Genomic DNA, 227,480 nt, shown 5'->3' on the forward strand with positions numbered 1-227,480 from the left:
CGGCGGGAGGTGGCTGGCGCTGGGCGGCGGCGGGTACGCGGTCGTGGACGTCGTCCCGCGGTCGTGGACGCACCTGGTGGGGATCGCGGCGCACGCCCCGGTCGATCCCGAGTCGGTGATCCCGTCGTCGTGGCGGGACGAGGCGTACGCGCGGACGGGGCAGCGGGGGCCGGCGCGGATGACCGACGGCCGGTGGCCGGTGGCCCGGCGTGGCTGGGACGAGGGGTACGACCCGGCGGACCGGCTGGACCAGGCGGTGCTCGCGACCCGGCGGTCGGTGTTCCCGCTGCGCGGCCTGCTGGCGTAGGGCGCCCGCCCCGGGCCGGCGGCCGGCCGTGCTGCGGGGTGCCCGGAGCCGGTGCGCGCCACCCGCGTGATTACGCCAACTGTGCGTTCCCGGAGCCCTTTTGGCCCGGCGGCGGCCGTGCTCGGGCAGCATCGAGAGGGTGCTGAGTACCGGGGCGTTGCGGGCGCATCTGTTGGCGGCGGGGTTGGCGGGGACGGTGGCGACGTCTCGGGAGGCGAGCCTGCGGAGTTACCGGCTCTTCGCCGCGCGGGATCCGCGGGTGATGCTGGGGCTCGACCCCGACTGGGGTTGGGGTGAGGCGGAGTTGTTACGGCTGATGGCCGACAGGTGCGGTGTCTCGGGGGACCCCGCGCACCGTTCGGGGCCCGATGTCATCGATCCGGAGCGGACGTTGAGCGCGTTGGACGCGTTCGCCGCGCGGCTGGGGGAGGCGGCGGCGATCCGGGCTCCGGTGCTGCTCGGGACGGGTCATCCGCACCGGTTGCTCGGCTTCTACGCAGCGCTCGCAGACGCTTTGTCGGCGGCGGGATGTCCTGTCCTCACCCCGGCGCAGGGGCGATGTGTCGACATAACGACCCGGTTCGGTCTACGCACGTACATCCTCGACTACGTACGGGGCGTCGCGTTGGTGCGAGAACCCCGGCTGCCGGGCGCCGGGCGTGAACCGGGGGCGCACTCGCACTCGCCGCTGCCGGTTCGGGCCGCCCTGGAGGGGGCCGTGCGGGAGGGCAGGCCGCTGCCGGCGCTGGTGATCGGGGACCACGGCTGGGTCTGCGGGGCAGGTCAGCTGGGTTTCGAGGCGATGGGTCTGGCCGACACCGACGATCCGGCGCTGTTCGTCGGGGAGGCGGAGGGGCAGGTGTCCGTCGCCGTTCCGCTTGATGACGCGGTCCGGGCCGACTACTACCGCCCGCTGACTCGCTATGTACTCAATCGAGCGAGTCTGTCACGGTAAACGGCCGATGGCTGCTCCTCTTCCCCACTCGTACCACCCGCCCCTAGTCTGGAGCGTGAGCGCACAGCGACGCAGGGTCACCGGAGGGGAAGCCGGTGGGCGTCGTGTGCGGAAGGTACAGGTGGGTCATGGCTGCTGGCGATCGGCCTCTCAACGAGGTCAAGTTTCTGACCGTGGCGGAAGTCGCCGCGGTGATGCGAGTGTCGAAGATGACGGTGTACCGACTGGTGCACAGTGGTCATCTGCCGGCGATCCGGGTGGGAAGGTCCTTCCGGGTCCCGGAACAGGCGGTTCACGAGTACCTGAGGGAGTCATTCGTGGGGGTGGAGACCGCGTAGCGAGCGCGCGGCCGGGAGTCTCGTCCCCTCGGATTACAAGCTCGGCGCTCGGGCCGGTAGGCTAGGCCGACGTAGGTCGTGTGGGCCCAGACGCCCCGCACCAGTGAAGAAGAAGTGAGCGAGGGTAGTCGTGGGCTCTGTTATCAAGAAGCGGCGCAAGCGGATGGCCAAGAAGAAGCACCGCAAGCTGCTCAAGCGCACCCGCGTTCAGCGTCGCAACAAGAAGTAAGCGACGGCGGAACGACGGCATTGTGCGTCGGGCGTGGCCCCTCACCGTTCTCGGTGGGGGGCCACGCCGCTTTTTCGGACAGGCCCGCCGGACGCCTTCCCGCCCGGCCCGCCGGTCGCCTTTTCCGGTCGCGTTCCACCCGGTTGCCCACGGCGGTCATCACAGGGCAACAACAAGGCGCTACGGTGGCGCACAGGCCCCCCGGGAGTGTCGGGGGAGAGACCGACGGAAGGCGCTGATCTTGGGCAAGGTCGTGCTCGTCACCGGTGCGGCGCGGCATCTCGGAGGCCGTTTCGTCCGGCGTGTGCAGCGGGACCCGGAGGTGGACCGGGTGGTCGCCGTGGACGCGGTCGCCCCGGCCCACGACCTCGGTGGCGCGGACTTCGTCCGGGCGGACATCCGGCAGCCCGCCATCGCCAGGGTGCTCGCCGAGCACGACGTGGACACGGTCGTCCACATGGACGTCACCGGCACGGCGCTGGGCACCGGGGGCCGTACGTCGGTCAAGGAGACCAACGTCATCGGCACGATGCAGCTGCTCGGGGCCTGCCAGAAGTCGCCGCGGATCAAGCGGCTGGTGATCAAGTCCAGTACGAGCGTCTACGGCTCCGCCCCGCGCGATCCGGCCGTCTTCACCGAGACGACCCCGGCCAAGTCGCTGCCGAGCGGCGGCTTCGCCAAGGACGCCGTCGAGGTCGAGGGGTATGTGCGCGGGTTCGCGCGGCGCCGTCCGGACGTGGCGGTGTGCGTGCTCAGGTTCGCGAACATCCTCGGGCCGCGGGTGGACTCCCCGCTGGGCGAGTACCTGTCGCTGCCCGTGATGCCGACCGTCCTCGGTTACGACCCCCGGCTGCAGTTCGTCCACGAGGACGACGTCATCGAGGTGCTCCAGCTGGGCGCGAAGGAACCCCGGCGGGCGACGCTGAACAGCGGCACCTTCAACATCGCCGGTGACGGAGTGCTGCTGCTCTCGCAGTGCGCCCGGCGCCTGGGGAGGCCGACGGTGCCGGTGCTGCTGCCGGCGGTGACCTGGGTCGGCTCGGCGTTGCGCACGGTCGGCGTCACCGACTTCGCGCCCGAGCAGATCCGGCTCCTCACGCACGGCAGGGTCGTGTCCACCGTCCAGATGCGCGAGACACTCGGGTTCACACCCCGGTTCACCACCGCCGAGACGTTCGCGGACTTCGTGGCCGGCCGCGGGCCGGGGCTGCTGCCGCCGGAGCGGCTGGCGGGTGCGGTGGACCGGGTCGCGGCCCGGCTGGCGCATTCCCCTGTCGAAAGTGTTGAGAGCGGCGACTAAGGAGCCCACGTAACCATGGCGGACGCCAAGGTCATTCCGTTCGACGACGACCGCTCGCGGGCGCGGCGGCGGCCCACCCGGGCCGGCCGGGAGGCGGCCGTGCGTGCCCTCCCGGGGCAGCAGGGGCCCGAGGAGGCTCCGCGGGCGCCCTCGGCGCCGCCTGAGGACGCCGCACCGCCCCAGGAGCCCGTGGAGGCCCCCTCGGGGCGTGCCGGGCGCGGGGACGGCTGGGAGCGGCGGCTCGCCGGCGGTCTGGCGTTCCTGCGGCGGCGGGTGACGGGTGAGTACGAAGTCGACGAGTTCGGCTACGACGAGGAGCTCACCGACCAGGTCCTGATGTCGCTGGTCCGGCCGCTGTACGAGAAGTACTTCCGGGTGGAAGTGAAGGGCATCGAGAACATCCCGGCGAAGGGCGGGGCCCTGGTCGTCGCCAACCACTCCGGGGTGCTGCCGCTGGACGGGCTGATGATGCAGGTCGCCGTCCACGACAACCACCCTGCCGGGCGTCACCTGCGGCTGCTGGCGGCCGATCTCGTCTTCATGCTGCCGGTGGTCAACGAGCTCGCCCGCAAGGCCGGACACACCCTGGCGTGTGCGGAGGACGCGGAGCGGCTGCTGCGGGCCGGCGAGATCGTGGGCGTGATGCCGGAGGGTTTCAAGGGCATCGGCAAGCCGTTCGGCGAGCGCTACAAGCTGCAGCGGTTCGGCCGGGGCGGGTTCGTCTCGACGGCGCTGCGCGCCGGGGTGCCGATCGTGCCCTGCTCGATCGTGGGTGCCGAGGAGATCTACCCGATGATCGGGAACGCCAAGACGCTGGCGCGGGTGCTCGGCATCCCCTACTTCCCGATCACGCCGACCTTCCCGTGGCTGGGACCGCTCGGCGCGGTGCCGCTGCCGACGAAGTGGACGATCCAGTTCGGCGAGCCGATCGAGACGGACGGCTATCCGCCGGAGTCGGTCGAGGACCCCATGCTGATGTTCAACCTGACCGACCAGGTGCGGGAGCAGATCCAGCACACGCTCTACAAGCTGCTCGTGCAGCGGCGGTCGGTCTTCTTCTGACGTGCGTGCCGCGGAGCGGGGGCGCCTCCGGGTGGGAGGCGCCCCCGTCGTGTGTCCGCGTCAGTGGGCGTCGTCGCTGTCGATGCCCAGGCCCGGGAGCAGGCCGGGCAGCAGCGGCGGGATCGTCACGTCCGGTACCGGCGGTGGCGACTGGTTGCCCGAGGGGCTGGTGGGCGTGCCCGTCGGCGAGGGGTTGAGCAGGCCACCCGTGCTGCCGCCCAGCAGGCCGTCGCCCTCGGGGGAGCCGGAACCCGAGTCCGAACCCGAAGGCTGGGGGCGGGTACTGCCGGCACCCGAGGAGGGTGCCGCGGGAGAGGACGGCGGGTGCTGGGTCCGCGAGCCCGGGGAGTCCTCGGCGGTGCCGGGGTCGTTGGTGCCGGCGACGCCCTTGTCCAGGGTGCGCGGGAGCATCCCCTGGAGGGGCTCGACATCCTCGTCTATGGCGACGAAGACGTCGTTCACCTCCTTGCCGACGTCCGCGAGCTGGACGGGCAGGCGGGTGCGCAGGCCGTTCCAGGTGTCGCGGTGGGCCTGGGCGAAGGAGTTCAGCCGGGCCATCGGGGCGATGGCGCCGTCCTTCTGGTACGCCTGGCGGAGCAGCCGGCGGCCCTCGGAGGCGTCGTGCTTCATGCCGCCCAGGACGCGTCGGATCTCGGCGAGCGACTCGTGGTCGAGATCGCCCGAGCGTCCGCGTTCCATCAGTCTGCGGGCCTCGCTGAGCCGGGTCGAAGCCTGGTCCAGGTAGATCCCGCCCCGGTCGGCGTCGTCGTCCGCCATCCCGAGCTTGATGTCCTCCATGCCGCGCTTCAGCCCGTAGAGCGAGTCACCGGGGAGGGCGTCGGAGCTGGCAGCGGCCACACCGCTGAAAGCGCCCGCGGCCACACCGACCGTGAGCCCGCCCGCGGCGATGCCCTTCGACCAACGGGAGCGGGGGCGCAGTTTGCGGAGCGGGGAGGCCCGGTGGGTCCCCCGTCCGCTCGACGTCCGCTGCTCCGGCACCGTAGGGCCCGCGGCCGCGGTGCCCTCCGCGAGCATCGCCTCCATGGCGGCGACGAGCTGGGCCCGTTGCACCACCTTGACCTCGGGGTCCATCTGGGGTCGCGGCAGTTCGCCGAGACCGTTCGCCAAGGCCAGCAGCCTCCCCTGATCGGCCGGTTCGGCCGAGGGTTCGGGCTGTTCGGCCGCCGCGTCCTCGGACGTCCGGTCTTCCCAGGCCTGGGCGAAGGCGTTCGCCCGCCGGTGCGCCGATACGTTCGCGATCACTGGCGGCACCTCCTCTCGTCATGACGGTCGACTCCCCGGGGTGTCCGGAAGGTTGCACACCTTGAACACATCCACACGAAAGAGTGAGTGGCTGCGGGCATGGCGTGACCACAGGGAGCCTGCATTCCGCACAACGAGCGGCGCGGCACTTGGGTTACGCGCGAAAGATGATCGGACCAGTGCGTCATCGAGGCGTCACCGACTGTGAGTTGGACGGGGGTCGTGGGGATGTGGGGGGAGGGGTGGCGCGAGGGCGCGGTGGGGGGTGAAGGGGCGCGTGTGGGGGGCGCGAAGCGGTCAGCGGGCGTCGTCCGGGAGCAGGCGCGCGAGTGTGCGCACGGCCCGGTACTGGAGGGTCTTGATCGCACCCTCGTTCTTGCCCATGACCCGGGCCGTCTCGGCGACCGAGAGGCCCTGCAGGAAGCGCAGGGTCACGCACTCCTGCTGCTGCGGGTTGAGCCGGCGGACCGCTTCGAGGAGGGCGGCGTTGGAGAGGGACTCCAGGACGGAGTCCTCCGGGCTGCGTTCGACCTCGTTGGCGTCGAGCATCTCGCCCGTGGTCACCTCCAGCCGGAACCGGCTGGACTTGAAGTGGTCGGCGACCAGGTTGCGGGCGATGGTGACCAGCCAGGCGCCGAAGTCGCGGCCTTGCCAGGTGAAGGTGGAGATCCGGCGCAGGGCGCGCAGGAACGTCTCACTGGTGAGGTCCTCCGCCGTCGCCTTCCCGCCGACGCGGTAGTAGATGTAGCGGTAGACGGTGTCGCTGTACTGGTCGTACAGGCGGCCGAAGGCCTCGGCCTCGCCGGCCTGGGCGCGTTCGACCAGGTCCATCATGCGCGCGCTGTCGCTGTCGGCGCTGGGGCGGCGGGCGGCGGTCGAGGTTCCGCCGGAGCCGCGGCTGCCGCGTCTTCCGACGGCGGCACCGCCGTCGGCCAGGGCATAGCAGGGACCGACAGGTGCCGGTGCGGCGAAGGCAAAGGCGGGGACAGGGACGGCGTACGCGGTGGGGACGAAGCCGCGCAAGTGGTCGAGGACCGTTGCGCGCAGCGTAGCCAGGCCCGAGGCGTCAACCCCGACGTGTGGGTACACGGGACTCCCAGAGGCAGAGCTTCCATCACGTGCAGTGCGGGACCGTTCACTCGTCGTGGCGACGTGGGGGGTCCGTTGTGCGTCTGAGGAGAATAACGCTTCGTACAGGCAGCGCTACACCCAGTTGCTCAAATCATCGATTACGTCGCATCTGTTACCGCTTGAAGGCGAAACAAGTAGCACTTGGTGACCGGTTGTTGATCGTTTCGCTTCCGAGTGTGACTGCGCGCACGCTCTGTTGTGCTCATGTGGAGGGTGGGCGAGTGATCGGGCCCGCTGCGGGGTAGGGAGCCGCGAATGGCTCCCCGTCGCCCTGTGCGGAGCTGTTCGACCACGTACGGGTGAGCGGAGCGGATCCCGGATTGTCGGAGTCGATCTCAGCCGAAACGTATCGGCAGGGCGCGCCCGCGAACGGCGGCGGGGCGCGGGGCGCCGGCCGCCCGGGGGGTGACGTTTCCGGGGGGAAGGGTCAGCGGCGGCGGCGGTGCAGGGCCACCGCGGCGGCCGTCCCCCCGGCCAGCGCGCCGACGCCCGCCGCGGCGGGGATGCCGACCTTGGCCGCCTTGCGGCCCGTCCGGTAGTCGCGCAGCCGCCACTCCCGGTCCCTCGCGTGCTTGCGCAGCTTGGTGTCCGGGTTGATGGCGTACGGGTGCCCGACCAGCGAGAGCATCGGGATGTCGTTGTGCGAGTCGCTGTAGGCCGCGCAGCGGGCGAGGTCGAGTCCTTCGGCGGCCGCCAGCGCGCGCACCGCCTCCGCCTTCGCCGGGCCGTGCAGCGGCTCGCCGACCAGCCTGCCCGTGTAGACGCCGTCGACCGACTCGGCGACGGTGCCGAGCGCGCCGGTCAGGCCGAGCCGGCGGGCGATGATCGTGGCGGTCTCGACGGGGGCCGCCGTCACCAGCCAGACCTTCTGGCCGGCGTCCAGGTGGGCCTGCGCGAGCGCGCGGGTGCCGGGCCAGATCCGGTCGGCCATGTACTCGTCGTAGATCTCCTCGCCGATCGACATCAGTTCGGCGACCCGGTGGCCCTGGACGATGGACAGCGCGCTGTCGCGGGCGTCCTGCATGTGCTCGGGGTCCTCGACGCCGGCGAGCCGGAACCACGCCTGCTGCCAGGCGAAGCGGGCCAGTTCGCGGCGCTGGAAGAACTTCCGCTTGTACAGGCCGCGGCCGAAGTGGAAGATCGCGGCGCCCTGCATCACGGTGTTGTCGAGGTCGAAGAAGGCGGCGGCCAGCGAGTCGCCGACGACCGGGAACTCCGGCTCCGCGGGCTTCCCCCCGGCGGTGCCGGCGGCCTCGGCCGCGGCCCCTTCCCGCTCGCGCTCCAGTTGGAGCGAGGTCTTGCGCGCTGCCTCTGCAGCGGCCTCGCCTGCCAGAACGCTGCGCGCGGTGGCGGAGCGCCTACGGGGGGTGAGCCATCCCAGAGCGGCCATGTCGTGAGCATAGCCAGTCTGTTCGGGACTTCCCGACCGGTGGGGATGCCAGGGCGTGAACACTCCGCGACTCTCCTGTTAAACGGACGGCTGAGGAGCAAGCTGGACAGAGCAGGCGCGCATTCGCCCGGGCGTGGCGCCGACGCGTGGGGCGCGACGGCGGATTCGCGGCGCAGAATGGACGGCATGTTTGGACGGACGAAGAAGAAGGACGGCTCCCCCGTTCCCGTCCCGGCCGCGGAGCGGACCGTGACGCTGATCGGGAAACCGGGTTGTCATCTCTGTGACGACGCCCGCGTCGTCGTCGAGGCGGTCTGCGCCGAGACCGGAGCGCGCTGGGAGGAGAAGGACATCACCCAGGACGAGGAGCTCCACCGGGCCTACTGGGAGCAGATCCCGGTGGTCCTGGTCGACGGCGAGCAGCACACCTTCTGGCGGGTGGACGCCGGACGGCTTCGGCGTGAACTGGGCGGGTGACCGGAACAGGGTTGTCATCGTGGACGTTCTGTCGGCTTTCGGGAGCGTGGTCGTGAGGAGAGTGTGCGGTTTTGCCCGCTTCGGATTCTCAACGGGGTGACAGGCTTCGTGGTTCCGTACCGAAGCGAACCAGCCGCGTGACCCCGGTCACTTTGGGCGGACAAAACGGACACCATCTTTGTGCACGCGTTCACAAAGACATAGCCTGCATTCGACGGGGCGGTCCTGGGACGTATGGCCGCCTAAAGCCCCGCTCATCCCGCAGGAGCACCGTGGCAACTGGCCGAACTCACCGACCGGCGACCCGCAGCCGAGGAATTCCCGAGGCCACCGTCGCCCGGCTTCCGCTGTATCTGCGTGCGCTCACCGCACTGTCGGAGCGCTCCGTACCCACGGTCTCCTCCGAGGAGCTCGCAGCCGCCGCGGGGGTCAACTCCGCGAAGCTGCGCAAGGACTTCAGCTACCTCGGCTCGTACGGCACGCGCGGTGTCGGCTACGACGTCGAGTACCTCGTCTACCAGATCTCCCGCGAGCTCGGCCTGACGCAGGACTGGCCCGTCGTCATCGTCGGCATCGGCAACCTGGGCGCCGCGCTCGCCAACTACGGCGGGTTCGCCTCCCGTGGCTTCCGCGTCGCCGCGCTGATCGACGCCGACCCCGCCATGGCCGGCAAGCCGGTCGCCGGAATGCCCGTGCAGCACAGCGACGACCTCGAGAAGATCATCGAGGACAACGGCGTCTCCATCGGCGTCATCGCGACCCCGGCGGGCGCCGCCCAGCCGGTCTGCGACCGGCTCGTGGCCGCCGGTGTCACCTCCATCCTGAACTTCGCCCCGACCGTGCTCTCCGTGCCCGACGGCGTGGACGTGCGCAAGGTCGACCTCTCCATCGAGCTGCAGATCCTCGCCTTCCACGAGCAGCGCAAGGCCGGCGAGGAAGGGGGCGGCACCGAGAGCGCCGCGCCTCCCGCGGCGCGTGGCGGGGCCGCGTCGGCCGGCCGCAAGGGACCCGACGGGGACATCCCCGCCGTGATGCCGGCATGAGTCTCCTCGTCGTCGGTCTCAGCCACCGCAGCGCACCGGTCAGCGTCCTGGAGCGGGCCTCGCTCCCCGCGGACACCCAGGCCAAGCTGCTGCAGGACACCCTCGCCGCCGAACCGGCCGCCGAGGGCGCGGTCCTGGCCACCTGCAACCGCATCGAGCTCTACGCCGACGTGGACAAGTTCCACGCGGGCGTCGCCGAGCTGTCCACGCTCCTCGCGCAGCACAGCGGCGTCGGGCTCGAAGAGCTGACCCCGTACCTGTACGTGCACTACGAGGACCGGGCCGTCCACCACCTCTTCTCGGTGGCCTGCGGCCTGGACTCCATGGTCGTCGGCGAGGGCCAGGTCCTCGCCCAGATCAAGGACGCCCTCGCGCTCGGCCAGGAGCTGCACACCGCCGGGCGGCTCCTGAACGACCTGTTCCAGCAGGCCTTGCGGGTCGGCAAGCGGGCCCACAGCGAGACCGGGATCGACCGTGCCGGGCAGTCGCTCGTCACCTTCGGCCTGGAGCAGCTCGCCGCGGGCGCGGACGTCGACACCTGGGTCAAGGGCAAGAAGGCGCTGGTCATCGGCGCCGGCTCGATGTCCTCGCTGGCCGCCGCGACGCTCGCGAGGGCCGGGGTCGCCGAGATCGTCGTCGCCAACCGCACCGGGTCCCGTGCCGAGCGCCTCGTGCAGATCCTCACCGAGCCCGGTGGCCCGGGCGTGGCCGCGCGCGCGGCGGAGATGGTTGCCGTCGGCGACGAACTGACACGTGCCGACATCGTGGTCTCCTGCACCGGGGCGACCGGGCTGGTCCTGACCGCCGAGGCCGTCGAGTCGGCGATGCGCGGGCGTACCGCCCCGCTGGCGCTGCTCGACCTGGCCATGCCCCGGGACATCGACGCGGCCGTGCACCGCATGCCGGGCGTCCGGCTCGTCGACATCGAGTCGCTGGCCGAGGCCTCCGCCGACGCGCCGATGGCGGCCGACGTGGACCAGGTCCGCGCCATCGTCTCCGACGAGGTGGCCGCCTTCGGCGCCGCCCAGCGCGCCGCGCACATCACCCCGACCGTGGTCGCCCTGCGCACCATGGCCGCCGACGTCGTCGCGGGCGAGGTCGCCCGGCTGGAGGGCCGGCTGCCCGACCTCGACGACAGGCAGCGCGCCGAGATCACCCAGACCGTGCGCCGCGTGGTCGACAAGCTCCTGCACGCGCCGACCGTGCGGGTCAAGCAGCTGGCCAGCGAGCCCGGCGGTGCCGGGTACGCGGACGCGCTGCGGACACTCTTCGACCTCGACCCGGAGACGGTCGCCTCCGTCTCCCGGGCCGACCTGAATGACGCCGACGTCAAGAACCGAGGGCGAGTATGACCGAGAGGGCACTGAGGCTCGGGACCAGGCGCAGCAAGCTCGCCATGGCCCAGTCCGGGCAGGTGGCCGACGCCGTCCGGCAGCTGACCGGCCGGCCCGTCGAGCTCGTGGAGATCACGACGTACGGGGACACCTCCCGGGAGCACCTCGCGCAGATCGGCGGCACCGGTGTGTTCGTCGCCGCCCTGCGCGACGCGCTCCTGGCCGGCGAGGTGGACTTCGCCGTCCACTCCCTGAAGGACCTGCCGACCGCGCAGCACCCCGAGCTGGTCCTCGCCGCGATCCCGCGGCGCGAGGACCCGCGCGACGTGCTGATCGCCCGTGCGGGACTGACGCTCGACCGGCTGCCGGAGGGCGCCCGGATCGGCACCGGTTCGCCGCGGCGCACGGCCCAGCTGAACGCCTACGCGCGCAGCCACGGGCTGACCATCGAGACCGTGCCGATCCGCGGGAACATCGACACCCGCGTCGGATACGTGCACAAGGGCGAGCTGGACGCGGTGGTTCTCGCCGCGGCCGGACTCAACCGCATCGGCGGTACGGAGGAGCTCACCGGCTCCCTGTCGCTCGACTTCCTGTCGGTCGACTCCGTCCTGCCCGCCCCCGGCCAGGGGGCGCTGGCGATCGAGTGCCCGGCGGTCGACGCCGGTCTCGTCGCCCTGCTCGGCGAGCTCGACGACCCGCACACCCGGGCCGCCGTGACCGCCGAGCGATCCCTGCTCGCCGCTCTGGAGGCCGGCTGCTCCGCACCCGTGGGTGCGCTGGCCGACCTGCTGGCCGAGGTTTCCGGCCGCGGGCAGATTGTCACCGAGATGCGCCTGCGCGGCGTCGTCGGCACCACCGACGGCTCGACGCTGGTGCAGCTGTCCACCACCGGTCCCGTACCCGCGTCGCACGACGAGGCGATGGCGCTCGGACGCGAACTCGCGGACGAGATGCTCGCCAAGGGTGCGGCCGGTCTTATGGGGGAGCGAGCACTTTGAGCCCCACCAGCCCCACCACCAGCCCCGTGTCCTCGGCCTTTCCCGGCCATGGGAGCGTCACCTTCCTCGGTGCCGGACCCGGCGACCCCGGACTGCTGACGCTCAGGGCCGTCGAGGCCCTGTCCGGCGCGGACGTCCTGATCGCCGAACCGGAGGTTCTCGAGGTCGTCCGCTGCCATGCGCGCACAGGCGTGAGCACGCCTGAGCTGACGGTTGTTGACGAGGCGTCAACAGCCGCCGGGGTCCCCGTGTTGAGGGACGCAACCAATCTTGTCATGGAGGCTGCGCGGGGCGGCAAGCGGGTCGTCCGCGCGGTGACCGGCGACCCCGGCCTCGACGGAAACGCAGGTCAGGAGATGCTCGCCTGCGCCGCCGAGGGCATCCCCTTCGAGGTCGTGCCCGGCGTGGCCACGGCGGTGGGCGTACCCGCGTACGCCGGTGTCCCGCTGCGGGACGCGCAGGGCACCGACGTGCGCTTCGTGGACGCCCGTACCGCCGACGACCGCTGCTGGAGCGAGGTCGGCGCCTCGGACGGCACCGTCGTCGTGTCCACCTCGCTGGACGCGGTGGCGGCGGCGGCCGGAGAGCTGGTGGCGGCAGGCCGTAAGCCGGACACCCCGCTCACCGTGACCATCGGCGGCACGACGACCCGGCAGCGGACCTGGACCGCGACGCTCGGCACGATCGCCCAGGTCTTCAAGCAGGGGAAGGTGCTGCCCTCTCCCGAGGGGCACCGGCCCGTCATAGCCGTGGTCGGCGAGCGTAGTGCCCCGGCGCAGCGCGACCAGCTGGCGTGGTTCGAGTCGAAGCCCCTCTTCGGGTGGCGGGTGCTCGTGCCGCGTACCAAGGAGCAGGCCGCGTCGCTCTCCGACCAGCTGCGCAGCTACGGTGCCGTGCCGCACGAGGTGCCGACGATCGCCGTCGAGCCGCCGCGGACGCCGCAGCAGATGGAGCGTGCGGTCAAGGGTCTGGTGACCGGCCGCTACGAGTGGATCGCCTTCACGTCGGTCAACGCGGTGAAGGCGGTGCGGGAGAAGTTCGAGGAGTACGGGCTCGACGCCCGGGCCTTCGCCGGGATCAAGGTCGCGGCGGTGGGCGAGCAGACGGCCGCCGCGCTGGTCGACTTCGGTGTGAAGCCGGACCTGGTGCCGAGCGGCGAGCAGTCGGCGGCGGGCCTCCTGGAGGACTGGCCGCCCTACGACCCGGTCTTCGACCCGATCGACCGCGTCTTCCTGCCGCGGGCGGACATCGCGACGGAGACGCTGGTCGCGGGCCTGATCGAGCTCGGGTGGGAGGTCGACGACGTGACCGCCTACCGCACGGTCCGGGCGTCGCCGCCGCCGGCGGACACGCGTGAGGCGATCAAGGGCGGCGGCTTCGACGCCGTGCTCTTCACGTCCTCGTCGACCGTGCGGAACCTGGTCGGTATCGCGGGCAAGCCGCACAACGTCACCGTCATCGCCTGTATCGGGCCGGCGACGGCCAAGACGGCGGAGGAGCACGGGCTGCGGGTCGACGTGCTGTCGCCGGAGCCGTCGGTGCACAAGCTCGCGGAGGCGCTGGCCGCCTTCGGGACGCGTCGCCGCGAGGCGGCGCTGGAGGCCGGCGATCCGGTGACGCGGCCGAGCGAGCGCAGGCCGGGGGCGCGCAGGCGCCGTACGACCTGACGCGGGCAGCGTGTGGGGAGCGGGGTGCGGGACCTGTCGAGGTCCCGCACCCCGCTTCGTCGTGGGGCCGGCGGTGCGAGGACGGCGGTGCGGGCTCGGGACGTGGTCCCGCGGAGGGGCAACAACCTGTCGGTAAGAGCAGGGAGCGCACGGGCGTAGCCTCGAGGGCATGAACTCGTACGGATCCTTTCCCGGGGCGCGGCCGCGGCGGCTGCGGACGACTCCCGCCATGCGGCGGATGGTGGCCGAGACGCGCCTGAGCCCGGCCGATCTGATCCTTCCCGCGTTCGTGCGCGAGGGGATCACGGAGCCTGTGCCGATCGCCGCGATGCCGGGGGTCGTGCAGCACACCCGGGACACGCTGCGGAAGGCCGCCGTGGAGGCGGTGGAGACGGGCGTCTCCGGGATCATGCTCTTCGGTGTGCCGGAGGACGCGAAGAAGGACGCCGCGGGCACGGCCGGCACCGACCCGGACGGGATCCTGCAGGTCGCGATCCGGGACGTGAAGGCCGAGGTGGGCGACGACCTCGTGATCATGTCGGACCTGTGCCTGGACGAGTACACCGACCACGGGCACTGCGGCGTCCTGGACGCGAGCGGCCGGGTCGACAACGACGCCACGCTGGAGCGGTACGCCGAGATGGCCCAGGTCCAGGCGGACGCGGGCGTCCACGTCGTCGGCCCGTCCGGGATGATGGACGGTCAGGTCGGGGTGGTCCGCGACGCGCTGGACACCATCGGCAAGGAGGACGTGTCGATCCTCGCGTACACCGCGAAGTACTCCTCCGCCTTCTACGGTCCCTTCCGGGAGGCCGTCGGTTCCTCCCTCACGGGCGACCGCAAGACTTACCAGCAGGACCCGGCGAACCTGCGGGAGTCCCTGCGCGAGCTGGCGCTGGACCTCGAAGAGGGCGCCGACATGGTCATGGTGAAGCCGGCCGGGCCGTACCTGGACGTGCTCGCCAAGGTCGCCGAGGCGGTGGACGTGCCGGTCGCGGCGTACCAGATCAGCGGTGAGTACGCGATGGTGGAGGCCGCCGCCGAGAAGGGCTGGATCGACCGCGACAGGGCGATCCTGGAGACGCTCACCGGCATCCGGCGGGCCGGCGGGCAGTTGATCCTGACCTACTGGGCCACCGAGGTCGCCCGGAAGCTCAGCCGCGGGATCTGACCGCGGAGACCCGGCGCACGAGCCCTCGATGGGGACGGAACCGCAGGACGGTTCCGTCCCCGTCGTCGTCGTGGGCCGTCAGGACGTGCACGACCTTGCCGTCCTCGCTGCGGTGGTGGTGCCGGGCCAGCACACTGCCGTCGTCGGACGGGGCGGTGCCGAGGCTGCGGACGCGTCCCGGGCGCACCGCGGTGACCCGGTCGTAGGCGTAGCGGCCGGGCGGACCCGCGGTGATGAGGGAGGCGATCGCCGAGCCGAGAGCGCGCTGGTTCGCCGGGTCGGCGGAGAACTCCCGGTGGGACTCCGCGCTGGTCCACTGGGCGATGTTGAGGATGGTGCGGCCGTCCGAGCCCGCCAGGCAGTGCCGGGCGAGGAAGGACTCCGGAAGCGGGGTCGCGGCCCAGGCGTCGACGACGCCGTCCATGACGGTCCGCTGATGCGCGGCGTCCTCGGTGGACCACTCGGAGATCAGGACGAGACCGGCGTCCGGGCGTCCGAACTCCGGGAAGTCGAGCGATTCCGTTAAAACGTTAGTCATGACTAACAGTTTTGCGCGCCGATGCCGAACGTGCAAACCAATTGACACACGGTGACCGGCGTCGAGGCGGGAGAGCCCGCCGGCCGCGCACCGGCTGGTGGGGAGGGAGCGGGCGGCGCACCCTGGTAGTACCGCTGGAGGTGGTCCTCATGGAGACACTCGTCGGATGGCACGTCGAAATGGAGTTCAAGGAGGAAGGCGACCGGACGCGGGCGGCCGCCATGGTGCGGCTCGGTGACGGCACCGAGTTCCGTGCCCACGGCAACGCGCAGCGGCACCCCTCCGACCCTGATCAGCTGCGGGTGGGCGAGGAGATCGCGGGGGCGCGCGCACTGATGGACCTCGCCTCGCAGCTGCTGCAGAAGGCGCACACGGAGATCGACGAGGTGTCCGGCAGGACGTCCCATCCCCTGCGCTGACCGCGACCGCGGCAAGGACCGGTACCGGGCGCCGAGCGGTACGGGGCCGGTGCCGGGTGCGCGGGAGCCGGAGGCCGACCGTCCCGGGCGCCGTGGGGAGCGGTGCCCGGGACCGGGTGCGCGGCCTCAGTAGGTCAGTGCTTCGTCCACGGTCCGCTGCCAGTACGAGACGGCGGCGCCGTCGTCCGCGTAGGTGCCGGACGGGGCCGCCACCGTACGGCCGCTGCCGACCGAGCCGCCGGAGCCGTCGCCCGGGGCGAAGTGGACCGAGATCCTGCGGACCGTACGGCCGTGGGAGTCCGCGCCGCCCTCGCCGGTGAGCAGGACGGAGGCGTACGCCGACGCCCCGGGGGCGAGGGTGACGACGGCCTGGGGCTTGCTCTCGTCGAGGATCCGGACCGGGGACTGCGCGTCGTCGAAGCCGACGAAGGGGGCTCCGTAGGCGTTGCACGGGTGGGTGCCGGTGTTGGTGACAGTCAGCAGCAGGTGGTTGAGGGGGCGGCTGACCTTGCTCGCGATCACCTTCGCGGTGGCGCCCGTGCAGGGCGTGCTGACGGGGTCACCGGGCCGGGAGGGGGCGGGAGCACCGGTGGTGGGACGTGCCGTCCCGGCCGGGCCGGCGGTGGTGGGCCGCGCCGGCACGGACGGGTCGCCCGGTCGTGCGCTCGGTGTGGCCGGGCCGGTGGGCGCGGGCGCCGGGGCCGTTGAGGCGGAGGGCGTCGCGGCGGCGTGGTCGGCGCCGTGACCGCAGGCGGTCAGCGCGAGACCCGCGACGAGCGTGGCGGCGGCCAGGGTGAGGCGAGAGGTGGTGCGCATGGTGGTTCCCCCGTGAGGTTCGGTCGGTCGGTTCAGGTCCGGGTGATCAGGGCGATCACGATCACGGCGCACATGATCAGCACCGCGGTGGCCACGAGATCCGTCAGGCGACTGCTCGGCATGGACCTCAGCGTGCGGGGCGGTCCGGACCCCGTGCAACGGGCACGGGACAATGGGGGAAGCTGGAACGCCCGCACATCGTGCGAGCTGGGGAGACGACCCTTCCCTGGAATGCGTTCCTGGGACGGCGAGACGAGGGGGCACGGGGCGGGTGGCGACGGAGACGGACGGCTTCGCGGAGCTGGTGCGCGATCTGAAGGAACGATCCGGGCTCAGCTACGGGGCACTGGCGAAGAAGCTCCACGTGAGTACGTCGACGCTCCACCGGTACTGCAACGGCGATGCCGTGCCCACCGAGTTCGCTCCGGTGGAGCGGCTGGGGCGGTTGTGCGGAGCGTCCCGGGAGGAGCTGATCGCCCTCCACCGCGGCTGGATCCTGGCGGACGAGGCGCGCAGGCGAGGGAAGGCGGCCGCGGCCACGCCGGAGCCGGCGGCCGGACCGGGGCAGGGTGCGGCGTCCGAGGCGGACGGCGCGCCCGGCGCCCCGCGCCCGTCCGGCGCCGGGTCCGGACAGCCGGGCGGGCCGGGACCGGCGGAGCACGTCAAGCCGGTGGAGCCGGTGGAGTCCCGGCCGGAGACGTCGTCGCCCGGTCCGGACGCCGCCGACGGCGCGTCCGCCGCCGGGGCCGAGTCCTCACCGGCAGAGGGACCGCGGCCGGAGCAGGAGCCCGGCTCCGTGTCCGGAGCGGACGCGGACGTCCTCGTCACCGTGCGGCCCCCGGCGCCGGCGGGGGCGGGCACCCGCAAGCGGCTGCGGACGGCCCTCGCGGCCGCCGCGGTCGTCGCCCTTGCCGTGCCCGTCGCCTACGCCGTCGGCCACTCGGACGACGGCGGCGCCGACGCGAAGGGGAGCGGACAGCGCCGGGCGGCCGGGGCCGGAGCGACGGCGGTGACCGGCGCCGCCGGCACGCCCACGCCGTCCACGGCCTCCGGCACCCCCTCCGCCTCCTCGGCGCCGCCGGGTTCCGCGACCCCCTCGGCCCCCGCGAAGTCCTCCCCGCAGGTCCCGCACGCGGTGGCCACACCCGTGAGCGTCGGCATCAGCTCGTACAACTGGGATGCGCCCTGCGGCCAGTTCTACGTCCTCGGCCGGCAGCCCGGTGAGGTCCCGCCGCCGCCCGCCCCGCAGGACGCGCGCGGCTGGGCCCGTGCGCTGGGCGGGGTCGACGGCGGTCACATGCAGCTCCAGCTGACCGTCACCGGCAAGACCGCGGAGGCGGTGGTGCTCAACGCCCTCCACGTCCGCGTGGTGGAGCGCTCCGCTCCGCTCGACCGGGCCGTGTACGCGATGGGCGACGGCTGCGGCGGCGCGATCACCCCGCAGACCTTCGACATCGACCTCGACGCGGCCCGCCCGTTCGCGAAGCCGGTCGCCGGCCGGGACGGCGACGGGGTCGTGCCCGCCAAGGACTTCCCCTACAAGGTGTCCACCAGCGACCCCGAGGTCTTCAACCTGGACCTCCACACCGAGTCGCACGTCGTCTCCTGGTACCTGGAGGTCGACTGGAGCAGCGGCGACCGCCACGGCACGCTCTACGTCAAGGACGACGGCAAGCCCTTCCGCACGAGCGCCATCGAGGGGAAGAAGACCTACAACTACCTGCCCGACAAGGGCGAGTGGGTCACTTACTAAGGGCTGTCCCGTAATCCGCGGTGGGTTGGCGCACGGCGTCGGATGCGGTGCATCGCAAGGCGGAGGATCGCTCTCATACTGGGCGTATTCGGGCGATCCGACAACGCGGCGTGGGGGCACCCCCGGCCGAAGGCTGGGGGAGGGCCGTAGCCGGCGTCGTGCGCCCGCCGGGGATTACGGGACAGCCCTCAGGTCCTACCGCCCGGACAGGACCCGGGTCCGTCCCTCACGGCCGAAGGCCCCGGCACCGTACGGAGACGGTGCCGGGGCCTTCGGCGGTGGTGGAGCCGGCGGGCGTCAGAGGCGCTCGGGGGTCCGGATGCCGAGCAGGGCCATGCCCCGGTGGAGCGTGCGGGCGGTCAGGTCGCAGAGCAGGAGCCGGTTCTCCGCGACGTCCTGCGGCGGCTCGGGCTTGATGACCGGGCACTGGTCGTAGAACGTCGTGTAGAGCGACGCGAGCTGGTAGAGGTAGGCCGCCAGCTTGTGCGGGGCGTACTCCGCGGCGGCCTCCTGGACCACCTCGCCGAAGGTGTCCAGGTGCAGGCCGAGGGCCCGCTCGGCCGGCTCCAGCGCGAGCTCCGGGTGCGCGAGGGGCGTGCGGTCGCCCGCCTTGTCGAAGATCGACTTGATCCGGGCGTAGGCGTACTGGAGGTAGACCGAGGTGTCGCCGTTCAGCGAGACCATCTGGTCCAGGTCGAACTTGTAGTCGCGCGCCGCGGACGTGGACAGGTCGGCGTACTTCACCGCGCCGATGCCCACGTACTGGCCGTTCTCCACGATCTCGGTCTCGGTCAGGCCCACCTTCTCGGCCTTCTCGCGCACGACCGACGTCGCCCGGTCCACGGCCTCGTCGAGCAGGTCGACCAGCCGGACGGTCTCGCCCTCACGGGTCTTGAACGGCTTGCCGTCCTTGCCGAGCACGGTGCCGAAGGCCAGCTGGACGGCCTTGACCTCGTCGTTCAGCCAGCCGGCCCGGCGGGCGGTCTCGAAGACCATCTTGAAGTGCAGGGACTGGCGGGCGTCGACCACGTACAGCAGGGTCGTCGCCTTCAGGTTCCCCACCCGGTCGCGGATCGCGGACAGGTCGGTCGCCGCGTAGCCGAAGCCGCCGTCGGACTTCTGGACGATCAGGGGCGTCGGGTTGCCGTCCGGGCCCTTGACGTCGTCGAAGAAGACGCAGAGGGCGCCCTCGGAGCGCACCGCGACACCCGACTCCTCCAGGATCCGGCAGGTCTCCGCGAGCATGTCGTTGTACCCGGACTCGCCGACGACGTCGGGGTCCCGGATGTCCATGTCGAGCTTGTCGAAGACCGAGTAGAAGTAGATCTTCGACTCGTCGACGAACCGCTGCCACAGGGCGAGGGTCTCCGGCTCGCCGGCCTGGAGGTCCACGACCCGTGCCCGCGCCCGGGTCTTGAACTCCTCGTCGGAGTCGAAGAGCGCGCGCGAGGCCTTGTAGAGCCGGTTCAGGCTGGACATGGCCTCCTCGCCGGAGACCTCCCCGTCCGACCCGTGGTCCAGCTCGTGCGGGTGCTCGATCAGGTACTGGATGAGCATGCCGAACTGGGTGCCCCAGTCGCCGATGTGGTGGCGCCGGACCACCGTCTCGCCGGTGAACTCCAGGATCTCGACCATGGCGGCGCCGATCACGGCGGAACGCAGGTGGCCGACGTGCATCTCCTTGGCCACGTTCGGCTGGGCGTAGTCGATCACCGTGGTGCCGGCGTCCGGGGTGAACGGCACGCCGAGGCGGTCGTCGGCGGCCCGGGCGGCGAGGGTCCGCACGATCGCCTCGTCGGTGACCGTGATGTTCAGGAAGCCGGGGCCCGAGACCTCGATCTCCTTCAGCACGTCGTTCGCCGGGATGCCGTCGACGACCTGCGTCGCCAGCTCGCGCGGGTTGCCCTTGAGCCGCTTGGCGAGGGCCAGGATGCCGTTGGCCTGGAAGTCGGCCCGGTCGCTTCGTCGCAGCAGCGGGTCGGCGGAGCCGGCCTCCGGCAGGGCTGCCGAGAGACCTTCCGCGAGGCGCTGCTGCACGGTCGAAGCGAGGGAAGGGACCGAGGCCATGAGCTTCCGTTCCTGTCGGTGGTGTACCGGTTCCTTGGGTGGTTCCGGGGGCTGAATTTCGCTTGTCAAGTGTCCCATGGCGGAGCAACGTGTTTTTCCCGGCTGTGGACAACCCCGGAGCGGGTCCCGTCGTCTGGGAGAATGGCCGGCGTAAGGCTGTAAGGCTCCGAGGGATTCCAGGAAGAAGGACGTACCGACCGTGGCTCAGAGCAGCACCGAGACCGACTGGGTCTCCCGTTTCGCGGACGAGGTCATCGCCGAGTCGGAGCGACGTGCGCCTGGCAAACCGGTCGTCGTCGCCTCCGGACTCTCACCCTCCGGTCCCATCCACCTGGGCAACCTCCGCGAGGTCATGACCCCGCACCTGGTCGCCGACGAGATCCGCCGGCGCGGCCACGAGGTCCGCCACCTGATCTCCTGGGACGACTACGACCGCTACCGCAAGGTGCCGAACGGTGTCGCGGGCGTCGACGAGTCCTGGGCCGAGCACATCGGCAAGCCGCTGACCTCCGTCCCGGCCCCGGCCGGCTCGGAGCACGCCAACTGGGCCGAGCACTTCAAGGCCGCCATGGTGGAGTCGCTGGCCGAGCTGGGCGTCGAGTACGACCCCATCAGCCAGACGGAGCAGTACACGGCGGGCACCTACCGCGAGCAGATCCTGCACGCGATGAAGCACCGCGGTGACATCGACGCGATCCTCGACCAGTACCGGACCAAGAAGGGCCCGGCCAAGAAGTCGCAGAAGCCGGTCGACGAGGCCGAGCTGGAGGCCGAGGAGGGCTCCGGCGCGGCGAGCGAGGACGACGGCTCGGGCGGCGCCGGCGGGTACTTCCCGTACAAGCCGTACTGCGGGCGCTGCGAGAAGGACCTGACGGCCGTCACGTCGTACGACGACGAGACCACCGAGCTGGCCTACACCTGCACGGCGTGCGGCTTCGCCGAGACCGTGAAGCTGAGCGAGTTCAACCGCGGCAAGCTGGTGTGGAAGGTCGACTGGCCGATGCGCTGGGCGTTCGAGGGCGTCATCTTCGAGCCGTCCGGCGTCGACCACTCCTCGCCCGGCTCCTCCTTCGTCGTCGGCGGCCAGATCGTCCGTCAGATCTTCGACGGCGTGCAGCCGATCGGCCCCATGTACGCCTTCGTCGGCATCAGCGGCATGGCCAAGATGTCCTCGTCGCGCGGTGGCGTGCCGACGCCGGCCGACGCGCTGAAGATCATGGAGGCGCCGCTGCTGCGCTGGCTGTACGCGCGCCGCAAGCCCAACCAGTCCTTCAAGATCGCCTTCGACCAGGAGATCCAGCGGCTCTACGACGAGTGGGACAAGCTGGAGGCCAAGGTCGCGGACGGCAGCGTGCTCCCCGCCGACGCGGCGGCGCACGCGCGGGCCGCCCGCACCGCCGCCGGTGAGCTGCCGCGCACGCCGCGCCCGCTGCCGTACCGGACGCTGGCCTCGGTCATGGACATCACGGCCGGCCACGACGAGCAGACCCTGCGGATCCTGACCGAGCTGGACCCGGAGAGCCCGGTCACCGACCTGGACGAGGTCCGGCCCCGGCTGGACCGCGCCGAGAACTGGATCACCACCCAGGTCCCGGCCGACCAGCGCACGATCGTCCGTGACGAGCCGGACGCCGAGCTCCTCGGCTCCCTCGACGACGAGGGCCGCGAGTCGCTGCGCCTGCTCCTGGAGGGGCTGGCCACGCACTGGTCCCTCGACGGTCTGACCACCCTGGTCTACGGCGTCCCGAAGGTCATGGCCGGTCTCGACCCCGAGGCCAAGCCCACTCCGGAGCTGAAGGTCGCCCAGCGCTCCTTCTTCGCCCTGCTCTACAAGCTCCTGGTGAGCCGTGAGACGGGTCCCCGGCTGCCCACGCTGCTGCTCGCCGTGGGCGCGGAGCGGGTGCGCAGGCTGCTCGGCGCGTGACGTGACGCGAAGGCCCCCGCCCGGTCTCCGGGCGGGGGCCTTCGCGTGGTCACCAGGTCGGTCGGCGGGTCCTACGGGATGTGGTTCTCCGCCATCTCCTGCTCGATGCGGTGGCGCAGCCGCGGCGTCAGCTCCCGCAGGATCGACGCGCTGCGCGGGTGCTGGACCCCGTACATGTCGCTCAGCCATATGTCGAGCTGCTCGGCGTTCGGGAAGTCCTGCCGCTCCTCGACGTAGTCCCACATCGCCTTGTAGGCGGCTTCGGAGAACTCGTCCACCTGCGGCTCCGGCTCGACGTACTCCGGGTACTCCTCGAACCGCTCCGGACCCTGCTCCTGGCGCGGACCCGGGATCAGCAGGTCGTCCGGACCCTGGGGCACCGCGACCGGCGTCGGCTCCAGGCCCTCCACGTACTGGGGGTCGAAGGCGCCCTCGTAGGCCTCGGGCGGCAGCTGCTGCGCCTGGAACCACGGACTGTCGTGGTTGGCCGGCAGCTCCGGCCCCTGGCCCGGGACGACACCCTGCGGCAGGTCCTGGGCGGATGCCTGGAGGAGCTGCGGCGGCTGCTGCGCGTTCAGCGGCTGGGCCGGGAGTCCCTGCGGCAGGTCGGGCCGGCCCGCGAGGCCCGCCGGGACCTGCGCGGCCTGGGCCGGCTGCGGCGGCAGCAGCGCCGGCTCCACGCCCGCCGCCGCGAGCCCGGCCGCGGCGGTCTCCGCCAGCGGCACCCCGTACTTGGCCAGGCGCAGCGGCATCAGCGCCTCCACCGGTGCCTTGCGGCGCCAGGCCCGGCCGAAGCGGGCCTGCAGGCGCGCCTGGTAGATCAGCCGGTCCTGCTCCAGCTTGATCACCTGCTCGTAGGAGCGCAGCTCCCACAGCTTCATCCGGCGCCACAGGCGGAACGTGGGGATCGGCGAGAGCAGCCAGCGGGTGAGCCGGACGCCCTCCATGTGCTTGTCGGCCGTGATGTCGGCGATCCGGCCCACGGCGTGCCGTGCCGCCTCGACCGCGACGACGAACAGGACCGGGATGACCGCGTGCATGCCGACGCCCAGCGGGTCCGGCCAGGCGGCGGCGCCGTTGAAGGCGATCGTCGCCGCGGTCAGCACCCACGCCGTCTGCCGCAGGAGCGGGAACGGGATCCGGATCCAGGTCAGCAGCAGGTCCAGTGCGAGCAGCACACAGATGCCGGCATCGATGCCGATGGGGAAGAAGTAGGAGAAGTCGCCGAAGCCCTTCTCGAGGGCGAGCTCGCGCACGGCGGCGTACGAACCCGCGAAACCGATCCCGGCGATGATCACCGCACCGGCGACGACGACGCCGATCAGTATCTTGTGCGTCCGTGTCAGCTGCACCGCGGCCACCCGCGATCCCCTCCCGTCAGTGGACATCTCGCGGGCACAGCGTGGCACATACGCGCGGAGCCCGGCCCTCGGGGGAGGGACAGGCTCCGCTCGTATGTGCCGATATGGCGGTGTTCGTGCCGGGACGGGCGTGCTAGTTCGCGGCGGCGACCGCGGCGACGGCCTCCTTGGCGGCCTTCACGGCGCCTTCCATGACCGCTTTGTCGCTGGGCGCGTCCGCGCCCGCGTAGCCGGCGCCGTTGTAGGTCAGCAGCACCAGGACGTTGCCCGTACGGGCCACGATCGACGCGTACTTGAAGTCCTCGTCGGTCTTGCGGAGGTCGTAGGCGACGGCCTTGCCCTCCTCGCCGATGCCGGACGTCTCCGTGGTGCGCAGCTTCTTCGCGCCCTCGGTCGCCTCCAGCTTGGCGAGTTCCTTGGCGAGGTTCTGCTTGGCGCGCTCCTGGCCGCTGCCGAGCGCGACGTCCGAGTCGTAGCGGTAGAAGGAGACGTCGAGCCAGCGGTACTGCGAGCCCTTCGTGCCCTTGTCCTCCAGGCCGTTCCACGAGCAGCCGCCGCGGCTGGAGGTGTCGCTGGAGGTGGCCGACGTGCCGTTCTTGGCCTTGGCCTTGGGCACCAGCGTCGCGGTCGTCTTGGCGGAGACGGCCTTGCAGGCGTCGGGCAGCTTCGCGAACTTCGCGGGCTCGACCGTCTTCTTCGACGCGGTGGCCTGCGGGGCCGAGGACGCCGAACCCTTGTCCGGGGACGCTCCGGAACCGCCGTCGGAGTCAGAGGAGCAGCCGGCGACGACGAGCATCACCGGGACGGCTGCGCAGGCGAGTATGCGGGTGAGTCGCGGGGCTGATCGGTGCATGGTTCCTTCAGTCGCTTGTCGTACGGTCCGGCCGGCGGCCACGGTACGCCGACACGTTACGTGGTCCGGATCCGCTCACGGAGCGGGTCGGGACCGCTACTCCTCCAGGCGGTCGGCGAGCAGCCGGGCCAGATTCCGGGCCCTTTCCTGCAGCTCCGCGCTGTCGGGCGCCTCGGTGACGCCGGTCGTCTGGGCGACGTATCCGATCGTGACGATCACGTTGGATGTGCGGAACACCACGCTCACGGTGCGGTGCCGGCCGTTGGATCCGTCGGGGGTGAGCACGTCGTCGAGGAACGCCACCTCGCCCAGGCCCTCCAGGAGGCGGGGCTCCAGGCCGGTGGTGGGCGTCGGGGCGACGCCGCCCGAGGGGGGCTGGGTGGCGCCCGTGGTGCCGGCGGGCGGGGGGTTGGTGGTTCCGCCCGGGGTCTGGGGTGTCTGCGCCGCTCCCGTGCCCTGGGGTGCCTGAGGGGACGCCGGGGTCTGCGGGAGGTGCGCGGCGGCCTGCTTGCGGGCGAACACCTCCTGCGCGCGGGCGTCGTCGCTCACGGCCGGGTCGTAGGAGACGACCCGCTCGATGTCGAGGGCGAGCCGGTACGAGGAGTCGGGGGAGTCGGCCTTCCAGGAACAGCCGACGCGGCGGTCGGTGTCGTAGGTGACGGACGCGCTGCCTCGGTAGGCCTTGTCCCGCTCCGCGTCCGGCAGCTCGGCCGCGCCGGGGAGCAGGTCCCTGAGCGCGGTCTGCGGGACGGCACCACAGGGTTCGAAGAGCGTGCGGTAGCGCCCGGGCGGGGCGGCGGGGGCGGCGGGACCTGCCTTGGAGTCCATGGCCGTGACGTCCGCGTCGCCGCCGGAGGAGCATCCGGTGAGGCCCAGCGCGAGTGCCGCCGCGAGTGCTGTCAGACCGGGTACGTACGCCTGTCGCTGCACGCTCGCAGGCTCCCTTCTCCCGACTTCTGCCGAGGACTTCCCCGAAAAAACGATTGCCGCCGGACACCGGCCGCTGAACACAATGTGTATCGCACGCACTGCCGTCGATGCCGGTCCGTCGTCACCTGTACGGGCTTTGGCCCCGGTTTTTGCGTTTTTCGGCTTATCGGGGGAATCGAGGAAGTATGTCGTACGTAGAGGTACCGGGCGCGCAGGTGCCCATCCGGATGTGGGCGGATCCTTCGACGGTGGAGGGCGGCGCCATGCAGCAGCTCCACAACGTGGCGACGCTGCCGTGGATCAAGGGCCTGGCCGTGATGCCGGACGTGCACTACGGCAAGGGCGCCACGGTCGGCTCGGTGATCGCGATGCAGGGCGCGGTGTGCCCGGCCGCGGTCGGCGTCGACATCGGCTGTGGCATGTCGGCCGTGAAGACCTCGCTCACCGCGAACGACCTGCCGGGAGACCTGTCGCGGCTGCGGTCGAAGATCGAGCAGGCGATCCCGGTGGGCCGCGGGATGCACCGTGACGAGGTGGACCCCAAGCGGCTCTACCAGTTCCCGACGTCGGGGTGGGACGACTTCTGGACCCGTTTCGACGGGGTCGCGGACGCGGTCAAGTTCCGCCGGGAGCGGGCCGCGCTGCAGATGGGGACGCTGGGCAGCGGCAACCACTTCGTCGAGTTCTGTCTCGACGAGTCGGGTGCCGTCTGGCTGATGCTGCACTCCGGCTCGCGGAACATCGGCAAGGAGCTCGCCGAGCACCACATCGGCGAGGCGCGGCAGCTGCCGCACAACCAGGGGCTCGTCGACCGGGACCTCGCCGTCTTCATCGCGGACACCCCCCAGATGGCGGCGTACCGCAACGACCTCTTCTGGGCGCAGGAGTACGCGAAGTACAACCGCGCGATCATGATGGCGCTCTTCCAGGAGGTCGTCCGCCGGGAGTTCCGCAAGGCGCGGGTGACCTTCGAGCCGGTGATCTCCTGCCACCACAACTACGTGGCGGAGGAGCGGTACGACGGCATGGACCTGCTCGTCACCCGCAAGGGCGCGATCCGGGCGGGCTCCGGCGACCTCGGGATCATCCCGGGCTCCATGGGGACCGGCTCGTACATCGTCAAGGGCCTCGGCAACGCGGCGTCCTTCAACTCGGCCTCCCACGGAGCCGGCCGGAAGATGAGCCGGAGCGCGGCGAAGCGGCGCTTCTCGACGCGGGACCTGGAGGAGCAGACGCGGGGCGTGGAGTGCCGCAAGGACTCCGGCGTCGTGGACGAGATCCCGGGTGCCTACAAGCCGATCGAGAAGGTCATCGACCAGCAGCGGGACCTGGTCGAGGTCGTCGCGAAGCTGAAGCAGGTCATCTGCGTGAAGGGCTGACCGCCCTGCCCGTACGGCGGAAGGCCCCGGCACCCCTGGTGCCGGGGCCTTCCGCGTCGTCGTCACAGCTCGCGGTGCACCTTGGTGTTGGACGCCTGGGCGCGGGGGCGGACGACCAGGAGGTCGATGTTGACGTGCGGCGGGCGGGTGACGGCCCAGGTGACCGTGTCGGCGACGTCGTCGGCGGTCAGGGGCTCGGCCACGCCCGCGTAGACCTTGGCGGCCTTGTCGGTGTCGCCGCGGAAGCGGGTGGTCGCGAACTCCTCGGTCTTCACCATGCCCGGGGCGATCTCGATGACGCGGACCGGGGTGCCGACGATCTCCAGGCGGAGGGTCTCGGCCAGGACGCGGGCCCCGTTCTTGGCGGCGACGTAGCCTGCGCCGCCCTCGTAGGTGGAGTGTCCGGCGGTGGAGGAGAGGACGACGACCGTGCCGTCGCCGCTCGCGGTGAGGGCGGGCAGCAGGGCCTGGGTGACGTTGAGGGTGCCGATGACGTTGACCTCGTACATCCGGCGCCAGTCCTCGGGGTCGCCGGTCGCGACGGTGTCCGCCCCGAGCGCGCCGCCCGCGTTGTTGACGAGGACGGCGATGGTGCGGAAGGCCGTGGCGAAGGTCTGGACGGCCTCGCGGTCGGTGACGTCCAGGGCGTACGCGGTCGCCTGGTGACCGGCCTCGTTGATCTCCGCGGCGAGGGTCTCGATGCGGTCCTTGCGGCGGGCGGTGAGGACCACGCGGTAGCCGGCGGCGGCGAGTCGCCGGGCGGTGGCGGCGCCGATGCCGCTGCTCGCTCCGGTGACGACGGCGATGGGGGTACCGGCGGCAGTCATGACGTGCTCCTCGCGCGTGTGGTCGATTTCGTCGATCGCGTGGTCAGGATAGGCGGCGGGCCCGGCTCAGCGGGTGCGCGGGGCGTACATGATCACGGCCATGCCGGCGAGGCAGATCAGCGCTCCCGTGACGTCCCAGCGATCGGGACGGTAGCCGTCGGCGATCATGCCCCAGGCGATCGATCCGGCGACGAACACGCCTCCGTAGGCCGCGAGGATCCGGCCGAACTCGGCGTCGGGCTGGAGGGTGGCGACGAACCCGTAGAGCCCGAGGGCGATGACGCCGGCGCCGATCCAGGCCCAGCCGCGGTCCTCGCGCACGCCCTGCCAGACGAGCCAGGCGCCCCCGATCTCGAAGAGCGCGGCGAGGGCGAAGAGGGCGACGGAACGCGCGATCAGCATGCGGTCAGGGTGCCACGGGACACGCAGGCTGACCGGTAATCAGAAGATATGCGGATCAATCGGTATCTTCGGGCCATGAGTGCGAGGAGCAAGGCCCTGCTCGGTGTGGTCCTGATGGCTTCGGTGATGGCCGGTACGTGCGGCAGCGCCCGCGCCGACGGTCCCGCGAGGGCCGGGCGCGAGGCGGATCTTGCCCATCACGGCTACGCCTCTCTTTGGCAGGGGCGGCTCGAGGTCCGGCTGGTCAGTCAGAACCACGGCTCGTCGGACGTGTCCGACTCGACCGTGCGGCTCGCCTTCTCGGAGCCGCCGGCCGCGGGTCAGGAGCTGCCGCCGGCCTGCCTGTGGGGCGGCGAGCGGGTGGTCGTCTGCCGGACGGGTGCGCTGCGGGCCGCCGGCACGGCCGGTGTGCTGGCGATCGAGCTGCGCACGGCGGGCTCCCCGGACGAGGTCACCGTGGAGATCGACACCGCCTGGAGCGATGGCTCGACCGATCCCAACCCCGGCAACGACCGCCATCGCGTGCTCGTCCTGGCGACCGGCGACGCCTACGCCTTCTGACGGGCCCGCGCCTTCCGGCGGGCCCGCGCCTTCCGGCGGGCCCGCGCCTTCCGGCGGGCCCGCGCCTTCCGGCGGGCCCGCGCCTTCCGGCGGGCCCGCGCCTTCCGGCGGGCCCGCGCCTTCCGGCGGGCCCGCGCCTTCCGGCGGGCCCGCGCCTTCCGGCGGGCCCGCGCCTTCCGGCGGGCCCGCGCCTTCCGGCGGGCCCGCGCGGAGGCGGGCCGTCGCGCGCCGCTCAGGCGTCCGCACGGCCGGTCCAGGCGGCGTACCCGTCGGGGCGGACCAGGAGTGCCGTGCGGCGACCGGGGTCGCTCCAGGTGGCGCGCACGAGGCGGGTGGGTGACGCCGGGGACGCGGGCACGAGCGGGGTCGCGCCCGCGGGGGTGACCAGGACGAACTCGCCCTTGCGCAGGAGCTCGTAGAGCCGCCCCTCCCGCAGGGCCAGGTCCGGGACCCGCCGGCCCACGGGACGGCGGGCGCCGTGACCGGGGGCGTACGCGATGTCGAGGCCGCTGATCATGCCCATGGCCCGTGCGGCGGCGGGGCGCACCGTGTCCAGGAAGCGCGCGGCGAGGGCGCGCCCGGCGCGATGGAGAGGGGTGCGGGCCATGGCGAGCCGGACGATGGCGCCGCTGCTGCGCAGCACCATGGTGCCGACCGGGTGCCGCTCGGCCTGGTAGCTGTCGAGGAGGGCCTCGGGGTCGGGTGCGTCCCCGCGCAGGACCGCGGCGAGCTTCCAGGACAGGTTGGCGGCGTCCTGCAGGCCGGTGTTCATGCCCTGTCCGCCGGCGGGGGAGTGGACGTGGGCGGCGTCGCCGGCGAGGAAGACCCGGCCGGAGCGGTACGCGGGGGCCTGGCGCTCGTCGCTGTGGAAGCGGGAGATCCAGCGGGCGTCGTGCATGCCGTAGTCGCTGCCGAGCGCGGTGCGGGCGATGTCGCGGACCTCGTCCAGGTCGACGGGCTCGCTGTCGGGGACCTGCCGGGTCCGGTTCCAGCCCATCACCCGGTACCAGCCGTCGCCGAAGGGGGCGATGAAGGCGAACGCGTCGCCGGCGCCGTCGACCGTGAGCAGTCCTTCGGGCTCCTCGGCCAGGCGGACGTCCGCCAGGACGATGGAACGGATCACGGAGACGCCCGGGAAGGGCAGCCCGAGCGCGGTCCGCACCGCGCTGCGCACGCCGTCGGTGCCGACGAGGTAGCGGGCGCGCAGGGTCAGGGGCGCACCCTCGGGGCCGGTGAACTCGGCGGTGACCCCGCCGGCGTCCTGGCGCAGCCCCCGCAGCTCCGTCTCGTGCCGGACGTCCACACCTGTGGACAGCACGCGCCGTTCCAGGAGGCGCTCGACCTCGTACTGCGGGGTGATGAGGAGGTAGGCGAACCGGGAGGGCAACCGGGTCAGGTCGAGGGCGAGGCGGCCGAAGAGGCGCATCCGGGTGATGGGGGTGCCCGTGGCGACCAGGTCGTCCGCGAGACCGCGGGCGTCCAGCTGCTCCAGGGTGCGGGCGTGCACGCCGAACGCACGGGTCATGTTGCTGATGCCGTGCGGGCGGCGCTCGACCAGGGTGACGCGCAGGCCGGCGGCGGCGAGGTCGCCGGCGAGGAGCATGCCGGTGGGGCCGGCGCCCACGACGAGAACGTCCGTGTCCAGCTGGTTCATCGCTGCCTCCAGGGGAGCCGTGCCGATGTCCGTTGGTCAACGCTTGTTGGTCAACGCTTGTTGGCAAATGTAGAGCCGTCCTTTCTGGCGTGTCAACACCCGTTGGCCTACAGTTGTTGGCATGACGACTGCCCGCCGTTCCGACGCGACCCGCGCCGCGATCCTCGAAGCCGCCCGCGAGCGGTTCGCCTCCGACGGCTACGAGCGCGCCACCATCCGGGCCATCGCCCGCGACGCCGGGATCGACCCGTCGATGGTGATGCGCTACTACGGAAACAAGGAGGGGCTGTTCGCCGCCGCGTCGGAGATCGAGCTCAGCCTTCCGGAGATCGGCGGCCTGCCGCGGCGGCACGTCGGCGCGGTGCTGGTGACGCACTTCCTCGACCGGTGGGAGCGCGACGACGTCCTGACCGGCCTGCTGCGGGTCGGCGTGACCAACGCCGCCGGCGCCGAGCGGATGCAGGCGGTCTTCGCCCAGCAGCTCGGGCCCGTCGCCCTCGGCGTCTGCCCGGACCCGGCCGACGCGCCCCGCCGCGCGGCGCTCGTCGCCTCGCAGATCCTCGGCATGGCACTGGCCCGCTACGTGCTCCGCCTGCCGCCGGCGGTCGAGATGTCCCGCGAGGACGTCGTCGCCTGGCTCGGCCCGACCGTCCAGCGCTACCTGACCGCCGAGAGCCCTTAGGGAGCGTCCTGTCCGGCGGGACGGCCCGCGGTGGCCCGGGCCCTGGGCCCCGGGCGCGGCCCTGGCGGCCGTGGCCGGTCCGGGGTGGGCTTCGTAGAATTCCTGCATGACGCAGAAGAAGTCCGCCCGGCGGGAAGGTCTCATGACCGAGCTCTACGGTGAGTCCCGCCGGTACATGGCCTCCTACGCCCTGTTCAACCAGGCCGTGGCGGACCATCTGCGGCTCCACCCGACCGATGTGCAGTGCCTGAACCTGCTCTCCCTGGAGTCCGCCCCCGTCACCACCGGCCGGATAGCCGAGCTGACCGGACTCACCACCGGCTCCGCGACCCGGCTCGTCGACCGTCTGGAGCGCGCCGGATACGTGACGCGCGAGCGGGACGCCGAGGACCGGCGGCGCGTCCTCGTCGCCGTGGTGCCCGAGCGGATGGCCGAACTCGGCGCCTTCTGGCGGCGGCTCAACGGGGCCTGGGGCACGATGTTCGACGCCTACAGCGACGCCGAGGTCGCCCTGCTCATCGCCCATATGCGCCGGACCGTGGAGCTCAGCGCCGTGCAGATCGAGCGGCTGCGCCGGGGCGAACTCGGCTGACACCGGCGGCGGGTGGCGGCTCAGCGCGCCGCCGCACCGCCGAACTCGCGGAGCGCGTCGGTGACGATCGCCTCCAGCCGGGCGTGGTGGGCGCCCCGCCAGTACACCCGCTCGCACTCCGTGCAGCTCGCGAACACGTCGTACGTCTTCTCCGTGCCCTGCTCCAGCCGCTCGCGGACCGAGTCCTTGTCGGCCTCGGTCAGCCGGCCGTTGCAGGCGGTGCAGCGGGTCCACGGCTCCAGCGCGGGGGCGAACCGTTCCAGTACGTCGCGCAGCTGGTCCTCGGGCCGGTCGCTGTACACGTAGGCACCGGCCCACAGCTCCCGGCGGCGCAGCAGACCGCGGTCCCGGGAGAGCATCACCCGCCGCTCCTTCGCCGAGAGCGCCGCCAGTGCCGGGTCGCCGAGGTCCTCGCTCTCGTACGCCGCGTCGATCCCCAGCAGCCGCATCCGGCGGGCCAGCGTGCCGAGATGGACGTCCAGGAGGAACCGGAGCGGAGCGCCGGGCACGGACTGCGGCCGGGTGACGCCCTCCACCTCGACCGTCTCGCCCGCCGCCGGCACGTGCGACACCGCCGCCGGCCGCCCGTCGACGAGCAGCCGCCCCGCCTCGGTGAGCGGCACGCCCAGTGACTCCACGACGTGCCCGAGCGTCGAGACGCCGTCGGTCGTCACCGCGGTGCGTCCCGTGCGGCGCTCCGCCGAGACGAAGAGCCGCAGGTCGGGGGCGAAACTGATCTGGATCTCCGGTCCGTTCACGGGGACAGGATGTCACCGGGGCCCATCGGACGGCCAGGCATTTCGGGCTCTCCGCCGGACTGCCCCGGCCGTCTCACGGGCGGAAGGCGTCCGCGTGCTCGGCGGCCCACCGGGCGAAGGTGCGGGCCGGGTGCCCGGTCAGCTCCTCGACCGTGCGCGTCAGGGGCACCGGCCTGCCGTCGTGCGCGGCCCAGTAGGACAGCAGGGCGTCGGCGAAGGTCTCCGGTATGTGGGAGGAGACCGACTCCTTCCACTGCCCGGGCGTCACCGCGTGCACGGCGGCCGTGCGGCCCGTCGCCTCGGCGAGTATCGCCAGCTGCTGGGTGAAATCGAGCGATTCGGGGCCGGTCAGCAGGTACGAGGAGCCGCGGAGCCGGGATTCGGTGAGGACGGCGAAGGCGGCCTCGGCGACGTCCTTCTCGTGGATCGGATCGGCGTGCGAGCCGGGATACGGAAGCTCCACGGGGCGCGAGGACCTGAACGCCCACGACCACTGCAGGGCGTTGGTCGCGAAGGCCCCCGGCTGGAGGTGCGTCGCCTCGAAGGCGCCGTCGGCCGCGGCGGACTCCAGGGCGCGCTCGACGGCCAGGTGGGAGGCCGCGATCGGGTTGTCCGCGGCGTCGGGGGCGAGTACGGAGCTGGAGGACAGCAGTACGACGTGGCGCACACCGGCGGCGCGGGCCTGCGCGGTGAAGGCGTCGATGTGCGAGGGCTCGGCGTACAGGAAGACGGAGTCGACGCCTTCGAGCGCGGCGCCGAAGGTCGCCGGATCGGCGAGATCGCAGCGGACGGTGTCCACTCCGTCGGGTGGGGAGAGGTCCGCCGGGTTCTTGGAGGCGGCTTTCGCCTTGATGCCCGCGTCGTGGAGCAGTCCGAGCAGGGTGGTGGCGACGCGGCCGCGGCTGCCGGTGACGAGAACGGTCATGGGAGGGGTCCTTTCAGGTGGCCCTCACGCATTCGACTGCGCAAGGAAGAATCTGTGTCACGCAGATAAATATCCGCGATGGTCCCCCACGCCGTCAACCCTGATAGATCCCCGACCCCGCCCCCGAGACCCCCCCTGAGCCCGCCCCGAAGCCCGTCCGGACCTGCCCCGGCCGAGCCGCGAGCCCGCCGACCGGCCCACGAGGTCCGCCGGGCCCGTGCGCTACCGTCCAGCCCATGAAGATCATCGACCTCGAGTACGGCGACCCCCGCCTGGAGTCCGACCTGCTCCCCGTCCTGCGCGAGCTGCGTCCCCACCTCACCCCCGAGCTCTTCGCCGAGGTGCAGGAGCGCGGCCGGGTCCAGGGGCTGCGCTTCACCGCCGCCTACACGGACGACGGGCGCTGCGTGGGCGCCGCGGGCTGGCGGATCATCCACAACACCAGCTCGATCCGCAAGCTCTACGTCGACGACCTCGTCACCGCCGCCACCACCCGCTCCACGGGTGTCGGGCGCGGCCTGCTCGCCCACCTGGAACGGCACGCGAGCGACGAGGGCTGCTCCGAGCTGAACCTGGACTCCGGCACCCACCGCACCGCCGCACACCGCTTCTACCTGCGCGAACGCCTCGACATCGTCGGCTTCCACTTCACGAAGAAGCTGAAGTCCCGGGCCGCGCAGGGCTGAGCCGGCAGCCGCTCCCGCCCCCCTCCCTCCCCCGGGCCGCCGAAGCGGGCGACGCGCGGGAGGGGGCGGGAGAGGCGGCCGCCCCGCCCGGATCAGTCACCGGGAGCCGCGGAGTCCGGGGACCGGAGGTCGAGCCGCCAGTCGTTGCAGCGCATCGGCCGGCCCGGCGGGTACTCGAACCCCTGCTCGCCGAGCAGCTCGAACCCGGCCTTGCGGCAGACCGTGTTCGACGGCCCGTTGTCCGTCGACGGGAAGGCGTGCAGGAAGCGGTGCAGACCCGCGGCCCGCGCCTGCGCGGCCACCGCCAGCGTCGCGGCGGTCGCGATGCCCCGCCCCTGGAAGCCGGGGAGCACCGTCCAGCCGGTCTCGTACACCTCCTCCCCGTCCCAGGTCCGTGCCCAGTAGCCGATGCTGCCGACCGCGACCTCCTCGGGGAGCAGCACGACGCGGAACATCCGTCCCCTGCCCGTGGTGTCGGTGCTCAGGTCCACGTAGCGCCGATGCCGCCCGGCGAGCGCCTCCTCGGTCTCGGGACCGCCGAGATGCTCCGTCAACTCCGGCGCGTTCATGGCCCGGAGAAGCTCGAAGTCCTGCTCGGACCAGGGCTCCAGGCGCACGGGGGAATCGGTGAGAGAGTCCATGCCCGCACCCTAGGTCCGACACGGCCGGGCGCCCGAGCAGGGGCCCGAGCTCGGCGGGCGTCCGGGTCAGGGGTCCGACACCTGGCGCGCGTAGGCCGTGGGAGGCACCCCGACCGTCGCCGTGAAGTCCCTGACCAGATGGGCCTGGTCGCTGTAGCCGAGGTCGGCCGCGAGCCGGGCCCAGTCGAGGGTGTCCGGGCCTTCCCCCGACTCGGCGCGTTCCAGGGCCTCGTGGATGCGGTAGCGCAGGATGACCCACTTCGGGCCGACGCCGACGCGGGTGGCGAACAGTCGCTGCAGGGAGCGCGCGGACAGGCCCCCCGCGGCGGCCAGTTCGGACACCCGCCGCACGGTGCGGTCCCGGCGGACCAGGTCCACCAGCGCCATGGCCTGTTCGGCCTGGGCATCGGGCGAGGGACCGTGGGCCAGCAGGAAGGCGTCGAGCGCGGCCACGCGCGCGTCGTCGGTCGCCGGATCGAGCACGGCGGCGACCGTGTTCCCCGCGGCCTCTCCGACGTCGGCGAAGACCTCGTCGAGCGGGACCCGGCGCCCCGTCCAGCGTGACACCGGCCACGCCGGCGCGAACGGCCGGAAGCCGCCGGGCCGGAACTGCACCCCGCAGACACGGCCGCGCCCCGTGAGCTTCTTCGTGAAGAGTTCGAGCCCGATCCCGGCGACCTCGCCGAAGGACTCCGCGTCCCCGCCGCCGTCGGCGCTCTCGTAGCGCTGGAAGACGACGTTCACGCAGGGGTGCGGGACGACATGGCTCGCGTACGGCTCGGCGAGGTCCCAGTCGATCAGCCAGTAGTGCTCCAGATACGGACGCAGCTCCGGGGCCGGCTCGCGGCGGCGGAAGCGGACGTGCGTCATCAGCTCGGCGGCGTCGACGATGCCCCGGGTGTCACGACGTGGTCCGTCAGGGCTCATGCTCGTGATGCTAAGGGCTGTCCCGCTGATCAGGCCGGATCAGAAGGTGGGGAAGGACGGGCCGGCGCCCTCCCCACGGGCCACCGGGACTCCCGGCTCTGGCGCGTTTCTTCAAGACGGGCGGGGCGGGGGCGGGCAGCGTGGAGCCATGACGTACCGCATGAGCGAACTGCTCGACACCGCCGTCGCCCAGGCCGTCCCCGTGGTGCGGGGCATCCCCGAGGACAGCCTCGGCGCGCCCACTCCCTGTGCCGAGTACGACGTGCGCGCGCTGCTGAACCACCTGCTGCACGTCGTCGTGAACTTCCAGGCCCTCGCCGCCAAGCAGCCGTCCGACTTCTCCGTCACGCCGGACTACGTGGCCGAGGGCGACTGGCGCGCCGGCTTCGAGGCGGAGACCGCGAAGCTGGTCGCCGCCTGGTCCGCGCCGGGCGCCGAGGAAGGCACCACGGGGACCATGGACATGCCCGCGCGGACGGTCGCGTCGATGGTGCTGCTCGACCTCACCGTCCACATCTGGGACCTGGCCCGCGCGACGGGCCGGCCGTTCCGGCCGGACCCGGCCGTGGTGGAGGGGCTGACGGGGGAGGTGGAGCGAATGGCGCCGATGGCCCGGAAGATGAACGTCTTCAAGGAGGCCGTCGAGCTGCCGGAGGGAGCGGACCCGTTCGAGCGCCTCCTCGCCACGACGGGTCGCGACCCGCGCGCCTGGGCCTGATCCCCCGGCGCCCGGGCGCCGGCGTACGCCGTGGTCTGCTCCGGGCGCCCCGGGCACCCCCGTCACCGCCCCGGGCACCCTCGTCACCGCAGGCGGCCCGCCGAACCCAGCGAGAGGCGGGAGACGACCTGGCCGAAGGCGTCCTCCTCGGCGGCGGTCAGGGACACCGACTCCTGGGGGTGCCAGACCCTCTCCAACGGCATGTCCGCCCGCGCGCGGCGGGCGCGGGCTCGCTGCCCCAGGGCCACCGCCCACGCCGTCGCGGAGACGGCGAGCAGGCCGAGAAGCGTGATCACACGGGGGTCCGAGAACGGGCCGGGCAGGGACGGCATGGCTGACTCCGGGGCGCGAGGGCCGGTACGGCGGCGCGCTCCGGCAGACGGCGCGCACGCACGGCGCTGACCCTTCCGATTGTCCCTCTTCCGGCGGCGGCCGGGCAGGGCCGAGGCCCTCTTGTGCGGCTCGGAGAAGCGCTTCAAGGTGGCGGGAGAGGGAGAAATCCGGCCGGGAGGGAGCAGCCGCATGTCGGACGCAGAGGCGTGGGGGTTCACGGACGACAGGGGAGTGGCGCTGACGGCCGCGCGCAGGCCGGAGCGGGTCGTGGCCTACGTGCGGGCCGGGGCCGCGCTGCGGGACCTGGGCGTGACGCCCGTCGCGGTGTACGGATCGGGGCACGACGGCAGCACGCTCGACCCGGTCAAGGCGGGGGACCTGGCGGCGGCGGGTGTCCCGTACCTCGGGCCCGGCCGGACCCTGGAGGAGGACGTCCTGCGGGAGCTGCGGCCGGACCTGGTGGTGGACGTGAGTTACGACGGGAAGAGCGCGTACGCGCTGGACGAGGCGGTCGCCGACCGGCTCGGGGTGCCCGCGGCCGTGGTCTCCGTCGGGAGCGACCAGTCGCTCGCGGCGATCATCGGCCGGTTCGGGGAGCTGGGAGCCGCGCTGCGCGACGGTGCCGCCGCCGGCCCGGACGCCGCCGACGGGGGTGCGGTGGATCCGGACGCGAGGGGTGCGGGGTCCGTCGAGGCGTCCGAGGCCGCGCTCGCCGCCGTCGCGGGGACCGCGACCGCGACCGTGCTCGCGCTGTCCGCCGCCGGCCCGGACCAGGTCCATCTGGCCCGACCGCAGGCCTGGCCCGAGCTGGCCCGGCTCCTCGAACTCGGCGTACGCCTCCTCGACCCCGGTCCCGGCCCCGGTGCCAACTGGCTCACCACGGACTGGGAGCACGCCGCGGGGCTCGCCCCGGACCTGGTGCTCTTCGATGACCGGTCCAACGCCGTACGGCCCGAGGCCCTCCCGCCGGTGGGTGACGCGCGGGTGGCGCCGTGGAACCCGGAGACCCCGCCGAGCCCGGCGGCGTACGGCCGCTTCTTCCGGGACATCGCCGCGGCGCTCCGAGGCTGAGGGCTGCCCCGGCGCCCGGGGCCGGCCGGCGGCCCGGACACCCGGTGCCGTCGGGGCCGCGGCTCACACGGTGGCGCTGTCCCCCAGGCGTTCCCGCAGCGAGGCGGCGAACTCCTCCACCCGTGCGAGCTGGGCGCGCAGCTCGGCGACCCGTTCGGTGGCCGCCTGCTCGTAGCCCCGGACCCGGGCGACCAGGGCGGCGCGCTCGGCCGGCGGCAGTTCCGTGTCCGTGCCGGGTCGGTCCGCGCCGAGCCGGTCCACGGCCCGCAGCAGTTCGCGGGTCTCGTCGATGCTGAAACCGAGCGGCTTCATGCGGCGGATCACCATCAGCCGGGCGACGTCGGCGTCGGTGTAGAGCGGGAAGCCGCCCTGGGAGCTGGCGGAAGGGACGACCAGGCCGGCGTCCTCGTAGTGGCGAATGGTGCGCAGCGACAGTTCGGTGCGCGCCGCCACCTCGCCGATCTGCATGGGCTCCCCGGGGATGTGCCGCCTGCGCACGCCGATCCCGAGGTTCGTTCCCGTCCCCCGGCCCAGGCCCCGGACGGCCCCGTCCATGCCCGTGCCCGCGCGTACTCCTCTGTCCCTGCCCAGGTCTCTGCCCACGGCGTCCTTCCCTTCGTCTGGCTGCTGCGGGCGCGATACCCGCGCATTACATCCCATTCGTCATAACTTCAGCACTTATGTGAGTCGGAAAGGTGGCGCAACGCGGTCGCAGGGCCACCTGGTGCGCCCGCGCGCCCCCCCGGCGCCGACGAAAGAGGTGAGCCGCAAGCGGCGCGCCGGAAGGGGTGCGCCGGAAGGGGTGAACCTGAAAGGCCGGAAGAACCCAGGCCCGGAAGCCGAACGGAGGAGGCCCGCCGGAAGCGCGCCGGAAGCCGGCCGGAAGTGGCCGGAAGAGCCGGCCGGAGAAGCCGAACCGGGGAAGCCGCCGTGGACGGGCGGGCAGCCGGACGCCGCCCTCGCCCCGGCTCGGGAGGGGAGGGCGGAAAGGGCCCGAAAGATCCCCGCGCGCGGCGCGGAGAACGTCAGGTCAGGGCCACACCAGGCAGTACGGCTGGTGTCCCGCCTCGTGGAGGCGTACCGAGAAGTCCTGCCACTCGTGCAGCAGCTGGTAGACGTTGAAGGCGTCCCTCGGGCCGCCGCGGTCCGGGACCGTGGACCAGATGAAGGCGGCGGCGCCGACCGACTCCTCGCCGATGCCGCGCAGCGGATCGACGACGGTCATGGGCAGCTTCACGACGGCGTAGTCGGGATGGAGCACCACCAGTTCCAGTGGGGGCACCTTGTGCAGGGGCATGCCCTGGATGCCGGTGAGCACCATGGCGGCTATGGTCTCCGGCTTGATCTTGGTGAACATGCCGCCCATGCCGAGCTCGTCGCCGCCCAGTTCCTCCGGGCGCATCGAGATCGGGACGCGGGCAGCCGTGGCGCCGTCGGGTGCGCCGAAGTACTTGTACGTCACCCCCAACCGGCCACTCCCGCTCCCTGTCGTGGGTTCCGTCGGTCCAGCGGGTTCTTCCGTACGCCGTCGCCGGTGCTTCCCCCGCCGGGCAGGCTCGGGACCCAGGTCGTCCGTCCCCTCGCCCAGTCCGCCACCGCGATGCATATCTCCACCCGACTGCTTTTTTGGGCAGCACGACCCCCGCCGTGCAACCCGATCACCGTGTTCAGTGACCTCCCCCACGCTCTCGCGGTGAAACACCTGTCCGCAAGAACGTCCGGCCCTCTGACACCATGGATTCCGTGAGCCATCCCTATGACGCCCCAGTTTCGCAGACGCGGAGCACCGACGCCCCGGCGTAACGCACAGGGTGCCCACGCACACCTTCCGTACTCACAGCCGTACTCGCAGGTCAGGACCACAGTGCCGTATTCATACGAAGCCCCAGTCTCACAGACGCTTTTCGACCGCGCGTCCCTCGTGACGCCCGGCGGCGTGAACTCGCCGGTGCGCGCCTTCCGGGCCGTGGGCGGAACGCCCCGGTTCATGGTGTCCGGTACCGGCCCTTACCTCACCGATGCGGACGGTCGTGAGTACGTCGACCTCGTCTGCTCGTGGGGGCCGATGATCCTCGGCCATTCCCACCCCGAGGTGATCGCCGCGGTGCAGGCGGCCGTCGCCCGCGGCACCTCGTTCGGCACGCCGGGCGAGGGCGAGGTCGCGCTCGCCGAGGAGATCGTCGCCCGGATCGAGCCGGTCGAGCAGGTCCGTCTCGTCTCCTCCGGCACGGAGGCCACGATGTCGGCGATCCGGCTGGCCCGCGGTTTCACCGGCCGGGCGAAGGTCGTGAAGTTCGCCGGCTGCTACCACGGGCACGTAGACGCGCTGCTGGCCGCGGCCGGCTCCGGTGTGGCCACTTTCGGTCTGCCCGACACGCCCGGCGTGACCGGCGCCCAGGCCGGGGACACGATCGTCCTGCCGTACAACGACCTGGAGGCCGTCCGGGCCGCGTTCGCCGCGCACCCGGGCGAGATCGCCTGTGTCATCACCGAGGCGTCGCCGGGCAACATGGGCGTCGTCCCGCCGGTCGCGGGCTTCAACCAGGGCCTGGCGGACCTGTGCCGCGAGAACGGCGCGCTCTACATCTCCGACGAGGTCATGACGGGCTTCCGGACCTCGCGGGCCGGCTGGTACGGCGTCGACGGCGTCGCTCCCGACCTGATGACCTTCGGCAAGGTCATGGGCGGCGGCTTCCCGGCCGCGGCCTTCGGCGGCCGCGCCGACGTCATGGGCCACCTCGCCCCGGCCGGCCCGGTCTACCAGGCGGGCACCCTCTCCGGTAACCCGATCGCCACCGCCGCGGGCCTCGCCCAGCTGCGCCTGCTGGACCAGGCCGCGTACGACAAGGTCGACGCGGTCTCCCGGGAGATCCAGGGGCTGGTCACCGGCGCGCTCGCCAAGGAGGGCGTCGCCCACCGGCTGCAGACCGCGTCCAACATGTTCTCCGTGTTCTTCACGGCGGACGAGGTGCGCGACTACGACGACGCGAAGAAGCAGGAGGCCTTCCGCTTCAACGCCTTCTTCCACTCGATGCTGGCCGACGGCGTCTACCTGCCCCCGTCCGCCTTCGAGTCCTGGTTCGTCTCCACGGCCCACGACGACCGGGCGGTCGAGCGGATCGCCGCCGCGCTGCCCGCCGCCGCCCGCGCCGCCGCGGAGGCCACCGCATGAGCGTCGAGCACATCGACAGCGGCATGCCGGACGACCGGCCCGGCCAGGACGACATCACGGTCGTCCACGTGGTGCGCCACGGCGAGGTGCACAACCCCGACGGTGTCCTCTACGGCCGCCGCGCCGGGTACCACCTCTCCGAGCTCGGCCGGCAGATGGCCGACCGGGTCGCCGAGCACCTGGCCGACCGGGACATCACCCACGTCGTCGCCTCCCCGCTGGAGCGGGCCCAGGAGACGGCGCAGCCGGTCGCGAAGAGCCACGGTCTGGACCTGGCCACGGACGAGCGGCTGATCGAGGCGGCCAACGTCTTCGAGGGCAAGACCTTCGGAGTCGGCGACGGCGCCCTGCGCAAGCCGGGCAACTGGAAGCACCTGACCAATCCGTTCAAGCCGTCCTGGGGCGAGCCGTACCTGGAGCAGGTCGTCCGGATGATGGGCGCGCTGGACGCGGCGAAGGACGCGGCCCGCGGTCACGAGGCGGTCTGCGTCAGCCACCAGCTGCCGATCTGGATCGTGCGCAGCTTCGTGGAGAAGCGGAGGCTCTGGCACGACCCGCGGCGGCGGCAGTGCACGCTGGCGTCGCTGACCTCGTTCACGTACCGGGGGGACCGGATCGTGTCGGTCGGCTACAGCGAGCCGGCCAGGGACCTCGTCCCGGCGCACCTGCTCGCGGGCGCGAAGCCCGTCAAGGGCAAGTCGAAGGCCTTCGGGGCCTAGCCCGGCCCGGGAAGCCCCGCTTCGGGAAGGCCCGCCCGGCGGCCCCTTCCCGGCAGCCCCGGCTACCGGCCCGCGGTCCCCGCGAACCCGTCCCGGCGCCCCGGGGCGGGTTCGCGCCGAGTGGCGGAGTATCCCGCTCCGGCGTCGAACGTGTGGCGTAACCTCGCACGGGTACACCGTCAAGGCGATCGGATGACGTGAAGTCATCTGGTCGCCTTGAAATTTTTGTGCTAATTCCCGGAACCTCCGTGTTCCTCCCGGCATCTCACTCATTGTCGGTTTGGATGACTGTGAGGTCATACGCAAGCGCGAATGGGGACGTCATGCGCGGGATCACTCGAAGGGGCCTACTCGGGGCAGGTGTGGGGGCGGCTGCGCTCGGGGTCGCTGGATGTAGTACCGGAAAGCAGGACAAGTCGGGGCAATCCGGCCCCGGCAAAGGGGGTGACGTCTCGGGTACGCCGAGCACGCCGCCCACCAAGAAGGAGGTCCGGCTCATCGGTGACGGTTCCACCTCCGACACCGGGAAGCAGCCGAACCAGCCCGACGCCCCGGTCCCGCTCGAACCGGGCCAGACGCCACCGCAGTTCGTGATCTTCTCCTGGGACGGTGCCGGCGAGGTCGGCAACGGGCTCTTCCCGCGCTTCCTCGAACTCGCCCGCAACCACGACGCGGCGATGACCTTCTTCCTCTCCGGGATCTACCTCCTCCCCGAGTCCAAGAAGGACCTCTACCGCCCGCCGAACAACCGCGTGGGCGCCTCGGACATCGGCTACCTCACCGACGACCACATCAAGGAGACGCTCAAGCACGTCCGGCAGGCCTGGCTCGACGGACACGAGATCGGCACCCACTTCAACGGCCACTTCTGCGGCGGCTCCGGCTCCGTCGGGAACTGGACGCCCGCCGAGTGGCAGAACGAGATCGACCAGGCGACGAAGTTCGTCACCGAGTGGAAGACGAACAGCGGCTGGACCGACCTCGACCCGCTGCCCTTCGACTACTCGAAGGAGCTCGTCGGCGGACGCACCCCGTGCCTGCTCGGCCAGGACAACCTGCTGCCCACGGCGAAACGTCTCGGCTGGCGCTACGACGCGAGCTCCCCCGGCGGCCGCCAGATGTGGCCGGTCAAGCGTCAGGGGATCTGGGACCTCCCGCTGCAGGGCGTGCCGTTCCCCGGTCACTCCTTCGAGGTCCTGTCGATGGACTACAACATCCTCGCCAACCAGTCGCGGAACACCACTCGGGGCATGCCCTCGCGCTATCCCGGCTGGCGGCAGCAGGCCACCGAGGCGTACCTCTCCGGGTTCCGGCGGGCCTACGAGTCCAACCGCGCGCCCTTCTACATCGGCAACCACTTCGAGCAGTGGAACGGCGGCATCTACATGGACGCCGTCGAGGAGGCGCTCAAGGGCATGGCGGGCAAGAAGGACGTGCGGCTGGTCTCCTTCCGGCAGTTCGTGGACTGGCTCGACGTACAGGACCCGCAGATCCTCGAGAAGCTCCGCTCGCTGGAGGTCGGGCAGTCGCCGGCCGGCGGCTGGAACGCCTTCCTGCGCCCCGCCGGCACCTCGACCGGCACCCCGACCGGCACCCCCGCCGGCTGAGGGGTGCCCCGTCCGGGCCCGACCGCCCGACCGCCCGACCGGGTCCGGCCGCCCGGGTGAGCCAAGGAGGGCGCCCCGCCGATCTTGCCGAGACCGGGCCCCGTAAGCCCCTGTACGTCCGCTTAAGCCCCCTTGACAAGGGGCTTTACGGGCACGTAGGGGGGTGCCCAAGATCCCTGGAACGCCCATGCGAAACTTTTCACATGAGCCTTAGCCGAGCCCCTCGACGCACGCTGCTCGCCGTCGGATCGCTGGCGGCCGCCCTCGCCCTGTCGGCCTGCACATCGGACACGAACGGCAAGTCCGGCGGCGGCGGTGACACCAACTTCGTCACCAGCACGGGTGGTGTCTCCACGGTCGCCAAGGGCGAGCGGAAGGCGGTCAACACGATCGCGGGCGAGACCCTCGAGGGCACGCGGCTCGACGTCGCCGACCTCAAGGGCAAGGTCGTCGTGCTGAACGTGTGGGGCTCGTGGTGCGGCCCCTGCCGTGGCGAGGCCCCGCACTTCGCCAAGGTCGCCAAGGAGCTCAAGGCCAAGGGCGTGGAGTTCGTCGGGCTCAACACCCGCGACGCCGACAAGTCCAAGGCCGTCTCCTTCGAGGAGGAGTTCGGCATCACCTACCCGAGCCTCTACGACCCGAACGGCAAGCTGATCCTCAACGGCTTCCCCAAGGGCTCCCTGATCCCGCAGGGCATCCCGTCCACGATCGTCCTCGACCGGGACGGGAAGATCGCCGCGCGCTCCCTGATGGCCCTGAGCGAGACCAAGCTCCGCTCCATGATCGACCCGATCGCGGCGGAGAAGTGACGTGAACGAGACGGTCTTCAGCGGGGCCCTGCTGCTGGCGCTGCCCATCGCCGTCCTCGGCGGTCTGGTCTCGTTCTTCTCGCCGTGCGTCCTGCCGCTCGTCCCCGGCTACCTCTCCTACGTGACCGGCGTCACCGGCACCGACCTGATGGAGGCCAAGCGCGGCCGGATGGCGGCCGGCGCCTCGCTCTTCGTCCTCGGCTTCTCCGCGGTCTTCGTCTCCGGCGGTGCCCTCTTCGGCTACTTCGGCTGGACGCTCCAGGAGCACCGCGAGACGCTCACGACGGTCCTCGGCATCCTCATGATCGCCATGGGCGGGTTCTTCCTCGGCCTCATGCCGTGGTTCACCCAGCGCGAGTTCCGCTTCCACCGCAGGCCGGTCACCGGTCTGGTCGGCGCGCCGCTGCTCGGCGCGCTCTTCGGCATCGGCTGGACGCCGTGCATCGGCCCGACCCTGGCGTCCGTCAACGCGCTCGCCGCGCAGGAGGCCAGCGCCGGTCGCGGCGCCCTGCTGACCGTCGCGTACTGCGTCGGGCTCGGCGTGCCGTTCATCCTGGCCGCGATCGCCTTCCGCAAGGCGCTCGGCGCGTTCGGCTGGGTGAAGAAGCACTACGCGTGGGTGATGAGGATCGGCGGCGGCATGATGATCCTGACCGGCCTGCTGCTCCTCACAGGTGCGTGGGACAGCATGGTGGCCGACATGCAGGGCTGGTCCAGCGGCTTCACGGTGGGGATCTGAGAGTTCCGATGAGCAAGACCGACACGGGCACGACGGGTGCCCAGGAGCAGGACGGCCTCGGCGAGGCCGGGGCCCAGCTGTCCACCGCGCCCCGCGAGGAGACCGTCGTCGGCGGTCCCACCCTCGGGGTCGTCGGCTGGATCCGCTGGCTCTGGCGCCAGCTGACCTCGATGCGGGTGGCGCTGCTCCTGCTCTTCCTTCTGTCCCTCGGCGCGATCCCCGGCTCGCTGATCCCGCAGACCAACGTGGACGAGATCAAGGCGCAGGCGTTCAAGGACGCCCACGAGACGCTGACGCCGCTCTACGAGAAGCTCCAGCTCTTCGACGTCTACAGCTCGGTGTGGTTCTCCGCGATCTACATCCTGCTGTTCGTCTCCCTCATCGGCTGCATCGTGCCCCGCACCTGGCAGTTCGTCGGCCAGCTCCGCGGCCGCCCGCCGGGCGCGCCCGGCCGCCTCACCCGGCTGCCCGCGTACACGACCTGGCGCACGGAGGCCGAGCCCGAGCAGGTCCGCGAGGCGGCGCTCGGGCTGCTGAAGGGCCGCCGCTTCCGCGCCCACGTCGTGGGGAACGCGGTCGCCGCCGAGAAGGGCTATCTGCGCGAGACCGGAAACCTGGTCTTCCACATCGCTCTGATCGTGATGCTGGTGGCGTTCGCGACCGGCCAGCTCTTCAAGTCCGAGGGCGGCAAGCTGATCGTCGAGGGCGGCGGCTTCGCCAACACGCTCACGCAGTACGACGACTTCAAGTCCGGTTCGCAGTTCAGCACCGAGGACCTGGAGCCGTTCAGCTTCACGCTGGACAAGTTCACCGGGACGTACGAGAAGAACGGCCCGCAGCGCGGCACGCCCCGCACCTTCGAGGCGGCCGTCACCTACGCGGAGGGCACCGGTCCCGACAAGAAGGCGGTCATCCGGGTCAACGAGCCGCTCAAGGTCGGCGAGTCGAAGGTCTACCTGATCGCCCACGGCTACGCGCCCGTCGTCACCGTCCGGGACGGCCGCGGGAAGGTCGTCATGCGCGAGGCCGTCCCGCTGCTGCCGATCGACAACAACATCACCTCCACCGGCGCGGTCAAGGTGATGGACGGCTACCGCGACAAGAACGGCAAGAAGGAGCAGCTGGGCTTCCAGGCCTTCTTCGTGCCGACGTTCGCCGGTGCCGGCAAGGGCAGCATGTTCTCGCAGTTCCCGGCGCTCGACTTCCCGGTCATGGCGGTCACCGGCTTCCACGGCGACCTGCGCGTGAACTCCGGTCTGCCGCAGAACGTGTACCAGCTCGACAAGTCCAAGATGACCCAGTTCCAGGACAAGGACGGCAACAAGCTCGCCCAGCGGCTGCTGCCCGGCGAGACGATGACGCTGCCCGACGGCGCCGGCTCGATCACCTTCGAGAAGGACGTCAAGGAATGGGCCAGCTTCCAGATCTCCCAGCAGCCCGGCAACGGCCTCGCCCTCGCGGGCGCGATCGCCGCGATCGCCGGCCTGTCCGGCTCGCTGTTCATCCAGCGGCGCCGGGTCTGGGTCCGGGCCGTACGGGGGAAGGACGGCGTCACCGTCGTCGAGATGGCGGGTCTTGGCCGGAGCGAGTCCGCCAAGCTCCCCGAGGAGCTGGCCGATCTCGCGGTCACGCTCCACACACAGGCGGCGCCGACCGCGCCGGAACCCGCAGAAGAACCTGCCGAAGCTGGAGAGGCTGACAAGTGATCCTCGCCGCCGCGACCAACGCGAGCCTGGCGCAGATGAGCGACTACCTCATCTACTCCTCGATGGCCGTCTACACGCTGGCCTTCCTGGCCCACATCGCCGAGTGGGTGTTCGGCAGCCGCAGCAAGGTGGGCCGGACGGCCGCCGCCCTCACGCGGAACGCCGCCGACGGGTCCGCCCCGGCCGTCACCGTCCAGGTGAAGCAGGGCGGCGGCACCGCCGTCCTGGACAAGCCCCGGGTCGTGACGCGCTCCTCGGCCGGTGCCCGGGACGTCCCGGACGGCCCCGGCGCGGCCGGCGGCACGGTGCAGGGCGACCTGTACGGCCGGATCGCCGTGTCCCTGACGGCGCTGGCGTTCCTGATCGAGGCCGCCGGGGTGGTCACCCGCGCGTTCTCCGTGCAGCGCGCCCCGTGGGGCAACATGTACGAGTTCTCCACCACCTTCTCCACCGTGGCGGTCGGCGCGTACCTCGGCTTCCTCGTCGCGCGGAAGAACGTCCGCTGGATCGGTCTGCCGCTGGTGACGACGGTCCTGCTCGACCTGGGCATGGCCACCACCTGGCTGAAGACCCCGAGCGACCAGCTGGTGCCGGCGCTGGACTCGTACTGGCTGTGGATCCACGTCTCCACCGCGATCTTCTGCGGCGCCGTCTTCTACCTCGGCGCGGTCGCCACCCTGCTCTACCTCTTCCGCGACTCCTACGAGAACAAGCTGGCGACCGGTGGGAACCCCGGCTCCTTCGCCCGCTCGGTGCTCGAGCGGCTGCCGTCCGCGGCCTCGCTGGACAAGTTCTCGTACCGGGTCAACGCGGCCGTCTTCCCGCTGTGGACCTTCACGATCATCGCGGGCGCGATCTGGGCCGGCGACGCGTGGGGCCGCTACTGGGGCTGGGACGCCAAGGAGGTCTGGTCCTTCATCACCTGGGTCGGCTACGCGGCGTACCTGCACGCCCGCGCGACGGCCGGCTGGAAGGGGCGCAAGGCGGCCTACATCGCGCTGATCGCCTTCGGCTGCTTCCTCTTCAACTACTACGGCGTCAACATCTTCGTGAACAGCAAGCACTCCTACGCGGGCGTGTGAGCCGGGGGCCCGCGGGCCCCTGAGCGCGCGCGGCACGCGGAACGGCGGCCCGGACCCTCGGTCCGGGCCGCCGTCCTGCGCTAGCGGGCGGGCGGCGGCGGGGCGACGCTGGAGGTATGAGCGAGATCCCCCGGGGCAGGTGCGAGACCCACGACGGCGACGCGCACCTCCTGCGGTTCACGGTGGACCTGCCCCACCCCGCGGCGTCCGTCTGGGAGGCCGTGGCCACGGCCGACGGCCTGCGGGAGTGGCTGTGCGAGGCGGACCCGATGGAGCCCCGGCTCGGGGGTCTGCTGACACTGCACCGGCTCAACGGGGACACGGTCGTCTCGGGACGCGTGACGGCCTGGGACCCGCGGAGCGTGGCCGAGTACACGGTCGATCCCCCGCACGGCCGGATCCGCTTCCATCTGGAGCCGGGCGGTGCGGGCGGCGGGTCGACCGTGCTGCGGTTCGCCAACGAGTTCCGGGGGGCGCGGGAGCAGAAGCTGGACACCCTGGCGGCCTGGCACGACCACTTCGAGCGGCTGGCCGCCGCGCTGGACGGGTCGCCCACGAACTGGGCCGACTGGTCGGCCGACCGCTGGCAGGAGCTGCGTGAGCTCTACGCCCGCGACGACGCGCCCTGGCCCAGGTGGGAGCCCTGAGGCGCGCCCCGGGAGCTGTCCGGGACCCGGCCGCCGAGCGTTCACCCGCGGCGCGGCGGGAGGCAGGACGCGGCGGGGGGCCGGCCCTCCGGCCAGGCGATCTGGACGAACCGCTGCGAGCCGTCCTGGGCCAGTTCCACGATGGGCACCGCCTTGTCGAAGGGGTTGCCGAAGTTGTCCAGGCAGATCCAGCCGCCCGCCCCCTCGACCCGGAGCGAGCCCTTCACCTGGGGCCACTGGGTGGCGACGTCCGCCGCCTCCGGGTAGTGCTTGCCGTCCGGGGTCGCCTGGCGGATGGCGTGCACCGCCGTCGCCATCGCGTCGTACGCGATGATCGCCTGGCCGTCGGCGAGCGGGACCGGGGTCTTCGAGGCCCGCGCGATGTCGGTGAGGAAGGTCGCGTAGGCGGCGGCGGAACCGCCGGTCCGCGGGACCGGGCGGCCCGGTGCCGGCTGCCAGGCGTCGGGGTGGGCCAGTGAGGCGTAGCGGACGGTCAGCCGCGTCTTCAGGGCCTTCCGGTCGAGCTTGGCGTCCGCGCCCAGGTACGAGCCCTCGTCGCCGGTGAGGATCGTGAAGGCCCGTTCCGCGCAGCCCCGCGCCCCGAGGGCGTTGATGAACTGGCGCAGCTGCGTGTGCCGGCCGGCGAAGAAGACCGTCTCGGCCCGTGTGTCGCAGATCAGGTGGGTGATCTGGCGGAAGGTGTTCGCGGTGGTGCCCTCGTCGGTCGGGTCGGGCGGCGAGGTGAAGAGCTGCGGCTCGTAGGGCGCGCCCTTCAGGGAGGCGGCGAACGCGGTCTTGAGGGTGTCCGTGTAGTGGTCGCCGGTGCGGGTGTCCTGGACGAGGAGCGCCTTGGCGGCCACGACCTTGCCGAAGTGGGCCAGTGCCTTGGCCTCGTCGCTGTTGGTGGGGGAGACGCGGGCCAGGCCGGGGTAGCGGTTGTTGCCGGCGCCGGGGCCGTTGGCGATGTCGTCGGCGGTGATGGTGGTGCCGACGACGGCGATGCCCGCGCCGGTCAGGGCGGCCACGGCCTGCCGCACCTCGGTGGAGCTGGTGGCGACACCGGAGACCGCGCGGAGCCGGTCGGGTGCGGCCGTCATGGTCTTGAGCCGTTCGACGGTGGGGCGCCAGTGGGCGTTGCCCTTGCCGGTGTTGGCGAGGACGAGCCGGATCCGGGGGGTCTCGCTGTTGGAGGCGTGGTTGGCCCGGTACTGGCGGGCGTAGGCGCCCTGCACCTCGTGCCGGACCTTGACCCGCATGCCGGGGTCGGTGGAGGTCAGCGGCAGCAGCAGGGCGACGGTGGCGTACTCGTCGCTCGTGAGCGTCGCGTTCTCCGTGGCGATGGCGCGGGCGACCTCCGTGAGGGAGGGGACGCCGAAGTCGTAGCCGTCGCCGTTCACGCCGACGCACTCGGTGCTGCCCGCGGGCCGTTCGACCCCCCGGGCGCAAGAACGGTCCTCCGGCGTGGTGGCCCGGTCCACGACGTAGCCGATGCCGGTGCCGAGCACGGCCAGGGCGAGGACGGTGGTGACGATCTTCTGGCGGGTGGTGAACCAGACGCGGTAGCGCAGCCGGTCGGCCAAGGTCCTCAGACTCCGATCCCCGTGCCCGGCGGCAGCGAGAGCCCCCGCCAGGCGCGGATGTCCTTCGGCCAGTGGGTGGCCGCGTCCCACAGCGGGCTGTTGCCCGTCCGGTGGCGGCCGGAGAGCTGGCGCAGTTCGTGCGCCAGCTTGTCGGTCACCTCGTCGTCGGGCAGCGCGAGCGGATCCGTGAGCAGCCAGACGGCGTGCAGGAGCCGCCGGATGAGCAGTTGGAGCTCGGTGGCGTCGTCGTCGAGGCCGGCCGGGAGCCGGTCGGCGGGCTCCCGGCCGAGGGCGACGGCGCGGCGCGGGTCGGGGCCGGTCCCGTCCCGCCCTCGGGGGTAGGGCGCGGAGGCGATGAAGCGCAGCCGGCCCAGCCAGCCGACGACGTCCGGGTCGGGGAAGGTCAGGCGCAGGTGGGTGACCGCGTCCTCGGTGCGGCCGAGGGCGAGTTCGTGGTGCAGCCGGTGCTGCCCGGCCGGGTCCCCGGCGTAGTGGCGGTGCAGTGTCTCGTGGACGGCGCGCCAGGTGGCGTACTGCTCCCCGTCCTCGAAACGCAGGCGGTGCAGGAGCAGGGCGCGCAGCAGCGGATCGGCGACGAAGTGCTCGGGGCCCTCGGGCCAGTCCTCGCCACGCAGTTGGTCCCGCACGCGCAGGACCATGTCGCCGTCCGGGGACTCCCCCCGCAGGCGGGTGCGGGCGAGCACGCGGGCCGACTCCTCGTCGTGGGCGGCGGCCAGGACGGCGAAGGGGCCGGGGTTGACGCCCGGCAGGAGCGCGGCGAGCAGGGCGGGGGCGACCGGGACCGGGGCGGCGTCCTCGCGGAGCTCGACGGTGAGGTCGAGGAGGGAGCCGGGGGTGAGCGTGGACCGCAGGGGGGCCGGGGCCTCGCCGGCGGTCCGGCCGAGCAGGATCACGCCGAGCGGCCGGCCGCCGGTCAGCCGGTGGACGCCCCGGGCGAGTTCGGCGGGTGTGCGGCCGGCCGGGTCGAAGCGGTCGAAGGCGCTCTGGGTCTGGGCGGGGGAGAGCGGGGTGAGTTCGACGGCGAGGATGCCGGAGGTGACGTCGGGGCCGCGGGGGCAGGGCGCGCGGTGAGCGGTCTCCGGCAGGCGTAAGCGGGTGGCGTGCCGGATGCCGTCGTGGTCGCGGACCCGGGAGGCGGCGATGACCACGACGTGGTCGCGGCGGCCGGCCGCGCGGGCCCGCAGAATCGGTTCGACCAGGCGTCGGCCGAGCGGTTCGTGGGCGTTGTCGAGGAGCAGGACGGGGCGGCCGCGGCGGGTGCCGAGCCGGGTGAGGCCGGTGTAGGCGCGGCCCAGGTCCTCGATCAGGGCGCCGACCAGGAAGTCCTCGGCCTCGCGCCGGCGGCGGCCGCCCTGCGCGAAGTCGACGGCGAGCTGCTGGAGTCCGGCCTTGCCGCGGCCTCCGGCGTTGCGGTAGGTGCCGTACCAGCTCTCGGAGGTGCGCTGGAAGCGGCCGAACACCTCCTCCAGGACCGTCTCGACGGTCGCCTCGGCGAGCAGCCCGGCCATCGGGGCGGTGGCCTCGGCGAAGGTGGCGGCGAGCTTGGCGAGCACCTTGCCGACCCAGTTGACGGCGGCTCCCTTGGCCGCGTCGACGGTGGCGAGCACGGGGCCGAGCCGCTGGAGGTCGCGCCGGGCCCGCTCGTCGTCCTCCTGCGACCAGCCGATCGAGGCGACCGCGACCAGGCCGAGCGAGAGCCGGGGGAACTGCACGGGCTTGGCCGCGTACACCTTCGGCGCGAGCTGGACCGCGAGCTCGGCGAGGGCCCCGGTGAGCGGGTTCCAGCCGGGGCCGTGGTCGGCGGGCGGTTCGATGTGGGCGCAGTCGAGCAGCGCCAGCGGAGTGGCCGACCGGTAGGCGTTGCGGAGCTGCTTGAGCAGGGCCGTCTTGCCCATGCCCCGCCCGCCGGTGAAGACGGTGACGGGCGGGTCGTCGCCGTGTTCGTAGGCGGTGCGGGCGAAGCCGTCCGGTGTCAGACCGGTGAGCCGCGCTGCGAGCCCGGACTCGTGGAAGACCGCCTCGCGGCCGTACAGCTCTCTGTCCACCTGTCACCCCCGTCACAAGTCAACTCAAGACTATCGAGAGGGTGTTGGATGTTCGTCAGGCTTTCCGGCACCGTTGCGCAGGTGTTGTCATCCCGTGGCGATCGCGTCGAGCCGGTCCCGCAGGTAGGCGTGGGACTCGATGCCGTGGATCGTGGTGCCGGGGTCGCACTCGTAGAAGTAGACGAGCGACATCAGCTCCTCGGCGGGCGCGTCGGCCGGGGGCGGGAGGACCCGGTGGCGGCCGGACCGCCATCGCCCGCCGGTCCAGCTCGCCATCAGGTCGCCGATGTTGATGGTCAGGGCGTCGGGGTCGTACGGGGCGTCCTGCCAGCCGGCGTCGTCGGTGAACACCTGGAGGCCGCCCCTGCCCGCCTGCCGGTCCAGGACGGTGACCGTGCCGAAGTCGGTGTGCGGGCCGATCCGGAACTGGCCGGGCTCCGGCTCACCGGTCCGGTCCCGCCCCGGGTACCAGTTGATGTTGAAGCCGAAGGTGGGGTGCCCGGTGTGCCGGGTGAAGAAGTCGGCGTCCTCGCCCAGGGCCGAGCCGAGCCGGTCCAGGATCCGGTCCGACAGGGCCCGCATCTGCCGGAGGTAGGTCTCCACCAGCGGTCTCAGTTCCGGCACCTCGGCGGGCCAGGTGTTCGGCAGGAACCACTCGGCGTCGACGGCCGGGTTCCCGGTCGGCTCCTCGGCCGCGAAGGAGAGCGACTCCTTCAGGTCGGGCGGGGTCGCGGTGCCCTCCGCGTACCCGTTGGCCTCGGCCCCCGGTCCGAGCCAGCCGCGCCCGCCGACCCGGACGGCGTACGGCTCCTTGGCGGCGGCGGGCAGACGGAAGAAGGCGCGGGCGGCCTCGCGGATGTCCGCGCGCAGGACGGGGTCGATCCCGTGCCCGGTGACCAGCAGGAAGCCGGCCTCGCGCAGTGCCCGGTCCACGGCGGCCCGCTGTCCCTCCGGGTCGCCGGTCAGGTCGATGGTGGGGACGACCGTCGCGCTCCCGCCGGAGCCGACCGTCTCGCTCCTCCCGCCCGTCCCGCGGATCTCACTCATCACCGATGTCCTCGTTCCAGAGGGCCGGGTTCCGGGTGACGAACTCGCGCATCATCGCCGTGCACGCGGGGTCGTCGAGCAGCACGATCTCCACCCCGTGCTCCGCCAGCCAGCCGTGTCCGCCGTGGAACGTCTCCGCCTCCCCGACGACCACCCGGGAGATCCCGAACTGCCGGACGAGCCCGGAGCAGTACCAGCAGGGGGACAGCGTCGTCACCATCGTCGTGCCCCGGTACGAGCGCTGCCGGCCCGCCGCCCGGAAGGCGGCGGTCTCGGCGTGCGTCGAGGGGTCGCCGTCCTGCACCCGCCGGTTGCGCCCGCGTCCGAGCAGCGTGCCGTCGGCGCCGTACAGGGCCGCCCCGATCGGGATCCCGCCCTCGTCGAGTCCGGCCCGCGCCTCGGCGACCGCGGTCGCGAGCCACTGCCGTGCCTGTTCCTGGTCCATGTCCCGGACCCTTCCCCGGCGGGAGGCGCCCCTCACGTCCGGGACGTCACGCCTGCGGCGATCGCTCCTCGTAGGGGAAGAGAGCGAGCGGGGCCTCGCGCTGGAAGAAGGTCTTGGCACGGATCATCGCCTGCTCGTCGGCCCGGATCCGGCCCGGCCGGGAGGCGGTGCCGGTCAGCACGCCACCGAAGCGCATCCGGAGGTAGGCCGCCGAGTGGTGCAGGTTGGTGACCAGGCCGTCCGCGACCTCGTGCTCCTCGTGCGCCATGGCCGTCACGCCCCACAGCGTCCGGCCCGCCATCCGCGCCTTGAAGTCCGAGCCGGGCACGTTCAGCCAGCCCGACCAGTAGTCCAGATAGCGCTTGGTCTGCGCGGACAGGCTGTACCAGTACAGGGGCGAGGCGATGACGACGTCGGTGGCCTCCAGGGTGGCCTGCCGCAGCAGCTCCTCGTTCTCCCCGCCCGGCCGGCCGCCGGACTCGTGCCGGCCGTCCTGGAAGTCGGGCAGGACGAGTTCGTTCAGGTCCACCCAGCGTTGTGGGACGTCGGCGGGCAGCTGCGCCGCGGCGGCCCGGGCGAGGATCTCGGTGTTTCCGTCGGGGCGCGAGCTGCCGAGGACGAAGAGGAACGAGCGGTCCGTGCCGGGGGCGGCGTCGAGAGTCATGTCAGCTCCGGTCTCGTGGGTGCTCCGGTGCCAACTCCGTTGCCCCGGGCCGTATTCCGCCGCCCCATCGGCCGGGCCGATGGGGCCATCGGGAGGACGCCCCACTGGCCCGTGGACCGGCCCTTCGGCCGTCCGTAGCGTCGTGGCCATGAGAAACGAGACCAGGGGAACCGCAGAACTGACCCTCGCCATGGTGCTCTCCGGCACCCTCGGCATCTTCGTCGTCGAGTCCGGGGCGTCCCCCTTCGAGGTGGTCTTCTTCCGGTGCCTCTTCGGGGCGGTCGCCCTCGGCGCCTACAGCCTCGCCCGCGGCTACTTCACGGGCCACGGCCTGACCCCGAGGAAGCTCGGACTCGCTGCCCTGGGCGGCGTGTTCATCGTCTTCAACTGGGTGTTCCTCTTCGAGGCGTACGAGGCGACGTCGATCTCCTTCGCCACCGTCGTCTACCACACCCAGCCGTTCTTCCTGGTGGTGCTCGGAGCGGTGCTCTTCCGGGAGCGGATCACGGCAGCGAAGTTCGGCTGGCTCGGCCTCGCCTTCGTCGGCCTCGTGCTCGTCTCCGGCATCAGGCCCGGGGACACCGCCTCCCTCAAGGGTCTGGGGTTCGCGCTCGCCGCCGCCGTGCTCTACGCCCTGTCGACGATCGTCACCAAGCGGATCACCGGCGTCCGGCCGCACCTCGTCGCGCTCGTCCAGGTGCTCGTCGGCCTGCCCCTGCTGCTGCCCTTCGTCGACTTCGGCGCGGCGGCCGGGCTCGGCGCGGGCTGGGCCTGGCTCGCCGGCCTCGGCCTGATCCACACCGGGCTGATGTACGTCCTGATGTACGCGGCCTACCAGAAGCTGCCCACGGCCAAGATCGCCGTGCTGGCCTTCACCTACCCGGCGGTCGCGATGGTCGCCGACTGGGCGGTGTACGGCCACCACATCGGTCTCGTCCAGGCGCTCGGCGTCCCGCTGATCGTGTTGGCCAGCCTGAAGGTCACGCTGTCGGCGAAGGGTCCGGAGCGTCCTCGCGGACGAGTCGCCGGGCCTGCTCCACGAACAGCCGCACATGCGCCGGAAGCCGTTTCCCCCGCCGCCACGCGATCTGCGTGAAGAGCGTGAACGGCGGCTCCCAGTCGAGCGCCACCAGCGCCCCGGACGCCAGCTCCTCGCCGACGGCGATCCGGGGCAGCAGGGCGATGCCGAGCCCGCCGGTCACGCCCCGCTTGGTCGCCTCGATCGTGCCGAACTCCATGAAGGGCGGTGCCCAGTGGCTCAGCTCACGCTCGAAGAGATCGCGGTAGGGGCAGCCGGGCTCGGTCCCCACGAGCTGCGCCGCCGCCAGGTCCGCGCTGGTCAGGCCGGTGCGTCCGGCCAGCGGATGCCGCCGCGAGGCCACCAGGACCAGCGGTTCGGCGGCGAGCACCTCGCTCTCCAGGCCGTCGTGCTCCGTCTCCGGTTCCATGAGGAAGCCGAGGTCGTAGGTGCCCTGGCGCAGCGCCTGCCGGGTCTCGTCGCCGAGGGTGGGGCGCAGGGTCAGCCGGACCTGGGGGTAGCGGTGGTGGAAGAGCTCCAGGAGCGGTGGGAGCCGGTAGGAGGTGAGCGACTCCATGGTGCCGACGGCGATCGTCCCGGCCGGCTCCTCGGCCTCGGTGACCGCGGCGCGTGCCTCCTCGGTCAGCTCGATGATCCGCCGGGCGTACGGCAGCAGGCGCTCGCCCGCCTCGGTGAGCCGGATGCGGCTGCCGAGCCGTTCGAAGAGCTCCACGCCGAGGGAGGACTCCAGGGAGCGGATCTGGCTGGTCACGCTGGACTGCGCGTACTTCAGCTCGGCGGCGGCCCGGGTGAAGCTGAGGACCGCCGCGACCTTCTCGAAGGTGACGAGAAGCCGGAGTTCCACGGTCAGGACTTCCCGACGTCGTCGCCGTCCTGCTCGCGCCTGCGGAGTTCCTCCTCGCGGCGGCGCAGGTCGGCCTCCCAGTCCTTGAGGACGGCCTCGTCCTTCTTGTTCTCGTCGCGCAGGGAGTTCAGGAAGTCGGGGTTGTCGTCGGGCGCGACCCACTCCTGGCGGTGGTTGCGGTGCCACTCGGAGGGCGTCCGGCCGCCGGCCGGCGCGCGGCGCATCTTGCCCGCGGCGAACCAGACGATCGGCCCGACGATCCAGAAGAGCAGGATGATGATGACCCAGACGACCTTCGGCAGGTGCTTGGCCTCGTCCTCGGGGGTGTTGAGGCAGTCGATGAACGCGTAGATCGTCAGCGCCAGCGGCAGGATGTACATCAGCGCCCTGAGCATGTGGGACAGCCCCCTGGAAGCAATGGCGGGGCGCGTTTCGAAGCCCCGGTGACAGGCCCAGCGTAGCCGGTGACCGATACTGGCCCCTATGGCTTACGACGATCTCCGCTCGCTGCTCAGGGCCCTGGAACGCGAAGGCGACCTCAAGCGCATCAAGGCCGAAGTCGACCCCTACCTGGAAGTCGGGGAGATCGTCGACCGGGTGAACAAGGCGGGAGGCCCGGCCCTTCTCTTCGAGAACGTCAAGGGCTCGGCCATGCCGCTCGCGATGAACGTCTTCGGGACGGACCGGCGGCTGCTGAAGGCGCTGGGCCTGAAGTCCTACGAGGAGATCAGCCAGAAGATCGGCGGGCTGCTCAAGCCGGAGCTGCCGCACGGCTTCGTCGGGGTCCGGGAGGCCTTCGGCAAGCTCGGCTCGATGGTCCACGTGCCGCCGAAGAAGGTGAAGTCCGGCGACGCCCCGGTCCAGGAGGTCGTCCTCACCGGCGACGACGTGGACCTGGACCGCCTGCCGGCGCTCTTCACCTGGCCCAAGGACGGCGGCTCCTTCTTCAACCTGGGTCTGACGCACACCAAGCACCCGGAGACGGGCGTGCGGAACCTGGGGCTGTACCGGCTCCAGCGCCACGACAGGCGCACCATCGGCATGCACTGGCAGATCCACAAGGACAGCCGCAACCACTACGCGGTGGCGGCGGCGCGCGGTGAGCGGCTGCCCGTGGCGATCGCCTTCGGCTGCCCGCCGGCCGTGACCTACGCGTCGACGGCGCCGCTGCCCGGGGACATCGACGAGTACCTGTTCGCGGGCTTCGTGCAGGGCAAGCGGATCGAGATGGTCGACTGCAAGACGGTGCCCCTCCAGGTGCCCGCGCAGGCGGAGGTCGTGATCGAGGGCTGGCTGGAGCCCGGCGAGATGCTCCCCGAGGGCCCCTTCGGCGACCACACCGGCTTCTACACCCCGCAGGAGCCGTTCCCCGCCCTCAAGATCGACTGCGTGACGATGCGCAAGCGTCCGCTGCTCCAGTCGATCGTGGTCGGCCGCCCGCCGACGGAGGACGGGCCGCTGGGCCGGGCGACGGAGCGCTTCTTCCTGCCGCTGCTCAAGATCATCGTGCCGGACATCGTGGACTACCACCTGCCCGAGTCGGGCGGCTTCCACAACTGCGCGATCGTCTCGATCGACAAGAAGTACCCCAAGCACGCGCAGAAGGTCATGCACGCGATCTGGGGTGCGCACATGATGTCGCTGACGAAGCTGATCATCGTGGTGGACAAGGACTGCGACGTCCACGACCTGCACGAGGTCTCCTGGCGGGCGCTCGGCAACACGGACTACGCCCGCGACCTGACGGTCGTCGAGGGCCCGGTCGACCACCTCGACCACGCGTCGTACCAGCAGTTCTGGGGCGGCAAGGCGGGTATCGACGCGACGAAGAAGCTCCCGGAGGAGGGCTACACCCGCGACGGCGGCTGGCCGGACATGGTGGAGTCGGATCCGGCGACGGCGGCGCTGGTGGACCGCCGCTGGAAGGAGTACGGCCTGTGACCACCGCGGCCGTACCCGGCGCCCAGCCGGGCCGCACGAGGGCGTTCCTGCGGCTCGTGATGATCGAGCACTCGGTCTTCGCGCTGCCCTTCGCCTACACCGCCTCGCTGACCGCGATGTTCCAGCTCGACCGGAACATCCACTGGGTCACCCTGCTGCTCGTCACCGTCTGCATGGTGGGGCTGCGGACCTTCGCGATGGCGTGCAACCGGATCATCGACCGGGAGATCGACGCGCGGAACCCGCGCACGGCCAACCGCGAGCTGGTCACGGGCGCGGTCTCGGTGCGTTCGGCGTGGACGGGCGCGGGGATCGCCGTCGTCGTCTTCCTGGGCGCCGCGGCGCTGCTGAACCCGCTGTGCCTGGCGCTCGCGCCGCTCGCCGTCATCCCGATGGTCGTCTATCCCTACGGGAAGCGGTTCACGAACTTCCCGCACGCGATCCTCGGCCTGGCGCAGGCCATAGGGCCGATCGGCGCCTGGCTCGCGGTGACCGGGGAGTGGTCCTGGGACGCGGTGATCCTCGGCCTCGCGGTCGGCGTCTGGATCGGCGGCTTCGACCTGATCTTCGCCTGTCAGGACGTCCAGGCGGACCGCGCCCACGGTGTGCTGTCGGTGCCCGCCCGCTTCGGCGTCCCGGCGGCCCTGTGGGGCGCGCGGGCCTCGGCCGTCGTGACGACCGGTCTGCTGGTCTGGTACGCGCTGGCGACCGACGCCGGCGTGTTCTTCTGGTCCGGTCTGGTGATCGTGGCGGCGGCGTTCTGCTACGAGCACTCGATCGTGAAGCCGCACGACCTGTCCCGGCTGAACCGCGCGTTCTTCACGGTCAACGGGTTCATCGGCATGGCGCTGTTCGTGTGCGCGCTGCTCGACCTCCTGGTGCGCGGTCTGACGGTGTGACGGGCGGGCGCCCGCTCCCGGCCGCGCGCCGGGCGGTGCTCACGGCCGACCGGAACTCCTGGCGCGTCGCCCGCGAGCACCGCCGGATAGGCTCGTCGGCGTGGAGCCGGTAGAGAAGAAGCAGCGACGTCCCTGGGTGGTCGGGGTGTCCGGGGCATCGGGGACCCCGTACGCGGCCGCCGTCCTGAGGGGGCTGCTCGATGCGGGGGAGAGCGTCGACCTGGTCGTCTCGCGGGCGTCGCGGCTGACGCTTCTCGACGAGACGGGGATCGCCTTCCGGGACGGGCACTGGCGCGAGGATCTGACGACCTGGCTGGCGCGGGGTGCCGACGGGAAGCCGGACACCTTCGCGCCCGACGTGAGCGACGTGCGGTACTGGGCGGCGGGCGACCTGGCCGCCGGGCCGTCCTCGGGCTCGTACCCGGTGAAGGGGATGCTGATCGTGCCCGCGTCGACGGCCGCCGTGGCGGGCGTGGCGCTGGGGCTTTCGAAGGACCTGCTGCAGCGGGCCGCGAGCGTGATGCTCAAGGAGCGGCGGAAGCTGGTCGTCGTGGTGCGGGAGACCCCGCTCAACGGGCAGACGCTGAGGCATCTGGTGGCGCTGGACGAGGCGGGCGCCGTGGCGCTGCCCGCCTCTCCGGCGTTCTACGCGGGGGCGACGCACATCCAGGATCTGGTGGACTTCGTCGCCGGGCGGGTCCTCGACGCGGCAGAGGTGCCGCACCGGCTGTACCGCCGTTGGGAGGGGGAGCTCGGTGGAGCGTCCTCCCGGGGGGATTAGCGCTTCTTGGCGGCGTGCTTCTTCTCGGCACGCCTGGAAGCGGACGGCTGGTGGGCACGCGAGCGGTTGGCCAGGTCCTGCAGCTCGCGCATACGGGCGTAGGCCATCTCGATCGTGTACACGGTGAACACCACTCCTGAAAGATCGTCTTTGATCGTCTGAAAGATTCACAGGGTGTCGCCCCTGTGTACCTTAGATTCTATACCTAAACTCGCGGTATCGCTGGACAATGGAAGGCTTCATACCTATGGACGCCGTGGACAGGCAGCTCATCCAGGCTCTGCGCGAGAACGGCAGAGCGTCGTACGCCGAACTCGGCCGGCTCGTCGGGCTCTCCGGCCCCTCCGTGACCGACCGCATCAACCGTCTGGAGGCCGCGGGGGTCATCACCGGCTACCGCGCCACCGTCGACGCCGCCTCGCTCGGCCTCGGCGCCACCGCCCTCATCGGCATCTCGCTGTCCGACGCGGCCGACCACGAGGACGTGGCGCGCCGGCTGAAGGACCTCGCCGAGATCGAGGACTGCTGGTTCATCGCGGGTGACGACTCGTTCATGCTCAAGGTGCGGGTGAACGACGTCGACGGCCTGGAGAAGACGATCCGCCGGCTGAGCGGGACGAAGGGGGTCTCCCGCACCCGGACCACCGTCGTGCTCTCCACCAAGTGGGAGAACCGCGTCGGCGAGCTGCCGGGAGAGCAGGAGGCGTAGCGGTCCGGGGGGTACGTACCGCCACCAGGGCGGGGAGTACGGTTGGTGGAGCCTGTTTTACGGAATCTCATGGGAGGCGGCCGCATGGACGCGGGACTCAAGCGCGAGCTGGAGCAGAAGGTGCTCGCCGGTGAGCGGCTGAGCCGTGAGGACGGCATCGCGCTGTACGAGTCCGACGACCTTGCCTGGCTCGGCGGAATGGCCCACGAGGTCAGGACCCGCAAGAACGGTGACGTCGTCCACTTCAACGTCAACCGCCATCTCAACATGACGAACGTGTGCACCGCGTCGTGCGCGTACTGCTCGTTCCAGCGGAAGCCGGGCGAGAAGGACGCGTACACGATGCGCATCGAGGAAGCCGTCCGCCTCGCCAAGGCGATGGAGGGCGAGAACCTCACCGAGCTGCACATCGTCAACGGGCTCCACCCCAACCTGCCGTGGCGCTACTACCCGCGCTCGCTCTCCGAGCTGAAGAAGGCGCTGCCGGACGTCTCGCTGAAGGCGTTCACGGCCACCGAGATCCACCACTTCGAGACGATCTCCGGGATGTCGGCCTCCGACATCCTCGACGAGCTGATCGAGGCCGGTCTGGAGTCGCTGACCGGCGGCGGCGCCGAGATCTTCGACTGGGAGGTCCGCCAGCACATCGTGGACCACCGCACCCACTGGGAGGACTGGTCCCGGATCCACCGCCTGGCGCACGAGAAGGGCCTCAAGACCCCTTCGACCATGCTCTACGGGCACATCGAGGAGCCCCGTCACCGCGTGGACCACGTGCTGAGGCTGCGTGAGCTCCAGGACGAGACGGGTGGCTTCCAGGTCTTCATCCCGCTGCGCTACCAGCACGACTTCGTCGACATGCAGGACGGCAAGGTCCGCAACAAGCTCCAGGCGCGCACGACCATGGCGACCGGCGCGGAGGCGCTGAAGACCTTCGCGGTCTCGCGGCTGCTCTTCGACAACGTGCCGCACGTCAAGGTCTTCTGGGTCATGCACGGCGTCCAGACCGCCCAGCTGGCGCTGCAGCACGGCGCGGACGACATGGACGGCTCGGTCGTCGAGTACAAGATCACGCACGACGCCGACAACTACGGCACCCCGAACAAGCTCACCCGGGACGACCTCCTGGAGCTCATCCGGGACGCCGGCTTCCGCCCGGTCGAGCGGAACACGCGGTACGAGATCATCCGCGAGTACCCGGGTCCGGACGCCGGGCGCCGTGAGTCGCCGCAGCCCATGCGGGTCTGACCCCTCGTCGCTCTCCCGCTGTGCCCCGACGGCCGCGGTGCGCCTGGTGCGCGCCGCGGCCGTCCGCCGTCCGGACAGCGGTTGAGTACCACTCTTGTAATGGCTACCCTTCCGCTATGCCGCTTACCTTTCAGCTCGACCCGCCCGTCACGCCAGCCCTGCGGGACGGCATCCTGCGCCTGTGGGTGGACGTCTCCGACGCGGGCGGTGCCGTCGGCTTCGTGCCGCCCGTCGACGTCGAGGAGGTGCGGCCCGAACTGGTCAAGCACCTGGTCGCGATGACCGAGGGGCGGATGCGGCTGGTCGTCGGGTTCGACGAGGACGGCACCGTCGCCGCCACCACCTTCGTCGCCGCCAACACGCACCGGCTGATGCTCCACTGGGTGTGGCTCTACACCGTCATGGTCCACCCCTCCCATCAGGGCAAGGGGTACGGGCGCGACCTGATGGCCGCCGTCGAGCGCGAGGTCCGCGGCTTCGACGGGATCGAGGCGATCCGGCTCACCTGCCGCGGCGGCACGGGCGTCGAGCACTTCTACGCCTCCTGCGGCTACAAGGAGGTCGGACGGGTGCCCGGCGCGATCCGGGTGGCGGAGGGCGACGACCGCGACGACATCGTGATGCTGCTCCCGCTGGATTGATCCGATTCGCCACGTGCTTCACTTGTCGGGCAAACCAGTGAAGGAGAAAGGGGCCGTCGTGTCCGAGAACAGGACGGGTGCAGCCACCCTCCGGTACACCCTGATGCGTCTCGGCGTGTTCGCCGGCTGCTTCCTGGTGCTGTGGGGTCTCGTCTACTTCGGCGTGCTGCCGCGCGGCCTCGGCGACTCCAACCTGCTGTGGGTCCTCATGCTGTCCATCGTCATCTCCGCGCCGCTCAGCTTCGTGCTGCTGCGCAAGCAGCGGGACGCGATGTCCGAGCAGATCGTGGCCAAGGTCGACCGGGCGAAGGACCGCCTGGAGTCGAACCGTTCCCAGGAGGACGCGCTGTAGGGCGCGTCGCCGAAAGCGCGGGAACGGTGGACGCGATGTAAAGGCCGCGTAAGGTTCCTCACACGCGCAACGCCCCGGTCGGAGCTTCGAAGGCTCCTGACCGGGGCTTTCTGCGTTTCGGAGGCCCTTGGTGTCCTGGGCTATCCCAAAGAATGGCTTTGAGGTTCTCAAAGTTCAAGTGTTAACGTGTTCGCCATGAAGACAGCTGTGCGCCTCTCCGATGCCGTGAGCACCCTGCTCGTGGCGCGCCTGCATGTCGATCTGTGCCGCTGTATGTCCGCGGTCTGTTGCCGCGAGCTCTGACCCCGGCATCATGCAGCGGCACCGCCTCAGCGCGTGTGTGCCGCACCCCCGTTCCCGTATTCCCCCGATACGCACCTGTGGAGTGTGTCTGTGTCCGCGTCCGCGTCCACGCAGGAGACCGAGCCCAAGGCCTCCCCCCGCATACCGAAGGTTCCCTTCTGGGCCCAGATCGTCGCCGGTCTGGTCCTCGGCGTCGTCCTCGGCTGGGTGACCCGCACCTACGACGTCCAGTGGCTGTACACCACCCTGGACAAGGTCGGCCACATCTTCGTCCAGCTGCTGAAGCTGGCCGTCGCCCCGCTGGTCTTCTTCGCGATCCTGGTCTCGATCACCAACCTGCGGAAGGTGAACAACGCCGCCCGGCTCGCCTCCCGCACCCTGCTCTGGTTCATGATCACCTCGCTGATCGCCGTCGCCATCGGCCTCGCGATCGGCCTGGTCACCAACCCGGGCGCCGGCACCGGCCTCACCCCGAAGGACGGCAAGGCCCCCGAGCACGCCGGCTCCTGGCTCGACTTCCTGACCGGCATCATCCCGACGGACGTCATCACGCCCTTCACCGAGCTGAACGTCCTCCAGATCGTCTTCATGGCCGCCGTCGCCGGCATCGCCGCCCTCAAGCTCGGCGAGAAGGCCCAGCCGATCCTCACGCTCTCCGAGTCCGTCCTGGAGCTGCTCCAGAAGGCCCTGTGGTGGGTCATCCGGCTCGCCCCGCTCGGCACCGTCGGCCTCATCGGATACGCCATCGCCGACTACGGCTGGGACCTGATCGGCAAGTACGCGACCTTCACCGCCGACGTCTACATCGGCTGCGCCCTGGTCCTCTTCGGCGTCTACCCGCTGCTGCTCGCCACGGTCGCCAAGGTCAACCCGATCCAGTTCTTCAAGGGCGCCTGGCCGGCCATCCAGCTGGCCTTCGTCTCCCGCTCGTCCGTCGGCACCATGCCGGTCACCCAGAAGGTCACCGAGCGCCTCGGCGTCCCGAAGGAGTACGCCTCCTTCGCCGTCCCGTTCGGCGCCACCACCAAGATGGACGGCTGCGCCGCGATCTACCCGGCGCTCGCCGCGATCTTCATCGCGCAGATCTTCGACGTGCAGCTCGGCATCGGCGACTACCTGCTGATCGCCTTCGTGTCCGTCATCGGCTCGGCCGCCACGGCCGGACTGACCGGCGCGACGGTCATGCTGACGCTGACCCTGTCGACCCTGGGCCTCCCGCTGGAGGGCGTCGGCCTGCTGATGGCGATCGACCCGATCCTCGACATGGTCCGCACCGCCACCAACGTCGCCGGCCAGGCGCTCGTCCCGGTCCTCGTCTCGGCCCGCGAGAAGATCCTGAACCTGGACGAGTACGACAACGCGTCGTCCTCCCCGGTCGACGAGCGCGAGCCGCTGGTCGTCGCCGCGTAAGGCGCACGCGCCTCACCCGTCCGCGATGATGCCCGGGACCCCGCACGGGGTCCCGGGCATCACTGCGTCGCGGCCCGCCTGAGGATCGACGCCAGCCGGCGCGCGACGTCGGGACGGCAGCGCCCCAGGTCGACCAGCGGCGGCAGGTGCGGGCTCGCCAGGGACACCAGATCGAGCCCGAGCGACGGCAGCCGCACGTCCACCGCCGCCAGCGCGGCCTGTAACTCGTCCCGCGCCGCCCTGGCGTCCCTGATCTCGTCGACCGCCGTCTCGCGTCCCGCCGTTCCCATGGGCCGCACCCCTTCCTCGTCCTGTCCGCGACTTCCACCGACCAGCATGGATGCGTGTCGCTACGATCACCAGGGGTAACGGTTTTCGCAGTCGCGGAACGAAAACGGGGGACGCCAGTGCCCGCACCGAAGGAACTCGACCCGTCGGCGTCGCTGGCCGCGCTGTACGGCACGAAGCTGCGCAAGCTCCGGGGCCGCGCGGGTCTCACCCAACGCCAGCTCGGCGACCGGGTCCCGATCGCCCACAGCCGGATCGCCCAGTTCGAACTCGGCAACGAGGTCCCACCGGAGGACGTGAACGGCCGGCTGGACCTGATCCTGGGCGCGGAGGGCGACCTGGTCGACCTGTGGGGGCACCTGCGGCGGACGCCGTATCCGGACTGGGCGCGGAGGTACATGGCGCTGGAGCCCAAGGCCGTGAAGATGCTGAAGTACATGGCGCAGGCGGTGCCCGGTCTCTGGCAGACGGAAAACTACGCGCGGGCGCTCCTGCGCACGAGCCGCCCGCGTGACTCCGACCGGGAGATCGACAAGCTGGTCTCGGCCCGGCTGGAGCGTCAGGTCATCGCACAGCGAGAGAGCCCGCCGCTGTTCTGGTGCATCGTGGACGAGGCCGTGCTGCGACGCCCGGTGGGCGGCGCGGAGGTTATGGCCGATCAACTGGACCGTCTGCTCGCCCTCGCGCGGACGCCTCATGTGGTCCTGCAGGTGCTGCCGTTCGGCGCGGGCGAGCACCCCGTCATGGGCGGATCGCTGACTCTTCTCAGCTTCGAGCGTGGTCCGGACGTGGCCTATACGGAGAGCTCGCACTCAGGTGAACTCGTGGAGGCGCAGGAGGAGGTGGCCGCATACGCGCTCGCCTACGATCTGCTGCAAGCGAAGGCCCTGGCCCCCGACGAGTCGCTGACCCTCGTCCGTTCCGTTGTGGAGGAGTACCGAGCATGCGAGTCGACCGTCCCGACCTGAGCGGCCTCACGTGGCGCACGAGCACCTACAGCAACGGACAGGGCGGCGACTGCGTCGAAGTCGCTGACGGCGTCCCCCGTACCGTCCCCGTGCGTGACAGCAAGAACCCGCAGGGTCCCGTGCTGCTCCTGGCCGACCACGTATGGGTGATCTTCGTGGCGCATCTCAAGGCTTCCTGAACCGGCCGACCGGGGCGCGTGTTCTCGCGCTCCGGTCGCTCGCCGTTCTAAAAGAAAAAGTACCTGGGAAAGTACCTACCCAACCCCCCCCCCTGACCCCCCAACTGCCCTCGCCACACGATCGGGTGACGCGGTGTCGACAGGCCGGTCGGGTGCGGTACGTTCACCGCAACAACTGGCATATGCAACTCGGCCCCCGGCAGGACTGGCATCCTGACGAGGGCCTACCGATCAGGAAGAGACGCTTCCCGATGGCTGATCCGCAGTCTAACGCGGCCCCGTCCGCGCATCCCGCCGTACTCACGCTTCCCGAGGGCGCGCCACGCTCCGGAGTGATCCACGTCCGGCACCGCCACGTCGAGAACTACACGATCATCGGCAACCACCTCGCCCAGCACGGCGAGTTGTCGGCCGCCGCGATCGGTCTCGCCGTCTACATCCAGTCGCTGCCCGACGGGGTCTCCGTCACCGGGAAGGCGCTCGCGCTCCGCTTCCGGGAGGGCGAGCGGGCCATCCGCCGGGCCATGAACGAGCTGGAGGAGGCGGGCTACCTGGCCCGCCCCCGGGTCGACCTGGGCCGAGGCAAGGTCGCGACCCGTACGTTCGCGTTCGACAATCCGGGCGCCGCCCCCGAGCCCGAGCCTGATCGTGACCCGGACCCGGACCCGGACCCGGACCCGGACCCGGGCCCGCGGCCCGATCCCGCCCCGGACGACGATTCCGATCCCGATCCGGACCCCGCCCCGCGACCGACCCGCGGCCCCCGCACCCAGGCGCGGCCCGCACCACCCCCGCCGCCGCCACCACCGGCCCCGCCGCGGCCCGCGGCGCCACCCCGCCGCCCCGTCGGGCCCGCCGCCGAACTCCTCGCCCGGCTCCGGCTCGCCGACCCTCGGCTGCTGCTCTCCGCCCGCGATGTGGAACGTCTCGCGACCGCCGTCGACACCTGGTTCGGGCGGGGTGCGACGCCCGCGCAGATCACCCGCACCCTGACCGTGAGCCTCCCGCCCGCGTTCGTGCCGATCCACCACCCGGCCCGGTTCCTGGCGTACCGCCTCACCACGCATCTGCCGCCCCCGCTGCCCGCCGAGCCGCCTCCGCCGCCGGGGCCGGCACCCCTCGTGACCTGCGACGGCTGCGAGCGGGCCTTCCGCAGCCACGACCCGGACGGGCACTGCGCCGACTGCCGTGCCGCCGGGCACCCGGCGGCCTGAAAGGGAGGGCCCGCCCGACGCTCCGGGTCCGCCGGCGCCAGGGCCACGTAGGCTTCGGCGGGACGAACAGGTGGGGGTGAAGCGGAAGGATGTCCGACGTGGGCGCCGCGAAGGCGAAGCGCATGCCGCGGGCGGTGCGCGAGAAGCAGATGCTGGACGCCGCCGTGCAGTGCTTCGGACAGCGGGGGTACCAGGCCGCCTCCATGGACGAGATCGCCGAACTCGCGGGCGTGTCCAAGCCGTTGGTCTACCTGTACCTGAACTCCAAGGAGGACCTCTTCACCGCCTGCATCCGGCGGGAGGCCAAGGCGCTGCTCGCCGCGGTCGCGACCGCGGTCAACCCGAGGCTGCCCGCCGACCAGCAGCTGTGGGCGGGACTCCTGGCCTTCTTCACGCACACGGCGGAGAACCCCGACGGCTGGGCGGTGCTGAACCGCCAGGCCAGGACGCACGGGGAGCCGTTCGCCAGTGAGGCCGCCCAGATGCGGGGCGAGATCGTGGCCTACGTGACGACGGTGATCGGCGCGGCGGCGAAGGAGACCCACCGCGTGACGCACCGCGATCCGGAACTGGCCGAGCGGGACGTGGCCGGTCTCTCCCAGGCCCTGGTCGGGGCGGCGGAGTCGTTGGCCGGCTGGGCCAACGAGACACCGGGGATGACCGCCTGGGAGGCGGCGGCGACGCTGATGAACTTCTCCTGGGCGGGCCTCGGCAACCTCATGAACAGCGAGCGCTGGTCTCCCCGCTGAAGCCCGTCAGATGCAGGCGCTCTCCGCGCCGGAGCTGGAAGCGGCCCTGCCCGTCCGTCGCGAAGGAGACCGTGCCGGGCAGCAGGACAGGCGCTTTGAACGCGGCCTGCGCGTAAGGGTGTTCGCCGTCCTGGTCCAGTTCGGCCAGGCAGCGGGCGAAGGTCCACATGCCGTGCGCGATCGCCCGGGGGAAGCCGAAGGCGCGGGCGGTGAGCGGGTGGAGGTGGATGGGGTTGCGGTCGCCGGACACGGAGCCGTACCGCCGTCCCAGGTCCGCCGCGAGGTCCCAGGACGCGGTCTCGGGCAGCGGGTCGGCCGGCGGTGGCTGCCGCGGGGACGGCTCCTCGTCCGGGGTGCCGCCGGGTCGTGGGTGGCGGGCCAGGTAGCCGCTGCGCGACTCCCAGACCAGCTCGCCGTCCAGCCGGGCCTCGGTCACCAGGGTGGCCTCGGTGCCCCGGCGGTGCGGCGACAGGGACTCGGTGTGGACGGTGATCTCGGGGCGGTCGTCCACGCCGAGCGGGGCGTGGCGGGTGAGCGCGATCCAGGTGTGGACCAGGCCCAGCAGCGGCAGCGGGAAGTCCCGCGCCGTCATCAGCCGCATCGCGGCCGGGAAGCCGAGGACGTGCGGATACGTCGGCGGCAGCGGGGCCGCACGGCCGGGGCCGCCCGCCACGCCGGCCTCGTCGGGGTGCCCGGTGGTCCGGAATCCGCAGATCCGCGCGTAGGCGGCGAGGTGGTCCCGTGCGATCGGCCGGGGGCCGAGGGTGACGCGGGTCTTCGGCGGCCGGGCGTCCGGGCGGACCTTCCGGAAGGGGGAGCGGGCCGCGGCCGCGGCGAGCGGGAGGAGAGTGCCCATGGTGCTCACGCTCCCAGCGGGCTCTGGCCGCAGACGCGGACCACCTGGCCGTTGACCGCGCCCGAGGCCGGGCGGCGGCGCGGCTCGGCCGGCCGCGGCAGGCCGAGCCGCCGGGTGAGGAAGCGGCCGGCCGTCGTGCCGGTGAGGTGCAGATGGCGGTCGGCCATTGTCCGGACTCCCTGCCTGGTCTTAGATTTACCGAGAAGTAAGGTTACTTGAGAGTCAGGAGGTGGGTCGAGATGTCGCCGAACCGGCGGCCCCGGGGGCCGTATCGTGACACCGCTCGGGAGCAACGCCCCTGATCGGCAACCCACTTCACCGCCCCGGCCGTCGCGCCCGCCCGGGGAAGCACGTACCGACGCACGACCTCAGTTCATCTCGACGACCGAGGAGCCGCACGTGTCCGTCGCCCCCGCCGCAGGCATCCCGCCCGTCGAGCCGAGCAAGACGCTGGTCGACGGCAGGGTGCGGGAGGTCTCCGTACCACCGCTCGTTCCCCGGGTGCAGCGAGGCTCGCTCGCCGACGTCCCGTACCGGAACGCCCGCGAGGCCCCGGACGCCGTCGTCTTCGGCCGCAAGCGGCAGGACGGCACCTGGGAGGACGTCACCGCCTCCGCCTTCGCCGCCGAAGTCCACTCCGTCGCCAAGGGGTTGATCGCCGAGGGGCTGCGGCCCGGCGACCGGATCGCCCTGATGGCGCGCACCACCTACGAGTGGACCCTGCTCGACTTCGCAGCCTGGGCCGCCGGACTGATCACCGTCCCGGTCTACCCCACGTCCTCCGCCTTCCAGGCCCGCTGGATCCTGCAGGACTCCGGGGCCGCCGCCTGCGTCGTCGAGGACATGGCCCAGGCCAGGATGGTCTCCACCGAACGGCGCCAGCTTCCCGGCCTCTCCCACCTGTGGGTCTTCGAGGCGGGCGCCGTCGACCACCTGCGCAAGGCCGGGGCCCGCGTACCCGACCAGGTGGTGACCGTGCGCCGCGGACTCCTCACGCCCGAGACCCTCGCCACCCTGATCTACACCTCGGGCACCACCGGCCGGCCCAAGGGCTGCGCCCTCACCCACGCCAACTTCTTCGCCGAGGTGGACAACGCGACGGAGCTGCTGCACCCGGTCTTCAAGACGATCAGCAAGGAACCCGTCTCCACCCTGCTGTTCCTGCCGCTGTCCCACGTCTTCGGCCGGATGGTGGCGATCGGCTGCGTCCGCGCGCGGGTGCGGATCGGGCACGCGCCCTCCATCGACGGCGACGACCTGCTGACCGACCTGGCGGCCTTCCGGCCCACGTTCCTGGTGGCCATCCCGTACGTCCTGGAGAAGGTCTACAACAACGCCCGCGCCACCGCCGAACGGCTCGGCCGGACCTCCTCCTTCGACCGCGCGGCCCGGGTCGCCCGCCGCTACGGCCACACCGACGACCCCTCCCTCACCCTGCGGGCGGCCAGGGCGCTCTACGACCCGCTCGTCTACCGGCGGATCAGGGCCGCGCTCGGCGGCCGGGTCCGGTACGCGGTCTGCGGCGGCTCGCCGCTCGGGGCGCGGCTGGCGGAGTTCTTCGCGGGCGCCGGCGTCGAGGTCTACGAGGGGTACGGGCTCACCGAGACGACCGCCGCCTCCACGGTCACCCCGCCGCAGCGCCCGCGCACCGGCACGGTCGGCTGGCCGCTGCCCGGTACGGCGGTCCGGATCGCCGCCGACGGCGAGGTCTGGCTCAAGGGCGGCCACGTGTTCGCCGGCTACTGGGACTCCCAGCGCGGGGTGGCGCTGCCCTACACGGACGAGGGCTGGTTCCCCACCGGCGACCTGGGCTCCCTCGACGAGGACGGCTACCTGCGGATCACCGGCCGCAAGAAGGACATCCTGATCACCTCGGCCGGCAAGAACGTCACCCCGGCCCCGCTGGAGGACTGGCTCCGCGCCCATCCGCTGGTCGGCCAGTGCATGGTCCTGGGCGACAACCGCCCGTACATCACCGCCCTGATCACCCTCGACCACGAGGGTCTGGTCCACTGGCGGCGGATGCGGAAGAAGGACCACATCGCGCTGTGGGAGCTGGCACGGGACGAGGAGCTGCTCGCGGCCCTCCAGCGGGCGGTCGACGAGGCCAACCGGCTGGTGTCGCGGGCGGAGTCGATCCGGATGTTCCGGGTGCTGACCACGGAGTTCACCGAGAGCAGCGGCCATCTGACGCCCTCGCTCAAGCTGAAGCGGGGCGCGGTGCTGCGGGACTTCGCACGGGAGGTGGAGTCGATGTACGAGGGGCACGAGCTGCGCGAGGGGTGACGGGCACGGCGCCCGGCACCCGCCGTGGACGGGCGGGGCGCGAGGAGGCGGACCGGCGCGCCCCGCCGGCCGGGAGCGGGGCGTCGGGAGCCCGGCGGGACGCTCCCCGCGGACGGCTCACACCTGGAGGGGCACCTCGTGGATCTCGTCGGCGGCGTGGCCGGTGCGGGCGTGGACGCGCTGGACCGCGGCGGCCGAAGGGCCGGTGGAGAGGCAGTACACCGTGCCGGACTCGGGGTCGGCCCACGCCTGTTTGAAGTGCACGCCCTCGTCCTTCTCGATGGCGAGGTCGGCCGCGTGGACCTCCCGGAGCTGCTCCTCGGTGATCCCCACCATGTCGTGGTGGACATCCATGAACGTACCCATGTCGCTCCACCTCCTCCTCTCATGGTGCGCTCGCGCCCCGGTCAGGGCCAGAGCAGCTCGCGCGTCCACGGGGCCGCCGCGTCGTCCCGGCGGTAGCGCAGGCGGACGTGGCGGCGCCGCTCGTCGCCCTGGAAGAACTCGACCTCGGCCGGCTCCAGGACGTACAGCGTCCAGGTGTCCGAGGCGGCCTCCGGATCCGCCTTCGCACGCTCCCAGGCCGCGGCGCTCGCCTCGGCCAGCACCTCCGTCGACGGCAGCACCTCGCTCTGCCGCCCCACCAGCGCGGAGGCCAGCGCCCCGGTCGAGCGGGCGTGCAGGTCCGCGTACGCCTCCTCCGCCGTCCCGGTCGTCACCCGCCCCCGTACCCGGACCTGGCGGCCCTCGCGCGGCCAGTAGAAGCCGAGCGCCGCCTCGGGCCGGGCGGCGAGCTGACGGCCCTTGGCGCTGGTGGCGTGCGAGGCGAAGTGCCAGCCGCGCGCGTCCGCGCCGTGCAGCATCAGCATCCGCACGTCGGGGCGGCCCGCCTCGTCGACGGTGGCCAGCGACATCACGTGCGGCTCCACCTCCCCTGCCTCGGCCGCGGCCGTGAACCACGCGTGGAAGAGGTCGAGCGGATCGGCCGCGGCGTCGGCGGGACGGAACTCCGGAAGTGCGGTGTCCCAGACACGCAAGGACCGCAGGGCCTCATGAAAACGCGACTCGTTCATGGCGTTCATCATGAGGCCCCGCGGCCCGGTGGTGCGGTGGGGGTGTCAGCCGGTGAAGTACCCGGCGACGTCGGCGATCAGGTGGACGGTGCCGGTGTGGTTGTAGAAGGTCACCTTGCCGTCCTTGACGGGGACGACGACCAGGTTCGGGACGGTCTGGCCGGCGGTGAAGTTGAGGTTCGAGGCCGTGCGCGTCGTGCCGTACGGGTAGACCGAGACGAAGCCCGCGGCGGTCGGCTCGGTCGCCGTCACGTTCATGACGACGGCCGTGTACTTCGTGCCGACCTCCAGCGTCACGGTCTTGCCCGCGCCGACCTTCCCGGCCGGTACGCCGGTGCCGGTGCGGGTGTCGAGCACGCGCTTGGGCTGCATGCCGGTGAAGACGGAGCCGGTGCCGTCCTTGTAGTAGCCGGCGACGTCGGCGATCAGGTCGACGGTGCCCGCGTGGTTGTAGAAGGTGACCTTGCCGTCCTTGACCGGGACGATCACCAGGTTGGGGACGGTCTGGCCGGCGACGAAGTTGAGGTTCGACGCGCCGCGCGCCGTGCCGTACGGGTAGACCGACACGAAGCTCGTCGCCGTCGGGTTCGTCGCGGTGACGTTCAGCGCGACCGCGGTCACGCCGGGCTCGGTGACCGGCAGCGTGACGGTGCCGCCCGCGCCGACCTTGGCCTTCGGGACGCCGGTGCCCTCACGGGTGTCCATCAGGCGCTTCGGCGTGACCGGCTGGTACTCCGAACCGGCCGTGCCCTCCGCGTAGTAGCCGGAGACGTCCGCCAGCAGGTCGACCGAACCGCTCTTGTTGTAGAACTCGACGTAGCCGTTGACCACGGGCACCGTCACCAGGTTCGGGACGGTCCGCCCCGCCTTGAAGTTGAGGTTCGAGGCCGAGGTGCGCCGGGTGTCGTTCGGGTAGACGGAGACGAAGCTGTCCGCCGTCGCGTTGGTCGCGGTCACGTTGAGGACCACGGCCGTGACGCCCTCGGCGGGCACGCCGGCCTTGCCGGCCACCCGCAGGCTGACCGTGCCGCCGGGACCGACCTTGGCCTTCGGGACGCCCGTGCCGTCACGGGTGTCCATCAGGCGGGTGGGGGTCACCGGCGTGTACGTGCCGGGCACCGTCGTCAGCGAGCTGCCGTTGACGTCGAAGGCGCCGGAGGAGCCGTGCACGGGGCCGGTGCCGTCCAGCGGACGGGCGATCAGCTCCCAGCGGTACTGGCCGGACTCCACGCCGCGGCCCTGCGCGTCCTTGCCGTCCCACTTCACGCGGACGGCCGCGCCGGAGCCCTGCGTGCCGGTGATCGTACGGACGCCCTCGCCGTTGCCCTTGGCGATGCGGAGCTCCCACGAGCCCACGGCCTTCGAGAAGCGCCACACGGGGGACCAGGTGGCGGCCTGCGGCTCCACGCCGGCGCCCTCGAAGGTGAGGGGCTCGACGGTGTGCGTGAGCGGGGCGAGCGGCTGGGCGGCCACGGCGACCTTCTTGACGTGGATGTTCCGTGCGGCGTCGACGTACGCGACACCGGAACCGAACTTGTCCACGGTCCAGCTCTGGCGCCGGCCCGAACCCATCTCGGCGGCCGGCAGATCGGCGAGCTGCGAGGTCTGGCCGGTGAGGGCGTTCGTCAGCTGGAGCTCGTCCTCCACGTGGCGGACGACGTAGCCGTCACCGAGCAGAGCCTCGCCCGTGGGGACAGCGACGCTCTTCTTCTCCGTGTGGTCGTAGACGCCCGCCTTGGCGGCGCCGCAGGCCCAGTACAACCAGCGCCCGACGGCCTGGAGTTCGGTGGGCTTGCAGCCGGAGCCGAGATCCACCGGCGCGGAGGTGGTCCCCGTCTTGAGGTTGTACGAGCTGACCTGGCCCTCGGTGGCGGCGGGCTGCCAGACCTTCGCGTCCCACAGGGCCGCGGCCGAGTCGGTGATCGTGCGCTTCACGTCGGAGACGTTGCTGTCGTGGTTCTCCAGGTCGGCCACGTACTTCGTGGTGCCGCTCTCGGCCAGCACGTACCGGCCCGCCGCGTCCACCACATGGGCGTTGGAGACCGGGAGTTCGGCGGTGCGGGAGCTCGTGGCGTCGATCCGGGCGTAGAGGCGCTTCCCGTCGGCGTACACGGAGTCACCGTCGCCCGTCGCGAACAGCCCCGGCGCCGTCGGGGCGATGACCCTGGCGCGCAGCCGCGGGGTACCCGCCGTCGGCGGGGTGGCCGACAGGTCGGTGTCGACGTCGTGGAGGCCCAACGTGTCGATGCCGGAGACGTTCGTGCTCAGGTAGTTGACCCGGCCGCCGCCGAGGGCCAGTCCGGCGTAGTACGTGGGGACCTGCGGCACCTTCCGTACGGTGGTGACCTGGGGGGTGCCGTTCGCGGAGAGGCCGACGCGGCGCACGGCCCAGTCGGTCGCGCTCTCGCCTCCGACCACGAGCAGGCTGCCGTCGGGGGCCGCGGTGAGCTTCGTGGTGGCGTGCGGGAGGAGCTCCACGACCTCGCCGGTGCCGATGCGTACGGCCTGGAGCTTCTCGCCGATGACGAAGGACTCCCGGTGCTCCGGGACGGCCTGGGCGAGAACGATCCAGTCGCCGACGATCGCGACCGAGTCGAACGAGGTCGCGCCGTCCTGGGGCGTCGGGAGCTGCGTCTCGACCTTCGCCTCGGGATGTGCGCGCGGGGCGGTGGACATCCGGTTGTCGAAGTACTGGTAGCGCCCGAGGTGGTCGGTGCCCAGCTGGATGCCGACGCCTTCGCTCCCCGACCACGGGGAGAGGGTCGCGGTGGCGTAGTCGAGGTAGTAGCCGTTCTCGGAGAGGTGCCCCTCCTGCCACGTGCTGAAGAGCGCGCCCTCGGCGTCCTGGCCGACGAGCCGCAGTTCCTCGAACGTCCCCTCCAGCCCCGTCACCGGGCGCTCGACGGTCTTGCCGTCCACGACCTGGAGCAGCTGGAACGCGGTGTGGCGCTGCTGGTCGTCGCGGGTCGTCGTCACCACGGTGTCGGTGGTGAAGGCCCCGCTGAAGCCCCGACCGGCGGGAAGCGTCAGCGCGAGGCGCTCCTGCCCGGTGGCGACGTCCCTGACCGTGACGCGGTCGAGCGACACCGCGGGGTCCGCCTCGACCTTCGCGTACAGGCCCGAGTGGCCCTTGGCCTGCTCCTCGGTGATCGGCTTGGTGGCGCCGGTCTCCGCGTCCGTCCAGAGGTACCCGGACGTGCCCTCCTGGCGGTGGGCGTACCCGGTGCTCCCGGCCTGCGTCAGCTCCTCGCCCCGCGGCTGGAAGCGGCCCGGGTCCGGGATGACCACCTCGTCCGAGGCGGTCGCGTTGCCGGCGGCCGGTGCGGCCGCGGTCGCCGTGCCCGCCGTCGCGGCGCACATCCCGGCCGTGATGCCGAGGGCGGTGGCGAGAGCGAGCGCTTTCTTCCGGCGCGTGCGTATGCGTGCGTTCAAGGAAAATCCCCTCCGTGGATGCCTGTTCCAGGCGACGGGCGGGCGCCGACGCGGCGTGACACGCACACCGCCCCCTCCGGCACACCCCACCCGAGGTGGTGATCGTAACAGTGGCCCCAGGGCCCCGGAAGTTCTTTTCGAACTCGTTCAAAGGGCTCGGGAAACGCCCCGGGGCCGGGTCGTCGCGGTGGACGGCCCGGCCCCGGGGGCGGATCACGGTGCGGGCGCTTCCCGCCGAGGGCTTCAGCCGGTGAAGTACCCGGCGACGTCGGCGATCAGGTCGACGGTGCCGGCGTGGTTGTAGAAGGTGACCTTGCCGTCCTTGACCGGGACGACGACGAGGTTGGGGACGGTCTGGCCGGCGGTGAAGTTGAGGTTCGACGCGCCGCGCGCGGTGCCGTACGGGTAGACCGAGACGAAGCTGGTCGCCGTCGGGCCGGTCGCCGTCACGTTCATGACGACGGCCGTGTACTTCGTGCCGACCTCCAGCGTCACGGTCTTGCCCGCGCCCACCTTCCCCGCGGGGACGCCCGTGCCGTAGCGCGTGTCCATGAGCCGCTTGGGCTGCATGCCGGTCAAGCGGGAGCCGCCGGCGGCCTTGTAGTAGCCGGCGACGTCGGCGATCAGGTCGACGGTGCCGGCGTGGTTGTAGAAGGTGACCTTGCCGTCCTTGACCGGGACGACGACGAGGTTCGGGACGGTGCGGCCGGCGGTGAAGTTGAGGTTCGACGCGCCGCGCGCGGTGCCGTACGGGTAGACCGAGACGAAGCTGGTCGCCGTCGGGGCGGTGGCGGTGACGTTGAGCACGACGGCCTGCGCGCCCGGCTCGGTGACCGGCAGGGTGACCGTGCCGCCCGCGCCGACCCTGGCCTTCGGGACGCCGGTGCCGTCCCGGGTGTCCATCAGGCGCTTCGGCGTGACCGGCTGGTACAGCCCGCCGCCCCAGCGCTCGGTGTAGTAGCCGGCGACGTCCGCCAGCAGGTCGACCTCGCCGTTCTTGTTGTAGAACTCGACGTAGCCGTTGACGACCGGGACCGTCACCAGGTTCGCGGTGGTCCGGCCGGCCGGGAAGTTGAGGTTCGAGGCCGCGGTGCGCGGCATGGTGTTCGGGTACACGGAGACGAAGCTGCTCGCCGTCGCGTTGGTCGCGGTGACGTTCAGGACGACGGCGGTGACGGTCGTCGACGGGACGCCGGCCGTGCCCGTCACCTTCACCCGGGTCACGCCGTCGGCGTTGAGCTTGCCCTGCGGGGCGCCGAGGCCGCTGCGGGTGTCCATGATCCGGGTCGGCGTCAGGGGGACGTACGTGCCGGGAAGCGTCGTGGCCGAGCTGCCCGAGACCCGCACGGTGCCGGTCAGCGTCTTCTGGTCGGCGGGAGCGGTCCCGCCCAGCGGGAGGACCTCCAGCGACCAGGTGTAGTCGCCGTCGAGCACGGCGCGGCCCTGGGTGTCCTGGCCGTTCCAGGTCGCCCGTACGGCGGCTGCCTGGCCGCGGTCGCCACCCGTGGTGCGGACGACCACGCCGTTGCGGTCCTTGACCGTGAGGCGCCAGGGGCCGACCTTGCGGGAGAAGCGCCACACGGGCTCCCACTCGGTCTCCGGTTCGAGGCCGATCAGGCTGCCGAAGGACAGCTCCGCCGGCACGACGGAGCTCAGGGAGGTCATCGGCTGCGCGGCCACCGGGACCTGGCGGACCCGGATGTCCTTCGCGGCGTCGAGGTAGGCGACGCCGCCGCCGAACTTGTCGACCGTCCACGTCTCGCGGCGGCCCGACCCGGAGGCGGACGCCGGGAGGTCGGCGAAGTCGGTGGTCTCGCCGGTGGCGGCGTCGGTGAGCCTGAGCTTGTCGCCCTCGTGACGGACGACGTAGCCGTCGCCGAGCAGCGCCTCGCCGGTGGGCACGGCCACGCTCTTCTTCAACTGGTGGTCCCAGACGCCGGCCTTGTCGGCGCCGCAGGCCCAGTAGAGCCAGCGGCCGACGGCCTGGAGCTCGGTGGGCTTGCAGCCGGACTTGATGTCGAGGGCGGCCGAAGTGACCTTCGTCTTCAGGTCGTAGGAGTTGACCTGGCCCGCGGTGGCGGCGGGCTTCCAGACCTTGGTGTCCCACAGCGCCGCGGCCGAGTCCGTGGTGAACGGCACGTCCGGCAGGTTGACGTTGGGGTTCTCCAGGTCGGCGACGTACTTCGTGGTGCCGTTCTCGGCGAGCGCGTACCGGCCGGCGCCGTCCACCACCTTGGCGGTCGTGGGGAGCTGGGCGCCGCGCAGCGAGTCGGTGGTGATCGGGGACCTGAGCTGCATGCCCTCCGAGTAGACCGACTGGCCGTCGCCGAGCGAGGCCACGCCCTGCTCCGCATTGATCGTCTTCATCCGCAGCTTCGGGACGGGCGGCGTGACGCCCTTGGTGTCCAGGTCGTACAGACCGCTCATGCCGTGCGCCTCGGTGTCGGCGAGGTAGGTCACGCGTCCGCCGCCGAGGGCCAGGCCGCGCATCGTCGCCGGGACGGCCGGAATCTTGCGGACGAGGGTCGCCTTCGCCGCGCCGTCGTCGCCGACGGTGATCCGGTGCAGGGCCCAGTCGGTGGCGCGGGTGCCGCCGGCGACGAGGACGTCGCCCTCGGGCGTGACGACCAGCGCCGACTCGTCCGCGCGGTAGAGGACATCGGTGACCGTGCCGCCGCCGACCGGGATCGACCGCAGGGTGTTGCCCCGCTCGAAGCCGTTCTCGGGGTAGGTGAGGGAGCGCTGGAAGAGCAGGCGGTCGCCGACGACCGAGAAGAACTCGCCGGGGCCCTCCGAGCCCGTGGCCAGGGGCAGCGGGGTGGTGACCGCGGCTGCCGTGGGGTCGGCACGCGGCACCGAGATCAGCTGGTCCGCGTAGGACGCGTGCGCCACGATGTGACGCTCTCCCAGGACGTAGGAGAGCCCGGTCCTGAAAGCGGTCGGCAGCGGCTTGAGGGTGGCGGTGGCGTAGTCGAGCAGGTAGTGGCGGGACTGGTTGGTCCCGGGCACCCCGACGTCGAGGAGCGCGCCCCAGGAGTCCTGCTCGACGACCCGGGGGTCGGCGATCGCGGGCAGGTCCGCGACGGGCCGCTCCACCGTGGTGCCCTCGGCGGTCGCCTGCCACAGGCTCAGGGAGGCCACCGCGCCGTCCGCGCCCTCGGTGTACGTGGTCGCCGTGTCGGCGTTGAACGCCCGGCTCCAGATCTGCCCGGCCGGGATGGAGATCGCCTTCCGCGATCCGCTCGCCAGGTCGGAGACGGTGACGGTGTTCGGTTCGCCCGCCGCGCCCTTGGTCAGCGCGGCCGACAGGCCCGAGTGGCCGTTGCCCCCGTCGGCGTCGATGGGGGTGTTCGTCCCGGTCGCGAAGTCGGTCCAGACGGTGCCGGCACCTTCCTGCCGGTGCGCGTAGCCGGTGGAGCCCGCGTGGAGCAGCTCCTCGTCGCGGGGCTGGTAGCGGCCCGGACCCGGGATCACCGTCTCGTCCACGGTCGGGGTGTCGGCGGCGGCCGGGCCGATGGTGGCGACGCACAGGCCGGCGGTGACGGCGGTCGCGATGGCGATGGCGAGTGTTCTGCGCGCGTGGACGCGCTCGTGACGCTGCACGGTGGTGGTTCCCCCTCCGGAAAAGCATGCTCAGGCTGCGGGTGGAGGCCGGCGAGGCCGTCTGATCCGGCCTGTCCCCCTGCGGCACGCTCCACCCGAGAGCGCGATCGTAACAGTGGCCCCACGCGCACCACACAGGGGTTTCGAACTGGTTCAAAGCGAGGGGGCGTCGACTCGGATCTGCCCGTAGTCCTTCACCGGCACCGCGTGCGCCACCCGCTGGACCTCCTCGCGGATCTTCTTCGCGATGAGGTTCTTCCAGGGGGTCTTCGGCAGCAGGCGCACCATGAACATCCGCAGTGCGATCTTCCGGCGGGACGAGACCGTCATCTCCTTGGCGAACTTCTCCGCGAACCGCTGGTTGAGCTCCACGCCCGGGCGCATCTCGCGCTCGTACGCGGCGAACGCCACCCGGTGGTCGCCCCGCGCCGCCGCCAGCTCGCCCGCCAGGACGTACGCGCCCGTCAGGGCGAGGCCGGTGCCCTGGCCGGAGGCGGGGGAGGTGCAGTGGGCCGCGTCGCCGAGCAGGACGACCCTGCCGCTGGACCAGCGGTCCATCTCGATCAGGGCGATCGAGTCGAAGTAGAAGTCCTCGGCGTGCGCGGAGTCCTCGATCAGGGCGGGGATCTCCCACCCGTCGCCCGCGAACGCCTCGGCCAGCAGGCGCTTCTGCGCCGCGCTGTCGCGGTGGTCGTAGCTCAGCTCCGCGGGTGAGGCGAAGACGAAGCAGTTCTTCGCCGTGCGGGCGCTCTCGCCGGCCGCGCTGTAGACGGAGACCAGCTTGTGCGGGCGGGCGTGGTAGGTCTCCCAGCGGGTGAGGCCCAGGCGGTTGGGGGCGGTGAAGATGGAGATGTAGGCGCCCAGGTGGCGCTTGAAGCGCCGCTCCTCGCCGAAGACCAGCCGGCGGGTGTTCGAGTGCAGGCCGTCCGCGCCGACCACGAGATCGAAGCGGCGGCGCCTCCCGCTCTCGAAGTCGACGTCCACTCCGTCGCCCTCGTCGCCCAGGTCGTGGAGCGCGGCGATCGAGTCGCCGAAGAGGTACTCGACGTCGTCACGGGTCCGCTCGTACAGGATCCGGGCGAGGTCGCCGCGCATGATCTCGTCGTCCTGGCCGGCCCGGCCGCCGAAGATCTCGGCGGGCAGCTCGCCGACCGTGCGGCCCTCGTCGTCGACGTAGGAACCGCCGTCCATGTCGGTGGAGGCGGCGACGATCTCGTCCCAGACCCCCATCCGGCGGCAGACCTCGACGGCCGTGCCGCGGATGTCCACCTTGTAGCCGCCGGCCCGCAGCTCGGGCGCCCGCTCGACGACGGTGACCGTGAAGCCGTAGCGGTGCAGCAGGAGCGCGAGGGCCGGGCCCGCGACGGAGGCACCGGAGATCAGCACGGTCCGGGCGGCCCTGGGGGTCTCGTCGTGCGCGGTGCGGGCGGTACCGGTCATGGCAGGACTCCTTGTCGGGTGGTGCGGAGCCGTTCCGGCCCTGCAGCGACGACTATACGGATGTCCTACACGCTTGTCTATGACGGATGTATAGATCCTGGGGCGCGACTCAGCCGCGACCGAGCACCACCGTCCCGGAGGAGCAGAACCAGCCCCCCGTCCCCGAGGCCACCGCCAGCTCCGGCAGGCTCCCGTCGGGCCGCCGGACCTGGGCTCCCGGCGCCTCTCCGCGCAGCTGCCGGACCGCCTCCACCAGCAGGAAGAGCCCCCGCATCCCGGGGTGGCAGGCCGAGAGCCCGCCCCCGTCCGTGTTCACCGGGAGCCCGCCCCCGCCGACCGTCAGCCGGCCCTTCTCGGCGAACGCCCCGCCCTCGCCCTTCGCGCAGAAGCCCAGGTCCTCCAGCGTCACCAGCGTCATATAGGTGAACGCGTCGTAGATCTGGGCGAGTTCGATGTCCTCCGGCCGCACGCCCGCCCGCTCGAAGGCGAGCCGGCCGCTGACCGCCGCCGGGGAGACGGTGAAGTCCTCCCACTCCGACATCGTGGTGTGCGAGACGTGCTCGCCCGTGCCGAGGATCCAGACCGGAGCCTTCGCCGTGTCCGGCACGCGGTCCTCGGCGGCGAGGAGCACCGCGCAGCCGCCGTCACTGCGGATGCAGCAGTGCAGCTTGGTGAACGGGTCGGCGATCATCGGGCCGGCCAGCACCTCGTCCACGGTGATCGGCTCGCGGAACATCGCCTCGGGGTTGTGGGCCGCGTGCGCCCGCGCCTGGACGGCGACCTCGGCGAGCTGCTCCAGCGTCGTGCCGTACTCATGCATGTGGCGGCGGGCGGCCATCGCGTACTTGGCGACGAGGGTGTGGCCGTACGGCGCCTCGAACTGGAGCGGGCCGCGCGCGCCGAAGGAGAGGTTCGAGGTCCGGCGGCGCGCCTTGATGTCCGCGCGGGCGGTGGAGCCGTACACCAGCAGGACCACGTCGGCGTGACCCGCGGCGATGGCGTCGGCCGCGTGGGCGGCCATCACCTCCCAGGTGGCGCCGCCGACGGCGGTCGAGTCCACCCAGCGCGGGCGGAGGCCGAGGTACTCGCCGACCTCGACCGGGGCGAGCGCGCCGAGGCCCGCCGAGGCCAGTCCGTCGATCGCCGAGCGGTCGAGGCCGCTGTCGGCGAGGGCGCGGCGGGCGGCCTGGGCGTGCAGGGCGTAGGGGGTGGCCTCGTCGACGCGGCCACTGTCGGAGAGCGCGGCGCCGACGACGGCGACGCGGCGTCCGCCGCGGTTCCGTGAAGTGGTGGGCATGAATCTGACGGTACATCAGATAAGGGTGGGCGGGCAGGCCGCCGGCGAGGGAGGGTGGTCGAGATCCGCCCGCTCCGGCTCTGTGCTTCTGGTCTCGCTCCCCCTAGCATGACGGGCCGTCAGATACCGAGGGGAGCTCCATGGACGCCGCCTTCACCGCGGAGCAGGACGAGATCCGCCGCACCCTGCGGGAACTGCTCGCCAAACGCTCCGGACCCGCCGAGGTCCGCGCCGCCGTCGCGACCCCCGAGGGGTACGACACCGATCTGTGGAACCGGATGTCCGGCGACCTCGGGCTGCCCGGTCTCGCCCTGCCCGAGGAGTACGGCGGCGTCGGCTGCGGCCCCGCCGAACTGGCCCTCGCCTGCGAGGAGACCGGCCGGGCTCTCGCGCCCTCGCCGCTCCTGGCCACCGCCGTGCTCTCGGCACCGCTGATCACCGCCCTCGGCAGCGCACCGCAGCGCGCCGAGCTGCTGCCCCGTGTCGCCGACGGCTCGCTGACCTGCGCCCTCGCGGTCCCGGGCGGCTCCCTCGCATCGGCCCTGGGGCTCACCGGGGACAACGCCGACGGCTCCTGGGCCGGCGGCGGCCGGTCCGGCGGTGTGCAGGCGCGGAGCGTGGCGGAGGGCTGGCGGCTGTACGGGGAGGCGGTGCAGGTCCTCGACGGGCACAGCGCCGGCCTGCTCGTGGTCGCCGCGCACACGGGCGGCTTCGTGCGGAGCCGGACCCTGCTGTTCCTGGTGCCGGGGGACGCGGCCGGGCTCGTCCGGACACGACAGCCCTCGCTCGATGCGACCCGCTCCCAGGCGCTCGTGCAACTGCGTGACGTGGAAGCCGAGTTGCTCGGCACCGACCCGGCGGCCGAGCCGGGCGTGCTCGGGGCGCTCGCCGCCGTCGGGCGCACGGCCGCCGTGGCCCTCGCGGCCGAGGCCGTCGGCGCCGCCCAGGCGGCCCTGGACCGTACGGTCGAGTACGTCGGGACCCGTGAGCAGTTCGGCCGCCCCGTCGGCTCCTTCCAGGCGGTCAAGCACCGGCTCGCGGACCTGTACGTCCAGCTGGAGTCGGCGCGGTCGCTGGCCCACTGCGCGGCGTGGGAGCCCGGGACGGGCGCGCTGGCGCTCGCGGCGGCACTGGAGGCGCTGCGGGCGGTGTCCGGGGAGACCATCCAGCTGCACGGCGGCATCGGCTTCACCTGGGAGCACGAGGCGCACCTGTACTTCAAACGGGCGGCGGCCGACGAACTGCTCTTCGGTCCGGTGCACCGGCTGCGGGCCCGCGCCGCCGAGGCGACGGGGCTCTTCGGGGACCGCGCCGGAGAGGTGGCCGCCTGATGGCCGCCGTCGGCGTACGTCTGATCCAGAAGGTGTCGTCCACCCGCGTCTTCGCCAAGGTCGCCCCGCACGTCATCCCGGCGATGGACCGGGCGGTCCACCGGCTGACCCGGGGCAAGGTGCTGCCGAGCGCCCGGATGCTGCCGGGCGTGATCCTCACCGTACGGGGGGCGCGGTCGGGGCTTCCCCGGGTGACGCCGCTGGCCTGCATGCCGGAGCCGGCCGGGAGCTGGCTCCTGATCGGGTCCAACTTCGGCCGGGAGGGCCATCCGGCCTGGACCGGGAACCTGCTCAAGCATCCCGACGCGGAGGTGAGCCGGCACGGGGAGACGATCCCCGTGCGGGCGGAGCTGCTGACGGGGGAGGAGCGGGCCGCGGCCTGGCGGGCGGCACTGGAGTTCTGGCCGCCGTACGCCGCCTACCAGGCGCGGGTGGAGCGGGAGATCCGGCTCTTCCGGCTGACCCGGCGCTGATCGGGCCGGCGGCCGGGCGTCCCGGAGCCTGTTGCGGGGACGCTCGGAGGTGTCCCCGCGGCAGGCCGGACACGCGAACGCCGGCGGCGGTCTCTCGGACGGGACCGCCGCCGGCGCGACAGGACGGATGAGGGGGAGGCGGCGCGGGCTACTTCGTCGGCTTCTTGCCCGTGATGCCCAGGTGGACCAACAGTGCCAGGTTCGGCTTCAGTTCGGCCTGCTTCACGCCCCAGGTCTGGAAGCCCTTCTGGTGGCCGGCGACCGAGGCCAGCATCGCCACCAGGGAGCCCGCCATGGCCGCGGGGCTGACGTCCTTGTCGACCTTGCCCTTCGCCTGGAGTTCCTTCACCGATTCGGTAAGGGAGTTGGTGACGGAGTTCAGGATCTTCATGCGGATCTTGTAGAACCGCTTGTCGCCCTCCGCGGCTCCCAGGTCCACCACTCGGAGGATGGCGTCGTGCTTGCGCCAGAAGTCCAGGAAGCCCTCGACGAGTTCCTCCGAGGTCTGCCAGCCGGCCTTGCCGACCCAGGAGCGGCCGGAGACCAGTTCGGTCAATCCCGCGCCCTCCTTGGCCATTTCCTCCGCGATCTCGAGGACGGCGCCCTCGACGTCGGGGAAGTACTGGTAGAACGTCGCGGGTGAAGTGCCCGCCTTCCGGGCCACGTCGATGACCTTGACGTCCCGGTACGGCGAGGAGCTGAGCATCTCGCTGAGGCAGTCGAGCAGCTTCTGCCGCGTCGCCTGGCCGCGTCGTCCGGCCACGCGGCCGTCGACGGTGCGTACTTGTCCTGTCATGCCGTCAGCTTACCGAGGGGTGATCGGCGCGCGATTCGACCGACTGCAAATGGGGTGCGGGCCGGTGGAGAGCCCGCCGGAACGGCTCCGGCGGGAGCGCCGTACGGGTCTCCGGATCCCGTCGGAGCAGGTCCGGGGGTACTTCCGGATCGGCGCGGAGGCCCTTCCGGGCGGGCGGGAAGGCCTTTCCGGGGCCGGGTCGGGGGCTCTTCCGGGGCCGGGTGGGGCCCTTTCCGAGGGCGCGGCGGCTGTCCGGGACGGGGGTCGTCCGGCGCCCGGCGGGACTCCGCCCCGCTCGTCCACACCCGAATAGGCTTATTAACAGCCTGTGGACAACTTCGGTGGACAACCCATGAAAACGCGGGCCGGCGGGCCCCTATCTGCGTATATGTTCGATTTTAGGGGCGTGCGGCGACGGTGCCCCGGACCTAGCGTGGAAGCATGGCCGTATTCACAGAGGGCACCCCGTGCTGGGTGGACGCGCAGCTTCCCGACCTCGAGGCGGGTAAGCGGTTCTACGGCGGGCTCTTCGGCTGGACCTTCGACGCCGACCGCGACGAGGCGCTGAGCGACGGTCTGCGGGTGGCCGGACTCATGCCCAAGCGGGACGGCCGGATGCCGACCACCTGGACCGTCTACCTCGCCACCCGGGACGCCGGGACCCTGGCCGCCCGGATCAAGGCCGCCGGCGGCCAGATGATCATGGAGCCCTATCCGGTCGGCCCCTTCGGGGTCCTGGCGCTCGCCGCCGATCCGGGCGGCGCCGTGTTCGGACTGCGCCAGGCGGGGGACGACGAGGGCTTCGAGAAGACCATGCGACCCGGTTCCTTCTGCTGGATGGAGGTCTACACGCGGGAGCGGGACGCGGTCGACACCTTCTACGCCTCCGTCTTCGGCTATCTGGGCCGCCAGGTCGAGGCGGACGAGGAGGGCAGGGACAGCGGATTCGACTACCGCGTCTGGTCGCCGCCCGGCTCCCGCACCGGCGACGACACGGCCTTCGGCGGCCGGGCCGTGCTGACCGAGGCATTCCCGGCCGCGATGCCCGGGCACATCCTCGTCTACTTCGCCGTCCGCGACTGCGACGAGACCTGCGCCACGGCCGTCCGCCTGGGCGGCCGCGTGGCCAACCCGCCCTTCGACACCCCGCACGGGCGGATCGCCGTCCTGCACGACGACCAGGGCGCCCGCTTCGCGGTCCTGGCCGAACCGGCCGAGCCGCCGGCGGCCGAATCCGCGGAGAAGAGCGGGTCCGCCGCCGCGCCCGGCGCCTCCGGCAGTTCTTCCGGCGCCTCCGCGAGCCCCGCCGGTCAGGCCGCCGGGGGCGACTCCGAGGGCCGCGCCGAGGCCACCGCCGGTCACGGTGCCGCCTCCGGACCGCGCTCCGGCAAGCCCTCCCCGTCCGGCTCCCCGTCCGGCTCCCGACCCGCCGCCGCACCCGTCTCCCCGCCCGGCGATATGCGGTAGGACACCCCGATCCGCCCCCGGGTTCGCAACCACCGCCTGGGAAAGGAAGAATCAGGGCCACGGGGCCGTATTCTCATGGCCCGTACGGGGAGGTGGCAGGCAAGTGGAGCAGCTGACGCAGCACGACCCGAGACGGATCGGGCCCTTCGAGGTGCTGGGCCGGCTCGGTGCAGGTGGCATGGGGCTCGTGTACCTCGCCCGCTCGGCGTCCGGGCGGCGTGTGGCGATCAAGACCGTGCGGACCGAGCTCGCCGAGGACCAGCTGTTCCGCGTCCGCTTCACTCGTGAGGTCGAGGCCGCGCGGGCCGTCTCCGGCTTCTACACCGCGGCCGTCGTCGACGCCGATCCGCGGGCGGCCGTGCCCTGGCTGGCCACCGCGTACGTCCCGGCGCCCTCCCTCGAAGAAATAGTGAACGAGTGCGGGCCGCTGCCGGCCCAGGCGGTGCGCTGGCTGGCGGCCGGTGTCGCGGAAGCCCTCCAGTCCATCCACGGCGCGGGCCTGGTCCACCGCGACCTCAAGCCCTCGAACGTCCTCGTCGTCGAGGACGGGCCGCGGGTGATCGACTTCGGCATCGCGTCCGGCGTCTCCAACACGCGCCTGACCATGACGAACGTCGCCGTCGGCACGCCCGCGTACATGTCGCCCGAGCAGGCGCGCGACTCGCGGAGCGTCACCGGCGCCAGCGACGTCTTCTCGCTCGGCTCGATGCTGGTCTTCGCCGCCACCGGCCACGCGCCCTTCCACGGCGCCAACCCGGTCGAGACCGTCTTCATGCTGCTCCGCGAGGGGCCGGACCTCGAGGGCCTGCCGGACGAGCTCCGGCCGCTCATCGAGTCCTGCATGCAGATGGACGTCTCGCGGCGCCCGTCCCCGGCCGACCTGCAGGCGCAGCTCGCACCGCACCTGTTCGGCTCGGGCAGCGACGACAGCGGCACGGCCTCGGCCTGGCTGCCGCAGAGCGCCACCGAGATGATCGAGCACCGCCGCGGCGGCCGGCCCACTCAGGCGCCCGTCTCCAGGCCGCCGGCGCCGCCCGCGCCGCCGCGCCCGCCCCGGCCGGCGCCGGAGTGGGCCGGCGACCCGCGCGGCGGCGGCCCCGCCCCGGTGGGCGGCGGCCGGCACGCCGGCCCCGCGGAAGCCGGCGGGCCGGTCCGGCTCGCCGGCGCCACGGTCCCCATCGGCCCCGGCCCCCGGGTCGCCGACACCCGGGCCACCTTCGGCCTGGGCGCCGACGCGGGTCCGGCCACCGGCTGGATCCGTCCGCCCGGCGGGGTGAACGGCACCGAGCCCGGCCCGCCGCCCGGCTCCCGCCCGCTCCCCGCGCCGTCCCCGTCTCCGGACGGTGCCTCCCAGGCCGTGCAGCCCGGGGCCGATCCGGGCCACTGGCGGCCGTGGCGCTTCCGGATGTCGAACGACGTCTGGGGGACCCCGGTCGTCGACGGCGACCTGCTCTACGTGACCTCCTTCGAGGTGCACGCGCTGGACACGGCGAGCGGGCGGCGCCAGTTCAAGACCCGGGACGTGGCCTGGTCCATGGCGGTGTCCCAGGGCCGTATCCACGCCTCCGACGGGCCCACGCTGTACGCGCTCGACGCCACCGACGGCTCCGAGCGCTGGCGGCTGCAGACCGACGCCTGGGTGTACTCCCTCAAGGTCGACCGGGGCACGGTCGTCACGGGCACCCGTGGTGGCGGGGTCCAGGCCTGGGAGGCGTCCAACGGCGCCAAGCTGTGGGAGATCACCGGCGCGCAGAGCGACTTCGAGACGCCGGAGGCCGGTCCGGCCGTCCACGGCGACACGGTGTACGTGTGGCGGGACGCCCGGCTGCGGGCGATGGACGCGCGCACGGGCGCCGAACGCTGGTCGTACCCGGTCGGCGACGCGGCCTCCTGCGGCAACGTCCCGGTCCGGGTCGCGCCGGCCGAGGACGGCTGCGTGTACGTGTCCGCCGGCACCCGGGTGCTGTCGATCGACATCGCGGGCGGCCACGTGCGCTGGCACTTCGAGGCGCCGGCGGTCTTCCTCTCGCCGCCGGCCTTCGCGCCCGGCCCGGCCGTCACCGGCGGCGGGGTCTACCTCGCCGACTACCTCGGCACGGTGTACGCGCTGGACGCGACCACCGGGCAGGACCGCTGGCGGATCGCCACCGAGTCCCGCCAGTCGTCCGAGCCGGTGCTGGTCGTCGACGGCAACGTGCACGTGGGCAGCGGCAGCGCGCTCTACACGCTGGACGCGGTCACCGGCACCCCGAAGTGGCGGTTCGCGGCCGGCGGCGAGCTGATCGGCACCCCGGTCGTGGCCGACGGCCGCGTGCACTTCGGCTCGGCCGACCACGTGCTGTACACGCTGGACGCCACGGGCGGTCAGCTGCGCTGGAAGCTCGCGACCGGCGGCGAGATCACCGGTTCGCCGGTGGCCCGCGGCGGTGTCGTGTACGCGTGCAGCAAGGACCGGTGCGTGTACGCGCTGGACGCGGTGAAGGGAACGGCGACGGGGCGGGGCGCGGCCCGGGCGTAGCCCCGTCCGTCCGGCGCCTCCCGTCGGTCAGGGCCGCGGGCCGCGCGGCGGCCCGTACGGCCCGTCGGGCTCCTGGTGGGGGTCCGGCGCGTCCCACTGCTGCGGGCCGGGGTCCTGACGGTCCCACCGCGGCTCCTCCATCGTCCGGGTGGGAGCGCCGGCCGACGAGGGGTCCGGGTAGGGCGCCGGGGCCGGGGGGCCCGTGCCGTCAAGGGTCGGGTGCGTGGGCGCCGGGGCGTACCCGTGGTCCAGCCGGGTATCACGGCTCCGGCCGCGGCCGGACATGACCAGGGCGCCCAGGAGCAGCAGCAGCCCGCCGCCGACGGCGTTCGCGACGCCGTCTCCGAGCCCAGCGCCGCCGCCGACCGTGAGACTGCCCTCCGCCTGGCCGACCCGGACCATCCACAGGATGGTGAAGCCGAGCACGACGAGTCCGGCGAGGGCGACGAGCAGGCGGGAGCGGAGCACCACGCCGATCAGGGTGACCAGGGCCGCGAAGGCGAACGGCAGCAGGATCGACCCGATCACCTCCGCCCCGGCGTCGGTGATGCCCCCGAAGAGGTCCTCGATGCGGTAATCGCTGCCGTGACGGCCGTCGTACCAGGCACGGAAGGGGCTCCAGACGGCGGCCGTCGCTCCGGCGAGGGCCAGGATCGAGCCGATGACGTTACGGACCATCGATCGGCCTCCTTGGGTCCGGCTCTCGCTCCCGACGCTACGCCCGGTGCGAGGGGCCTGCCAGGCGACGCTAGGGCCTGTCTTCAATGTCCCGCCTGGCTCGCGGCGCCCGGCACCGCGCCTCGCTGCGTTGTCGAAGCGTCCGAGTACGTCCAGTACGCGGACGCTCCTCCGCCTTGCGATGCACGGCACCGGACACCGCGAGCCCGACCGGCGCTACTTTGAAGACAGGCCCTAGGGCGGCGCGGACACGACAGGCAGCGGCAAGGCGGCGGTAATGGCGACGGGGACGGCATGCGGGCGAGGACTTCGGTTCGCTGCGACACTCACGGTGGTGATGCTCGCGCTCACCGGGTTCCAGACGGGCAGCCACGGTGGAAGCAGCGGCAAGAGCGGCAAGAGCGGTAAGAGCGGCAAGAGCAGGAGCGGCAAGAGCGGCTCGGGCAGCTCCGGCGGCGGCTGCTCCAGCTCCGAGAAGAAGAACGACGACTACTCCCACAGCGGCAACGACGGCGAGACGTACGACGACTCGGGCTCCGGCGGCACCACCGCCACCCCCGGCGTCACCACGTCCCCGACGTCGCTCGTGGACGTCGTGGTCGTCGACTGCGTCGACCCGGCGACGAAGAAGCGCAAGGGGAGGCCCGCCCGCAAGGCGGACACCACCGCCACCCTGCGGATCACCTCCCGCGCGACGCTCACGGAGACCTTCCAGGTCACCCTGGAGTTCAAGGACGCCGGAGGCTCGCGGGTGGACTCCGCCGTACAGCGGATCACCGTCGAGGCCGGGGAGACCGAGGACGTCGAGGTCGCGATGAAGAACCCGAAGGCCGTCGACCGGGTGCGCGGCTGCCGGGTCCACGACGTGCGCGAGCAGTAGGGGCGCCGTGCCCGCCGGGCCGGTCCAGGCGGGGCGCCCGCGCCCTCGTCCGGCGGGCTGGGCCGGGTCCCGGCCGGCGCCGCTTCGACGACCGGCCCTACCGCAGGCGGTGGCCGCCGCCGCGCCGGGTGAACAGCTCGGCCTGCCGCTCCGCCGGCAGGTTCCCGAGCGCGACCAGATGGGGTGCGTGGGCGAGCGCCTGGGCGCGGGCCGCCTCCTTCACCGACCACAGGGCCCGGACCGTGCCCTGCACCGCCTCGGTCGGGTGGGAGGCGATCACGGCGGCGACCCGCCGGGCGGCCTCCAGTGCCTCACCGGTCGCCGTCAGCTCGGACACCAGGCCCGTCTCGTAGGCCCGGCGGGCCGAGATCCGTTCGGCCGTCCCCGTCAGCGCCATGCGCGCGACCTCGCCGAACGGCATCCGCTGCGCCATGTGGACGGTCTCGAAGGCGCTGACCATGCCGTAGGTGGTGTGGGGGTCGAAGAAGGTCGCCCCCTCGCCGGCGACGAGGAACTCGGCCTCCCCGAGGAGGTAGAAGGCCCCGCCGCAGGCCATCCCCTCCACGGCCGCCACGACCGGCTTCCAGAGGTCGTTCGCCTTCGGCCCGACCGAGATCAGCGGATCGTCGATCGTGTACGGCGAGGAGGGCTGCGGGACCTCGGCGGCGCGGTCGATCCCGGTGCAGAAGGCCCGCTCGCCGGCGCCGGTGACGACGGCCGCCCGCACCTCGTCGTCGTAGCGGAACTCCCGCCAGACGGACGCGAGGTCGCGGGCCATGTCCAGGGTGAGGGCGTTGTGCTTCTCGGGCCGGTCCAGGGTGACGACCGCGACCCCGGTCTCCTTGTCGCGTGCGACGGTGATGCTCATCCGCGCTCCAGGAGCCAGCGCGGCACGACGAGGCCGTCCACCTCGGTGAACGCCACCTTCACGGCCGCCCCGATCCTCAGCCGTGCCGGGTCGACCGAGTCCAGCGGTGCGTCCGGGGCCGTGACGACGTTGCCGACGAGGCGGATGCGGGGCGCCTCCGCGAGTTCGACGACCACGGTGTTGTACGGGGCCTGGGCGGCGTAGTCGGGCAGTAGCGGCGGGTGGGGCAGGACGTACGACCAGATCCGTCCGCGGCCGGACATCAGGCGCCAGGTGCTGTCGAAGGACTGGCAGTGCGGGCAGCAGGGGCGGGGCGGGAAGCGGAGCTCGCCGCAGCCGGGCGCCGCGCAGGCCTGGACGCGCAGCTCGCCCCGGGCGGCGTACTCCCAGAAGGGGGCGCCGTCCTCGTCGACCACCGGTGTCAGCATGGTGTCTCAACTCCTCAGGCTCGAAGCAGGATCGCCGACGTGGGGACCCCCTCGCCGGCCGTGACCAGGCAGGTGGCGGCGTCCGGGACCTGGGCGGTGGAGGTGCCCCGGAGCTGCTTGACGCCTTCGTTGATCAGGTTGAAGCCGTGGACGTACGCCTCGGAGAGGCCGCCGCCGCCGGTGTTGAGCGGCAGCCGGCCGCCGATCTCCAGGGCGCCGCCCTCGGTGAAGGCCGCTCCCTCGCCGCGGTCGCAGAAGCCGTAGCCCTCCAGGGAGAGCGGGATGAGAGGGGTGAAGGCGTCGTAGATCTGGGCGACGTCGACGTCCTGCGGGCCGAAGTCGGCCTGCTTCCAGAGCTGTCGGGCCGCGGTCCAGGCGGGGCCGGTCAGCGGGTCGTCGTTCCAGTAGTTGACCATCCCGTGGTGCTGGGCGGGCAGTCCCTGGGCGACGGAGTGGACGTACACGGGCCGCTGCCGGCAGTCGCGGGCCCGCTCGGCGGAGACGATGACGCAGGCCAGCGCCCCGTCGGTCTCCAGGCAGTTGTCGAAGAGGCACAGTGGCTCGCTGATCCAGCGCGCGGTCATGTACATCTCCCGGGTCAGCGGGCGCTCGTACATGACGGCGGCGGGGTTCTGGTTCGCCCGGTTGCGGCAGGCGAGGGCGACGTTGAAGAGGTGGTCGCGGGTGGCGCCGTACTCGTGCATGTAGCGGCGGGCGAGCATGCCGATCTCGTCGGTGGGGCGCAGCAGTCCGAAGGGGCGGGTCCACTGTCCGGGAGTGGCGAGCTGGACGGCCGTGTTGGTCCAGGGCCGGGGCCCCGACCCGCGCTTGCGCGACCGCCAGGCGACGCCGACGCTCGCCTGCCCGGTGGCGACGGCGGCGGCGAGGTGGCCGACGGTGGCGCACGAACCCCCGCCGCCAAAGCCGATCTTGGAGAAGAAGGTGACGTCGCCGGCGCCGATCGCCTTGGCGACCTCGACCTCGTCGGTCTCCTCCATGGTGTACGAGGCGAAGGCGTCCACCTCGGAGGGGGCGATCCCGGCGTCGTCGAGGGCGGCGAGGATCGCCCGGCAGGCGAGGGTCTTCTCGGACTCGGGGAGCCGTTTCGCGAAGGGTGTCTGACCGATCCCGACGATGGCCGTGGCGTCCTTGAGCACTGCAACCTCCCCGATCGCGAGCTGCTGACAGCGCGTCAGGCTACAGCTAATCTGACGGATAGTCAGCTGAGGGGAGTGGTGGAGATGCGCGGCGACCTGGAATGGGGGTCGATCCCGCGGCTGGTGAGGTCGGCCGCCGCACGGTACGCGGACGCGGAGGCGGTGATCGAGGGCCGCACGCGCCTGTCGTACGGCGAGCTCGGCGAACGGGTCGAACGGGCGGCGGCGGCCTGCATCGCCTCCGGGGTCGAGCCCGGGGACCGGGTCGCCGTCTGGGCCCCCAACACGCTGGACTGGATCGTCTCCGCGCTCGGCGCGGTCACCGCGGGCGCCGTCCTGGTGCCCCTGAACACCCGCTTCAAGGGCACCGAGGCGGCCTACGTCCTGGAGCGCTCGCGCGCCCGGCTGCTGTTCGTCACGGGCACCTTCCTGGGCACCTCGTACGTCGCCTCACTGCGCCGCGCCGAGGTGCCCCTGCCCCATCTGGAACGGGTGGTGGTGCTCGGGGACGGCGCCCCGGACGACTACCTGACCTGGAAGGCGTTCCTCGCCGAAGGCGACCGGATCACGTCGGCGCAGGTCCGCGCCCGGGCCGACGCGATCTCCCCGTCCGACCCCTCGGACCTCGTCTACACCTCGGGGACGACGGGCCGGCCCAAGGGGGCGGTGATCAGCCACGCCCAGACCCTGCGCTGCTACGCGATCTGGTCGGAGCTCGCCGGGCTGGAGGAGGGCGACCGCTACCTGATCGTGAACCCCTTCTTCCACACCTTCGGCTACAAGGCCGGGATCATCGCCTGCCTGATGCGGGGCGCCGTGATGATCCCGCAGCCGGTGTTCAACGTGGACACCGTCCTCGCGAACATCGCCTCGGAACGCGTCACGGTCCTGCCCGGGCCACCCACCCTCCACCAGTCGCTGCTCGACCACCCCTCCCGCTCCGCGTACGACCTCGCGTCGCTGCGCCTGGTCGTCACGGGCGCCGCGGTGGTCCCGCTCCGGCTGGTGGAACGGCTCCGCGGCGAACTGGGCGTGGCCACGGTGCTCACCGCGTACGGCCTCTCCGAGGCGAGCGGCATCGTGACCATGTGCCGCCGGGGCGACCCCGCCGACGTCGTCGCGACGACCTCCGGCCGCCCCGTCCCGGACACCGAGGTCCGCCTGTCCGAGGCGGGCGAGGTCCTGGTGCGCGGCCACCACGTGATGCGCGGCTACTTCGAGGACGAGGAGGAGACGGCCCGGGCGATCGACGCCGACGGCTGGCTGCACACGGGGGACGTGGGCGTCCTGGACGAGGCGGGGAACCTGCGGATCACCGACCGGGTCAAGGACATGTTCATCGTCGGCGGCTTCAACGCCTATCCGGCCGAGATAGAACAACTCCTGGGCCTGCACCCGGACATCGCCGACGTCGCGGTCATCGGCATCCCCGACCCCCGGCTCGGGGAGGTCGGCAAGGCGTTCGCGGTCCGGCGGCCCGGGGCGCGGGTGACGGGCGACGACCTGATCGCCTGGGCGCGGCGGGAGATGGCGAACTACAAGGTCCCCCGGGCGGTCGAGTTCGTGGGAGAGCTGCCGCGGAACGCGAGCGGCAAGGTGGTGAAGGGGGAACTGCGGGCGCGGGCGTAGGCGCCGGACGCGGGTGCGACGGAGGGGCCGGGTGCGGGTACGACGGAGGGGCCGGGCGACTGCCCGGCCCCTCCCTCGTACCGTCCGGTCGCGGTGCACCGGTCCCTGCCTGGCGGGTCCCCCCGGCCCCGCAGACGTCCCCCGAGCACGCGATGCCTCCACTGCCGGACTTTCACGGCTCCGGCGACTCCCCCGATGGCGTCGCCGCGGCCGTCCCCCCGTGGTGCGCCGGCCCTCGTGTCCCCCGTGGGCCGGCTCGTCCCGGTTACGCGAGGGGCTCGCCCGTCGCGTGGGAGTCGAGCGGCTTGATGATCGGCTTGATCGGCTCCGTGGTGGCGTGGGAGTCGAGCGTGGTGACGTCCCCGCCGGTCGCGTGCGAGTCCAGCGGCTTGATGGGCTCGCCGGTGGCGTGCGAGTCGAGCGTCGTGAACTCCTCGCCCGTCGCGTGCGAGTCCGTGGGCTTGAGGTTGTCGGCCATGGAGCAGCTCCTGAAGTCGTTCGGCTGGTGGTACTGACACGTCCGCCCGGCAATTCCCCCGCGGATCGCCGGGCGGACCGTCCAGGGCCGATCACCTTAGTGGTGGGGCCTCATGGCGATCCGTCTGCCCCCCGACGCGGCGGATCGACATGCACGAGAATGCCGTGCGGCGATAAACGAATGATGAACGCCCGCCCGGGTCAGGCGACCGCCGCCGGGTGGAGCAGGACGCGGACGGTCTTGGCCTCGGGCGAACCCAGTCCGTCGAACACCGTCAGCGCCTCGGTCCAGCACACCCGGGCCCGGTCCGTCTGGCCCAGCGCCGCGAGTCCCTGGCCCAGGACGGTCAGGACGTTGGCCCGGCGCCACTCCCCGCCGATGCCGTGCAGCACGGACAGCGCCTGCTCGGCGTTGGCCGCCGCCGCCGTGTACCGGCGGTCGGCCAGGTGCACCTCGGCGAGCCGGAACAGCGTCATCCCGTGCCACAACTGCTGGCGGCTCTCCTGGAAGACGTGGAGGGCCTCGGTGAGGACGGCACGGGCCTGGACGGTCCGGCCGGACGCGGTGAGCGCCAGGCCGAGCGCGTACTTGCCGTTGGCGAGGCGCAGGGCGAGGCCCGTCTCGGCCTTCTCGTAGATGGTGATGCCCTGCTCGGCGAGCTCGACGGCACTGGCGACACGACCGGTGGCCAGGTGCACGCGGGACAGGTTGCACAGCGCGCTGGCCTCGCCGGGCCGGTTCGCGTCGGCGCGGAAGGCGTCGCGGGCACGCGAGAGGTGGGCTTCGGCGTCCACGTGCCGGTTCTCGTACAGCGCGAGGATGCCCCGCTCGTTGGGCGCGTTCCCGCACGTCCAGGGATCCCCGGACGCCCGTCCGAGGTCCATGGCGAGATGCGCCTCGCCGTCGGCCTCCTCGAACCGGCCGGCGGTGCTGTACACCTGGGTCAGCGTGGTGCGGGCCCGGCCCTCGGAGCGGGCGTCGCCGGCCGCGCGGGCGGCGTCCCGGGCGGCCACGGTCGCCATCTCGTAGCGCCGGGCGTTGATGCCCGACTCGGCCAGGTCCTTCGTCGCCATCAGCAGGTCGACGGCCCGGCGCAGGGACGCGGGCCCGAGGGACTGCTGCACGCAGGCCAGCACGCAGTCCGCCTCGGCATGCAGCCAGTCGAGGGCCTCGGCGTGGTCGGCGAACGCGAGCCCCGCGTGCGAGGTGGCCTCCAGGTGCGCGACCGTCCGGTCGCCCGGCCGCTCGATCGCGTACACCCGCGCCGCGGTCGACAGGTAGAAGTCCAGCAGCCGCGACAGCGCCAGATCCCGTTCCACCGGCGGGTGTTCGTCGCGCTCCGCGCACGCACGCGCGTAGAGGCGGACGAGGTCGTGGTAGCGGTAGCGGCCCGGGGCCGCCGATTCGAGCAGGGAGGTGTCGACGAGGGCCTCCAGCAGGTCCTCGGTGTCGTGGGGCGGGAGGTCCACGACGGCCGCCGCCGCCGCGAGCGAGATGTCCGGGCCGTCGGCCAGGCCGAGCAGGCGGAAGGCGCGGGCCTGGGCCGGCTCCAGCTGGCCGTAGCCGAGTTCGAAGGTGGCCTTGACCGCGAGGTCGCCCGCCTGGAGTTCGTCCAGCCGACGCCGCTCGTCGGCGAGCTTGGCGGCCAGCACCGAGACCGTCCAGGTGCGGCGGGCCGCCAGCCGGGAGGCGGCGATGCGGATCGCCAGCGGCAGGAAGCCGCAGGCCGCCACGACGTCCAGCGCCGCCTCGCGCTCCGCCTGCACCCGCTCGGCGCCGACGATCCGGGTGAAGAGCTGGAGCGCCTCCTCGGGGGACATGACGTCCAGGTCCACCAGGTGCGCGCCGGCCAGGTCCACCATCCGGATCCGGCTGGTCACCAGCGCCGCGCAGCCCGCCGTGCCCGGCAGCAGCGGCCGGATCTGGGCAGCGTCGCGCGCGTTGTCGAGCAGGACCAGGATCCGCCGGCCGTCGAGGGTGGAGCGGTACAGCGCCGCCCGCTCGTCCAGGGAGTCGGGGATCGCCGCGTCAGGGGTGCCCAGGGCCCGCAGGAAGGCGCCGAGCACGGTCTCCGGCGCGGCGGCCCGCGAGCCCGCGCCCTGGAGATCGACGTAGAGCTGGCCGTCCGGGAAGTGCGGCCGGGCCTCGTGCGCCACGTGCACCGCGAGCGTGGTCTTGCCGACGCCGCCGATGCCCGCGAGTGCCGAGACGGCCATCACGGAGCCCTCGGCGGTGGCGAGCCGGTCGCCCAGCTCCCGTACGAAGGAGTCGCGGCCGGTGAAGTCGGGCACCGTCGCCGGAAGCTGCGCGGGCCGTGCGGCGGGGGCCGCCGCCCGGGAGGCCTCCTCCACCGGGCGGTCCAGCTCGGCGTCGGCCTGGAGGATCCGCTGCTGGAGACGGGACAGCTCGGCGCACGGGTCCACGCCCAGCTCGTCGGCGAGGAGGCGGCGCGTGTCCGCGTACACCGCGAGCGCCTCCGCCTGCCGTCCGCTGCGGTAGAGGGCCAGCATCAGCAGTTCGCGCAGCCGTTCCCGCAGGGGGTGCGCCGCGGTCAGGGCGGTCAGCTCGGACACCGCCTCCGCGTGCGCGCCGAGCTCCAGGTCCATGTCGAGCCGGGTCTCCAGGAGCTGCAGCCGCCACTCCTCCAGGCGCGTCCGCTGGGTCTCGGCGTACGGTCCGGGCACCGAGGCCAGCGCCTCGCCGTCCCACAGGCCGAGGGACTTGTTGAGCCGGGCCCGGGCCGTGGCGCGGTCGCCGGACGACCGCAGCTTCTCGGCCTCGGCCGCCAGCTCCTGGGCGACGCTCAGGTCCAGGGAGTCGGCGCTCGCCCTGATGGCGTAGCCGCCGGACTCGCTGACCAGGACCCCGGGGTCGAGGATCTTGCGCAGCCGTGAGGCGTAGGTGCGCACGGCGGCCAGCGCCTGCGAGGGCGGGTCCTCGCCCCAGATCGCGTCGATCAGCTCGGAGGCGGTGGCCGTGCGTCCGTCGCGCATCAGCAGTGCCGCGAGCAGGGCACGCTGCTGCGGCGAGCCCGAGGGGAGTGCCTCGCCGTTCCGCCAGGCCCGCACGGGTCCGAGCACGCCGAAGCGCAGATCGGCGGCCTGCTCCCGGCCGGCGTCCTCGGAACCCGTCGCCGGAGTCCGCTGCTCCGGCACCCGCGAGCCGTTCTCACGGTCCATAGCTCCCCCTGCCCGTACCGCTGGTTTCGCCCAAGACAGTCTGCCTTGTCCGTGGGCCGCGCGTCAGCATCGGGTGACCGTCTGCACAGGATCCGCCCCCCGACTAGCTGACGGGTCGTCAGATCAGCGCTACCGTGACGGACATGGAGACCTTCCCGAAGATCATCTCGGTGGACGACCACACCGTGGAGCCTCCGCACGTCTGGCAGGACCGGCTCCCGTCGAAGTACCGGGACACCGGTCCGCGCGTCGTCCGCGCACCCCTGAAGGAAATGACCTTCCTCGGTGGCAAGTTCGCCCCCGTCATGGGCGCGCCCGGCGACGACGGGCCGATCGGCGACTGGTGGGTGTACGAGGACCTGCACCGCCCGCTCACCCGGCTCGACACCGCCGTCGGCTACGACCGGGACGAGATCAGGCTGGAGGTGATCACGTACGAGCAGATGCGCCCCGGCTCCTTCCGCGTCCCCGACCGGCTCGCCGACATGGACGTGAACCACGTCCAGTCCGCGCTCTGCTTCCCCACCTTCCCGCGCTTCTGCGGGCAGACGTTCACCGAGGCCGGGGACCGTGAGCTGGGCCTCCTCGGCGTCCGTGCCTACAACGACTGGATGGTCGAGGAGTGGTGCGGCCCCGAGGCGGCCGGCCGCCTCATCCCGCTCACCCTGGTGCCCCTGTGGGACGCCGAGCTGGCCGCCGCCGAGGTCCGCCGCAACGCCGCCCGGGGCGTGCGGGCCGTCGCCTTCTCCGAGATCCCGCCGCATCTCGGGCTGCCGTCGGTGCACACCGACTACTGGGACCCGTTCCTGCGGGCCTGCGACGAGACCGGCACCGTCGTGGCCATGCACATCGGCTCGTCGAGCCGGATGCCCAGCACCTCGGCGGACGCCCCGCCCGCCGTCGGCTCCACCATCACCTTCGCCAACTGCTGTTTCTCGATGGTGGACTGGCTGATGAGCGGCAAGTTCGAGCGTTTCCCGAACCTGCGGATCATGTACGCGGAGGGGCAGATCGGCTGGATCCCGTACATCCTGGAGCGCGCGGACGTCGTCTGGGAGGAGAACCGGGGCTGGGGCGGCGTGGCGGACAAGGTGCTGCGCCGGCCGTCGGAGCTCTTCGCCGAGCACGTGTACGGCTGCTTCTTCGACGACGCCTTCGGCCTGCGGAACCTCGACGCGATCGGTGTCGGCAACGTCCTCTACGAGACCGACTACCCGCATTCCGACTCCACCTGGCCCAAGTCCCGCGAGGTCGGCGAGGCGCAGATGGGGCACCTGGCCCCGGACGTGGTCGAGCGGATCGTGCGCGGCAACGCGATCGAGCTGCTGGGACTGACGCCGGACGGACTCTGGCGTCCGTAGGGGGCGTCGTGCTCCGGTCCCGCCGGGCTCGCGGCGGTCCGGTGGCGCGGTGGCCCCGCGCGGCAAAGCGGCCCGGCACACCCCTTGCCTGATGGTCCGTCAGCGATGACGATGGGCTCCTTCGTTTTCTGACGGATTGTCAGTTAAGGGGTGGAGTCCATGGTCTCGTACGGGATGCAGCTCCCGGTCCAGTCGCAGAGCACCCTCTACGCCGAGGCGTGGGAGGCCGGGGCCGGTCCGGGGGATCTCGTCGAGATCGCCCGCGCCGCCGACCGCGGCGGCTTCGACTACATCGCGAGCTGCGACCACGTCGCCATCCCGCGCCGGCTCGCCGGGCCCATGGGCACCGTCTGGTACGACCCGGTCGCCACGCTCTCCTACCTCGCCGCCGCCACCGAGCGGGTCCGGTTGCTCTCGCACGTCGCGATCGTGGGGCTGCGGCATCCACTGGTGTCCGCCAAGGCGTACGCGACCCTCGACCACCTCTCCGGCGGGCGGCTGGTCCTCGGGGTGGGGGCGGGGCACGTGGAGGAGGAGTTCGACGCCGTCGGGGCGGACTTCACCGGCCGCGGGCGGGTCCTCGACGAGACGATCGACGCGCTGAAGTCGGCCCTCGGGCCGGAGGAGTACCCGGAGTTCTCCGGTGAGCGCTTCGCCTTCAAGGACCTCGGGCAGCGGCCCCGGCCCGCCCAGGAGCGGGTGCCCGTCTGGGTCGGCGGATCGTCGCCGGCCGCCGTGCGCCGGGCGGCGGTGCGGGGGGACGGCTGGCTGCCCCAGGGGGATCCGCGCGATCGGCTCCCCGCCCAGATCGCGAAGCTGCTGCGGCTGCGGGCCGAGGCCGGCGTCGAGGCCCCGATCACGGTGGGGGCCATCGTCGAGCCGCTCTACGTCGGCGAGGCCGGCTGGGAGGTCGGGCGGCGCACCCTGACGGGCAAGGCGGAGGACATCGCCGCGTCGCTGCGGGCGTACGGGGAGATGGGCGTGCACCAGATCCAGGTCCGGTTCCGCTCCCGGAGCCGTACCGAACTCGTCGACCAGATGGCGGCGTTCGCCGCGGAGGTCGCACCACACCTGAGCTGAGGAGCGTGGCAGGGCATGGGCAAGCTGGACGGGCGCGTCGTCGTCATCACGGGCGCGGCGCGCGGGCAGGGTGAGCAGGAGGCGCGGCTCTTCGTCGCCGAGGGCGCGAAGGTCCTTCTCGGGGACGTCCTGGACGACGCCGGTGAGGCGCTGGCCAAGGAGCTGGGGGAGGAGCGGGCCGCGTACGTCCGCCTCGACGTCACCCGGGAGGAGGACTGGTCCGCGGCCGTCGCCCGCGCGCGCGGACGCTTCGGCCGGATCGACGGCCTGGTGAACAACGCGGGCATCCTGCGGTTCAACGAGCTGGTCGCCACCCCGCTCGACGAGTTCCAGGCCATCGTGCAGGTCAACCAGGTCGGCTGCTTCCTGGGCATCCGTACCGTCGCGCCCGAGATCGCCGAGGCGGGCGGCGGCACCATCGTGAACACCGCCTCGTACACGGGTCTGACCGGCATGGCGGGTGTCGGCGCCTACGCCGCCAGCAAGCACGCCGTCCTCGGGCTCACCCGCGTGGCGGCCCTGGAGCTGGCCGGGCGGGGCATCCGGGTCAACGCGGTCTGCCCCGGCGCGATCGACACCCCGATGAGCAACCCCGAGGGCGTGGATCCGGCGGCGACCGAGGAGCTGTACCGCAAGCTCGTGCCGCTCGGCCGCATCGGACGGCCGGAGGAGGTGGCGGCCCTCGCGCTGTTCCTGACCGGGGAGGACTCGGCCTACATCACGGGCCAGCCGTTCGTGGTCGACGGCGGCTGGCTGGCCGGCGTCAGCCTCTTCTGACCTTCCGGATCCCGTCCGGGCGTCCCTCCCGGGCACGCCCGGTCCCGAACCTAGCTGACGGGCCATCAGGTATTGACGCACCCGCGCGGCGGTGCGAAAGTCGGGCACATCGAGAATCTGACGGTACGTCAGAAATAACGAGGACGGTGAACCCCTTGGAATTCGGGATCTTCGTGCAGGGATACGTCGGCAAGCGCGCCGAGACCGATCCCGAGGCCGAGCACAAGGCGCTGATGGAGGAGACCGAGTACGTCATCCAGGCGGACCGATCCGGGTTCAAGTACGCCTGGGCCTCCGAGCACCACTTCCTGGAGGAGTACTCCCACCTGTCGGCGAACGACGTCTACCTCGGCTACCTCGCCCACGCCACCGACCGGATCCACCTCGGCTCGGGCATCTTCAACCCCCTCGCACCCGTGAACCACCCGGTCAAGGTGGCCGAGAAGGTCGCCATGCTCGACCACCTCTCCGCCGGCCGCTTCGAGTTCGGCTCCGGCCGCGGCGCGGGCTCCCACGAGATCCTCGGGTTCATGCCGGGCATCACCGACATGAACCACACGAAGGAGATCTGGGAGGAGACGATCGCCGAGTTCCCCAAGATGTGGCTCCAGGACGAGTACGTCGGCTTCCAGGGCAAGCACTGGTCCCTGCCGCCCCGCAAGATCCTGCCCAAGCCGTACGGCAAGTCCCACCCGGCCATGTGGTACGCCGCCGGCTCGCCCTCCTCCTACGCGATGGCCGGCAGCAAGGGCCTGGGCGTCCTGGGCTTCAGCGTGCAGAAGGTCTCCGACATGGAGTGGGTCGTCGAGTCGTACAAGACGGCGATCAAGGAGGCCAGGGCGGTCGGCGACTTCGTCAACGACAACGTCATGGTGACCTCCACCGCGATCTGCGCCGAGACCCACGACAAGGCCGTCGAGATCGCGGTCGGCGGCGGCCTGAACTACCTCCAGTCGCTGCTCTTCCGCTACCACGACACCTTCCCGCGGCCCGAGGGAATCCCCGAGTGGCCCGAACTCCTGCCGGAGTACAGCGCGGAGATCATCGAACTCCTCATCGCCGAGGAGCTGATGATCTGCGGCGACCCGGAGGAGGTGCTGCGCCAGTGCAAGCGCTGGGAGCAGGCCGGGGCCGACCAGCTGTCCTTCGGGCTGCCGATCGGGGTCTCGTACGAGGACACGATGAACACGATCAAGCTGATCGGTGAGCACGTGATCCCCAAGATCGACACGGACCCCGTCCACCGCACCACCCGCTTCCGCCAGGCCGCGGGTTCCTGACGGGGCGGGGCGGGCCCTCCCGGTGCCCCTCCCACCCGCGAGCGCGGGGCGGTGTCTTCCCGGATCGCCGCTCCGTACCTGCCCCGGTCGGGGACGTCGTAGCCGCGGCCGGCTACCGCGTCCCCGGCCGGGGCGCGTCCATGTGGTCCACGTGAGGAAAGGGACGTCATGCTCGATCACCTGATCAAGGGGGCCACCGTCGTGGACGGCACCGGCGCCCCCGCCCGCGTCGCCGACGTCGGTCTACGCGACGGGCGCATCGCCCTCGTCGCCGAGCCGGGCACCGTCACCGAACAGGCCGCGAGCAGCGAGGACGCCACCGGGCTCGTCCTCGCCCCGGGGTTCGTCGACCCGCACACCCACTACGACGCCCAGCTGTTCTGGGACCCCTTCGCGACCCCCTCCATGAACCACGGCGTCACCACCGTCGCCGGCGGCAACTGCGGCTTCACCCTCGCCCCCCTGCACCCCGACCGGCCCGAGGACGCCGACTACACCCGCCGCATGATGTCCAAGGTCGAGGGCATGGCCCTGGCAGCCCTGGAAGACGGGGTCGACTGGTCCTGGTCCTCCTTCGCCGAGTACCTCGACGCCCTCGAAGGGCGGATCGCCGTCAACGCCGGTTTCATGGTCGGTCACTGCGCCCTGCGCCGGTACGTGATGGGCGCCGACGCCGTCGGCGGGCAGCCCACCGACGCGCAGCTGCGGGCGATGGAACGGCTCCTCCACGAGGCCATGGACGCGGGCGCCTGGGGCCTGTCCACCACCCAGTCCGCCACCCACTCCGACGGGGACGGCGCCCCCGTCCCCTCCCGGCACGCCACCCCGGCGGAACTGATCGCGCTCTCCAAAGCCGTCGGCGAGCACGAGGGAACCCAGATCGAGGCGATCCTCGCCGGCTGCCTCGACCAGTTCTCCGACGCCGAGATCGACCTCTTCGTCGAGATGACGGCGGCGGCCGGCCGGCCGCTCAACTGGAACGTCCTCACCATCGACGCCGCCGTGCCGGAACGCGTGCCGCGCCAGCTCGTCGCCTCCGAGCGCGCCCGCAAGTCCGGCGGCCGGATCGTCGCCCTCACCATGCCGATCCTGACCCCGATGAACATGTCGCTGGGCACCTTCTGCGCCCTCAACCTCATCCCCGGCTGGGGCGAGATCCTGGCCCTGCCCGTGGCCGAACGGATCGCGCGACTGCGCGACCCGCAGGTCCGGACGGAGATGCTCCGCCGCGCCGACTCCCGCGAGGCCGGCGTCTTCCGGCGCCTCGCCCGCTTCGACCGCTACGTCATCGGGGACACGTACAGCGCCGAGAACGAGGGCCTGACCGGCCGCGTCGTCCGGGACATCGCCGCCGAGCGGGGCCAGGACGCCTTCCAGTGCCTGGTCGAGATCTGCGCCAACGACGACCTGCGGACCGTGCTGTGGCCGATGCCCTCGGACAACGACCCGGCCTCCTGGGCGCTGCGCCGCGAGACCTGGGAGCACGAGGACGTGATGCTGGGCGGCTCCGACGCGGGCGCCCACCTGGACCGGATGTGCGGGGCGCCGTACACCACCCGCTTCCTCGGCGACTGCCTCCGCGGCCGGAAGCTGGTCCCGCTGGAGCAGGCGGTGAAGATGCTCAGCGACGATCCCGCCCGGCTGTTCGGGCTGCGCGAACGGGGCCGGATCGAGGAGGGGTTCCACGCCGACCTGGTCCTCTTCGACCCCGAGCGCATCGACGCCGGCCCGGCGACCCTCGTGCACGACCTGCCCGGCGACAGCCCCCGGCTGGACTCGCGGGCGGTCGGCGTCGTCTCGGTCCGCGTCAACGGCGTGGAGACCGTCCGCGACGACGAGGTGACCGGCGCGATACCGGGCCGGGTGCTGCGATCCGGCCGCGACACGAGGACGGTGCCGACGCGATGACCCGTACCGAGAGCCTCTTCATCGGGGGCACGTGGACCGAGCCCGACGGCGGGCACTACGAGGTGATCGACCCGGCCACCGAGGAGGTCGTCGGCCTCGCCCCCGAAGCCTCCCGAGCCCAGGTGCACGAGGCGGCCGCCGCCGCCCGCGCGGCCTTCGGCGCCTGGTCCCGGACGCGGCCGGAGGAGCGCGCCGCGATCCTGGACCGCGCCGCGGACATCATGGCCCGCGACGCCGACCGACTCACCGTCCTCGCCCAGGCCGAGACCGGCGCGACCACCGGGACCGCCCGCGGGATGCAGGTCGCCGTCGGCGTCTCCCGGTTCCGCCGGTACGCGCGCGGCGCCCTGGAGCCGGTCGAGCAGGCGCTGCCCCCGCAGATCAACGAGGCGGGACCGATGGGCAGGGCCGGGGTCTTCGGCGCGCTCGCCGTGCGCCGCCCGGTCGGCGTGGTCACCTGCATCACCTCGTACAACAACCCCTGGGCGAACCCGGCGGGCAAGGTCGCCCCGGCCCTGGCCATGGGCAACACGGTGCTGGTCAAGCCCGCGCCGCAGGACCCGCTCTCCGTGTACGCGATGGCGCGGGCGCTGGAGGAGGCGGGCGTCCCGGCCGGCGTCGTGAACGTCGTCACCGGCTCGGCTCCCGGGGTCGGCGAGGCGGCGGTCGACTCGCCCGACGTCGACATGGTGTCCTTCACCGGCTCCACGGCCGTCGGGCAGCGCATCGGGGAGGTCTGCGGCCGCGACATGAAACGGCAGCTGATGGAGCTGGGCGGCAAGGGCGCGGCCCTGGTCCTCGACGACGCCGACCTGGACGCGGCGGTCGCCGGCATCGGCACCACCTTCGCCTTCTACAGCGGGCAGATCTGCACGGCCCCGACCCGGGTGCTCGCCCAGCGCGGGGTCCACGACCGCCTGATCGAGAAGCTGACCGGCTACCTGGCCTTCATGAAGGTGGGCGATCCGAGGGAGCGGGGCACGGTCGTCGGCCCGGTGATCTCGGCGGCCCACCGCGACCGTGTGGAGTCGTACGTCGAACTGGGCCGCAAGGAGGGGGCCCGGGTGGTCGCCGGCGGCGAGCGGCCGGAACTCGACCGGGGCTTCTACGTGGCGCCCACCCTGCTGGCCGACTGCACGAACACGATGCGGGTGGTCCGGGAGGAGATCTTCGGACCGGTCGTCGTGGTCGTCCCCTTCGACGACGAGGAGGAGGGGATCGCCCTGGCCAACGACAGCGACTACGGGCTGATCGACTACGTCTGGTCCGGGGACACGGCCCGCGCGTTCCGCGTCGCGTCGCGGCTGCGTGCCGGCGGGGTCGGCGTGAACACCGTGGGGCGGAACATGGAGGCCCCCTTCGGCGGATTCAAGAAGAGCGGGGTGGGGCGGGACGTGGGCTCGTACGCCCTGCACGCCTACAGCGAGCTGCAGGCGGTGGTCTGGCCCGGTTGATCATGCTTGGGGAAAGGCCCGGAAGATATCGCGGGAAATTTTGAAATCGGACATTCCGGGCCCAGCTGCGGTTCCCGCATATCGGACACCGATCGGTACGCCTGCCGATCGGTCGGCTCGACCCGGCAGTCGATCTTCCAATCATTGGTAGATGCACGAATTTGGCCTGGCAATGCAAGGTGAAGATCGATGACGCGAGCGGATTCCGACGTTCCGGATGTGGAAACCGCAGCACTTAACGTCCTGTTCATGACTCAGGTGGATGCACGGCCCCAGGCCGGAGACACGGTAAGGGTCGTCCCCGCCTCGGGCGACACCCAGGGCGTACGCACCAAGGGACTCGGCGGCAACTCGGTCGGGCTGCTGGGCAGCGCCGTCATCGGCATCTCGACCGTCGCCCCCGTCTACTGCCTGACCTCCACGCTCGGCTCCACGGCCGGCGAGGTCGGGCTGCAGATGCCCGCGGTGTTCCTGGCCGGCTTCCTGCCCATGCTGCTGGTCGCCTTCGCCTACCGCGAGCTGAACAAGGTCATGCCCGACTGCGGCACCTCGTTCACCTGGACCGTGAAGGCCTTCGGGCCGCGCATCGGCTGGATGTGCGGCTGGGGTCTCGTCATCGCGACGATCATCGTGCTGTCCAACCTGGCCGGCGTCGCGACGTCGTACTTCTGGCTGCTGGCCGGCGAGATCACCGGTGATCCGTCGATCGCCGCCCTGGACGACGACAAGGCCGTCCACATCCTGACCTGCCTGACGCTCATCGCCGTCGCCACCGCGATCAGCTACCGGGGCATGACCGCCACCAAGGGCATCCAGTACGCCCTCGTGGGCCTCCAGCTCGTCGTCCTCGTCCTCTTCGTCGCCATGGCCTTCCAGAAGGCGGGCAGCGGCACCTTCGACACGGGCCTGGACTTCTCCTGGTCGTGGATGAACCCGTTCGCCGTCCAGTCCTTCGCCGCCTTCACCGCCGGCCTGTCGCTGTCGATCTTCATGTACTGGGGCTGGGACGCCTGCCTGGCCACCAACGAGGAGACCACCGGCAGCGAGAAGACGCCGGGCCGGGCCGCGCTGGTCGCGATGGTCGTCCTGGTCGCCTCCTACCTCGCCACCGGCATCGCCGCGCAGATGGCTGTCGGCTCCGGCGACAAGGGCCTGGGCCTTGCGAACCCGGAGACCTCCGACAACGTCTTCGCCGCCCTCGCCGGCCCCGTCATGGGCCCGGCCCTCGGCATCCTGCTCTTCGTCGCGGTCCTCGCCTCGGCGGCGGCCAGCCTCCAGACGACCTTCATCCCGGTGGCGCGCACCGTGCTGGCGATGTCGGCGTACGAGGCCCTGCCCGCGTCCTTCGCGAAGGTCCACCCGCGGTTCAAGGTCCCCGGCAAGGCCACGGTCATCGCGGGCGTCGCCACCGGCGTCTTCTACACGGTCATGACCCTGGTCAGCGAGAACGTCCTGGTCGACACGATCTACGCGCTCGGCCTGATGATCTGCTTCTACTACTCGCTCACCGCGTTCGCCTGCGCCTGGTACTTCCGCAAGGAGCTCTTCCGCTCCGGCCGCGACCTCGTCTACAAGGGACTCTGCCCGGTCCTGGGCGGCCTCCTGCTGACGGCCGTCTTCGGCAAGACGCTCTACGACATGTGGGACCCGGCCTACGGCAGCGGCTCCGCGGTCCTCGGCGTCGGCTCGGTCTTCGTGATCGGTGTCGGACTGCTGCTGCTCGGCGTCGTGATCATGCTGGTGATGCAGCGCAGGAGCCCCGCCTTCTTCCGCGGCGAGGTGCTGACCAAGGAGACCCCCGCGCTGGTCGTCGCGGACTGACCGCGCAGACCCGGCGCCGGACACGGCGGAGGTGGCGGGCCCGCAGGGGGCCCGTCACCTCCGTCCCGCGTCAGTGCCCCGGCAGGAGCCGCTGGACGGCCGCGTTGGCGGGCGGCAGGTCGGCGGGCGCCGGCTGCTTCTCGTCGGGGTTCAGGACGCCGCTGAGCGGGACGACCGTGGACAGGCCGACGTCGCTCTCGGCGACGGCGGTACCGGCGGAGCCGAGCGAGCCGGCCACGGCGAGACCGGCCAGGGCGGCGGTGAGGATCTTCTTCATGCCCCGCCCAACGCGGCCGGACGCCGACCGGTTACGGATGCCCGGAGTCCCGCCCTCCGCCCCCCGGGTCAGGGACCGGGCCGTCACCGCGGGCGGGGCGGGTGGCGGTTCGGCCCCGCGGGGGGCCGCGAGCCCGCCGCGGGGCCGATGGTGCGCGATGCGCCCGTCACAGCCCCACGCCGGCCGGCTGTCGGACGGTGACGTTGAGCCGGTTGAACAGGTTGGTGAGGCCCACCATCAGCACGATCGAGGCGAGCTGCTTCTCGTCGAAGTGATCGGCCGCCGCGTCCCACACCGCGTCCGGCACGGCGTCCGAGGCGTCGGCGAGCCGGGTCGCCGCCTCGGCGAGCGCCAGCGCGGCGCGCTCCTCGTCGGAGAAGTACGGGGCCTCGCGCCAGGCGGCGACGGCGAACAGCTTCTCGTCGCTCACCCCCGACTTCCTGGCGCTCTTCGCGCCGTAGTCCACGCAGAAGCCGCAGTTGTTGATCTGGCTTGCCCGCAGGTGCACCAGCTCCAGGACGGACTCCGGGACGCCGCCCTGCCGCGTGGCCTTCACCAGGTCCTGGATGGCCGCGCCGGCCTCGGGCAGGACGTAGGCGGGGTTGGTCATCCGGGCCTTGGTCTCGTGCTGCATGGCGATCGCTCCTCCGTGGTCGGTGCGGGCCGATCCCGTGCCGGCCTCACAGCTATGACGGAGCGCGCGACGCGGATGTGACACGACCGCGGAACTTTCTTCCCCGGCCGGTTCCCCGGCCCCTCCGGCCGTTCTCCGGCCGGGGGTCAGGCGGCCGGTTCGGCGGGCTCCGCGATGAGGGCGGTGGCGACCGTGCGGAAGCCCAGCCGGCCGTAGAGCCGGGCCACGTCCGCGTCGGAGGCCGTGAGGAAGACCGTCTCCACCCCGTGGGCCCGGGCATCGGCCACCAGGGCGGCGGTGACCGCGAGCCCGAGACCCCGGCGGCGGGCGGACGGCAGGGTGCCGACCCCGACGACTTCGGAGACGGCCCCCACGGGCTGGTGCTGACCGGCCGAGAGCGCGTGGCCCTCCGGGTCGAGCGCCGCGGCCAGCCGCGTCGCCCCCTCGGCGATCCGCACCGCGACCTGGGCGACGGCCGACGGCGTGGCCTCGGCGCCGAAGGCCGCGTAGGGGGCGGCGACCGCGCTCGGCAGGACCGGATCGCCGGCGCCCACCATGCGCACGGTGACGTCCTCGGGGAGCGGGAGGGGCGCGATCCCGTCCTCGTCGGTCAGGACCATCAGCGGATGCTCGTGGACCACGAGCCCGCTCTTCTCGACCGCCGCCCGCAGTCCCGGCGTCGTCTCCGCGACCCACTCGAACGCCTCGGGCGCCCCCAGCTCCCGCTGCCGTGCCCGGACCCGGTCCACCTCGGCCACCGTCACCTCACCGGAGTGCCCCAGGGCGGGCCGGGCGTAGAAGGGCCAGCCCTCGCCCTCCCGGACGAAGAGGGTGAGCGGCCCGAAGTCCTCGGCACGGGCGGCGGATCGGGGGGCGGTGTCGTAGTACGTCTCGAGTCGGTTCAGCATGAGGGTCATCCAAGCAGCCGAACGGCCTTGCCCACGGGTGGTTTTCGGCGTCTTCCGATGACGCGGCGCCGCCGGAAGCGGGTGCCCCCTTCCTCGCGCCGGGTGCCGAGCGGGCTGCCGCGCAGGGCGGATACGAAGTCGTGACACGCGCCGGACGCGGTTGTGGCATGTCCCCGACGACACTGTGCCGACGACACGCGCCCGCCGTGTCCGAGGGGGGAATCATGACCAGGACACCGCAGTGCCCGGGGTGCGGCCGGGAGGACCGGCTGCAGGCCGTACCGGCCGTGTACCTCGGGGGACGGGACACGGTCAGGGTGCGTGTGCGCAACGCCGACGACCACCATGACCGCACCGTCGACCGCCCTGTGACGACCGCCCTCTCGGAGGCACTGGCACCCGTGCCGGAACCCCCGTCCCGGGCGGTCGGGTGCCTCGGCGTGCTGGCCCTCCTGGTGGCGATCGGGACCTTCGTGGCCGGAGCCGGCGCGGGCCACTGGCTCGACGACGTCCCGGTGGTCGAGGGCGGCGGGTTCTTCGACGAGAACGGGATCTTCCACGCGCCGGGGCAGAAGCTGCCCACCGCCGGTCCGGCGTGGCCGGACTTCGCCTGGCTCGCGGTGATCTCGGCGCTCGCCCTGACGGCGGCCGTGCTGGTCCTCGTCCTGCGGATCCGCAGCCACCGCGCCTTCACCCGGCTGACGAGCGGCCGGCCGCAGGCCGAACGCCTCTGGTCACGAGCCTGGTACTGCCACCGCTGCGGCGCCGTCCACTTCCGTGATGTGCCCGGCGAGGACACCCGGCCGCTCACCTTCCAGGAGTTCCGCGAGCGCGTCTGGCAGGAAGGGGGATACGGCGACCTCGCCGCGACGCAGCGGGCGCTCGGACCGACCCGCTCCGCATGACGGAAGATGGAGTCATGACCGAGATCCGCACCCCCCGCCTCATCCTCCGACGCTGGACCGACGACGACCTCGTCCCCATGGCCGAGATCAACGCCGACCCGGAGGTCATGCGCTGGATCGGCGACGGGTCGGTCCGCGACCTGGAGGAGACCGCCGAGGACATCGAGCGCTGGGAGGAGGAGTGGGACGAGGAGGGCTTCGGGCTCTTCGCCGTCGAACTCATCGCCTCCGGTGAACTCATCGGCTTCGCCGGTCTGTCCGTGCCGGAATTCCTGCCCGAGGTGCTGCCCGCCGTGGAGATCGGCTGGCGGCTCGGCCGCCCGTTCTGGGGGCAGGGCTACGCCTCCGAGGCCGCCCACGCGGCCCTGGAGTTCGCCCTGCAGGACCGCGGCCTGGACCGGGTGGTCAGCATCGCGCACATCAGCAACACGGACTCCGAGAACGTGATGCGCAAGCTCGGCATGACCCCCGAGCGCGAGACCGAGCACCCGGTCTTCGGCGTCCCGCTGCGGGTGCACGCCATCGACCTCACGGAGTACGAGGGCTGACCTCCAGGAACACCGGGTTGGTGAAGGCCGCGAGCGCGCCCGGCGGCGGGGCCGCCACCGCCGGGGTCGACCCGGAGGCACACGTAGGCGGGGGAGCCGGGCGGCAGCGGGCCGCCGACCGTCTCCGCACGGTCGCCGCCGTCCTGCTCCCGGGCGTCCTGCTCCCGGGCGGGCGCGAAGCCCACCCCACCCACGGTGAGGGCGGCCGTGGCGCCCGTCGTGAGAAGCGTCCGTCTGCCTCGGTCCGCTCGCGCCCGGCACCTTGGCCGAAGCCGGTGAACTCCCGGCCCACGCAGGCTTCCCCCACGTCGTGACTCTCGGAAATCCCGGCCCCACCCCCTACCGTGCCCGTATGCGGATCTCGACCACGATCTTCCTGACCGACGAGACCATCACGCCCGTGCGGATCGCGCGCGAACTGGAACGGCGCGGCTTCGCCGGGCTCTACCTCCCCGAGCACACCCACATCCCCGTCGAGCGGGCCACCCCGTACCCGGCGGGCGGCGACCTGCCCCCGGAGTACGCCCGCACCCTCGACCCCTTCGTCGCCCTCGGCCAGGCCGCGGCCGTCACCGAACGGCTCGCGCTCGGCACCGGCGTCACGCTGATCGCGCAGCACGACCCCATCGGGCTGGCCAAGCAGATCGCCACGCTCGACCACCTCTCCGGCGGCCGGTTCACGCTGGGCGTCGGCTTCGGCTGGAACAAGGAGGAGGCCGCGGACCACGGCGTGCGATGGGCGACCCGGCGCGAACTGGGCCGGGAGCGGATGGGGCTGATGAAGGCGCTCTGGGCCGAGGAACCGAGCGCGTACGAAGGCGAGTTCGGGGTCTCGGTGCGTGCCTCGGAGGTCCACCCCAAGCCGGCCGGGGGCGCGCCCCGCATCCTGCTGGGCGGCGCGGCCGGCCCCAAGCTCTTCGCGCACATCGCCGCCTACGCGGACGGCTGGATGCCGATCGGCGGCCGGGGCCTGACCGAGTCCGTGCCCGTCCTGCGCGAGGCGTTCGAGAAGGCGGGCCGGGACCCGGCCACCCTCCAGGTGGTGCCGTACGCCGTCCTCCCCAGCCCCGGCAAGCTCGCCCACTACGCCGAGCTGGGCTGCGAGGAGGTCGTGCTCCAACTGCCGCCGGGCGACGAGGCGGAGGTGCTGGGGGTGCTGGACGCGTACGCGCGGTTCCTCTGACCGCCCGCGTCACCGGAGAGTCGGGGGCTCCAGGGAGACCGCGGCGTCCTCGCCGCCGACCCCGGAGGGGTCGTAGGCGCAGGGCATCGCGGTGAACCCGTGGAGGGTCCGCCAGTACGACCACCAGGTGACGACGACGCGCTCGCGGCCGCCGTCCGACCCGTCGCGGCGCTCGGCCCGCAGCTCCCGGTCGGTACCGCTCTCGCGGAAGGCGGTCACCTCCCAGCCGGTCTTCTCCAGGTGGTCGCGGAGCCGGCCCAGCGCGGCCGCGCCCTCCGCCTCGGAGACGTCGGCGATCCGCCAGTCGTGCCCGAGCCGGTAGGAGCCCTTCTCGGGCTCGTCGGCCATGCTCTCCAGGCCGTCCGGGTAGCAGACCTCGGCGGAGAGGGCGTTCTCGGCCGCGTGGTTGTCCCCGCCGGACCGCCCGGCGGGCAGCTCGCCCCCGAGCCCCGCGACGTCGTACAGCTCCTGCGTGCGCGAGGTGACCCGCTCGGCCATCACGGCCGGCGCCACCTCGGGAAACCCCTCGCCGGTGCCCCGCTCGACGGCGTACACGACGACGAGCCCGACCACGAGCAGCACGGGGACGCCGACCGCCGCGAGGAGGAGGCAGAAGGTGCCGCGCAGGGCGCTGCGCAGCAGCGGCGCCCGCGGCGCCGCCACGTCGTCCATGAGCTCGTTCGTCATGACCAGGACGCTACGTCCGGCCGGGTACCGCCCGGATGGGGGCGGCACCCCAGAAGGACCGTGCGCGGGTACTCAGATGTTCAGGGCGCGGGGGAGGCGCCGGGGGTTTCCTGGAAGCAGCGGGAGACGACGGTGACGGCCAGTACCGAGGTCGGGTCCTCGTCCTTGCGGTTGTCCATCAGCCGGATCTCGGCCGAGTGGTCGCCGCCGGGCGCGTCGGCGACCATGGTGGGCGTCTTCGCCTTGCTGGTGTCCGGACCGTCCGAGACGATCCTCCAGCCGTCCTCGGTGAGGGCGGTGCGCAGGTGGGCGTACCCCTTCTCCAGTTCCTCGAAGGGGAGGTCGTAGACGCTCCAGTTGTGCCGCATCTGGACGACCCGGCCCTCGGGCTCGTAGTCGTCGCAGTGGAGCCGCAGCGGCCCCGGCTTGGTGACGGTGCCCTTCAGCCCGGTCATGTCGAGGATCCGGCTGGAGGTCTGCTGGGCTGCGCCCAGGACGGGAGGATGGCAGAGGTGCGTGATACCGCGCAGATCCGGAAGGCCACGCAACCGAAATATGGAAGATCATCGTACGAATCCGCAGGTGGGCGGGACTGAGTACGCGTACTCAATCCCGCGGCCCGCTCGTATGCTCGGTGCATGACGGATCAGCAGCCCGTACGCGCCGAACGCCCCACCGAGAACGCCATGCGCCGCGCCCTCAGGCGCGCCCGGGACGGGGTGGCGCTCGATGTCGCCGAGGCCGCCGTGCTGCTGCAGGCGCGGGGGGCGGACCTCGACGACCTCGTGGCGTCCGCCGGCCGGGTGCGGGACGCCGGGCTGGAGGCCGCCGGGCGGCCCGGGGTCATCACGTACTCGAAGAGCGTCTTCATCCCGCTCACCCGGCTGTGCCGGGACAAGTGCCACTACTGCACCTTCGTGACCGTGCCGGGCAAGCTGCGCCGGGCCGGGCACGGGATGTTCATGTCGCCCGACGAGGTCCTGGACATCGCCCGCCGCGGCGCCGAACTGGGCTGCAAGGAAGCGCTCATCACGCTCGGGGACAAGCCGGAGGACCGCTGGCCCGAGGCGCGCGAGTGGCTGGACGCGCACGGCTACGACGACACGATCGCGTACGTCCGGGCCATGGCCATCCGCATCCTGGAGGAGACGGGCCTGCTGCCCCACCTCAACCCGGGCGTGCTGTCCTGGACGGACTTCCAGCGGCTCAAGCCGGTCGCCCCGTCCATGGGCATGATGCTGGAGACGACCGCGACCCGGCTGTGGTCCGAGCCCGGCGGCCCGCACCACGGCTCCCCGGACAAGGAACCGGCGGTACGGCTGCGGGTGCTGGAGGACGCCGGCCGCTCCTCCGTCCCCTTCACCAGCGGGCTGCTCATCGGCATCGGCGAGACGTACGAGGAGCGCGCCGACTCGCTGTTCGCGCTGCGCCGGATCTCCCGCGCCTACCACTCCATCCAGGAACTGATCATCCAGAACTTCCGCGCCAAGCCGGACACGGCCATGCGCGGCATGCCCGACGCCGAACTCGACGACCTCGTCGCGACGATCGCCGTCGCCCGGCACATCATGGGCCCCTCCGCCTGCCTCCAGGCCCCGCCGAACCTCGTCGACGAGGAGTACGGGCGGCTCATCGGCGCCGGCATCGACGACTGGGGCGGCGTCTCCCCGCTCACCATCGACCACGTGAACCCCGAGCGGCCCTGGCCGCAGATCGACACCCTCGCCGGGAAGTCCCGCACGGCCGGCTTCGAGCTGCGCGAGCGCCTCTGCGTCTACCCGGAGTTCGTCGGCCGGGGCGAGCCCTGGCTCGACCCGCGGCTGCTGCCGCACGTGCGCGCCCTGGCCGATCCGGAGACCGGGCTCGCCGACCCGGACGCGGTCGTGCGCGGACTGCCGTGGCAGGAGCCGGACGAGGCGTTCACCGCCACCGGCCGCACCGACCTCCACCACACCATCGACACCACCGGCCGCACCCATGACCGCCGGGACGACTTCGACGAGGTCTACGGGGACTGGGAGTCACTGCGCGAGGCCGCCGCGCCCGGCATGATCCCGCAGCGGATCGACACCGACGTCCGCGCCGCGCTCGCGACCGCCGCCGACGACCCGACGCGGCTCACCGACGACGAGGCACTCGCCCTCCTGCACGCCGACGGACCCGCGCTCGACGCCCTCACCCGGATCGCCGACGACGTCCGCCGGGCGGCCGTCGGCGACGACGTCACGTACGTCGTCACACGGAACATCAACTTCACCAACGTCTGCTACACCGGCTGCCGTTTCTGCGCTTTCGCCCAGCGCCGGACCGACGCCGACGCCTACACCCTCTCCCTCGACCAGGTCGCCGACCGGGCCCAGCAGGCGTGGGAGGTCGGCGCGGTCGAGGTCTGCATGCAGGGCGGCATCCACCCCGACCTGCCGGGCACCGCGTACTTCGACATCGCCCGCGCGGTCAAGGAGCGCGTCCCGGGCATGCACGTGCACGCCTTCTCCCCGATGGAGGTCGTCAACGGCGCGACCCGCACCGGGCTGTCCATACGGGAGTGGCTGACGGCGGCGAAGGAGGCCGGCCTCGACTCGATCCCCGGCACGGCGGCCGAGATCCTCGACGACGAGGTCCGCTGGGTCCTCACCAAGGGCAAGCTGCCCACCGCCACCTGGATCGAGGTCATCACCACCGCCCACGAGCTGGGCATCCGCTCCTCCTCCACGATGATGTACGGCCACGTGGACCAGCCCCGGCACTGGCTCGGCCACTTCCGCACGCTCGCCCGCATCCAGCAGGAGACCGGCGGCTTCACCGAGTTCGTGACGCTCCCCTTCATCCACACCAACGCGCCGGTCTACCTCGCGGGCATCGCCCGTCCCGGCCCGACGGTCCGCGACAACCGCGCGGTCACCGCGATGGCGCGGCTCCTGCTCCACCCGCACATCCCGAACATCCAGACCAGCTGGGTGAAGCTGGGCGCGGACGGCGCCGCGGAGATGCTGCGCTCGGGCGCGAACGACCTGGGCGGCACGCTGATGGAGGAGACCATCTCCCGGATGGCCGGCTCCGGTTACGGGTCGTACCGCTCCGTCAAGGACCTCGTCGCCATCGCCGAGGCCGCCGGCCGGCCCGCCCGGCCCCGTACGACGCTCTACGGCGAGGTGCCGCAGGAGCGAGTTCGGGCCGCCGAGGCGTCCGACGGACACCTCCCGGAGCTGCTGCCGGTGCTGCCAGACTGAGGCGCATGGCCGCCACCGCCCGACCGTCGATGCAGGCCCTGATGGAAGGGCGCAAGCGCGCCCGGTTCGTCGGCCGCCAGGAGGAGATCACCGCCTTCCGGGCGAACTTCGACCTTCCCGTGGAGGACGACCGGCACCGGTTCCTCTTCCACGTCCGCGGCAACGCGGGCGTCGGCAAGACCACCCTCCTGCGCGAACTCCGGGACGTCGCCGCCGGGCACGGCGCCGTGACGGCGTACGCCGACGAGGAGCCGAGCAGCGTCCCCGAGGTGCTGGCCGTGATCAGCGCCTGCTTCGCCCGGCAGGGACACCCGCTCAAGGCCCTCGACAGACAGCTCGCCACCTACGAGCAGCGACGCCACGAGGCCGAGGCCGCGTCGGCGTCCGCGCCGGCCGAGGCCGGACCCGGGACGGGACCGGACGGCCCGCCCAGCGCGGGCAGCATGGCGCTGGCCCAGGCCGGACTGGTCGGGGCGGGCCTGATCCCGGTCGTGGGCGCCCTGACCGGCGCCGTCGACCCGGGCTCGCTCGCCCACGGCGCCGACCGGCTGCGCGGCATCCTCAGCGCCCGCTTCCGCAACCAGGAGGACGTGCGGCTCGTCCTCGACCCGGTCCGCAGCCTCACCCCCGTCCTCGTCGCCGAACTGGACCGGGTCGCCGCCGAAGCCCCCTGGCTGACCCTCTTCTTCGACACGTACGAACGCACCGCGCCCTACCTCGACACCTGGCTGCGCGACCTCGTCACCACCGAGCGGTACGGCGCCCTGCCCGCCACCACCGTCTTCGTGATCGCGGGCCGCGACCGCCTCGACCCGGCCTCCTGGCCGGACAGCGCCTTCTACGCGCGGGAACTGGCGCTGCGGCCCTTCACCGAGGCCGAGTCGCGCCGGCTCCTCACCGGGCGGGGCGTGGTGGACGAGCACGTCGTCCAGGACGTCCTACGGCTGTCGGGCGGCCTTCCGGTCCTGGTGTCCACCCTGGCCGAGAACCCGGGCGACGCCGCCGTCCCCAGCGCCACCGCCGTGGACCGCTTCCTGCGCGGCGAGCCGGACCCCGACCGGCACGCGGCCGCCCTGGCCTGCGCCCTGCCCCGCCGGCTGGACGAGGACGTCTTCCTCGCCGCCGTCGGCGCGGACGCGGACCCCGGACTCCTCGACTGGCTGCGGACCCTGCCCTTCGTCTCCGTCCACGAGGGACGCCTCCAGTACCACGACGTCGTCCGCGGTCCCATGCTCTACCTCCAGCGCACCCGCTCGCCGCGGAAGTGGACCGAGGACCACGAACGCCTCGCGGACGCGTTCGCCGGGCGGGCCGGGTCGGCGGCGGAGGGCGTCCGGGACGACGAGCGGTGGGAACGCGAGGAGTGGCGGGCGGCGCGCCTGGAGGAGACGTACCACCGGCTCTGCGCCCGGCCCGAGGCCGCGCTGGCGGAGGCGCTCCGGGACGGCGTCGACGCCTGCGACGACGGTCCCGCCACGGCCCGCCGCTGGGTCTGGACGCTCGCCGACGCGGGCGAGGCGGCGGACGCCCGGGTCCTGCGGGAATGGGCCGGCGCCGCCACGAACGCCCTGGAGACCGGGCCGGAGCCCGTCGTGGCCCTGCTCGACCTGCTGCTGTCCCGGGCGGCGTTCGGCGCGGCCGGGCAGGTGGCGGCGCTCGTGGCACGCGGCAAGCGCCGGCGCCTCGCCGAGGAGTACGACGCCGCGACGGCCGACCACGAGCGTGCCCTCGCCCTGGACCCGGCGTGCGCCCGCGCGCACTACGAGCTCGGGATGGTGGGCCAGCGGCGCGGCGACCTGGCCGCGGGGCTGGAGCACTTCGACCGCGCGGACGGACTCGCCCCGGACACCCCGTGGATCCTCGCGGAGCGCGGCGAACTGCACCGCAGGGCGGGCCGGTACGCGCAGGCGGTCGCCGACTGCGACCGGGCACTGGAGTCGGGGCCGGAGGAGGCCGTCGTCCTGGCGACGCGGGGCCACGCGAGGTTCCAGCTCGGCGACCTCCGGGGCGCGCTGGCCGACCTCGACCGCGCCGTCGAGAAGGACGCGGACTACTGGTGGGCGCTGCTGCGCCGGGCCGACGTGCGCTTCGCGCTCGGCGACGAGGCGGGGGCCATGGCCGACCTCGACCGCGCCGAGGAGAGGCGGCCGGACCTGGCCTGGCTGCCCGCCAACCGCGGCTATCTGCACTGGCGTTCCGGCCACCACGAGCAGGCGTTGTCCGACCTCGACCGCGCCCTGCGGCTCGAGCCCGACTACGCCTGGGCCCTGGGCAGCAAGGCCCTCGTCCTCGCCGACCTGGGGCGCCTGGAAGAGGCGCTGTCCGTCCTGGAGGCGGCCGTCGCGGCCCGACCGGACTACGGCTGGGCCCTGTCGCAACTGGCGGAGCTCCAACGCCGGCTCGGGAACCCCGACGCCGAGTCCGCCGTGCTGGACCGGGCGGTCGCGAGCGGCGACGACGTGGCGACGGCGCTCGTCGACCGCGCCCAGGCGCACCAGCGGGCGGGCCGGCTCGAGGAGGCGCTGGCGGACCTGGACCGGGCGATCGCGCTGAAGCCGGACCGCGTCGGGGCGCTCGGCGTCCGCTGCCATGTCCGTCGGGTCCAGGGGTGGCCCGAGGGGGCGCTGGACGATCTGGAGCGGCTGTGGGCACTGGCGCCCGACGGCGTCGGATGGGCACTGGCGGCCCTCCTGCTCCGGGAGGTCCGGGCCACTCCGGAGGGGCGGGCCCGCTGCGACGCGCTGGCCGAGGCGAGCCCGGAGTCCGTCGTGGACCGGCTGGCGCGCGCGGCCGCGCGGACGGCCGCGGGCCGTCTCGCCGAGGCCCTGACCGACTACGACCGGGCCCTGGAGCTCTCCCCGGACCACCGCGGGGCGCGGGAGCGGCGGGCACGTGTCCGGTGCCTGCTCGGCGACGTGCCCGGCGGCCTGGCGGACATGGACCGGCTGGTCGAGCTGAAGGGCACGGCCGCGCTCGCGGAGCGGGCCTGGCTCTCCCAGGCGGTCGGCCGTTCGCGGCAGGCGCTCGCCGATCTGGAGCGCTGCCCGGACCGCGATTCCGCCTGGATCACGGGCCGTCGCGCCATGGCCCTCTTCCACCTCGGGCGGTTCCGGGAGGCGCTCCAGCTGCTCGACGCGCTGCCACCGGGCGACCGCGGCGACCGGTGGGAGCTCATCTCCTGGACGCTGCTGAGGCTGGGACGGCCGGGTGAGGCCCGGGAGGCCGCGGTGCGGCTGCGCGAGACGAAGCCGTCGGAGGGACTGTTCCTGCTGGCGCGGGTGGAGAGCCGTCTCTCCGGGATCGAGGCCGCCGCGGGACTGTGGCGGGAGTACGAGGAACAGCACGCCTTCGTGGTCGCGGACGAGCCCACCGTCGACGAACTCGGCGCCCTGGCCGTGACCCGGGCGGCCCTGGGCCGGTGGAACGGGGCCGGGGAGTCGCTGGAGCGGATGCTCCGGCTCCCCCACCTGTGGGCGGGCGTCGTCGACGTGCGCGACGCCCTCGACGACCTCGCCGCGTCCCGGGGCGCCGACACCGGCCGGTTCGCCGGGCTGTCGCGCCCCCTGGCCTCGCGGCTGGCCGAGCTGACGGCGGCGGCGGAGGACTGACCGCCCCGTGCCGGCCGCGGACTCCCGGCGCCGCTCCGGTGCCGGTCCCCGGGCTCCTGGCGCCGCGAGGGGACCTCGGGTGAACACGCGACGGCGCCTCGGGTGAACTTCGGTCAAATCCGGCCTGAAGGGCGTCGGATCACATAACGTTCCGCACCGCGAACGTGCGTACCCGGTCGATTACAGTGCTGCGGCAGACCTGCTTCACCGGGGGAGGGCACGTTGTGACCACGACCGCCGCGGCCGTGTGGGGCCGTGCCGAACAGCAGGACTTCCGGGCCCGGGTACGGGGCTGCCTGCTGGGCGGGGCCATCGGCGACGCCTTCGGGGCGGGGATCGCGGCGCACTCCCTGGAGGAGATCCGGGCGGCACACGGGGACGAGGGCCTGACCGAACCCGTGCCCGCCTACGGGCGGCGCGGCGCCGTCACCGCCGCCACGCAGATGACCCTCTTCACCGTCGACGGGCTCGTCCGGGCCCAGGTCCGCCGTGACACCGGTGCCTGGCACCCGCCCACCGACGTGCACCGGGCCCATCTGCGCTGGGCCGCGACCCAGCGCGACTGGGGTCCCGACGAACGGCGCAAGGACAACGGCTGGCTGGCGTGCGAGGAGTGGCTCTACACCCGCCGCGACCCGGCCCGCGCCTGCCTGACCGGCTTCGGCGACGAGGTCCTCGGCACGCTCGACCGGCCAAAGAACCCGGACGCGACCGACTCCGGCGCGCTGGTCCGCTCCGCGCCCTTCGGCCTGCTCGTCGGCTGGGAGCCGCAGCTGGTGTGCCAACTGGCCGTGGAGTGCGCGGCCCAGAGCCACGGGGACCCGTCCGCCTACCTCTCGGCCGGCGCCCTCGCCGTCGTCGTGCACGGCCTCGCCCGCGGCGAGAGCGTGGACGGCTCGGTCCAGCGGGCCCTCGGCCAGCTCTCCTCGCGCCCGGGCCACGAGCCGGTCACCGCCGCGCTCCAGCAGGCCCTGGGAGCCGTACGCCAGGGGATGCCGAACGCGGCCCGGGTCATCGCGCTCGGGGCCGACGTGGACCGGGCGGAGAACCAGCTCGCCGTGGCCGTCTACTGCGCCCTGGTGGGCGAGGACATCCGGCACGGTCTGCGGCTGGCGGTCAACCACGGCGGCCCCTCGGCGGCCACCGGGGCCCTCACCGGTTCACTGCTCGGTGCCCTGCACGGCGAGACGGCCCTCCCGCCGGCCTGGCTGGCCGAACTGGAGGGCCGTTCCACGGTCCTGGAGATCTCGGACGACTTCGCGATGGAGATGACGCAGGGCGCCGCCCTGCACAGCCCCTCGGAGTCGTCCCCGGGCTGGCTGGCCCGTTACCCGAGGGGCTGACCGGACCGGTCGCCGCCGGTCTGCGCCGGGACGGCGGCGGCCCCGCCGTCGGAGTGGATCGTGTCGAGCACCGCGTCCCGCTCCGGAGTGTCCTCCGGCTTGACGAAGCCGATCAGGACGTACAGGACGAGGGAGGTCGCCAGCGGCGAGACGATCTGGATCTGCAGCTCGACGCCGTCCAGCCCGTAGTTGGTCAGCCAGAAGGCGAACAGGCCCGCGGCCCAGGAGACGAGCGCCGCCGTCGGACCGGACTTCCGGAACGTCCGCAGCAGGCCGAGCATGAACGGGATCGCGATCGGCCCCATCAGACCGGCCACCCACTTGATGACGACGGTGATGATGTCCTTGAAGGTGGGGGAGTTGACCTGGGTGGCGATCGCCATCGACAGCGCCAGGAACGCGATCGTCGACCAGCGCGCCGCGATGAGCCCGGCCCGGTGCGTCCAGCCGCGCGCCGCCTTGCTCAGGGCCGGGGCGATGTCACGGGTGAAGACGGCGGCGATGGCGTTGGCGTCGGAGGAGCACATGGCCATGGTGTGCGAGAAGAAGCCGACGATGACCAGGCCCAGGAGTCCGTGCGGCAGCAGCTGTTCGGTCATCAGCGCGTACGAGTCGGAGGCGTCGGGCTTCTTGGGGTCGACCAGCAGCGGCGCGACCCACATGGGGAAGAACAGCACCAGCGGCCAGACGAACCACAGCACGGCCGAGAGCGGGTGGCCTCGCGGGCGTTCGGCGTCGCCATGTAGCGCTGTGCCTGGTTCCACATGCCGCCGTTGTACTCGAAGGTCTTGATGAAGAGGAACGCCAGCAGGAAGGTCAGGGTGTACGGGCCGGCGGTCGGCTCGGTGTGTCCCTGGAGCTCGGGCCGGTCCCAGACCGTCCACAGCGCGCTCACGCCGCCCAGCTTCGCCAGGACCGCGACCAGCATCGCGATGCCGGCGAAGAACTGGATGACGAACTGGCCCAGTTCGGTCAGCGCGTCGGCCCACAACCCGCCCACCGTGCAGTAGATGCCGGTGATCACGCCGGTGATCAGGATGCCCTGGTTGAGGGAGATCCCGGTGAAGACCGAGAGCAGGGTGGCGATCGCGGCCCACTTGGCGCCCACGTCGACGATCTTCAGCAGGACGCCGGACCAGGCGAGGGCCTGCTGGGTGGGCAGGTTGTAGCGGTTCTTCAGGTACTCCAGCGGCGACGCCACGTGGAGCCGGGAGCGGAGCCGGTTGAGCCGGGGCGCGAAGAGGTGGGCGCCGATGGCGATGCCGACCGCGATGGGGAAGGACCAGGTCACGTAGGAGGTGACGCCGTAGGTGAAGGCGATACCGGCGTATCCGGTGAACATCACCGCGCTGTAGCCCGACATGTGGTGCGAGATGCCGGAGAGCCACCAAGGCATCTTGCCGCCCGCCGTGAAGAAGTCGGAGACGTTGTCCACGCGCTTGTGGGACCAGACGCCGATCGCGACCATCACGCCGAAATAGCCGATGAGCACGGCCCAGTCGAGACTGTTCATTGAGCCCCCTCCAGGGGTTCCGGTCCGCCTTGTGAACGCCGTTCATGGTGTGGGGAATCGCGCGCTCACGACAACGGACCGGAGGGTCAAGAGCAGGTAAAATCGTTCGGGTCATTGACCTGTGTTCATGATTGTGAACAACTCAGGGCACGAGAGAGCCGCACGGCATCCCGCGCCGTGCGGCTCCTGGGTGGGCGGTCCCGCGAGGTGCTACCGCATCAGCTCACCGGCGTTGACCAGCAGGGACTGTCCGGTGATGGCCCGTGCGCGGTCCGAGGCGAGGAAGGTCGCGGCCTGGGCGACGTCCGCGTCGGTCGCCAGCTCGGGCAGCGCCATCCGTTCCGTGAGCCGGGACAGCACCTCGCTCTCCGGCACCCCCTCCGTGTGCGCCGTGAACCGGACGTACGCCTGCACCGGCGGACCCCACATCCAGCCCGGCAGGACGGTGTTGACCCGGATCCGGTGCGGGCCGAGCTCCCGGGCCATCGAGTACATCGCCGACGTCAGCGCCCCCTTCGAGGCCGCGTACGCCGCCTGCCGGACCTGTGAGGGCGCCGCCACGGCCGACTGCGTACCGATCAGGACGACCGCCCCGCCCCGCTCCTTGAGCGCCGGCAGGCAGGCCCGGGTCATCCGCAGCGTGCCCAGCAGGTTCACGTCCAGGACGCCCTGCCAGGTGGCGAAGTCGGCGTCCTCCAGCCCGCCGAAGTAGCTGTCCCAGGCGGCCACGTGGACCACGCCGTCGATCCCGCCGAAGCGCTCGACCGCGAGAGCCGCGAGGGCCTCGCACTGCGCCTCGTCGGTGATGTCGGTGGGCAGGTGGGCCGTGCGGTGCCCGGCCGGGTCGATCTCGGCCGCCGACTTGGCGAGGTTGGCCTCGGTGCGCGCGCCGAGGACGGCGTTGCCCCCGTCCGCGACGACCGCGGCGGCGATCTGATGACCGAGTCCGGCGCCGACGCCCGACACGACCACGGTCTTTCCCTGGAGCAGCATCCGGGCGCCTCCCGAGTCTGGCCAATTATCTGACGGCCCGTCAGAGTAGGTGGCTCCACCGGACTTGGGAAGGGGTCGGGAATGGGCGAGGACACGCACGCGGAGGACCACGGGGAGACCCGGAGCGAGACGTACGCGGAACTGGCGGCCGTGGGCCCCTACGGGGTCCGCCCGGGGCACGCCCTGATCACCATGGTCGAGCCGCACCCGGGCCACGAGTTCGCGTACAACCGCTGGTACGAGGACGACCACTACTACGCGGGCGCGATGGCGATGCCCTGGATGTACGCGGGCCGCCGCTGGGTCGCCACCCGGGAGCTGCAGGAGCTGCGCCGTCCGGAGAAGTCGGCGATCGCCCAGCCGGTCACCGCCGGCTGCTACCTCTCCACGTACTGGATCACCGACGGCCGCTACGACGAGCACATGAAGTGGACCGTCGGCATCAACAAGCGCCTCAACCGCGACGGCCGGGTCTACCACGACCGCACCCACGTCTTCACGGCCTTCCAGGACCACGTGGCCACCGTCTACCGTGACGGCGCCGCCGGCCCCCGCGACTTCCACGCCCTCGACCACCCCTACGCGGGCCTGGTGCTCCAGGTCGTCGACGCGGAAGGGCCCGCGGAGCGGGCGGAACTCCTGGAGCGGCTGCGCTCACGGGAACTCCCGAAGCGGCTCGCCGGCTCACCGGCGGCGATGGTCACGGTCTTCCGGCCGACGCCCCTGCCCGGGGACCGGATGACGTACGTGAAGCAGGTCGAGGGCGTCGACACCCGGCTGACTCTGCTCTGGTTCCTGGAACGCGATCCCCGCGACTGCTGGCAGGAGCACTTCGCCGGCCTGGAGTCCCTGGCGGGGGAGGCGGGACGGGTCGAGCTGCTGGCACCGTTCGTCCCGACGGTGCCGGGGACGGACCGCTACGTCGACGAACTCAGGTGAGGGGCGTGCACGAACGAAGCCGAGCCCCCTCGGCCAGGACGGCGGACCGGTCGAGAGGGCTCTTTCCTTAACACCGTGCGATCCCGTGCGCGCACGCGCTCAGAGGGTTCCGGTGCTCACCTCGCCGACGAAGAGGTTCCAGGAATCGGGGCCGAAGGCGAGGGAAGGGCCCTCGGGTGCCTTGGAGTCCCGCACCGCGATCGCGGCCACGACGGGGGACTTGACTTCGACACAGGCCCCGTTCCCGCCGGAATAGGAGGACTTGGTCCAGGTGTCCGTAGCGCCCTGAGTAATCGCCATGTTCTTGACTCCGGTTCTGCCAGTAGGTGTCGCGCCAACGTTCTTGCTGGCGTGATCGACGCTACTCGTCGGCCCCGCCATATGGGGCGGGCGTTCACTCGACCGGATGGCATATTCCAAGCGGGCTTCCGCTGGGGCCCGGGCGGGGTGTACCGTGCGGGCCTCTTCCGCGGGGGTGGCTCCCTCTGGCGGCGTTTCCTCCCTAATTTCCCGCCGCGTACTCCTTGGCGATGTCCGAAATGAACTCCCGGGTCTGCTCGACATTCAGCGCCTGTGCCCGCAAGTGCTCGTACATCACGCTGAACTTCGCGACATCCTGCGCCTTCTCCAGATACAGGTCGCTGGTCACGCCCTCGATGTAGACGACGCTGGAGTCCGACGTGTCCGGGAATTCGAGAATCGCGTAGTGGCCGCTGATGCCGGGATGCGCGCCCATGTCGAAGGGCAGCACCTGGACGGTGACGTGCGGCAGGTGCGACTGCTCGACGAGATGTTCCAGCTGCTCGATCATCAGCTGCTTGTTGCCGACGATCCGGCGCAGCGCCCCCTCGTCGATGACCGCCCACAGCCGGAGGCGACGCTCGACGTCCCTGATGCGCTCCTGGCGGCGGGTCCGGACGGTGACGCGCTTGTCGATGTCGGCCGCGGCGGACTCGGGCAGAGCGCCGGTGATCACGGCCTCCGCGTAGGAGTGCGTCTGCAGCAGGCCGGGGATGACCTGCGGCTCGTACACCCGCAGGCTCTCCGCATCGGTCTCCAGGCCGATGTAGACGCTGTACGGGATGTCGCCGAAGGCGTGCCACCACCCCTGCTGGCGCGAGTCCTTGGCCATCTGCATGAGGGACTCGACGACCCGCTCGTCCTCGACCTCGTAGACCCCGCAGAGGTCGCGGACGTCGCGCTGGCTGATCGAACGGCGGCCGTTCTCCAGGCGGCTGATCTTGGACTGGGAGACCAGCAGCCGCTCGGCGACCTGTTCGGCCGTCATGTTCTTCTGCTCCCGGAGCCGGCGCAGCTCCTGACCCAGACGGCGTCGCCTTACGGTGGGATTGACACTGGACGCCACGGAAACTGCACCTCCGACAATCGGCCTGCGTAGCTGTGAGTATCTACTGCTTGGCAGACTGCCACCAAAGGTGCGGTGTGCGCTGGGAAATGACGACAACGCAGCCGTCACGCAGGCGCGATGCCCGAGGCGAGGGCCGTGGCGCGCGTGTGCGGGGCGGTCGTGTGACCACCCCGCACACGGCTGCGGCTCCCGGATCGGTTCTGTGGTGCTCAGTGCACGGCGGCGCGGGCCATGCTGCCGCGGTGGGGCTGCTCCGGAACGCCCGAGGGACGTCCGCCACCCGCCGCGGAGTTGCGGCGCGGCTGGGCGGCCACGCCGTTCTGGACGTCCATCACGGCATGCGCCACGAGGCCGCCCATGGGGTCGTGCCGGATCAGGTCGCGCAGCCGGGACCGCGACGACCGTCCTTCGTTCCCCGGGTACAAGTGCTTGCCGAGACCGACCGCGTGGGCCAGCGCGGCGAGCGCCGCGGTCCGCGGGTCCGGCGGTACGCCGGTGCGGATCGCACTGTCCAGCCGGGTCCTGATGTCCCGGCTGATCGCCGTGTCCGTCGCCTGGTAGCGAGTCGTCGGCAGCACCCCGCACATCTGGCCCTCGACGGCATGCACCATGCCGCACCGCTCCAGATGAGCGAGGTAAATCTGGCGCAGCCCCAGTCGGGGCCCGCCAATCCAGTGGACGGCCCGAACCGGGCTGCCGCGCCTGCGCAGCAGTTCCAGCGCGGAGTCCAGAGTCGGATCTCCGGTCGGCCGTGGCATCACCACGGCGATACGATCCCCGTCAGGGGCTATCCGTCCTGCCAGAGCCAGCTCCACTAGCTGTGCTCCGGCGAGGCCGAGGTCGAGCGACTGCGGCTGCGCTGTGGTACCCGTGGCCGGGTCCAGAGCGAGCAGCAGAAGCTCCTCCGGAATTGTTCTGCGGCTCCTGCCCATCCATGCCTCCCCGCGTGGATGAGTCACAGGGTGACCCCTCTCACATTCATCTGTCGAGAGTGCCTGGGTGGTTCGTACGGGAACCAGTAGGTATGTCGTTCTCGTCTAGCACGGGAGCCAAGGGGTTCACACAGGACACTGGTACATGGTTCGGACGTACGCATGACGCATGGAGGAGGCACGGTGGCGGGCGAGTCCCCCGACAAGGCGGAGCAGAAGGAGTCCTCGCAGGGGGCGGCTCCGGGCGGCGGTGCCCGGGATCCGAGGCTTTCCGTCCTCCGTGAGGCCGAGGGCTCGTCCACGACGGCGGAGGCCCCGGGCGCGGTCCGGGTGGACCAGCCGACCGCCGTCTTCCGGTCGCCGGCTCCGCGGATGCCCGAGGACGACGCCCCGGCGGCGGAGAAGGACGCCGCGGCTGCGTCCGAGGCCGCGGAAGCGGGCACTGCCGTCCCCGAGACGGAGACCGGGCCGGAGGCCGAGGCGGGCACGCCCACGGCCGAGACCGACTCCGAGACCGACTCCGAGGCCGCCGCGTCCACCGAGGACGCGGCGGAGGCCGGTGACGGGTCCGGGGGCGACGCCGCTCCCGAGGCGAACGGCGACCGTCTGCGGGCGGCGGTGGCGGCCTGGGTCGCCTCCGGCGACGACACGCAGACCGAGGAGCGCGCCGAGGACGCCGAGAGCGCGGCGGACGCCTCCGCCGAGGCCGAGACCGAAGCCCCCGCCGACGAGGCGGCCGCGCCCGAGCCCGCCGAGCCCGAGGCGGACGAGGAGCCCGCCCCGGCGGACCGGCCGGCCGCCGAGGCCGAGAGCGATGCGGGGGCCGTGGCCTCCGCCGAGGCCACCGACGAGCCCGAGTCCGAGAAGGCCGACACGGCCGACGCCGAGCCGGCCGCCGCCGACGAACCCGCTTCCGGCGCCGCCGACTCCACCGAGGACGAGCCCGCCGGTACCGACTTCGCCAAGCCCGCCGGCACCGACTCCGCCGAGCCCGCCTCCTCGCCGGAGTCCTGGTTCGCCTCCCGCAAGCCCGCCGCGGCGCCCGCCGAGGCCGCGGCCGAGGACGAGCCGTCGGCCGCCGCCGCGGAGTCCGACGAGTCCGGCACCGACACGGACGCCGAGCCCCCGCAGGCCCCCGCGCCCGCCAAGCCCGTCGACCAGCCCACGGCCGTCTTCAAGACCGTCCGCCCGGCCCCGGTGGACCAGCCGACGACCGCGCTGAAGCTCCCGCCGACCCCGGACGCCCCGAAGCCCGCCTCGAAGCCCGCCCCGGCCCCGGACGCCGCGAAGCCGGCCGCCGAGCGCCCCAGCACCTTCGTGCCGCTGCGCAAGGACCTCCCCGAGGCCCCGGCGGAGGACGCCGCCGCGCCCGCCGCCCCGCGCGTCCAGGTGCCGGCGCCCGCGCCCGTACCGCCGGCGTCCCTCGCCGAGGCCGAGCGGACCAGGCAGCAGCCCATGCCGCCGCTGCCGCCCCTCGACCTGCTCGCGGAGCTCACCAACACCCCGCCCCCGCCCCAGACCCCGCTCCGCACCACCGTGCGGCGCGTGCGGATCTGGACGCCGCTCGTCGTGCTGCTGCTGATCGTCTTTGCGATCGTGCAGTTCGTCCGGCCGCTGCCCCCTCCGGTGCTCGGCCTCACCGCCGAGCCCACCTTCACCTTCGAGGGCGGGGAGCTGCAGATGCCGTGGCCCACCGAGGGCCAGGGCGCCGCCGAGGTGGAGGGCGTCGGTTCGCTGGGCACGTACGGTGCGCAGAAGCCCGCACCGATCGCGAGCGTCGCCAAGACGATGACGGCGTACGTGATCCTCCGCGACCACCCGATCAAGGGGAGCCAGAACGGCCCCGAGATCCCGGTCGACAAGAAGGCCGGCGAGCAGGCCAAGGCCCCGAACGAGTCGACCGCGCCGATCAAGGAAGGCCAGGAGTACTCGGAGAAGGAGCTGCTCCAGCTCCTCATGATCCCCTCGGGCAACAACGTGGCCCGGCTCCTGGCCCGCTGGGACGCCGGCTCCGAGGCGGCCTTCGTCGAGAAGATGAACGCCGCGGCCAAGGACCTCGGCATGACCGACTCGGTCTACACCGACCCGTCCGGTCTGCAGGCGACCACCGTCTCCACCCCGCTCGACCAGCTGAAGCTGGCGAAGGCGGTCATGCAGAACGACGTGTTCCGCGAGATCGTGAACATGCCGAACCTGACCGTCGAAGGCATCCCCGGCCAGATCGAGAACAACAACAACATCCTGCTGAAGCCGGGTGTCGGCGGCATCAAGACCGGCTCCTCCACCCCCGCGGGCGGCAACCTGCTCTGGTCCGCGAACACCGTCGTCGACGGCAAGAACCGCCGCATCCTCGGTGTGGTGATGGGAGCCAAGGACGCCGACCAGCTCTACCAGAAGCTCCAGCTGGCCATCGACTACAGCCTCAAGATCATCCAGAAGGCGCAGGCGGACGTGACCTCCGCCGCCGTGGTCCGCAAGGGCCAGGTCGTCGGCCATGTCGACGACGGGCTCGGCGGGACGACCCCGGTGGTCGCGACCAAGGAACTGAAGGCGATCGGCTGGCCGGGCCTGAAGGTGCAGCTCCGGCTGACCGACGGCGGCAAGGCAGTGCCGCACGTCGCCAAGGCGGGCGACGTCGTCGGCGAGATCTCGATCGGCACCGGTGCCGGTGCGGTCAGCGCGCCCGTCGCGCTGCAGAAGGACCTCGTCGAGCCCGGCTTCGACAGGAAGCTGACCCGTCTGGGCTGACCTGCGGCCGATGTGTACGGCGCCCCGGTTTCCCGGGGCGCCGCGCGCCCGGCACCTGTTAGCGTTCCGGGGACGAGGAGCACGGGAGAGGGCCGCAGTGACCACCGCCGAGCCGACACGCGCCGACGAGGCCGCCGCGCATCCGCGTACCCGGGTACCGGCGCGAATAGATCTCCCGGCCCCTCGCCCCGCCGCGGCACATCCCCCGGCCGACCGTCCGGCGCGCCCCGCGCGGCGCCGGCGCCGCTACCCGGTGATGATCGCCACCGGGGTCGCCGCCCTCACCCACATCCTCTGGTTCTTCCTGTTCGCGAACAGTGGCGGCGACCTCGCCGCCCAGGACGCGTGGGCCGAGTTCGTCGGCCGCCATCCCGACTCCGCGTACAACCTCGCCTGGTACGGCGGGATGCACCCGGTCTCGTACAGCGTGGTCTCCCCGTACCTCATGTCCGTCCTCGGGGTGCGGACGACGATGATGATCGCCGGAACGGTCTCGGCCGGCCTGACGGCGCTGATCCTGGTCCGGGTCCGGGCCGTGCGCAATCCGCTGGCCTGCGCGCTCGCCGGCGTCTTCGCCTTCCTGTGCAACGCGTTGTCGGGGCGGGTGACCTTCGGGCTCGGCATGATGTTCGCGCTCGGCGCGGTCGCCGCCGTCTTCTGCTGGCCGCACCGCTGGCGCCACAAGCGCTGGGCCAAGGCCGCCGTCGCCGCGCCGCTCGCGGGCATCGCCACCGCCTGCAGCCCGGTCGCCGGACTCTTCCTCGGCGTCGCGGCGGCGGCGCTCTTCCTGAACCGGCGGCGCCCCGGTGCCTACGCCCTCGGCCTCGCCCCGGTGCTCGTCGTCGCCCTCTCCTCCTGGCTGTTCCCCTTCTCCGGTACGCAGCCGATGTCCTGGGCCTCGACCTCGCTGCCGTTCCTCTTCGGCGTCCTGGTCTTCCTGCTGGTCCCGCGCGACTGGCGGACCGTCCGCACCGGCGCCGCCGTCTACTCCGTGGGCACCCTGCTGACCTGGGCCGTCGACTCGCAGATCGGCTCCAACGTCTCGCGGCTCGTCATGCTCTTCGCCGGTGTGGTGCTGCTGGCCGCCCTTCCGTACACGGTGCCGCGCTCGCGCAAGTGGTACGCGGTCCTGCTCGCCTTCGCCGGCCTGAACGTCTGGATCGGCTTCAAGGGCGTCGACGACGTCATCCGCACCGCCCCCGACGCCTCCTGGGCCCGCGAGGTCGCACCGCTGATCAACCAGCTCCAGGTGCGCGGGGCCGAGAAGGCCCGCGTCGAGGTCGTCCCGGCCTCCAGTCACCGCGAGTCCTCCGCCCTCACCCCGTACATCAACCTCGCCCGCGGCTGGAACCGGCAGGCGGACATGGAGCGCAACCCGCTCTTCTACGACGACACCCTCAACGCCGCGAACTACCAGGACTGGCTCGACCGCTGGGCCGTGCACTACGTGGTGCTCCCGACCGGGGCGCCCGACTCGGGCGCCGAGCGCGAGGCCGAGCTCGTCGGGGACGGCCTGCCGTACCTGGAACAGGTCTGGTCCGACGCCAACTGGCGGCTCTACCGGGTCACCGACCCGACGCCGCTCGCCGCGCCGCCCGCCGAGGTCGAGCGGGCGGGCGCCGACCAGGTCGTCATCCGCGTCGACGCCCCGGGCAGGGTGCTGATCCGCGTCCCGTACTCGCCCTGGCTGGCGCTGCTCGACGCGGACGGCGGCAAGATCGAACCGCCGCAGGAGACGGAGGCGTCGAAGGCGGCCCGGGAGGCGTCGGCGACCGAACTGCCGAAGGTCTTCCGCAACGCGGAGGGCTGCCTGCTGAAGACGGAGGCCGACGTGGAGGGCGACGAGTGGACGGAGCTGGTGGCCCCGAAGGCGGGCGTCTACCGGCTCGCCGCCCCTTACAAGATCTTTCCGCGCGGTACGGCGTGCCCGGAGGAACTTCGCTGAGAGCCGGTCCCCTACGGCGGAAACGGCCGTAAGGTGTCCCGCTATGGCGTGCGAAGAATGCGTCGGCGGGCACCGGGGTCCGTTGCCGGGCATGGTCTGCCCCCGGTGTGGCGGCGTGGACCCCGAGCCCCCGTCCCGGGGAAGCCGTGCTTGGATCGTGCTCGCGGTGCTTGCCGTGGGCGCGGGCTGCCTGGTGGCCGTGGTGACCCTGAGCGGCGGTGAGGCGCCGCCCCCGGCGGCGGGTGAGCCGCCGGTACGGACGCTGCCGACCCGGATCGGCCCCACCGAGTTCCCCGGCGAGCCGTCCGGGACGCCCAGTTCCCCGGCGCCCGCCCGGACCTCGCCACCCGTGTCCGGCGCTCCGGCGCCCACCCATCCGTCGCGGGGCCCCGCGGACTCCTCCGGCCCGCCCTCCTACACCGTGTGGGCGGGACCGGGCTGCACGGGCGGTGACTACCACGAGACGGGCCGCTACGCCGACGGCTTCGAGGGCTGGTACACCGTCACCAGAGGCGGCTACCGGGGCGGGGGCTGCGACGGCCGCTTCTCGGCGATGCCGATGTCGGGCAGCCCGACGGAGGACCACGACAACTCCGCCACCTGGACCTGGCATGTCAGCCCGGGCTACACGAGCTGCGAACTCTCGGTCCACATCCCGTACCCGCCCCGCCCCGCGGACGCGGCCGGCGACCCCTCGGTCTACCAACTCCTGGACCACGGAACGCCGTACGCCGCCTTCACCCTCGACCAGACCGCGCACCACGGGGAGCTGCTCCGGGCCGGCAACTACACCCTGCGCACCACGGTCTTCACCGTCCGCCTCCTCGACCGCGGCCAGGACTGGGGCAACCCGTCGCTGGAGCACGCCCACCACGCGGCGGGCCAGATGCGCCTGACGTGCCGGCGGTAGGGGCGGGATCCCGGGCGCACCGTCCCCTGGAGGAGAACACCCGGCCGGTCGCGGCAGCCGCTGATCAGAGGACGCCGGTCAGACCCTCGATCGCCGTCCGTGCCCACTCCTGCGCCCCCACCGCCGTACCGGCCGCCACTCCGGTCGCGACCGGGGCCAGCGCTCCTCTCAGCATCGCGAGCGCGCGGCGCAGCCGGCCGCCCTCGGGGGCGTCCGGCCCGGAGATCGTCGCCAGCACTTCCCTGGCCGCGGACTCGGCATCCTCGCGGTCCGGATCGGCGAGGCCGGCTCGGGGCAGCTCCCGGAGCAGGGTGGTGACCAGCGTGGCGAGTGCCTCGAAGCCCGGGGCCACCGCGCCGTTGTTCTGCTGGTTCTGGGTGACGGTGTCGTTGTTCCAGGCGAACTGGGCTCCGGAGACCGCGGCGTTGAAGACCGGTCCGTGGTGGTTGTCGCCGTGCTGCGGATCGTTCATGTGTGGGAACCGTCCTCATTCGTCTGCTGCTGGATGGCGTTGGTGTTGTTCCACGCCAGCTGAGCGCCGTGGACCGGTGCGTTGAAGACCGGACCTTCGTAGTGGTTGACGATGGTCGGCGGACTCTCGGCGGACCGTGGGGTCTGCTCGACGACCGGCAGCGACGTGCGGAGCGCGACGAGGTCGACGCGGCCGTTGTTCTGCACGGCGACACCCTGTGGTCCGGTCACGGAACAGTCCACCATCCTGCCGCCGCACGTGTCGTCGAAATACGCACCCCCGGCGGCGCAGTCGACGAACTCGCCGTTCACGACGTCCAGGCGGGCGGACCCCGTCCCGTAGAGGCCGAACGCCTCCGAGCCGGTCACGGTGAGGTTCTTCGCGACGAGCCTCGCCTTGCCGAAGCCGACGACCCCGCCCGAGCTCACCGCTTCGACCTCGCAGTCGTACGCGAAGAGCTGAGCGTCCTCGCCCACGCCGAAGCCCAGCGGCCCGCGCTTCGCCACCACGCCCTTGAGCGTGACCCGGGACTGGCCGAGGGCCTCCACCGCGGACATGCCGAAGTCATGGAACACCGCGTCGGTGACATCGGCCGTGGTGCCTCCGTTGCCCCGGGTCTCCAGGCCCGACGGGCAGCGCTCCACCCGGACGTGTTCGAACACGGCCCGGGCCTCGTCCCAGACCCGCAGGGCGACGCTCGTCAGGTCACCGATCTCGACCCGGGTGAAGCGGCCTCTGGCGGCATCCGTGACGGCAATGCCGACGTTGCCTCCCGAGACGCGGCAGCCGTGGACCTCGGGAGCCCCGCCCTTGGTCGAGAAGACCCCGACGTTGCCCGCGGCGTGGACCTCGCAGTCCTCGAACCTGCCGCGCCCCGACGTCTGGACGTTGATGCCGGTGTCGCGGCACGCGGTGAACACGCAGTTCCGTACCACCGGGTCGGCACCACTCGCCACCGCGATCCCGTGCTGCGCATCGGTGACGCGCGTGCGGTCCACGGAGCCCCGGGACTGCTCGATGAACATGATCGCCTCTGTGTGCACGGCGTCGATCGCGCAGTCGGTGACGATGAGCTCCGCCTGCGCGTCGGCCATGACGGCCGCCTTTCCGGTGCCCGTCAGCTCGCACCCGGTGACCTGGGCCCGTGCACCGCTGACCCGCACGCCGTGGATCATGCTTCCGCCGATCCAGCTGTCCCGCACCGAGACGCGGGCGCCTTCGATCACGGCGATCGCGTTGTCGGTGGCGTCGGTGAACCGGCACCGTTCGACGAGTCCCTCGGACCCGCTGAAGAGGGCTCTGCCATGCAGGATCACGCTGTCCCTCAGCGTCACGGAGGTGTTCGGCCTCGCGTGCACGCTGACGCCGTTGTACGCCCGGATGTCCGAGTGTTCGAGCGTGAGCGTTCCCGCGTGGCAGCCGACGACGTCGGCGTCGCGGCCGATCAGCACGAGGCCGTGCACACGAACCGACCCGAGGGCGTCGAGGACGGCCCCGCGAGGCCGGCTCACCACCACGGAGCCCGGATCGCCGAGCGCGGCCAACTGGACGTCGCCCCGAACGGTGAGCGCCTCTTCGTAGCGACCGGGCGCGATCTCGACCAGCGCCGCCCGGCCCCGTCCGGCCGCAGCGGCCAGCGCGGACGTGATGTCAGGGTAGGCGCGACGACCGCCGTGCGGCGAGACGAAGTACCTCGCGACCATTTCCGCCCCCACGAACGGCCCACTGGAGCCACCGATGTTACCCGTGCGGTCGCGAACGGCCCCGTTCCCCGGGCACTCCGGACGTCGTGTCAGGTCACCCGTCCCTGCCAAGTCGGCCGCGGTCCGGCTGAGTTGCGCGCCCTCGGCGTCAACCCCTGGGTGCCGTACAGGTAATGCGAGACCGGAGGCCCTGCCGCCCGCTCGGCCGGCAGGGCCCCAGGCCCGCTGTTTCTCCGTGCCCCGGCAGGTCCGGACCCGCGCCACCCGCCCGAGGAGAGCGGGAGGGCGGGTCTTCACCTCGTCGTGGAAGCGTTCAGCTGGTGAAGAACCCGGCGTCGAGCCCGATCCAACCGGTGAGCTTGCGCTGGTCGAAGAGGACCAGCGAGCCGTCGGTGAGGACCTCCCAGCGGACGGTGAGGGAGTCGGAGACCCCCGCGCCGCTGACCTGACCGACCATGCCCTGGGTGCGGTTGGGGCGGATGTGCGGCGGGAGGGTCAGGATCTTCTCGCCGTTGGTCCACGGGGTGCCGTCGGCGCGGGACAGCCGGAGGTGGAGGTCGATGCGGTTGCCCTGCTGGCGGTACTGCGGAACGTAGTTGCCGGAGTTGGGGGTGTAGAGGGTGGAGTCGTAGTCCAGGTTGGTCCACGGCACGTGGTCGCCGGTGCCGTCGGTGGTGCTGGTGATGCCGTAGAGAGCCATGCGGCGCGGTCCTGGTTCTTGGGTGGCGAAGCCGAAGACGAGCTGTGGCCCGTCGGGCGTCTGGCGGACGGTGAGGGATTCGGTCTCGCGGTGGGAGAGGTCGAGAGCGGTGGCGTTGAAGCGACGCTCGATCATCTGGCCGGTGGTGACGTCGTAGACGTTCCACCAGGAATTGCCGGGACGCGGGTTGTCGACGCCGTAGGCGGCGCCCTCGTTCTGATGGACGAGGTCCCCGTACAGACACCAGGACTGGGTGCGGTAGAGGGCCGGGAAGCGGTACAGCGGGGTGAAGACGCGGCGCTTGAAGGCGTCGAGGTCGTAGACGCGGTACTCCCCGGCGCCGGACGTTCCGGTACGTACCCCTATCCGGCCGTGGACGACGTCCAGGGACGGGGTGACGGCGGAGTGCTCCGGGACGGGGTCGAACACCTCGATCCGGTCGCTCCCCGCGTCGACGACGGCGTCGGGGGCGAACGCGACACGGCCGATGCGCTTGCCGTGGGCGAAGCCGCTGGTGACGGGGTCTGCGTCGGTCTCCAGCCACAGCCAGGGACGGCCGTCGACGTGCTCGACGCCGAGTCCGCCGCCGTGGCCGACGCTCCTCAGGTACATGACGGCGCGGACGGTGCCTTCGGGAGCGACCTCGTTGACGCAGAGATCGCCCCGGCGATCGCGCTCGCCGCCCGGCACCGGAGCGGGCTCGTCGGCGAGTTGGCGGCCGTCACTGATGACCTGCGTCACGTAGGCCAGACCGGTCACCGGATCGAAGGCGACCTGCTGGTGCACCCTGCCCTGGGTGAGCCGGATCTCCTTGCCGAACAGATCGACGGGCTCGGCTCGCAGATCGAACCTGTGCTGCGCGTCCGATCCGGCCGCCGGCAGGCTCTCGGCGACGGACTCGGCCGCGAGGGTGACCCCGGGGCCGGTCGCCGGTGCGGTCCCCACGGGGGCGATGGCGGGAGCGGCGGCCGCGGCCGCCGCGGCGGTCAGGACGGTGCGGCGAGTCAGCGACATGTCGCGAGCTCTTCGCCGCCGGGCTGCGCAACCTTCGACGCGCTGCGGCACGGTATACGGGCGGAACGAATGGCCATGAGCGTGGAAGCCCCCCTTGCAAGATCATCACCTGTACGGGGCGCATCCTTGCACGCCGGCGCAGCCGCGGGGGAGGACGGCCGGGAGCGTTGTGGCAGGTGGTCGGCGCGTCTGGGGGTATGGCAACGGGACCGCTCTACGACTGGGGAGGGCGACTTCGGTGTTCACCCGTGCTGTTGCTCGGAGAGCCGATCCACGGCGCGGATGCGTCATCCGTGCTGGTCCAGCGGTGTCACCAGTCGCGCCAGTCGTCCGTGATCTCGGTGCGGTCGATGCCTCGCCTCGAAGCCAGAGCCGGGACATCGATGCCGTGCTCCGTCAAGGTCTGATCGATGTAGAGGCACAACTCCTCGCGCTCGCCGGTCTCATAGCCGGCACCGTCGTGGGCCTCATTGATCTCGTTCAGCACCAGGACGACGCGCTTGATCGCTTCGAAGACCTGCTCGTCGTCCAGGGCCCCGAGCACCCTCACATCCGACTCGAACGCAAGCAGCGCCCTGTCAGTCGCCGCCAGCAGCGACTCGGGGAAGAGCTCGGCCAGGAAGGCGTCGCTCGCTGCGAGTGTCCCGGCACTGACCTCTGTCGCTTCCTCGTCCACGCGGGTGCGCCAACGTGCCGATGGTCTGGTTCTCATGTCGGGGACCGTAGACCCCGGCTCTGACAGTGTTGTCGCGTGCACCTCTGCCGAGCCTGTTGCTGCCGTACGGCGTCGTGTACGAGGCTGCTCGTCTGCGTTCACGTCAGGTCGGCGGCTCGGCCGGTGCCGGTGCCGGTTCTGGGTGTGGTCGGGACGTCCGTGAACGGAGCTGAGTGAGAGCAAACTGAGACGGGGGCACCGATGGAACGAGTTCAGGCCGAGCTGTTCACCGACGGGGGTAACGACGCGGTGGTTCGCCTGCCGAGCCGCAACTTTCCCGGTGTCCTGATCCAGGGGGACACACTCAGTGTCCTGCAGAGCAATGTCGCCGAGCTCGTCGAACTGTGTGCCGCCGGTGACCTGGAGGAGGCCCACTACGTGGCGAGTCTCCTCCAGGCCGACCTGAGTGCGAAGCTCCAGCGGTACACGGCAGCACTCGCAGCTCACGGGATCTCCCGCCCCTTCTGAGCGATAGCGAGAGCGTGCACGTTTCCGACCTGCGCCACACCGGGAACACCCTGGCGTCCAGGGCCGGGGTGAGTACGCGGGAGCTCATGACGCGGATGGGATGGAGCACGACCCGGGCCGCGCTGCTGATCCACCGCACCTGACGAGTGGCCGCGATCGCACATCGCGGGGAAGCGCGGGGAGAAGATCCGCCAGGCTCGGGACGGGAGCGGTCCGCCGCCTGCGGCGCGTAGGTGGCACGGTCGCGTTCATGACGAAGGGCCGGCTCCGGGGAGCGTTCCCCTGAGCCGGCCCTTTGCTTGTGCCCCCGGCAGGATTCGAACCTGCGACACCCGCTTTAGGAGAGCGGTGCTCTATCCCCTGAGCTACGAAGGCGGGGTGTGTGGAAATCCGTGTGGAGGTTCCGGCGAGGATTCTCCACCCAAGATGACTACACGTCGGTGGTGCCCGGTCCCTGGCCTCAGGTGGGGCGGGGCCTGTCATGCGTGTCCCCGGCCCCTCCTGTGGGAAAGCCAGGAGAGGTACCGGGGACAGCCTAGCGGACGCGTGTGGTGATCTGCCGGGGTGATCACCACCGGAGCGGATGGTGGCGTTGCCGAGGTCGAAGCACGGCCGCCGGGCGGCGGCCGCGGCCTCCCTGCCGGTCCTACGAGGTGTAGTACCCGGCGACGTCCGCGAGCAGGTCCACGGACCCGGCGTGGTTGTAGAAGTTCACCTTCCCGTTCACGACGGGTACGACGACCAGGTTGGGGATGGTCGTCCCGGCGGTGAAGTTCAGGTTCGACGCGGAGGGGCGTACGACCCCGTCGGGGAACACGGAGACGAAGCTGCCCGCGGTCGGCGCGACGGCGGTCACGTTCATGATCACCGCCGTGACCCCGGTGGCGGGGATGCCGGACCTGCCGGCGACTTCGAGGGTGACCGTCTGCTGAGCCCCGATCTTCGCCTTGGCCACGCCGGTCCCGTCCCGCGTGTCCATCAGCCGGGTCGGAGCCAGCGGGCGGTACCCGGACCCGGTCGCGTCCATCGTGAAGTAACCGGCCAGGTCGGCGATCAGGTCCACCGATCCGGCGTGGTTGTAGAAGGTCACGTCACCGTCCTTCCCGACCGGGACGACGACGAGGTTCGGGATCGTCTGACCGGCGCTGAAGTTCAGGTTCGACGCGGAGGAGCGGCTCTGGTCGGCTGGATGGACGGAGACGAAGCTCGCCGCGGTGGGCGACGTCGCCGTGACGTTGAGTACGACCGCCTTGACGTCGGTGGTGGGGATCCCGCCGGTGCCCGTCACCTTCAGGGTGACCGACCCCTGCGCCCCCACCTTCGCCTTGGCCACGCCCGTTCCGTCCCGGGTGTCCATCAGCCGGGTCGGTCCCGCGGGCTTGAAGGTGGCTCCCGAGCCGTCGGTGACGTAGTAGCCGGCCACGTCGGCGACGAGGTCGACGTAGCCCGCCTTGTTGTAGAAGTTCACGTAGCCGTTGATCACCGGCACGACCACCAGGTTGGGGATGGTCTGCCCCGCCTTGAAGTTGAGGTTGGAGGCCGATGTCCGGGGCGTGCCGTCCGGGTAGACGGAGACGAAGCCGGCGGTGCTCGGACCGGTCGCCGTGACGTTCAGCACGACCGCGCTGACGCCGTTCGGTACGTAGCCCTGGGTGACGAGCAGCGGGACGGTCTCACCCGGGCCGACCTTGGCCCGGCGCGCGTTGATGCCGTAGCGCGTGTCCATCACGCGGGTCGGAGGGAGCGGCACATAGCTGCCGAGGCCCGAGACGGCGGGCGTCACGGTGAACGTGCCGGCGGGATACACCTTGCCGAAGGCGGCGACGCGCACGCTCCAGTCGCCGGGGACGGCGACGCTCAGGCCCACGGTCACGGTCAGGGACCGGCCGTCGGGAGAGACCGCGACCGGCTTGGCCGTCAGTGTCCTCCCGTCCTTGGTCAGCTGCACCGTGTCCTTGATGCTCAGAGCGCTGCCGTGCACGGTGAGCGTCGCGAGCGAGCCGCGCGGCGCGGACGTCGGGGAGACGGAGGAGACGGAGACCGGCACCCCGCCGCAGAGGCGTGTGGTGTACGGGTTGCATTCGACCTCGGCACGGTAGGAGGTCCGGGTCGCGCTCCGTCCCAGCACCAGGATGCTCGGGGAAGGTGCCGTCGAGGCGGAACCGCCGCCGAGCGTGCAGCGTGAGCCGCCCCGCTCGGACCGGCACGTGTCGTTCAGCTCCGCGTCCCACAGCGAGGCGACTGCCGTGTAGGCCGTTCCTGCGGGGTCCCTGACCCACACCCAGAGGTCGTCGTTCGAGGCGGTGGGCAACGACACGCAGTCGGCGACGTGCTCGTCGTCCAGCGTCCCCGTGACCGGTCCGTAGCCGTCGCGGAGGTTCAGCACCCTCGCGCACTGCGGGGCCGGGCCCGCCGGGGTGGAGATACGCATCGCGTCCAGCCGGTACGTGGGTGCCGGGCGGTACGGGGCGGTCATGACCACCTGATAGCGCGTCGTGCCGGTGACGGTGCAACCCCCGGCACACGGGGTCCCTCGGCCCGACCCGTCGTACACGGTCGCCTGTGCCGTGGCGTCGAGGTACACCGCGTCCCCGGCGTCGTCGGTGGTCACCTGGTGGCAGGAGACGGTGCCCGAGAAGCCGAGCGGTCCGCTCCTCGAGGATCCGCCCGCCGGGACGGCGGACTGCGCCGGGCAGCCCCGGGCGGTGCCGGTCACGTCGCGGCGCACGACGGAGAACTTGTCCCGGAGGGTGGTACGGACGAGCACCGTGTAGGCGGTGCCCGGCGCGAGGGCGCAGTTGGTGTCGCAGACCCGCACGCCCTCCGCGTCCAGGACCGTGTGCTCGGCCTGGGACCACCGGGTGGGCTCGCCCGTGGCGGGCCCCGTGCTGATCCACGTGCCGTCGAGGGCCTCGGGCCGGACGAACTCGTGGGCGGAGTGGTCGTCCGCCGGAATCGTGAAGCAGTACGAGAAGACGTCGGCCGCCAGGGCGACGGTCGCCTTGGGGGTCGACGACGTGAAGTCGCCCGCGGGGATGGCCTGGCACTCGTCGGGCACGTCGGTGCGATGCAGCGCCAGGTGGTAGGTGCCGGTCGGCGCCTCGACGTCGGTGGTGGAGACCAGCGCGCGGTGCGGGGCGGGACCGGTCAGCTCGCAGGTGTGGGCGGCCAGCCCGCCCGCCGCGCAGATCGTCGTGCCCGTGCCGTCCACGACCTCCACCGTGTGCGGCGATTTCAGTGGCGTGAGGGCTTCCACGTGGGCTTCCGCGGGCAGCGACAGCGTCAGGCAGTCGATCGCACCGGGTGCCTCGAGAGCACCCGTGTGGCGGCCGGGTGCCGTCGGGGAGCAGCCCTGCGTCGACGAGCGGTCGAGGATCAGTGTCGGCTGATCGGTGATCACCCGGTAGATGTCGCCCGCGGTCAGTCGGCAGGCGCCCTCGGGGGCGCAGACGGCGGCACCGGCGGCGTCGTACACCGCCAGGCGGGCGCGTCGGCCCTCCACCGGCGCGACGCCGAACACGTCGTACGGGCCGGTGGTGGCCGCGGTGAACGCCTTGCAGGTCTCGGCCGACGTCGTGGCCGTCGGCGCGGTGCCGTACTCGTTCACCGGCACGGTCACGCAGTCGGCGACGGCCGGCAGTTCCTCGGCGTGTGCGGTTCCGGCCGGACCGACCGGCAGGATCGGCAGCAGCAGGGACAGCACCAGCGTGAGTGCGGCGAGCAGAGCGGTGTACGGCGCGGATCTCGGCGCAGTAACCGGCGGTCTTGGCATTCCCGGTCCCCCCAGGAGCGGTGTCGTCGCGATCTTCGTCGCGGAGTTCGCCGCATGATCGCACGGGTGTCCGACAGGAGGCACACCGGATTCGGCACGGCCGTCCGGGACGGGTCCCTGATCCGGTGCCCGGCCCGCTTCCTCCTCGTCGCGGAGCACGTCCGGGCCGGGCGGGCTCCGCACGAGGAGGCGCCGCCTCGGGGGTGTCAGAGGAGGAACAGCACGGTGCCCGTCCAGAGGACGGCGGCGGCGGTGAGGTACGGGCCCAGGGGGAGGCCGTGGTGGGTGGCCGAGGTCCGGGGGCGGAGCTCGGGGTGGTGGACGAGGACGCGGAGGGTCTCCGCCGCGTCCTGGGCCGTGGAGCGGCGGCCCAGGCGGCGGTCGAGCCAGGACCAGCCGGTGGGGGACAGCCGCAGTTCGTCGTCCGGGACGCCGACCCGGATGCCGTCGCCGACGTGGGAGACCGCCTTGACCGCGTCCCACGGGACGTGCCGGACGCGCCAGGCGCCGCACATCCAGAGGCCCTTGTCGTCCGCGACGACGCGCCAGTTCAGGGCGGTGGCGACCGCGGAGGCGTACAAGGGGAGCCCGAGGGCGGTGACGATCGAGCGCCAGGAGAGGCCGTCGTCGAACGTGACCCCGAGGACGAACGCCCCCATCAGGAGGATGCCGAGCCCCTTGATCCGCGCGCCGGTGTCCGCCGACCACGCGAGTGCCTCCCGGGAGAGGGGGAGCGCCGCGACGACGTCCGCGGTGGGGCGTCGCCGCGAGGTCGTGTCGGGCGGCAGGGGCGCTGCCGGGCGCGCGGGGGAGGCGGTGCACTCCGTCAGGGGCCCGCCCTCCTCCAGGGCGGAGGTGAACACCAGCTCGGCGCCGGCGTGCGGTAGGCCGTAGAGCACCGCCTCGCGCAGCCGCGGAGCCTCGCCCGCCTCGTCGAAGTCGTCGTCGAGGTCGTCGTCCTCGTCCTCCGAGCGGTCGGCGTCGTCGAAGCCGTCCTCCGGGTGTCCCTCCTCGAAGACGTACCGGGTGTGGAAGGAGAGCAGCGGCCGTTCGGCCGCCCTGTCGTCCGCCGCGTGCAACCACGTCCGGGTGTCGTTCCGCCGCGAGGCGAGCAGGACCCGCAGGACCGGCGCCGGCTCGGCGCGGAGCCGCGCCGCGCGACCGCGCGCCACCAGGCCGCCGGTGAGGAAGGCCAGACCGGGCACGGAGGACACCAGCAGGAGCAGTTCCCAGCCGATGGTGTCGTAGGGCTCGGCGGCCGGCCGGATCCAGTCGCCGTCGACGAGGAGGTCCAGGCGCGAGCCGACGGGGTGGTTCTCGGGGAAGAGCACCTCGACCGTGTGCGTGCCGAGCGCCTCCGAGCGGACGGTCAGCGTGCCGCCGTCGACGTCGCTTCCCGTGACGCGGGCGGTCGCCGGCGTCGCCCGTGCCACCCGCTCGTCGAACGCGGACGCGTCCCGCTCCCCCTGCCAGACGGCGAAGACCGACACCGCGAGCAGCAGGGAGGCCAGGGCGAACGAGGCCCGGCCGCGACGGAACGTCCCGGCGGATCCGGGCAGCGGGGCGCGAGCCGCGTCGGCGGCCTCCAGGGCCACCAGCTGCTGCTGCCTCGCGCAGACCAGGCGGTGGATCAGGGTGGCGGCGGCGTAGAGGGCGGCCAGCAGCAGCGCCACGCTCGACGCGGCCAGCAGGTCCGGCGAACCGTCCGGGGCGTCCTCGAGGAGCAGCCCGCCGACGGACACCACCAGGCCGGTGAGGGCGAGCGCCGGGTGGCGGCGCAGCAGCACCAGGGTGAGCACCTGGATCGTGGCCAGGGACACACCCGACCAGTCCGTGGTGCAGGGGATGGCGGTGGTGCAGACGGGGTAGGGGGCCTCCGCGATGGACCAGACGGCCGTCGCCAGCAGGGCGAGGAAGGGCCACAGGGGTTCTGCCCAGCGCCCGGGGCCGGCGGCACGCCAGCGCTCGGCGTCTGCCGCGTGCCAGGCGCGAGTGCCCGGAGGTATCTGCTCCTGGGCCAGGGGGACGGGAAGGTCGCTCACTCGCGCATTATGTGTGCAGTCCGGAATCGATGGTCCGGGAGGGCGGGTGTCACGCCCTCCCGGACCGAGCAGGCGCTGGGAAGGGAACGACGATCGTGGTCGCGTCGCACACCGATCCGTCCGCTGTGGGAGCGGCGGGGCACGTACCGGAGACGGTGGGGGAGCCGCGGCCGGCGGGTGCGCCGGTGCCGGGGACGGCACACGCCGCGGCCGTCCCGGTCCCCCGCCGGGTCCCGGGCACGGGAGCCGGAACCGCGCCGGGAGAGGACGCCGTGACCGCGGCCGCCGCCGCGGTGGCCGCCCGGCTGTCCGCGCCGGGAGCGCCGTTCGCCGTCGAGGACGGCGTGTACGTGGACGGGCCGCGGACCCTCCGCGAGTTCGTGGAGGCCACCTGGGCCTACGGCGACCGGCCGTTCCTGTACTCCGAGGACGGGGTGCTCGGCTACCGGGAGTTCTTCGACGCGGCCTGCGGGCTCGCCCGGCTCCTCGTCGACACCTACGGTCTGCGGCCCGGCGACCGGGCCGTCGTCGCCATGCGCAACCACCCCGAGTGGCAGATCGCCTTCTGGGCCGCCCAGCTCGCCGGCCTCGTCGCCGTGCCGCTCAACGCCTGGTGGACCGAGGAGGAGTTCGCGTACGTCCTCGACGACTGCCGGCCCCGCGTCCTGCTGGTCGACGGCGAGCGGGTCGGCCGGGTCCGGAGCTGGGCCCGCGCGCACCGGGTGCCCGGCATCGTCTTCCAGGGAGGCCAGGGAGGCCAGGGAGGCGGCGGGGAGGCCGAGGGGGAGGGCGTCGACGGCTTCCGGGCGTACGTGCGTGACACCGACTCCCTCCTCGGCCCGCCCTTCGTCGACGTGCTGCCCGAGCATGACGCCACCCTCATGTACACCTCCGGCACCACCGGCCGCCCCAAGGGGGCCGTCGCCACCCACCTCGCGCAGGCCGGGGCCGCGATGAACCCCCGCTACTACGCCGCCGCCTCCGCCCTCGGACGCGGCACGATCCCCGGGCAGGGCGCCGCCCCCGTCTCGCTGACGACCTTCCCCTTCTTCCACGTCGCGGCCTTCACGTCCTTCTACTCGGTGATGGCCGCCGGCGGTTCGCTCGTCCTCATGCGCAAATGGGACGCGGCGCGGGCGCTGGAGCTGATCCGCGAGCACGGCGTCACCCACTACGCGGGCGTGCCGACCACCGCGCTCCAGCTGCTCGACCTCGCCGAGCGCACCGGCGACCCGCTGAGCTCGCTCGTCATGTTCAACACCGGTGGGGCGGCCGCGCCGGCCGAGATCGTCGCCCGGCTCACCGCCCGCTACGGGGACCGCATCGAGCCCCGCAACGGCTACGGGCTGACCGAGACCTGCGGCGGCGTGCTCGCCAACTTCGGCGCCGAGTACCGCCGGTGGCCCGGGTCCGTGGGCCGTCCCACTCCCGCCACCGAGGTCCGTGTCGACCGGCCGGACGCCGACGGCGTCGGCGAGCTGCTGCTGCGCGGGCAGGCCCTGATCCGCGGCTACTGGGGCGACGAGGCCGCCACCCGGGAGGCCTTCACGGAGGACGGCTGGTTCCGCACCGGCGATCTCGCCCATGTCCGCGACGGGCGGGTCACCGTCGTCGACCGGCTCAAGGACATGGTGATCCGCGGCGGCGAGAACGTGTACTGCGTCGAGGTCGAGGCGGCCCTGCACGCGCACCCCGACGTCGCCGACGCGGCCGTGCTCGGCGTCCCGCACCCGGTGCTCGGCGAGGAGGTGGCCGCCGTCGTGCGGCTGCGGACGGGGGCGACGGTGACCGCGGACGGGCTGCGGGCGCACGTGGGCGGGAGGCTCGCCGCCTTCAAGGTGCCGGCCCGGGTCGTCCTGCGGGAGTCCGAGCTGCCCCGCAATCCCACCGGCAAGATCCTCAAGCGGGAGCTGAGGGCGGAGCTCACGGCGGGCTGACCGTCGGGGATCGGGCTCGGGTGCCGGCACGGCGCCCGTGGCAGAGCCCGCGCGACGCCCCCGACGGCACCCTCACGACCGGGTGATCCGGACGCGGAACGCGCCGTTCTCGTCCTCCTCCAGGACCGAGATCCGGATGCCGTTGGCCCGGTCCGTGAAGGTCTCGCCCGGGCGGAACGGGGCGTCCGAGAGCTCCGCGTGGACGTTGGGGCGGCGCGTGCAGCCGCCGCTGTCCTTGTCGCTGTCGGCCACCGTCACCGGGCCGTGGCCGGTGTCCACGTCCGACTCCACGCGGTAGATCAGGACGCCCGGCTCGCAGACCGCCTCGTCGTTGCCGTCCCGGGTGCGGACCTCGACCGCGTACCCCGAGCGCTCGCCGAGCGGGACGAAGGCCAGCTTCGGGCCGCCGGCCGTGGCCAGCGGCGTCAGGATGTGGTCGCTCGTGCCGGTGCCGGACGCGCAGCCGACCTGGTCGTTGTCGAGCCAGCCCAGCTTCCACTTGTGCCAGCCCAGGAAGTCGTTGTTGGCCCCCCAGTCCTCGGACATGATGTCCCAGTGCCCGACGGTCCCGCCGCCGTCCATGGTGTAGAGGTCGGGCAGGCCGAAGACGTGGCCGTTCTCGTGCGGCAGCACCCGGTAGCCGGTCTCGGAGTACGACCCCGATCCGTCGTCCTGCCGGCTGTAGACGAAGGACGTGTTGGCGAGGGGGACGCCGTCGGCGTACGGGGCGTCGTCGTTGCCGGAGAAGGTCACGGACAGCACGGTGTCCAGGGCCGAGGGGCCGGCGTTCGGCGTGACCAGGATGTTGACCAGGTCGTACGCGCTGAAGTCCACCAGGGGGTCGGCCGACTTCACGACGTCCTCGACGAGCCCGCGGTAGCCCGGCTCGTAGGGGGAGCCGCGCTCTATCCCGTACGAGGAGAACGGCCGGGGCATCCGTACCCAGTCGGGTATCGGGACCTCGGGGGCGTACTGCAGCCGCCCGTAGGAGCTGGTGCGGAACCATTCGGCGGTCTGCGGGAAGAACTCCTCGTAGCGTGCGAGCGCCGTGCCGTCGCCGGGCGCGTCCGGGAAGTCGATCATCAGGTTGAGGGCGCGGACGCTGCCCGTGGAGCGGGCGTATCCCGGGGCGGTGGGCAGTCCCTCGGACATCTGCACGCCCAGCGTCGTCGCGATCCGGCAGGGGCCGAGCGGTGCCTCGCCGGGCCCGGCGGCCACCGGGCCGGCCGAGGCGGGCGCGGGACCGGGGAGGGTGGTGCTGGCGGAGACCAGGGCGGCGAGCGCGAGGGCGGAGGCCGCGGCCAGGGCCACGGGTCTGCCTATCCGCCGGGGGGTCTTCTCCATGCGGCGCCCTTCTGATCTGCGGATCGATCTGCGTCTCCTGCGCTCCGATCAGCCTGTGTCGGGAGGTGCGGGGGCGCGCGCGGGGTTGGCCCGATCAGGGGTATCGCGACGGAGGCCGCATGAGTGACCCAGGTCACACTCCCGGAAGGAACAACCGGGGACCGGCTCCCCGTTTACGCCTGTGTCCGAGAGAAGCGGGGACTCATTCCCCGGATCGCGCGAGACCGTGCACGACGCGGGTCGCCTCGGAAAGCCGCGATCGTCGCGGCGCACCGCGGAACGCTCCCCGGAGCACCCGAGACGACCTGAAGGAGCCGTGGCGTGACCAGCACCGCCGACACCGCGCCCGCCCGCCGCGCACCCCGGCCGCGGGCCGACGCCCTGCGCAACCGCGAGCGGATCGTGACGACGGCCCGCGAGATGTTCGTCGAGTTCGGGCCCCAGGTCCCGTTCGACGAGATCGCGCGCCGCGCCGGAGTCGGCAACGCCACGCTCTACCGCAACTTCCCCGAGCGCGCCGACCTCGTCCGGGAGGTCGTCGTCTCCGTCATGGCCCGCACCACGGACCTGGCGGAGGAGGCCGCCGAGGAGGGCGACACCTTCGCGGCGCTTCGCCGCTTCATCCACGCCGCGGCCGACGAGCGCATCGGAGCCCTGTGCCCGATGCTCGACGGCGCCTTCGACAAGGACCATCCCGAACTGCGAGCCGAACGCGAGCGGTTGGAGGAGGCCGTGCAGGGCCTCGTCGACCGCGCGCAGCAGGCGGGCAGGCTCCGTACCGATGTCGGCGTCGGCGACCTGATGATCGCCGTCTCCCAGCTCACCCGCCCGCTGCCCGGCACCGCCTGCCTCAACATGGACCGCTTCGTCCACCGTCACCTGCAGCTGTTCCTGGACGGCCTCGAAGCGCCCGCGCGCTCCGAGCTGCCCGGCTCGGCCGCCACTCTGGAGGATCTGCGGGGAGGCTCCGACCGGCCGTGAGTCCGGCCCGGCCCGCGCCCCCTTCCTGAACTTCCGCGCCCGACCCCGAACCCTTCGCGCCCCGCGCGCTCAGTAAGCCCGTTTTCTCCTTGTACGCACCAAGAGGTGGCTACCCCCATGTCGAAAATCTCCGCGACCGCCCCGCCGGTCCAGGCCGACCCGAGTCGGTGGAAGGCCCTCGTCTTCATCGCCCTCGCCCAGCTGATGGTCGTGCTCGACGCGACGATCGTGAACATCGCCCTGCCCTCCGCCCAGCAGGACCTGGGGATCTCGGACGGCAACCGGCAGTGGGTCATCACGGCCTACGCCCTGGCCTTCGGCGGCCTGCTGCTCTTCGGCGGCCGCATCGCCGACCTGTGGGGCCGCAAGCGCACCTTCGTCGTCGGCCTGATCGGCTTCGCCGCCGCCTCCGCCCTCGGTGGCGCGGCGACCGGTGAGGCGATGATGCTCGGCGCCCGTGCGCTCCAGGGCGCCTTCGGCGCGCTGCTCGCGCCCGCCGCGCTCTCGCTCCTCGCGGTGATGTTCACCGACGCCAAGGAGCGCGCCAAGGCCTTCGGCATCTACGGCGCGATCGCCGGTGGCGGCGGCGCCGTCGGCCTGATCCTGGGCGGCTTCCTCACCGAGTACCTGAACTGGCGCTGGACCTTCTTCGTCAACATCCCGTTCGCGATCGTCGCCGCCGCCGGCGCGTACTTCGTGATCCGCGAGCCGGCCGGCGGCCGCAACCGCTCGGCGCTGGACATCCCCGGCGTCATCCTGTCCACGCTGGGCCTGGTCTCCCTCGTCTACGGCTTCACCCGCGCCGAGTCCGAGGGCTGGTCGGACGCCACCACGATCGGGCTCTTCGTCGCCTCGGCTCTGCTGCTGCTCGCCTTCGTGATCACCGAGTCCCGGGTCAAGTCCCCGCTGCTGCCCCTGCGCGTCCTGACCGAGCGCAACCGCGGCGGTGTCTACCTCTCCCTCGGTCTCGCCGTCATCGCGATGTTCGGCCTCTTCCTCTTCCTCACCTACTACCTGCAGGTCGTGAAGGGGTACTCGCCCGTCAAGACGGGCTTCGCGTTCCTCCCGATGATCGCGGGCATGATCACCGGCTCCACCCAGATCGGTACGCGCCTGATGACCCGGGTGCCCCCGCGCTGGCTGATGGGCCCCGGCTTCCTGACCGCCGCCGTCGGCATGCTGCTGCTCACCCAGCTGGAGATCGGCTCCTCGTACGCCGGGCTGATCCTGCCCGCGCAGCTGCTGCTCGGCCTCGGCATGGGTACGGCCTTCATGCCGGCGATGTCGCTCGCGACGCACGGCGTGGACCCGCGGGACGCCGGTGTGGCCTCCGCCATGGTCAACACCTCGCAGCAGGTCGGCGGCGCCATCGGCACGGCGCTGCTGAACACGATCGCGGCCTCGGCCACGACGGCGTACATCGCCGACCACGCCGCCGGGGCCACCACCCCGGGCGCCCAGAAGCTGCTCCAGCTCCAGGGCATGGTCGAGGGCTACTCGGCGGCCATCTGGTGGGCCGTCGGCATCCTGGTCGTCTCGGCCTCGATCGCCGTCACCCTCATCACCACCGGGAAGCCGGGCTCCGGCGTCGTGGCCGGGTCCGGCGACGGCGTCGAGGACGAGGTGAAGATCCCGGTCGTCGCGCACTGACGCCACGGGGGAGCCACGGGTGCTGATCACCTGCGGGCGCTGAGAACCCGCCGCGGGACCGGTCGGCCGACGCCGCCGGTCCCGCGGTCGTTCCGGCGGCCGACCGGTTGCCGGTTTCGGTCACCGCACGGCACGTCGATCTCGCGTGCGTCACGGGCCGAGGGCCCGTGACGCACGCGAGGTGTTCTCCGGCCCCGGTCGCCGAGCGCGGGTCACCGGCCGCCGGGCCCGATCGGGCTCCGGCTCAGCGCAGCCAGGGCAGGTCCGCGTTCGGACCCGTCGGCTGGAGGCCCTCCGCCATCACCTTCATGATCTCGCCGAGCTGCCCCACCTGCTCGGGCGTGAGCCGGTCGAACATGGCCTGCCGGACGGCCGCGACATGTCCCGGCGCGGTCCGTTCCAGCACGGCGAAGCCGTCGTCCGTCAGCCGCGCGAACTGGCCCCGCTTGTCGGAGGGACAGTCCTCGCGCTCCACCCAGCCGTTCTTCTCCAGCCGGGCGACGGCGTGCGAGAGACGGGAGCGGGTGATCTTCGCGTCCTTGGCCAGCTCGGTCATCCGCAACCGCCGGCGGGGCGCCTGGGAGAGCTGCACGAGCAGGCCGTAGTAGATGTGGGGCATCCCGGCGTCGCGCTGCAGCTGGCGGTCGAGATGGTCCTCGAGGAGGGTGGTGGCGTGGAGGTAGGCACGCCAGACGTGCTGTTCCTCGTCGCTGAGCCAGCGGGGCCCTTCAGTGGATGCCGTGGTCATGTATCCATCGTACGACCCATCCTTGAAAGTTGAACTACATCGGGGCTAAGCTCGTGACGAGCGCAGAGCTTGAAATTTCAAAGAACCTTCTCGGACCCGGAACGGAGGCGGTCGTCATGGACGCCACGCTGGAACGGATGCCCGCCCTCTACCTCTCGCACGGTGCGCCGCCGCTCGCCGACGACCCGGTCTGGCCCGGCGAGCTGGCCGCCTGGTCCGCCGGGCTGCCCCGCCCCAAGGCCATCCTGATGGTCTCCGCCCACTGGGAGGAGGCCCCGCTCGCGCTCGGCGCCGTCGAGCCCGTGCCGCTGGTCTACGACTTCTGGGGCTTCCCCGAGCACTACTACCGCGTCCAGTACGCGGCCCCGGGCGCGCCCGAACTCGCCGCCTCCGTGCGCACACTGCTCCAGGCGCCCGGCACGCCCGTCCAGGACATCCCCGACCGTGGGCTCGACCACGGCGCCTACGTGCCGCTGGTCGAGATGTTCCCCGGTGCCGACATCCCCGTCCTGCAGATCTCCATGCCCACCCTCGATCCCCAGCGGCTGATGGACATCGGCCGGCGGCTCGCGCCGCTGCGGGACGAAGGCGTGCTGATCGTGGGCAGCGGCTTCTTCACCCACAACCTGGCCGCGCTGCGGCACCCGGGCGGCGGCGTGCCGGGCTGGTCCGCCGAGTTCGACGACTGGGGCGACCGGGCCCTGCGGGAGCGGGACGTGGACGCGCTCCTCGACTTCGAGCACAAGTCGCCCGCAGGCCGGCTCGCCCACCCGCGCACCGAGCACTTCGCGCCGCTGTTCGTGACGCTCGGCGCGGCGGAGGCGGCCGGGGACCTGGACGGCGGGCGGAGCGTGATCGACGGCTTCTGGATGGGGCTGGCGAAGCGCTCGGTCCAGTTCGGCTGAGCCGCGGAACCCTCCCCCGAGCCCGGGAGCCGGGGCGCGCCCTAGAAGACCGGCTCGTTGAGCTCGATCGAGCGGACGGCGGCGGCCATCGCCATCGGGTCGCCGACGTCGAGCGCCGTGTCGCAGAACTTGATCGTGTGATCGTCGCCGTGTGCCGCGGCCCGCTCGAAGATCTCCTCCGGCGTGTGGGCGCCGACGGTGTACGGCAGCGGCTCGGGCGGCGTGTAGGCGGCGGTCACCGCGGCGGAGGCCGACCAGGCCGCCGCCAGACTCGCGGCCCACAGCTCGCGCGGCAGCGCGGGCAGCGTGCGCAGCACGGCGTTCGGCGCGGTGGCCGCGTGGACCAGCATGGTCGGCTCTCCGTGACCGTGGGTGGCGTAGCGGCGGGTCGCGGCGGCGACCAGTTCGGTGAGCCGGGTGCGCGCGGTGTCCGGGTCGGGCGCCGCGCCCCAGCGGGGGAAGGCGGTCAGCTGCGCCAGCCGGGCCCGGATCCCGCCGTCCTGTGAACGCACGGCCGGTACGGCGTCCAGCGCCGCCGCGGCGGACGGCGCCGGCGGGAGCGGGTCGACGGCGCGCAGCGGCTGGTGCCGGGCGGCCCAGTAGCCGAGGGCGTGGGCCAGTTCGGCCCGGCGCGGCGCGGACTCCCCGCTCGTCAGCAGGGTGCGCACGGCGTGGCCCGTGCGGATCACCGGGTGGGTCGCGCCGCCCGCGATGCCGGGCAGCAGACGCGGCCACCACTCGGCGAGCGCCTCGCGCCAGGGCCGCTCCTCGACGGTCCGCTCGAAGTGGCGCGTCCAGTCGGCGATCCGGGACGGGTCGCCCAGGGCCTCGCGCCAGTTGTTCCCGGTGACGGGGGAGCCGGGCGACGGCATGTCCTCCAGCTTGTGCCGGTAGCGGTCCAGCCAGCGGTGCACGGTCGGCGCCTGCCCCCGGCGGACGAGCGCCTCCACGGCCATCGGCGCGTGGTTGGAGAGCCAGCCGTTCCGCTCGGGACCGGTCGCGTGGAGGCGTTCCAGGGCTTCGTCGAGAGTTCCGGTCGTGTCGTCCATGGGGGCGACGGTAGGCGCGTCCCGCGGCGATCCGTAACGGTCGCGCGACCTAGGCCGAGGCGGCACCCTGCCGGGCCGTCGGACCTACGCCCCGTCCGGGGCCGCAAGCCGCTTCTCGTACCAGGCCACGTCCCAGTAGCGGCCGAACTTCCGGCCGACCTCGCCGTACGTGCCGATGTGACGGAAGCCGAAGCGGGCGTGGAGACGGACCGACGCCTCGTTGGGCAGGGCGATGCCGGCGTAGGCGCGGTGGACGTCCTCGGTGGCGAGGGCCGCGAAGAGCCGCTCGTACAGCAGCGTGCCGATGCCCCGGCCGGCGGCGTGCGGGGTCAGGTACACACTCACCTCCACGGAGGTGGAGTACGCGGGCTTGGGGCGGAACGGGCTGCTGGTCGCGTAGCCGAGGACCCGGTCCGGTGCCCCCTCGACGGCGTCTTGGGCAACCAGGAGGCGGTGTGGGCCGTCTTCAGGGTGGGAGCGGAGCCAGGGAAGTCGCTGCTCCGCGGTGAAGGGCACGGTGTCGAATGTGATCGCGGTCTCACGGACGTAGTGGTTGTACAGCTCGGTCAGCGACGCCAGGTCGCCCTCCGCGCCCGGTCTGACCTGCACCTCTGTGGTATCCGCCGACATGTGACCCCCCTCGATGGCGGCACAGGGTACTGCATGATCGCGAAAATCAATGCGTCGCGTGGGAATTCTGTCCTGATTCCAGTCGTTGTTTCCGTCGGATGCAGGGCACCCGAAAGGGTGTCGCGACCTACTCAGTAAGGGAGCTCGCATGGCAACCCGTGCCGTCGCCCGTCGTTCGTCCGCCACTGGTGGAAGCAGCCGGGCAAGCAGCGTTCGCGCCGTGGGCGGGGAGATCGCCGACCGCGACCTGGTCGGCATGTACCTCGACGAGATCGCGCGCACCCCCCTGCTCGACGCCGCCAAGGAGGTCGAGCTCTCGCAGACCATCGAGGCCGGCGTGTACGCCCGGCAGATCCTGGACGGCGAGGTGGACAGCGAGGCGGGCGGCGCGACCCGCGAGGAGCTGGAGGCGCTGGTCGCCGAGAGCGAGCGGGCCAAGGACGTCTTCATCAAGTCCAACCTGCGGCTCGTCGTCGCGGTCGCCCGGCGCTACCCGCGCAGCGGCCTGCCGCTGCTCGACCTGATCCAGGAGGGGAACGCAGGCCTGGTGCGCGCGGTCGAGAAGTTCGACTACGCCAAGGGCTTCAAGTTCTCCACGTACGCCACGTGGTGGATCCGCCAGGCCATCACGCGGTCCATAGCCGACCAGTCCCGCACCATCCGGCTCCCCGTCCACCTCGTGGAGGAGCTCGGCCGGATCCGCCGGGTCCAGCGCGAGTTCAACCGCGAGAACGGCCGTGAGCCCGAGCCCGCGGAGATCGCCGCCGAGCTGGACACGAAGCCGGAGCGGGTGGTGGACGTCCTGGACTGGGCGCGCGACCCGGTCTCGCTGAACATGTCGGTCGACGACCAGGGTGAGACGCAGTTCGGCGACCTGCTGGAGGACACGTCGGCGGTGTCGCCCGAGCAGTCCGTCCTGACGCTGCTGCGCAGCGAGGAGCTCGACGACCTGATCGACAAGCTGGACCACCGCACGGCGTCGATCATCCGGATGCGGTACGGCATCGAGGACGGCCGGGAGCGGACCCTCACGGAGGTGGGCAAGGAGCACGGCCTGACGCGCGAGCGCATCCGCCAGATCGAGAAGCACGCGCTGCTGGAACTGAAGAAGATGGCGCGGGACACCGGCTTCGACGCGGTCGCCTAGGGAACAGGACGCAGGGGCGCGCACGGGGTTCGTTCCCCGGGCGCGCCCCTTCCGCAGTCCGTCAGCCGGAGGCCGCCGCGCCCAGCCGGGCCGAGAGCGCCCGGACGTAGGCGATCAGGGGATCCGGCGCATGGATCCTGAAGGGGCAGTCGACCAGCGCCAGCCGGAGGGCGACCCATTCCAGCGAGTCCGCGGAACGGGTGCGCAGCCGGCAGGTCCCCGCCCCGGTCGACTCCGGCGCGAGGTGCGGGGGGAGCCGGGCGGTCACGAACTCGGCCGGTGCCTCGAAGTCGACGTCGAGGTCCAGCTCGGTGGTGGCCCGCGCCATCGACCGGGACATGTACGCGACGGCGCCCCCGGCCGGCAGCTCCCGCGGGCTGAAGCGCGCGCCCGTCGCGAACGGCTCGCTCACCCGGTCCACCCGGAACGTCCGCCAGTCCTCGCGCTCCATGTCGTACGCCACGAGGTACCAGCGCATCCCCGTCGACACGAGCCGGTACGGCTCCACCAGGCGCCGGCTCTCGGTGCCGTCCCCCGCCCGGTAGCCGAACCGCAGCCGTTCCTGCCCGGTCACCGCCCCCGCCAGCGTCGTCAGGGTCTGCGGCGCGACCGTCGCGCCGTCGCCCCGTGTCAGCGGGATCGTCGCGTTCTGGAGGGTGGAGACCCGGCGCCGCAGCCGTGACGGCAGCACCTGTTCCAGCTTCGCCAGCGCCCGGACCGACGCCTCCTCCACGCCCTCGATCGCGTGCCCGGCGCCCGCCCGCAGCCCCACCGCGATCGCGACCGCCTCCTCGTCGTCGAGGACCAGCGGCGGCATCGCCGTGCCCGCGACCAGGCGGTACCCGCCGACCGCGCCCTTCGTCGCCTCGACCGGGTAGCCGAGCTCCCGCAGCCGGTCCACGTCGCGCCGGATCGTCCGGGCCGAGACCGAGAGCCGCGACGCCAGCTCGCTGCCCGGCCATTCCCGCGGTGTCTGCAGCAGGGACAGCAGATTCAGAAGTCGTGCCGGAGTGTCCGTCATGCCCTCCAGGGTGCGGTCCATCTAGGACATCAGCTGACCTATATGGCCTCTATCTTCATCGTATGAGTGCACACGAAGCCACCGATCGAAGGCGCTGGATCGCCCTCGCCATCGTCATGACCGCCGCCTTCATGGATCTGGTCGACGCCACGATCGTCAACATCGCGATCCCCAGCATCGAGCGCGATCTCGGCGCCTCGTTCGGAGCCATTCAGTGGATCACCGCCGGCTACGCCCTCGCGTTCGCCGCCGGTCTGATCACGGGCGGCCGGCTCGGTGACATCTACGGCCGCAAGCGCCTCTTCCTGCTCGGCACCGCCGGCTTCACCCTCGCCTCGGCGCTCTGCGGCTTCGCCGCCGACCCGGAGATGCTCGTCGCCTCCCGCCTCCTCCAGGGTGCGGCCGCCGCGATGATGGTCCCGCAGGTCCTGTCGATCATCCACGTCACCTTCCCCGCGCACGAGCGGGGCAAGGTCTTCGGCATGTTCGGCGCGATCATCGGGCTCGGCGCGGTCTCCGGACCGCTGCTCGGCGCGCTGCTCACGCAGTGGAACCTGTTCGGCATGGAGTGGCGCCCGATCTTCCTGATCAACCTGCCGGTCGGCATCGCGGGCCTGATCCTGGGCAGCAAGTTCATCACCGAGTCCAAGGCGCCCAAGGCGCTCCGGCTCGACCTGGTCGGCGTCCTGCTCGTGACGCTGGCGCTGCTGATGCTGATCTACCCGCTGACGCGCGGCCGTGAGCTGGACTGGCCGCTGTGGGGTCACCTCTGCATGGCGGGCAGCCTCCTCGTCTTCGCCGCCCTCGTCGCGTACGAGAAGTACAAGACGAAGAAGGACGGTTCGCCGCTGGTCGAGCTGTCGCTGTTCAAGGTGAAGAGCTTCGCCGCCGGTATCGCGGTGCAGCTGACCTTCGGTGTCGTGCTGGGCATCTTCTTCCTGGTCTGGACCCTGTACATGCAGATCGGGCTCGGCTGGACCCCGCTCAAGGCCGGTCTGACCGGGGTGCCGTTCTCGATCGCCGTCTCGGTGGCGGCCGGCATGTCGGTGCAGAAGCTGGTGCCGCGCTTCGGGCGCAAGGTCCTGCAGGCCGGCGCCCTGACGATGGTCGCCGGTGTGCTGCTCTACCTCTGGGAGGCCGGACGGTACGGGACCGGGATCCACTCCTGGCAGATGATCCCGCCGCTGGTCGTCATGGGTCTGGGCATGGGCCTCATCGTGGCCCCGCTGACCGACGCGGTGCTCTCGGAGGTGCCGCGCGAGCACGCCGGCTCGGCCTCCGGGCTGATCAACACGACCGGCCAGATGGGCAACGCGCTCGGGCTCGGGCTCGTGTCGGTGGTCTTCTTCGGCGTGATCGACGACGAGCGGCTGGCCAAGGCCCCGCAGGAGGTGGGGACGGCGTTCACGGACGCCTTCCGCAGCTCGCTGTGGTGGGTGGCGGCGGTGCTCGCCGTGATCTTCCTGGTGATGTTCGCGCTGCCGGCGAAGCCGAAGCAGCACGTGGAGGGCGCGGTGGACGAGGCCGGCGACGCCGGCATCACCGACATCGCTGACGCGGCCGACCCGACCGACGGAGCCGAGGCGGACGGGAAGCCGTCCGACGAGACCGGGGGGAAGCAGGACGAGCCGGTGCTGACCCACTGACGCGGTGAAGCCCGAGGCGGCGACGGCGCTCGTGGCGTGACGGAAGGGCCCTGGGGCATGCCCCAGGGCCCTTCCCCGTTCTGCCTCGTCGCGATCGAGGCAGCACGGCCGGACGGGGGTGGTGCGTTCCTGACGGAGCGCACCGTTCCGCCGTGTTCACCGATCAGCGCTCCGTCAGGGGCGCTTGATCCCCTTCAGGCCCTTCGGCGCGTGATGCGGGGCCGCCACCGAGTCCATGCTGCGCTTGAACGCGCGGAGGGCGGCCGGCGTCGGGGTCGCCTGCTGGACCCAGCCCTGGTTCCAGGTGAAGGCCCCGCCGGTGATGTTGCCTACCGTCTGGAAGACCGTGCCGGTCGTGGTGACCACCTTGACGTAGGCGGCATTGCCCCGCGCCTCGATGGCGATGCCACAGGCGTTCGCCGGGTAGTCCGGGTTGGCGGGGTCCGTCATGGTTGCGACGGTGTTGGTGAGGTCCTGCCAGGCGATCGCTCCGCCCAGCGTGGCGGCCTTGCCGACGTAGGCCTTCCCGCCGGTGAGTGCGGCCTGGAAGTCCTCGGTGTTCGAGTTGCTGAAGGTGTCGATGTCGGAGCAAGGGCCGGTCGCGCCCGTGGCTCCGGTCGCACCCGTCGCGCCGGTGTCGCCGGTCGGGCCGGTGTCACCCGTAGGGCCGGTGTCGCCGGTCGGACCCGTGGGGCCGGTGTCGCCGGTCGGGCCGGTGTCACCCGTGGGGCCGGTGTCACCCGTGGGGCCGGTCGGTCCGGTGTCGCCGGTCGGTCCGGTGTCGCCGGTCGGCCCGGTGTCGCCCGTGGCTCCGGTGTCGCCGGTCGGACCCGTGTCACCGGTGTCGCCGGTCGGCCCGGTGTCACCGGTCGGCCCGGCGTCGCCCGTGGCTCCGGTGTCGCCGGTCGGGCCGGTGTCGCCCGTGGGGCCGGTGTCGCCGGTCGGTCCCGTGTCGCCGGTCGGCCCGGCGTCGCCCGTGGCTCCGGTGTCGCCGGTCGGGCCGGTGTCGCCCGTGGGGCCGGTGTCGCCGGTCGGTCCCGTGTCGCCGGTCGGCCCGGCGTCGCCCGTGGCTCCGGTGTCGCCGGTCGGGCCGGTGTCGCCGGTCGGACCCGTGTCACCGGTGTCGCCGGTCGGCCCGGTGTCACCCGTGTCGCCGGTCGGGCCGGTCGGGCCCGTCGGGCCGGTGGGACCCGTCGGACCCGTCGGGCCCACCTTGCACTCGTCGTGCCCGCCGGACGCCGACCGCACGTAGCGGCCGGGGTCCCCGGCGAACTGCTGCATCTGCTGGTCCAGGAAGCTCTGGAGGGCGTCCTCCTGGGGCGCCCCGCCGGAGTCGCGTGCACCGGGGTATCCGTTGTGGTGCTGACCGTGCTCCTCGTGCGGCGGTCGGCCATGGTCCTCGTGGTGCGGGCGGCCGTGGTCGTCGCACTCGCCGCCGTGCGGCGGGCCCGACGTGTCCGTGCCGGAGGGTCGCGACCCCATGCTCTGCGCCGGGCCGGCAGGGCCGGCCGTTCCGGTGGCGACGGCCGCCGGGCTCGCGAATCCCGTGATGACGAGCGCGATCGAGGCGAGCGCGCCGCCGTTGAGCCAGGCGCGGCGTTTGGGGAGGGGGCCCAGTGAGGACCTCGTCCTGACATCAGGACTCATGCACTGCTCCTTCTTCAACCGATTCGAATGATGTCCCGGAAGCGGGTTTCGAGCTTCCTAATCGGATCATCGGATCGCGGATGCAAAGCCTTGAAGGTTCCAGCGCACTCTCAACACCTTGGCCTAGGAGGGAAATACCAATGGGTGCCTGCGCAGCAGCGAATTCTGTTCCGGCTCTCGGCGTGCCGTCACCGGGGTTCCGCATCCCCTGCATAAGGTCGCCCCCGACCTCCCCACCGGAAGTGGTGTTGCCGTGAAGCCATCCTTCTGCTTGTGCATGATCGTCAAGAACGAGGCGGCCGTCATCGAACGCTGCCTCACCTCCGTACGTGACCTGGTGGACACCTGGGTCATCTCCGACACGGGTTCCACCGACGGCACCCAGGAACTCATCCGCAAGGCACTCGACGGCATCCCCGGAGAGCTGCACGAGGAGTCCTGGGTGAACTTCGGGCACAACCGGAGCCTGAACATCGCCCACGCCCGCGGCAAGGCCGACTACCTGCTGCTCCTCGACGCCGACCACGTGATCCGGCGGGCCGGGCCGCTGCCCGAGCTGACCGCGGACGCCTACATGCTGCGGCACGCGGGCACCATGGAGTACCGCATCAAACGCCTGGTCAAGGGCGACATCCCCTGGCGGTACGAGGGTGTCACCCACGAGTACCTCACCGCGGACCGGCACCACGCCCAGGAGAACCTCGACGCGCTCGTCATCGAGCACTTCGCCGACGGCGGCTCGCGCCACGACAAGTTCGAACGCGACGCCCGGCTGCTGAGCGCCGAACTCGACCGCGACCCCACGAACACCCGCACCGTCTTCTACCTCGCCCAGACCATGCGGGACATGGGCCGCACCGCCGAGGCGATCGACCTCTACGAGCGCCGCGCCCGCATGGGGGGCTGGGGCGAGGAGGTCTACTACGCCCTGCTCCAGTGCGGCATCCTCAAGTCTGACTCCGACGACTGGCCCGGCGCGATGGACGCCTTCACCCGCGCCTGGGAGTCCCGTCCGCAGCGCCTCGAAGCCTGCTACGAGCTGGCCGCGCGGCTGCGCACGATGAGCCGCCACCACACCGCCCACGCCCTGGTCGCCACCGTCCTGGACCGGGAGCAGCCGGACGACCTGCTCTTCATGCAGCCCTGGGTGTACCGCTGGGGGCTGCTGTTCGAGTTCTCGATCACGGCCTACTGGGTCGGGGACCACGCGGGTTCGCTCGCCGCCTGCGACCGCCTGCTGGCCATGCCGGACCTGCCGGAGTCGTACCGCGAGCAGACCCGCTCCAACCGGGAGTTCGCCGTCCGGCGCCTGGCCTCGATCCCGCACGCGGCCGGCGGCGCGCCCGTGCCGGCGAGGGACTGAGCCCGCGTCATGGGAACCCCCTCACCGTCGACCCCATCCTCTGCGTCCCCGGCCTCCGTGGCCGTCGCGACGCCGGTCCGGGAGCCGAGGCCGTCCGCCGGCCGCCCGGGCGGCGCACGCGACGGCCGGGCCGGGCCCGGCGTCTGGCTGTGGCCGACGCTGCTCGCGCTCGCGCTGACCCTGTACGGGATCGGCAGCCCCCAGCTGTGGGAGGACGAGCTCAACACCTGGGACATGGCCGGGCGCTCCACCGGGCAGCTCCTGGACGCCCTCCGGCACGTGGACGCCGTCCTCGGCGCCTACTACCTGCTGCTCCACGGCTGGATGGGTGTCTTCGGCGACTCCGCCACCGCCCTGCGGCTGCCGTCCGCGTTCGCCCTGACCGGCGCCGCCGCCTGCACGGCGCTGATCGGGCAGCGGCTGTTCGGCCGCCGCGCCGGACTGGCCGCCGGCCTGCTCCTCGCGCTCGTCCCCGCCGTGACCCGCTACGGCCACGAGGCCCGGCCGTACGCCCTCGTCGTCCTGGCCGTCGCCCTCGCCACGCTGACGCTGCTGCGCGCACTGGAACGACCGCGCGCCGCCGGACGCTGGGCCGTCTACGCCCTGTGCGTGGCGGCGGTCGGTCTGCTCCACCTGGTGGCGCTGACCGCCCTGGCCGGGCATCTGGTCGCCGTGGCCCTCAAGGCCCGGGAGGAGCGGTCGGTCCTCGGGCGCTTCCTCCTCGCGGTCGCCGCCGGGGTGGCCGCCGCGGCCCCCGTCGCCCTCCTCGGCCGGGCGCAGGCCGGCCGGCAGATCTCCTGGATCCCCCGCCCCGACCTGTGGAGCCTGCTCGGACTCTGGCCGCAGCTGTACGGCTCGGCGCTGGCCGCCGGCGCGGTGACCACGGCCGCCGTACTGGCCTGGGGCGAGCGCCGTCCGGCGACCCGGGGCCCGCTCCTCACCGCCTCGGCCCTGGCCGTGCTGCCGCCGCTGCTGCTGTGGGCGGTCTCGCACGGCGACGTCTCGTACTTCTTCCACCGCTACCTGCTGTTCACCCTGCCCGCCTGCGCCGTCCTGGCAGGGGCGGGGCTGTGCGCCGCCCGGGCCCGCGGGGTCGTCGCGGCGGGTCTGGTGATCCTCGCCCTGCTCACCCTCCCCGAGCAGCAGGCACTGCGCCGCCCCTACGCCCACTTCTGGCACGGCATCGACTACGAGGGCGCCGCGTCGACCGTGCGGAAGTACCACCGGCCAGGGGACGCGGTCGTCTACGACCGGGGCGAGGACTACTGGCGCCTGCTCGACGTCGGCGTCCGCTTCTACCTGCCGGACGACCTCAGGCCCCGCGACGTGTTCCTGGCGGCTTCGGCCGCCGACCGCGCCGAGCTGTGGTCGGCGGAGTGTCCCGATCCGGCCGTGTGCCTACGGAACGAGGCCAGGATCTGGCTGGTGGTGGCCGGCAACCAGCCGGACCCGCTGGACGCGCTCCCGGCACCGCAGGCCCGGGCGCTGCGGGCGCGCTACACCGCGACCGGCACCGAGCGCCTGACCGGCGTGACCGTGGCGCTCCTGGTGCGCAAGGCCTGACGGGCGAGGGCCCCGGGAGGAGACCTCCCAGGGCCCTCACCCGCGCGTCCGGCGGGTCCGTCAGCGCACCCGCGCCCGGTGCTCCATCGCCTCGCGCGCCGCGTGCTCGTCGGTATACACCTCACACATGTGACGGCCGTCCGGGGTCGCCGTGTGCTCGACCTCCCACAGGCTCAGCTCGCTCCCGTCGAGGAGCAGGAAAGCGTGCTCGTACAGGGTGAACCCGGCGTCCCGGCCGCTGCGCACCGGGCACTGCCGCCCGAAGGCCTGCGTGATGTGGTGGGCGAACGCCACCCTCAGCCGGCGCGCGGTCTCCTCACCCGGCCGGTCGGCGTTCTCCGCGCGCCGCAGCACCCGCCGCGCGTGGTCCGCGGAGTTGTCCGGGACGTACGCCCGGGGCTGCGCCGGTATCGACCGCGACAGCAACGTGCCGAGCAGCTCCAGGTCTCCGTCCTCGCCGGAGTCCCGGTCCTCCGAGCGGTCCGTGCCCCAGCCCGGATCGAGCCCGGCGGGCAGCCGGGACGCGGCCAGGCGGGCCTCGCCCTCGTCCGCGTACAGCTCGTGGTGCTCGGCCCCGTCCCGGCCCGAGTTGTGCACCAGCTCCCACAGGCTGAGCGCGGTGCCGTCGGCGAGGAGATAGGTGTGGCGGTGGGTGGTGCGGTGCAGCGACGCGCTGTGGTGCGAGGAGTACAGCGCACTGGAGTGGGCGAGCGCCGACTCCAGGCGCTCGACCGTGGTGTCGGGCAGATCGAAGGAGTTGAGCGCCCTGCCGAGGAGCCGCTCAAGGTGCTTCTCGGTCGTCTCGTACGGATCGTGAGGATCCTGCGGATCGTTCAAGAGGGTCTCCAGGCCGTCGCCGCATGTCACTCGGTGCTTGCTTAACGTAGCCCCTGGGTCTGACACCGTGTCCGGGGTTCGGCAAAACGAAGGGCGCGTGCGGGAAGTTCCCGCCGGTAACGGCCGGGTCGGTCGTGGATCTTTCAACTCCCTTGACCTGCAGGGGAGTCGAGCGGCCAGATCGCCGGGTGCGGCGCCGTGTCGCGCGACCCCCTCAGGCGCCGTCGCCGTACAGCTCGCGGTACGCGGGGAAGGTCCCGCCCGGCCCCGCCACCCCCTCGGCCGGTGCGCGCACCGCCCGCACGATCGCCCGGGTCACCAGGTCCGCGCCCGCCGCCAGGACGTCGTTCAGCGCGAGCGGCCCCTGCTCCGGCGGCAGTTCCCGCTCCCCGGTCGCGAGGGCGAAGACGGTGTCCCCGTCGTTGAGCAGATGCACGGGGCGGATGGCGCGGGCGATCCCGTCGTGCGCCGTGCCCGCGAACTTCTGGGCCTGGGCGCGGGTGAGGGCGGCGTCGGTGGCGACGACCGCGAGGGTGGTGTTCAGCGGCGGCGGGGTGCTCGCGGCCAGGGCCTCGGCGAGCCGGCGCCGCGCCTCCTCGTGCACGGCGGCTTCCGGCCGGTGCGGCGGCCCGCCGTGGAAGTACTCCCCGTAGAGGACGCCCGTCTCCGGGTCGACCGCCGAGCCGACCGCGTTCACGACGACGAGGGCGCCCACGGTGATGCCCGACTCCAGGACCGTGCTCGCCGTGCCGACCCCGCCCTTGAGGCCCCCGACGACGGCTCCGGTGCCCGCGCCGACCGCGCCCGTTCCCACGGGTGCGTGCGCCTCGCTCGCGGCCGCCGCCTCCACCGCGGCCCGGCCCGTCCCGGCGTCCGGCCGGGCCCGGAAGTCCCCGCCCCGGCCGAGGTCGAAGACGCAGGCGGCGGGCACGACCGGGACGACGTGCGCGGGGTCGGGCCCGACCCGTACGCCCCGGTGCTGCTCCTCCAGCCAGGCCATCACGCCGGCGGCGGACTCCAGCCCGTACGCGCTGCCGCCGGTCAGGACCACGGCCTCGACGCGCTGGACGACGTTGCGGGGGTCGAGCGCGTCGGTCTCCCGGGTGCCGGGGCCGCCGCCGCGTACGTCCACCGCCGCGACCGCCCCGCCGCGCGGGGCCAGGACGACGGTGGTGCCGCTGAGGGCGTTCGGCCCCTCCACGCGCGCGTGGCCGACCCGCAGGCCGGACACGTCGGTCAGGGCGTCGTGCAGAGCGGAGTGCTTCGTCATGGTCCCTGCGTACCACGCCCGTTGGCCCCGCGCCCCGGTCCGGGCGGGTGCCGGCGTGGGGCTTCGGCGTTCCCTGGGGCGTGTTGCGCCCTACGCCCGCGTGGCGGGGTTGCTCGCGCTCAGCGTCACCCCGACGGCCACCGTCGCCGCCGCGACCAGACCGGCCGCGAACACCGCCCAGTGGCCCGCGAACGAGCACATCAGGATCGCCAGCGCCGACAGCGGAAGGACGAGCTGCTGGGCGATGCCGACCTTGTAGTAGCGGGCGTGCAGGAGCCACACGCAGAGCAGGAAGAGCGCCGTCGGGATCGTCACCGCCGCGGAGGCGGCGAGCGTGGAGATGTGGGCCTTGCCGACGGCCTGCTCGACGGAGATCTCGATGCCGGCGCCGATCGCCGCGGCCGAGGCGAAGATCAGGTAGTGGCCGTAACCCCACAGGAAACCCTGCCGGTTGGAGACGAGGCGGTCGTGGGCGGGGACGACGAAGTAGATCCACCACGCCGCGAACACGATGAGCAGGCCGCCGGCCGCGATCGGGAGCAGTTCGCCGAGGGCGTCGTTCTCGCTGACACCGGACTTCACGGCGACGGTCGAGGCGGCGATCGTCTCGCCCAGCACGATGATGGTGAACAGGCCGTAGCGCTCCGCGATGTGGTGCGGGTGCCAGTGGGTGGTGGCGTCCTTCTCCGCGTACACCGGCACCGCCATCTCGGCGATCGCCATGACGAGGAAGACCCAGGGGCGGGCCGCCTCGGGCACGAACAGGAGGGCCGTCCAGCCGATCTGGCAGAGGGCGACCCCGCCCGCGTACCGGTGGCACAGGGTGCGCTCGGCGGGGCCGGCGGCGTGGTGGCCCGCGCGCAGCCACTGGGAGGCGAGCGCGAGGCGCATCACGAGGTAGCCGAGCCAGACGACGAAGAAGTCGTGCTCCTCGAAGGCGCGCGAGACGCCGGCGGCGAGGATGAGGACGCCGGAGATCTGGACGAGGGTGACGACGCGGTAGAGGACGTCGTCGTTGTCGTAGGCGGAGGCGAACCAGGTGAAGTTCATCCAGGCCCACCAGATCGCGAAGAACACCATCGCGTAGTCGGCGATCCCCTGGCCGGCATGGCCCTCGGCCACGGCGTGCACGAGCTCGGCGCCCGCCTGGGCGACGGCGACGACGAAGCAGAGGTCGAAGAAGAGCTCGAGCGGTGTGGCGGCGCGGTGCGACTCTTCGCGGGAACGCGCGGTGAGGGGCAGGAACGGTTGCGTCATGCGCCCCAGAACACCAGAGCGCGGCGGGGCGCGGCGACCACGGCACGCGGAGGCGCGGCCGTCGGGGGCCGTCCCGCCGCCGGTCAGGGGCCTGCGCCGCCTGCCCGCACCGCCACGGGGACCGGCCCCACGGTCCGTACGGCCCGGGCGGGACGGGACCTGCGCCCGCCCGTCCGGCGACCACGGCCCCTGCCCCTGCCCCTGCCCCTGCCCCTGGCCCGGGAGCCCGGAAGCAGCCCGGAGGAGCAAGGACAGCCCTCGCCCCCAGGGGAACGCCATGAGTTCCGCAGTCCAGGACAGCAGAGCGACGAGCAGCGCGGCCCCCTCGGCGTCGTACGACGCCGAGCAGTACCGCCCCGGCCGGCCGATCACCGACTGGGAGCCGGAGAACGAGCTCTTCTGGAAGGCCGTCGGGAAAGGGGTCGCCACCCGCAACCTGTGGATCGCCGTGCCCGCGCTCCTCCTGGCGTTCGTGGTCTGGCAGGTGTGGAGCGTCACCGCCGCCAACCTCCAGCACGTCGGCTTCGGTTTCTCCACCTCCCAGTCGTTCTGGCTGACGGCCGTCCCCGGCCTTCCGGGGCCACGGTCCGAACGCCAGAACGCCATCTGAGGGACGGCCTCACCCACCCGCCCCGCCGAACGGGGCGAAATGGCCCATACCGCCCTACGGTGACCGGGTGACCGAGCCACCGCAGGGCCCCGCCGACCCGCCCCCGGGCCGGCCCGACCCGAACACGCCCCCGACCGCGTCCCCCACACCGGACGTGCCGCCTACCTCGGGCGCGGCGCCGGCCACCACGGGGACCGCGACCCTGACCGCGTCCGAGACCATCCCGGCGGCCGGCCCGGTGCCCGACGCCCAGACCCTCGCCGCCGTGCGCCGACGGGCCGCCCTCGCCGGCACCGCCGTCTCCGTGCTGCTGATCCTCGCGATCGTCCTCGGCAGCCGGCTGCTCCGGGACTTCGACTCGGCGCTCCTCCCGTACGCCGTCGCCACCGTCTTCCTCGCCTTCGGCGTCGCCTACCGGTACACCGTCTGGATCTCCGCCCCCGGCGCGCGGCGGCTCTTCAAGCAGGGCTGGCGGTCCTTCTTCTCGGCCGAGAACTTCCGCAGCGCCCCCACGGCGCTGCCGAAGATGATCGCCACCTACCTCGGCTTCCAGAAGTTCCTCGGCGCCCGCTCGCACGCCCGCTGGGCCGCCCACCAGCTGATCTTCTGGGGCTGCATCCTGGCCGCGCTCATCACCTTCCCGCTCACCTGGGGCTGGTTCACGTTCACCTCGGGCACCGGCTCCGGGCCCGGCTACGAGATGCGGATCTGGGGCATCAAGGTCCTCGGCTTCGACTCGCTGAACTTCGTGGGCTGGCTGATGTTCCACGGGCTCGACGTCGCCGCCGTCCTCGTCATCCCCGGCGCCTCCTACTTCCTGTGGCGCCGGATGAAGGACCGCGGGGCCGTCACCGGCCAGCGGTTCGCCTACGACCTGGTCCCGCTGATCGCCCTGATCGTCATCGCCGTGACGGGGCTGCTCCTCACCTTCTCCTCGATCTTCCTGCACGGCGGCGGCTACGAGTTCCTGGCGATCCTGCACATGGTCTCGGTGGTCTTCACCCTGATCTACATCCCGTTCGGGAAGTTCTTCCACATCGTCCAGCGGCCCGCCGCCGTCGGCATGCAGCTGTTCAAGTACACCTCCCGGCGCCAGGACGAGCAGGTCCTCGCCTGCCGCCGCTGCCACGAACCGATCGACACCGCCCCCTACGTCGAGAACCTCCAGGGCACCATGCGCGACCTCGACCTCGGCTTCGACGAGTGGGCCGAGTACTGCCCCCGCTGCAAACGCGTCCTGCGCGGCAACGCCTACCTCACCCACGTCAAGAAGGGCTTCAAGTGACGCAGCAGCACCTGGGGCGGGAACCGGGACGCCGGCCTCCGCTCGACCCCTCGCTCGCCCCGCCCGGCACCCGCAACTTCCGCGACGCCGGAGGCATCCCCGCCGACCGCTGGCACGCCGACCAGAACGGCGAGACGCTCGTCCCCACCCACTGCTGCTTCTGCGGCGTCCAGTGCGGGATGTACCTCCGCGTCGACCGCGCCGGAAAGGTCTTCGGCGTCGAACCCCGCAACCACGACATCAACCGGATGCGGCTCTGCCCCAAGGGCATCAACGCCTACCAGCAGGTCAACCACCCCGACCGGCTCACCGCCCCGCTCATGCGCCGCAACCGCGACGAGCCCTTCCGGGAGGCGAGCTGGGAGGAGGCCCTCGACTTCACCGTCGCCGAGATCCGCCGCATCCAGGCCGAGTACGGCCACGACGCCTTCGGCCTGCTCGGCGGCGCCAGCCTCTACTCGGAGAAGACGTACCTCGTCGGCAAGTTCGCCCGCGTCGCGCTGAAGACCCGGCACGTCGACTACAACGGGCGGCTGTGCATGGTCTCGGCCGCCGGCGCCAACAAGCTCGCCTTCGGCATCGACCGGGCCGGCAACCCCTTCTCCGACATCCTCCTCACCGACTGCCTCCTGATCGCGGGCTCCAACGTCGGCGAATGCTTCCCCGTGATGACGCAGTACCTCTGGGGGGCCCGGGACCGGGGCGCCACGCTGATCGTCGTCGACCCGCGCGAGACCGCGATCGCCCGCACCGCCGACCTCCACGTCGCGCTCAAGCCCGGTACCGACTCCGCCTTCTTCAACGCCGTCCTGAACGTCGTCGTCGCCGAGGGCCTCGCCGACGAGGCGTACCTCGCCGCCCACACCACCGGCTGGGACGCGGTCAGGGAGACCATCGAGGTCTATCCGCCCGCCCGCTCCGCGCAGATCTGCGGCGTGCCCGAGGAGCAGATCCGGCAGGTCGCCCGCATGTTCGCCGGCGCGGACAAGGCCATGGCCTGGCACGCCCGGGGCGTGGAGCACCACTCCCAGGGCGTCGAGAACTGCCTGTCGATCATCAACCTCTGCGCCGCGACCGGGCACATCGGCCGCCCGGGCGCCGGCTACGGCACCATCACCGGCCAGGGCAACGGCCAGGGAGGCCGCGAGCACGGCCAGAAGTCCGACCTGCTGCCCGGCGGACGCTCGATCACGAACCCCGAGCACCGCCGCCAGATCTGCGAGATCTGGGGCATCGACGAGGCCGAACTCCCGCCCGCCGGCACCTCCATGATGGAGATGGTCTGGCAGATGCAGCGCGGCGAGATCCGCGGGCTGATCGGCATCTGCAACAACCCCTTCGTCTCCCTCCCCAACTACGCGACGGTGAAGGAGGGGTACGACACCACCGAGTTCCACGCACAGTTCGACTTCTTCCTCTCCGAGACCGCGGCGAACGCGCACGTCGTCTTCCCCGTCACCGTCTGGGCCGAGGACGAAGGCGTCATGGCCAACGCCGAGGCCCGCGTGGTCAAGCACAACAAGGCCCAGGAACCGCCCGCCGGGGTCCGCACGGACACCTGGGTGATCTGCCAGCTGGCCAAGCGGCTCGGCGCCGGCGACAAGTTCGACTTCCCCGACTCCCGCTCCGTGTTCGAGGAGCTCCGCGTCGCCTCCGCCGGCACGGTGAACGACTACTACGGCATCACCTACGAACGCCTGGAGGAGACCGGCGGCATCGCCTGGCCCTGCCCCTCCACCGACCATCCGGGCACCCCCCGCCTCTTCGAGGACGGGAGGACCTACCACTCGGACGGCAGGATCCACCTGCAGGTCGTCGAATGGCACCCGCCCATGGACCCGTACAGCGAGGAGTACCCCCTCTCGCTCACCACCGGCCGCACCGTCGCCCACTTCCTCTCCGGCAACCAGACCCGCCGCCTGGGTGCCCTCGTCGAGCAGACCCCGCGCCCCTGGGTCGAGGTCCACCCCTCGCACGGCTTCCGCAACGGCGACCCCGTCCGCGTCGTCACCCGCCGCGGCAGCGAGGTCTTCCCCGCTCTGGTGACCGAGGCCATCCGTCCCGACACGGTCTTCGTGCCGTACCACTGGCCCGTCCCGACGGCGGCCAACGCCCTCACCATCGACGCACTCGACCCCCGGTCCAAGATCCCCGAGTACAAGGTGTGCGCCGCCCGGATCGAGGCCGCCGAACGGATCGACGAGGTCCCCGCGCCCCCGACCGCCCCGGGGCACCAGGCCTATCCGGAGACCCAGGTCTCCCGCACCGACCCCCTTCCTCCCACCGCCCCGCAGGGCCGTGGCACCTCGGAGAGGAGCTGACGCGCTCATGATGGGCCGCACGATCTTCATCGACCCGGGGCGCTGCATCGGCTGCCAGGCGTGCGTCTCCGCCTGCCGCGAGTGCGACTCGCACCGCGGCAAGTCGATGATCCATCTGGACTACCCCGACGAGGGGCACTCCGTCGCCTCCCTTCCCACGGTCTGCATGCACTGCGAGGACCCCGTCGCCCCGTGCGCCGAGGTGTGCCCGGCGGACGCGATCCTGGTCACCGCCGACGGCGTGGTGCAGCAGGCCGACACCACCCGCTGCATCGGCTGCGCCAACTGCGTCAACGCCTGCCCCTTCGGCGTCCCGAAGATCGACCTCCAGGCGAAGCTGCAGATGAAGTGCAACCTCTGCTACGACCGCACCGCCTACGGGCTCGCCCCGATGTGCGCCACCGTCTGCCCCACCGGCGCCCTCTTCTACGGGACGCTCGAAGAGCTCCAGGCCGAGCGCCCCGGCGTCCAGGTCGCCGACTCCTTCACCTTCGGCTCCACCACCGTCACCACCGGAGTGGCGATGGTCGTCCCCGCCGACAAGGTCCGGTGGCCCGTCCCCGGCGGCCTCCCCGTCGTCGAGATCAACGGAGTGGATGTGCGCGACACCCGGGCGCCCGCCCCGGCCGCCGGCCGACAGGAGGACGCCCGATGAGCGTCACGGAACAGCAGCCGCCGCCGCCCGCGGACAGCCCCGGGCCGACCGACGCCGCCCGGGAGGCGCTCCACGACCGCATCGCCGCGGACTCCCTGACCACCCGTCGCGACTACCTGCGGATCGTCGCCACCGTCTCCGGCGGACTGGCCGTCGGCGGCATCGGCGTGGCCGCCGGCATCCTGCACCGCCACGGCGACAGTGACGGCCCGCTGGAACCGAGGAAGATCGCCGACTCCCTCGCGCCCGGCGAGTCCCTCGCCTTCCGCTACCCGGAGGAGGAGGACCGGGCGGTCGCCGTCCGGCTGGAGGACGGCACCCTGGCCGGCTACTCGGCCGTCTGCACCCATCTCGCGTGCGCCGTGCTCTGGCGCAAGGACCGGGGCAGCGAGGGCGAGCTGTACTGCCCCTGCCACGAGGGCGTCTTCGACGCCCGCACCGGCGAGGTCACCGCCGGCCCGCCGCCCCGGCCGCTGCCCAAGGTGATCCTCGTGGAGGAGACCGACGGCAGCGTCTGGGCCATCGGCACCACCCGCTCCGGCGAGAGCCTGCAGGACGGGCTGTGCCGGCAGCTCGACGGCACCCGGTCCGCCCTCGCCGAGCAACTGGGCTGCCCGGTGGCCTCGCCCGGCGGCGCGGGCGAGAGGAAGGGACGGACATGACCGACGGCCCCTTCCCCGAGCGACCCGAGCCACCCGGGGACCGCGAGCACCCGGAGGACCCCCGGCACCCCGAGGACTCCCGGCACCCCGAGGACTCCCGGCACCCCGGGCGGTCCCGGCCCTCCGGCGCCCCCGAGGGCGCCGGCCCGCGGCCCCCGGCGGGTCCCGCCCCGGCGACCACCGGAACGGGCATGCCGCCGCGGCCCGTCTACACCCCCGGCAGCGGCCGGCCCCGTCTGAACCGTCCTCTGCACGAGCGGTATCCGCAGATCAGACCCACCAGCGGATACGGCGACCCGCGGGTCCGCCACACCGGTCCGGGACCGGGCGCCGGAACCGAGCAGGAACCGGAGCGCTCCTCGAAGCTGTCCGCCCGCCTGACCCTCGCCCTGACCGTGGTCATCGGCCAGTTGTGGGGGCTCACGGTCGTCGTCGACGAATGGATGGCCGGCAACACCGGCACCGCCCGGTGGGGCGCAGGCTTCCTCGTCCTGTCGTTCCTGGTCGTGCTCGGCCTGTGGCTCATCGACCCGAAGGACCGCTGATCGCCCGGGTCGGGGGCGGTGCCCCGGGCGTACCCTGAAGGCATGAGCACCGCCCCCGCCCACGGCCCGCGAGACGCGAAGCAGTCCGACGACGAACCGAATTCCCGACCCAGGCCGGCACTGATCTTCGACGATCCGCTGGACCAGCAGTCCGCGGACGATACGGACCGCGGGTGGGGCGAGCGGCCTCCGGGCGGCGGCAGCGCCGCCGACCTCGCGCGCTTCCTCGACGAGAAGCCGCCGCACCACATCTGACGTCCCGCACCGGTCGCCCGCCGGGGAACCCCGGCCGCGCGGCGGGAAGCCTCCCCCGGCCCGATAGGCAGGTCGACGACGGAGGCGCCGCCTACAGCCGGCCGGGCGCGTCCGTCCCGCCGGTCCCCGCTCCCGGGCCCGTGCCGCCACTCGTCCCGGTGCCCGTACCGCCGCCCGTGCCCGGTCCACGCTGTGCCACCAGCAGGTCGCGGATCTCCTTGAGCACCTCCAGCTCGCTGATCTCCAGGGTCTCCTGGACGCCTTCCTTCGCCTTGTCGTGGGCCGCCCGCTTGGCCAGGACCTTGGCCATGGGAAGGACCATCAGGAAGTAGACGACGGCCGCGGTGATCAGGAAGCTGAGGACGGCGCTCACCACCAGGCCCCACATGATCGGGATGCCGGTGACCACGTTCCCGGCGTCGTCCACCGCACACGGGCCCTTGAGGCAGGACCGGTAGCTCTCCAGATCCTTGGTCCCGAAGGCGCCGACCAGCGGATTGATGACGCCCCTGACCACCGCGTTCACGATGTTCGTGAACGCGGCGCCGATGACGACCGCCACCGCCAGGTCGATCACGTTGCCGCGCATCAGGAAGGCCTTGAAGCCCGCCCACACGCTCTCCTTCTTCGGGGTCACCCGCATGCCTTTCGACGTCAGTGCAGTTGGTGCTGCCATTACGCCGTGCCCGGTGTGAGGGCGTCCAGTCCGTACACACGTACCGGTTACCGAGCAGGCTGTCCGTGCGAATCAGCACAGGACCACCGCCAGTCGGGACGTCATGCCCGCCCCGGCCAGGGCGGTCGCCACGGACCGGGGGACGGACAGGACGATCAGCGCCCCGCGTTCACCACCGCTCCCGCCGTCCATGCCGAGGCCGCTGTCCGGGCCGGTGCGGGCGGGGCGGGGGACGCCGGTCACCCGGGCGCCCGTCGCGATCACGCGCGCCTCGCCGTCCCCGCCCCCGCCCAGGGAGGTCCGGCCCGGCGCGGCGATGACGTCGACCCGGTCCCCGGGCCGCAGCAGCCGCACCGTCGCCGCGTCGGCGATCCGCACCGGGGTGGACACCAGCCGCACCGCGGTCGGCTTCTGCCGGGCGGGCGGTGCGTGCGACCCGGGTGCCCCGGCGGACACCTCGCCCGCGCCCGCCCCGGTCGCCGAACTCACCGCGAGGGCCGCCGAGGCCAGCGCGAGCACCGCGGCCGGCGCCCGGCGCCCGCGCCGCAGCGCCCTCCCGGGCCGCAGCCGTCCGCGCCCCCGGACCCGCAGCGGCTCGAACCGCGGGACCGCACGGGTCTCGGGCACGGCGGAGAACGAACAGGGCACCGGGGGAGGGGAAGGAACGGAGAACGAGGTCGTCATGGCGGCCACCACCTGTCATGCGTCGGGTGCTTCCCCGGACCGTCCGGAGAACCGCACCCACCGTCCCGCGTCCGCCGCAATCCCGCTCCGGCCTGTGGACAGCCCGCCGCCTGTGGACAACCCCGTCACCCTTCCAGGTGAGGCAGGGGGGTCGACTCAGGGAAGTTCGATGCCGAGGTCCCAGCCGTCGTGCGCGTGCGTGCACAGGCAGTCCCGGTCCGCCGTGTCCGGCAGCGCCCCCACCGCGTCGAAGAGCACCTCCCGCAGCCGGCCGACGTTCGCGCCGAACACCCGCAACACCTCGGTGTGCGAGACGCCCTCGCCGGTCTCCGCGCCCGCGTCCAGGTCCGTGACCAGTGCCATCGAGGTGTAGCAGAGCCCGAGTTCCCGCGCGAGCACGGCCTCCGGGTGCCCGGTCATCCCGACGACGGACCAGCCGGCCGCCGCGTGCCAGCGCGACTCGGCCCGCGTCGAGAACCGAGGCCCCTCGACCACCACCATCGTGCCGCCGTCCACCGGGTCCCAGCCCCGCCCGCGGGCCGCCTTCAGGGCCACGCGCCTGCCGTCGGGGCAGTACGGGTCGGCGAAGGTGGTGTGGACGACGTTCGGGGTGGCGCCGCCCCACGCCGGCGGCAGCGGCTCGCCGTCGAAGTAGGTCTGCACCCGGGTCTTCGTGCGGTCGACCAGCTGGTCCGGCACGAGCAGGGTGCCGGGCCCGTACTCCTCGCGCAGTCCGCCCACCGCGCACGGGCCGAGGACCTGCCGCACGCCCACGGAGCGCAGCGCCCACAGGTTGGCGCGGTAGTTGATCCGGTGCGGCGGCAGCGTGTGGCCGCGGCCGTGCCGCGGCAGGAACGCGACCGGCCGGCCGGCGACCTCGCCGAGGAAGAGGGAGTCGCTGGGGCTGCCGTAGGGGGTGTCCACGGACACCTCCGTCACGTCCTCCAGGAAGGAGTAGAAGCCCGAGCCGCCGATCACGCCGATGTCCGCAAACGCCTTGGTCGTCATGCGGGTCACCCTAAGGGCTGTCCCGCAATCCCCGGCGGGCGCACGACGCCGGCTACGGCCCCTCGCCGCGTTGTCGGATCGCCCGAATACGCCCAGTATGAGGACGACCCTCCGCCTTGCGATGCACCGCATCCGACGCCGTGCGCCGACCAACCGCGGATTGCGGGACAGCCCTTAGGGGCTGTCCCGCGATCCCCGGCGGGCGAAAGCCCCGCCATGCGAAAAGCCCTGCCGCGCGAGGCGGCAGGGCTTTCGTGAGTCCGTGGGTCGGGCGGGAGCCCGGACCGCGACGTGTCCGGGGTCAGGCGGCCGAGGTGGAACTCGACGAGCTCGACGAGGCGGACGAGCCCGAGGTCGTGCCGGACGAAGCGGCGGGCTTCGCGTCGGACGACGACGTGGTCGACGTGGCCGACGACGAGGTGCCGGACGGCTTCGACGACGCGGGCGAGCTGCTGGACGACGAACCGCGGCTGTCGTTCCGGTAGAAACCGGAGCCCTTGAAGACGATGCCGACCGCGGAGAACACCTTCTTCAGGCGTCCCTCGCAGTTGGGGCAAACGGTCAGCGCGTCATCGGTGAACTTCTGCACCGCCTCGAGGCCCTCGCCGCACTCGGTGCACTGGTACTGGTAGGTCGGCACTTGTCTTCCTCCTGGCACTCACACTCATCGAGTGCTAACGACGATCCATAGTGACCTATTCCGCGGGATCAGTCCACCGTCACCGGCACTCGGTGACCGATACCACGTGCGGTCACCCGTCCGGCCACCCGGGGCCTGAGGTGCGCGCGCAGGGTCACCAGCGTGGCCAGCGCGAGCGCGGTGCCCACCAGCGGCACCAGGAACCCGGTGCTCGCGCCGTGGGCGTCGGCGAGCCGGCCGGCGACGGTGACGGCCGCGGCCTGGCCCAGCGCCACGGCGCCCGTGAGCCAGGTGAAGGCCTCGGTGCGGGCGCCGGCCGGGACCAGCGTCTCGACGATGGTGTAGCCGGTGATCAGAGCCGGGGCGATGCACAGTCCGACGACCAGCCCGAGGGCGCCGAGCAGCAGCACGGAGTGCGCGGACCAGAGCAGCGAGGCCGCCACGGTCAGGCCGGTGTAGCCCAGGATCAGGCGCTTGCGCGGACCGATCTTCCAGGCCACGGCGCCCATGGCGATGCCAGCGAGCATGTTGCCCGCGGCGAAGATCCCGTAGAGCAGTCCGTTGGCGCCGGGGTTGCCGATCTCCTCGGAGAACGCGGTCAGCGAGACCTGCATGCCGCCGAAGACCGAGCCGATGCCCAGGAAGGCGATGGCCAGCACCCGGACGCCCGGGATGGACAGGGCGGAGACGCGCGGTTCGGCGGCGGCCGCCGAGAGCAGCCCGTGGGCGGGCTGGGTGCGCCGCTGGGCGGCGAAGAACAGGCCGCCGAAGAGGGTCAGCGCGGCCTCGGTGATCAGACCGGCCGCCGGGTGGACCCCGGTGCACAGTGCGGTGGCCAGGACCGGTCCGACGACGAAGGTGAACTCGTCCGTGACCGACTCGAACGCCGCGGCCGTGGGCAGCAGCGGCGACGGGGTCGCGGAGTCGCCCCCGAGCGTGGCGGCCCAGCGCGCCCGGACCATGGGCCCGACCTGCGGGACGGAGGCGCCGGCCGGGACGGCCGCCAGGAACAGCGCCCACAGCGGGGCGCCGGTCATGGCCAGGACGACGAGCAGGGAGACCGCGACGGTGTGGACGAGGACGCCCGGCACCAGCACGGCGCGCTGGCCGAAGCGGTCCGCCAGCTTGCCGCTCTGCGGGGCGAACAGCGCCATCGAGACGCCGGTGACGGCGGCGACGGCGCCGGCGCTGCCGTACGAGCCGGTGGTGTGCTGGACGAGCAGGACGATGCCGATGGTCAGCATCGCGAAGGGCTGCCGCGCCGCGAATCCGGGCAGCAGGAAGGACAGGGCTCCGGGGGTTCGGAGAAGCTGCCCGTAACCGGCCTTCCCGCCGGTGGCGCCGGTCGCCTCGGTGAGCGACTCCGGCGTGTCGTAAGTGACCGTGGATGCCACGGTCCTTGCCTTTCCGCCGCCTGGTAGCGCGCCCCGAGCACGGTGGTGCGGGTGTCGCCGAGAGCTGTCCTCATGCGCGGAACTGCGGTAGATGCCGTGCCCCACTGCGGAGGGACCCACGGCCGCCATACGGTCGGCGCCAGCTCTGCGTCAGGCAGAGTTGGTTCGATCAAGTGTGCCTTCATGATACAGGGGGAGGCGTCTCCTTGCCTGGGAAAACGCCCACCCCTTCCAAATAATGCCTGTGATTAACCGGATGCCCGCTTCCCCTTGGGGTCGCGGTGCCCGGAGAGCCGCGGGATGGAGCCCCGGTGCCCGGAGACCGCGGTCGATCCGCCCGCGCCCAGCCAGCCGGCCAGCTTGCCGCCCTGTCCGACGGCCCGCAGCCGCCGCTCGGCGGCGTCCCGCACCGGATCGGTGGCGACGACGAGCAGCTCGTCCCCGCGCCGCAGCACGGTCGTCGGCCCCGGCACGAAGCTCTTGTCGTCCCGTACGACGAGGGTGACGGCGGCCCCGGCCGGCAGCCGCAGCTCCGCGACCTCCACGCCGTGCATCCGGGAGCCCTCCGGGATCGCGACCGAGAGCAGGTGCCCGCGCAGCCGCTCCAGCGGCGCCGACTCGACCCCGAGGTCGGCCGCCTCCGAGGAGTCCCCGAGTTCGAGGGCCTTGGCGAGCCAGGGCAGCGTCGGCCCCTGCACCAGGGTGTAGACGACGACGAGCACGAAGACGATGTTGAAGATCCGCTCGCTGCCCTGGATGCCGGACACCATCGGGATGGTGGCGAGGATGATGGGGACGGCTCCGCGCAGGCCGGCCCAGGACATCAGCGCCTGCTCCTGCCAGGGGATGCGGAAGGGCAGCAGGCTGACGAAGACCTCCAGCGGCCGGGCCACCATCGTCAGGACCAGGCCGATGATCACCGCCGGCCAGAAGTCGTCGACGAGCTTGGTCGGCGTCACCAGCAGGCCGAGCAGGACGAACATGCCGATCTGGGCGATCCAGCCGAGGCCCTCGGCGAAGCCGCGGTTGGCCGGGGCGTGCGGCAGCTTGGCGTTGCCGAGGACCATCGAGGCCAGGTAGACGGCGAGGAAGCCGGAGCCGTGCGCCATGGCGCCGGCCGCGTACGCCACCACCGCGATGGCCATGACGGCGATCGGGTAGAGGCCGGAGGCGGGCAGCGCGATGTGGCGCAGGCCGAAGGCGCCGAGGAAGCCCACCGCCAGGCCGATGCTCGCGCCGATGGCCAGCTCCAGGGCGATCTTGCCGACCAGGACGTACCAGTCGTCGACGGGGCCGACGGCCGAGAAGGCGACGACGAGGATGACGACGGGTGCGTCGTTGAAACCGGACTCGGCCTCCAGGACACCGGTCACCCGCGAGGGCAGCGGCACCTTGCGCAGGACGGAGAAGACGGCGGCGGCGTCCGTCGAGGAGACGACCGCGCCGATGATCAGGGCCTGGCGCCAGTCCAGGCCGACCAGGTAGTGCGCGGCCGCGGCCGTGACCCCCACGCTCACCGCGACGCCGACGGTCGACAGCACGACCGCCGCGGGCAACGCGGGTTTGATCTCCTTCCACTTGGTGCCCAGGCCACCCTCGGCCAGGATCACCACGAGCGCGGCATAGCCGATCACCTGGGTCAGTTCGGCGTTGTCGAAGGCGACGTTGCCGATGCCGTCCTGCCCGATGGCGACCCCGATCCCGAGGTACAGCAGCAGGCTGGGGAGCCCGCTCCGGGACGAGATCCGCACCGCCGCGACAGCGATGAGCAGTACGAGCGAGCAGATGAGCAGGAGTTCGTTGAGCTGGTGGACAGTCAGTGGCCGATCCTTCCCCTCGCATGCAGCCGGATCGTTCCTCCAGCAGCCGACACTTCGTTACCTTACCTAATCTTTAACGTTTTCTTGACGCCCTCCGTTCTTCGCTCGCTCACCAGTGCGGGCTTCATACGGGCACCGCGTCCAGGTGGGTGAGGCGCTGCGCCTAAGGTTGCTCCCGTACTCCAGGACCACCCTGCCCCTCGAAGGACAGCGATGCCCTCCAACACGACCGCGCCACCCGCCAAGAAGAGGGGGCGCCGCGCCCGCCTGATCGTCTTCGTCCTGGTCCTTGCGCTGGTCGCGGGCTTCGGTTACGGCGGTTACTGGGGCGTCTCCACCGTCCGGGCCTCGTTCCCGCAGACGACCGGCACGATCCGGCTGGACAAGCTCTCCGGTCAGGTCGAGGTCAAGCGGGACGCCTACGGGGTCCCGCAGATCTACGCGGACACCGAGGCCGACCTCTTCCGCGCCCAGGGCTTCGTCCAGGCCCAGGACCGCTTCTACGAGATGGACGTCCGCCGTCACATGACCTCGGGCCGCCTGTCCGAGATGTTCGGCAAGAGCCAGGTGAACACTGACGCCTTCCTGCGCACGCTGGGCTGGCGGCAGGTGGCGCAGGAGGAGTACGACAAGGTCCTGTCGCCGGAGACGAAGAAGAACCTCCAGGCCTACGCGGAGGGCGTCAACGCCTACCTCAAGGACCGGGACCCTTCGGACGTCTCGGTCGAGTACGCGGCGCTGGCCTTCACCAACGACTACGCGATCGAGCCCTGGACGCCGGTCGACTCGGTGGCCTGGCTCAAGGCGATGGCCTGGGACCTGCGCGGCAACATGCAGGACGAGATCGACCGCTCGCTGATGACGAGCCGGCTGAGCGCGCAGCAGATCAAGGACCTGTACCCGGGCTACCCGTACGAGCTGCACCAGCCGATCGTCCAGGGCGGTGCGCTGGACGAGGACAAGGGCGCCTTCGACCCGAAGGGCGAGGCGTCGGACGCCGGCGGCTCGACCACCGGCGACTCGAACGGCGCCCTGCGGGGCATGCAGTCCCAGCTCGGCTCGCTCGCCGACTCCCTCGACGAGATCCCGGCGCTGCTGGGCCCCAACGGCAACGGCATCGGATCGAACTCCTGGGTCGTCTCCGGGAAGTACACGACCTCCGGCAAGCCGCTGCTGGCCAACGACCCGCACCTGGCGCCGATGCTGCCGTCCCTCTGGTACCAGATGGGTCTGCACTGCCGCTCCGTCTCGGCGACCTGCCGCTACGACGTCGCCGGGTACACCTTCTCCGGCATGCCGGGCGTGATCATCGGCCACAACGACACGATCGCCTGGGGCTTCACCAACCTCGGCGCCGACGTCAGCGACCTCTACCTGGAGAAGATCGGCGACACCGGCTACCTGGTGGACAACAAGACCAAGCCGTTCGTCATCCGCGAGGAGACGATCAAGATCGCGGGCGGCGGCACCCGCAAGATCACCGTCCGCTCGACCGAGCACGGCCCGCTGGTCTCCGACCGCTCCTCCGAGCTGGAGAAGGTCGGCCAGAAGGCCGGCGTCAGCAACGCCGCCCCGGACCGGGGCGCCGGCTACGGCGTCTCCCTGAAGTGGACCGCCCTTCAGCCGGGCAGGTCCATGGACGCCGTCTTCGAGCTCAACCGGGCCAAGAACTTCAAGGAGTTCCGGGCCGCGGCCAAGAACTTCGAGGTCCCGTCCCAGAACCTGGTCTACGCCGACGCCGAGAACATCGGCTACCAGGCGCCCGGCAAGATCCCGCAGCGCTCCAAGGGCGACGGCACCGTCCCGGCCCCGGGCTGGGACTCCTCCTACAAGTGGGACGGCTTCATCCCGTACGACGAGCTGCCGTACGAGGAGAACCCGGAGCGCGGCTACATCGTCACCGCCAACCAGGCCGTCGTCGACCCCGCCACGTACCCGCACCTCCTGACGAAGGACTGGGGCTACGGCTCGCGCAGCCAGCGGATCAACGACCTCATCGAGTCGAAGACCAAGGACGGCGGCCGGATCTCGCCCGACGACATGCGGACCATGCAGATGGACAACCGCAGCGAGATCGCGACCCTGCTCAACCCGCTGCTGCTGAAGATCGACATCTCGGACCCCTACGTCCGTGAGGCGCAGAAGCTGCTGGAGGGCTGGGACTACACCCAGGAGCCGGACTCGGCCGCCGCCGCGTACTTCAACGCGGTCTGGCGCAACGTCCTCAAGCTCGCCTTCGGCGACAAGCTGCCCAAGGAGCTGCGGGCCGAGGGCGACTGCATCAACGTCCGCCCGGCCGACTTCACCGGCCCGGCCGACGAGCAGAACAAGCTCGTCCGCGAGTGCGGCCAGCGCGACTCGGACTCGGCGCAGCCCGACGGCGGCGACCGCTGGTACGAGGTGGTCCGCCCGCTGCTGAAGCAGGAGAACAGCGCCTGGTGGAAGACCGAGGCCAACCGGACCGACCAGGCCACCGAGACCCGTGACCAGCTGCTCGCCCGGGCCATGGAGGACGCCCGCTGGGAGCTGACCGCCGAGCTCGGCAAGGACGTCTCGACCTGGAGCTGGGGCCGGCTGCACCAGCTGACCCTGACGAACCAGACCCTCGGCACCGCCGGTCCGGGCTTCGTCCAGTCGCTGCTCAACCGCGGCCCGTGGAACCTGGGCGGTGGCGAGGCCGCGGTCGACGCGACCGGCTGGAACGCGGCCGGCGGCTACGAGGTCGTCTGGGTGCCCTCGATGCGGATGGTCGTCAACGTCGGCGACTGGGACAAGTCCCGCTGGATCAACCTCAGCGGCGCCTCCGGGCACGCGTTCCACAGCCACTACACGGACCAGACCGACAAGTGGGTCAAGGGCGAACTGCTCGACTGGTCCTTCGGCAAGGCGGCGGTCGACGCCTCGACGAAGGACACGCTGGTCCTGCGGCCGTAGGGGGCGGCGGACCGCTCAGGCGGGTCCGAAGCGGGTGACCCCGTCCGGGGTCACCACCGCGTGCACGGGGTGGTCGTGCGGTTCCTCCGGGACCCGCGCGACCACCTCGTTCGCGTAGAGGAGCACCACGAGCGCCGGACGCGCGCCGGCCCGCCCGAGCCGTGCGAGCACCCGGTCGTACGAGCCGCCGCCGCGGCCGAGCCGCATCCCGCGGCCGTCCACCGCGAGACCGGGCAGCAGCACCGCGTCCGCGTCGCACACGGCGTCCGGGCCCAGTCGCGGCCCCGTCGGTTCCAGCAGGCCGCGGCCGGCCCTGGCCAGCCCCTCCCCGCCCTCGTACACCGCCCAGTCGAGGTCGTTGTCGGGCAGCAGGACCGGCAGCAGGACCCGTACGCCCCGCGCCCGCAGCGCGTCGAGCAGCGCGCGCGTGCCCGGCTCACGCCCCACCGACACGTAGGCGGCGACGGTCGACGCCCCGGCCAGCTCGTCCAGCTCCAGCGCGGCCCGCGCCAGGTCCTCGGCCGCGGTGTCCCGGCCGGTGAGGGCGGCCCGCGCGGCGAGGAGTTCCCGGCGCAGAGCGGCCTTCTCCGACGGGTCGCCGGACGGTTCGACGGTCACTGTGGCCTCACTCTGCATTCACGAACCTCTCGTACCTGTCGTTATGTGAAGGAAGTCAACGGGAGCCCCATCTTCCTCTCATACCCAGCGGCTATGGTGCTCCGCATGACTCAGTCGCTCCCCAGGATCAGCAAGGCTGTCATCCCGGCCGCGGGCCTCGGCACCCGGTTCCTCCCGGCCACCAAGGCGACGCCGAAGGAGATGCTGCCGGTCGTCGACAAGCCGGCGATCCAGTACGTCGTCGAAGAGGCCGTCGAGGCCGGACTCTCCGACGTCCTGATGATCACCGGACGCAACAAGCGTCCGCTGGAGGACCACTTCGACCGGAACTACGAGCTGGAGGAGGCGCTGACCCGCAAGGGGGACAGCGAGCGCCTCTCGAAGGTCCGGGAGTCCAACGACCTCGCCACCATGCACTACGTCCGCCAGGGCGACCCGCGCGGTCTCGGCCACGCCGTCCTGTGCGCCGCCCCGCACGTCGGCGAGCAGCCCTTCGCGGTCCTCCTCGGCGACGACCTGATCGACCCGCGCGACCCGCTGCTCTCCCGGATGGTGGAGATCCAGGAGCGGGAGGGCGGCAGCGTCGTCGCGCTGATGGAGGTCGAGCCCTCGCAGATCGGGCTCTACGGCTGCGCCGCCGTCGACCCCACCGCCGACTCCGACGTCGTCAAGGTGACGGACCTGGTGGAGAAGCCGGACCCGGCGGACGCCCCCAGCAACTACGCGATCATCGGCCGCTATGTCCTGGACCCGGCGGTCTTCGGCATACTGCGGGAGACCGAGCCGGGCCGCGGCGGCGAGATCCAGCTGACCGACGCCCTGCAGAAGCTCGCCATGGACGAGAAGGTCGGCGGCCCCGTGCACGGAGTCGTCTTCAAGGGCCGCCGCTACGACACCGGTGACCGGGGGGACTATCTGCGTGCCATCGTCAGACTCGCGTGCGAACGTGAGGACCTGGGCCCGGACTTCCGGACCTGGCTGCGCAGTTACGTCAGCGAGGAGTTGTAGCACCGTGAGCAGCAGTACGGCACCGTCGTCCGGAGACCCGTGCGCGGGTCCGTCCCGTGATCTGTGGTCCGTGGACGCCCACCTGGACGACATCCTCGCGGCGGTCGCACCGCTCGAACCCATCGAGCTGCAACTGCCCGACGCCCAGGGCTGCGTCCTGGTCGAGGACGTCACGGTGCCGGTCGCGCTGCCCCCGTTCGACAACAGCTCCATGGACGGGTACGCGGTGCGGGTGGCCGACGTCGCCGGTGCCACCGAGGAGTACCCGGCCGTCCTCACCGTGATCGGTGACGTGGCGGCCGGTGCCGGGGGCCTGCCCCGGGTGGGACCGGGGCAGGCCGCCCGGATCATGACCGGCGCCCCGTTGCCGCCGGGCGCGGAGGCCGTCGTCCCGGTCGAGTGGACCGACGGCGGGAGCGGCGGCGGAGCGGCGAGCGGCATGCGCGCCGCGAGCACCGCCCCCGAGGGCGCGGCCGGCGAGGTCCGCGTCCACCGCCCCGCCGAGGCCCGCGCCCACGTGCGCGCCCGCGGCAGCGACGTCCGGGCCGGCGACCTGGCGCTCAAGGCCGGCACCGTGCTCGGCCCGCCCCAGATCGGGCTGCTCGCCGCGATCGGCCGCGGCACCGTGCGGGTGCGCCCCCGCCCGCGGGTGGTCGTGCTCTCCACGGGAAGTGAACTGGTCCAGCCCGGCGAGGAGTTGGGCGAGGGCAAGATCTACGACTCCAATAGCTTCGCGCTCGCCGCCGCCGCCCGTGACGCCGGCGCCCTCGCCTACCGGGTCGGCGCCGTCACCGACGACGCCGAGACGCTCCGCGCCACCATCGAGGACCAGCTGATCCGCGCGGACCTCCTGGTCACCACCGGCGGTGTCAGCGTCGGCGCGTACGACGTCGTCAAGGAGGCGCTGACCGTCGACGGGCAGGTCGACTTCCGCAAGCTGGCCATGCAGCCGGGGAAGCCGCAGGGCTTCGGGACGATCGGCCCCGAGCAGACCCCGCTGCTCGCCCTGCCCGGCAACCCCGTCTCCTCGTACGTCTCCTTCGAGCTCTTCGTGCGGCCCGCGATCCGGGCGCTGATGGGCCTCCCCGACCTGCACCGCCCGCGGGTCCGGGCCGAGCTCGTGGCGGACAAGGCGCTGTCGTCCCCGGCCGGGCGCCGGCAGTTCCTGCGCGGCACGTACGACGCCGATGCCGGCACGGTCACCCCCGTGGGTGGCGCCGGCTCGCATCTGATCGCCGCGCTCGCGCACGCGGACGCGCTGCTCGTGGTGGACGAGGAGACGACCTCGGTGGAACCCGGCAGCACGCTGGAAGTGGTCCTCCTCGGCTGAGGAGGCCCTGGTGGCGGTACCGTGTCGTCCCACACAGCGACCGGGAGTGTCACGGCCATGAGCACGCAGCAAGGACTCACCCACATCGACGAGGCGGGTGCGGCCCGCATGGTCGACGTCTCCGCGAAGGACGTCACGGCGCGGACCGCCCGGGCCAGTGGGCGGGTCCTCGTGGCGCCGCGCGTGATCGAGCTCCTGCGCGGTGAGGGCGTGCCCAAGGGGGACGCCCTCGCCACGGCCCGGATCGCCGGGATCATGGGCGCGAAGAAGACCCCCGACCTGATCCCGCTCTGTCACCCGCTGGCCGTCTCCGGCGTCACGCTCGACCTGACGGTCGCGGACGACGCCGTCGAGATCCTGGCGACGGTGCGGACCACGGACCGGACGGGCGTCGAGATGGAGGCCCTGACCGCGGTCTCGGTGGCGGCCCTGACCGTCGTCGACATGATCAAGGCCGTCGACAAGGGCGCGGTCATCTCCGACGTGCGGGTGGAGGAGAAGACCGGCGGCAAGTCCGGCACCTGGACGCGGACGGACGCGGAGACGGAGGCCGGTTCGTGACGGCCGCCGTCCCGCAGGTCCGCGCGGGCCGGGTGTCCGAGGCGCACCACGGCGCGCACGACCCGCACGGCGCATCCGGCGAGGGCGCGGCGGCCGGGGACGCACCCCACGGCGCCACGTCCCCCGCGCCGGCGGGCGCAGGCGGCGCGTCCGGAGCCCCGTACCGGGCGCTGGTCGTCACCGCGTCCAACCGGGCCGCGGCCGGGGTGTACGAGGACAGGGGCGGTCCGCTCCTCGTCGAGGGTCTCGCGGGCATGGGCTTCGCGGTGGACGGGCCCCGGGTGGTCCCGGACGGCGAACCCGTCGCGGCGGCGCTGCGGGCCGGGGTGGCCGCCGGCTACGACGTCATCCTCACCACCGGCGGCACGGGCATCTCGCCCACCGACGCCACGCCCGAGGCCACCCGGCCGCTCCTGGAGCGCGAGATCCCCGGCATCCCCGAGGCGATCCGGGCCCACGGCCGGACGAAGGTCCCCACCGCCTCGCTCTCCCGCGGGCTCGCGGGCGTCGCGGGCGGCACCCTGATCGTGAACCTGCCCGGTTCCACGGGCGGCGTCCGGGACGGGCTGGCGGTCCTCGACGCGCTTCTCGTCCACGCCGTCGACCAGATCCGCGGCGGCGACCACCCCGGACCCGGTCCGGGGCCCGCGTCATGATCCCGTCCTGGCCGGTGATCCTGGTGGACGGCGACGTGGTGCTCCGTCCCATAAAGCTCCGCGACCAGCGGGCCTGGCGCGAGGTGAACCGGCGCAACCGGGAATGGCTGCGCCCCTGGGAGGCGACCGTCCCGCCGGCCGCCCCCGGCGCGCCCGTCGCGCAGCGTCCGACCTACCGGCAGATGGTCCGCCACCTGCGCTCCGAGGCGAACGCGGGCCGGATGCTGCCCTTCGTGATCGAGTACCGGGGCGAACTGGTCGGTCAGCTCACCGTGGCCGGCATCACCTGGGGCTCCATGTGCTCGGGCCACGTGGGCTACTGGGTGGACAGCCGGGTCGCCGGACGCGGCGTCATGCCGACGGCGGTCGCGCTCGCCGTCGACCACTGCTTCCGCGTGGTCGGGCTGCACCGGATGGAGGTCTGCATTCGGCCCGAGAACGGGCCGTCGCGGCGGGTCGTGGAGAAATTGGGATTCCGGGAGGAAGGCCTGCGCCCCCGTTATCTGCACATCGACGGTGCCTGGCGGGACCATCTCGTCTTCGCCCTCACGGCGGAGGAAGTGCCGGAAGGACTGCTGCGGCGCTGGCACCAGGCACGTCCGCCACATCCCGCACAATGACATAAGTGTTCGAATTTAATCGACAGTTGACCACGCGTCGATCGCCAATCGATCTGAACAATCACAAAAAAGTTCAGTGATATCAGCCAGATCGTGCGACACACCGGGCCAATTGGCCGATGCCCTCACGCGAACCCCTCTACGGTGTGAAGCGTGAGCAGCAGCGGCCTCATCTACGCAGTCATTGTCGGGGCCTGGGCCGCCTACTTGGTACCGATGTGGCTCCGCAGGCAGGACGAGCTCAACGAGGCCCGTCCGACGGAACGCTTCAGCACCGCCATCCGGCTGCTGTCCGGACGGGCGGGTATGGAGCGCCGGTATGCCAAGGAGCTGAAGGACCGGGACCGTACGGCGGACCACACGGAACCCGACGTGGACCCGGACGTCGAGACCGAGCATCTGAGCTCGGTCGACGTCCGGGCCTTCTCCGCGCCCGCGGCCAGGACGGAAGCCCGGCTCGAACTCCCGGCCCCCGCCCCCGTGCGGCGGCCCTCGAAGTCGGCGGCCGAGCGGGCCCGCCGGGGCAAGGTCCTCGCCCGGCGCCGGCGCACCACCGTCGTCCTCTTCCTCGCCTTCACGCTCGGCGCGGTCGTCGCCGCCGTCGGCGGCCTGACGTTCCTGTGGGCGCCGGCCGTCCCGGCGGTCCTGCTGAGCGCGTACATCGTGCATCTGCGGGTCCAGGAGCGGCGCCGCTTCGTGTACGTGATGGACCGGCGCCGCGCCGAGGCGGCGGCGGCGCGCCTGCGGGAGAGCCGGCCGCAGCGCCGGCAGCCCGCGTCGGCGCCCTCGTCGTCCGCGGCCTCCGCCGACGACGAGGCCGGCCATCCCGAGGCGGAACCGGCTCCCGAGGTCTCCCCGCAGGAGGCCGGCCGTCGGGCGCTCGTGGAGCAGACGGACCACGCCGAATGGGTGGACCAGCAGCGCGAGCGCGGACCCGCCCGCGGCGACAGCTGGGAGCCGGTCCCGGTGCCGCTGCCCACCTACGTCACCGCTCCGGTCGCCCCGCGCGCCTCGAGCGGCATCGACATCACGGACCCGGAGACCTGGAGCGCGGCCCGCTCCTCCACGGCGGCCGACCCGGCCCCGCCGGCCGCCCCGTCCCCGGCTCCCCGCCAGCGCAGCGCCCCGCAGCGCCGCAACCGCGACCACGGCCGCACCCCGCTCTTCGACCAGTACGCGGACGACGACCGCCCCCGCGCGGCCAACGAATGAGACGCGTCGGCTGACCTGCGGGGAGCGGATTTCCGAGTACCCCGATCGGGATGCTAATGTTTCACACGTCGCAAGGGCCTGTGGCGCAGTCTGGTAGCGCACCTCGTTCGCATCGAGGGGGTCTGGGGTTCAAATCCCCACAGGTCCACCAGCGCACAACGGAGATCCCGTCCGATCGAAAGATCGGGCGGGATCTTCGCGTTTGCGTGCTGTCAGGACGTGGGTGCGGTCGTCAGGACGTCTGGGCCTTGTCGTACAGCGCCTTCGCGTCGTTGCCGAAGTACGGGCCGAACATGCGGTTCGGCAGGAACGAGTAGCCGAAGCTGTTCACCGAGACCTGCAGGCCCGTGCCCGTGGACTCGTCGAAGCCGGTGAACCAGGGGCCGCCGCTGGAGCCGCCCGTCATGTTGCAGGCGAGGCCGTGGTCCTGGGAGAAGAGGAAGTCCTTCGAGGAGTTCCCCGAGCAGTACACCAGCTTGCTGCCGTCGTACGGGGAGGCGGCCGGGAAGCCGAAGGCGTACATCGGCTTGTTGTAGCCCCCGTTGAACTGGATGCCCTGGGCGCCGGTGACCGAGGTGAGCGTCCGGCCGTCCAGCGGGGCGACGACCGCCGCGCCCACGTCGTGGTTGATGTCCTCGCTCGCCTCCCACTGCGGGGTGGTGAGCGTCTTCGTCGCCGTCCACTGGCCGTACGGCGCGCTGCCGTTGGCGTAGCCGGGGACGAAGACCCAGTTCGTGTGCCAGGCGCCCTGGTACTTCACGCAGTGGCCGGCCGTGACGACCGTGCTCGCGTTCTGGCTGGTGACGGCGTTGCCGGAGCAGGAGGCCGTACGGCCCTGGAAGGTGAAGAAGACCCTGCCGGAGGTCTTCACGACCGCGCCGCCGCCGGTCCAGGCCCCGCCCGCCTGCGGGAAGGCCGCGGGGGCCGCCGCGGTGGGCGGGACCGTCGTCGGCCGCTCCGCGCGGGCGACCTCCGTGCGGGCGCCCGGGGTGAGCCGGAGGTCCAGCGGGGTGGCCGACCTCATACGGGCCGGGGTCCAGAACGCCGCCGCCCGCTGCTGCTGCGTCGCGGTGACGGAGCGGGCGGCGGGAGCGGCGGCGGGGGCGGTGTCGGCGGCCTGGGCCTGTGTCGTGGTCAGGGTGCCGGCGAGCAGGGTGGCGGCGGCCGACAGGACGGCCGCGACGGTGCGATGGCGTCTCACGCATGTCTCCTTCTGCCGAGGCAGGTGGGGATGAGAGCGGTGCGGATCGACGTGCGTGAGAAGGGTGCCAGAGAAGGGCGGAGATGTCAGGGGCGCGTCAGACTCTTGGCGAAACAACGACTGTTCTCGTACAGGCGGTAGTGGCCGAACTTGGTGCACGGCTCGTAACCGCTGGACGCGTAGAGGGCGATCGCCTCCGGCTGCATGGTGCCCGTCTCCAGGACCATCCGGGTCCGTCCGGCGGCGCGGGCGTCGTCCTCCAGAGCCGCCAGGACGCGGCGGGCCAGGCCGAGGCCGCGGGCCTCCGGAACCACGTACATGCGCTTCAGCTCGGCGTCGCCGTTCGCGTAGCCCTCGTCGTTCTCGTCCTGGGTGCGCCAGCCGCCGGTCGCGACCGGGCGGTCCTCGGCGTCGTAGACGAGGAGGTAGAGGCCGAGCGGCGGGACGAACATCCCCGCGTCGAGGGGGGTGGCGTCGCCCTCGTCGCCGTAGCGGACGGCGTACTCCAGCTGCACGGCGTCTTCGAGCTTGACCGCGTCGGGGTGGTCGTACGGGGTGGGGCGGATAATCATGCGCACCATCGTACATGTATGCGCAACCCGACCCGGGACCTCCCCTGTCGGTATTCTCCCGGGATGCTCACTGTGACGTCCGTGAATGTCAATGGTCTCCGAGCCGCCGCCAAGAAGGGCTTCGTGGAGTGGCTGGCCGGTACCTCCGCCGACGCTGTCTGCCTGCAGGAAGTGCGCGCCGAGGCGGCGCAGCTCCCGGAGGAGGTCCGCGCGCCCGAGGGCTGGTTCACCGCGCACGCCCCGGCCGCCGCCAAGGGGCGCGCCGGCGTCTCCCTCTACACCCGTCGTGAGCCGGACCGCGTGCAGGTCGGCTTCGGATCGAGCGAGTTCGACGGCAGCGGCCGGTACATCGAGGCCGACCTGCCCGGTGTCACCGTCGCCAGCCTGTACCTGCCGTCCGGCGAGGTCGGCACCGACCGGCAGGACGAGAAGGTCCGCTTCATGGACGAGTTCCTGCCGTACCTCCAGGAGCTCAAGGTGCGGGCCGCCGCCGACGGCCGCGAGGTCGTGGTCTGCGGCGACTGGAACATCGCCCACCAGCAGGCCGACCTCAAGAACTGGAAGACCAACCAGAAGAACTCCGGCTTCCTCCCCGAGGAGCGCGCCTGGCTGACCCGCGTCTTCGACGAGGCCGAGTACGTCGACGTCGTCCGCTCCCTCCACCCCGACCAGGAGGGCCCGTACTCCTGGTGGTCGTACCGCGGACGCGCCTTCGACAACGACAGCGGCTGGCGCATCGACTACCAGGTGGCCACCCCCGGTCTGGCCCGGCGGGCGGTGAAGGCCTTCGTCGAGCGCGCCGCCACGCACGGCGAGCGGTGGAGCGACCACGCGCCCGTCACGGCGGTCTACGAGCTCTGAGGGCTGCCCCGGAGGGGTCCCGTCCGGGCGGGAACGGGGCCGACCCGGACACCCTTCCGGGCCGCTCTGTCATACCGTGCGGGAAGCGGTTCCGGGTGCCTCGCCCGGCGGCGAGCGCCCGGGGTCGTCCCGCCGGGTCCGGTCGTCAGGGCGCCTCGCGCAGCCTCCGGTCGAGCGCCATCGAGAGCTCGGCCTCCACGACGCTCTTCGCCAGCGGGCGCAGCCGTTCGACGTCCTTCTCCTCGGCGTGGGCGCGCAGCAGGTCCGCGAAGAGCGCGGCCAGCGCGTCCGCGTGCTCGCGGACCCGGCCGCCCGCCTCCAGGACCGCGGCCAGCGGGACGCCCTCCCTGACGAGCGCGGCCGAGACGTCCAGCAGCCGGCGGCTGATGTGGATGATCTCCTCGCCGTCGGTCGCGAGGTAGCCGAGGTCGAGCGCGGCGGCGAGGTTCTCGGGGGTGACCTCGCCGGCGAAGTGGTCGGCGAGTTCCTCCGGGGTGAGGCGGACGGGCTCCTCCTCGGTGGGTTCGCCCAGGCTCAGCACCTCCCCGACGTCCCGGCCGCTCTCGAAGGCGGCCGTGAGGTCGGCGATGCCGTTGAGGGTGTGGCCGCGCTCCAGCAGGGCGGCGATGGTGCGGAGCCGGGCCAGGTGGTGCTCGTCGTACCAGGCGATCCGGCCCTCGCGGCGGGGCGGTGGGATGAGGCCGCGTTCGCGGTAGAAGCGCAGGGTGCGCACGGTGATGCCGGCCTCGGAGGCCAGTTCCTCCATGCGGTACTCACGGACGCCGGATGCCGGGTCGGCCGGGCCCGGCCGACCGGCGCGGCCCGTTCCGCCTGCCCGGCCGAGCTGCCCCGTCGTCCGTCCCGCCACCTGATCCGTCACGTGATCCGATCCTTCCGCCACGTCGCCAGCCTATGTTGTACCGCCGGTAACTTTCCCTCGTCGTACCCCTACCGCTCGGTAAGGAGCTGCTCTACTCTCCCAATCGTGCCAGTGATTGCTGGCGGAGTCCTGGGTGCGGCGGAGGCGGCATGACGAACCACGAGCATGTGCGGGTGGCGGTGATCGGATCGGGCTTCGGTGGCCTCGGCGCGGCGGTCAGGCTGCGGCGCGAGGGGATCACCGACTTCGTCGTCCTGGAGCGGGCGGACTCCGTCGGCGGCACCTGGCGGGACAACAGCTATCCCGGCTGCGCCTGCGACGTCCCCTCGCACCTCTACTCCTTCTCCTTCGCGCCCAACGCCGACTGGCCGCGGACCTTCTCCGGACAGCGCCACATCCGCGCCTACCTGGAGCACGTCACCGACACCTTCCGGCTCCGTCCGCACCTGCGGCTCGGCCACGAGGTGCTGATGATGCGCTGGGACTCCGCCGAACTGCGCTGGGAGATCGAGACCTCCCGCGGCGACTTCACCGCCGACGTCGTCGTCTCCGCGACCGGCCCGCTCTCCGACCCGAAGATCCCGGAGATCCCCGGCCTCGCGGACTTCCCCGGGAAGGTCTTCCACTCGGCCCGCTGGGACCACGACTACGACCTCACCGGCAAGCGCGTCGCCATGGTCGGCACCGGCGCCTCCGCGATCCAGATCGTGCCCGCGATCCAGCCCCGGGTCGGCTCGCTCACCCTCTTCCAGCGCACGCCCCCGTGGGTCATGCCGCGCATGGACCGCGCCATCACCGGCCCCGAGCGCTGGCTGCACCGCAAGCTTCCGGTGACGGGCACGCTGCGCCGCGGACTGCTCTGGGGCATCCGTGAGCTCCAGGTGAGCGCCTTCACCAAGCGCCCGACCGAGCTCGGCCTGGTCGAGTCGCTCGCGAAGGCCAACATGGCCAAGGCGATCAAGGACCCGGTGCTGCGGGCCAAGCTGACCCCGTCGTACCGCATCGGCTGCAAGCGGATCCTGCTGTCCAGCGAGTACTACCCGGCGGTCGCCCAGCCCAACGTGGACGTCGTCGCCTCCGGGCTGCGCGAGATCCGCGGCAGCACGCTCGTCGCCGCCGACGGTACCGAGACCGAGGTCGACGCGATCGTCTTCGGCACCGGCTTCCACGTCACCGACATGCCGATCGCCGAACGGGTCGTCGGCGCCGAGGGCCGCACGCTCGCGGAGACCTGGAAGGACGGCATGGAGTCGCTGCGCGGCGCCACCGCCGCCGGCTTCCCCAACTGGATGACGATCATCGGCCCCAACACGGGCCTCGGGAACTCCTCCATGATCCTGATGATCGAGTCCCAGCTGAACTACCTGGCGGACTACATGCGCCAGCTCGACGTCCTCGGCGGCCGCGCCGCCCTGGCCGCCCGCCCCTCCGCCGTCGGCGCCTGGAACCGCAAGGTGCAGTCCCGGATGGAGCGCACGGTCTGGAAGGCCGGCGGCTGCGACAGCTGGTACCTCGACGCCAACGGCCGGAACACCACGTTGTGGCCGGGCACCACGGGCGAGTTCCGGCGCGAGACCAGGCAGGTCGACCTGTCGGAGTACGAGGTGCTGCGCGCCCCCGCCGCGGAGGAGAAGGCCGGGGCCGCGCCGCGGACCGCCAAGAAGAAGGAGACGGTCAAGTGAGCCGGCCGACCGGCGGGGGACCCGTCGCACCGCAGCCCGTACGCGAACTGACCGCCGTCTCGGCCGACGGCTCGCGGATCCACGTCGAGGTGTTCGGGCCGGAGGGCGCCCCGGCCGTCGTGCTCGCGCACGGCTGGACCTGTTCGATCGCCTTCTGGGCCGAGCAGATACGCGACCTGTCCGCCGACCACCGGGTCATCGCCTACGACCAGCGCGGCCACGGCCGAACGGCCCAGGTCGGCCGGTCCGGCTACTCGACCACGGCCCTCGCCGACGACCTCGAGGCCGTTCTCGCCGCGACCCTCGCGCCCGGCGAGAAGGCGGTCCTGGCGGGGCACTCCATGGGCGGCATGACGATCATGGCCGCCGCGGACCGCCCCGGCCTGCGGGACCACGCCGCCGCCGTACTGCTGTGCTCCACCGGCCCCGCCCGGCTGGTGGCCGAGTCCCTCGTGGTGCCGATCCGGCCGGGCGGCCTGCGAAGCCGGCTGACCCGGGGGATCCTGGGAGCCAGAGCGCCGCTCGGGCCGGTCACGCCGGTCTCCCGGAAGATCCTCAAGTACGCCACGATGGGGCCGGGTTCGGCACCGGAACGGGTCGACGCCTGCGCCCGGATCGTGCACGCATGCCCGCGCCCCGCCCGGGTGGCCTGGTCGCACGTCCTGGCGGAGCTCGACCTGGAGGCGGGCCTGGCGGGCCTGACGCAGCCGGTGGCCGTGCTCGTCGGCGCGGCGGACCGGCTGACCCCGCCCGTGCACGCGCGCACGATCGCGGCGGCACTGCCCCGCTGCGTGGGCCTCGTCGAACTGGCGGGCATGGGCCACATGACACCGGTGGAGGCCCCGGAGGCCGTCACCGGGCAGATCCGCGAACTGACCGTCACGTACCTGGGTGTGAAGGAGGACGCATGAGCAGGGTGAGCCTGGAGGGGCAGGTCGCGGTCGTCACGGGCGCGGCCCGCGGTGTCGGCGAGCTCCTCGCCCGCAAGCTCTCCGCGCGCGGCGCGCGGATCGCGCTCGTCGGCCTGGAGCCCGAGGAGCTGAAGCAGGTCGCCGCGCGGCTGCACACCGAGGCCGACTGGTGGCACGCGGACGTCACCGACCACCTGGCGATGGCCCGGGTGGCGGAGGAGGTCAAGGAGCGCTTCGGCAAGGTCGACATCGTCGTCGCCAACGCGGGCGTCGCCGCCGGCGGCCCGTTCGTGGACTCCGACCCGGTGGCCTGGCGACGCGTCATCGAGGTCAACCTGATCGGCGGGGCGGTGACCGGCCGCGCCTTCCTGCCGGTCCTCATGGAGTCCCGCGGCTACTTCCTGCAGATCGCCTCCCTGGCGGCGATCACGCCCGCACCGATGATGACGGCGTACTGCGCCTCGAAGTCCGGCGTCGAGGCCTTCGCCCACAGCCTGCGCGCGGAGGTCGGCTACAAGGGCGTGCGGGTCGGCGTGGGCTACCTGTCCTGGACCGACACCGACATGGTGCGCGGCGCGGACCAGGACGACGTCATGAAGGAGCTGCGCTCCCGGCTCCCCTGGCCGTCGAACCGCACCTACCCGCTGGGCCCGGCCGTGGACCGGATCGTCGCGGGCATCGAGCGGCGCTCGGCGCACGTCTACGCGCAGTGGTGGCTGCGCGGGATGCAGTCGGTACGGGGCTACCTCCCGGGGCTCATCGCCACCGTCGGGCAGCGCGAGATGAAGCGCTTCGAACCGCGGCTCTCCGGTGTGTCCAAGGGCCTGGTGGGCGCCGGCGGAGCGGCCGACGAGGACGCCCGCTCGCTGGGGCGGCGCCCCGCGACTACCGAGGGTGTCTGATCGAAATGCGTGGAATGTTCTGCCGTGCCACGCTGGTCGAGGCCCAAGGGGCGACACGCCCCGTACCCCTCACACAGGAGTGAACCTTCATGGGCAAGGCAGACCAGTTCAGGGACAAGGCGCAGGACCTCGCCGACCAGGCGAGGGCGAAGATGGGCAACGCTAAGGACGAGGCGTCCGAGCGTGCCTCCCAGGCCAAGGCCCGCTCCGACGAGGAGCGCCGGGCCCAGATGGAGGCGCACGACCGCTTCGACCAGGACTACGACGCCTGACGTCTGTCCGCTGAGGAAGGCGCACCCGGGACGCCGGGTGCGCCTTTCGCGCCGTCCGGGGCCGGACCGGGGGGCGACCGCCCGCCGCCCGCGACCGCCCGCCGTCCGCGACCGCGCGTCGTCCGCGACCGCCCGCCGCCCGCGCCCGGCCGCCGGGCGAAATCCGGGTGCCGTCCGTCCGGGGCGGCGCGTACGGTGCCGGCATGCCCGGACTGGAGTCGCTGCGCCCCGACCACGCCCCCGCCCTGCTCGCCTTCGAGCGGGAGAACCGGGCCTGGTTCGCCGCTTCGGTGCCCGATCGCGGGGACGCGTACTTCGAGGAGTTCGAGGAGCGGCACCGGGCGCTGCTCGACGAGCAGGAGACCGGCGCGATCCTCTTCCACGTGCTGGTGGGCGACGACGGGGAGATCCTCGGGCGGTTCAACCTCGTCGACGTGGCCGACGGGTCGGCCGAACTCGGCTACCGCGTCGCCCGGAAGGCCGCCGGGCGGGGCGTGGCCACGGCGGGCGTGCGGGAGGTGTGCCGGCTTGCCGCCCAGGTCCACGGGCTGCGGACGATCCGGGCCGCGACCACCCTCGACAACGCGGGCTCGCGGGCGGTGCTCGCCCGCACGGGCTTCGTGCCCGTCGGGGAGGAGACGTTCGACGGGCGGCCCGGCCTCTCCTACGTGCTGGACCTCGGCGGCAGCTTCGGGCGCGAACGGTCGGGCACCGAGTCGTAGTTCGGGGGACTGGCGGCGGGGGTCTCCGCCAGCAGCGACAGGGCCAGTTCGACGGCGTCGTCCAGCTGCGCGTGGCGGCCCTCGGCCCAGTCCAGCGGGGTGCGCAGGATCGCCAGGTCCGGCTCGACGCCGTGGTTCTCGACCGACCAGCCGTACTCGGGGAACCAGGCGGCGTTCATCGGCACCGTGATCTGCGTGCCGTCACCCAGCCGGTGACGTCCCGTCATGCCGACGACGCCGCCCCAGGTGCGCTGTCCCACCACCGGGCCGAGACCGAGCAGCTTGAACGCGACCGTGATCATGTCGCCGTCGGAGGACGTGGCCTCGTCGGCGAGGGCGACGACCGGACCGCGCGGGGCGTTCGAGGCGTAACTGACGGGCTGGGCGTTGCGGGTGAGGTCCCAGCCCAGGATCCGGCGGGTGAGCTTCTCGACGACCAGCTCGCTGATGTGGCCGCCCGCGTTGCCGCGCACGTCCACGATCAGCGCCGGCCGGGAGACCTCCATCCGCAGGTCGCGGTTGAACTGGGCCCAGCCCGAGCCGCCCATGTCCGGGATGTGCAGGTAGCCGCACTTGCCGCCGCTGACCTCCCGGACCACCGCGCGCCGCTTGGCCACCCAGTCCTGGTAGCGCAGCGGCCGGTCGTCGACCAGCGGCACGACGGCGACCCGGCGCGCCGGGCCCTCGCCCTCCGCCGGCCGGAAGGTCAGCTCGACCGTCGTGCCGCCGGAGGATGCCAGCAGCGGGTACGGGCCGCACACCGGGTCCACCGGACGGCCGTCGACGTGCGTGAGGACCGCGCCCTCGCGGATGCCGGTACCGGCCAGCGGGGAGCGGGCCTTGGAGTCGGAGGAGTCACCGGGCAGGATCCGCTTGACCGTCCAGCCGTCGTCGCGGTGCACCAGGTTCGCGCCCAGCAGTCCCATCGGCCGCTGGTAGTGCGGCGGCCCCTCGTTGCGGCGGGCGGGCGTGACGTACGCGTGCGAGGTGCCCAGTTCGCCCATGACCTCACGCAGGAGGTCGGCGAACTCGTCGGGTGAGGAGACCCGTTCGACCAGCGGACGGTACTGGTCCAGCACCGCGGGCCAGTCGACCCCGCCCAGGTCGGGCTCCCAGAAGTAGGCGCGGACGATCCGGCCGGCCTCGTCGAAGGCCTGGCGCCACTCCGCCTCCGGCTGGACCTCGTGCAGGATCCGCCGCAGGTCGATGTAGACGGTCGAGTCGCCGTCGCCCGACTCCGTCGACGGCACCGCCCGCAGCTCGCCCTCGTCGGCCACCACGAGCCGTGAGCCGTCGCCGCTGACCGCGAACCAGTCGAGGTGCTGGACGAGTTCCGTCTTGCGGGCCTTCGTGATGGTGAAGTGCTCCAGGGTGGGGCGGCCCGAGGTGTCGGAGGGGTTGGCGAAGGTCTCGCCGAGCGCGCCCGAGATCGGCCAGCGCAGCCAGACCAGCCCGCCGCCGCTGACCGGGTGCAGTGCCGAGTACTTGGAGGCCGACACGGGGAACGGCGTCACCCGGCTCTCCAGCCCCTCGACCTCCACCGTCACCGTGCCGTCGCCCTCGTCGGCGTCCTCGACCGGGTCCAGCCCGCCCGCCGCCGGGCGGCCGTCCGGCAGCAGCGCGAAGGGGGAGGGCGTGGCCGAGGACAGCGGTACGAGGTAGGGGCGGCAGCCCAGCGGGAAGGACAGGTCGCCGGTGTGCACGTCGTAGACCGGGTCGAAGCCCCGCCAGGAGAGGAAGGCGAGGTAGCGGCCGTCGCGGGTGAACACCGGGTTCTCGTCCTCGAACCGGCCGTTGGTGACGTCGACGATGATCCGGGCGCCCGGCCCCGCGATCCGGGCCATCTTGATCTGGCGCAGGGAGCGGCCGATGAACGGATGGGACCAGGTCAGCCAGCACCCGTCGGGGGAGAAGGCGAGGTCGCGGACGGGGCCGTTGATCGAGCGGATCAGCTCGGTGACTTCGCCGCCGGACTCCTCGGTGGCGTCGATGAGCAGCAGCCGGCCGTCGTTGGAGGCGATGGCCAGGCGCTCGCCGTCCGGGTCGGAGACCAGCTCCTCGACCCGGCCCAGCTCACCGGAGGCGAGCCGGCGCGGCGGCCGGTCGCCGCTGGCGCGCGGGAGGTAGGCGACCTCGACGGCGTCCTCGCCGTCGGCGTCGGTGACGTACGCGATCTGACCGCCGCTGCCCAGCATCTCGGGCAGGCGCACCCGGACGCCCGGGGTGTCGGCGATGGTCCGGGCGGGTCCGTCGCGGTGCGTGAGCCAGTACAGGCTGCCGCGCACGGAGACCGCGCTGGCCCGTCCCGTCTCGTCGACCGAGAGCGCGTCCACGTGATGGGCGGCCGGGACCTGGTAGGGGCGGCGGCCGGCGCGCGGGCCGCCGAGCCGGACGTCCAGCTTGCGCGGGGCGGCGTCCGGGAGGGTCAGGTCCTCGACGATCCACAGGTCGCCCGCGCACTGGTAGACCACCCGGCGGCCGTCGCTGGAGGCGTGCCGGGCGTAGAAGGCGTCGTGGTCGGTGTGGCGGCGCAGGTCCGTGCCGTCGGGCAGGCAGGAGTAGAGGTTGCCGATGCCCTCGTGGTCGGAGAGGAAGGCGATCCTGCCCGCCACGAACATCGGCGCGTCGAGATGGCCTCCGAGGTCCGGCAGCAGCCGTTCGCCGTGCAGCCAGAGGCGGCCGGTCGCCCCGCCCCGGTAGCGCTTCCAGGCGGCCGGCTCGTGCGGCGGCTTGCCGGTGAGCAGCAGGGTGCGCCGTTCGCCGTCGAGGTCGGCGACGGCGATGTCGGACACCGGTCCCCAGGGCATCCGGCCGCCGGGGGAGCCGTCGGTGGGGACGGTGTAGGCCCAGGAGTAGTACGAGAACGGCTGGCCGTGCGACGAGACGGCGAGGATGTCGCCGTCGGGCGACCAGCCGCAGACCCGGGTGTCCGTCGAGCCCCAGTAGCCGAGCCGGCGGGAGGGGCCGCCCTCGACCGGGGCGAGATGGATCTCGGGGTCGAGGCTGCGCCAGCTCGTGTAGGCGATCCGACGTCCGTCGGCCGAGAAGCGCGGATGGCCGACCCGGGTGCGGTCGACCGTGATGCGCCAGGCCCGGCCCGGACTCCGCCCCTCGGGGACGAGGGGCGCGACCCAGAGATCGTCCTCGGCCGCGAAGCACAACAGGTCGTCGTGGAGGTGCGGGAAGCGGAGATACGCGACGTCGTCACTCACTCCCCAATGCTTTCCGCGAGGAGGGGGTGCGGCAACTCGGGAACGCGAATCTTTCGGGCGGAGTTCCGGCTTCCGGGCCCGGACGGGTGTGGGCTGCGACACGTACGAAACGGTTTCGTTTCGTTGAGGGGGCGGGTATCTTTGTGCTGTACGAAACCGTTTCGTTCGGAAGGAGGGCCGGACATGGCCCGCAGCAGGCTCACCCCAGAGCGTGAGGCCGAGCTGTACGAAGCCGTGCTCGACCTCCTGCGCGAGGTCGGCTACGACGCCCTCACCATGGACGCCGTCGCCACCCGCACCCGCTCCAGCAAGGCCACCCTCTACCGCCAGTGGGGGAGCAAGGCCGAACTCGTCGCCAGGGCCCTGCGCCACAACAAGCCCGTCAGTCTCGCCGAGATCGACAGCGGCAGCCTGCGCGGCGACTTCCACGCGATGCTGGAACTGACCGACGACTGCCAGATGGAGAAGGACTCCGCGCTGATGCGGGGCCTGGCCCATGCCGTCCACGACAATCCCGAACTGCTCCAGGCGCTGCGCGAGCTGCTCATCGAACCCGAGATGACCGGCCTCGACGAGGTGCTGAGGCGAGCGGTGGACCGGGGCGAGATCAGTGCCGACAACCCGGCCCTGAGGCTCGTGCCCCACATGCTGATCGGGGCGTTCATCGCCCGCCCGCTGATCGAGGACCAGCCGGTCGACCACGCCTTCATCAGTGGTTACGTCGACGCCGTCGTGCTCCCCGCACTGGGCGTCTGACCGGGGATCCCCCCGGACCGGCACCGTCCCGACGCCGAGGTGCCCCCTCACCCGGCGTCCGGCACCCCTGAAGACCGCAGTACCTGACGTCGCACCGCTCACGCCGTCGGGTCGGCTCCCCATGCCCTTGTCCCACTCACCAATGGGAGTACGCCCCCGTGGCCACGTTCCTCTACAAGCTGGGTCGCTCCGCCTACCGGCGCCGACGGCTCGTCGCCCTGCTCTGGGTGGCGCTCCTCGCGCTCGCCGGAGCCGGCGCCGCGTCCGCGCCCGCCGCGACCTCCAGCTCCTTCTCGATCCCCGGCACCGAGGCCCAGAAGGCCTTCGACCTCCTGGAGCAGCGCTTCCCCGGCGGCAACGCCGACGGGGCCACCGCCCGGGTCGTCTTCAAGGCCCCCGAAGGCCAGAAGATGACCGACCCGGCCAACAAGGCCAAGGTCCAGGACGTGGTCGGTGAGCTGAAGTCCGGCTCCGACCAGGTCGCCTCGGTCACCGACCCGTACGCCGCCCAGGCGGTCTCCCGGGACGGCTCGACCGCCTACGTCTCCGTCAGCTACAAGCTCTCCGGCATGGAGCTGAGCGACGCGACGCGCGAGGCCCTGCAGAAGACCGGGCACGACGCGCAGGGTCAGGGGCTGACCGTCGAGATCGGCGGTGACGCGCTCCAGACCATGCCCGAGACCGGCGCCGGCGAGATCGTCGGCGTGGTGATCGCCGGCATCGTGCTCGTCGTCACCTTCGGTTCGCTGGTCGCCGCCGGACTTCCGCTGCTGACCGCGATCATCGGCGTCGGCATCGGCGTCTCCTCGATCACCGCGCTCGCCAGTGTCCTCGACCTCGGCTCCACCACCTCCACCCTCGCGATGATGATCGGCCTCGCCGTCGGCATCGACTACGCCCTCTTCATCGTCTCCCGCTACCGCGCGGAGCTCGCCGACGGCCGGGAACGCGAGGACGCCGCGGGCCGCGCGGTCGGCACGGCCGGCTCGGCCGTCGTCTTCGCCGGGCTGACCGTGGTCATCGCTCTCGTCGGGCTCGCCGTCGTCAACATCCCGATGCTGACGAAGATGGGCTTCGCCGCGGCCGGCACGGTCGTGATCGCCGTCCTGATCGCGCTCACCCTGATCCCGGCCCTGCTCGGCTTCGCCGGCTCCAAGGTCATGGGCCGCAAGGAGCGCAAGGGGCTGAAGAAGGCCGACGACAAGCCCAACGCGGGCACCCGCTGGGCACGGTTCGTCATCCGCCGCCCGGTCATGGTCCTGCTCGTCGGCGTCCTCGGCCTCGGCGCGATCGCCCTGCCCGCCGCCTCGTTGGAGATGGGCCTGCCGGACGACGGCGCCAAGCCCGCCTCCGCCACCGAGCGCCGGGCGTACGACCTGCTGTCGGACGGGTTCGGTCCCGGGTTCAACGGCCCGCTGATGGTCGTCGTCGACGGTGACAAGGCCGCGGCCGACTCCACCGTCTCGACGATCAAGGGCCTGGACGGCGTCGTCGCCGTGACCCCGCCGACGCCGAACAAGGCCGGCGACACCGCGATGATCACCGTGATCCCGAAGGACCGCCCCTCCTCGGTGGAGACCGAGAACCTGGTCCACGAGATCCGGGCCTCGACCGGCGACGACGTGCTGGTCACCGGCGCGACCGCGATGAACATCGACTTCTCGCAGAAGATGAACGACGCGCTCGTGCCCTACCTGGCGCTGGTCGTCGGCCTCGCCTTCCTGCTCCTGATGCTGGTGTTCCGCTCGGTCCTGGTCCCGCTGAAGGCGGCCCTCGGCTTCCTGCTCTCGGTGGTCGCGGCCCTCGGCGCGGTCGTCGCGGTCTTCCAGTGGGGCTGGCTCGGCTCGCTGTTCGGGGTCGAGCAGACCGGCCCGATCATGTCGATGATGCCGATCTTCATGGTCGGCGTGGTCTTCGGTCTCGCCATGGACTACGAGGTCTTCCTCGTCACCCGGATGCGAGAGGCGTACGTCCACGGGGAGCGCCCCGGCGAGACGATCGTGACCGGCTTCCGGCACAGCGCCCGGGTGGTCACGGCCGCCGCCGTGATCATGATCGCGGTCTTCTCCGGCTTCATCGGCATGACCGACCAGATGATCAAGATGATCGGCTTCGGTCTCGCCGTCGCCGTCCTCTTCGACGCGTTCGTGGTCCGTATGGCGATCGTGCCCGCGGTGCTCGCCCTGCTGTCCCACAAGGCGTGGTGGCTGCCGAAGTGGCTCGACCGGATCCTGCCGAACGTGGACGTGGAGGGTGAGGCCCTGGCCGTCCCCGCCGACTCCCCGCAGGACGCGGACCCCGACGCGGGACGCAGGCTCGTCAAGGTCTGATCCCGCCCCGGCTCCGGGGCCGCGAACGAGCGGTCGCGCCCCGGATCGCGCCGGGACCCGTGGGGACGGGGTACCGACGCGGCCTTACGCCGTCATCGTGTCGTGGTCGACGCGGTGACGGCGTAGGTGTGCCGCAGGAAGCGCAGCAGGGCGGTCGTGTCGAACTGGACGACGGCGACGCCGTGGGCCGTGTGGAACTCGACGACCGTCTGCACCCGGCCGCAGGGCCAGACGCCGATGTCCCCGCGGCGGGCGGGGGCGCGCATCCCCGATTCGAGGAGGGCGCGGGGGAAGGACCACTCGATGTTGCCGGGAAAGGCGAAGCGCACGGTGGCGGGCTCGGCGTCCGGGTCGTAGCGCAGGGCGACCGGGACGGGCCGCGAGAGGGGGGCGTCGGTGATGATCCGGCCTTTGGCGTGATCTTCGACGGCGTGGTCATCCGCAGGGTGCATCGGCCGACTCCTCGCGCTTGGCGCTTTCATTACCTAATGTCCCATATTCTCCAGCTTTCGCGCGGCGCACTTCTGTCGAGCGTGCGCTCTTGCAAGCTCTTTGCAGGTAGCGCCTATCATCAGTGCCGTGCATGTACCTGACGGATTCATCAACGCCCCTGTCTCGGTCGCCGCCGGAGTCGTCGCCGCGGGCGCCGTCGCCGTCAGCCTGCGCGGAGCCCGCCGCGAGCTGGACGAGCGCACGGCTCCGCTCGCCGGCCTGGTCGCGGCCTTCATCTTCGCGGTCCAGATGCTGAACTTCCCGGTCGCCGCCGGGACCAGCGGACACCTGCTGGGCGGCGCGCTCGCCGCGATCCTCGTCGGCCCCTATACAGGCGTGCTCTGCATAGCGGTCGTGCTGCTGATGCAGGGCATCCTCTTCGCGGACGGCGGCCTGACCGCGCTCGGCGTGAACATCACCGTCATGGGCGTCGTCACGGTCGTGGTCGCGTACGCGCTCTTCCGCGGGCTCGTCCTCGTCCTGCCGCGCACCCGCCGCTCGGCGGCGGTCGCCTCCTTCGTCGCCGCGCTCGTCTCCGTGCCGGCCGCGGCCGGTGCCTTCACCCTCGTCTACGCGATCGGCGGCACCACCGACGTCCCGATCCCGCAGGTACTGACCGCCATGATCGGCGTGCACGCCCTCATCGGCATCGGCGAGGCCGTGATCACCATGCTGACCGTCGGCGCGGTCATCGCCGTCCGCCCGGACCTGGTCCACGGCGCCCGCGGCCTGAGCGCCCCGCTCAAGCTGCGCGTCGGCGGTGAGCTCGTCGACGCCGCTCCGGCCCGCGAGTCCGCGCCCGCCGGCGGCCCCGCGCCGCGCAAGCTGTGGCTCGGCGGCCTGGTCACCGCCCTCCTGCTGGCCGGCTTCGTCTCCTTCTACGCCTCCGCCAGCCCGGACGGCCTGGAGAAGGTCGCCGCCGACAAGGGCATCGACAAGAACGTCGAGGAGCACGCCGCCGCCGACTCCCCGCTCGCCGACTACGGGATCAAGGGCGTCGAGGCCCCCCGGCTCTCCGGCGGCCTCGCGGGCGTGATCGGCGTGGGCGGCACCCTCGCCGTGGGCTCCGGCGCGTTCTGGGCCGTCAGGCGCCGTCGCGCCTCCCACGCGCCGACCGGGGCGCGGGTCTGAGATGGGGGCGGGGCACGCGCACAAGCTGTACCGGCGGGGAGACTCGCCGGTCCACGCCCTGCCGCCGCACGTCAAGCTGGCGGCGGTCTTCGCCTTCGTGGTGGTCGTGGTCTGCACGTACCGCGAGGCGGTCTGGGCCTTCGGTCTCTACGCCCTGCTCCTCGCCGGGGTGGCGGCGTGGGCCCGGGTGCCGGCCGGTTTCGTCCTGCGCCGGCTGGTGATCGAGATCCCGTTCGTGGCGTTCGCGTTCCTGATGCCCTTCGTGGTCCCGGGTGAGCGGGTCGAGTTCCTCGGTCTCTCCCTGTCCGTCCAGGGCCTCTGGGGCGCCTGGAACGTCCTGGCCAAGGGGACCCTGGGCGTCGCCGCCTCCGTCCTGCTCGCCGCCACGACCGAGCTGCGCTCCCTGCTGCTCGGCCTCCAGCGGCTCCGGCTCCCGCCGCTGCTGGTCCAGATCGCGTCCTTCATGCTCCGCTACGGCGACGTGATCTCGGACGAGATGCGCCGGATGTCGATCGCCCGGCGCTCGCGCGGCTTCGAGGCGAAGGGCGTCCGCCACTGGGGCGTCCTCGCCAAGTCCGCCGGCGCGCTCTTCATCCGCTCCTACGAGCGGGGCGAACGCGTCCACCTCGCCATGGTCAGCCGCGGATACGCGGGGTCCATGCCGGTCATCGACGAGGTGACCGCCTCCCGGGCGCAGTGGGTGCGGGCCGCCGCCCTCCCGCTCGCCGCCCTCGTGATCTGCCTTCTCGGATGGACCCTGTGACTTCTCCGTCGACACCCGCCGCCCCCGACTCCCCCTCGCTGGAGGTGCGCGGCCTCGCGTACGCCTACCCGGACGGCCACCAGGCGCTCTTCGGCGTGGACCTGACCGTCGGACGCGGCGAGCGGGTCGCCCTGCTCGGCCCCAACGGCGCCGGCAAGACCACCCTCGTGCTCCATCTCAACGGCATCCTCACCGGCGGCGCCGGCACGGTCGCCGTCGCCGGGCTGCCGGTCGAGAAGCGGAACCTCGCGGAGATCCGGCGCCGGGTCGGCATCGTCTTCCAGGACCCGGACGACCAGCTCTTCATGCCGACCGTGAGGGAGGACGTCGCCTTCGGTCCCGCCGCGGCGGGGATCCGCGGCCCGGAGCTGGACTCCGTGGTCCGCACGGCGCTCGAACGGGTCGGCATGGCCGAGTTCGCCGACCGGCCGCCGCACCACCTGTCCTTCGGGCAGCGGCGGCGGGTGGCGGTGGCGACCGTGCTCGCGATGGAGCCGGAGATCCTCGTCCTGGACGAGCCGTCCTCCAACCTCGACCCGGCCTCGCGCCGCGAGCTCGCCGACATCCTGCGTTCCCTGGACGTCACCGTCCTGATGGTCACGCACGACCTGCCCTACGCGCTGGAGCTCTGTCCGCGCTCGGTCATCCTCAGCGACGGGGTGATCGCGGGCGACGGGTCGACCAGGGACGTGCTGAGCGACGCCGAGCTGATGCGGAGCCACCGGCTGGAGCTGCCCTTCGGCTTCTCCCCGCAGTCGGTCTGACGCTCCGTTCCCTCCGGGGCCCGGGCGGCGGTGGAGTCCCGCCGGGTCGCCGCCCGAGGTCCGCGGACGCTCTCGCTACCCCTGGGTAACGTGGAGCCGCTCCGTCCGATACCTTGTGCACAATCCATTTGTGCACTCCTCACTTACGGGGGCGGACCATGAGCGAACGCGCGGACAGCCGTCCGACGAAGATCATGTACGTGGCCGAGGCCACCGCGCACGGCGGTCGCGACGGCTTCGTGACGAGCCAGGACGGCCTGATCGACCTCCGCCTCGCGATGCCGCGCGCGCTCGGCGGGGACGGCCGGGGCACCAACCCCGAGCAGCTCTTCGCCGCCGGATACAGCGCCTGCTTCCACAACGCGCTCGTGCTCGTCGGCCGCCGGGCCGGCTACGACCTCTCCGGATCCACCGTCGCCGCCAAGGTGGGCATCGGACCCAACAAGGCCCGCGGCTACGGACTGGCCGTCGCCCTCAACGTCTCGCTGCCGCTGGTCGACCAGGAGCTGGCCGCCTCGCTCGTGGACGCGGCGCACGAGGTCTGCCCGTACTCCAACGCCACCCGCGACAACATCGACGTCTCCGTCGTGCTGAGCTGAGGGACGGGACGGCCCCGAGCGACCCGGAATCCGCGCTTCGAGGCGGACGTTGCACCATGGGGTGACGACGAACGACGAGGAGCGTGGCACGTGGACGTCCGGGGCACGGTGGCGGCCGGATTCGAACCGGTGGGGGACGCGTTCCGGCGCAACTTCGAACAGCGCGGCGAGCGGGGCGCGGCCCTCGCCGTCTACCGCGACGGCGTCAAGGTCGTGGACCTGTGGGCCGGCGCCCGGGACGCCGACGGGAACGCCGCCGACGCCCCCTGGGCCGTGGACACCGCACAGGTGGTCCGCTCGGCCACCAAGGGCGTCGCCGCCGCCGTCCCCCTGCTGCTCCACCAGCGCGGACAGCTCGACCTCGACGCCCCGGTCGGCACCTACTGGCCCGAGTTCAAGGCGGCCGGGAAGGACCGGGTGACGGTGCGACAGGTGCTCGCCCACCAGGCCGGCCTGCCCGTCCTCGACCGGCCGCTGACCCTCGCCGAGGCCGTCGACCGGGAGACCGCCCTGCGGGCGATCGCCGCCCAGGCGCCCGTCTGGGAGCCCGGCACCGCCCACGGCTACCACGCCCACACCTTCAGCTGGCTGCTCGCCGGGATCGTCCACCGGGTCACCGGGCGCACCATCGGACGCTGGGTCGCCGAGGAGATCGCCCGTCCGCTCGGCCTCGACCTGTGGATCGGGCTGCCCGCCGACGAGGCCCACCGGGTCGGCCGCATCGGCCCCGTCGAGGAGATCGACCCGCCCGGCGGCGGAGCGCTCAAGCTGCGCCCCAAGCGCTCGGTCACCGAGGCCTACCGCGATCCCGACTCGCTCACCCGGCGCGCCTTCGGCGCCATCGACCCCAAGCCCGACGAGAACGACCCCGTCTACCGGGCCGCCGAACTCCCCGGCTCGGCCGGTGTCTCCACGGCCCGCGCGCTGGCCCGCTTCTACGCCGCCACCCTCGGGCCCGTCGACGGCGGCGTCCGCCTCTTCGCCCCGGCGACCCTGACGCTCGCCCGCACCGAGGAGTCGGCGGGGCCCGACCGGGTGCTGATGGTGGGCACCCGCTTCGGACTCGGCCACATGCTCCACGGCCCGGCCTCCCCGCTGCTCGGCCCCACCTCCTTCGGGCACCCGGGGCGGGGCGGCTCGCTCGGCTTCGCCGACCCGGAGTCGGGCATCTCCTTCGGGTACGTGACCAATGGGATGCGCAAGACGGTCACCGCCGATCCGCGGGCCCAGGCTCTGGTGCGGGCGGTGCGTTCGGTGCTGTGATCCCCCCATGGATCACCACTCGGACTCCTCCCCGCAGTCGCCCGCGGACCGGCTTCCGGACGTCCCCGGCGGCCCTTCGCCCCGCGCCGTCCCCGGTCGTCTCGCGGGCCACGCCGCCCTGGTCACCGGAGCGGCCCGTGGCATCGGCGAGGCGACGGCCCGCCGGCTGGCCGCCGAGGGCGCCCGGGTACTGGTGACGGACGTGGACGGCCGGGCGGCGCGCGCCGCGGCCGAGGCGATCCCCGGGGCCGTCGGCCTGAGCTGCGACGTCACCGACCGCGCGTCCGTCGAGGCGGCGGTCGCGTACGCGGCGGAGTCCTTCGGCGGCCTCGACGTCCTCGTCAACAACGCCCTCGCGCCGGTCGCGCCCGACGCCGCCGCCTTCGAGGACGACCCCGACGAGGGCTGGCGGCAGCAGCTCGACGTCACGCTCCTCGGCGCGGTCCGCTGTTCGCGGGCGGCGCTGCCCCTCCTCACCGCCGCCGGGGGCCGCGGGGCCATCGTCAACATCGGGTCGGTCAACGCGCGGCAGGACTTCGGGAACCACGCCTACAGCGCCGCCAAGGCCGGTCTCGCCTCGCTCACCCGCACCCTGGCCGGCGACGCCGCCCCGCGCGGCGTCCGCGTCAACCAGATCGACCCCGGCACCGTCGCCACCCGGGGCTGGGCGGGCCGGGAGGACCGGCTCGCCGCGCTGGCCGGCCGCGTCTACCCGCTCGGCCGGGTCGGAACCCCCGAGGACATCGCCGCCGCGGTCGCCTTCCTGGCCTCCGCCGACGCCGCATGGATCACCGGCACGACGCTGCGCGTCGACGGCGGCCTCCTGGCCGTGAACACCCACTTCCGCGAAGTCCTCGGCGCCTTCGACGACTGAGCGGCGCCCCCTGGAGCCCGCCCGTTCCGGCCTGTTGCTCCCGTGACGCCCCTTCCGTGCCGGTTCGCATCGATCACAGTCCGGTAACCATCGGCACCCGCTGTGGAGTGCGTTTTTGTTGCCTGATAAAGATTCAGGTCTGGCCGTCGTCCACCGCGCAGGAGCGGTGACACCGCCGGGGGGGCTCACATGGTCGGGTCCCGGGCGGAGCCCGGACCCCAGTACGACTTTGCACGCTTTCGCCGTGCCCGCATACCCGCACGGCGCACCCTTCCCGCGGATTCACCTGCCCGCACACCGGGACGACGGGGATCGTGAAAGGGAGTGTGCATGGGCCGAACCGCCCGTGAGAAGGCATTCAGATGGGGCGCGGCGGCGGTCGCCACCCTCGCCGTCACCGCCGCCGGGATACCGGCGTCGCAGGCGGCAACCACGGACGAGCCCGGACCCAAGCGGGTCGGATCGGCCCCGAAGATCCCGCACGGCGCCGTCCGCTCGGCGGACCCGGCCGCCGGCGAGAAGCTCGACCTGAACGTCGTGCTGGAGCCGCGGGACCAGGTCGCGCTGGACCGCTTCGTCGCGGCCGTGTCCGACCCGAAGTCGCCGCAGTACCGCCAGTACCTCGGTACGGGCGAGTTCGCGGCCGCGTTCGGCGCCGCGCCGCAGACCGTCGCGAAGGTCAGGGCCGAACTGGAGGCCAAGGGCCTCACGGTCGGCGAGCTGGAGGCCGACGGCCTCACCCTGCCGGTGACCACGACGATCGGCGGGGCCGCCAAGGCGTTCCGCACCGAGTTCGACGGCTACCGGCTGAAGGACGGCAAGAAGGGCGTCGCGAACACCGCGGCCCCGCAGTTCGACGGTGCGACGGCCGGCGCCGTCCGCGGCGTCGTGGGCCTGAGCAGCCTGGCCTCCTTCGAGCCGCGCAACTCCGGCGCCAAGCGCGCGGGCCGCGTGCAGCCGGCCGACGACTCGGGCTCGGTCACCCGCCAGCCGCGCCTGACGGGCACGACCCCGGCGATGTGCTCGGGCATCGTGGACATGTTCGCGGACGCGTCCGACCCGAACTACCCGCCGATGTACGACAAGCAGGACTACTGGAGTGCCCGGTCGCTCGCGACCGCGTACAACATGGCGAACCAGCCGAACGTCCAGACCGGCACCACGATCGCCATCTACTCGCTGGAGAACTACGACCCGAAGGACATCGCGAGCTACCAGGCGTGCCACGGCACGAAGGTGCCCGTGACCCCGGTCCGGGTCAACGGCGGCCCCACCGAGCCGGCGGGCCTGGAGACCGGCGCGGGAATGGAGACCGCGCTCGACGTCCAGACCATCATCGGTCTCGCCCCGCAGTCCAAGATCCTCGTCTACCAGGGCCCCAACACCTGGGACGACGGCACGGACGTCTTCCGCAAGATCGTCACGGAGAACCGTGCCAAGGTCGTCTCCGTCAGCTGGGGCAGCTGTGAGATGAACACCCCGACCGAGGTCATGGACGCCGAGAACCTGGCGTTCCAGCAGGCCGCGGCCCAGGGTCAGACCATCGTCGCCGCCTCCGGCGACAGCGGTTCCACCGGCTGCTACTTCGACAACGACCAGAACGGCGTGCCGGACCAGCCGAACGCCGACCAGCTCGTGACCGACAACCCGGCCTCCTCGCCGTACGTCCTCGGCGTCGGCGGCACCACCATGCGGACCTCGGTCACCAACCAGACCACCTGGACCGGCTCCGGCGGCGGCGTCTCGCGTCACTTCACCGTGGCCGCCGACGGCTTCCAGACCGGGAGGACCGGCGCGGGCTACAGCGACCTCTGCACCGCCGGTGCCGGCACGAACTGCCGCCAGGTCCCGGACGTCTCCGCGGTCGGCGACGGCGACACCGGCTACCCGGTCGCCTTCGGCCAGGACGGCGGCCAGTGGTGGTGGATCATCGGCGGCACCAGCGGCGCCGCCCCGGTGTGGGCCGCCCTGATCGCCCAGGCCGACCAGGACCTCGCCTGCCAGGCCAACGGCCCGGTCGGCTACGCCCACCAGGCGCTGTACAAGCTCCCGGCGGCGGCCTTCCGTGACGTGACGACCGGCCACAACAACGTGACCCAGTCCGGCAACGTCAGCGGCCTCTACCAGGCCGGCGCCGGCTACGACCTCGCCACCGGCCTCGGCACGCCGAACGGCCGCGAGATCGTCAAGGGCCTGTGCCAGGCGGTCCCGCGCTCCGCGGCGACCACCTTCAACGCGCTTGCCCCGGCCCGCATCCTGGACACCCGCTACGCCATCGGCCGCGCCGGCACCGCCCCCGTCGGCGCCAACGGCACGGTCAAGCTCAAGGTCGCGGGCGCCGGCGGCGTCCCCGCCACCGGCGTGACCTCGGTCGTCATGAACATCACGGCCACCGCACCCTCCGCGTCGGGCTTCCTGACGGCGTACCCGAGCGGCACCACCCGCCCGTCCTCGTCCAACATCAACTGGCTGAAGGGCCAGACCATCCCGAACCTGGTGACCGTCCCGGTCGGCAAGGACGGCTCGGTCGACCTCTTCAACGCCGGCGGTGGCACCACCCACTTCATCGCGGACGTGTCCGGCTACTACTCGGCCGACGCCGGCGGCAGCACCTACGTGCCCAAGGGCCCGGCCCGCATCCTCGACACCCGCAACGCCATCGGCCGCGCCGGCACCGCGCCGGTCGCGGGCAAGGGCACCGTCACCCTGACCGTCGCGGGCGCCGGCGGCGTCCCGGCCACGGGTGCCACCGCGGTCGTCCTCAACGTCACGGCGACCGCGCCGACCTCCAACGGCCACCTGATCGCGTACCCGAGCGGCACCACCCAGCCGACGGCGTCCAACATCAACTGGCTCACCGGTCAGACCCGGCCCAACATGGTCGTCGTGCCGGTCGGCGCGGACGGCAAGGTGAAGCTGTACAACGCCGGTGGCGGCACCGTGCACTTCATCGCCGACGTCTTCGGCTACTACACGGCCGCGACCGACGGCGTGTCCTTCCACACCGCGGGCCCGAGCCGGCTGCTCGACACCCGTTCCGCCCTGGGTACGGCCTCCGCGGCCCCGCTGGGCGCCGGCACCAACCTGGTGCTGGACCTGAACGACGGTCACACGCTGGCCAACGCCAAGGCGGTCGTCCTCAACGTGACCGTCACGGCCCCGTCGACCGCCGGTTTCCTGACCGTGTGGCCCGACGGAACGGCGCTGCCGAACGCGTCCAACCTCAACTGGACGGCCGGTCAGACCACGGCCAACCTGGTGACCGTCCCCGTCGTCAACGGAAAGATCGACTTCCGTTCGAAGAGCGGCACCGTGCACGTGATCGCCGACCTGTTCGGCTACTACATGTAAGGCGCCCCGCGCCACGCAGGAGGCCCTGCCCCGCCGCTTCACCGCGGCGGGGCAGGGCCTCCTCGCTCCGGGCTCCGCCCCGTCAGGAGGCGTGCAGCATCAGCCCGATGCCGACGACCATCAGCCCGGCGGCGGCCACCCGCGGCCCGCCGAAGCGCTCCTTGAAGAACAGCGCGCCGATCGCCGCGCCGACGATGATCGACGACTCCCGCAGGGCCGCGATCGGCGCCAGCGCCGCCTTCGTCTGGGCCCACAGCACCAGGCCGTACGCGGCCACCGACAGCGCCGCCCCCAGCAGGCCGCGGACGGCGTGCGGGCGGAGCTGGGCCGCCAGCGCGCCGCGCCTGCGGTACAGGGCGTACGCGGGGATCGCCAGGCCCTCCATGACCATCAGCCAGGCGATGTAACCGAGCGGGGTACCGGACGCGCGCACTCCGACGCCGTCGACGACCGTGTAGCCGGCGATCGCCAGTCCGGTGGCACCGGCGGCCAGCAGGGCGGCCCAGTCGGGGCGGCGCCCGGTGCCCCGGATGCCCCAGAGGGCCAGGCCGGTCAGGCCCGCGCAGGCGAAGGCGACCCCCGTGAGCTGCCAGCCGTCCGGGATCTCGTCCACGAAGACCGCCGCGAGGACGGTCACGGCCAGCGGGGCCGTGCCCCGCGCGATCGGGTACATCTGGCCGAAGTCGCCGAGGGTGAACGACCGCATGAGCAGCGCCATGTAGCCCACGTGCAGCACCGCGGAGCCGGCGAGGTACGGCCAGGCGCCGGCCGCCGGCAACGCGACGAAGCAGGCGGTCACGCCGCCGATCAGCGCCCCGCCGCCGGATATCAGCGTGAAGGAGAGCAGTTGGTCCCGGATGTTGTGGGCGATCGCGTTCCAGCTGGCGTGCGTCACCGCGGCGGCGAGGACGGCCGCCGCGACCAGGGGCGTCACCGCACCCGCTCGCGGACGTCCACGACCGCGCCGCCCGCGTGGGCGATCAGCGTCCGCGGGTCGAGGGCGAACACGGTGTGCGGGTTGCCCGCCGCCGCCCACACCACGGCGTGGTCGAGCAGGCCGCGGTCGGCGAGGACCCGGGTCCGGGTGCGGTGCCCGAAGGGCGGGACGCCGCCGATCGCGTAGCCCGTGGTCTCGCGGACGACGCGGGCGTCGGCCCGTGTCACGGCCGCCGCGCCGAGCTCCTCGCGGACGCGTTCCACGTCGACCCGGGAGGAGCCGTCCATCAGGACCAGCACCGGCACCCCGTCGGCCGCGAAGATCAACGACTTGACGATCTCGGAGACCTCGCAGCCGATGGCCTCGGCGGCCTGGGCCGCGGTGCGGGTCTCGTCCGGGAAGCGGCGGACCTCCACCTCCAGGCCCAACTCCCGCAGGGCTTCGGCGAAGAGGGGGTGGGCCGGGGACGTGAGGGACGCGGCGGTGGGTTCGTGAGCGCTCATGGCCCGCACGCTAACGGTATGTGTACGGGCCACGCGAACGGTTTCAGCCGGCGTTCAGGACCTTCGCCACGACGGGCCCCGCGGCGTCGCCGCCGTGTCCGCCGGACTGGACGACGGCCGCCGCCGCCAGATCGCCGGAGAACCCGGTGAACCAGCTGTTGGAGGTCTCCTGGCCGCCCACCTCGGCCGAGCCGGTCTTCGCGCCCTTGTCGGCGCCACCGACCGGCGCCATCGCCCGTGCGCCGGTGCCGCTGGTGGCCGTGCGCCGCATCATGTCCCGCAGCTGACGGGCCACCGAGTCGGGCAGGCGTCGCTGGGCGGTGGCGATCGTCCGGTCGTCCAGGTCCTTGGGCACGATGATCGGCTGCCTGAACGAGCCGGTCTTCGCGGTGGCGGTGATCGAGGCGATGTTGAGCACGTTCATCTGCACGGTGCCCTGGCCGATGTACTGGGCGGCGGCCTCGCCGCCGGTCTCGGCCGGGATGCTGCCGTCATAGGTGTCCACGCCGGTCTGCCAGTTCAGGCCGATCCCGAAGACGTCCCGGGCCTCCTTGCCGAGCGCCGCGTCGTCCTTGACGTCGTCGATCTTCTTGATGAACGCGGTGTTGCAGGACATCGCGAAGCTCTGGGAGAAGGGCACGTTGCCGAGCTTGAAGTTCTTCAGGTTGTGGAACGTGCGGCCGTAGTACATGGCGTTCTCCGGGCACTCGGCCGGCCGGTCCGCCGTCACCAGCCCCTTCTCCAGGAGCAGGGCCGCGGTCACGATCTTCAGTGTGGAGCCGGGCGCCTGCTTGCCGAGGAAGGCCGTGTTGTAGCCGCTCGCCGGGTTGTTGGCGACGGCCCGGATCTCGCCGGTGCTCGGCTTCACCGCGACGACCGCGGCCTGCCCGTACTGCCGGACCGCCTTCTCGGCCGCCGCCTGCACGTCCGCGTCGATGGTGGTCTCCAGCCGCCCCGGCTCGCCCTTGACGAGGGTCAGCAGGGTGGAGTCGGCCACCCCCTCGGTCTCGGACTCGACCCAGGTCTCGATGCCGGCGGTGCCGCCGGCCTTCCTGCCGTACCGCTCGCGGAGCTGGTCGAGGACCGGGCCGAGGGAGGGGTACTTCTCCTTCGTCAGCTCGCCGCCCTCGCGGTCGACGGCCTTGACGGCGGCGGCCTTCGCCGTGCCCGTGCGCAGCGTCGTGCCCTTGGTCAGCCGCGGATGGAGGACGGACGGCTTCCAGTCGACCAGGGGGCGCCCGGTGGTGAGCCCGCGCACGACGGTCAGCTGCGAGGAGTACGTCCAGGGCTTCGACCGCCCCTCGAAGGTCACGGTGGCCTTCACCGTGAACGGCACGGTGGTGCCGTTCGGCGCGCCCGGGGTGATGACGGCCCCGGAGACCTTCGCGCCCTCGCGGTAGTTGAGCACGGCCGGCCCGGCGTCGACGGGGTTGTTCGTCAGCTGCGCGGCCCGGTCCGACTCCCCGGCCGCCCAGGCGGCCAGGAAGTCCTTGGCGGTGCCGACGACCTCGTCGGTGTGCAGGGGACCGGACTTCTTGGCACCGGTCCCGGATTGCGCACCGGTAGCGGAATTCCCGCTCCCGCTTATTCCGGTCCAGAGGTTGTACCCGCCGTATCCGACCCCGCCCGCCACGACGACGAACACACTTCCTACCAACGCGACCTTGGCTCCACTGCGCATGACGGTGAATCCCCTCCCCAGGTGGTAGCCGCAGTCAACCAGTGCTTCCGCCCGCGTGTCGAGCGAGATCCGATTGCGCCGGGAATGGCCCCGCTAGATCCAGGTGTCCAGCCACATCCTGTTTCTCCACTGGTCCATCGGAATCGCCGTGCCGGTGTACAGCGGCCAGAAATAGATGAAATTCCAGACGATGAGCAGAACCAGAACACCGGCCCCCACCGCCCCGAAGGTCCGGCGCCTTTCCGAGGAACCCGCCGGGCCGATCATCGCCCCGATCATCATCGTCACCGCGAGACACAGGAACGGAACGAACACCACCGCGTAGAAGAGGAAGATGGTGCGTTCCTGATAGAGGAACCACGGCACCCACCCCGCCGCGATCCCGCAGGCGATGGCGCCCGCCCGCCAGTCCCGGCGGAAGAACCAGCGCCACAGGACGTAGAGGATCGCGAAGCACGCCGCCCACCACAACAGGGGCGTGCCCAGGGCCAGGACCTCCTGCGCGCACTTCTCCGTCGCGGTCGTGGGACAGCCGGCCTCGCCCGGTGCCGGGCTCTCGTAGAAGTACGAGACGGGGCGGCCCAGGACGATCCAGCTCCACGGGTTCGACTGGTACGTGTGGTGCGAGGTCAGGTGGACGTGGAACTGGTACACCTCGGTCTCGTAGTGCCACAGGCTGCGCAGCCAGTCCGGCAGCCACGACCAGAAGCCCGAGCCGTACGCCTTGTCCTGCTCGGCCGCCCAGTTGCGGAAGTACCCCTTGTCGGTGCTGATCCAGCCCGTCCACGTGGCGAGGTAGGTGAGCACCGCGACCGGCACCACCGAGACGAACGCGGGCAGCAGGTCCCGGCGGGCCACCGCGGCGTGGGGGCGCACCGCGCCCGCCGTGCGCCGCGCGCCCACGTCCCACAGGACGGCCAACAGGCCGAACGCGGCCATGATGTACAGCCCGTTCCACTTCGTCGCGAACGCCAGCCCCAGCATCACCCCGGCCGCCAGCCGCCACGGCCGCCAGCCCAGGCGCAGCGTCTCCGCGACCTCCGCGTCCGGCCGCAGCACCCCCTCCTCGTCCTCCGGCAGGGCCGCCGCCAGCCGCCGCCGCGCCCAGTCCCGGTCGATCAGCAGGCAGCCGAAGGAACCGAGCACGAAGAACATCAGCACCTGGTCGAGCAGCGCGGTGCGGCTCATCACGAAGTGCAGGCCGTCCACGGCGAGCAGCGTGCCCGCCAGGCAGCCCAGGAAGGTCGAGCGGAACAGCCGCCGGCCGATCCGGCACAGCATCAGCACCGACAGCGTGCCGAGCAGCGCCACCATGAAACGCCAGCCGAACGGCGTGAAGTCGAAGAATTTCTCGCCCAGGCCGATGACCCACTTGCCCATCGGCGGGTGCACCACGTAGCCCGGATCGGTCGGCACGACGACGCTCGACGGATCGCTCAGGATCGTCTTGTCGATGTCCTTCGGCCAGGCGCCCTCGTACCCCTGGTTGACCAGCGCCCAGGAGTCCTTGGCGTAGTAGGTCTCGTCGAATATCACCGCGTGCGGCTTGCCCAGGTTCCAGAACCGCAGCACCCCCGCGAACAGCGCCACCAGCAGCGGACCGCCCCAGGCCGACAGCCGCCACAGCCGCTCCGCGAGCAGCGGCGACACCCCCAGCAGCGACCACAGCCGCTCCGAGGGCCGCGTGTACGACGGCACGAGGCGTTCCCGCAGCCCCGCCCGTGCCGCTCCCCCGGCCGGGGGCGCGTAGCCGAAGCGCCGCAGACGGTGCTGCCATGCCGGCGGCGTCGAGACCGACGAGGGCTCTTCCACGGCGCGCTGACCCTCCAGGGCCTCAGGTGCGGTACTGGTCACCGCGCCATCGTAGGGAACGTGCCTGTGCGAGTCGCCTCTACGGGCTGCGAGGATGGGCCATGTGACAGGAACGGTGACCGGAACGCTCGTACTCGCAGGTACCCCCATCGGGGACATCGCGGACGCCCCGCCGCGGCTCGCGGCCGAACTCCAGGCGGCGGACATCGTCGCCGCGGAGGACACCCGCCGGCTGCGCGGCCTGACCCGCGCCCTCGGCGTGCACACGTCCGGGCGCGTCGTCTCCTACTTCGAGGGCAACGAGTCGGCCCGGACGCCCGAGCTCGTCGAGGCGCTCGTCGGCGGCGCCCGGGTGCTGCTGGTCACCGACGCCGGCATGCCCTCCGTCTCCGACCCCGGCTACCGGCTCGTCGCCGCGGCCGTCGAGCAGGACATCAAGGTCACCGCCGTGCCCGGCCCCTCCGCGGTGCTCACCGCGCTCGCGCTGTCCGGGCTGCCCGTGGACCGCTTCTGCTTCGAGGGCTTCCTGCCCCGCAAGGCCGGCGAGCGCCTCGGCCGGCTCCGCGAGGTCGCCGACGAGCGCCGGACCCTCGTCTACTTCGAGGCCCCGCACCGCCTCGACGACACCCTCGCCGCGATGGCCGAGGTATTCGGCGCGGACCGGCGGGCGGCCGTCTGCCGCGAGCTGACCAAGACGTACGAGGAAGTGAAGCGCGGCGGCCTCGGCGAGCTCGCGACCTGGGCCGCCGACGGCGTGCGCGGCGAGATCACCGTCGTCGTCGAGGGCGCCCCGGAGACCGGGCCGGCCGAACTCGACGCCGAGGAGCTGGTGCGCAGGGTGCGGGTGCGCGAGGAGGCGGGGGAGCGACGCAAGGAGGCGATCGCCGCCGTCGCCGCCGACGCGGGGCTTCCCAAACGCGAGGTGTTCGATGCCGTCGTCGCGGCAAAGAATGCGGCTGCGCAGAGCCCCGGGAACGGTAAAGGACTATCGTGAAAAGCAAAGCAAAACCCGTGCGGCGGGCCTGCCGAGGGCCTCAGGGCAAGGGAAGGCCAAAGAGCATTCCATTGTTCCACCGGCGCTGATGCGCTCCGGCCCGAAAAGGCGTCCACTGGATCAGTGGAGAGGAGCTGGCATGAGTGAGATCACCGGCACCGGCACACCCGTCGCGCACGAGGCGTACGCCTTCGCGTGCATGCGCTGCGGATACGGCTGGGAGCAGGAGTACGACATCGAGCACCACCTCGATGCGGCCGGTCAGGCTTTCATCGTCTACAAGGCGGGCGGCGAACGCGTACCGTCACCGCTGTCCAGCCCGACCTGCATGAATTGCGGCGGGCACGTCGTGCGCATCATGCGGGCCGGACAGGTTTCCTCGGTCCTCGACCTCATCGCCGCGGCCGAGAAGCACCGCCGCGGAGCCCGGGAGGCGAGGCCGGTCGGCCCGGCAGGACCCATCGGACAGGAACTCATCGAGACCGCGCCCGAGGAGGGCACGCCCCCCGAGAAGCCCGACCACCACTGGCACCTCTCGGACCTGCTCCACCCCTTCCAGCACCGCAACAAGTAGGCAGCCGCGACCGGACGACCGGCCCCGGGGTCCCGCGCACCCGGGCCGTCGCGAGTGGACCCGGCGACCCTCGTACGATCGGGTCCATGAGTTCCAAGGACGCCCCGCCGCCGCTGCCCGAGCCCCTGCTGGTGCCGGTGGCGGACTCCCACACCCACCTGGACATGCAGTCCGGCACCGTCGAGGAGGCCCTGACCAAGGCCGCCGCCGTCGGCGTCACGACCGTCGTCCAGGTCGGCTGTGACCTCAAGGGGTCCCAGTGGGCCGCCGAGACCGCCGCCGCATACGGCAACGTGCACGCGGCCGTCGCCCTCCACCCCAACGAGGCCCCGCGGATCGTCCTCGGCGACCCCGACGGCTGGTCCCGCCAGGGCGCGCGCGAGGCCGGCGGCGACGCGGCCCTCGACGAGGCGCTCGCCGAGATCGACCGGCTGGCGTCCCTGCCGCACGTCCGCGCCGTCGGCGAGACCGGCCTCGACTACTTCCGCACCGGACCCGAGGGCATGGCCGCCCAGGAGCGCTCCTTCCGCGCCCACATCGAGATCGCCAAGCGGCACGGCAAGGCCCTCGTCATCCACGACCGCGAGGCCCACGCCGACGTGCTGCGGGTCCTCGACGAGGAGGGCGCGCCCGAGCGGACCGTCTTCCACTGCTACTCCGGCGATGCCGACATGGCCCGGATCTGCGCGGCCAAGGGCTACTACCTGTCCTTCGCGGGCAACGTGACCTTCAAGAACGCCCAGCCGCTGCGCGACGCCCTCGCCGTCGCCCCGCTGGAGCGCGTCCTGGTCGAGACCGACGCCCCGTTCCTGACGCCGGCGCCCTACCGGGGCCGGCCCAACGCGCCGTACCTGATCCCCGTCACCGTCCGCGCGATGGCGGCCGTGCGCGGGATCGGCGAGGACGTCCTGTGCGAGGCGATCGCCGACAACACCGCACGGGCCTTCGATTACTGATCCATAACGGTTACGTCGGGTAGTCGAGTCGCTTTGGAGAGTGACCGCCGTCCGGGCTAGGGTCCCGGCCTCGTGAGCACTTCCCAGGGCAGTCATCGCGCCGCGCGGGGCGGACAGCGGGCGGCGACGCTGCCCTTCCACGAGCAGCAGACCCAGGTGGCACCCCTCGTCGTCCCCGGTCAGGGCACCCGCGCCGAGGCCCGGCGGGCCGCACGGCGCCGCAAGTCGTCCCCGCCCGCCGTCGAGGGCCTGCGGCGCCTCGTGCCGCAGGCCCTCGTCGTCGCCTTCCTCGCCGGCGGTACGAGCGCCTTCGTCGCCAACGACAAGGCCGTCCGGCTCACCGTCGACGGCGTCCCGCGCACCCTGCACACCTTCGCCGACGACGTCGACGAGCTCCTCGCCGACGAAGGGCTGACCGTCGGCGACCACGACATCGTCGCCCCCGCCCCCGGCGAGGCGCTGGCCGGCGGCGACGAGGTCGTCGTCCGCTACGGCCGCCCCGTCCGCCTCACCCTGGACGGCCGCCGCCGCGAGGCGTGGACCACGGCGCGGACCGTCGACGGCGCCCTGCGCCAGCTCGGCGTCCGCGCCGAGGGCGCCTACCTCTCCGTCTCGCGCTCCGCCGCCATCTCCCGCCACGGCCTCGCCCTCGACGTCCGCACCGAACGGACCGTCACACTCCTCGCCGACGGCCGCGAACGCACCCTGCGCACCAACGCCGCCACCGTCCGCGAGGCCGTCGAGGAGGCCGGCATCACCCTCACCGGCCAGGACACCACCTCGGTACCGCCCGGATCCTTCCCGCGCGACGGCCAGACGATCACCGTCATGCGGATCTCCGGCACCCGCGAGGTGCGCGAGGAGTCGATCCCGTACGCCGTCGAGCGCACCCGCGACCCCGACCTGTTCGCGGGCACCGAGCTCGTCGAGGAGCAGGGCCGGGCCGGTGTGCGCCGGGTCGTCTACGCGCTGCGGACCGTCAACGGCGTCCGGCAGCGGCCGAAGCGGATCGGCGAGGAGATCGTCCGCGAACCCGTCGCCCGGAGGGTGAAGGTCGGCACCCGTCCGCTGCCCTCGTCGGTGGCCGGCGCCGACGGACTCGACTGGGGCGCGCTGGCCGCCTGCGAGTCCGGCGGCCGGCCGGGCGCGGTCGACCCGTCCGGCACCTACGGCGGGCTGTACCAGTTCGACCCCGGCACCTGGCGGTCGCTCGGCGGCACCGGAGTCGCCCAGAACGCGCCCGCCTCGGAACAGACGTACCGGGCCAAGAAGCTCTACGTGCAGCGGGGGGCGAGTCCCTGGCCCCACTGCGGCCGTAGGCTGTACCGGTGAGCACCACCGATCCCGACGCCCTCCTCGGCCCCGCCGACATCCGTGAACTGGCAGCGGCGCTTGGCGTCCGCCCGACCAAGCAGCGCGGCCAGAACTTCGTCATCGACGCCAACACGGTCCGGCGGATCGTCCGCACGGCCGAGGTGCGACCCGACGACGTGGTCGTGGAGGTGGGACCGGGACTCGGGTCCCTCACCCTGGCCCTGCTGGAGGCCGCGGACCGCGTGACGGCCGTCGAGATCGACGACGTCCTGGCCGGCGCGCTGCCCGCGACGATCGCGGCCCGCCTCCCCGCGAAGCAGGACCGCTTCGCGCTCGTGCACACCGACGCGATGCACGTCCAGGAGCTGCCCGGGCCGCCGCCGACGGCGCTCGTCGCGAACCTGCCGTACAACGTGGCCGTGCCCGTCCTGCTGCACATGCTCGACCGCTTCCCGACGATCGAGCGCACGCTGGTCATGGTCCAGGCGGAGGTCGCCGACCGGCTCGCGGCGCAGCCCGGCAACAAGGTCTACGGCGTCCCCTCGGTCAAGGCCAACTGGTACGCCGACGTGAAGCGGGCCGGCTCGATCGGCCGCAACGTCTTCTGGCCGGCGCCGAACGTCGACTCCGGTCTGGTGTCCCTGGTCCGCCGGACCGAACCGGTCGCGACCACCGCCTCCAAGGCCGAGGTCTTCGCGGTCGTCGACGCCGCCTTCGCCCAGCGCCGCAAGACCCTGCGCGCCGCGCTCGCCGGCTGGGCGGGCTCGCCCGCCGCGGCCGAGGACGCCCTGGTGGCGGCGGGCGTCTCGCCCCAGGCCCGCGGCGAGTCCCTGACGGTCGAGGAGTTCGCGCGGATCGCGGAGGCGAAGAAGTGAGCGGTACGGAACCGGCCGGCACCCCCGGCACGGGCGCGACGGCGGCCGGCGTCACCGTGCGCGTGCCCGCCAAGGTCAACGTCCAGCTCGCCGTCGGTGCGGCGCGTCCCGACGGCTTCCACGACCTGGCCAACGTGTTCCTCGCCGTCTCCCTCCACGACGAGGTCACGGCCACTCCGGCCGCCGCCCTGACGGTCACCTGCGAAGGCCCGGACGCCGACAAGGTCCCGCTGGACCGGACGAACCTGGCCGCGCGGGCCGCCGAGCTCCTCGCCGCCCGCCACGGCATCTCCCCGGACGTCCACCTCCACATCGTCAAGGACATCCCGGTCGCCGGCGGCATGGCCGGCGGCAGCGCCGACGGCGCCGGCGCCCTGCTCGCCTGCGACGCCCTGTGGGGCCTCGACTCCTCCCGCGCCGAACTCCTGGAGATCTGCGCCGAACTCGGCAGCGACGTGCCGTTCAGCCTCGTCGGCGGCGCCGCCCTCGGCACCGGACGCGGCGAGAGGCTGACCGAGGTACCGGTCGGCGGCACCTTCCACTGGGTGTTCGCCGTCGCCGACGGCGGCCTGTCGACCCCCGCCGTCTACGGCGAGTTCGACCGCCTCAACGAGGGCGTCGACGTGCCCGAACCGGCGGCCTCTCCCGCGCTCCTGGAGGCGCTGCGCACCGGCGACGCCGGCGCGCTCGCCGGCGCCCTGGCCAACGGCCTGCAGCCGGCGGCCCTCTCGCTGCGGCCCTCGCTGGCCGCCACCCTCGACGCCGGCCTGACGGCCGGGGCGCTCGCCGCCCTCGTCTCCGGTTCCGGCCCGACGACCGCCTTCCTGGTGAAGGACGCCGAGTCCGCCGAGTCGGTCGCCGCGGCCCTCGTCGCCTCCGGCACCTGCCGCACGGCACGGACGGCCACCTCGCCCGCGCCGGGGGCCGGCGTCCGGTAGGGGGTGCCCCGCCGGGCCGGCGGGGTACTCACGCCGCGGTTGAGTATCCGCGCCCTGACGAACGGCCCGCCCTCCGCGGGACCTTGGGCGCATGGGAATCAGCGCTCGTGAGCTCGCCGCCGCCACGCCCGCGACCCGCGACCGGTACGTCGACCTCCTGCGGGTCGCCTCGCTGGGCGTCGTGGTCCTCGGCCACTGGCTGATGGCCGCCGTGTCCGGGGACGGGACGGTCGGCAACCTGCTCGCCGTCGTACCGGAACTCCAGCCGCTCACCTGGGGACTCCAGGTGATGCCGGTGTTCTTCTTCGTCGGGGGCTTCTCCCACGCCCTGGCCTACCGCTCCCGGCCGGACTACGCCGCCTTCCTGCGGGCCCGGCTCCAGCGGCTGCTGCGGCCGGCGATGGTCTTCATCGGCGTCTGGGGCGCCGCGGCGCTGCTCGTCCCGCTCCTCGGCGGGGACGGCGGCCTGACCGGCGTCGCGCTGCGGCTGGTCGCCCAGCCGCTCTGGTTCATCGGCGTCTACCTCGCGATGGTGGCCTTCACCCCTCCGTTGCTGCGCCTGCACGAGCGCCACGGCTGGGGCGCCTTCGCGGGCCTGGCCGGCGGGGCGGCGGTCGTCGACGTGCTGCGCTTCGCCCTCGACGTGCCGTTCGTCGAGTTCCTGAACTTCGCCTTCGTCTGGCTCGCCGTCCACCAGCTCGGCTTCCTACGCGCCGACGGGCGGATCGGCCGCCCCGGCCTCCTCGCCGGCACCGGCCTCCTGGGCGCCGCCGCGCTCGTCGCCCTCGGCCCGTACCCGCTCTCCATGGTCGGGATGCCCGGCGAGAAGGTCTCGAACATGGCCCCGCCCACGCTCGCCCTGCTCTGCCACGGCCTGTGGCTGGTGGGAGCGGTCGAACTGCTCAAGGGCCCGGGGGCGAGGTTCGCGGGGCGCGCCGGCGTCTGGCGCAGGGTCGTCGCCGCCAACGGCATCGCCATGACGGCCTTCCTCTGGCACCTGACGGCCATGCTCGGCGTCTACGGCGCCATACTCGCCCTCGGCCTGACGCCGCCCGACCCGGCGACGCCCGCCTGGTGGTCCCAGGTCCCCGTCCGTGTCGCCGCGGCGGTCGTCCTCACCGCGGTCCTCGTCGCCGCCTTCCGCCGCTTCGAGCAGCCCGTCCCGGCCGCCCCCGCCACCGGCACCGGCGGCCCGCTCGCCGTCCTCGGCATCACGCTGGCGCTGTTCGGTGTCCTGGGCCTGTCCATGACCGGCTTCGCGGGCCTTCTGGAGGGCCACGCGGCCACCCTGATCGCGGTCCGGGTCACCGCCCCCGCCGCCATCGCCATGACGCTCGCGGGCTGGCTCCTGGTCGAACGGGCCGGCCGGACCGCCCGGCACCGCCCCGCCACCTGACCGCGGGGCGGACCCCCTACCTGCCGGACACCGCGGAGGACGCCTTCGGGACCCCGCAGCCATGGGCTTTCGCGGACTTCTCCGCGAAGCGCCGCAGGGCGGCCCGCAGGCCCGGGTGGTCCAGCGCGAGGACGGAGGCGTGCCCCTCGCCGGTGCGGGAGGTCACCTCGTACACGGCCTTGCCCCCGGCACCCGGACACGAGGCGGCCAGCATGTACCGCCCGTCCCGGTGCTCGCCCGCCAGCCGGGCGTCGTCCCGCTGCTCCATGCCCTTGAGGCCGAGGAACGGCCCGTAGAACGCCGTGAAGCCGTACAGGGGCGCACCGGCCGTCCCGCCGAGCGCGCAGCCCTCGACCGGCTTCGGGCCCGGCACGGTCTCGACCGCCGTGCGGACGCCCCAGCGCGCGGCGGTCGCCGCGTCCAGGACGCCCGCGCAGCTCCCGGACACCTCGGCGAACGGCCGGTGGTCCCACGACGTCACCGACATGCCGACGTCCTTCACCGGGCGCCCCGGCGAGGCCTCGCAGCCGGTCCGGTGCGCGTAGGAGACCGCCGTCCCGGTGAGCACCGCGGCCAGCCGGTCCCGTTCCGCCGCCCGGGAGAAGTCGGCCCGGTCGATGCGGGTGCTCACCGAGGCGACGAGCCCGTCCCCCGGTCCGGCGCCGCAGTCCAGCATCACCGTCACCCTCGCCTCGCCGCGGTCGTCCGCGTCGCCGTCGGGGGAGAAGCCGAAGGAACCGGTCCAGCCGTGGCCGAGCGGGGCGTCCTCGCGGTCCGCGTCCACGCCGGCCGCCGGCGCGCTCGCACGCCGCACCGACAGGTCGAGGCGGACCCGGCCGTCCTCGTCGTCCGCCCCGCGCACCCGGCACCACCAGGCACGCTCCCCGGGCCCGCCGGAGGTCGTCACCTCGGCACCGTCCAGCAGGGCCCGCAGCTCACCGGCCGCCAGGTCGCCGTCGCAGGCCGAGTCGAGGGCGGCGTCGTGCCGCCAGGCGTCCCAGCCGCCCGACACCCAGAACACCGCGCCGGCGGCGACGGCCACGGCCGCCGTCCAGGCCGCCGCCCGCCGCACCCGCCGCCGCGGGAGGAGCCGGTCGTCCGCCTCGCTCATGCCCACACCTTCCCGAGAACCTCGATGTCACGGCAGCCGCGGGCGGCGGCCAGATAGCGGTCGAGCAGCGCGTCGACGCGGGCCGCGAGCGCCGTCTTGTCCAGGCCGCTCACGCTCACCCGGTGCAGCGTCGTGCCCTGCGCGCACCGCGACCGGGCCCAGGCCGCCACCTCGTAGGAACGCCGGGTCGCCGACGCGGGCGCCCCGCCGCCGAGTCCGGCGAGTTCCGCCCCGTACTCCGTGCGTGCCTCCGGCAGCACGTCACCCCACCAGCTCGCCGAGCTGACCGCGTGCACGTCCGTCGCCGGCAGGCCGATCGCGCAGCCGCGGGCCCAGGCGTGCTCGCCGCCCGCCGCCGACTCCGTCTTCCCGCCGAACCACCGGCACGGCGCCGGGATCTCCCCGCGCTCACCGTCGTCACCCCGCTCGGGTGCCGGCGCCCGCGCGTCGGACGGGCGCACCGGCGCGCCCCCACAGCGGTTCCGCTTCCGGACGTCGTTCGCGAGCGCCGCGACGGCCGGCGCGAGTTCGGCCGCCTCCGGGCCCCCGACCAGCGAGGCGTACACCCGGAAGCCCGTCACCGGCCGCGGGTGGCCGGGCAGCCCCGCGGGGCAGGCCACCGTCACCTGCGCGTCGGCCCGCTCGTGCGCACGCGCCCACTCCGGCGCCGACGCGTACGGGGTGTCGCGCGCCAGATCCTCCGCCCGGACGCCCCTCAGGGGCGGGTCCGCCAGCGGCACCGCCGCGAACTCCAGCCGGGCGTCGTCCTCGCCGGTCCCGCCGACGGTGCACCCGGCCAGCGCACGCGGCCCGGCTCCTGGCCGGAGCTCCCACCGCACGTCCCCGGACAGCAGGTCCCGTACGACGTCCCGGGGCAGTACGCCCCCGCAGGCCCTGGCCAGCACCGCCGCGTTGTGGTCCGCGCGCCGCTCCGCCCGGACCACGAGGAAGCCCGCCACCAGCGCCGCGAGCAGCACCACGGCGGTCGCCGGGGGCAGCCACCGGTGCCTGCGCCCACGCGCCCACACGGAATCGGACATCCCCGGCCCCCCGCCTCGAAAGATCGCAGCAGGCTATCGCACCCCCCGCGGCGTCTACCCTTGGACGTCGATCGATCCCCCGGTACAGGAGTCAAAGTGGCCGTCAACCTGGTCAATGTCGAGGCCGTCAGCAAGGTGTACGGCACCCGTGCCCTGCTCGACGGGGTCTCACTCGGCGTCTCCGAAGGGGACCGGATCGGCGTCGTGGGCCGCAACGGCGACGGCAAGACCACCCTCATCCGGATGCTCGCCAAGCTGGAGGAGGCCGACACCGGCCGCGTCACGCACAGCGGCGGGCTGCGGCTCGGCGTGCTCACCCAGCACGACTCGCTCGACCCGGCCGCGACCGTCCGCCACGAGGTCATCGGCGTCATGGCCGACCACGAGTGGGCCGGCAGCGCCAAGATCCGCGACGTGCTCACCGGCCTCTTCGGCGGGCTCGACCTGCCCGGCTTCGAGAAGGGGCTCGACACCGTCATCGGGCCGCTCTCCGGAGGCGAGCGGCGCCGGATCGCGCTGGCCAAGCTGCTCATCGAGGACCAGGACCTGATCGTCCTCGACGAGCCCACCAACCACCTCGACGTCGAGGGCATCGCCTGGCTCGCGAGCCACCTCCAGCAGCGCCGCTCGGCGCTCGTCTGCGTCACCCACGACCGCTGGTTCCTCGACCAGGTCTGCACCCGCATGTGGGACGTGCAGCGCGGCGACGTCCACGAGTACGAGGGCGGCTACTCCGACTACGTCTTCGCCCGTGCCGAGCGGGAGCGCATCGCCGCCACCGAGGAGGCCAAGCGCCAGAACCTGATGCGCAAGGAGCTGGCCTGGCTGCGGCGCGGTGCCCCCGCCCGGACCTCGAAGCCGCGCTACCGCATCGAGGCCGCCAACGAGCTGATCGCCGACGTGCCGCCGCCGCGCGACACCTCCGAGCTGATGAAGTTCGCCAACGCCCGGCTCGGCAAGACCGTCTTCGACCTGGAGGACGTGACCGTCACCGCCGGACCGAAGACGCTGCTCCAGCACCTCACCTGGCAGCTCGGCCCCGGCGACCGGATCGGCCTCGTCGGCGTCAACGGCGCGGGCAAGACCTCGCTGCTGCGCGCCCTCGCCGAGGCCGCCGACACCCAGGGCGAGACCCAGCCCGCCGCCGGCAGCATCGTCGTCGGCAAGACCGTACGCCTCGCCTACCTCTCCCAGGACGTCACCGAACTGCCCGCCTCGCTGCGCGTCCTGGAGGCCGTGCAGCAGATCCGCGACCGGGTCGACCTCGGCAAGGGCCGCGAGATGACCGCCGGCCAGCTGTGCGAGCAGTTCGGCTTCACCAAGGAGAAGCAGTGGACGCCGGTCGGCGACCTCTCCGGTGGCGAGCGACGCCGGCTGCAGCTGCTGCGCCTGCTGATGGACGAGCCGAACGTGCTCTTCCTCGACGAGCCCACCAACGACCTCGACATCGAGACCCTGACCCAGCTGGAGGACCTCCTCGACGGCTGGCCGGGCTCCATGGTCGTCATCTCCCACGACCGCTTCTTCATCGAGCGCACCACGGACAAGACGCTCGCGCTGCTCGGCGACCGGACCCTGCGGATGCTGCCGCGCGGCATCGACGAGTACCTGGAGCGCCGCCGCCGGATGATCGAGGAGGCCACCCCTGCTCCGGCCGCCCCGGCCGCGCAGCAGAAGCAGGGAGTGTCCGCCGCCGACGCCCGCGCCGCGAAGAAGGAACTGCAGAAGGTGGAGCGTCAACTCGACAAACTCTCCGAGCGGGAGAGCAAGCTGCACGCCCAGATCGCCGAAAACGCCACAGACTTCGAGAAGGTGGCGAAACTGGACGCGGAGCTGCGCGAACTGGCCGGGGAGCGTGACGAGTTGGAGATGCGTTGGCTTGAACTCGCCGAAGACGCGTAACGACGGCATCACGGGCCGGTCCTCCCTTGGGTACAAGGGGTGGACCGGTCACTTTTGCGCCATCCCGTGAGTGGTAGAAAGAAAACCCGCTCACTTCAAGGGGGAAGCGCTGATGACCCAGCCGCCCAGCAACCAGCCGCCTGGCTTCGGCGCTCCGGAAGGCCCCGAGGGCCCGAGCCAGGGGACCCCGGCCGTACCGCCGATGCCGCCGGCCCCGCCCGCCGCGGCACCGCAGACGCCGCCCGCGCCCGGTCCGTTCGACAAGGCCCCCGAACCCCCGCAGGGCCCGCCCGCCGCGGCTCCGCAGACGCCGCCTCCGGCACAGGCCCCGCAGCAGCCGCCGACCGCGCCCGGCCCGTACGGCCAGCCGCCGCAGCCCGGTTACGGCTACCCGCAGCAGGCCCCGCAGCCCGGTTACGGCTACCCGACGCAGGCTCCCCAGCCCGGTTACGGCTACCCGACGCAGGCGCAGCCCGGCCCCTACGGGCAGCCGCCGCAGCCCGGTTACGGCTACCCCGGCCAGCCGCAGTACCCCGGCCAGGCCCCGTATCCGGCACCGACCGGCGGCGGTTCGAACCCCTTCAAGGGCAAGCCCGGCGTCATCATCGCCGCGGCCGCGGCCGCGCTCCTGCTCATCGGCGGCGGCACCTGGTTCGCGCTGAGCGGCGACGAGGAGGACAAGCCGGTCGCCCAGCCGACCGCCTCCCCGACCGGCCCGAAGCCGAGCGAGTCCGTCGACCAGGGCGACGGCAGCGGCGACGGCGACAAGGGTCCCGAGGACCTCAACGCCGGCCGCCAGCCCGGCGAAGCCAAGATCAACTGGATGCTGAAGAACAACGTCGACCTGCCGAAGAACGGCTCCGACGTCCTCGGCCCGTGGATCGTCGGCGACGTCGTCGTCAAGGCCATGTACAAGAGCATCGACGGCTACAGCCTCAGCGACGGCTCGGCGAAGTGGCACCTGGACGTGCCCTTCGAGCTGTGCGCCGCCCCGCCGGCGCCCGCCGCCGACGGCACCATGGTCTTCGCCCACCACGACAAGGCGGGCGACCGCGCCAAGTGCACGCAGCTTCAGCAGGTCGACCTGAAGACCGGCAAGGCTGGCTGGAAGAAGGCGGTGCCCAAGGCGAGCGGCCTGTTCGCCTTCGACGACAACACCCTCGCCATCAGCGGCAGCACGGTGACCGCCGCCGGCACCAGCAGCGCGTACGGCTTCTCCATGGCCGACGGCAGGCAGCTCTTCGCCTCGCCGAGCAGCGGCTGCAAGCCGTACGCCTACGCGGGCGGGGAGAAGCTGATCGCGGCCTCCTCCTGCCCCTCCGGTGACGTGAACAAGAAGCAGCAGCAGATCGGGGAGGTGGACCCGAACACCGGCAAGGCCAGGTGGAACTACAAGCTCCCGGCCAACTGGGAGGTCGACCGGGTCTACTCGGTGAACCCGCTCGTCGTCTCCGCCACGCAGCGCGACGAGAAGAAGTGGATGGTCTTCGCCCTCACCGCCGACGGCCGGCTGCGCTCCCAGATCCAGGGCGGCAGCGACAAGTTCGCCCCCAAGTGCGGCGGATCCTTCGTCGTCTTCGGCAAGAACCTCCAGGGTTGCGTGGGCGTCGCCGCCGACGCGAACACCTTCTACATGGCCACCGAGACGAGCTACGGCACCCCGAACGAGGTCGTCGCGTTCGACCTGAACACCGGCAAGGCCAAGTGGCGCTCCAAGGCGCCCGGCGAGCAGAGCATGATCCCCCTCCGGATGGAGGGCCCGGACGTCCTGGTCTACGTCGACCCGTCCTACGACAAGGGCGGCGCCGTCGCCACCGTCGCACCGACCGGCGGCGCGCCGAAGGTCCTGCTCCAGCACCCGGCGGCCACCGCCCAGATCGAGAGCACCTACTACGACCCGGGCTACGCCTACGGCAACGGCACCTTCGTGATCACCGCAGGGCGTGTGTCGGCCTTGAACGACAAGGCGGAGAAGGAAGTCAAGACGATGATGGCCTTCAGCAAGTGAGGTACGCAGACCGATGACCCAGCCCCCGCCGCCGCCCAACCAGCCCCCGGGCCCGCCCCCGAACCAGCCGCCGGGCGGTTTCGGCGCACCCCAGGACCCGCCCCCCGGCGGTTTCGGCGCCCCGCAGGACCCGCCTCCCGGCGGTTTCGGTGCGCCGACGCCCCCGCCGCAGGGTCAGCAGCCCTACGGCTACCCGCAGCAGCCGCCGACCCAGCCGCAGTACGGCTACCCGCAGCAGCCGCCGACGCAGCCGCAGTACGGCTACCCGCAGCAGCAGCAGCCGCCGTACGGGTACCCGACCCAGCCGCAGTACCCGCAGGTGCCGCAGCCGGGCGGCCCCTCCGGTGGCAAGAAGCTCTCCGCGCAGATGCAGATCATCATCGCCGCGGCCGTGGCCGTGGTGCTGCTCATCGGCGGTGGCGTCTGGTACGCGAACTCCGGCGGCGGCGAGAAGGACGACACCGCCAAGAACACCTCCGGCGCGCCCCAGGGCACCGGCGGCACCGCCGGGATCGGCGGCAACGGCAAGGAGAAGCCGCCGGCCGACGTCCAGGGCCAGGTGGCCTTCCAGCTGCCCGTGCCGAAGGTCCCGGACATCACGGACGTGTCGGGCTCCTGGCTCACCGACAAGGCGTACGTGAAGCCGGGCGTCAACTCGGTCGTCGGCTACGACCTCGACAAGGGCACCCCGCTGTGGACGCTGCCGCTCGCCGGCCAGGTCTGCGGCGCCTCCCGCCACGTCACGGCCGACAACAAGACGGCGATCCTCTTCGAGGAGGCCAAGCGCGTCGCGCCGAAGTACTACCAGAAGTGCTCCGAGGTCGGCGTCGTCGACCTCAACACCGGGAAGCTGGTGTGGTCCACCCACGTCACCGGCGGATCGGCGGGTGACGACAAGGCGCGCTTCAGCGAGATCACGCTGAGCGGCACCACCGTCGCGGCCGGCGGCACGGACGGCGGCGCCGGCTTCG

At 72.5% G+C, this 227,480-nt stretch carries 199 protein-coding genes, 2 tRNA genes and 3 pseudogenes (2 of these 204 cut by a window edge); 117 read left to right on the forward strand and 87 right to left on the reverse strand.

Translation table 11 applies throughout. The annotated features are described in order from the left end of the window. The 6 genes from ACE1OA_RS19470 to ACE1OA_RS19495 form a co-directional block, all read left to right on the forward strand. A protein-coding gene (locus ACE1OA_RS19470; protein WP_356774946.1) for an acetoin utilization protein AcuC crosses the window boundary here: on the forward strand, positions 1–307 show its final stretch. Its footprint begins 872 nt before the window's first position; 307 of the gene's 1,179 nt are visible here — the last part of the coding sequence; its start codon lies off the left edge, out of view; the stop codon is at positions 305–307. Positions 308–446: 139 nt separating this feature from the next. Continuing rightward, on the forward strand, positions 447–1,262 hold the full coding sequence (locus ACE1OA_RS19475) for a phosphatase (protein WP_356602643.1): 816 nt from the start codon (positions 447–449) through the stop codon (positions 1,260–1,262). Between the two features lie 128 nt (positions 1,263–1,390). Continuing rightward, positions 1,391–1,600, forward strand: a complete 210-nt coding sequence (locus ACE1OA_RS19480; protein ID WP_187282723.1) for a helix-turn-helix domain-containing protein — start codon at positions 1,391–1,393, stop codon at positions 1,598–1,600. A gap of 130 nt (positions 1,601–1,730) precedes the next feature. After that, positions 1,731–1,829 carry a 30S ribosomal protein bS22 gene (locus ACE1OA_RS19485; protein ID WP_003948845.1) on the forward strand — a complete coding sequence of 33 codons (99 nt, stop codon included), beginning with the start codon at positions 1,731–1,733 and terminating at the stop codon, positions 1,827–1,829. Positions 1,830–2,070: 241 nt separating this feature from the next. Next, positions 2,071–3,129 (forward strand): NAD-dependent epimerase/dehydratase family protein, encoded by a 1,059-nt coding sequence (locus tag ACE1OA_RS19490; protein ID WP_356602645.1) that lies wholly within the window; start codon positions 2,071–2,073, stop codon positions 3,127–3,129. 15 nt (positions 3,130–3,144) lie between these two features. Next, on the forward strand, positions 3,145–4,191 hold the full coding sequence (locus ACE1OA_RS19495; RefSeq protein WP_356774942.1) for a lysophospholipid acyltransferase family protein: 1,047 nt from the start codon (positions 3,145–3,147) through the stop codon (positions 4,189–4,191). Between the two features lie 60 nt (positions 4,192–4,251). Here ACE1OA_RS19495 and ACE1OA_RS19500 read toward each other — a convergent pair whose 3' ends face one another. The 3 genes from ACE1OA_RS19500 to ACE1OA_RS19510 all read right to left on the reverse strand — a co-directional run bounded on the left by ACE1OA_RS19500 (position 4,252) and on the right by ACE1OA_RS19510 (position 7,975). Next, the gene (locus tag ACE1OA_RS19500; protein WP_386544493.1) at positions 4,252–5,454 is read right to left on the reverse strand and encodes a DUF5667 domain-containing protein; all 1,203 of its coding nucleotides are present in this window, start codon (positions 5,452–5,454) and stop codon (positions 4,252–4,254) included. Positions 5,455–5,751: 297 nt separating this feature from the next. Then, positions 5,752–6,543 (reverse strand): ECF subfamily RNA polymerase sigma factor, BldN family, encoded by a 792-nt coding sequence (locus ACE1OA_RS19505; protein ID WP_147979094.1) that lies wholly within the window; start codon positions 6,541–6,543, stop codon positions 5,752–5,754. Positions 6,544–7,012: 469 nt separating this feature from the next. Then, positions 7,013–7,975, reverse strand: a complete 963-nt coding sequence (locus tag ACE1OA_RS19510; protein WP_356774938.1) for an HAD family hydrolase — start codon at positions 7,973–7,975, stop codon at positions 7,013–7,015. Between the two features lie 177 nt (positions 7,976–8,152). Between ACE1OA_RS19510 and ACE1OA_RS19515 the strand changes: the two genes are divergently transcribed. The 6 genes from ACE1OA_RS19515 to hemB all read left to right on the forward strand — a co-directional run bounded on the left by ACE1OA_RS19515 (position 8,153) and on the right by hemB (position 14,668). After that, a complete protein-coding gene (locus ACE1OA_RS19515; RefSeq protein WP_432753130.1) occupies positions 8,153–8,452 on the forward strand; it encodes a glutaredoxin family protein in 300 nt (99 codons plus the stop codon). 272 nt (positions 8,453–8,724) lie between these two features. Next, complete coding sequence (locus ACE1OA_RS19520) at positions 8,725–9,495, forward strand: redox-sensing transcriptional repressor Rex (protein WP_356602656.1); 771 nt, start codon at positions 8,725–8,727, stop codon at positions 9,493–9,495. After that, positions 9,492–10,847, forward strand: coding sequence for a glutamyl-tRNA reductase (locus ACE1OA_RS19525; protein ID WP_356602658.1), 1,356 nt, complete (start codon positions 9,492–9,494; stop codon positions 10,845–10,847). The genes ACE1OA_RS19520 and ACE1OA_RS19525 overlap by 4 nt, the downstream gene beginning before the upstream one ends. Continuing rightward, positions 10,844–11,830 (forward strand): hydroxymethylbilane synthase, encoded by a 987-nt coding sequence (hemC, locus tag ACE1OA_RS19530; RefSeq protein ID WP_356602660.1) that lies wholly within the window; start codon positions 10,844–10,846, stop codon positions 11,828–11,830. Before ACE1OA_RS19525 ends, hemC begins: the two co-directional genes overlap by 4 nt. Beyond that, entirely contained in the window at positions 11,827–13,497 is a 1,671-nt protein-coding gene (locus ACE1OA_RS19535; RefSeq protein ID WP_356602662.1) for a uroporphyrinogen-III synthase, read from the forward strand. The genes hemC and ACE1OA_RS19535 overlap by 4 nt, the downstream gene beginning before the upstream one ends. Before the next feature lie 169 nt (positions 13,498–13,666). Then, complete coding sequence (hemB, locus tag ACE1OA_RS19540; protein WP_356602663.1) at positions 13,667–14,668, forward strand: porphobilinogen synthase; 1,002 nt, start codon at positions 13,667–13,669, stop codon at positions 14,666–14,668. Here the strand turns inward: hemB and ACE1OA_RS19545 are convergent. Next, complete coding sequence (locus ACE1OA_RS19545) at positions 14,652–15,206, reverse strand: hypothetical protein (protein ID WP_356602665.1); 555 nt, start codon at positions 15,204–15,206, stop codon at positions 14,652–14,654. The two genes, hemB and ACE1OA_RS19545, sit on opposite strands and share 17 nt — an antisense overlap. Before the next feature lie 149 nt (positions 15,207–15,355). On the opposite strand from ACE1OA_RS19545, the gene ACE1OA_RS19550 reads away from it, so the two are divergent. Further along, positions 15,356–15,625, forward strand: a complete 270-nt coding sequence (locus tag ACE1OA_RS19550) for a DUF1876 domain-containing protein (RefSeq protein WP_147979102.1) — start codon at positions 15,356–15,358, stop codon at positions 15,623–15,625. Between the two features lie 126 nt (positions 15,626–15,751). Here ACE1OA_RS19550 and ACE1OA_RS19555 read toward each other — a convergent pair whose 3' ends face one another. After that, positions 15,752–16,441 (reverse strand): DUF4232 domain-containing protein, encoded by a 690-nt coding sequence (locus ACE1OA_RS19555; protein WP_432753131.1) that lies wholly within the window; start codon positions 16,439–16,441, stop codon positions 15,752–15,754. Positions 16,442–16,712: 271 nt separating this feature from the next. Between ACE1OA_RS19555 and ACE1OA_RS19560 the strand changes: the two genes are divergently transcribed. After that, positions 16,713–18,194, forward strand: a complete 1,482-nt coding sequence (locus ACE1OA_RS19560; RefSeq protein ID WP_432753132.1) for a helix-turn-helix domain-containing protein — start codon at positions 16,713–16,715, stop codon at positions 18,192–18,194. A gap of 297 nt (positions 18,195–18,491) precedes the next feature. Here ACE1OA_RS19560 and argS read toward each other — a convergent pair whose 3' ends face one another. Further along, positions 18,492–20,261 (reverse strand): arginine--tRNA ligase, encoded by a 1,770-nt coding sequence (argS, locus tag ACE1OA_RS19565; protein ID WP_432753133.1) that lies wholly within the window; start codon positions 20,259–20,261, stop codon positions 18,492–18,494. A gap of 199 nt (positions 20,262–20,460) precedes the next feature. Between argS and lysS the strand changes: the two genes are divergently transcribed. Beyond that, a complete protein-coding gene (gene lysS / locus ACE1OA_RS19570) occupies positions 20,461–22,185 on the forward strand; it encodes a lysine--tRNA ligase (protein ID WP_356602673.1) in 1,725 nt (574 codons plus the stop codon). A 71-nt stretch (positions 22,186–22,256) separates the two neighbouring features. Here lysS and ACE1OA_RS19575 read toward each other — a convergent pair whose 3' ends face one another. From ACE1OA_RS19575 to ACE1OA_RS19585, 3 genes are all read right to left on the reverse strand, one after another. Beyond that, a complete protein-coding gene (locus ACE1OA_RS19575; protein ID WP_356774926.1) occupies positions 22,257–23,546 on the reverse strand; it encodes a DUF2637 domain-containing protein in 1,290 nt (429 codons plus the stop codon). Between the two features lie 133 nt (positions 23,547–23,679). Beyond that, on the reverse strand, positions 23,680–24,399 hold the full coding sequence (locus tag ACE1OA_RS19580) for a DUF3558 domain-containing protein (RefSeq protein WP_356602677.1): 720 nt from the start codon (positions 24,397–24,399) through the stop codon (positions 23,680–23,682). 96 nt (positions 24,400–24,495) lie between these two features. Continuing rightward, positions 24,496–25,329: a DUF3558 domain-containing protein gene (locus tag ACE1OA_RS19585; protein ID WP_386544533.1), complete on the reverse strand. Its 834-nt coding sequence runs from the start codon at positions 25,327–25,329 to the stop codon at positions 24,496–24,498. A 185-nt stretch (positions 25,330–25,514) separates the two neighbouring features. Between ACE1OA_RS19585 and ACE1OA_RS19590 the strand changes: the two genes are divergently transcribed. Further along, the gene (locus tag ACE1OA_RS19590) at positions 25,515–26,708 is read left to right on the forward strand and encodes an RtcB family protein (protein WP_356602681.1); all 1,194 of its coding nucleotides are present in this window, start codon (positions 25,515–25,517) and stop codon (positions 26,706–26,708) included. A 62-nt stretch (positions 26,709–26,770) separates the two neighbouring features. Here the strand turns inward: ACE1OA_RS19590 and ACE1OA_RS19595 are convergent, their stop codons facing one another. Together ACE1OA_RS19595 and ACE1OA_RS19600 are read right to left on the reverse strand one after the other, a co-directional pair. Continuing rightward, entirely contained in the window at positions 26,771–27,535 is a 765-nt protein-coding gene (locus tag ACE1OA_RS19595; protein ID WP_356602683.1) for an SDR family NAD(P)-dependent oxidoreductase, read from the reverse strand. 66 nt (positions 27,536–27,601) lie between these two features. Further along, a complete protein-coding gene (locus ACE1OA_RS19600; protein WP_356602685.1) occupies positions 27,602–27,937 on the reverse strand; it encodes a YnfA family protein in 336 nt (111 codons plus the stop codon). A gap of 75 nt (positions 27,938–28,012) precedes the next feature. Here ACE1OA_RS19600 and ACE1OA_RS19605 point away from each other — a divergent pair, with 75 nt between their 5' ends. Continuing rightward, complete coding sequence (locus tag ACE1OA_RS19605; protein WP_384875612.1) at positions 28,013–28,498, forward strand: hypothetical protein; 486 nt, start codon at positions 28,013–28,015, stop codon at positions 28,496–28,498. Positions 28,499–28,730: 232 nt separating this feature from the next. Here the strand turns inward: ACE1OA_RS19605 and ACE1OA_RS19610 are convergent, their stop codons facing one another. Further along, the gene (locus ACE1OA_RS19610; RefSeq protein WP_432753134.1) at positions 28,731–30,152 is read right to left on the reverse strand and encodes an FAD-dependent monooxygenase; all 1,422 of its coding nucleotides are present in this window, start codon (positions 30,150–30,152) and stop codon (positions 28,731–28,733) included. A gap of 121 nt (positions 30,153–30,273) precedes the next feature. Between ACE1OA_RS19610 and ACE1OA_RS19615 the strand changes: the two genes are divergently transcribed. After that, entirely contained in the window at positions 30,274–30,834 is a 561-nt protein-coding gene (locus ACE1OA_RS19615; RefSeq protein WP_356602691.1) for a TetR/AcrR family transcriptional regulator, read from the forward strand. Positions 30,835–30,940: 106 nt separating this feature from the next. After that, entirely contained in the window at positions 30,941–31,426 is a 486-nt protein-coding gene (locus ACE1OA_RS19620; protein WP_356602693.1) for a MarR family winged helix-turn-helix transcriptional regulator, read from the forward strand. A gap of 20 nt (positions 31,427–31,446) precedes the next feature. Here the strand turns inward: ACE1OA_RS19620 and ACE1OA_RS19625 are convergent, their stop codons facing one another. Both ACE1OA_RS19625 and ACE1OA_RS19630 read right to left on the reverse strand, forming a co-directional pair. Beyond that, on the reverse strand, positions 31,447–32,184 hold the full coding sequence (locus ACE1OA_RS19625; protein ID WP_356602695.1) for a Mut7-C RNAse domain-containing protein: 738 nt from the start codon (positions 32,182–32,184) through the stop codon (positions 31,447–31,449). Positions 32,185–32,257: 73 nt separating this feature from the next. Beyond that, positions 32,258–33,109, reverse strand: coding sequence for an NAD(P)H-binding protein (locus tag ACE1OA_RS19630; RefSeq protein WP_432753135.1), 852 nt, complete (start codon positions 33,107–33,109; stop codon positions 32,258–32,260). A gap of 236 nt (positions 33,110–33,345) precedes the next feature. On the opposite strand from ACE1OA_RS19630, the gene ACE1OA_RS19635 reads away from it, so the two are divergent. Then, positions 33,346–33,795: a GNAT family N-acetyltransferase gene (locus ACE1OA_RS19635; RefSeq protein ID WP_356774908.1), complete on the forward strand. Its 450-nt coding sequence runs from the start codon at positions 33,346–33,348 to the stop codon at positions 33,793–33,795. Between the two features lie 92 nt (positions 33,796–33,887). Here the strand turns inward: ACE1OA_RS19635 and ACE1OA_RS19640 are convergent, their stop codons facing one another. Continuing rightward, on the reverse strand, positions 33,888–34,436 hold the full coding sequence (locus ACE1OA_RS19640) for a GNAT family N-acetyltransferase (RefSeq protein WP_384875602.1): 549 nt from the start codon (positions 34,434–34,436) through the stop codon (positions 33,888–33,890). A gap of 66 nt (positions 34,437–34,502) precedes the next feature. After that, the gene (locus ACE1OA_RS19645; protein WP_356602702.1) at positions 34,503–35,363 is read right to left on the reverse strand and encodes a helix-turn-helix domain-containing protein; all 861 of its coding nucleotides are present in this window, start codon (positions 35,361–35,363) and stop codon (positions 34,503–34,505) included. Positions 35,364–35,511: 148 nt separating this feature from the next. Here ACE1OA_RS19645 and ACE1OA_RS19650 point away from each other — a divergent pair, with 148 nt between their 5' ends. After that, entirely contained in the window at positions 35,512–36,081 is a 570-nt protein-coding gene (locus ACE1OA_RS19650) for a TIGR03086 family metal-binding protein (protein ID WP_432753136.1), read from the forward strand. Positions 36,082–36,164: 83 nt separating this feature from the next. Here ACE1OA_RS19650 and ACE1OA_RS19655 read toward each other — a convergent pair whose 3' ends face one another. After that, positions 36,165–36,413, reverse strand: coding sequence for a hypothetical protein (locus ACE1OA_RS19655; protein ID WP_356602706.1), 249 nt, complete (start codon positions 36,411–36,413; stop codon positions 36,165–36,167). Positions 36,414–36,603: 190 nt separating this feature from the next. On the opposite strand from ACE1OA_RS19655, the gene ACE1OA_RS19660 reads away from it, so the two are divergent. Next, positions 36,604–37,485, forward strand: coding sequence for an ABC transporter substrate-binding protein (locus tag ACE1OA_RS19660; RefSeq protein WP_432753137.1), 882 nt, complete (start codon positions 36,604–36,606; stop codon positions 37,483–37,485). 63 nt (positions 37,486–37,548) lie between these two features. On the opposite strand, the gene ACE1OA_RS19665 is transcribed toward ACE1OA_RS19660, so the two are convergent. Continuing rightward, positions 37,549–37,968, reverse strand: coding sequence for a MerR family transcriptional regulator (locus tag ACE1OA_RS19665; RefSeq protein WP_432754077.1), 420 nt, complete (start codon positions 37,966–37,968; stop codon positions 37,549–37,551). A 547-nt stretch (positions 37,969–38,515) separates the two neighbouring features. Beyond that, positions 38,516–39,091 carry a hypothetical protein gene (locus ACE1OA_RS19670; RefSeq protein WP_356602710.1) on the reverse strand — a complete coding sequence of 192 codons (576 nt, stop codon included), beginning with the start codon at positions 39,089–39,091 and terminating at the stop codon, positions 38,516–38,518. A gap of 258 nt (positions 39,092–39,349) precedes the next feature. On the opposite strand from ACE1OA_RS19670, the gene hemL reads away from it, so the two are divergent. The 8 genes from hemL (at position 39,350) to ACE1OA_RS19710 (ending at position 47,966) form a co-directional block, all read left to right on the forward strand. Next, positions 39,350–40,657 carry a glutamate-1-semialdehyde 2,1-aminomutase gene (gene hemL / locus ACE1OA_RS19675; protein ID WP_147979121.1) on the forward strand — a complete coding sequence of 436 codons (1,308 nt, stop codon included), beginning with the start codon at positions 39,350–39,352 and terminating at the stop codon, positions 40,655–40,657. Continuing rightward, a complete protein-coding gene (locus ACE1OA_RS19680; protein ID WP_432753138.1) occupies positions 40,654–41,376 on the forward strand; it encodes a histidine phosphatase family protein in 723 nt (240 codons plus the stop codon). The genes hemL and ACE1OA_RS19680 overlap by 4 nt, the downstream gene beginning before the upstream one ends. 323 nt (positions 41,377–41,699) lie before the next feature. Beyond that, positions 41,700–42,983, forward strand: coding sequence for a hypothetical protein (locus ACE1OA_RS19685; RefSeq protein WP_356774896.1), 1,284 nt, complete (start codon positions 41,700–41,702; stop codon positions 42,981–42,983). A gap of 203 nt (positions 42,984–43,186) precedes the next feature. Then, the gene (locus tag ACE1OA_RS19690) at positions 43,187–43,792 is read left to right on the forward strand and encodes a TlpA family protein disulfide reductase (protein ID WP_356602716.1); all 606 of its coding nucleotides are present in this window, start codon (positions 43,187–43,189) and stop codon (positions 43,790–43,792) included. A 1-nt stretch (position 43,793) separates the two neighbouring features. Then, a complete protein-coding gene (locus ACE1OA_RS19695) occupies positions 43,794–44,531 on the forward strand; it encodes a cytochrome c biogenesis CcdA family protein (protein ID WP_356602718.1) in 738 nt (245 codons plus the stop codon). 8 nt (positions 44,532–44,539) lie between these two features. Then, positions 44,540–46,237 carry a cytochrome c biogenesis protein ResB gene (gene resB, locus ACE1OA_RS19700; protein ID WP_356602720.1) on the forward strand — a complete coding sequence of 566 codons (1,698 nt, stop codon included), beginning with the start codon at positions 44,540–44,542 and terminating at the stop codon, positions 46,235–46,237. Then, positions 46,234–47,319 carry a c-type cytochrome biogenesis protein CcsB gene (gene ccsB, locus ACE1OA_RS19705; RefSeq protein WP_356602722.1) on the forward strand — a complete coding sequence of 362 codons (1,086 nt, stop codon included), beginning with the start codon at positions 46,234–46,236 and terminating at the stop codon, positions 47,317–47,319. Before resB ends, ccsB begins: the two co-directional genes overlap by 4 nt. Before the next feature lie 116 nt (positions 47,320–47,435). Next, entirely contained in the window at positions 47,436–47,966 is a 531-nt protein-coding gene (locus ACE1OA_RS19710) for an SRPBCC domain-containing protein (RefSeq protein WP_356602724.1), read from the forward strand. Between the two features lie 41 nt (positions 47,967–48,007). Here the strand turns inward: ACE1OA_RS19710 and ACE1OA_RS19715 are convergent, their stop codons facing one another. The 5 genes from ACE1OA_RS19715 to ACE1OA_RS19735 all read right to left on the reverse strand — a co-directional run bounded on the left by ACE1OA_RS19715 (position 48,008) and on the right by ACE1OA_RS19735 (position 53,768). Next, positions 48,008–49,546 (reverse strand): hypothetical protein, encoded by a 1,539-nt coding sequence (locus ACE1OA_RS19715; protein ID WP_356774890.1) that lies wholly within the window; start codon positions 49,544–49,546, stop codon positions 48,008–48,010. Between the two features lie 5 nt (positions 49,547–49,551). After that, the gene (locus ACE1OA_RS19720) at positions 49,552–51,612 is read right to left on the reverse strand and encodes a hypothetical protein (protein WP_432753139.1); all 2,061 of its coding nucleotides are present in this window, start codon (positions 51,610–51,612) and stop codon (positions 49,552–49,554) included. An 87-nt stretch (positions 51,613–51,699) separates the two neighbouring features. Next, complete coding sequence (locus ACE1OA_RS19725; RefSeq protein ID WP_384874086.1) at positions 51,700–52,659, reverse strand: isopenicillin N synthase family dioxygenase; 960 nt, start codon at positions 52,657–52,659, stop codon at positions 51,700–51,702. Then, positions 52,652–53,104, reverse strand: coding sequence for a nucleoside deaminase (locus ACE1OA_RS19730; protein ID WP_356602732.1), 453 nt, complete (start codon positions 53,102–53,104; stop codon positions 52,652–52,654). Before ACE1OA_RS19730 ends, ACE1OA_RS19725 begins: the two co-directional genes overlap by 8 nt. A 46-nt stretch (positions 53,105–53,150) precedes the next feature. Beyond that, positions 53,151–53,768: a flavodoxin family protein gene (locus ACE1OA_RS19735; RefSeq protein ID WP_356602734.1), complete on the reverse strand. Its 618-nt coding sequence runs from the start codon at positions 53,766–53,768 to the stop codon at positions 53,151–53,153. A gap of 148 nt (positions 53,769–53,916) precedes the next feature. On the opposite strand from ACE1OA_RS19735, the gene ACE1OA_RS19740 reads away from it, so the two are divergent. Then, on the forward strand, positions 53,917–54,864 hold the full coding sequence (locus ACE1OA_RS19740) for a DMT family transporter (RefSeq protein ID WP_432753140.1): 948 nt from the start codon (positions 53,917–53,919) through the stop codon (positions 54,862–54,864). Here the strand turns inward: ACE1OA_RS19740 and ACE1OA_RS19745 are convergent. Further along, positions 54,749–55,651, reverse strand: a complete 903-nt coding sequence (locus ACE1OA_RS19745) for a LysR family transcriptional regulator (protein WP_356602738.1) — start codon at positions 55,649–55,651, stop codon at positions 54,749–54,751. The genes ACE1OA_RS19740 and ACE1OA_RS19745 overlap by 116 nt on opposite strands. A gap of 2 nt (positions 55,652–55,653) precedes the next feature. Next, positions 55,654–56,046: a PLD nuclease N-terminal domain-containing protein gene (locus tag ACE1OA_RS19750; RefSeq protein WP_147979134.1), complete on the reverse strand. Its 393-nt coding sequence runs from the start codon at positions 56,044–56,046 to the stop codon at positions 55,654–55,656. Positions 56,047–56,134: 88 nt separating this feature from the next. On the opposite strand from ACE1OA_RS19750, the gene ACE1OA_RS19755 reads away from it, so the two are divergent. The 3 genes from ACE1OA_RS19755 to ACE1OA_RS19765 all read left to right on the forward strand — a co-directional run bounded on the left by ACE1OA_RS19755 (position 56,135) and on the right by ACE1OA_RS19765 (position 59,272). Then, on the forward strand, positions 56,135–57,592 hold the full coding sequence (locus ACE1OA_RS19755; RefSeq protein ID WP_356602742.1) for a menaquinone biosynthesis decarboxylase: 1,458 nt from the start codon (positions 56,135–56,137) through the stop codon (positions 57,590–57,592). Further along, positions 57,589–58,491 carry a menaquinone biosynthesis prenyltransferase MqnP gene (gene mqnP, locus ACE1OA_RS19760; RefSeq protein ID WP_356602744.1) on the forward strand — a complete coding sequence of 301 codons (903 nt, stop codon included), beginning with the start codon at positions 57,589–57,591 and terminating at the stop codon, positions 58,489–58,491. Before ACE1OA_RS19755 ends, mqnP begins: the two co-directional genes overlap by 4 nt. Before the next feature lie 100 nt (positions 58,492–58,591). After that, entirely contained in the window at positions 58,592–59,272 is a 681-nt protein-coding gene (locus ACE1OA_RS19765; RefSeq protein WP_384874078.1) for a UbiX family flavin prenyltransferase, read from the forward strand. Here the strand turns inward: ACE1OA_RS19765 and ACE1OA_RS19770 are convergent. Continuing rightward, the gene (locus tag ACE1OA_RS19770) at positions 59,269–59,406 is read right to left on the reverse strand and encodes a hypothetical protein (RefSeq protein ID WP_187282727.1); all 138 of its coding nucleotides are present in this window, start codon (positions 59,404–59,406) and stop codon (positions 59,269–59,271) included. The genes ACE1OA_RS19765 and ACE1OA_RS19770 overlap by 4 nt on opposite strands. Before the next feature lie 113 nt (positions 59,407–59,519). Between ACE1OA_RS19770 and ACE1OA_RS19775 the strand changes: the two genes are divergently transcribed. The 5 genes from ACE1OA_RS19775 (at position 59,520) to ACE1OA_RS19795 (ending at position 63,935) form a co-directional block, all read left to right on the forward strand. Then, positions 59,520–59,981 carry an Lrp/AsnC family transcriptional regulator gene (locus tag ACE1OA_RS19775; RefSeq protein WP_147979138.1) on the forward strand — a complete coding sequence of 154 codons (462 nt, stop codon included), beginning with the start codon at positions 59,520–59,522 and terminating at the stop codon, positions 59,979–59,981. An 84-nt stretch (positions 59,982–60,065) separates the two neighbouring features. Then, positions 60,066–61,229, forward strand: a complete 1,164-nt coding sequence (gene mqnE, locus ACE1OA_RS19780) for an aminofutalosine synthase MqnE (protein WP_147979139.1) — start codon at positions 60,066–60,068, stop codon at positions 61,227–61,229. 116 nt (positions 61,230–61,345) lie between these two features. Then, the gene (locus ACE1OA_RS19785; protein WP_356602749.1) at positions 61,346–61,870 is read left to right on the forward strand and encodes a GNAT family N-acetyltransferase; all 525 of its coding nucleotides are present in this window, start codon (positions 61,346–61,348) and stop codon (positions 61,868–61,870) included. A gap of 58 nt (positions 61,871–61,928) precedes the next feature. Continuing rightward, positions 61,929–62,222, forward strand: a complete 294-nt coding sequence (locus tag ACE1OA_RS19790) for a DUF4229 domain-containing protein (protein ID WP_356602751.1) — start codon at positions 61,929–61,931, stop codon at positions 62,220–62,222. A gap of 393 nt (positions 62,223–62,615) precedes the next feature. Beyond that, the gene (locus tag ACE1OA_RS19795; RefSeq protein ID WP_356602753.1) at positions 62,616–63,935 is read left to right on the forward strand and encodes a dicarboxylate/amino acid:cation symporter; all 1,320 of its coding nucleotides are present in this window, start codon (positions 62,616–62,618) and stop codon (positions 63,933–63,935) included. Positions 63,936–63,994: 59 nt separating this feature from the next. Here ACE1OA_RS19795 and ACE1OA_RS19800 read toward each other — a convergent pair whose 3' ends face one another. Continuing rightward, on the reverse strand, positions 63,995–64,225 hold the full coding sequence (locus ACE1OA_RS19800) for a hypothetical protein (RefSeq protein ID WP_356602755.1): 231 nt from the start codon (positions 64,223–64,225) through the stop codon (positions 63,995–63,997). A 117-nt stretch (positions 64,226–64,342) separates the two neighbouring features. On the opposite strand from ACE1OA_RS19800, the gene ACE1OA_RS19805 reads away from it, so the two are divergent. The 4 genes from ACE1OA_RS19805 to ACE1OA_RS19820 all read left to right on the forward strand — a co-directional run bounded on the left by ACE1OA_RS19805 (position 64,343) and on the right by ACE1OA_RS19820 (position 67,333). Next, entirely contained in the window at positions 64,343–65,191 is an 849-nt protein-coding gene (locus tag ACE1OA_RS19805) for a helix-turn-helix domain-containing protein (protein WP_432753141.1), read from the forward strand. Beyond that, positions 65,167–65,370: a DUF397 domain-containing protein gene (locus ACE1OA_RS19810; RefSeq protein WP_384874063.1), complete on the forward strand. Its 204-nt coding sequence runs from the start codon at positions 65,167–65,169 to the stop codon at positions 65,368–65,370. Before ACE1OA_RS19805 ends, ACE1OA_RS19810 begins: the two co-directional genes overlap by 25 nt. Positions 65,371–65,621: 251 nt before the next feature. Continuing rightward, the gene (locus ACE1OA_RS19815) at positions 65,622–66,584 is read left to right on the forward strand and encodes a hypothetical protein (RefSeq protein WP_386540222.1); all 963 of its coding nucleotides are present in this window, start codon (positions 65,622–65,624) and stop codon (positions 66,582–66,584) included. Positions 66,585–66,682: 98 nt separating this feature from the next. Further along, entirely contained in the window at positions 66,683–67,333 is a 651-nt protein-coding gene (locus ACE1OA_RS19820; protein WP_356602763.1) for a TetR/AcrR family transcriptional regulator, read from the forward strand. Here the strand turns inward: ACE1OA_RS19820 and ACE1OA_RS19825 are convergent. Next, positions 67,302–68,189, reverse strand: a complete 888-nt coding sequence (locus ACE1OA_RS19825) for a MaoC/PaaZ C-terminal domain-containing protein (RefSeq protein WP_386540224.1) — start codon at positions 68,187–68,189, stop codon at positions 67,302–67,304. The two genes, ACE1OA_RS19820 and ACE1OA_RS19825, sit on opposite strands and share 32 nt — an antisense overlap. 5 nt (positions 68,190–68,194) lie before the next feature. Continuing rightward, on the reverse strand, positions 68,195–68,356 hold the full coding sequence (locus tag ACE1OA_RS19830; protein ID WP_384874117.1) for a hypothetical protein: 162 nt from the start codon (positions 68,354–68,356) through the stop codon (positions 68,195–68,197). A gap of 208 nt (positions 68,357–68,564) precedes the next feature. Between ACE1OA_RS19830 and ACE1OA_RS19835 the strand changes: the two genes are divergently transcribed. Beyond that, positions 68,565–70,475 (forward strand): AMP-dependent synthetase/ligase, encoded by a 1,911-nt coding sequence (locus ACE1OA_RS19835; protein ID WP_432754078.1) that lies wholly within the window; start codon positions 68,565–68,567, stop codon positions 70,473–70,475. A 117-nt stretch (positions 70,476–70,592) separates the two neighbouring features. Here ACE1OA_RS19835 and ACE1OA_RS19840 read toward each other — a convergent pair whose 3' ends face one another. The 6 genes from ACE1OA_RS19840 to ACE1OA_RS19865 form a co-directional block, all read right to left on the reverse strand. Then, a complete protein-coding gene (locus ACE1OA_RS19840; protein WP_356602769.1) occupies positions 70,593–70,841 on the reverse strand; it encodes an SCO4226 family nickel-binding protein in 249 nt (82 codons plus the stop codon). Between the two features lie 41 nt (positions 70,842–70,882). Further along, positions 70,883–71,548 carry a pyridoxine/pyridoxamine 5'-phosphate oxidase gene (locus tag ACE1OA_RS19845; protein WP_432753142.1) on the reverse strand — a complete coding sequence of 222 codons (666 nt, stop codon included), beginning with the start codon at positions 71,546–71,548 and terminating at the stop codon, positions 70,883–70,885. Between the two features lie 45 nt (positions 71,549–71,593). Then, positions 71,594–74,980, reverse strand: coding sequence for a FlgD immunoglobulin-like domain containing protein (locus ACE1OA_RS19850; RefSeq protein ID WP_432753143.1), 3,387 nt, complete (start codon positions 74,978–74,980; stop codon positions 71,594–71,596). Positions 74,981–75,223: 243 nt separating this feature from the next. Beyond that, on the reverse strand, positions 75,224–78,583 hold the full coding sequence (locus ACE1OA_RS19855) for a hypothetical protein (RefSeq protein ID WP_432753144.1): 3,360 nt from the start codon (positions 78,581–78,583) through the stop codon (positions 75,224–75,226). A 153-nt stretch (positions 78,584–78,736) separates the two neighbouring features. Beyond that, entirely contained in the window at positions 78,737–80,023 is a 1,287-nt protein-coding gene (locus ACE1OA_RS19860; RefSeq protein WP_384874045.1) for an FAD-dependent monooxygenase, read from the reverse strand. A gap of 109 nt (positions 80,024–80,132) precedes the next feature. Continuing rightward, positions 80,133–81,320, reverse strand: a complete 1,188-nt coding sequence (locus ACE1OA_RS19865) for a thiolase C-terminal domain-containing protein (protein WP_432753145.1) — start codon at positions 81,318–81,320, stop codon at positions 80,133–80,135. Between the two features lie 140 nt (positions 81,321–81,460). Between ACE1OA_RS19865 and ACE1OA_RS19870 the strand changes: the two genes are divergently transcribed. Further along, the gene (locus tag ACE1OA_RS19870; RefSeq protein ID WP_432753146.1) at positions 81,461–82,651 is read left to right on the forward strand and encodes an acyl-CoA dehydrogenase family protein; all 1,191 of its coding nucleotides are present in this window, start codon (positions 81,461–81,463) and stop codon (positions 82,649–82,651) included. After that, positions 82,651–83,124 carry a nitroreductase family deazaflavin-dependent oxidoreductase gene (locus ACE1OA_RS19875; RefSeq protein WP_356602783.1) on the forward strand — a complete coding sequence of 158 codons (474 nt, stop codon included), beginning with the start codon at positions 82,651–82,653 and terminating at the stop codon, positions 83,122–83,124. Before ACE1OA_RS19870 ends, ACE1OA_RS19875 begins: the two co-directional genes overlap by 1 nt. Positions 83,125–83,272: 148 nt before the next feature. Here ACE1OA_RS19875 and ACE1OA_RS19880 read toward each other — a convergent pair whose 3' ends face one another. Continuing rightward, positions 83,273–83,920: a TetR family transcriptional regulator gene (locus ACE1OA_RS19880; RefSeq protein ID WP_356602785.1), complete on the reverse strand. Its 648-nt coding sequence runs from the start codon at positions 83,918–83,920 to the stop codon at positions 83,273–83,275. A gap of 441 nt (positions 83,921–84,361) precedes the next feature. On the opposite strand from ACE1OA_RS19880, the pseudogene ACE1OA_RS19885 reads away from it, so the two are divergent. Both ACE1OA_RS19885 and ACE1OA_RS19890 read left to right on the forward strand, forming a co-directional pair. Beyond that, a pseudogene (locus ACE1OA_RS19885) lies at positions 84,362–85,135 on the forward strand (VOC family protein); the annotation flags it as partial. Positions 85,136–85,490: 355 nt separating this feature from the next. Continuing rightward, on the forward strand, positions 85,491–87,905 hold the full coding sequence (locus ACE1OA_RS19890) for a PQQ-binding-like beta-propeller repeat protein (protein ID WP_356602787.1): 2,415 nt from the start codon (positions 85,491–85,493) through the stop codon (positions 87,903–87,905). A 27-nt stretch (positions 87,906–87,932) separates the two neighbouring features. On the opposite strand, the gene ACE1OA_RS19895 is transcribed toward ACE1OA_RS19890, so the two are convergent. Beyond that, complete coding sequence (locus ACE1OA_RS19895) at positions 87,933–88,583, reverse strand: hypothetical protein (RefSeq protein ID WP_356602789.1); 651 nt, start codon at positions 88,581–88,583, stop codon at positions 87,933–87,935. Between the two features lie 337 nt (positions 88,584–88,920). On the opposite strand from ACE1OA_RS19895, the gene ACE1OA_RS19900 reads away from it, so the two are divergent. Then, a complete protein-coding gene (locus ACE1OA_RS19900) occupies positions 88,921–89,463 on the forward strand; it encodes a hypothetical protein (RefSeq protein ID WP_432754079.1) in 543 nt (180 codons plus the stop codon). Positions 89,464–89,560: 97 nt separating this feature from the next. On the opposite strand, the gene ACE1OA_RS19905 is transcribed toward ACE1OA_RS19900, so the two are convergent. Genes ACE1OA_RS19905 through ACE1OA_RS19915 form a run of 3 tightly spaced genes read right to left on the reverse strand, consistent with a single transcriptional unit; the run spans position 89,561 to position 91,916 of the window. Then, positions 89,561–90,331, reverse strand: coding sequence for an enoyl-CoA hydratase/isomerase family protein (locus tag ACE1OA_RS19905; RefSeq protein ID WP_432753147.1), 771 nt, complete (start codon positions 90,329–90,331; stop codon positions 89,561–89,563). Next, on the reverse strand, positions 90,328–90,759 hold the full coding sequence (locus tag ACE1OA_RS19910; RefSeq protein WP_432753148.1) for a Zn-ribbon domain-containing OB-fold protein: 432 nt from the start codon (positions 90,757–90,759) through the stop codon (positions 90,328–90,330). Before ACE1OA_RS19910 ends, ACE1OA_RS19905 begins: the two co-directional genes overlap by 4 nt. Positions 90,760–90,773: 14 nt before the next feature. Continuing rightward, positions 90,774–91,916 carry a lipid-transfer protein gene (locus ACE1OA_RS19915; RefSeq protein WP_356774856.1) on the reverse strand — a complete coding sequence of 381 codons (1,143 nt, stop codon included), beginning with the start codon at positions 91,914–91,916 and terminating at the stop codon, positions 90,774–90,776. 84 nt (positions 91,917–92,000) lie between these two features. On the opposite strand from ACE1OA_RS19915, the gene ACE1OA_RS19920 reads away from it, so the two are divergent. Further along, on the forward strand, positions 92,001–93,545 hold the full coding sequence (locus ACE1OA_RS19920) for a FadD3 family acyl-CoA ligase (RefSeq protein WP_356602797.1): 1,545 nt from the start codon (positions 92,001–92,003) through the stop codon (positions 93,543–93,545). A 265-nt stretch (positions 93,546–93,810) separates the two neighbouring features. On the opposite strand, the gene ACE1OA_RS19925 is transcribed toward ACE1OA_RS19920, so the two are convergent. Together ACE1OA_RS19925 and ACE1OA_RS19930 are read right to left on the reverse strand one after the other, a co-directional pair. Next, complete coding sequence (locus ACE1OA_RS19925) at positions 93,811–94,023, reverse strand: hypothetical protein (protein WP_147978431.1); 213 nt, start codon at positions 94,021–94,023, stop codon at positions 93,811–93,813. Positions 94,024–94,223: 200 nt separating this feature from the next. After that, positions 94,224–97,202 carry an AfsR/SARP family transcriptional regulator gene (locus ACE1OA_RS19930; protein ID WP_356602800.1) on the reverse strand — a complete coding sequence of 993 codons (2,979 nt, stop codon included), beginning with the start codon at positions 97,200–97,202 and terminating at the stop codon, positions 94,224–94,226. A 143-nt stretch (positions 97,203–97,345) separates the two neighbouring features. Between ACE1OA_RS19930 and ACE1OA_RS19935 the strand changes: the two genes are divergently transcribed. The 7 genes from ACE1OA_RS19935 (at position 97,346) to ACE1OA_RS19965 (ending at position 106,883) form a co-directional block, all read left to right on the forward strand. Next, complete coding sequence (locus ACE1OA_RS19935; protein WP_356602802.1) at positions 97,346–98,563, forward strand: amidohydrolase family protein; 1,218 nt, start codon at positions 97,346–97,348, stop codon at positions 98,561–98,563. 159 nt (positions 98,564–98,722) lie between these two features. Beyond that, complete coding sequence (locus ACE1OA_RS19940; RefSeq protein WP_384872165.1) at positions 98,723–99,643, forward strand: TIGR03619 family F420-dependent LLM class oxidoreductase; 921 nt, start codon at positions 98,723–98,725, stop codon at positions 99,641–99,643. 15 nt (positions 99,644–99,658) lie between these two features. Continuing rightward, positions 99,659–100,420, forward strand: coding sequence for an SDR family NAD(P)-dependent oxidoreductase (locus ACE1OA_RS19945; protein ID WP_432753149.1), 762 nt, complete (start codon positions 99,659–99,661; stop codon positions 100,418–100,420). Between the two features lie 155 nt (positions 100,421–100,575). Beyond that, on the forward strand, positions 100,576–101,700 hold the full coding sequence (locus ACE1OA_RS19950) for an LLM class flavin-dependent oxidoreductase (RefSeq protein ID WP_432754080.1): 1,125 nt from the start codon (positions 100,576–100,578) through the stop codon (positions 101,698–101,700). Positions 101,701–101,868: 168 nt separating this feature from the next. After that, positions 101,869–103,608, forward strand: coding sequence for an N-acyl-D-amino-acid deacylase family protein (locus ACE1OA_RS19955; RefSeq protein ID WP_432753150.1), 1,740 nt, complete (start codon positions 101,869–101,871; stop codon positions 103,606–103,608). Next, complete coding sequence (locus ACE1OA_RS19960; RefSeq protein WP_432753151.1) at positions 103,605–105,062, forward strand: aldehyde dehydrogenase family protein; 1,458 nt, start codon at positions 103,605–103,607, stop codon at positions 105,060–105,062. Before ACE1OA_RS19955 ends, ACE1OA_RS19960 begins: the two co-directional genes overlap by 4 nt. A 249-nt stretch (positions 105,063–105,311) precedes the next feature. Continuing rightward, positions 105,312–106,883, forward strand: a complete 1,572-nt coding sequence (locus ACE1OA_RS19965; protein ID WP_356774844.1) for an APC family permease — start codon at positions 105,312–105,314, stop codon at positions 106,881–106,883. A 70-nt stretch (positions 106,884–106,953) separates the two neighbouring features. On the opposite strand, the gene ACE1OA_RS19970 is transcribed toward ACE1OA_RS19965, so the two are convergent. The 3 genes from ACE1OA_RS19970 to ACE1OA_RS19980 form a co-directional block, all read right to left on the reverse strand. Continuing rightward, positions 106,954–107,160 carry a hypothetical protein gene (locus ACE1OA_RS19970; RefSeq protein WP_356602810.1) on the reverse strand — a complete coding sequence of 69 codons (207 nt, stop codon included), beginning with the start codon at positions 107,158–107,160 and terminating at the stop codon, positions 106,954–106,956. A gap of 166 nt (positions 107,161–107,326) precedes the next feature. After that, positions 107,327–107,794: a carboxymuconolactone decarboxylase family protein gene (locus ACE1OA_RS19975; protein WP_356602812.1), complete on the reverse strand. Its 468-nt coding sequence runs from the start codon at positions 107,792–107,794 to the stop codon at positions 107,327–107,329. A gap of 146 nt (positions 107,795–107,940) precedes the next feature. Further along, entirely contained in the window at positions 107,941–108,711 is a 771-nt protein-coding gene (locus ACE1OA_RS19980) for a GNAT family N-acetyltransferase (RefSeq protein ID WP_356774840.1), read from the reverse strand. Positions 108,712–108,926: 215 nt separating this feature from the next. Between ACE1OA_RS19980 and ACE1OA_RS19985 the strand changes: the two genes are divergently transcribed. The 3 genes from ACE1OA_RS19985 (at position 108,927) to ACE1OA_RS19995 (ending at position 111,338) form a co-directional block, all read left to right on the forward strand. Then, positions 108,927–109,607, forward strand: coding sequence for a hypothetical protein (locus ACE1OA_RS19985; RefSeq protein WP_361309732.1), 681 nt, complete (start codon positions 108,927–108,929; stop codon positions 109,605–109,607). Positions 109,608–109,621: 14 nt separating this feature from the next. Then, the gene (locus ACE1OA_RS19990) at positions 109,622–110,155 is read left to right on the forward strand and encodes a GNAT family N-acetyltransferase (RefSeq protein WP_356602818.1); all 534 of its coding nucleotides are present in this window, start codon (positions 109,622–109,624) and stop codon (positions 110,153–110,155) included. A 352-nt stretch (positions 110,156–110,507) separates the two neighbouring features. Then, entirely contained in the window at positions 110,508–111,338 is an 831-nt protein-coding gene (locus ACE1OA_RS19995) for an LLM class F420-dependent oxidoreductase (protein ID WP_432753152.1), read from the forward strand. A gap of 9 nt (positions 111,339–111,347) precedes the next feature. Here ACE1OA_RS19995 and ACE1OA_RS20000 read toward each other — a convergent pair whose 3' ends face one another. Both ACE1OA_RS20000 and ACE1OA_RS20005 read right to left on the reverse strand, forming a co-directional pair. Continuing rightward, positions 111,348–112,025 (reverse strand): hypothetical protein, encoded by a 678-nt coding sequence (locus tag ACE1OA_RS20000; RefSeq protein WP_432753153.1) that lies wholly within the window; start codon positions 112,023–112,025, stop codon positions 111,348–111,350. Between the two features lie 80 nt (positions 112,026–112,105). Continuing rightward, the gene (locus ACE1OA_RS20005; RefSeq protein ID WP_432753154.1) at positions 112,106–112,573 is read right to left on the reverse strand and encodes a hypothetical protein; all 468 of its coding nucleotides are present in this window, start codon (positions 112,571–112,573) and stop codon (positions 112,106–112,108) included. A gap of 90 nt (positions 112,574–112,663) precedes the next feature. On the opposite strand from ACE1OA_RS20005, the gene ACE1OA_RS20010 reads away from it, so the two are divergent. The 3 genes from ACE1OA_RS20010 to ACE1OA_RS20020 all read left to right on the forward strand — a co-directional run bounded on the left by ACE1OA_RS20010 (position 112,664) and on the right by ACE1OA_RS20020 (position 120,206). Beyond that, a complete protein-coding gene (locus ACE1OA_RS20010) occupies positions 112,664–115,255 on the forward strand; it encodes a bifunctional FO biosynthesis protein CofGH (RefSeq protein WP_384872193.1) in 2,592 nt (863 codons plus the stop codon). 5 nt (positions 115,256–115,260) lie between these two features. Next, positions 115,261–118,863 carry a tetratricopeptide repeat protein gene (locus ACE1OA_RS20015; RefSeq protein ID WP_432753155.1) on the forward strand — a complete coding sequence of 1,201 codons (3,603 nt, stop codon included), beginning with the start codon at positions 115,261–115,263 and terminating at the stop codon, positions 118,861–118,863. A gap of 224 nt (positions 118,864–119,087) precedes the next feature. Further along, the gene (locus ACE1OA_RS20020; protein ID WP_356602834.1) at positions 119,088–120,206 is read left to right on the forward strand and encodes an ADP-ribosylglycohydrolase family protein; all 1,119 of its coding nucleotides are present in this window, start codon (positions 119,088–119,090) and stop codon (positions 120,204–120,206) included. Here ACE1OA_RS20020 and ACE1OA_RS20025 read toward each other — a convergent pair. Together ACE1OA_RS20025 and ACE1OA_RS20030 are read right to left on the reverse strand one after the other, a co-directional pair. Next, positions 120,191–121,719: pseudogene (locus ACE1OA_RS20025) on the reverse strand (sodium:solute symporter family protein). The gene ACE1OA_RS20020 and the pseudogene ACE1OA_RS20025 sit on opposite strands and share 16 nt — an antisense overlap. A gap of 210 nt (positions 121,720–121,929) precedes the next feature. After that, complete coding sequence (locus ACE1OA_RS20030; protein WP_356602838.1) at positions 121,930–122,712, reverse strand: SDR family oxidoreductase; 783 nt, start codon at positions 122,710–122,712, stop codon at positions 121,930–121,932. An 81-nt stretch (positions 122,713–122,793) separates the two neighbouring features. Between ACE1OA_RS20030 and ACE1OA_RS20035 the strand changes: the two genes are divergently transcribed. After that, positions 122,794–123,651, forward strand: coding sequence for a hypothetical protein (locus ACE1OA_RS20035; protein WP_432753156.1), 858 nt, complete (start codon positions 122,794–122,796; stop codon positions 123,649–123,651). Between the two features lie 99 nt (positions 123,652–123,750). Here the strand turns inward: ACE1OA_RS20035 and ACE1OA_RS20040 are convergent, their stop codons facing one another. The 3 genes from ACE1OA_RS20040 to ACE1OA_RS20050 form a co-directional block, all read right to left on the reverse strand. Beyond that, positions 123,751–123,951 carry a DUF397 domain-containing protein gene (locus tag ACE1OA_RS20040; protein WP_147978409.1) on the reverse strand — a complete coding sequence of 67 codons (201 nt, stop codon included), beginning with the start codon at positions 123,949–123,951 and terminating at the stop codon, positions 123,751–123,753. A gap of 202 nt (positions 123,952–124,153) precedes the next feature. After that, positions 124,154–125,017 (reverse strand): helix-turn-helix domain-containing protein, encoded by an 864-nt coding sequence (locus tag ACE1OA_RS20045; protein WP_356602842.1) that lies wholly within the window; start codon positions 125,015–125,017, stop codon positions 124,154–124,156. Positions 125,018–125,229: 212 nt separating this feature from the next. Beyond that, the gene (locus ACE1OA_RS20050) at positions 125,230–125,952 is read right to left on the reverse strand and encodes a GOLPH3/VPS74 family protein (RefSeq protein ID WP_356602844.1); all 723 of its coding nucleotides are present in this window, start codon (positions 125,950–125,952) and stop codon (positions 125,230–125,232) included. A gap of 162 nt (positions 125,953–126,114) precedes the next feature. Here ACE1OA_RS20050 and ACE1OA_RS20055 point away from each other — a divergent pair, with 162 nt between their 5' ends. From ACE1OA_RS20055 to ACE1OA_RS20065, 3 genes are all read left to right on the forward strand, one after another. Beyond that, positions 126,115–128,700: a D-alanyl-D-alanine carboxypeptidase family protein gene (locus ACE1OA_RS20055; RefSeq protein ID WP_432753157.1), complete on the forward strand. Its 2,586-nt coding sequence runs from the start codon at positions 126,115–126,117 to the stop codon at positions 128,698–128,700. A 97-nt stretch (positions 128,701–128,797) separates the two neighbouring features. Then, a complete protein-coding gene (locus ACE1OA_RS20060; protein ID WP_384872210.1) occupies positions 128,798–130,645 on the forward strand; it encodes an MFS transporter in 1,848 nt (615 codons plus the stop codon). A 157-nt stretch (positions 130,646–130,802) separates the two neighbouring features. Continuing rightward, entirely contained in the window at positions 130,803–131,555 is a 753-nt protein-coding gene (locus ACE1OA_RS20065) for an adhesin (protein WP_432753158.1), read from the forward strand. A 64-nt stretch (positions 131,556–131,619) separates the two neighbouring features. Here ACE1OA_RS20065 and ACE1OA_RS20070 read toward each other — a convergent pair whose 3' ends face one another. The 4 genes from ACE1OA_RS20070 to ACE1OA_RS20085 all read right to left on the reverse strand — a co-directional run bounded on the left by ACE1OA_RS20070 (position 131,620) and on the right by ACE1OA_RS20085 (position 136,120). After that, positions 131,620–132,027, reverse strand: coding sequence for a hypothetical protein (locus ACE1OA_RS20070; protein WP_432753159.1), 408 nt, complete (start codon positions 132,025–132,027; stop codon positions 131,620–131,622). Then, positions 132,024–133,730 carry a right-handed parallel beta-helix repeat-containing protein gene (locus ACE1OA_RS20075; protein WP_432753160.1) on the reverse strand — a complete coding sequence of 569 codons (1,707 nt, stop codon included), beginning with the start codon at positions 133,728–133,730 and terminating at the stop codon, positions 132,024–132,026. Before ACE1OA_RS20075 ends, ACE1OA_RS20070 begins: the two co-directional genes overlap by 4 nt. A gap of 313 nt (positions 133,731–134,043) precedes the next feature. Continuing rightward, entirely contained in the window at positions 134,044–135,444 is a 1,401-nt protein-coding gene (locus ACE1OA_RS20080) for a signaling protein (protein WP_432753161.1), read from the reverse strand. 310 nt (positions 135,445–135,754) lie between these two features. Further along, positions 135,755–136,120: a hypothetical protein gene (locus ACE1OA_RS20085; RefSeq protein ID WP_386540270.1), complete on the reverse strand. Its 366-nt coding sequence runs from the start codon at positions 136,118–136,120 to the stop codon at positions 135,755–135,757. 240 nt (positions 136,121–136,360) lie between these two features. On the opposite strand from ACE1OA_RS20085, the gene ACE1OA_RS20090 reads away from it, so the two are divergent. After that, the gene (locus ACE1OA_RS20090; protein ID WP_384872226.1) at positions 136,361–136,627 is read left to right on the forward strand and encodes a DUF6959 family protein; all 267 of its coding nucleotides are present in this window, start codon (positions 136,361–136,363) and stop codon (positions 136,625–136,627) included. Between the two features lie 14 nt (positions 136,628–136,641). After that, complete coding sequence (locus ACE1OA_RS20095; RefSeq protein ID WP_384872229.1) at positions 136,642–136,770, forward strand: hypothetical protein; 129 nt, start codon at positions 136,642–136,644, stop codon at positions 136,768–136,770. A gap of 159 nt (positions 136,771–136,929) precedes the next feature. Here ACE1OA_RS20095 and ACE1OA_RS20100 read toward each other — a convergent pair. From ACE1OA_RS20100 to ACE1OA_RS20110, 3 genes are all read right to left on the reverse strand, one after another. Beyond that, a tRNA-Arg gene (locus tag ACE1OA_RS20100) sits at positions 136,930–137,002 on the reverse strand. Between the two features lie 271 nt (positions 137,003–137,273). After that, positions 137,274–140,399 carry a hypothetical protein gene (locus tag ACE1OA_RS20105; protein WP_432753162.1) on the reverse strand — a complete coding sequence of 1,042 codons (3,126 nt, stop codon included), beginning with the start codon at positions 140,397–140,399 and terminating at the stop codon, positions 137,274–137,276. A 206-nt stretch (positions 140,400–140,605) separates the two neighbouring features. After that, positions 140,606–142,441, reverse strand: coding sequence for a hypothetical protein (locus ACE1OA_RS20110; RefSeq protein ID WP_432753163.1), 1,836 nt, complete (start codon positions 142,439–142,441; stop codon positions 140,606–140,608). A 272-nt stretch (positions 142,442–142,713) separates the two neighbouring features. On the opposite strand from ACE1OA_RS20110, the gene ACE1OA_RS20115 reads away from it, so the two are divergent. After that, positions 142,714–144,378: a class I adenylate-forming enzyme family protein gene (locus ACE1OA_RS20115; RefSeq protein WP_432753164.1), complete on the forward strand. Its 1,665-nt coding sequence runs from the start codon at positions 142,714–142,716 to the stop codon at positions 144,376–144,378. 72 nt (positions 144,379–144,450) lie between these two features. On the opposite strand, the gene ACE1OA_RS20120 is transcribed toward ACE1OA_RS20115, so the two are convergent. Beyond that, positions 144,451–145,722, reverse strand: a complete 1,272-nt coding sequence (locus tag ACE1OA_RS20120) for a M6 family metalloprotease domain-containing protein (RefSeq protein ID WP_356774777.1) — start codon at positions 145,720–145,722, stop codon at positions 144,451–144,453. 321 nt (positions 145,723–146,043) lie between these two features. Between ACE1OA_RS20120 and ACE1OA_RS20125 the strand changes: the two genes are divergently transcribed. Both ACE1OA_RS20125 and ACE1OA_RS20130 read left to right on the forward strand, forming a co-directional pair. Further along, entirely contained in the window at positions 146,044–146,703 is a 660-nt protein-coding gene (locus tag ACE1OA_RS20125; protein ID WP_384872240.1) for a TetR/AcrR family transcriptional regulator, read from the forward strand. Between the two features lie 117 nt (positions 146,704–146,820). Next, on the forward strand, positions 146,821–148,353 hold the full coding sequence (locus tag ACE1OA_RS20130; RefSeq protein WP_356602868.1) for an MFS transporter: 1,533 nt from the start codon (positions 146,821–146,823) through the stop codon (positions 148,351–148,353). A gap of 244 nt (positions 148,354–148,597) precedes the next feature. On the opposite strand, the gene ACE1OA_RS20135 is transcribed toward ACE1OA_RS20130, so the two are convergent. Next, positions 148,598–149,101, reverse strand: coding sequence for a MarR family winged helix-turn-helix transcriptional regulator (locus ACE1OA_RS20135; RefSeq protein WP_384872244.1), 504 nt, complete (start codon positions 149,099–149,101; stop codon positions 148,598–148,600). Between the two features lie 116 nt (positions 149,102–149,217). Here ACE1OA_RS20135 and ACE1OA_RS20140 point away from each other — a divergent pair, with 116 nt between their 5' ends. After that, positions 149,218–150,006, forward strand: a complete 789-nt coding sequence (locus ACE1OA_RS20140) for a dioxygenase family protein (protein WP_356602872.1) — start codon at positions 149,218–149,220, stop codon at positions 150,004–150,006. Positions 150,007–150,047: 41 nt separating this feature from the next. On the opposite strand, the gene ACE1OA_RS20145 is transcribed toward ACE1OA_RS20140, so the two are convergent. Both ACE1OA_RS20145 and ACE1OA_RS20150 read right to left on the reverse strand, forming a co-directional pair. Next, positions 150,048–151,055: a questin oxidase family protein gene (locus ACE1OA_RS20145; RefSeq protein ID WP_386540765.1), complete on the reverse strand. Its 1,008-nt coding sequence runs from the start codon at positions 151,053–151,055 to the stop codon at positions 150,048–150,050. An 84-nt stretch (positions 151,056–151,139) separates the two neighbouring features. Continuing rightward, positions 151,140–151,685 (reverse strand): GNAT family N-acetyltransferase, encoded by a 546-nt coding sequence (locus ACE1OA_RS20150; RefSeq protein ID WP_384872252.1) that lies wholly within the window; start codon positions 151,683–151,685, stop codon positions 151,140–151,142. A gap of 148 nt (positions 151,686–151,833) precedes the next feature. Here ACE1OA_RS20150 and ACE1OA_RS20155 point away from each other — a divergent pair, with 148 nt between their 5' ends. After that, a complete protein-coding gene (locus ACE1OA_RS20155) occupies positions 151,834–152,832 on the forward strand; it encodes a sigma-70 family RNA polymerase sigma factor (protein WP_356602878.1) in 999 nt (332 codons plus the stop codon). A 61-nt stretch (positions 152,833–152,893) separates the two neighbouring features. Here ACE1OA_RS20155 and ACE1OA_RS20160 read toward each other — a convergent pair whose 3' ends face one another. After that, entirely contained in the window at positions 152,894–153,853 is a 960-nt protein-coding gene (locus ACE1OA_RS20160) for a helix-turn-helix transcriptional regulator (RefSeq protein ID WP_432753165.1), read from the reverse strand. 62 nt (positions 153,854–153,915) lie between these two features. On the opposite strand from ACE1OA_RS20160, the gene ACE1OA_RS20165 reads away from it, so the two are divergent. Beyond that, positions 153,916–155,499 (forward strand): MFS transporter, encoded by a 1,584-nt coding sequence (locus ACE1OA_RS20165; RefSeq protein ID WP_432753166.1) that lies wholly within the window; start codon positions 153,916–153,918, stop codon positions 155,497–155,499. Positions 155,500–155,673: 174 nt separating this feature from the next. Here the strand turns inward: ACE1OA_RS20165 and ACE1OA_RS20170 are convergent, their stop codons facing one another. Continuing rightward, complete coding sequence (locus ACE1OA_RS20170) at positions 155,674–157,146, reverse strand: hypothetical protein (RefSeq protein WP_432753167.1); 1,473 nt, start codon at positions 157,144–157,146, stop codon at positions 155,674–155,676. 277 nt (positions 157,147–157,423) lie between these two features. On the opposite strand from ACE1OA_RS20170, the gene ACE1OA_RS20175 reads away from it, so the two are divergent. After that, the gene (locus ACE1OA_RS20175; RefSeq protein WP_356602886.1) at positions 157,424–158,509 is read left to right on the forward strand and encodes a glycosyltransferase; all 1,086 of its coding nucleotides are present in this window, start codon (positions 157,424–157,426) and stop codon (positions 158,507–158,509) included. Between the two features lie 57 nt (positions 158,510–158,566). Then, a complete protein-coding gene (locus ACE1OA_RS20180; RefSeq protein ID WP_432753168.1) occupies positions 158,567–160,072 on the forward strand; it encodes a glycosyltransferase family 39 protein in 1,506 nt (501 codons plus the stop codon). A 60-nt stretch (positions 160,073–160,132) separates the two neighbouring features. Here the strand turns inward: ACE1OA_RS20180 and ACE1OA_RS20185 are convergent, their stop codons facing one another. The 3 genes from ACE1OA_RS20185 to ACE1OA_RS20195 all read right to left on the reverse strand — a co-directional run bounded on the left by ACE1OA_RS20185 (position 160,133) and on the right by ACE1OA_RS20195 (position 163,436). Continuing rightward, the gene (locus tag ACE1OA_RS20185) at positions 160,133–160,909 is read right to left on the reverse strand and encodes a DUF6227 family protein (RefSeq protein ID WP_356602890.1); all 777 of its coding nucleotides are present in this window, start codon (positions 160,907–160,909) and stop codon (positions 160,133–160,135) included. A 214-nt stretch (positions 160,910–161,123) separates the two neighbouring features. Further along, positions 161,124–162,179, reverse strand: a complete 1,056-nt coding sequence (locus tag ACE1OA_RS20190) for a P1 family peptidase (RefSeq protein WP_356774759.1) — start codon at positions 162,177–162,179, stop codon at positions 161,124–161,126. A 90-nt stretch (positions 162,180–162,269) separates the two neighbouring features. Next, on the reverse strand, positions 162,270–163,436 hold the full coding sequence (locus tag ACE1OA_RS20195; RefSeq protein WP_432753169.1) for a low temperature requirement protein A: 1,167 nt from the start codon (positions 163,434–163,436) through the stop codon (positions 162,270–162,272). A 277-nt stretch (positions 163,437–163,713) separates the two neighbouring features. On the opposite strand from ACE1OA_RS20195, the gene ACE1OA_RS20200 reads away from it, so the two are divergent. The 7 genes and pseudogenes from ACE1OA_RS20200 to ACE1OA_RS20230 all read left to right on the forward strand — a co-directional run bounded on the left by ACE1OA_RS20200 (position 163,714) and on the right by ACE1OA_RS20230 (position 169,769). Then, positions 163,714–164,046 (forward strand): hypothetical protein, encoded by a 333-nt coding sequence (locus ACE1OA_RS20200; RefSeq protein WP_432753170.1) that lies wholly within the window; start codon positions 163,714–163,716, stop codon positions 164,044–164,046. 220 nt (positions 164,047–164,266) lie between these two features. Continuing rightward, entirely contained in the window at positions 164,267–165,331 is a 1,065-nt protein-coding gene (locus tag ACE1OA_RS20205; protein ID WP_384872302.1) for an MFS transporter, read from the forward strand. Continuing rightward, positions 165,328–167,652 carry a molybdopterin oxidoreductase family protein gene (locus tag ACE1OA_RS20210; RefSeq protein ID WP_432753171.1) on the forward strand — a complete coding sequence of 775 codons (2,325 nt, stop codon included), beginning with the start codon at positions 165,328–165,330 and terminating at the stop codon, positions 167,650–167,652. The genes ACE1OA_RS20205 and ACE1OA_RS20210 overlap by 4 nt, the downstream gene beginning before the upstream one ends. A gap of 7 nt (positions 167,653–167,659) precedes the next feature. After that, complete coding sequence (locus tag ACE1OA_RS20215; protein WP_356602900.1) at positions 167,660–168,307, forward strand: 4Fe-4S dicluster domain-containing protein; 648 nt, start codon at positions 167,660–167,662, stop codon at positions 168,305–168,307. Then, positions 168,304–168,969 carry a ubiquinol-cytochrome c reductase iron-sulfur subunit gene (locus ACE1OA_RS20220; RefSeq protein WP_356602902.1) on the forward strand — a complete coding sequence of 222 codons (666 nt, stop codon included), beginning with the start codon at positions 168,304–168,306 and terminating at the stop codon, positions 168,967–168,969. The genes ACE1OA_RS20215 and ACE1OA_RS20220 overlap by 4 nt, the downstream gene beginning before the upstream one ends. A gap of 122 nt (positions 168,970–169,091) precedes the next feature. Then, positions 169,092–169,514, forward strand: a pseudogene (locus ACE1OA_RS20225) (hypothetical protein); the annotation flags it as partial. Between the two features lie 42 nt (positions 169,515–169,556). Next, positions 169,557–169,769 (forward strand): hypothetical protein, encoded by a 213-nt coding sequence (locus ACE1OA_RS20230; RefSeq protein ID WP_356602904.1) that lies wholly within the window; start codon positions 169,557–169,559, stop codon positions 169,767–169,769. A gap of 91 nt (positions 169,770–169,860) precedes the next feature. Here ACE1OA_RS20230 and mscL read toward each other — a convergent pair whose 3' ends face one another. From mscL to ACE1OA_RS20260, 6 genes are all read right to left on the reverse strand, one after another. Further along, positions 169,861–170,406, reverse strand: a complete 546-nt coding sequence (mscL, locus tag ACE1OA_RS20235) for a large conductance mechanosensitive channel protein MscL (RefSeq protein ID WP_384872287.1) — start codon at positions 170,404–170,406, stop codon at positions 169,861–169,863. A 111-nt stretch (positions 170,407–170,517) separates the two neighbouring features. Beyond that, on the reverse strand, positions 170,518–171,129 hold the full coding sequence (locus ACE1OA_RS20240; RefSeq protein ID WP_384872290.1) for an RcpC/CpaB family pilus assembly protein: 612 nt from the start codon (positions 171,127–171,129) through the stop codon (positions 170,518–170,520). 156 nt (positions 171,130–171,285) lie between these two features. Continuing rightward, a complete protein-coding gene (locus ACE1OA_RS20245) occupies positions 171,286–172,137 on the reverse strand; it encodes an S-methyl-5'-thioadenosine phosphorylase (protein ID WP_432753172.1) in 852 nt (283 codons plus the stop codon). A gap of 301 nt (positions 172,138–172,438) precedes the next feature. After that, positions 172,439–172,777: an FmdB family zinc ribbon protein gene (locus ACE1OA_RS20250; protein ID WP_384869192.1), complete on the reverse strand. Its 339-nt coding sequence runs from the start codon at positions 172,775–172,777 to the stop codon at positions 172,439–172,441. Between the two features lie 68 nt (positions 172,778–172,845). Further along, positions 172,846–174,066, reverse strand: coding sequence for an MFS transporter (locus tag ACE1OA_RS20255; protein WP_356603052.1), 1,221 nt, complete (start codon positions 174,064–174,066; stop codon positions 172,846–172,848). A gap of 353 nt (positions 174,067–174,419) precedes the next feature. Beyond that, positions 174,420–175,991 (reverse strand): potassium/proton antiporter, encoded by a 1,572-nt coding sequence (locus tag ACE1OA_RS20260; RefSeq protein WP_356603054.1) that lies wholly within the window; start codon positions 175,989–175,991, stop codon positions 174,420–174,422. A gap of 213 nt (positions 175,992–176,204) precedes the next feature. Between ACE1OA_RS20260 and ACE1OA_RS20265 the strand changes: the two genes are divergently transcribed. Next, complete coding sequence (locus ACE1OA_RS20265; RefSeq protein ID WP_432753173.1) at positions 176,205–178,925, forward strand: penicillin acylase family protein; 2,721 nt, start codon at positions 176,205–176,207, stop codon at positions 178,923–178,925. 15 nt (positions 178,926–178,940) lie between these two features. Here ACE1OA_RS20265 and ACE1OA_RS20270 read toward each other — a convergent pair whose 3' ends face one another. Further along, positions 178,941–179,543 carry a 5-formyltetrahydrofolate cyclo-ligase gene (locus ACE1OA_RS20270; RefSeq protein ID WP_356602916.1) on the reverse strand — a complete coding sequence of 201 codons (603 nt, stop codon included), beginning with the start codon at positions 179,541–179,543 and terminating at the stop codon, positions 178,941–178,943. 105 nt (positions 179,544–179,648) lie between these two features. On the opposite strand from ACE1OA_RS20270, the gene galU reads away from it, so the two are divergent. The 7 genes from galU to ACE1OA_RS20305 all read left to right on the forward strand — a co-directional run bounded on the left by galU (position 179,649) and on the right by ACE1OA_RS20305 (position 185,081). After that, positions 179,649–180,551, forward strand: coding sequence for a UTP--glucose-1-phosphate uridylyltransferase GalU (gene galU / locus ACE1OA_RS20275; RefSeq protein WP_356602918.1), 903 nt, complete (start codon positions 179,649–179,651; stop codon positions 180,549–180,551). Positions 180,552–180,555: 4 nt separating this feature from the next. Further along, the gene (gene glp, locus ACE1OA_RS20280; protein ID WP_384869203.1) at positions 180,556–181,881 is read left to right on the forward strand and encodes a molybdotransferase-like divisome protein Glp; all 1,326 of its coding nucleotides are present in this window, start codon (positions 180,556–180,558) and stop codon (positions 181,879–181,881) included. Between the two features lie 57 nt (positions 181,882–181,938). Beyond that, positions 181,939–182,442, forward strand: coding sequence for a cyclic pyranopterin monophosphate synthase MoaC (moaC, locus tag ACE1OA_RS20285; protein ID WP_356602922.1), 504 nt, complete (start codon positions 181,939–181,941; stop codon positions 182,440–182,442). Positions 182,443–182,612: 170 nt separating this feature from the next. Further along, positions 182,613–183,098, forward strand: coding sequence for a MogA/MoaB family molybdenum cofactor biosynthesis protein (locus ACE1OA_RS20290; protein WP_384869362.1), 486 nt, complete (start codon positions 182,613–182,615; stop codon positions 183,096–183,098). Beyond that, the gene (locus ACE1OA_RS20295) at positions 183,095–183,718 is read left to right on the forward strand and encodes a GNAT family N-acetyltransferase (protein ID WP_356602924.1); all 624 of its coding nucleotides are present in this window, start codon (positions 183,095–183,097) and stop codon (positions 183,716–183,718) included. Before ACE1OA_RS20290 ends, ACE1OA_RS20295 begins: the two co-directional genes overlap by 4 nt. A gap of 153 nt (positions 183,719–183,871) precedes the next feature. Further along, on the forward strand, positions 183,872–184,930 hold the full coding sequence (gene sepX / locus ACE1OA_RS20300; RefSeq protein ID WP_384869207.1) for a divisome protein SepX/GlpR: 1,059 nt from the start codon (positions 183,872–183,874) through the stop codon (positions 184,928–184,930). Positions 184,931–185,004: 74 nt separating this feature from the next. Continuing rightward, positions 185,005–185,081 (forward strand) — tRNA-Ala (locus ACE1OA_RS20305). 81 nt (positions 185,082–185,162) lie between these two features. Here ACE1OA_RS20305 and ACE1OA_RS20310 read toward each other — a convergent pair. Continuing rightward, entirely contained in the window at positions 185,163–186,131 is a 969-nt protein-coding gene (locus ACE1OA_RS20310; RefSeq protein WP_356774741.1) for a trypsin-like serine peptidase, read from the reverse strand. Positions 186,132–186,217: 86 nt separating this feature from the next. Further along, complete coding sequence (locus ACE1OA_RS20315) at positions 186,218–186,703, reverse strand: GNAT family N-acetyltransferase (RefSeq protein WP_356602930.1); 486 nt, start codon at positions 186,701–186,703, stop codon at positions 186,218–186,220. 63 nt (positions 186,704–186,766) lie between these two features. Here ACE1OA_RS20315 and ACE1OA_RS20320 point away from each other — a divergent pair, with 63 nt between their 5' ends. Beyond that, positions 186,767–187,564 (forward strand): exodeoxyribonuclease III, encoded by a 798-nt coding sequence (locus tag ACE1OA_RS20320; RefSeq protein WP_384869212.1) that lies wholly within the window; start codon positions 186,767–186,769, stop codon positions 187,562–187,564. A gap of 145 nt (positions 187,565–187,709) precedes the next feature. Here the strand turns inward: ACE1OA_RS20320 and ACE1OA_RS20325 are convergent, their stop codons facing one another. Beyond that, positions 187,710–188,330, reverse strand: coding sequence for a MerR family transcriptional regulator (locus tag ACE1OA_RS20325; RefSeq protein WP_432754081.1), 621 nt, complete (start codon positions 188,328–188,330; stop codon positions 187,710–187,712). Positions 188,331–188,593: 263 nt separating this feature from the next. Here ACE1OA_RS20325 and ACE1OA_RS20330 point away from each other — a divergent pair, with 263 nt between their 5' ends. The 5 genes from ACE1OA_RS20330 to ACE1OA_RS20350 all read left to right on the forward strand — a co-directional run bounded on the left by ACE1OA_RS20330 (position 188,594) and on the right by ACE1OA_RS20350 (position 192,933). After that, positions 188,594–190,126 carry a flavin-containing monooxygenase gene (locus ACE1OA_RS20330; protein WP_432753174.1) on the forward strand — a complete coding sequence of 511 codons (1,533 nt, stop codon included), beginning with the start codon at positions 188,594–188,596 and terminating at the stop codon, positions 190,124–190,126. Beyond that, positions 190,123–191,037, forward strand: coding sequence for an alpha/beta fold hydrolase (locus ACE1OA_RS20335; protein WP_356602936.1), 915 nt, complete (start codon positions 190,123–190,125; stop codon positions 191,035–191,037). The genes ACE1OA_RS20330 and ACE1OA_RS20335 overlap by 4 nt, the downstream gene beginning before the upstream one ends. Further along, on the forward strand, positions 191,034–191,939 hold the full coding sequence (locus tag ACE1OA_RS20340) for an SDR family oxidoreductase (protein ID WP_432753175.1): 906 nt from the start codon (positions 191,034–191,036) through the stop codon (positions 191,937–191,939). Before ACE1OA_RS20335 ends, ACE1OA_RS20340 begins: the two co-directional genes overlap by 4 nt. A gap of 89 nt (positions 191,940–192,028) precedes the next feature. Continuing rightward, the gene (locus ACE1OA_RS20345; protein ID WP_356602940.1) at positions 192,029–192,211 is read left to right on the forward strand and encodes a hypothetical protein; all 183 of its coding nucleotides are present in this window, start codon (positions 192,029–192,031) and stop codon (positions 192,209–192,211) included. Positions 192,212–192,414: 203 nt separating this feature from the next. Next, entirely contained in the window at positions 192,415–192,933 is a 519-nt protein-coding gene (locus ACE1OA_RS20350) for a GNAT family N-acetyltransferase (RefSeq protein WP_356602942.1), read from the forward strand. On the opposite strand, the gene ACE1OA_RS20355 is transcribed toward ACE1OA_RS20350, so the two are convergent. Further along, entirely contained in the window at positions 192,876–196,145 is a 3,270-nt protein-coding gene (locus ACE1OA_RS20355) for a S41 family peptidase (RefSeq protein WP_356602944.1), read from the reverse strand. The two genes, ACE1OA_RS20350 and ACE1OA_RS20355, sit on opposite strands and share 58 nt — an antisense overlap. A 183-nt stretch (positions 196,146–196,328) precedes the next feature. Between ACE1OA_RS20355 and ACE1OA_RS20360 the strand changes: the two genes are divergently transcribed. Beyond that, positions 196,329–196,901 carry a TetR/AcrR family transcriptional regulator gene (locus ACE1OA_RS20360; protein ID WP_356602946.1) on the forward strand — a complete coding sequence of 191 codons (573 nt, stop codon included), beginning with the start codon at positions 196,329–196,331 and terminating at the stop codon, positions 196,899–196,901. A gap of 158 nt (positions 196,902–197,059) precedes the next feature. Next, positions 197,060–199,231: an MMPL family transporter gene (locus ACE1OA_RS20365; RefSeq protein WP_356602948.1), complete on the forward strand. Its 2,172-nt coding sequence runs from the start codon at positions 197,060–197,062 to the stop codon at positions 199,229–199,231. A gap of 92 nt (positions 199,232–199,323) precedes the next feature. On the opposite strand, the gene ACE1OA_RS20370 is transcribed toward ACE1OA_RS20365, so the two are convergent. Continuing rightward, the gene (locus tag ACE1OA_RS20370; protein ID WP_356602950.1) at positions 199,324–199,683 is read right to left on the reverse strand and encodes an SsgA family sporulation/cell division regulator; all 360 of its coding nucleotides are present in this window, start codon (positions 199,681–199,683) and stop codon (positions 199,324–199,326) included. Positions 199,684–199,810: 127 nt separating this feature from the next. On the opposite strand from ACE1OA_RS20370, the gene ACE1OA_RS20375 reads away from it, so the two are divergent. The 7 genes from ACE1OA_RS20375 (at position 199,811) to ACE1OA_RS20405 (ending at position 208,468) form a co-directional block, all read left to right on the forward strand. Continuing rightward, a complete protein-coding gene (locus ACE1OA_RS20375) occupies positions 199,811–200,854 on the forward strand; it encodes an energy-coupling factor ABC transporter permease (RefSeq protein WP_432753176.1) in 1,044 nt (347 codons plus the stop codon). 1 nt (position 200,855) lies between these two features. Next, positions 200,856–201,617 carry a cobalt ECF transporter T component CbiQ gene (gene cbiQ / locus ACE1OA_RS20380; protein WP_432753177.1) on the forward strand — a complete coding sequence of 254 codons (762 nt, stop codon included), beginning with the start codon at positions 200,856–200,858 and terminating at the stop codon, positions 201,615–201,617. After that, positions 201,605–202,381, forward strand: coding sequence for an energy-coupling factor ABC transporter ATP-binding protein (locus tag ACE1OA_RS20385; RefSeq protein WP_361309547.1), 777 nt, complete (start codon positions 201,605–201,607; stop codon positions 202,379–202,381). Before cbiQ ends, ACE1OA_RS20385 begins: the two co-directional genes overlap by 13 nt. 158 nt (positions 202,382–202,539) lie before the next feature. Then, positions 202,540–202,980, forward strand: a complete 441-nt coding sequence (locus tag ACE1OA_RS20390; protein WP_356774725.1) for an organic hydroperoxide resistance protein — start codon at positions 202,540–202,542, stop codon at positions 202,978–202,980. Positions 202,981–203,070: 90 nt separating this feature from the next. Beyond that, entirely contained in the window at positions 203,071–204,243 is a 1,173-nt protein-coding gene (locus ACE1OA_RS20395; RefSeq protein WP_432753178.1) for a serine hydrolase domain-containing protein, read from the forward strand. Positions 204,244–204,250: 7 nt separating this feature from the next. Beyond that, positions 204,251–205,117 carry an SDR family NAD(P)-dependent oxidoreductase gene (locus tag ACE1OA_RS20400; RefSeq protein WP_384869226.1) on the forward strand — a complete coding sequence of 289 codons (867 nt, stop codon included), beginning with the start codon at positions 204,251–204,253 and terminating at the stop codon, positions 205,115–205,117. Positions 205,118–205,447: 330 nt separating this feature from the next. Then, positions 205,448–208,468 carry a protease pro-enzyme activation domain-containing protein gene (locus ACE1OA_RS20405; protein WP_356602964.1) on the forward strand — a complete coding sequence of 1,007 codons (3,021 nt, stop codon included), beginning with the start codon at positions 205,448–205,450 and terminating at the stop codon, positions 208,466–208,468. 82 nt (positions 208,469–208,550) lie between these two features. Here ACE1OA_RS20405 and ACE1OA_RS20410 read toward each other — a convergent pair whose 3' ends face one another. The 4 genes from ACE1OA_RS20410 to ACE1OA_RS20425 all read right to left on the reverse strand — a co-directional run bounded on the left by ACE1OA_RS20410 (position 208,551) and on the right by ACE1OA_RS20425 (position 213,443). Then, positions 208,551–209,402 (reverse strand): DMT family transporter, encoded by an 852-nt coding sequence (locus tag ACE1OA_RS20410; protein WP_356602966.1) that lies wholly within the window; start codon positions 209,400–209,402, stop codon positions 208,551–208,553. After that, a complete protein-coding gene (locus ACE1OA_RS20415) occupies positions 209,399–209,908 on the reverse strand; it encodes a YbaK/EbsC family protein (RefSeq protein WP_356602968.1) in 510 nt (169 codons plus the stop codon). The genes ACE1OA_RS20410 and ACE1OA_RS20415 overlap by 4 nt, the downstream gene beginning before the upstream one ends. Positions 209,909–209,951: 43 nt before the next feature. After that, positions 209,952–211,589: a penicillin-binding transpeptidase domain-containing protein gene (locus ACE1OA_RS20420; RefSeq protein ID WP_384869230.1), complete on the reverse strand. Its 1,638-nt coding sequence runs from the start codon at positions 211,587–211,589 to the stop codon at positions 209,952–209,954. A gap of 93 nt (positions 211,590–211,682) precedes the next feature. Next, positions 211,683–213,443, reverse strand: a complete 1,761-nt coding sequence (locus tag ACE1OA_RS20425; protein ID WP_384869232.1) for a dolichyl-phosphate-mannose--protein mannosyltransferase — start codon at positions 213,441–213,443, stop codon at positions 211,683–211,685. A 52-nt stretch (positions 213,444–213,495) separates the two neighbouring features. On the opposite strand from ACE1OA_RS20425, the gene rsmI reads away from it, so the two are divergent. From rsmI to ACE1OA_RS20460, 7 genes are all read left to right on the forward strand, one after another. After that, a complete protein-coding gene (rsmI, locus tag ACE1OA_RS20430; protein ID WP_361309533.1) occupies positions 213,496–214,395 on the forward strand; it encodes a 16S rRNA (cytidine(1402)-2'-O)-methyltransferase in 900 nt (299 codons plus the stop codon). Between the two features lie 139 nt (positions 214,396–214,534). Continuing rightward, a complete protein-coding gene (locus tag ACE1OA_RS20435) occupies positions 214,535–214,969 on the forward strand; it encodes a hypothetical protein (protein WP_356605717.1) in 435 nt (144 codons plus the stop codon). 86 nt (positions 214,970–215,055) lie between these two features. After that, positions 215,056–215,925, forward strand: a complete 870-nt coding sequence (locus ACE1OA_RS20440) for a TatD family hydrolase (RefSeq protein ID WP_356774713.1) — start codon at positions 215,056–215,058, stop codon at positions 215,923–215,925. 72 nt (positions 215,926–215,997) lie between these two features. Continuing rightward, positions 215,998–217,257 (forward strand): ubiquitin-like domain-containing protein, encoded by a 1,260-nt coding sequence (locus tag ACE1OA_RS20445; protein ID WP_432753179.1) that lies wholly within the window; start codon positions 215,998–216,000, stop codon positions 217,255–217,257. Next, positions 217,254–218,114 (forward strand): 16S rRNA (adenine(1518)-N(6)/adenine(1519)-N(6))-dimethyltransferase RsmA, encoded by an 861-nt coding sequence (gene rsmA / locus ACE1OA_RS20450; protein WP_356605723.1) that lies wholly within the window; start codon positions 217,254–217,256, stop codon positions 218,112–218,114. Before ACE1OA_RS20445 ends, rsmA begins: the two co-directional genes overlap by 4 nt. After that, the gene (locus tag ACE1OA_RS20455) at positions 218,111–219,052 is read left to right on the forward strand and encodes a 4-(cytidine 5'-diphospho)-2-C-methyl-D-erythritol kinase (RefSeq protein ID WP_356605725.1); all 942 of its coding nucleotides are present in this window, start codon (positions 218,111–218,113) and stop codon (positions 219,050–219,052) included. The genes rsmA and ACE1OA_RS20455 overlap by 4 nt, the downstream gene beginning before the upstream one ends. A gap of 91 nt (positions 219,053–219,143) precedes the next feature. Then, entirely contained in the window at positions 219,144–220,448 is a 1,305-nt protein-coding gene (locus ACE1OA_RS20460) for an acyltransferase family protein (protein ID WP_432753180.1), read from the forward strand. Positions 220,449–220,464: 16 nt separating this feature from the next. Here ACE1OA_RS20460 and ACE1OA_RS20465 read toward each other — a convergent pair whose 3' ends face one another. Continuing rightward, entirely contained in the window at positions 220,465–221,559 is a 1,095-nt protein-coding gene (locus ACE1OA_RS20465) for a hypothetical protein (RefSeq protein ID WP_356605729.1), read from the reverse strand. Further along, on the reverse strand, positions 221,556–222,599 hold the full coding sequence (locus tag ACE1OA_RS20470) for a hypothetical protein (RefSeq protein ID WP_384869241.1): 1,044 nt from the start codon (positions 222,597–222,599) through the stop codon (positions 221,556–221,558). The genes ACE1OA_RS20465 and ACE1OA_RS20470 overlap by 4 nt, the downstream gene beginning before the upstream one ends. Before the next feature lie 96 nt (positions 222,600–222,695). Between ACE1OA_RS20470 and ACE1OA_RS20475 the strand changes: the two genes are divergently transcribed. The 3 genes from ACE1OA_RS20475 to ACE1OA_RS20485 all read left to right on the forward strand — a co-directional run. Further along, on the forward strand, positions 222,696–224,501 hold the full coding sequence (locus ACE1OA_RS20475) for an ABC-F family ATP-binding cassette domain-containing protein (protein ID WP_384869245.1): 1,806 nt from the start codon (positions 222,696–222,698) through the stop codon (positions 224,499–224,501). Positions 224,502–224,613: 112 nt separating this feature from the next. Continuing rightward, a complete protein-coding gene (locus ACE1OA_RS20480; RefSeq protein ID WP_432753181.1) occupies positions 224,614–226,509 on the forward strand; it encodes a PQQ-binding-like beta-propeller repeat protein in 1,896 nt (631 codons plus the stop codon). A 13-nt stretch (positions 226,510–226,522) separates the two neighbouring features. After that, positions 226,523–227,480: the 5' portion of a PQQ-binding-like beta-propeller repeat protein gene (locus ACE1OA_RS20485; RefSeq protein WP_386540814.1), read on the forward strand. The gene runs 839 nt beyond the window's last position; the window shows 958 of its 1,797 coding nt (coding positions 1–958); the start codon lies at positions 226,523–226,525; its stop codon lies beyond the right edge, outside the window.

The organism is Streptomyces sp. JL2001, assembly GCF_050917515.1.
In the GTDB taxonomy this organism is placed as follows: Bacteria; Actinomycetota; Actinomycetes; order Streptomycetales; family Streptomycetaceae; genus Streptomyces.

Excerpts from the sequence above, each read along its gene's own strand:
- ACE1OA_RS19480 (WP_187282723.1), top strand. The coding sequence starts at position 1,391 with ATGGCTGCTGGCGATCGGCCTCTCAACGAGGTCAAGTTTCTGACCGTG.
- ACE1OA_RS19495 (WP_356774942.1), top strand. The coding sequence starts at position 3,145 with ATGGCGGACGCCAAGGTCATTCCGTTCGACGACGACCGCTCGCGGGCG.
- ACE1OA_RS19510 (WP_356774938.1), bottom strand. The coding sequence starts at position 7,975 with ATGGCCGCTCTGGGATGGCTCACCCCCCGTAGGCGCTCCGCCACCGCG.
- ACE1OA_RS19515 (WP_432753130.1), top strand. The coding sequence starts at position 8,153 with ATGGACGGCATGTTTGGACGGACGAAGAAGAAGGACGGCTCCCCCGTT.
- ACE1OA_RS19525 (WP_356602658.1), top strand. The coding sequence starts at position 9,492 with ATGAGTCTCCTCGTCGTCGGTCTCAGCCACCGCAGCGCACCGGTCAGC.
- hemC (WP_356602660.1), top strand. The coding sequence starts at position 10,844 with ATGACCGAGAGGGCACTGAGGCTCGGGACCAGGCGCAGCAAGCTCGCC.
- hemB (WP_356602663.1), top strand. The coding sequence starts at position 13,667 with ATGAACTCGTACGGATCCTTTCCCGGGGCGCGGCCGCGGCGGCTGCGG.
- ACE1OA_RS19545 (WP_356602665.1), bottom strand. The coding sequence starts at position 15,206 with ATGACTAACGTTTTAACGGAATCGCTCGACTTCCCGGAGTTCGGACGC.
- ACE1OA_RS19550 (WP_147979102.1), top strand. The coding sequence starts at position 15,356 with ATGGAGACACTCGTCGGATGGCACGTCGAAATGGAGTTCAAGGAGGAA.
- ACE1OA_RS19555 (WP_432753131.1), bottom strand. The coding sequence starts at position 16,441 with ATGCGCACCACCTCTCGCCTCACCCTGGCCGCCGCCACGCTCGTCGCG.
- argS (WP_432753133.1), bottom strand. The coding sequence starts at position 20,261 with ATGGCCTCGGTCCCTTCCCTCGCTTCGACCGTGCAGCAGCGCCTCGCG.
- ACE1OA_RS19580 (WP_356602677.1), bottom strand. The coding sequence starts at position 24,399 with ATGCACCGATCAGCCCCGCGACTCACCCGCATACTCGCCTGCGCAGCC.
- ACE1OA_RS19590 (WP_356602681.1), top strand. The coding sequence starts at position 25,515 with ATGTCGTACGTAGAGGTACCGGGCGCGCAGGTGCCCATCCGGATGTGG.
- ACE1OA_RS19595 (WP_356602683.1), bottom strand. The coding sequence starts at position 27,535 with ATGACTGCCGCCGGTACCCCCATCGCCGTCGTCACCGGAGCGAGCAGC.
- ACE1OA_RS19600 (WP_356602685.1), bottom strand. The coding sequence starts at position 27,937 with ATGCTGATCGCGCGTTCCGTCGCCCTCTTCGCCCTCGCCGCGCTCTTC.
- ACE1OA_RS19605 (WP_384875612.1), top strand. The coding sequence starts at position 28,013 with ATGAGTGCGAGGAGCAAGGCCCTGCTCGGTGTGGTCCTGATGGCTTCG.
- ACE1OA_RS19610 (WP_432753134.1), bottom strand. The coding sequence starts at position 30,152 with ATGAACCAGCTGGACACGGACGTTCTCGTCGTGGGCGCCGGCCCCACC.
- ACE1OA_RS19615 (WP_356602691.1), top strand. The coding sequence starts at position 30,274 with ATGACGACTGCCCGCCGTTCCGACGCGACCCGCGCCGCGATCCTCGAA.
- ACE1OA_RS19620 (WP_356602693.1), top strand. The coding sequence starts at position 30,941 with ATGACGCAGAAGAAGTCCGCCCGGCGGGAAGGTCTCATGACCGAGCTC.
- ACE1OA_RS19630 (WP_432753135.1), bottom strand. The coding sequence starts at position 33,109 with ATGACCGTTCTCGTCACCGGCAGCCGCGGCCGCGTCGCCACCACCCTG.
- ACE1OA_RS19635 (WP_356774908.1), top strand. The coding sequence starts at position 33,346 with ATGAAGATCATCGACCTCGAGTACGGCGACCCCCGCCTGGAGTCCGAC.
- ACE1OA_RS19640 (WP_384875602.1), bottom strand. The coding sequence starts at position 34,436 with ATGGACTCTCTCACCGATTCCCCCGTGCGCCTGGAGCCCTGGTCCGAG.
- ACE1OA_RS19645 (WP_356602702.1), bottom strand. The coding sequence starts at position 35,363 with ATGAGCCCTGACGGACCACGTCGTGACACCCGGGGCATCGTCGACGCC.
- ACE1OA_RS19650 (WP_432753136.1), top strand. The coding sequence starts at position 35,512 with ATGACGTACCGCATGAGCGAACTGCTCGACACCGCCGTCGCCCAGGCC.
- ACE1OA_RS19655 (WP_356602706.1), bottom strand. The coding sequence starts at position 36,413 with ATGCCGTCCCTGCCCGGCCCGTTCTCGGACCCCCGTGTGATCACGCTT.
- ACE1OA_RS19660 (WP_432753137.1), top strand. The coding sequence starts at position 36,604 with ATGTCGGACGCAGAGGCGTGGGGGTTCACGGACGACAGGGGAGTGGCG.
- ACE1OA_RS19670 (WP_356602710.1), bottom strand. The coding sequence starts at position 39,091 with ATGCATCGCGGTGGCGGACTGGGCGAGGGGACGGACGACCTGGGTCCC.
- ACE1OA_RS19680 (WP_432753138.1), top strand. The coding sequence starts at position 40,654 with ATGAGCGTCGAGCACATCGACAGCGGCATGCCGGACGACCGGCCCGGC.
- ACE1OA_RS19685 (WP_356774896.1), top strand. The coding sequence starts at position 41,700 with ATGCGCGGGATCACTCGAAGGGGCCTACTCGGGGCAGGTGTGGGGGCG.
- ACE1OA_RS19690 (WP_356602716.1), top strand. The coding sequence starts at position 43,187 with ATGAGCCTTAGCCGAGCCCCTCGACGCACGCTGCTCGCCGTCGGATCG.
- resB (WP_356602720.1), top strand. The coding sequence starts at position 44,540 with ATGAGCAAGACCGACACGGGCACGACGGGTGCCCAGGAGCAGGACGGC.
- ACE1OA_RS19710 (WP_356602724.1), top strand. The coding sequence starts at position 47,436 with ATGAGCGAGATCCCCCGGGGCAGGTGCGAGACCCACGACGGCGACGCG.
- ACE1OA_RS19725 (WP_384874086.1), bottom strand. The coding sequence starts at position 52,659 with ATGAGTGAGATCCGCGGGACGGGCGGGAGGAGCGAGACGGTCGGCTCC.
- ACE1OA_RS19730 (WP_356602732.1), bottom strand. The coding sequence starts at position 53,104 with ATGGACCAGGAACAGGCACGGCAGTGGCTCGCGACCGCGGTCGCCGAG.
- ACE1OA_RS19735 (WP_356602734.1), bottom strand. The coding sequence starts at position 53,768 with ATGACTCTCGACGCCGCCCCCGGCACGGACCGCTCGTTCCTCTTCGTC.
- ACE1OA_RS19740 (WP_432753140.1), top strand. The coding sequence starts at position 53,917 with ATGAGAAACGAGACCAGGGGAACCGCAGAACTGACCCTCGCCATGGTG.
- ACE1OA_RS19750 (WP_147979134.1), bottom strand. The coding sequence starts at position 56,046 with ATGCTCAGGGCGCTGATGTACATCCTGCCGCTGGCGCTGACGATCTAC.
- ACE1OA_RS19755 (WP_356602742.1), top strand. The coding sequence starts at position 56,135 with ATGGCTTACGACGATCTCCGCTCGCTGCTCAGGGCCCTGGAACGCGAA.
- ACE1OA_RS19775 (WP_147979138.1), top strand. The coding sequence starts at position 59,520 with ATGGACGCCGTGGACAGGCAGCTCATCCAGGCTCTGCGCGAGAACGGC.
- mqnE (WP_147979139.1), top strand. The coding sequence starts at position 60,066 with ATGGACGCGGGACTCAAGCGCGAGCTGGAGCAGAAGGTGCTCGCCGGT.
- ACE1OA_RS19785 (WP_356602749.1), top strand. The coding sequence starts at position 61,346 with ATGCCGCTTACCTTTCAGCTCGACCCGCCCGTCACGCCAGCCCTGCGG.
- ACE1OA_RS19800 (WP_356602755.1), bottom strand. The coding sequence starts at position 64,225 with ATGGGAACGGCGGGACGCGAGACGGCGGTCGACGAGATCAGGGACGCC.
- ACE1OA_RS19810 (WP_384874063.1), top strand. The coding sequence starts at position 65,167 with ATGCGAGTCGACCGTCCCGACCTGAGCGGCCTCACGTGGCGCACGAGC.
- ACE1OA_RS19815 (WP_386540222.1), top strand. The coding sequence starts at position 65,622 with ATGGCTGATCCGCAGTCTAACGCGGCCCCGTCCGCGCATCCCGCCGTA.
- ACE1OA_RS19825 (WP_386540224.1), bottom strand. The coding sequence starts at position 68,189 with ATGGGCACTCTCCTCCCGCTCGCCGCGGCCGCGGCCCGCTCCCCCTTC.
- ACE1OA_RS19830 (WP_384874117.1), bottom strand. The coding sequence starts at position 68,356 with ATGGCCGACCGCCATCTGCACCTCACCGGCACGACGGCCGGCCGCTTC.
- ACE1OA_RS19840 (WP_356602769.1), bottom strand. The coding sequence starts at position 70,841 with ATGGGTACGTTCATGGATGTCCACCACGACATGGTGGGGATCACCGAG.
- ACE1OA_RS19845 (WP_432753142.1), bottom strand. The coding sequence starts at position 71,548 with ATGAACGAGTCGCGTTTTCATGAGGCCCTGCGGTCCTTGCGTGTCTGG.
- ACE1OA_RS19860 (WP_384874045.1), bottom strand. The coding sequence starts at position 80,023 with ATGACCGGTACCGCCCGCACCGCGCACGACGAGACCCCCAGGGCCGCC.
- ACE1OA_RS19865 (WP_432753145.1), bottom strand. The coding sequence starts at position 81,320 with ATGCCCACCACTTCACGGAACCGCGGCGGACGCCGCGTCGCCGTCGTC.
- ACE1OA_RS19870 (WP_432753146.1), top strand. The coding sequence starts at position 81,461 with ATGGACGCCGCCTTCACCGCGGAGCAGGACGAGATCCGCCGCACCCTG.
- ACE1OA_RS19875 (WP_356602783.1), top strand. The coding sequence starts at position 82,651 with ATGGCCGCCGTCGGCGTACGTCTGATCCAGAAGGTGTCGTCCACCCGC.
- ACE1OA_RS19880 (WP_356602785.1), bottom strand. The coding sequence starts at position 83,920 with ATGACAGGACAAGTACGCACCGTCGACGGCCGCGTGGCCGGACGACGC.
- ACE1OA_RS19895 (WP_356602789.1), bottom strand. The coding sequence starts at position 88,583 with ATGGTCCGTAACGTCATCGGCTCGATCCTGGCCCTCGCCGGAGCGACG.
- ACE1OA_RS19900 (WP_432754079.1), top strand. The coding sequence starts at position 88,921 with ATGCTCGCGCTCACCGGGTTCCAGACGGGCAGCCACGGTGGAAGCAGC.
- ACE1OA_RS19905 (WP_432753147.1), bottom strand. The coding sequence starts at position 90,331 with ATGAGCATCACCGTCGCACGCGACAAGGAGACCGGGGTCGCGGTCGTC.
- ACE1OA_RS19910 (WP_432753148.1), bottom strand. The coding sequence starts at position 90,759 with ATGCTGACACCGGTGGTCGACGAGGACGGCGCCCCCTTCTGGGAGTAC.
- ACE1OA_RS19920 (WP_356602797.1), top strand. The coding sequence starts at position 92,001 with ATGCGCGGCGACCTGGAATGGGGGTCGATCCCGCGGCTGGTGAGGTCG.
- ACE1OA_RS19925 (WP_147978431.1), bottom strand. The coding sequence starts at position 94,023 with ATGGCCGACAACCTCAAGCCCACGGACTCGCACGCGACGGGCGAGGAG.
- ACE1OA_RS19930 (WP_356602800.1), bottom strand. The coding sequence starts at position 97,202 with ATGGACCGTGAGAACGGCTCGCGGGTGCCGGAGCAGCGGACTCCGGCG.
- ACE1OA_RS19935 (WP_356602802.1), top strand. The coding sequence starts at position 97,346 with ATGGAGACCTTCCCGAAGATCATCTCGGTGGACGACCACACCGTGGAG.
- ACE1OA_RS19940 (WP_384872165.1), top strand. The coding sequence starts at position 98,723 with ATGGTCTCGTACGGGATGCAGCTCCCGGTCCAGTCGCAGAGCACCCTC.
- ACE1OA_RS19945 (WP_432753149.1), top strand. The coding sequence starts at position 99,659 with ATGGGCAAGCTGGACGGGCGCGTCGTCGTCATCACGGGCGCGGCGCGC.
- ACE1OA_RS19955 (WP_432753150.1), top strand. The coding sequence starts at position 101,869 with ATGCTCGATCACCTGATCAAGGGGGCCACCGTCGTGGACGGCACCGGC.
- ACE1OA_RS19960 (WP_432753151.1), top strand. The coding sequence starts at position 103,605 with ATGACCCGTACCGAGAGCCTCTTCATCGGGGGCACGTGGACCGAGCCC.
- ACE1OA_RS19965 (WP_356774844.1), top strand. The coding sequence starts at position 105,312 with ATGACTCAGGTGGATGCACGGCCCCAGGCCGGAGACACGGTAAGGGTC.
- ACE1OA_RS19970 (WP_356602810.1), bottom strand. The coding sequence starts at position 107,160 with ATGAAGAAGATCCTCACCGCCGCCCTGGCCGGTCTCGCCGTGGCCGGC.
- ACE1OA_RS19975 (WP_356602812.1), bottom strand. The coding sequence starts at position 107,794 with ATGCAGCACGAGACCAAGGCCCGGATGACCAACCCCGCCTACGTCCTG.
- ACE1OA_RS19980 (WP_356774840.1), bottom strand. The coding sequence starts at position 108,711 with ATGACCCTCATGCTGAACCGACTCGAGACGTACTACGACACCGCCCCC.
- ACE1OA_RS19985 (WP_361309732.1), top strand. The coding sequence starts at position 108,927 with ATGACCAGGACACCGCAGTGCCCGGGGTGCGGCCGGGAGGACCGGCTG.
- ACE1OA_RS19990 (WP_356602818.1), top strand. The coding sequence starts at position 109,622 with ATGACCGAGATCCGCACCCCCCGCCTCATCCTCCGACGCTGGACCGAC.
- ACE1OA_RS19995 (WP_432753152.1), top strand. The coding sequence starts at position 110,508 with ATGCGGATCTCGACCACGATCTTCCTGACCGACGAGACCATCACGCCC.
- ACE1OA_RS20000 (WP_432753153.1), bottom strand. The coding sequence starts at position 112,025 with ATGACGAACGAGCTCATGGACGACGTGGCGGCGCCGCGGGCGCCGCTG.
- ACE1OA_RS20010 (WP_384872193.1), top strand. The coding sequence starts at position 112,664 with ATGACGGATCAGCAGCCCGTACGCGCCGAACGCCCCACCGAGAACGCC.
- ACE1OA_RS20015 (WP_432753155.1), top strand. The coding sequence starts at position 115,261 with ATGGCCGCCACCGCCCGACCGTCGATGCAGGCCCTGATGGAAGGGCGC.
- ACE1OA_RS20030 (WP_356602838.1), bottom strand. The coding sequence starts at position 122,712 with ATGCTGCTCCAGGGAAAGACCGTGGTCGTGTCGGGCGTCGGCGCCGGA.
- ACE1OA_RS20035 (WP_432753156.1), top strand. The coding sequence starts at position 122,794 with ATGGGCGAGGACACGCACGCGGAGGACCACGGGGAGACCCGGAGCGAG.
- ACE1OA_RS20040 (WP_147978409.1), bottom strand. The coding sequence starts at position 123,951 with ATGGCGATTACTCAGGGCGCTACGGACACCTGGACCAAGTCCTCCTAT.
- ACE1OA_RS20050 (WP_356602844.1), bottom strand. The coding sequence starts at position 125,952 with ATGGGCAGGAGCCGCAGAACAATTCCGGAGGAGCTTCTGCTGCTCGCT.
- ACE1OA_RS20055 (WP_432753157.1), top strand. The coding sequence starts at position 126,115 with ATGACGCATGGAGGAGGCACGGTGGCGGGCGAGTCCCCCGACAAGGCG.
- ACE1OA_RS20070 (WP_432753159.1), bottom strand. The coding sequence starts at position 132,027 with ATGAACGATCCGCAGCACGGCGACAACCACCACGGACCGGTCTTCAAC.
- ACE1OA_RS20075 (WP_432753160.1), bottom strand. The coding sequence starts at position 133,730 with ATGGTCGCGAGGTACTTCGTCTCGCCGCACGGCGGTCGTCGCGCCTAC.
- ACE1OA_RS20080 (WP_432753161.1), bottom strand. The coding sequence starts at position 135,444 with ATGTCGCTGACTCGCCGCACCGTCCTGACCGCCGCGGCGGCCGCGGCC.
- ACE1OA_RS20090 (WP_384872226.1), top strand. The coding sequence starts at position 136,361 with ATGGAACGAGTTCAGGCCGAGCTGTTCACCGACGGGGGTAACGACGCG.
- ACE1OA_RS20105 (WP_432753162.1), bottom strand. The coding sequence starts at position 140,399 with ATGCCAAGACCGCCGGTTACTGCGCCGAGATCCGCGCCGTACACCGCT.
- ACE1OA_RS20120 (WP_356774777.1), bottom strand. The coding sequence starts at position 145,722 with ATGGAGAAGACCCCCCGGCGGATAGGCAGACCCGTGGCCCTGGCCGCG.
- ACE1OA_RS20130 (WP_356602868.1), top strand. The coding sequence starts at position 146,821 with ATGTCGAAAATCTCCGCGACCGCCCCGCCGGTCCAGGCCGACCCGAGT.
- ACE1OA_RS20135 (WP_384872244.1), bottom strand. The coding sequence starts at position 149,101 with ATGACCACGGCATCCACTGAAGGGCCCCGCTGGCTCAGCGACGAGGAA.
- ACE1OA_RS20140 (WP_356602872.1), top strand. The coding sequence starts at position 149,218 with ATGGACGCCACGCTGGAACGGATGCCCGCCCTCTACCTCTCGCACGGT.
- ACE1OA_RS20145 (WP_386540765.1), bottom strand. The coding sequence starts at position 151,055 with ATGGACGACACGACCGGAACTCTCGACGAAGCCCTGGAACGCCTCCAC.
- ACE1OA_RS20150 (WP_384872252.1), bottom strand. The coding sequence starts at position 151,685 with ATGTCGGCGGATACCACAGAGGTGCAGGTCAGACCGGGCGCGGAGGGC.
- ACE1OA_RS20155 (WP_356602878.1), top strand. The coding sequence starts at position 151,834 with ATGGCAACCCGTGCCGTCGCCCGTCGTTCGTCCGCCACTGGTGGAAGC.
- ACE1OA_RS20160 (WP_432753165.1), bottom strand. The coding sequence starts at position 153,853 with ATGACGGACACTCCGGCACGACTTCTGAATCTGCTGTCCCTGCTGCAG.
- ACE1OA_RS20165 (WP_432753166.1), top strand. The coding sequence starts at position 153,916 with ATGAGTGCACACGAAGCCACCGATCGAAGGCGCTGGATCGCCCTCGCC.
- ACE1OA_RS20170 (WP_432753167.1), bottom strand. The coding sequence starts at position 157,146 with ATGAGTCCTGATGTCAGGACGAGGTCCTCACTGGGCCCCCTCCCCAAA.
- ACE1OA_RS20175 (WP_356602886.1), top strand. The coding sequence starts at position 157,424 with ATGATCGTCAAGAACGAGGCGGCCGTCATCGAACGCTGCCTCACCTCC.
- ACE1OA_RS20190 (WP_356774759.1), bottom strand. The coding sequence starts at position 162,179 with ATGACGAAGCACTCCGCTCTGCACGACGCCCTGACCGACGTGTCCGGC.
- ACE1OA_RS20195 (WP_432753169.1), bottom strand. The coding sequence starts at position 163,436 with ATGACGCAACCGTTCCTGCCCCTCACCGCGCGTTCCCGCGAAGAGTCG.
- ACE1OA_RS20200 (WP_432753170.1), top strand. The coding sequence starts at position 163,714 with ATGAGTTCCGCAGTCCAGGACAGCAGAGCGACGAGCAGCGCGGCCCCC.
- ACE1OA_RS20215 (WP_356602900.1), top strand. The coding sequence starts at position 167,660 with ATGATGGGCCGCACGATCTTCATCGACCCGGGGCGCTGCATCGGCTGC.
- ACE1OA_RS20220 (WP_356602902.1), top strand. The coding sequence starts at position 168,304 with ATGAGCGTCACGGAACAGCAGCCGCCGCCGCCCGCGGACAGCCCCGGG.
- ACE1OA_RS20230 (WP_356602904.1), top strand. The coding sequence starts at position 169,557 with ATGAGCACCGCCCCCGCCCACGGCCCGCGAGACGCGAAGCAGTCCGAC.
- ACE1OA_RS20240 (WP_384872290.1), bottom strand. The coding sequence starts at position 171,129 with ATGACGACCTCGTTCTCCGTTCCTTCCCCTCCCCCGGTGCCCTGTTCG.
- ACE1OA_RS20245 (WP_432753172.1), bottom strand. The coding sequence starts at position 172,137 with ATGACGACCAAGGCGTTTGCGGACATCGGCGTGATCGGCGGCTCGGGC.
- ACE1OA_RS20265 (WP_432753173.1), top strand. The coding sequence starts at position 176,205 with ATGCCCTCCAACACGACCGCGCCACCCGCCAAGAAGAGGGGGCGCCGC.
- galU (WP_356602918.1), top strand. The coding sequence starts at position 179,649 with ATGACTCAGTCGCTCCCCAGGATCAGCAAGGCTGTCATCCCGGCCGCG.
- moaC (WP_356602922.1), top strand. The coding sequence starts at position 181,939 with ATGAGCACGCAGCAAGGACTCACCCACATCGACGAGGCGGGTGCGGCC.
- ACE1OA_RS20295 (WP_356602924.1), top strand. The coding sequence starts at position 183,095 with ATGATCCCGTCCTGGCCGGTGATCCTGGTGGACGGCGACGTGGTGCTC.
- ACE1OA_RS20315 (WP_356602930.1), bottom strand. The coding sequence starts at position 186,703 with ATGATTATCCGCCCCACCCCGTACGACCACCCCGACGCGGTCAAGCTC.
- ACE1OA_RS20320 (WP_384869212.1), top strand. The coding sequence starts at position 186,767 with ATGCTCACTGTGACGTCCGTGAATGTCAATGGTCTCCGAGCCGCCGCC.
- ACE1OA_RS20325 (WP_432754081.1), bottom strand. The coding sequence starts at position 188,330 with ATGGAGGAACTGGCCTCCGAGGCCGGCATCACCGTGCGCACCCTGCGC.
- ACE1OA_RS20330 (WP_432753174.1), top strand. The coding sequence starts at position 188,594 with ATGACGAACCACGAGCATGTGCGGGTGGCGGTGATCGGATCGGGCTTC.
- ACE1OA_RS20340 (WP_432753175.1), top strand. The coding sequence starts at position 191,034 with ATGAGCAGGGTGAGCCTGGAGGGGCAGGTCGCGGTCGTCACGGGCGCG.
- ACE1OA_RS20345 (WP_356602940.1), top strand. The coding sequence starts at position 192,029 with ATGGGCAAGGCAGACCAGTTCAGGGACAAGGCGCAGGACCTCGCCGAC.
- ACE1OA_RS20350 (WP_356602942.1), top strand. The coding sequence starts at position 192,415 with ATGCCCGGACTGGAGTCGCTGCGCCCCGACCACGCCCCCGCCCTGCTC.
- ACE1OA_RS20360 (WP_356602946.1), top strand. The coding sequence starts at position 196,329 with ATGGCCCGCAGCAGGCTCACCCCAGAGCGTGAGGCCGAGCTGTACGAA.
- ACE1OA_RS20370 (WP_356602950.1), bottom strand. The coding sequence starts at position 199,683 with ATGCACCCTGCGGATGACCACGCCGTCGAAGATCACGCCAAAGGCCGG.
- cbiQ (WP_432753177.1), top strand. The coding sequence starts at position 200,856 with ATGGGGGCGGGGCACGCGCACAAGCTGTACCGGCGGGGAGACTCGCCG.
- ACE1OA_RS20385 (WP_361309547.1), top strand. The coding sequence starts at position 201,605 with ATGGACCCTGTGACTTCTCCGTCGACACCCGCCGCCCCCGACTCCCCC.
- ACE1OA_RS20390 (WP_356774725.1), top strand. The coding sequence starts at position 202,540 with ATGAGCGAACGCGCGGACAGCCGTCCGACGAAGATCATGTACGTGGCC.
- ACE1OA_RS20400 (WP_384869226.1), top strand. The coding sequence starts at position 204,251 with ATGGATCACCACTCGGACTCCTCCCCGCAGTCGCCCGCGGACCGGCTT.
- ACE1OA_RS20405 (WP_356602964.1), top strand. The coding sequence starts at position 205,448 with ATGGGCCGAACCGCCCGTGAGAAGGCATTCAGATGGGGCGCGGCGGCG.
- ACE1OA_RS20415 (WP_356602968.1), bottom strand. The coding sequence starts at position 209,908 with ATGAGCGCTCACGAACCCACCGCCGCGTCCCTCACGTCCCCGGCCCAC.
- ACE1OA_RS20420 (WP_384869230.1), bottom strand. The coding sequence starts at position 211,589 with ATGCGCAGTGGAGCCAAGGTCGCGTTGGTAGGAAGTGTGTTCGTCGTC.
- rsmI (WP_361309533.1), top strand. The coding sequence starts at position 213,496 with ATGGGCCATGTGACAGGAACGGTGACCGGAACGCTCGTACTCGCAGGT.
- ACE1OA_RS20435 (WP_356605717.1), top strand. The coding sequence starts at position 214,535 with ATGAGTGAGATCACCGGCACCGGCACACCCGTCGCGCACGAGGCGTAC.
- ACE1OA_RS20440 (WP_356774713.1), top strand. The coding sequence starts at position 215,056 with ATGAGTTCCAAGGACGCCCCGCCGCCGCTGCCCGAGCCCCTGCTGGTG.
- ACE1OA_RS20460 (WP_432753180.1), top strand. The coding sequence starts at position 219,144 with ATGGGAATCAGCGCTCGTGAGCTCGCCGCCGCCACGCCCGCGACCCGC.
- ACE1OA_RS20465 (WP_356605729.1), bottom strand. The coding sequence starts at position 221,559 with ATGAGCGAGGCGGACGACCGGCTCCTCCCGCGGCGGCGGGTGCGGCGG.
- ACE1OA_RS20470 (WP_384869241.1), bottom strand. The coding sequence starts at position 222,599 with ATGTCCGATTCCGTGTGGGCGCGTGGGCGCAGGCACCGGTGGCTGCCC.
- ACE1OA_RS20480 (WP_432753181.1), top strand. The coding sequence starts at position 224,614 with ATGACCCAGCCGCCCAGCAACCAGCCGCCTGGCTTCGGCGCTCCGGAA.